Annotated in this window: 159 protein-coding genes and 1 pseudogene; 22 read left to right on the top strand and 138 right to left on the bottom strand. The window is 53.7% G+C overall.

The features are described 5' to 3' along the window. Together ACLD72_RS23670 and ACLD72_RS23665 are read right to left on the bottom strand one after the other, a co-directional pair. Positions 1–265: transposase (locus tag ACLD72_RS23670; protein WP_458476179.1), on the bottom strand; the 265-nt coding region annotated here is incomplete at its 3' end. A 607-nt stretch (positions 266–872) separates the two neighbouring features. Then, positions 873–1,499: an FMN-dependent NADH-azoreductase gene (locus ACLD72_RS23665; protein ID WP_251587934.1), complete on the bottom strand. Its 627-nt coding sequence runs from the start codon at positions 1,497–1,499 to the stop codon at positions 873–875. Positions 1,500–1,782: 283 nt separating this feature from the next. On the opposite strand from ACLD72_RS23665, the gene ACLD72_RS23660 reads away from it, so the two are divergent. From ACLD72_RS23660 to ACLD72_RS23645, 4 genes are all read left to right on the top strand, one after another. Continuing rightward, positions 1,783–2,736, top strand: a complete 954-nt coding sequence (locus ACLD72_RS23660) for a multicopper oxidase domain-containing protein (RefSeq protein WP_411003822.1) — start codon at positions 1,783–1,785, stop codon at positions 2,734–2,736. Between the two features lie 7 nt (positions 2,737–2,743). Further along, positions 2,744–3,337 (top strand): DUF2249 domain-containing protein, encoded by a 594-nt coding sequence (locus tag ACLD72_RS23655; protein ID WP_411003804.1) that lies wholly within the window; start codon positions 2,744–2,746, stop codon positions 3,335–3,337. A gap of 386 nt (positions 3,338–3,723) precedes the next feature. After that, a complete protein-coding gene (locus ACLD72_RS23650) occupies positions 3,724–4,593 on the top strand; it encodes a hypothetical protein (protein ID WP_458476178.1) in 870 nt (289 codons plus the stop codon). 53 nt (positions 4,594–4,646) lie between these two features. Continuing rightward, positions 4,647–4,946 carry a metal-sulfur cluster assembly factor gene (locus ACLD72_RS23645; RefSeq protein WP_411003806.1) on the top strand — a complete coding sequence of 100 codons (300 nt, stop codon included), beginning with the start codon at positions 4,647–4,649 and terminating at the stop codon, positions 4,944–4,946. A 15-nt stretch (positions 4,947–4,961) separates the two neighbouring features. Here ACLD72_RS23645 and ACLD72_RS23640 read toward each other — a convergent pair whose 3' ends face one another. The 5 genes from ACLD72_RS23640 to hrpB form a co-directional block, all read right to left on the bottom strand. Continuing rightward, positions 4,962–5,612: a response regulator gene (locus ACLD72_RS23640; RefSeq protein ID WP_411003807.1), complete on the bottom strand. Its 651-nt coding sequence runs from the start codon at positions 5,610–5,612 to the stop codon at positions 4,962–4,964. Then, entirely contained in the window at positions 5,584–6,447 is an 864-nt protein-coding gene (locus ACLD72_RS23635) for a sensor histidine kinase (protein ID WP_411003808.1), read from the bottom strand. The genes ACLD72_RS23640 and ACLD72_RS23635 overlap by 29 nt, the downstream gene beginning before the upstream one ends. Before the next feature lie 163 nt (positions 6,448–6,610). Next, positions 6,611–8,095 carry an N-acetylglucosamine-specific PTS transporter subunit IIBC gene (gene nagE / locus ACLD72_RS23630; protein ID WP_411003809.1) on the bottom strand — a complete coding sequence of 495 codons (1,485 nt, stop codon included), beginning with the start codon at positions 8,093–8,095 and terminating at the stop codon, positions 6,611–6,613. Between the two features lie 28 nt (positions 8,096–8,123). Further along, complete coding sequence (locus ACLD72_RS23625) at positions 8,124–8,297, bottom strand: hypothetical protein (RefSeq protein ID WP_411003810.1); 174 nt, start codon at positions 8,295–8,297, stop codon at positions 8,124–8,126. Between the two features lie 126 nt (positions 8,298–8,423). Continuing rightward, the gene (hrpB, locus tag ACLD72_RS23620; RefSeq protein WP_411003811.1) at positions 8,424–11,117 is read right to left on the bottom strand and encodes an ATP-dependent helicase HrpB; all 2,694 of its coding nucleotides are present in this window, start codon (positions 11,115–11,117) and stop codon (positions 8,424–8,426) included. A 122-nt stretch (positions 11,118–11,239) separates the two neighbouring features. On the opposite strand from hrpB, the gene ACLD72_RS23615 reads away from it, so the two are divergent. From ACLD72_RS23615 to gluQRS, 3 genes are all read left to right on the top strand, one after another. Next, complete coding sequence (locus tag ACLD72_RS23615; RefSeq protein ID WP_411003812.1) at positions 11,240–11,974, top strand: hemolysin family protein; 735 nt, start codon at positions 11,240–11,242, stop codon at positions 11,972–11,974. A gap of 66 nt (positions 11,975–12,040) precedes the next feature. After that, positions 12,041–12,580: a transporter associated domain-containing protein gene (locus ACLD72_RS23610; RefSeq protein ID WP_411003813.1), complete on the top strand. Its 540-nt coding sequence runs from the start codon at positions 12,041–12,043 to the stop codon at positions 12,578–12,580. 124 nt (positions 12,581–12,704) lie between these two features. Then, positions 12,705–13,664: a tRNA glutamyl-Q(34) synthetase GluQRS gene (gene gluQRS / locus ACLD72_RS23605; protein ID WP_458476177.1), complete on the top strand. Its 960-nt coding sequence runs from the start codon at positions 12,705–12,707 to the stop codon at positions 13,662–13,664. Positions 13,665–13,736: 72 nt separating this feature from the next. Here the strand turns inward: gluQRS and ACLD72_RS23600 are convergent, their stop codons facing one another. The 6 genes from ACLD72_RS23600 to ACLD72_RS23575 form a co-directional block, all read right to left on the bottom strand. Beyond that, positions 13,737–14,102 (bottom strand): DUF1992 domain-containing protein, encoded by a 366-nt coding sequence (locus ACLD72_RS23600; protein ID WP_411003815.1) that lies wholly within the window; start codon positions 14,100–14,102, stop codon positions 13,737–13,739. 83 nt (positions 14,103–14,185) lie between these two features. Continuing rightward, the gene (locus ACLD72_RS23595) at positions 14,186–14,995 is read right to left on the bottom strand and encodes an SDR family oxidoreductase (RefSeq protein WP_411003816.1); all 810 of its coding nucleotides are present in this window, start codon (positions 14,993–14,995) and stop codon (positions 14,186–14,188) included. A 106-nt stretch (positions 14,996–15,101) separates the two neighbouring features. Next, positions 15,102–15,737, bottom strand: coding sequence for an ABC-2 transporter permease (locus ACLD72_RS23590; RefSeq protein ID WP_411003817.1), 636 nt, complete (start codon positions 15,735–15,737; stop codon positions 15,102–15,104). Next, the gene (locus ACLD72_RS23585; RefSeq protein ID WP_411003818.1) at positions 15,730–16,596 is read right to left on the bottom strand and encodes an ABC transporter ATP-binding protein; all 867 of its coding nucleotides are present in this window, start codon (positions 16,594–16,596) and stop codon (positions 15,730–15,732) included. Before ACLD72_RS23585 ends, ACLD72_RS23590 begins: the two co-directional genes overlap by 8 nt. Continuing rightward, positions 16,593–16,979: a GntR family transcriptional regulator gene (locus ACLD72_RS23580; RefSeq protein WP_251587973.1), complete on the bottom strand. Its 387-nt coding sequence runs from the start codon at positions 16,977–16,979 to the stop codon at positions 16,593–16,595. The genes ACLD72_RS23585 and ACLD72_RS23580 overlap by 4 nt, the downstream gene beginning before the upstream one ends. Before the next feature lie 168 nt (positions 16,980–17,147). Continuing rightward, positions 17,148–17,987 carry a hypothetical protein gene (locus tag ACLD72_RS23575; protein ID WP_411003819.1) on the bottom strand — a complete coding sequence of 280 codons (840 nt, stop codon included), beginning with the start codon at positions 17,985–17,987 and terminating at the stop codon, positions 17,148–17,150. 327 nt (positions 17,988–18,314) lie between these two features. Here ACLD72_RS23575 and ACLD72_RS23570 point away from each other — a divergent pair, with 327 nt between their 5' ends. Next, positions 18,315–18,554, top strand: coding sequence for a hypothetical protein (locus ACLD72_RS23570; protein WP_128633269.1), 240 nt, complete (start codon positions 18,315–18,317; stop codon positions 18,552–18,554). Positions 18,555–18,625: 71 nt separating this feature from the next. Here the strand turns inward: ACLD72_RS23570 and ACLD72_RS23565 are convergent, their stop codons facing one another. Further along, positions 18,626–19,852, bottom strand: coding sequence for an MFS transporter (locus ACLD72_RS23565; protein ID WP_411003820.1), 1,227 nt, complete (start codon positions 19,850–19,852; stop codon positions 18,626–18,628). A gap of 251 nt (positions 19,853–20,103) precedes the next feature. Between ACLD72_RS23565 and ACLD72_RS23560 the strand changes: the two genes are divergently transcribed. Continuing rightward, on the top strand, positions 20,104–20,889 hold the full coding sequence (locus tag ACLD72_RS23560; RefSeq protein ID WP_411003821.1) for an alpha/beta hydrolase: 786 nt from the start codon (positions 20,104–20,106) through the stop codon (positions 20,887–20,889). Between the two features lie 146 nt (positions 20,890–21,035). On the opposite strand, the pseudogene ACLD72_RS23555 reads toward ACLD72_RS23560, so the two are convergent. Beyond that, positions 21,036–21,235, bottom strand: a pseudogene (locus tag ACLD72_RS23555) (IS4 family transposase); the annotation flags it as partial. Between the two features lie 287 nt (positions 21,236–21,522). Here ACLD72_RS23555 and ACLD72_RS23550 point away from each other — a divergent pair. Further along, a complete protein-coding gene (locus ACLD72_RS23550; protein WP_458476176.1) occupies positions 21,523–22,425 on the top strand; it encodes a transposase in 903 nt (300 codons plus the stop codon). A gap of 328 nt (positions 22,426–22,753) precedes the next feature. Here the strand turns inward: ACLD72_RS23550 and ACLD72_RS23545 are convergent, their stop codons facing one another. The 4 genes from ACLD72_RS23545 to ACLD72_RS23530 form a co-directional block, all read right to left on the bottom strand. Continuing rightward, entirely contained in the window at positions 22,754–22,987 is a 234-nt protein-coding gene (locus tag ACLD72_RS23545) for a hypothetical protein (RefSeq protein WP_411001637.1), read from the bottom strand. Positions 22,988–23,172: 185 nt separating this feature from the next. Beyond that, complete coding sequence (gene rsgA, locus ACLD72_RS23540; protein ID WP_411001638.1) at positions 23,173–24,258, bottom strand: ribosome small subunit-dependent GTPase A; 1,086 nt, start codon at positions 24,256–24,258, stop codon at positions 23,173–23,175. A gap of 461 nt (positions 24,259–24,719) precedes the next feature. Beyond that, positions 24,720–25,394, bottom strand: a complete 675-nt coding sequence (locus tag ACLD72_RS23535) for an HAD family hydrolase (protein WP_411001639.1) — start codon at positions 25,392–25,394, stop codon at positions 24,720–24,722. 98 nt (positions 25,395–25,492) lie between these two features. After that, positions 25,493–25,963 (bottom strand): DUF3939 domain-containing protein, encoded by a 471-nt coding sequence (locus tag ACLD72_RS23530; RefSeq protein ID WP_411001640.1) that lies wholly within the window; start codon positions 25,961–25,963, stop codon positions 25,493–25,495. A 237-nt stretch (positions 25,964–26,200) separates the two neighbouring features. Between ACLD72_RS23530 and ACLD72_RS23525 the strand changes: the two genes are divergently transcribed. After that, entirely contained in the window at positions 26,201–27,193 is a 993-nt protein-coding gene (locus ACLD72_RS23525) for a YpdA family putative bacillithiol disulfide reductase (RefSeq protein WP_411001641.1), read from the top strand. Between the two features lie 60 nt (positions 27,194–27,253). Beyond that, entirely contained in the window at positions 27,254–27,706 is a 453-nt protein-coding gene (locus ACLD72_RS23520; RefSeq protein WP_251587997.1) for a DUF441 domain-containing protein, read from the top strand. A 102-nt stretch (positions 27,707–27,808) separates the two neighbouring features. On the opposite strand, the gene ACLD72_RS23515 is transcribed toward ACLD72_RS23520, so the two are convergent. After that, on the bottom strand, positions 27,809–29,575 hold the full coding sequence (locus ACLD72_RS23515; RefSeq protein WP_411001642.1) for an ABC transporter ATP-binding protein: 1,767 nt from the start codon (positions 29,573–29,575) through the stop codon (positions 27,809–27,811). 196 nt (positions 29,576–29,771) lie between these two features. Between ACLD72_RS23515 and ACLD72_RS23510 the strand changes: the two genes are divergently transcribed. After that, entirely contained in the window at positions 29,772–30,275 is a 504-nt protein-coding gene (locus ACLD72_RS23510; RefSeq protein WP_411001643.1) for an ADP-heptose synthase, read from the top strand. 85 nt (positions 30,276–30,360) lie between these two features. Here the strand turns inward: ACLD72_RS23510 and ACLD72_RS23505 are convergent, their stop codons facing one another. Next, positions 30,361–30,663 carry a HesB/YadR/YfhF family protein gene (locus ACLD72_RS23505; RefSeq protein WP_124332770.1) on the bottom strand — a complete coding sequence of 101 codons (303 nt, stop codon included), beginning with the start codon at positions 30,661–30,663 and terminating at the stop codon, positions 30,361–30,363. A gap of 475 nt (positions 30,664–31,138) precedes the next feature. Between ACLD72_RS23505 and ACLD72_RS23500 the strand changes: the two genes are divergently transcribed. Next, positions 31,139–32,896: an ABC transporter ATP-binding protein gene (locus tag ACLD72_RS23500; RefSeq protein WP_411001644.1), complete on the top strand. Its 1,758-nt coding sequence runs from the start codon at positions 31,139–31,141 to the stop codon at positions 32,894–32,896. A gap of 3 nt (positions 32,897–32,899) precedes the next feature. Beyond that, entirely contained in the window at positions 32,900–34,972 is a 2,073-nt protein-coding gene (locus ACLD72_RS23495) for an ABC transporter ATP-binding protein (protein ID WP_411001645.1), read from the top strand. A gap of 100 nt (positions 34,973–35,072) precedes the next feature. Here ACLD72_RS23495 and ACLD72_RS23490 read toward each other — a convergent pair whose 3' ends face one another. Continuing rightward, positions 35,073–35,954, bottom strand: coding sequence for a protease complex subunit PrcB family protein (locus ACLD72_RS23490; RefSeq protein WP_411001646.1), 882 nt, complete (start codon positions 35,952–35,954; stop codon positions 35,073–35,075). A gap of 929 nt (positions 35,955–36,883) precedes the next feature. Beyond that, positions 36,884–38,023 (bottom strand): CobW family GTP-binding protein, encoded by a 1,140-nt coding sequence (locus ACLD72_RS23485; protein ID WP_411001647.1) that lies wholly within the window; start codon positions 38,021–38,023, stop codon positions 36,884–36,886. A gap of 189 nt (positions 38,024–38,212) precedes the next feature. Between ACLD72_RS23485 and ACLD72_RS23480 the strand changes: the two genes are divergently transcribed. Beyond that, a complete protein-coding gene (locus tag ACLD72_RS23480; RefSeq protein ID WP_411001742.1) occupies positions 38,213–38,725 on the top strand; it encodes a molybdenum cofactor biosynthesis protein B in 513 nt (170 codons plus the stop codon). A 68-nt stretch (positions 38,726–38,793) separates the two neighbouring features. Here ACLD72_RS23480 and ACLD72_RS23475 read toward each other — a convergent pair whose 3' ends face one another. The 5 genes from ACLD72_RS23475 to ACLD72_RS23455 all read right to left on the bottom strand — a co-directional run bounded on the left by ACLD72_RS23475 (position 38,794) and on the right by ACLD72_RS23455 (position 45,760). After that, the gene (locus tag ACLD72_RS23475) at positions 38,794–39,339 is read right to left on the bottom strand and encodes a hypothetical protein (RefSeq protein ID WP_411001648.1); all 546 of its coding nucleotides are present in this window, start codon (positions 39,337–39,339) and stop codon (positions 38,794–38,796) included. 93 nt (positions 39,340–39,432) lie between these two features. Further along, positions 39,433–40,431: an acrylyl-CoA reductase family protein gene (locus tag ACLD72_RS23470; RefSeq protein ID WP_411001649.1), complete on the bottom strand. Its 999-nt coding sequence runs from the start codon at positions 40,429–40,431 to the stop codon at positions 39,433–39,435. Positions 40,432–40,455: 24 nt separating this feature from the next. Further along, a complete protein-coding gene (locus ACLD72_RS23465) occupies positions 40,456–42,762 on the bottom strand; it encodes a thiamine pyrophosphate-dependent enzyme (protein ID WP_411001650.1) in 2,307 nt (768 codons plus the stop codon). A gap of 25 nt (positions 42,763–42,787) precedes the next feature. After that, positions 42,788–43,795 (bottom strand): 2-oxoacid:acceptor oxidoreductase family protein, encoded by a 1,008-nt coding sequence (locus ACLD72_RS23460; RefSeq protein WP_411001651.1) that lies wholly within the window; start codon positions 43,793–43,795, stop codon positions 42,788–42,790. A gap of 462 nt (positions 43,796–44,257) precedes the next feature. Then, positions 44,258–45,760 (bottom strand): DHA2 family efflux MFS transporter permease subunit, encoded by a 1,503-nt coding sequence (locus tag ACLD72_RS23455; protein ID WP_411001652.1) that lies wholly within the window; start codon positions 45,758–45,760, stop codon positions 44,258–44,260. A gap of 191 nt (positions 45,761–45,951) precedes the next feature. On the opposite strand from ACLD72_RS23455, the gene ACLD72_RS23450 reads away from it, so the two are divergent. Then, complete coding sequence (locus tag ACLD72_RS23450; protein ID WP_411001653.1) at positions 45,952–46,593, top strand: TetR/AcrR family transcriptional regulator; 642 nt, start codon at positions 45,952–45,954, stop codon at positions 46,591–46,593. 101 nt (positions 46,594–46,694) lie between these two features. On the opposite strand, the gene ACLD72_RS23445 is transcribed toward ACLD72_RS23450, so the two are convergent. The 11 genes from ACLD72_RS23445 to ACLD72_RS23395 form a co-directional block, all read right to left on the bottom strand. Next, positions 46,695–48,149: a nicotinate phosphoribosyltransferase gene (locus tag ACLD72_RS23445; RefSeq protein ID WP_411001654.1), complete on the bottom strand. Its 1,455-nt coding sequence runs from the start codon at positions 48,147–48,149 to the stop codon at positions 46,695–46,697. Positions 48,150–48,155: 6 nt separating this feature from the next. Beyond that, positions 48,156–48,704: a cysteine hydrolase family protein gene (locus ACLD72_RS23440; RefSeq protein WP_411001655.1), complete on the bottom strand. Its 549-nt coding sequence runs from the start codon at positions 48,702–48,704 to the stop codon at positions 48,156–48,158. 65 nt (positions 48,705–48,769) lie between these two features. Next, on the bottom strand, positions 48,770–49,549 hold the full coding sequence (locus ACLD72_RS23435; RefSeq protein WP_411001656.1) for an NUDIX domain-containing protein: 780 nt from the start codon (positions 49,547–49,549) through the stop codon (positions 48,770–48,772). 17 nt (positions 49,550–49,566) lie between these two features. Next, positions 49,567–49,959 (bottom strand): PaaI family thioesterase, encoded by a 393-nt coding sequence (locus ACLD72_RS23430; RefSeq protein WP_251588041.1) that lies wholly within the window; start codon positions 49,957–49,959, stop codon positions 49,567–49,569. Positions 49,960–50,080: 121 nt separating this feature from the next. Next, positions 50,081–50,539, bottom strand: a complete 459-nt coding sequence (locus tag ACLD72_RS23425) for a RicAFT regulatory complex protein RicA family protein (RefSeq protein ID WP_458476180.1) — start codon at positions 50,537–50,539, stop codon at positions 50,081–50,083. 14 nt (positions 50,540–50,553) lie between these two features. Next, positions 50,554–52,104: a tRNA (N6-isopentenyl adenosine(37)-C2)-methylthiotransferase MiaB gene (gene miaB, locus ACLD72_RS23420; RefSeq protein WP_411001658.1), complete on the bottom strand. Its 1,551-nt coding sequence runs from the start codon at positions 52,102–52,104 to the stop codon at positions 50,554–50,556. Positions 52,105–52,295: 191 nt separating this feature from the next. Then, positions 52,296–53,153, bottom strand: a complete 858-nt coding sequence (locus ACLD72_RS23415; protein ID WP_411001659.1) for a MurR/RpiR family transcriptional regulator — start codon at positions 53,151–53,153, stop codon at positions 52,296–52,298. Between the two features lie 133 nt (positions 53,154–53,286). Further along, complete coding sequence (locus ACLD72_RS23410; RefSeq protein WP_411001660.1) at positions 53,287–53,991, bottom strand: hypothetical protein; 705 nt, start codon at positions 53,989–53,991, stop codon at positions 53,287–53,289. Between the two features lie 255 nt (positions 53,992–54,246). After that, on the bottom strand, positions 54,247–56,391 hold the full coding sequence (locus ACLD72_RS23405) for a hydantoinase/oxoprolinase family protein (protein ID WP_411001661.1): 2,145 nt from the start codon (positions 56,389–56,391) through the stop codon (positions 54,247–54,249). Positions 56,392–56,436: 45 nt separating this feature from the next. Beyond that, a complete protein-coding gene (locus ACLD72_RS23400) occupies positions 56,437–57,732 on the bottom strand; it encodes a citrate transporter (protein WP_411001662.1) in 1,296 nt (431 codons plus the stop codon). A 329-nt stretch (positions 57,733–58,061) separates the two neighbouring features. Beyond that, a complete protein-coding gene (locus ACLD72_RS23395; protein ID WP_411001663.1) occupies positions 58,062–59,411 on the bottom strand; it encodes an FAD-dependent oxidoreductase in 1,350 nt (449 codons plus the stop codon). A gap of 223 nt (positions 59,412–59,634) precedes the next feature. On the opposite strand from ACLD72_RS23395, the gene ACLD72_RS23390 reads away from it, so the two are divergent. Both ACLD72_RS23390 and ACLD72_RS23385 read left to right on the top strand, forming a co-directional pair. After that, positions 59,635–60,057, top strand: coding sequence for a nitronate monooxygenase (locus tag ACLD72_RS23390; RefSeq protein WP_458476175.1), 423 nt, complete (start codon positions 59,635–59,637; stop codon positions 60,055–60,057). After that, positions 60,054–60,992 (top strand): ROK family protein, encoded by a 939-nt coding sequence (locus tag ACLD72_RS23385; RefSeq protein ID WP_411001665.1) that lies wholly within the window; start codon positions 60,054–60,056, stop codon positions 60,990–60,992. The genes ACLD72_RS23390 and ACLD72_RS23385 overlap by 4 nt, the downstream gene beginning before the upstream one ends. Positions 60,993–61,076: 84 nt before the next feature. Here the strand turns inward: ACLD72_RS23385 and ACLD72_RS23380 are convergent, their stop codons facing one another. After that, entirely contained in the window at positions 61,077–61,283 is a 207-nt protein-coding gene (locus ACLD72_RS23380) for a DUF1657 domain-containing protein (RefSeq protein WP_128633246.1), read from the bottom strand. 186 nt (positions 61,284–61,469) lie between these two features. Here ACLD72_RS23380 and ACLD72_RS23375 point away from each other — a divergent pair, with 186 nt between their 5' ends. Genes ACLD72_RS23375 through spoVAD form a run of 3 tightly spaced genes read left to right on the top strand, consistent with a single transcriptional unit; the run spans position 61,470 to position 63,853 of the window. Beyond that, on the top strand, positions 61,470–62,330 hold the full coding sequence (locus ACLD72_RS23375) for a DUF421 domain-containing protein (RefSeq protein WP_411001666.1): 861 nt from the start codon (positions 61,470–61,472) through the stop codon (positions 62,328–62,330). A 19-nt stretch (positions 62,331–62,349) separates the two neighbouring features. Further along, positions 62,350–62,838, top strand: coding sequence for a stage V sporulation protein AC (spoVAC, locus tag ACLD72_RS23370; protein ID WP_411001667.1), 489 nt, complete (start codon positions 62,350–62,352; stop codon positions 62,836–62,838). Position 62,839: 1 nt separating this feature from the next. Then, positions 62,840–63,853 (top strand): stage V sporulation protein AD, encoded by a 1,014-nt coding sequence (gene spoVAD, locus ACLD72_RS23365; RefSeq protein ID WP_411001668.1) that lies wholly within the window; start codon positions 62,840–62,842, stop codon positions 63,851–63,853. 105 nt (positions 63,854–63,958) lie between these two features. On the opposite strand, the gene pduL is transcribed toward spoVAD, so the two are convergent. The 98 genes from pduL to ACLD72_RS22875 form a co-directional block, all read right to left on the bottom strand. Then, positions 63,959–64,531 carry a phosphate propanoyltransferase gene (gene pduL / locus ACLD72_RS23360; protein WP_411001669.1) on the bottom strand — a complete coding sequence of 191 codons (573 nt, stop codon included), beginning with the start codon at positions 64,529–64,531 and terminating at the stop codon, positions 63,959–63,961. A gap of 120 nt (positions 64,532–64,651) precedes the next feature. Beyond that, on the bottom strand, positions 64,652–65,518 hold the full coding sequence (locus ACLD72_RS23355; protein ID WP_411001670.1) for a 2-oxoacid:ferredoxin oxidoreductase subunit beta: 867 nt from the start codon (positions 65,516–65,518) through the stop codon (positions 64,652–64,654). Continuing rightward, a complete protein-coding gene (locus ACLD72_RS23350; RefSeq protein WP_411001671.1) occupies positions 65,505–67,280 on the bottom strand; it encodes a 2-oxoacid:acceptor oxidoreductase subunit alpha in 1,776 nt (591 codons plus the stop codon). The genes ACLD72_RS23355 and ACLD72_RS23350 overlap by 14 nt, the downstream gene beginning before the upstream one ends. A gap of 218 nt (positions 67,281–67,498) precedes the next feature. Further along, a complete protein-coding gene (locus tag ACLD72_RS23345) occupies positions 67,499–68,461 on the bottom strand; it encodes a dipeptidase (protein WP_411001672.1) in 963 nt (320 codons plus the stop codon). A gap of 90 nt (positions 68,462–68,551) precedes the next feature. Further along, entirely contained in the window at positions 68,552–68,812 is a 261-nt protein-coding gene (locus ACLD72_RS23340; protein WP_006286829.1) for a stage V sporulation protein S, read from the bottom strand. 120 nt (positions 68,813–68,932) lie between these two features. Continuing rightward, entirely contained in the window at positions 68,933–69,727 is a 795-nt protein-coding gene (locus tag ACLD72_RS23335; protein WP_411001743.1) for a TIGR00282 family metallophosphoesterase, read from the bottom strand. A 95-nt stretch (positions 69,728–69,822) separates the two neighbouring features. Then, on the bottom strand, positions 69,823–71,364 hold the full coding sequence (gene rny / locus ACLD72_RS23330; protein ID WP_411001673.1) for a ribonuclease Y: 1,542 nt from the start codon (positions 71,362–71,364) through the stop codon (positions 69,823–69,825). A 318-nt stretch (positions 71,365–71,682) separates the two neighbouring features. Then, positions 71,683–72,537, bottom strand: coding sequence for a regulatory protein RecX (locus ACLD72_RS23325; protein ID WP_411001674.1), 855 nt, complete (start codon positions 72,535–72,537; stop codon positions 71,683–71,685). Positions 72,538–73,099: 562 nt separating this feature from the next. Next, positions 73,100–74,161, bottom strand: coding sequence for a recombinase RecA (recA, locus tag ACLD72_RS23320; protein ID WP_411001675.1), 1,062 nt, complete (start codon positions 74,159–74,161; stop codon positions 73,100–73,102). 1,169 nt (positions 74,162–75,330) lie between these two features. Then, complete coding sequence (locus ACLD72_RS23315; RefSeq protein WP_411001676.1) at positions 75,331–76,584, bottom strand: competence/damage-inducible protein A; 1,254 nt, start codon at positions 76,582–76,584, stop codon at positions 75,331–75,333. A gap of 100 nt (positions 76,585–76,684) precedes the next feature. After that, positions 76,685–77,272 (bottom strand): CDP-diacylglycerol--glycerol-3-phosphate 3-phosphatidyltransferase, encoded by a 588-nt coding sequence (gene pgsA, locus ACLD72_RS23310; protein WP_411001677.1) that lies wholly within the window; start codon positions 77,270–77,272, stop codon positions 76,685–76,687. Then, positions 77,269–78,597: a 30S ribosomal protein S12 methylthiotransferase RimO gene (gene rimO / locus ACLD72_RS23305; protein WP_411001678.1), complete on the bottom strand. Its 1,329-nt coding sequence runs from the start codon at positions 78,595–78,597 to the stop codon at positions 77,269–77,271. Before rimO ends, pgsA begins: the two co-directional genes overlap by 4 nt. A gap of 152 nt (positions 78,598–78,749) precedes the next feature. After that, positions 78,750–79,241, bottom strand: coding sequence for a YajQ family cyclic di-GMP-binding protein (locus tag ACLD72_RS23300; protein WP_411001679.1), 492 nt, complete (start codon positions 79,239–79,241; stop codon positions 78,750–78,752). Between the two features lie 210 nt (positions 79,242–79,451). Beyond that, a complete protein-coding gene (locus tag ACLD72_RS23295; RefSeq protein WP_411001680.1) occupies positions 79,452–80,531 on the bottom strand; it encodes a RodZ domain-containing protein in 1,080 nt (359 codons plus the stop codon). 39 nt (positions 80,532–80,570) lie between these two features. Continuing rightward, the gene (locus tag ACLD72_RS23290; protein ID WP_251588116.1) at positions 80,571–81,338 is read right to left on the bottom strand and encodes a DUF3388 domain-containing protein; all 768 of its coding nucleotides are present in this window, start codon (positions 81,336–81,338) and stop codon (positions 80,571–80,573) included. Between the two features lie 204 nt (positions 81,339–81,542). Next, positions 81,543–81,797: a DUF3243 domain-containing protein gene (locus tag ACLD72_RS23285; RefSeq protein WP_036622376.1), complete on the bottom strand. Its 255-nt coding sequence runs from the start codon at positions 81,795–81,797 to the stop codon at positions 81,543–81,545. 120 nt (positions 81,798–81,917) lie between these two features. Further along, positions 81,918–82,685 (bottom strand): elongation factor P 5-aminopentanone reductase, encoded by a 768-nt coding sequence (ymfI, locus tag ACLD72_RS23280; RefSeq protein ID WP_411001681.1) that lies wholly within the window; start codon positions 82,683–82,685, stop codon positions 81,918–81,920. A 1-nt stretch (position 82,686) separates the two neighbouring features. Then, a complete protein-coding gene (gene yfmH / locus ACLD72_RS23275; protein WP_411001682.1) occupies positions 82,687–83,967 on the bottom strand; it encodes an EF-P 5-aminopentanol modification-associated protein YfmH in 1,281 nt (426 codons plus the stop codon). A 4-nt stretch (positions 83,968–83,971) separates the two neighbouring features. Continuing rightward, positions 83,972–85,252, bottom strand: a complete 1,281-nt coding sequence (yfmF, locus tag ACLD72_RS23270; protein WP_411001744.1) for an EF-P 5-aminopentanol modification-associated protein YfmF — start codon at positions 85,250–85,252, stop codon at positions 83,972–83,974. Between the two features lie 124 nt (positions 85,253–85,376). Further along, positions 85,377–86,237 carry a spore cortex-lytic enzyme gene (gene sleB, locus ACLD72_RS23265; RefSeq protein WP_411001683.1) on the bottom strand — a complete coding sequence of 287 codons (861 nt, stop codon included), beginning with the start codon at positions 86,235–86,237 and terminating at the stop codon, positions 85,377–85,379. Positions 86,238–86,386: 149 nt separating this feature from the next. Beyond that, on the bottom strand, positions 86,387–89,101 hold the full coding sequence (locus tag ACLD72_RS23260) for a DNA translocase FtsK (protein ID WP_411001684.1): 2,715 nt from the start codon (positions 89,099–89,101) through the stop codon (positions 86,387–86,389). A gap of 81 nt (positions 89,102–89,182) precedes the next feature. Continuing rightward, a complete protein-coding gene (locus tag ACLD72_RS23255) occupies positions 89,183–89,407 on the bottom strand; it encodes a YlzJ-like family protein (protein ID WP_411001685.1) in 225 nt (74 codons plus the stop codon). Beyond that, entirely contained in the window at positions 89,404–90,174 is a 771-nt protein-coding gene (locus tag ACLD72_RS23250) for a ClpP family protease (RefSeq protein ID WP_411001745.1), read from the bottom strand. The genes ACLD72_RS23255 and ACLD72_RS23250 overlap by 4 nt, the downstream gene beginning before the upstream one ends. A 149-nt stretch (positions 90,175–90,323) precedes the next feature. Beyond that, positions 90,324–92,003: a ribonuclease J gene (locus ACLD72_RS23245; protein ID WP_411001686.1), complete on the bottom strand. Its 1,680-nt coding sequence runs from the start codon at positions 92,001–92,003 to the stop codon at positions 90,324–90,326. Between the two features lie 313 nt (positions 92,004–92,316). After that, the gene (gene dapA / locus ACLD72_RS23240) at positions 92,317–93,183 is read right to left on the bottom strand and encodes a 4-hydroxy-tetrahydrodipicolinate synthase (protein ID WP_411001687.1); all 867 of its coding nucleotides are present in this window, start codon (positions 93,181–93,183) and stop codon (positions 92,317–92,319) included. 32 nt (positions 93,184–93,215) lie between these two features. Further along, on the bottom strand, positions 93,216–94,433 hold the full coding sequence (gene dapG / locus ACLD72_RS23235; RefSeq protein ID WP_411001688.1) for an aspartate kinase: 1,218 nt from the start codon (positions 94,431–94,433) through the stop codon (positions 93,216–93,218). Positions 94,434–94,677: 244 nt separating this feature from the next. Next, on the bottom strand, positions 94,678–95,271 hold the full coding sequence (locus ACLD72_RS23230; RefSeq protein WP_411001689.1) for a dipicolinate synthase subunit B: 594 nt from the start codon (positions 95,269–95,271) through the stop codon (positions 94,678–94,680). Next, complete coding sequence (dpsA, locus tag ACLD72_RS23225; protein ID WP_411001690.1) at positions 95,268–96,167, bottom strand: dipicolinate synthase subunit DpsA; 900 nt, start codon at positions 96,165–96,167, stop codon at positions 95,268–95,270. The genes ACLD72_RS23230 and dpsA overlap by 4 nt, the downstream gene beginning before the upstream one ends. A gap of 154 nt (positions 96,168–96,321) precedes the next feature. Beyond that, positions 96,322–96,582: a hypothetical protein gene (locus ACLD72_RS23220; RefSeq protein WP_458476174.1), complete on the bottom strand. Its 261-nt coding sequence runs from the start codon at positions 96,580–96,582 to the stop codon at positions 96,322–96,324. Between the two features lie 302 nt (positions 96,583–96,884). Then, positions 96,885–97,340, bottom strand: coding sequence for a dUTP diphosphatase (gene dut / locus ACLD72_RS23215; RefSeq protein WP_411001691.1), 456 nt, complete (start codon positions 97,338–97,340; stop codon positions 96,885–96,887). Beyond that, entirely contained in the window at positions 97,324–98,577 is a 1,254-nt protein-coding gene (locus tag ACLD72_RS23210) for a M16 family metallopeptidase (RefSeq protein ID WP_411001692.1), read from the bottom strand. Before ACLD72_RS23210 ends, dut begins: the two co-directional genes overlap by 17 nt. A gap of 62 nt (positions 98,578–98,639) precedes the next feature. Then, complete coding sequence (locus ACLD72_RS23205; RefSeq protein WP_411001693.1) at positions 98,640–99,665, bottom strand: polysaccharide deacetylase family protein; 1,026 nt, start codon at positions 99,663–99,665, stop codon at positions 98,640–98,642. A 169-nt stretch (positions 99,666–99,834) separates the two neighbouring features. Next, on the bottom strand, positions 99,835–101,940 hold the full coding sequence (pnp, locus tag ACLD72_RS23200; protein WP_251588172.1) for a polyribonucleotide nucleotidyltransferase: 2,106 nt from the start codon (positions 101,938–101,940) through the stop codon (positions 99,835–99,837). Positions 101,941–102,179: 239 nt separating this feature from the next. After that, complete coding sequence (rpsO, locus tag ACLD72_RS23195) at positions 102,180–102,449, bottom strand: 30S ribosomal protein S15 (protein WP_006211281.1); 270 nt, start codon at positions 102,447–102,449, stop codon at positions 102,180–102,182. Between the two features lie 165 nt (positions 102,450–102,614). Next, the gene (locus tag ACLD72_RS23190; protein ID WP_411001694.1) at positions 102,615–103,565 is read right to left on the bottom strand and encodes a bifunctional riboflavin kinase/FAD synthetase; all 951 of its coding nucleotides are present in this window, start codon (positions 103,563–103,565) and stop codon (positions 102,615–102,617) included. Positions 103,566–103,615: 50 nt separating this feature from the next. Then, positions 103,616–104,533: a tRNA pseudouridine(55) synthase TruB gene (gene truB / locus ACLD72_RS23185; protein WP_411001695.1), complete on the bottom strand. Its 918-nt coding sequence runs from the start codon at positions 104,531–104,533 to the stop codon at positions 103,616–103,618. Further along, positions 104,530–105,507 carry a DHH family phosphoesterase gene (locus tag ACLD72_RS23180; protein WP_411001696.1) on the bottom strand — a complete coding sequence of 326 codons (978 nt, stop codon included), beginning with the start codon at positions 105,505–105,507 and terminating at the stop codon, positions 104,530–104,532. The genes truB and ACLD72_RS23180 overlap by 4 nt, the downstream gene beginning before the upstream one ends. A 242-nt stretch (positions 105,508–105,749) precedes the next feature. Further along, entirely contained in the window at positions 105,750–106,103 is a 354-nt protein-coding gene (rbfA, locus tag ACLD72_RS23175) for a 30S ribosome-binding factor RbfA (protein ID WP_411001697.1), read from the bottom strand. Between the two features lie 13 nt (positions 106,104–106,116). Further along, positions 106,117–108,750, bottom strand: coding sequence for a translation initiation factor IF-2 (gene infB / locus ACLD72_RS23170; protein WP_411001698.1), 2,634 nt, complete (start codon positions 108,748–108,750; stop codon positions 106,117–106,119). Then, a complete protein-coding gene (locus ACLD72_RS23165; RefSeq protein WP_411001699.1) occupies positions 108,743–109,066 on the bottom strand; it encodes a L7Ae/L30e/S12e/Gadd45 family ribosomal protein in 324 nt (107 codons plus the stop codon). Before ACLD72_RS23165 ends, infB begins: the two co-directional genes overlap by 8 nt. Then, complete coding sequence (gene rnpM, locus ACLD72_RS23160) at positions 109,059–109,373, bottom strand: RNase P modulator RnpM (RefSeq protein ID WP_251588195.1); 315 nt, start codon at positions 109,371–109,373, stop codon at positions 109,059–109,061. The genes ACLD72_RS23165 and rnpM overlap by 8 nt, the downstream gene beginning before the upstream one ends. A 17-nt stretch (positions 109,374–109,390) precedes the next feature. Next, positions 109,391–110,488, bottom strand: a complete 1,098-nt coding sequence (gene nusA, locus ACLD72_RS23155; protein ID WP_411001700.1) for a transcription termination factor NusA — start codon at positions 110,486–110,488, stop codon at positions 109,391–109,393. A gap of 62 nt (positions 110,489–110,550) precedes the next feature. Further along, complete coding sequence (gene rimP, locus ACLD72_RS23150; protein WP_411001701.1) at positions 110,551–111,012, bottom strand: ribosome maturation factor RimP; 462 nt, start codon at positions 111,010–111,012, stop codon at positions 110,551–110,553. A gap of 466 nt (positions 111,013–111,478) precedes the next feature. Continuing rightward, complete coding sequence (locus tag ACLD72_RS23145; RefSeq protein WP_411001702.1) at positions 111,479–115,795, bottom strand: PolC-type DNA polymerase III; 4,317 nt, start codon at positions 115,793–115,795, stop codon at positions 111,479–111,481. A gap of 143 nt (positions 115,796–115,938) precedes the next feature. Further along, positions 115,939–117,390 carry a proline--tRNA ligase gene (gene proS, locus ACLD72_RS23140; protein WP_411001703.1) on the bottom strand — a complete coding sequence of 484 codons (1,452 nt, stop codon included), beginning with the start codon at positions 117,388–117,390 and terminating at the stop codon, positions 115,939–115,941. Between the two features lie 74 nt (positions 117,391–117,464). Next, positions 117,465–118,739 (bottom strand): RIP metalloprotease RseP, encoded by a 1,275-nt coding sequence (rseP, locus tag ACLD72_RS23135; protein WP_411001704.1) that lies wholly within the window; start codon positions 118,737–118,739, stop codon positions 117,465–117,467. A 150-nt stretch (positions 118,740–118,889) separates the two neighbouring features. Continuing rightward, positions 118,890–120,029: a 1-deoxy-D-xylulose-5-phosphate reductoisomerase gene (locus tag ACLD72_RS23130; protein WP_411001705.1), complete on the bottom strand. Its 1,140-nt coding sequence runs from the start codon at positions 120,027–120,029 to the stop codon at positions 118,890–118,892. A gap of 488 nt (positions 120,030–120,517) precedes the next feature. After that, positions 120,518–121,315 (bottom strand): phosphatidate cytidylyltransferase, encoded by a 798-nt coding sequence (locus ACLD72_RS23125; protein ID WP_411001706.1) that lies wholly within the window; start codon positions 121,313–121,315, stop codon positions 120,518–120,520. A gap of 19 nt (positions 121,316–121,334) precedes the next feature. Then, positions 121,335–122,102 carry an isoprenyl transferase gene (locus tag ACLD72_RS23120; RefSeq protein WP_251588215.1) on the bottom strand — a complete coding sequence of 256 codons (768 nt, stop codon included), beginning with the start codon at positions 122,100–122,102 and terminating at the stop codon, positions 121,335–121,337. A gap of 70 nt (positions 122,103–122,172) precedes the next feature. After that, entirely contained in the window at positions 122,173–122,727 is a 555-nt protein-coding gene (gene frr / locus ACLD72_RS23115; protein WP_251588216.1) for a ribosome recycling factor, read from the bottom strand. After that, positions 122,727–123,455 carry a UMP kinase gene (gene pyrH / locus ACLD72_RS23110; RefSeq protein WP_411001707.1) on the bottom strand — a complete coding sequence of 243 codons (729 nt, stop codon included), beginning with the start codon at positions 123,453–123,455 and terminating at the stop codon, positions 122,727–122,729. Before pyrH ends, frr begins: the two co-directional genes overlap by 1 nt. Positions 123,456–123,585: 130 nt before the next feature. Further along, on the bottom strand, positions 123,586–124,236 hold the full coding sequence (gene tsf / locus ACLD72_RS23105) for a translation elongation factor Ts (RefSeq protein ID WP_251588221.1): 651 nt from the start codon (positions 124,234–124,236) through the stop codon (positions 123,586–123,588). A 141-nt stretch (positions 124,237–124,377) separates the two neighbouring features. Then, positions 124,378–125,076 (bottom strand): 30S ribosomal protein S2, encoded by a 699-nt coding sequence (gene rpsB, locus ACLD72_RS23100; protein ID WP_411001708.1) that lies wholly within the window; start codon positions 125,074–125,076, stop codon positions 124,378–124,380. Between the two features lie 424 nt (positions 125,077–125,500). Then, positions 125,501–126,103: a hypothetical protein gene (locus ACLD72_RS23095; RefSeq protein WP_411001709.1), complete on the bottom strand. Its 603-nt coding sequence runs from the start codon at positions 126,101–126,103 to the stop codon at positions 125,501–125,503. After that, on the bottom strand, positions 126,100–126,735 hold the full coding sequence (locus ACLD72_RS23090; RefSeq protein ID WP_411001710.1) for a hypothetical protein: 636 nt from the start codon (positions 126,733–126,735) through the stop codon (positions 126,100–126,102). The genes ACLD72_RS23095 and ACLD72_RS23090 overlap by 4 nt, the downstream gene beginning before the upstream one ends. A gap of 91 nt (positions 126,736–126,826) precedes the next feature. Beyond that, the gene (locus ACLD72_RS23085) at positions 126,827–127,156 is read right to left on the bottom strand and encodes a hypothetical protein (protein WP_411001711.1); all 330 of its coding nucleotides are present in this window, start codon (positions 127,154–127,156) and stop codon (positions 126,827–126,829) included. 70 nt (positions 127,157–127,226) lie between these two features. Beyond that, the gene (locus tag ACLD72_RS23080) at positions 127,227–128,636 is read right to left on the bottom strand and encodes a DUF342 domain-containing protein (RefSeq protein ID WP_397334048.1); all 1,410 of its coding nucleotides are present in this window, start codon (positions 128,634–128,636) and stop codon (positions 127,227–127,229) included. 47 nt (positions 128,637–128,683) lie between these two features. Then, positions 128,684–129,472 (bottom strand): FliA/WhiG family RNA polymerase sigma factor, encoded by a 789-nt coding sequence (locus ACLD72_RS23075; protein ID WP_411001712.1) that lies wholly within the window; start codon positions 129,470–129,472, stop codon positions 128,684–128,686. A 15-nt stretch (positions 129,473–129,487) separates the two neighbouring features. Then, positions 129,488–129,910, bottom strand: a complete 423-nt coding sequence (locus ACLD72_RS23070) for a hypothetical protein (protein ID WP_411001713.1) — start codon at positions 129,908–129,910, stop codon at positions 129,488–129,490. A 2-nt stretch (positions 129,911–129,912) separates the two neighbouring features. Further along, positions 129,913–130,410 carry a chemotaxis protein CheD gene (locus ACLD72_RS23065; protein ID WP_411001714.1) on the bottom strand — a complete coding sequence of 166 codons (498 nt, stop codon included), beginning with the start codon at positions 130,408–130,410 and terminating at the stop codon, positions 129,913–129,915. Then, entirely contained in the window at positions 130,403–131,029 is a 627-nt protein-coding gene (locus ACLD72_RS23060) for a chemotaxis protein CheC (RefSeq protein WP_251588236.1), read from the bottom strand. Before ACLD72_RS23060 ends, ACLD72_RS23065 begins: the two co-directional genes overlap by 8 nt. Before the next feature lie 4 nt (positions 131,030–131,033). Then, positions 131,034–131,495: a chemotaxis protein CheW gene (locus ACLD72_RS23055; protein WP_128633185.1), complete on the bottom strand. Its 462-nt coding sequence runs from the start codon at positions 131,493–131,495 to the stop codon at positions 131,034–131,036. A gap of 29 nt (positions 131,496–131,524) precedes the next feature. Next, complete coding sequence (locus ACLD72_RS23050) at positions 131,525–133,609, bottom strand: chemotaxis protein CheW (protein WP_411001715.1); 2,085 nt, start codon at positions 133,607–133,609, stop codon at positions 131,525–131,527. Between the two features lie 29 nt (positions 133,610–133,638). Further along, complete coding sequence (locus tag ACLD72_RS23045; RefSeq protein ID WP_411001716.1) at positions 133,639–135,120, bottom strand: protein-glutamate methylesterase/protein-glutamine glutaminase; 1,482 nt, start codon at positions 135,118–135,120, stop codon at positions 133,639–133,641. A gap of 25 nt (positions 135,121–135,145) precedes the next feature. After that, complete coding sequence (locus tag ACLD72_RS23040; RefSeq protein WP_411001717.1) at positions 135,146–136,033, bottom strand: MinD/ParA family protein; 888 nt, start codon at positions 136,031–136,033, stop codon at positions 135,146–135,148. Continuing rightward, positions 136,030–137,442, bottom strand: coding sequence for a flagellar biosynthesis protein FlhF (flhF, locus tag ACLD72_RS23035; RefSeq protein WP_411001718.1), 1,413 nt, complete (start codon positions 137,440–137,442; stop codon positions 136,030–136,032). The genes ACLD72_RS23040 and flhF overlap by 4 nt, the downstream gene beginning before the upstream one ends. After that, complete coding sequence (gene flhA / locus ACLD72_RS23030; protein WP_411001719.1) at positions 137,439–139,475, bottom strand: flagellar biosynthesis protein FlhA; 2,037 nt, start codon at positions 139,473–139,475, stop codon at positions 137,439–137,441. The genes flhF and flhA overlap by 4 nt, the downstream gene beginning before the upstream one ends. 23 nt (positions 139,476–139,498) lie before the next feature. Next, positions 139,499–140,587 (bottom strand): flagellar biosynthesis protein FlhB, encoded by a 1,089-nt coding sequence (gene flhB, locus ACLD72_RS23025; RefSeq protein ID WP_411001720.1) that lies wholly within the window; start codon positions 140,585–140,587, stop codon positions 139,499–139,501. Positions 140,588–140,602: 15 nt separating this feature from the next. Next, positions 140,603–141,391 carry a flagellar biosynthetic protein FliR gene (gene fliR, locus ACLD72_RS23020; RefSeq protein WP_411001721.1) on the bottom strand — a complete coding sequence of 263 codons (789 nt, stop codon included), beginning with the start codon at positions 141,389–141,391 and terminating at the stop codon, positions 140,603–140,605. A gap of 12 nt (positions 141,392–141,403) precedes the next feature. After that, a complete protein-coding gene (fliQ, locus tag ACLD72_RS23015; protein ID WP_251588246.1) occupies positions 141,404–141,673 on the bottom strand; it encodes a flagellar biosynthesis protein FliQ in 270 nt (89 codons plus the stop codon). A 96-nt stretch (positions 141,674–141,769) separates the two neighbouring features. Beyond that, positions 141,770–142,531, bottom strand: a complete 762-nt coding sequence (fliP, locus tag ACLD72_RS23010) for a flagellar type III secretion system pore protein FliP (RefSeq protein ID WP_411001722.1) — start codon at positions 142,529–142,531, stop codon at positions 141,770–141,772. Continuing rightward, on the bottom strand, positions 142,528–143,064 hold the full coding sequence (locus ACLD72_RS23005; protein ID WP_411001723.1) for a flagellar biosynthetic protein FliO: 537 nt from the start codon (positions 143,062–143,064) through the stop codon (positions 142,528–142,530). The genes fliP and ACLD72_RS23005 overlap by 4 nt, the downstream gene beginning before the upstream one ends. Before the next feature lie 9 nt (positions 143,065–143,073). Further along, entirely contained in the window at positions 143,074–143,439 is a 366-nt protein-coding gene (locus ACLD72_RS23000; RefSeq protein ID WP_251588254.1) for a response regulator, read from the bottom strand. 27 nt (positions 143,440–143,466) lie between these two features. Further along, positions 143,467–144,699: a flagellar motor switch phosphatase FliY gene (gene fliY, locus ACLD72_RS22995; RefSeq protein ID WP_411001724.1), complete on the bottom strand. Its 1,233-nt coding sequence runs from the start codon at positions 144,697–144,699 to the stop codon at positions 143,467–143,469. Further along, the gene (fliM, locus tag ACLD72_RS22990) at positions 144,689–145,687 is read right to left on the bottom strand and encodes a flagellar motor switch protein FliM (protein ID WP_128633172.1); all 999 of its coding nucleotides are present in this window, start codon (positions 145,685–145,687) and stop codon (positions 144,689–144,691) included. Before fliM ends, fliY begins: the two co-directional genes overlap by 11 nt. A 42-nt stretch (positions 145,688–145,729) precedes the next feature. Then, the gene (locus ACLD72_RS22985) at positions 145,730–146,203 is read right to left on the bottom strand and encodes a flagellar basal body-associated FliL family protein (protein WP_411001725.1); all 474 of its coding nucleotides are present in this window, start codon (positions 146,201–146,203) and stop codon (positions 145,730–145,732) included. Beyond that, on the bottom strand, positions 146,200–146,424 hold the full coding sequence (locus ACLD72_RS22980; RefSeq protein WP_036622262.1) for a flagellar FlbD family protein: 225 nt from the start codon (positions 146,422–146,424) through the stop codon (positions 146,200–146,202). The genes ACLD72_RS22985 and ACLD72_RS22980 overlap by 4 nt, the downstream gene beginning before the upstream one ends. A 77-nt stretch (positions 146,425–146,501) precedes the next feature. Continuing rightward, a complete protein-coding gene (gene flgG, locus ACLD72_RS22975) occupies positions 146,502–147,323 on the bottom strand; it encodes a flagellar basal body rod protein FlgG (protein ID WP_411001726.1) in 822 nt (273 codons plus the stop codon). Positions 147,324–147,409: 86 nt separating this feature from the next. Beyond that, positions 147,410–147,793, bottom strand: coding sequence for a TIGR02530 family flagellar biosynthesis protein (locus tag ACLD72_RS22970; RefSeq protein ID WP_411001727.1), 384 nt, complete (start codon positions 147,791–147,793; stop codon positions 147,410–147,412). After that, positions 147,790–148,311 (bottom strand): flagellar hook capping FlgD N-terminal domain-containing protein, encoded by a 522-nt coding sequence (locus tag ACLD72_RS22965; protein WP_411001728.1) that lies wholly within the window; start codon positions 148,309–148,311, stop codon positions 147,790–147,792. Before ACLD72_RS22965 ends, ACLD72_RS22970 begins: the two co-directional genes overlap by 4 nt. A gap of 18 nt (positions 148,312–148,329) precedes the next feature. Beyond that, a complete protein-coding gene (locus ACLD72_RS22960) occupies positions 148,330–149,754 on the bottom strand; it encodes a flagellar hook-length control protein FliK (RefSeq protein WP_411001729.1) in 1,425 nt (474 codons plus the stop codon). A gap of 44 nt (positions 149,755–149,798) precedes the next feature. Then, positions 149,799–150,740, bottom strand: a complete 942-nt coding sequence (locus ACLD72_RS22955; protein ID WP_411001730.1) for a MotE family protein — start codon at positions 150,738–150,740, stop codon at positions 149,799–149,801. 46 nt (positions 150,741–150,786) lie between these two features. Beyond that, on the bottom strand, positions 150,787–151,230 hold the full coding sequence (gene fliJ / locus ACLD72_RS22950; RefSeq protein ID WP_251588267.1) for a flagellar export protein FliJ: 444 nt from the start codon (positions 151,228–151,230) through the stop codon (positions 150,787–150,789). 10 nt (positions 151,231–151,240) lie between these two features. Continuing rightward, positions 151,241–152,557, bottom strand: a complete 1,317-nt coding sequence (gene fliI / locus ACLD72_RS22945) for a flagellar protein export ATPase FliI (protein WP_251588269.1) — start codon at positions 152,555–152,557, stop codon at positions 151,241–151,243. Continuing rightward, a complete protein-coding gene (locus ACLD72_RS22940) occupies positions 152,541–153,398 on the bottom strand; it encodes a FliH/SctL family protein (protein WP_411001731.1) in 858 nt (285 codons plus the stop codon). The genes fliI and ACLD72_RS22940 overlap by 17 nt, the downstream gene beginning before the upstream one ends. Further along, a complete protein-coding gene (fliG, locus tag ACLD72_RS22935) occupies positions 153,391–154,407 on the bottom strand; it encodes a flagellar motor switch protein FliG (protein WP_128633161.1) in 1,017 nt (338 codons plus the stop codon). Before fliG ends, ACLD72_RS22940 begins: the two co-directional genes overlap by 8 nt. Positions 154,408–154,418: 11 nt before the next feature. Beyond that, positions 154,419–156,008: a flagellar basal-body MS-ring/collar protein FliF gene (fliF, locus tag ACLD72_RS22930; protein ID WP_411001732.1), complete on the bottom strand. Its 1,590-nt coding sequence runs from the start codon at positions 156,006–156,008 to the stop codon at positions 154,419–154,421. Between the two features lie 31 nt (positions 156,009–156,039). Continuing rightward, complete coding sequence (gene fliE, locus ACLD72_RS22925; RefSeq protein WP_411001733.1) at positions 156,040–156,348, bottom strand: flagellar hook-basal body complex protein FliE; 309 nt, start codon at positions 156,346–156,348, stop codon at positions 156,040–156,042. Between the two features lie 43 nt (positions 156,349–156,391). Beyond that, the gene (gene flgC, locus ACLD72_RS22920) at positions 156,392–156,841 is read right to left on the bottom strand and encodes a flagellar basal body rod protein FlgC (RefSeq protein WP_411001734.1); all 450 of its coding nucleotides are present in this window, start codon (positions 156,839–156,841) and stop codon (positions 156,392–156,394) included. A 5-nt stretch (positions 156,842–156,846) separates the two neighbouring features. Further along, positions 156,847–157,254 (bottom strand): flagellar basal body rod protein FlgB, encoded by a 408-nt coding sequence (gene flgB, locus ACLD72_RS22915; RefSeq protein ID WP_411001735.1) that lies wholly within the window; start codon positions 157,252–157,254, stop codon positions 156,847–156,849. Between the two features lie 432 nt (positions 157,255–157,686). Then, positions 157,687–159,090, bottom strand: coding sequence for an ATP-dependent protease ATPase subunit HslU (gene hslU / locus ACLD72_RS22910; protein WP_411001736.1), 1,404 nt, complete (start codon positions 159,088–159,090; stop codon positions 157,687–157,689). 40 nt (positions 159,091–159,130) lie between these two features. Continuing rightward, positions 159,131–159,673: an ATP-dependent protease subunit HslV gene (hslV, locus tag ACLD72_RS22905; RefSeq protein ID WP_411001737.1), complete on the bottom strand. Its 543-nt coding sequence runs from the start codon at positions 159,671–159,673 to the stop codon at positions 159,131–159,133. A gap of 526 nt (positions 159,674–160,199) precedes the next feature. After that, entirely contained in the window at positions 160,200–161,519 is a 1,320-nt protein-coding gene (trmFO, locus tag ACLD72_RS22900) for an FADH(2)-oxidizing methylenetetrahydrofolate--tRNA-(uracil(54)-C(5))-methyltransferase TrmFO (protein WP_411001738.1), read from the bottom strand. A 99-nt stretch (positions 161,520–161,618) separates the two neighbouring features. Beyond that, positions 161,619–163,721, bottom strand: a complete 2,103-nt coding sequence (gene topA / locus ACLD72_RS22895; RefSeq protein ID WP_251588291.1) for a type I DNA topoisomerase — start codon at positions 163,719–163,721, stop codon at positions 161,619–161,621. 77 nt (positions 163,722–163,798) lie between these two features. Beyond that, positions 163,799–164,884 carry a DNA-processing protein DprA gene (gene dprA, locus ACLD72_RS22890; protein ID WP_411001739.1) on the bottom strand — a complete coding sequence of 362 codons (1,086 nt, stop codon included), beginning with the start codon at positions 164,882–164,884 and terminating at the stop codon, positions 163,799–163,801. A 110-nt stretch (positions 164,885–164,994) separates the two neighbouring features. Further along, positions 164,995–165,924, bottom strand: coding sequence for a succinate--CoA ligase subunit alpha (sucD, locus tag ACLD72_RS22885; RefSeq protein WP_411001740.1), 930 nt, complete (start codon positions 165,922–165,924; stop codon positions 164,995–164,997). A gap of 33 nt (positions 165,925–165,957) precedes the next feature. Then, positions 165,958–167,118: an ADP-forming succinate--CoA ligase subunit beta gene (gene sucC, locus ACLD72_RS22880; RefSeq protein ID WP_411001741.1), complete on the bottom strand. Its 1,161-nt coding sequence runs from the start codon at positions 167,116–167,118 to the stop codon at positions 165,958–165,960. A gap of 1,388 nt (positions 167,119–168,506) precedes the next feature. After that, on the bottom strand, positions 168,507–169,431 hold a 925-nt coding region (locus ACLD72_RS22875), incomplete at its 5' end, for a transposase (protein WP_458476173.1).

Raw genomic sequence — 169,431 nt, 5'->3', positions numbered from 1 at the left:
AATCCAGGGCCTCGAACCACTTGAGCAGGGGCAAATGCGTTCCTTCAAAAATCGTACCGACCAAAGCCGACGTTTGATGTTTGCACTTTCCGCACTCGAACAAGGGGATATGCCGGGAAGTCAGACGACTGCACCGGGTGTGAGCGCAGCGCGGGCAGACAAAGCCGTTCGGCCACTTCATCGCGATCAGCGCCTCCATGCAGGCCTGCTCGCTGTTATAACGGCTGGTGAATGGTTGAAGTTCCGTTTCCACATTAACTTCCATGTTCGCTCGCCCCCGAATCAAGAATTCACGCACATATGTTCGTTTTATTTTATTATACCGAACATATATTCCCTTATCAAGCTGAAAATCTTACCTGAACCGCCTCATTTTTTCTCATCTCTTTTTCTTCTCTCTTTTTTGTAACCCGTGTTCTAGCTCCCCCCTGCTCCCTGCTCACTGAACGAAAGGGATAATCGTGCAAAGGCAAGCAGCAGGCAAGGACACCGAGACACCAAGACACGAACCTGACACGAACCCTTTAGATGGCCCCCTCACCTGGCGTCGATTTGTGACACTGCTTGAAACGGCTACGGTGCGAAAGGTAGATGCGCTGACCTCGGCGGATCGTGGCGCCCTCCTCATCGTTGACGCTTCCATACTTCCATGTTTGAGCGGATCGCAGCAAAGCGGTCAAGTTGCTTGCCCGGTTTAGAGATCCCTCTGGTTCAGTGTCAACTCCGGCAGTGGATTGCTGCTTTACCCAGCTACATCAAGGCTTGTCTGCCGATTTTTTGCTGCGAAAGTTGAGTTCTTAAAACAAAAAAAGCCGCCCCACAGATCATAGACCCGTGTAAGCGGCTTTTTAAAATTTGTATTTTTTTAAAAATTAGAACTTGGCGGCAAGATCGGCCGCGCGTTTTACGCCGTCCTGAATGATTGCTTCGGCACGGTCTTGGAATTGGTTGTGGCCTTCCACCACGACGACTTCCGGGTTGTTGATGCCCCAGAAAGCCAGCGTATTTTTCACGTAATTCAACGACATTTCAAGGCCTGCCATCGGACCTTCCGAATAAACGCCGCCGCGGGCTTGGAGCAATGCAATTTTCTTGTCGCCTACGAGGCCGACAGGTCCTTGTTCGGTATATTTGAACGTTTTGCCGGCTTGGTTCAGATAGAACAAGTAAGTCAGCAGTTGGGCCGGAATTGTGAAGTTCCAGAGCGGGAAAGCGAAGACGACTTTGTCTGCGCCCAAAAATTGATCGAGATAAGTGTTGGCCAGGTCGGCCGCTCTTTGCTCATCCTGCGTCGCCTCGATGCCTTTGCTCACCTTGAACAGCCCGTTCAGCATGTCCAAATCATAGTAAGGAAGATCGGCGTCAAACAGGTTGAGTTCGGTAACCGCATCTTCCGGATGCGTTTCCTTGTACGTTTTCAAAAAGCTTTCATACAGCTTAACTGTAGCGGATTGTTCCGCCGGACGGTTATTTGCTTTGACAAATAAAACTTTGGACATCAGTTTTCCCTCCACTATTTTTGTTTATCACTTACTATTTAATAGCTACTTAATATTAAGTCGTAACTATTGCTTATAATAACTGCTAACTAAAACTTTGTCAACAAATGCAATGCAATCACATCGCCAAATATAAAGTGATTTATATCACAATCCGTCTTTGCCGAAGATCGTACGCTTGGGTTAGCGGATCCCGTACTATCTTGATGAGGAGTGGCCGCATGGAAAGGTGACCGACATGAACATACCCAAATGGTACTTTTTGATCCCCTCCTGCCTTATTATGGCCCTGACTGCCTGGTATACCTTCCCCGCGGAACAGCCCCGCGGCTCGGAAGCCGTATCGGCGCAGGAAACAAAGCTCAGCCAGCCTCCCGTGAAACCGGTGATCCAGCGGGAAGGCCGGACCGTTCGCATCGAAATGACCGCCCAGGTGACGGATGTGGAAATTTCCAAGGGTGTGGTTTACAACGCCTGGACGTTTAACGGGACGGTACCCGGCCCCGTGCTGCGCGTTAAGGAAGGCGATACGCTTGAATTCACGCTAAAAAATATGGACCCGAACATGCCGCACTCGATGGATTTTCATGCCGTGCATGCTGCGCCCAGTCAAAAGTTTGTCGACGTCATGCCCAATGAGCAAGGCACCTTTACCTACCCGGCGAACACCCCCGGCGTCTTCATGTACCATTGCGGCAGCAGCCCGCTTTTGCTGCATGTCGCCAATGGTATGTACGGAATGATCATCGTAGAGCCGAAGGCTGGGTATCCGAGCGACCCGGACATCGACCGGGAGTATACGATTGTGCAGAGCGAATGGTACAAGCAAAACGACTTGGATGCCATTCGGGACGGAGACGCCGAGTATGTCGTGTTTAACGGCGACGATTACTCCCTCAAGGAACACCCGCTGCTCGCCAAAGTCGGAGACAAGGTGCGCCTGTACGTCAGCAATGCGGGTCCGAATCACGTCTCCTCTTTCCACGTCGTGGGAACGACGCTGGACCGGGTTTACCTTGACGGCAACCCGCAAAACATATTGTACGGGCTGCAGTCGGTCCTGCTTCCGGCCAGCGGAGGAGCCGTCGTTGAATTCACCGTCACCGAAGAGGGGGATTATTCGATTTTGACTCATCAATTGAACGATGCCGCCAAAGGCGCGGTTGCCGTTCTCCGCATCACTAGGGACGGTCTGGATAACGGAGAGCCGGCGATGCAAACGATAAAAAAGAGGTGAAAGCGCCATGAACCGAAATGAAGCCAAAGTGGTGGAACTGGATGTCCGCCCGTACTTGCGAAAAAAAACCGAGCCGTTCCAGATTATTATGGATACCGTGAAAACGCTGGGGAATAACGATATATTCGTGCTGCACGCCACCTTCAAACCGACGCCGCTGCTCGGACTCCTAAAAATGAAAGGACTTGTCGGCAAAACCGTGGAGCAGGGACCGGAACATTGGGTCACCACTTTCGTACACAAGTCAAACAAATCCTGGCTGGACGAATCCGTTCCCGTTCTCGAAGAGCAGAACTCGAACGAATGTGGGGGTGAGTCTTCCGGTTCGTTAGCCGCCGGGAAGACGGCACGAGCCGAAGAACCGCCAGCCGCCGGGCAAACGCCGAAAACGATTGAACTGGACAATCGCGGCCTCGAGCCGCCGCAGCCGATGGTCAGAACGCTGGCCGCGCTCGGGCGCTGCAGTTCCGGGGACGAGGTGCACATCCATAATGACCGGGTACCGGTGTTTCTGATCGAGGAACTGAACGGTATGGGCTGCTCCTATACCATCGAGGAACAACCGGACGGCTCGGCCAAAGTGAAAATCCGCAAACCTTAAAGGAGGTGAGCTGCAATGCCGGCCATGTCCCGCACGCCCTTTCTGTTCATCGTAACGGGGATCTTCGGCTTCGTCCTGTTCCACGCCACTTCGCTTATGTCTTTGTCCGGCTGGCTGGGCGAAGGCATCCGCAGCCCGGCCGGCTGGTTTCAAGTACACCTGTTCGTGCTGGGCTGGGCGACGATGCTGGCGATGGGTGCCGTTTACCAATTGATCCATGTCATATTGCAATCCGATCTGTACAGCGAACGGCTCGGATACTTCCATTACTGTACTTTTACCGTAGGTCTGTTCGGCCTGTTGTTCGGTTTTATCCAAGGCAACATCTACTGGATTGCGGGTTCGCCACGTTGGCTTTTACGGGAATTGTATTGTTCGTTTGGAATATGGCGGCTACGCTATTCCGTGCGGGAAAGTGGGACCCGATTACGATCAGCACAGGCTGTGCGGTCTTTTATTTGCTGCTTACGGGTTTATCGGGGATGGCGATGGGACTTAACTTTGCCACCGGCCTTTGGAACGAACTGCATGCCCGGTTGTTCGGCGCCCACATCTGGCTGGGCACGCTGGGGTGGTTTGGACTGCTGATTACCGGTTTCAGCTACAAGCTGTTGCCGATGTTTTATTTGGCCCATGATTATCCGGTCAAGCTGCAGAAGATCGTGCTGAGCTTGTGGAACGCCGGCGTGCTCGTCGGCGCCAGCTCCTTCCTATTCGGCTCCGGCATGGGGCTAAAAATGGCGGCCCTGCTCCTCATTGCCCTGGCCGTCGTCGTGTATAATGCCCATGTGCTGCAAATCCGCCGAAAACGGCATAAACGCAGCCCGGGCCCCGGCATCGAATGGTCCGTTTTGGGCAATCAGATTTTTGCCGCGTTTGCGGTCGCGTTTGTGCTGAGGGCGTTGTGGTCGCCCGAGCATTTGCTCGATAACCGCACCGTGCTCACGGCCGGCTGGGTTTACCTGAGCGGCTGGGTTTCGTTTACGGTGTTATGTTATGTTTCCAAAATCGTTCCTTTCCTGTGGTGGACGTATAAATACGGCAAACAGGCAGGCAAACCGGGAACACCGGTGTTGGCCGACCTGTTGAACGAACAGCAGGTGAATTTAAGTTTAACCGCTATTTTATGCGCGAGCTTATCCGTCCTGGCCGGCTTGGCCCTGAATTCACCCGTCGTTATGGCGATCGGGGGCGGCGCCTATTCGCTTCTCTCCATCGCCTATATTGCGCTGATCGCCATGGTGTTCGCCCGTTAATTCCATTTTTGCCGAAATGATAACCATTTTTTCAAATTGAGGAGGACGCTGTCATGAACAGAGTTGAACAAATCCGCGAGTCGCTACGGGAAGTGTACGATCCTGAACTGGGGGTTAATATCGTCGATCTGGGTCTTGTTTACGACATTCAGGCTGACGATGAAAGGGTATATATCCAAATGACGCTGACAACACCGGGGTGCCCGATGCACGACACGATCGTCGGCGGTGTCCTTTGGGTCCTGAGAGAGCAGTTAGGCGTCGATTCGCCGCAAGTGGATCTCGTCTGGGAGCCGAGATGGTCGCCTGAACAGATGTCGGAAGCGGCCAAAGAACAACTCGGATACTTTTGAGCGGGGAGGGGGGAATCATTTTTCCCCGGCATCGATCCAGCCTTGCTCCATAGCGTATCTTGTTAACTGAACTCGGTTTTCCAAATGCAACTTATGCAAAATATTTTTCAGATGATTTTTCACCGTCTGATCGGAAATGTGCAAAACCGCAGCAATTTCCCGATTGGTCATACCTTTGGCGACCCAATCGAGAATCTCGCGCTCCCGAGCGGTGAGCGGGGGTTCTCCGGCCGCATTTTTTTTCGCGAGCGGAAACTCCTGCAAAATACGGAGCGCCAGTTCTCTGGAAAGCGGGGCTTCGTCGCTGGCGATCGCCCGTAAATATTCCAGCCAGGTCCCGGGCTCCAAATTTTTGAGCAAATAGCCCTGCGCCCCCTGCTTAAGCGCCTCAAACAGATGCGCGGCATCATCGGAAACGGTAATCAGGACGATCTTGACATACGGGTAGCGAAGCTTGATTTCCCGCGTCGTTTCGAGCCCGTCCTTGCCGGGCATGTGAATATCCATCAGGATCAGGTCTGGCATCCACAGCTCGGTCAATTCAATCGCCTGATCCCCGTTTTCGGCATAGCCGATCACTTCAAACCCGTCATCCTCCGCCAAAATTTCGCCGATCGCCTCCCGCGCATGCGGATGATCATCGACGACCAATACGCGTACCTTCATTCGAACCATCTCCTCCCGCTATTTCTACCGTCGTTTTGCCCGGCCGGGACGTCACCTGCAGCGTCCATCCCATGGCTTCCGCCCGTTCACGGATAATTTGCAGGCCGTACCTTCCTTTGACTTGCAGTTTATCCGCTTGAAAACCGGTTCCTTCATCGGTAACGGACACCCGAAACCGCTGGGCATCCCCCGTCCCGGTCACGCAAACTTCCTGAACCCCTCCATGTTTGCCCGCATTGACAATCGCCTCCCGGATGCATGCAAGCAGCTCCATCCGCGTTTTGGGCGACCACATTTCTTCATTTAACTGCCAATCCAGACGCAACGCCAGCTTCCGCTCCTCCGCCATCTGCCGGATCAGCCCCGGAAAATCGGCGATCCCGTTTGCGGGCAGCCGGGAATCCGGAGGGACGCGCAAATCGGAAATCGCCTCCCTCACATAGCGGTTCACCTCGTGGATCGTCTTGCGCAGCTCATGCCAATCATAAGCCTGTCCGGCCTCCGCCTGCTGCCGCTCGGCCCGGTCGACCTTCACCGACAACAGGAACAAAGACTGGGCAATTCCGTCGTGCAGCTCCCGGGCCAACTGTTCCCGCTGCTCCAGGCGCGCTTTGAGCGCCCGCTCCCGCTGCAGTTCCTCCTGCATCTGTTCCAGGTAAGAGAACCAACGGTGCAATAGCGGCACGCAGACCCCAAACAAGATGAACGGCGTAAGAATATTCCCCAGCTCCATAGAAAGATAAGGCATCAAAAATTGATGGCGCACATATTCCCATAAACCGACGACAAGTGTCGGAACGATCAGAATCATCCATTTCGTGATTTTATATGACATACAGGGCCTCCGCGATCGATCTCTTTCTCCACCGAATATACTTTACCTGCCGTTTGCTGGCAAGCTTTGGCGAAAAATTGAATCCAAACGGGCGGCCGATCCGTACAAATAAGCAGCAGGGCGGACTCTCACCTCCGCCCTGCTGCTTGAAACGTGCATTACCCTACAGCATTTTCTTGATCTCGTCCTTGATCGCTTCGGATTGCGGCCCGAATACGACCTGGACCGCGCCTTTGCCGAGTCTCATGACCCCCGATGCCCCAAGCTGTTTCAATCCGGCATCGTTGACTCTTTTTTCGTCCTTGACGACGAGGCGAAGGCGGGTAATGCACGCATCCACGGACTCGATATTGTCCGGCCCGCCGATTTGCGTGAGTATTTTTGCGGCTCTGCTGTCCGTTCCCGCCGGGGTTTTACCGGCGTTATCCGGGCTTCCTCCTTCTCCCGTTTCCATTTCGAATTCGTTAGGATCATCTGAACGTCCGGGAGTTTTAAGGTTGAACACTTGAATGATCACGCGGAACAGCAGATAGTAAACTACGAAGAAGACAAGCCCTATCGGAATCAGCAACAGTGGTTTTGTAGAGAGTCCATAATTGATCGCATAGTCGATAAAACCCGCTGAGAATCCGAAACCAAGTTTCATACCAAGCGCATAAGTTACAAATGCTGAGATACCGGACAAGACGACATGGACACCATAAAGTACAGGCGCAACGAACATAAAAGAGAACTCTAATGGTTCAGTAATACCCGTCAAGAAAGAGGAAAGAGCAGCACCCAAAAAGATAGACGCAACCATTTTACGTTTTTCTGGTTTAGCTGTGTGAATAATAGCAAATGCTGCTGCTGGAAGACCGAACATCATAACCGGGAAGAAACCTGTCATAAACATACCTGCTGATTTGTCGCCAGCGAAGAAGCGATGCAAGTCGCCATGAATGACATTGCCTGCAGCGTTGGTAAAATCACCGATTTGGAACCATACAATGGTGTTGATAATATGATGCAGTCCAAACGGTACGAGGAGACGGTTAGCAATAATATGAATGGCGGACCCCTTTCCGCCGAGACTCGTAACCCAGTTTCCAAATGTATCCAGAACACTTTGAACCGGACCCCAAATCAAAGCACAAATTAAACCAACGAAAATCATAGCAAAAGCTGTAGCCATAGGTACGAAACGTTTGCCACCGAAGAAGCCAAGCCAATCTGGAAGCTTGATTTTATGGTATTTATTATACAGGTATGCTGAAATGCAACCTACGAAGATACCGCCGAGAACACCCATGTCCAATTTAGTATCTGCTCCTGCTTGCATCAAGCCAGGGAATATTCCTGGTACAATGGCGAGCAACTTAAGTAAGATTAATTGCCCAATGACCGCTGACAAAGCGGCTACGGCGTCTCCAGCTAATCCAATTGCAACCCCGACTGCGAAAATCAGCGGGAGGTTATCAAATATTGTACCACCGCCCGCATTCAAAAACGGGGCAATATAAGTATTAAAAAAACCCCCTACATTCTCCCCAAAATGAAATTCTTTGATGTAGTCAATGTTGCCGAAGCGATTCAGGATTGATGCTGCTGGTAATGTTGCTACCGGAAGCATCAACGACTTCCCGATTTTCTGAAGAAAAGCTAGCATTGAACAATCATCCTTTCACTTTATAAAATTATGTTTTTAAAACCGCCTTTAAAATGGCGCTGCCGCCTGCCTGAACAGGTCCGGTGTACGTTTCCAAGCTGCTGGCCGCTTCGCCGGCGTTTGTTGCTATGATGGGTGAAATAAAAAAAGCCAAGAAAAGAAGCCTATCAAGATAGGAGTAGGACTTCTTCCCTTGACTCATGCCCATTGCTGTCCAACGGTAACACGTCATTTAGGATCGGTTTGCGGTTATGTGCATATCTTAATCCATAATCTGGAACTCGTCAATAGAAAAATGAAAGCGTTTCACAACATGTGAGCTTTGGGCTTATCGGTGGCCATCGGGCCGAACCTTGCGTGTCGGGGTAGCCTGCAGGGGATCATCGGGCCAATAGTGTTTGGGATACCGGCCTTTCAAATCTTTTTTGACCTCAAAGTAAGTGGTCTCCCAAAAACTGCGGAGGTCGGAAGTGATTTGCACCGGTCTGCCCGCCGGGGACAACAGATGCAAAGTCAGCGGGACCCGTCCGTATCCGAGGCGCGGCGTCTCCATGAAGCCAAACACCTCCTGCAAGCGGACCGCGGCATAAGGCGCCTGCGGGTTTTCGTAATGAATCTGGATTTTCGAACCGCTGGGTACCGGTAAATGCGTAGGGGCTTCGGCGTTTAATTCCTGGCGCTGTTCCCAAGTGAGCCGGTTTTCCAGGATGCTGTACAGTGAGATAGCCTGCAAATCCGCGCGTTTGCGAACGCCGGACAAATAAGGAGCAAGCCAGTCCTCCGCCGTAGCGGCCAGCGTGTCATCCGATACGTCCGGCCAACGGTCGTCTATGTGGTGCAAAAAAGCAAGCCTTACCTGCAGTTTCCGCGCTTTGTCGTTCCAGGGCAGAATGTTTACGCCCTTGTCCGCCACTGCCGTGAGCAGCGCCCCGGCCAACTGCTCGGGGTTTGGCTCGGGATCGGGCCGTTCCGCGAGTACGATCGCTCCGAACTTTTGACGGATTCTAGCGCGGACCGTACCGGAAGCATCATCCCAGCTTGCGGTTCGCTCTTCTAAAATCTCTTCCCGGTAGTATTGGCGCAGATCCTCCTCCTCCAAGGGGGCGGCCAACAGAATCCGTCCTTCCGCTCCTTCGTCGTCCACATCGGCTATGGCCAGAAAAGCCGCCACCCCAAGGGACTCTTTTACCGGCAACACGGCCCCGCGCCCGCTGCGCAGCAAATACCGCCCGTCCGGGCGGCGTATGGCGATGCGGTCCGGATAAGCGAAGGAGACCAGCAGGCCGCAATACCGGTCCGGCTGCTGTAGGCCAAGCTCGGCGCGAGGTTGGGCCGGAGGCGCTTGAGCAGACGGAGCTTGGGCAGGCAGAGCTTGGGCAGGCAGAGCTTGGGGCGGCAGCGGCCCGGGAGCCGGCGTCTGGGCGGCCGGCGGCGCGGCCAAGCCTTCAGCGGCAGCGCCGTTGGCAGGCTGATCCAGCTCCAGCAGCCGCGCCTCCCATTGGCGGCCGAGCTGCAGGATGCGCTGCAGGGCGGCCGGGTCCGCCGCCTCCTGCGCCGAACTGGCGCCGCGCGCGCCCTTGGCCGCGTCCAGCACCAGCGCGAGCCGGCGGCGCAGGTCGCCGTCCCGGCCGGCCGCGCCTTTCAGCAGGTCGCGCTCTTCAAGCAGCGCGGCCAAGGAGCAGGCCGGCTCGGCCAGGCCAAGCTCGCGCGCCCGCAGCAGCATATGCGCCAGCCGCGGGTGCAGCCCAAGCGCGGCCATTTGCCGGCCGTGCCCGGTGATGCGGCCGGCGGCATCCAGCGCTCCGAGCTGCTGCAGGAGCAAGCCGGCGCTGGCGTAAGGCGCGGCCGGCGGCGCGTCAAGCCAGGCCAGCTCGTCCGGCGAGCCGGCGCCCCACGCCGCCAGCTCCAGCGCGAGCGGCGCCAGATCCGCCTCGAGGATCTCCGGCGGCGTGCGCGTTGGCAGCGCGCGGTCTTCCGCCTCGCTCCAGAGGCGGTAGCATACGCCGGGCGCGGTTCGCCCGGCGCGGCCCCGCCGCTGATCGGCGGAGTCGCGGGCGGCCCGGACCGTCACCAGGCGGTTCATCCCGGTCCGCGGGGAGAACAAGCTGGTGCGCCGAAGGCCGCTGTCGATGACAACCGTCACGCCGTCCACGGTTAAGCTCGACTCGGCGATCGACGTGGCCAGCACCACCTTGCGCTGGCCCGCCGGCGCCGGCTCGATCGCCCGCCGCTGCGCCTCCTGCGGCAGCGCCCCGTAGAGCGGTGTGAGCAGCACGCCCGCAGGCAGCGGCGATCCCGCAAGCAGCGATTCGACGCGGCGGATCTCCCGGGCGCCGGGCAAAAACACGAGCAAGCTGCCGTCATGCGCCGCCAACGCGCGGCGTACCGCCCGCTCCACCACGGATTCAAGCTGCTCTTTCGCTGCCGGCGCCAGCGACAGGTAAACCGTCTCCACCGGATACATGCGGCCGCGGCTTTGAACAACCGGCGCATTCCCCAACAGCCGGGCGACCGGTTCCGCATCCAGCGTCGCCGACATGATCAACAGCCGCAAATCGTCACGCAGCAGCTCGCGGCTCTGCAGCGCCAGCGCCAGCCCCAAATCGGCGTGCAGACTCCGCTCATGAAATTCGTCAAAAATGATAAGCCCCGTCCCCAGCAGCGCCGGATCCTGCTGCAGCAGCCGGGTCAATATTCCCTCCGTCACAACGGTAATCCGCGTTTTGGGCGACACGCGGCTCTCCCCGCGCATCCGGTAACCCACCGTTTCACCGGCCCGTTCGCTGAGCTGCGCGGCCATATACACGGCGGCGGAACGGGCCGCGAGACGGCGCGGTTCCAGCAAAATGATGTTTTGGCCTTCCATCCACGGCTCGCTTAACAAAGCCAGCGGCGCGCGCGTCGTTTTCCCCGCCCCGGGTTCGGCCAGCAGGACGGCGGCGCCTGCGGTGCGCAGGCTGTCTTTTAACGCGGGAATTGCTTCATCTATAGGCATCGGTTTAGGTTCAGGCAGCTTCTTCATCGTTCTCTCCTCAAGTCACTATTCGTATCGATTTTACCACATTCCCCTTAGCTGTGATCAAAACCGCCTTTTTTGAACAACCTTAATAGAGCAACATCTTTCCAAAGGAGTTTTCGAAAAAGATGAGTGTGTACGGAACCGATCTGATCAAACTTGCTGTTATCTTTGCACTAATTGCGTTCACCGCTTTGTTCGTGGTTGCCGAATATTCGCTGCGCGCGCTTCGCCCCGGACGGGTGGATACGCTGCTGCGGCAAGGCCGTAAAAACGCCGACGCATTAAAAAAACTGGCCGTTCGCTCAGATCAGGCACTGTCGTCCTGCCAGCTCGCCATCACGGCGATCTCCTTAACGCTCGGCTGGCTGGGACAGCCCGCCGTTCGCCAGCTGCTGCGGCCGCTGTTTTTATATATCGGCTTGTCCGAACCGGTGGAATCGTTTTTTTCCTTTTTGATCGCTTTTATTTTCATCACGTATTTGCATGTTGTGCTTGGCGGTCTGGTGCCGCAGGTGCTTGCCGCCCAGAGAGGGGAATTGTTCGCCCTGGCCGCATCCCGGCCGCTTCTCTGGTTCACTACGTTGCTGCATCCTTTTATTTGGCTGCTTAACCGTTCTTCCCGCTGGATCGTTTCCTTGCTTGGCCTTAAACCGCCCGCGGAATGGAACGAAGCGCACAGCATGGAAGAACTGCGGGCCCTGCTCAGCCAAAGCCTGGAAAGCGGACAAATCAACACAAGCGAATATAGTTTCTTGAGCCGGATAATTGCGTTCAACGATAAGCTCGCCAAGGACATCATGGTGCCGCGGACCGACATGGTTTGCCTGCACGCAGGCAGATCGCTAGAAGAAAACCTGTAGATCATTAAGGAAGAGCAGTATACCCGCTACCCCGTGGTCCGGGAAAACAAGGACGACATTATCGGAATGATTAACACCAAGACACTGTTTTTGTCCGATGACGAAACGTTTCGGGTGTCGCTGGATTCACTTGTTCGGCCCGTGATGACAGTTTCGGAAAATATTCCGCTATCAAAGCTGCTGAAAAAAATGCAGAAGGAACGCTCCCACATCGCAATTTTGATCGACGAGTATGGCGGTACGTCCGGGATGGTGACGATCGAGGACATTTTGGAGGAAATCGTCGGCGACATCCGCGACGAATTCGATGCCGAGGAGGAGCAGGAAATTACCGAAGTTGCGGCGAATCATCTCATTGTGGACGGCAAAGTTTCCGTCTCGCTGATTAACGACCTGCTGTTGACCGATCTGGAGGAAGAGGAAGCCGATACGATCGGCGGATGGGTTTATGGGCAAAACATAGATATCGAGGAAGGCACGCAGCTCACGCACGGCGATTTCTGTTTTACGGTGCTGGAGCGGGAAGAAAGCCGGATACGGAAAATTGAAATCGAAAAAATCGGTATCCCCGAGCTTCCGGAAGAAGCTCCCCAGGAACGATTATGAGTGAAGACCGAACTGTTGCAACAAATGTTTCTAATCATGAAACAATTCTAAGGGTTGCCACAAGCACTATTTGGTCCAAAAACGTTGATTCATCATGCACCACATCATAAGGGAAGTGATCACCATGAGACGCGGACGGTTTGCGCCGACGCCTTCCGGCGATATGCATCTGGGCAACGCCAAAATCGCGCTTTTATCCTGGCTCCAGATGCGAGCGGCGGGCGGCGCTTTTGTGCTGCGGATCGAAGATATCGACATCCAACGCTCAAAACCGGAAATCACTGAGCGGATTATCGCCGATCTCCGCTGGCTTGGCCTCGATTGGGACGAGGGGCCCGGTGAGGACGGACCGTGCGGACCGTATTGGCAAAGCCGCAGGATCGCGATGTACGAGGAAGCTTTGGCCAAGCTGGAACAAGACGGCCGCCTGTACCCGTGTTATTGCAGCCGCGCGGAGCTGCTGGCCGTGGCCGGAGCGCCGCACGGGTTAAGCTCGGAAGGCGCGCCGTACCCCGGGATGTGCCGCCATTTAACCGCGGCGGAACGCCGGATTAAGGCGATGGCGAAATCGCCATCGCTTCGTTTCGCCCTGGGCGGCGAAAGCGCCGCCTTCGTGGACGGCATCGCCGGGCCGCAGCCGTTCCCGCCGGGCAGCGGCGGCGACTTCGTGGTGCGGCGGGCGGACGGGCTGTTCTCGTACCAGCTCGCCGTCACCGTCGACGATGCCCTGATGGGCATCACCGACGTGCTGCGCGGCGACGACTTGCTGGACTCCACGCCCCGCCAGCTCCACTTGTACGCCGCGCTCGGATGGTCGCCGCCCGCATTTGCCCACGCCCCGCTCATCCTCGGCGAGGACGGGCGGCGGCTGGCCAAGCGGCACGGCGACCTCGGCATCGGCGCGCTGCGCCAGGCGGGTACGCGGCCGGAGACCGTTATCGGCTGGCTGGCGTTCGTCAGCGGCCTGACCGATCGGCCGGAACCGGCCGCCGCGAGCGAGTTGATCCGCGAGTTCCGGCTGGACAACATCGCCCGCGAGCCGTTTATTCTAACGGAAGCGATGGTGCGCCAGCTGCTGCCGTAACCCCTGCCTTGAAGCAAAGCAGGACCGGCGGCACACCCGGCCTGGGGGTCCTGCCTTCAGCCGAGGAGTAGCCTACTCCAGCTGCTGGCGGATCGCGTCTTCATACTGGCGGAACGCCGGACTATGAGTCAGCCCCCGCTGTTCCGCCAGCATGTTTAACCGCAGCTGCTGCTCAGACAGCTTCTTTTTCAGTTCCCGCTTCTCCTCCTCGTCCTGACAGGCCGCGATCAGGTCGGCCAACCGCAAACATTCGCCGTGCAAATTCAATTCCTCCGGAACGCAACCGGCGTTTTTCAACAATTTGTACGCCATTCGCAGATCTTCCGGAACGGATGATAAATCATCAATTTGGAGCGGCCGCCCATTTCCGGGCAAATCATCGAATTCCCCACGCTTCATCGCTTCGGTTATTTTTTGCTCAGCGAGCCAAGACAGCATTTCATCTCCTCCTTCACGCCTAATGGCTTCTGTCACTCTATCGCCGCAAAGTTCCGCAATACCCAAATAGTTTCCTGTACTTGCTACAGCAGCGATTCCGCGCCGTCGATGACGATTTGGGCGCCGGTGATGTGAATCGCTTCGTCGGAGGCCAAAAAAGCGACCAGGTCGGCGACGTTTTCCGGCTGCCCCGGCCCGTTTGATAACGGCTGTGAGCCTTCCGGATATTTGACCGGGATGACAATCTCCTGCAGGTCCTTGCTTTTTTTCGTGGAAGCGTCGATATTTGTGGCGATCGCTCCCGGACAAATCGCGTTCACGCGGATTTTGAACTTGGCAAGCTCCAAGGCGAGCATTTTGGCAAAAGCGACCTGCCCGGCCTTGGTGGTGCTGTACGCCGACATCCCAAAGCCGGAGAAGGTATAGTTGCCGTTAATGGAACTGGTGATAATAATGCTTCCGCCGCCGCGCTGCTTCAAATACGGGACCGCGTTTTTTACCGTCAAAAACGTGCCGTTCAAGTTGACGCTAATCGTCTTTTCCCATTCTTCAAAGCTAAAATCCTCCACCGGGGCCAGTCTCCCGTTGATGCCGGCGTTTGCGAAGACGATATCGATCCCCCCCATATGCTCGGCCGCCTCACGGACCGCCTTCTCCATCCTCACCGGATCGGCGACGTCCACATCGAAGGCCCGGGCCTCCCCGGCATAGAGGCCGTTGATTTCCTGTTCCGCCTGCTGTGTCCGTTCATCCAGCAGATCGAACAGCGCTACCTTCGCACCTTCGGTAGCCAGCTTGACAGCCGCCGCTTTGCCGATCCCGGAACCGGCTCCGGTTACGATCGCCGTTTTTCCTTCAAAACGCCCGCGCTGGGTTGCTTGATGTCCTGTCATTATCTTACTCACACTCCTGTTTGTTAGAGGTAGTTCAAAAAGTCATTTTTCTGCCTCTTTCCAGATTGCCCATCTAGGGGTGTGATTTAGTCACGATGATTTCTTTTTACAGGTCCCGTTTTGCGAAAATCAGGCATGATATCTTGAAGGAAACGAACACGGCAAGTACCGCCAAGCAGATGCCCATCAAGCCGGAAGCATATGGGTGCTCCCCGAACCGGGCGATCAGCGCCATAGCACGCTCGCTTCCCAACACGCTGTATACGGCGAAGCTGCCTCCAAAAAAGAAGAGCATCATGGCGATATTCAAAAATTGAGCCCCTTTCGGACCAAGCCAAAAATAAAGTGGAATATAAACGGACATGACCAAAATCTGGACCGAAAACACGCCGAGCATATATGCGGGCTCCCAGTTAACGGGAACTCCCTGCAGCACCGCCGCTCCTTTATCCAGCAAAACGCTCAAGAGGAACGCCGCCAGCATAAAAAAGAACGCGGAGGCATATTTGGACAAAACGAGCAGACTGCGGCGCACCGGCAAGTTGACGAGAAACTGCTGGACCGGCAACTGCATGTCGGCGCTAAGCGTCAAAATCAGCACCATCCCCGGCAGCATCCCGTACAAAAACGAGTTGTTCGATTGAATGAATCCGGAGAACACGATGGCATAAACCGCCAACACTCCGGCATAACGTTTCATCAGCAACAGATCCTTGTGCAGCAGCCGAACGATGTTAGACATTTACTTTTCCACCCTTCACCGTAAAATAAATGATCTCTTCCAGTGTCGGCCGATCATACAGCACTTCGCCGCCAAACAGCTCGCGGGCTTGCTCACGGTCCGGCGCCAAGCCTTCGAAGCCAACTCCCGTCTCCCGCACGCCGATCAAAGCTTGGCGCACATCGGCATCCAGCAAGTCGCAGCCGCCTTTGACAAGCACATACCGATCGAGCACGTCATCCTTTGTGTCGGAAAATACCAGGCTCCCGCGATTCAAAAAGGTCACGTAGTCCGCCACCCGGTCGAGATCGGTCGTTAAATGCGTAGAGAACAAAACCGTGTTCTCCCCGCCCATGATATACTCCGCAAGAAGGTCCAGCAGCTCGCGCCGGAAAACGGGGTCAAGCCCCGCCGTCGGCTCATCCATAATGAGCAGGGACGGATGATGCGACAAAGCGAGCGCGATTGCGTATTTCATTTTCATCCCTTTGGAGCAATCCTTGATCTTCTTCCGTTTGGGCAGTTCGAACCGCTCCATATACTGGTCGAATACCGCCTCGTCCCAGCCGGGATAAAACGGGGCAACGATCCGCTTCATTTGCTCCATCGTCAAATAATCATAAAAGATGTTTTCGTCCGAAATATAACCGATATGCTTCTTATACCCGGCATGTTCCGAACCCGCCGTTTCTCCGAGCACCGAAATTTCGCCCCGCTCCGGCAGCACCATGCCCATAATCGCTTTAATCACCGTGCTTTTTCCGGCTCCGTTGGGACCGATCAGCCCGGTAATGTATCCCTTCGGCACCCCAAAGCTCACGTCCGTTAACGCAAAACTTCCGTACCGTTTCGATAATCCTTTAACTTGAATCCCGTTCATTTCTTTGGTCCTCCTTCACTGTCCAAAAGCTTGATCCATTCGATCAATTCCTCCATGCCCACCGGAATGCTGCGGCATTCCTCCAAGACCTCCCGCAGCTTGGCCTCAAGCGCTCTCAGCCGCTGTTCACGGATAAATTCCTGATTGCCGCCGGAAACAAAGGAACCTTTCCCCACCATGGAATCGATGAGCCCCTCCTGCTCCAGCTCGTTATAAGCCCTTTTCGTCGTAATGACGCTGATCTGCAAATCTTTGGCCAACTGGCGAATGGACGGCAGCGCCGTACCTGGGGGAAGCTTCCCCTGCAGGATGCTTTCCCGGATTTGCCGGACGATTTGCAAGTATATCGGCTCGCCCGAGGAGTGGGATAGCAAAATATCCATCGTTCATCTTTCCTTTGTTGTATACTTTGTAAACAATGTATATATACACTATATACACTTAGTTATAAAAAATCAACCCCGCCCGTTTCAAAACAACAAAAAGAGGCCATCCGGGATTTCCCGTTTGACCTCATCTGATCAAGCCGCCTTGCCAAGACGGTCCGATATTTACAGCATTTGCATTCGCGATTCCGCCAGGGACTGCACACGGGTCTCCGCACGGGCTTCCGGCGGCTGACGAAACCACATATGCAGCATGTCCTGAAATTGACTGCGCGGGGTCGGCGTGGCGATCAGCCAGTCTTCTTCAGGTTTGGTGCTGAAGCGGATCAGCCAGTTGATATGATCATTGTTCAGAAAATGCACCGTTTGCAGGTCCCAGCTGCCCCCTGATTTAACGTAAAAACGCAGTTCTCCCTGCGCCGCGGGAGCTTTCAGGCAGCGGGCCAGCGCAATGCTCCCTTCTTCGTCATTCGTCAGCGCGGTAAGTGTTCTGGTCAGCTTCTCCAGGTCCAGCTTCTCCATTTGGCTGATGATCTCTCCAAACCGGCTTCTGGACATCATTAACGCGGGGAGCTCAACATGCGGCGTGTGCGAATTCCATTTCATCTTCAATGTCAGGTCCTCGCACCACTGTTGCATGCCGCCGGAGCTTTCCAACAGCAAACGCGGCGATTCCTCGTGAAGCCGCTCCACCTTAACCATTTGTTTTCCGGCCATATATAAATATTGTTCATACGCCTTCGTCCCGGCCCGAAAATTTAGCCAGCAGCCTTTACCCGCCAGGAATGCAGCAGTCAGACAGGTCGATACGTGCAGGGGCAAGCTTGGCAAATTTTCGCTAAGCGGCGTAGAGTTGTCGTTTTTGCGCAGCCCTCTATGCAAATATTTAAAAAAAGGATGGTCCGCTTCAAACAAATCTCCTGGTCCTAAAGTCTTCGTCAAGTGAAACCAGGAGTATGCATCCAGCTTCACCGTGCCTTTCCGCACGGCACTTGAGACCAACATCTGTCCACCTCCTCATTAGGATCAAAGCTTCATTTTCGTTCCTTTGGTGTAATCATAACACTAATTATTTTTGCAGTGCTCGGAAATTTTTCCCATTCTATTACAATATACCCATAAAAATAGGGCATGAAGCATATTTTTTAGGAGATATGAAACTTTTTTAATTCTGAAAGCGTATTTAAGATAGACGCAAAAAAGAGAGACTTCCGTCCCTCTCCAGTGATTTTTGTCATCAAACATTAATCGAATTATAATGTTTTCTTAATGTTTTTTTAAGTTTCTTACTTTAATATTGTACTATGAAACCACTGTATTGAGGTGATTACGATGAGAATTCTCATTAACTTCCAAAACAATCTCGTTCCCGTTTACTTTAACGTTGACAGCAAGCAGCCTGTACAGCGTACATTAAAACTGCTGACCAGCGCGCTCGAGTACAAATTTTATAACGGCAAACAGGCCTTGAAAAAATGCTTGAGCTCATTGATCAGCATCGAAATCGAAGGTTCCGAAGCGATCCTTCACAGCAAAAGCGAATTCGATACGCTTGCGCTTTCTCTCTATTAATCTAGCAGAAACATCTCAAAAAGAGGCTCCTCCTCATTAGCTCATTCGCTAACGGGAGGAGCCTCTTTCTCTTAACCGGATCTGCCTGCGGCCGAACCGGGGCTTTTGTCGGCATGTCTGCTGTGGAGCAGCGGCTTTAGGAGCAGCGTCACTGCGGTTATCGCCAACAGCGCGCCGTTCATCACAAAGACGAGCGGAATGGAAATCCAGCCGCCAAGGGCGCCCCCTGCGATCGGCCCGACCATATTGCCAAGCTGGCTAGCCGATTGGTTCAGGCTGAAGGCCCGGCCCCGGAACTCCGGCTTCGTCACCTCAACGATCAGTGCGTTCAAAGCCGGGAACACGGCGGCAAAAAACAGGCCGTACACGAAACGAAGCGCCCCGAAGCCAACCTGATTGTGGAAAAGAACCTGCAGAATATTGCCCAGACCACCGCCAATCAGGCCGATCATCAATGTACTCTTGTAGCCGATGCGCCCGCCGATTTTGCCCCAAATCGGCGCTGCGATCACGGTCGCGATGCCCACCGCCGAGAAAATAATGCCCGAACTGAAGGAGGCGTCGGACGCCGAGGCGCCAAGATCGAGCACATAAAGCGAAAGCAGCGGCTCCAGCACCATGACTGAAGCCGTGACGAGCATCACGACGAGCAGATGGCCCATAAACGGACGGTTCGCCGAAGCTTCCTTTAAGTCGTCTAGCACATGGGAGCGTTCGCGGTTGCGGTCGAAGTTCTCTTCCTTAACAAAAATCAAAGCAATCAATGCGGAGAATAGTACCACCGCTCCCGCAACCAGAAAGCATTCGCGGTAACCGATAAACCTGCTGAGTGATCCTCCGACGAGCGGTCCGATAATGCCCCCCGCCGCCCCCGCCGTTGACATGATTCCCAGCGAGTAGCCCACCTGCTTCTCCGGCGTATTCGTCGCCACCAGAGCGATCGCCGACGGCACATAACCGGCTAATAGCCCGGATAAAATACGCACCGCAATGAGCTGGTACGGATCCTGAACCAATGAGTTAAGTATATATACGGCGCACAAGGAAAATCCCGAGCGCAGCAGCATCGGCTTACGTCCGTATTTGTCCGACAGCGATCCCCAGTAAGGGGATATCAAAGCTCCAGCCAAAAACGTAATGCCGAACGCAAAGCCCGACCAAAGGGTCAAATTCGTCGTCACTCCGAGATCATGCGCGATAAACAAAGACATGAACGGAATGACCATGGAATAAGCGGTGCTGCAAAAAAACACCCCGATCCACAGCACGTACAGATTTCTTTTCCAGGGGAATTTCATCTTCCCACCCCCAGCGTTGTCATCTTGATACCCTGGAATTAACCCGTCCTTCATATTGTAGCACGATTTAAACCAGAAATTTTGAAAGATAGAGAAATTATCCCGGACGGGCGTTATAATTGGACTAAAGCCATAAAAGGCAGACGAGGGTTGGCCTTTTTGTGGTTTCATTCCAATCGTGCTTTCGGGAAAACGCTTACGCAAGGCGGTACGGCGTTTTTCTGAATGGCATAAGCAAAGGAGCATGTAAAATGGCACTGTTTCAATGCCGCTTTTTTTCCGGAGTGTTAGGGCTCAGCACGTCGATGACCGTGATTTTGCCGGAGCCCGCTGAGTCGCAAATCGGAATGTCCGCCAAAGGAGTTGCCGGGCCTTATCCGACCCTCTACCTGCTGCACGGTATGTCCGATGACGACTCCATCTGGCTGCGCCGGACGTCGATCGAACGTTATGTATCGGGCATGGGGCTCGCCGTCGTCATGCCCCAGGTCGATTTGAGCTTCTACACCGATATGGCCGAAGGCAACCGGTACTGGACGTTCGTCAGCGAGGAGCTACCGCGGCTCTGCCGTTCGTTCTTCCCGCTGTCCGGACGCCGGGAAGACACATTTGTCGCCGGCCTGTCAATGGGCGGATATGGAGCTTTTAAGCTGGCCTTGCGAAAACCCGAGATGTTTGCCGCGGCAGCCAGCTTATCCGGGGCTTTGGACATCAATGCAAGATTCCGCTTGAACGACGCGAACTTCCCGCTGCTGCGCCGCATCTTTGGGGATGCCGGTCCGCAAAACAGCGAAAACGACCTGCTGGCGCTGCTCGAGCAGACCGGCAAAGACGGTAAGCCGGTGCCTCGGCTGTACCAGTGCTGCGGAACGGAAGATTTTCTGTACGCGGATAACCGGACTTTCCGCGAAGCCTGCGTCCGGCTGGAGATCCCGTTGACCTATGAGGAAGGCCCCGGCGAACATGAGTGGGGCTACTGGGACGCCAAGATCCAAGACGTGCTGAAATGGCTGCCGCTGCAAGCCAAAACGGAGTAAGAAGTTACAAACTCACCTTTATGCAGCAAAAAATCGGCAGACAAGCCTCGATTTAGCTGGGTAAAGCAGCAATCCATTGCCGGAGTTGACGTTGAATCAGAGGCGGACAGTGTCTTCCCGGCTTTTTGGGCTGCTTCGTTAATCAAGAGCATAGGAGATCCCTTGTAAAACGTGCCGGTGGCATGATCTCTAAACGGGCAAACAACTCGACCGCTTTGCTGCGATTCCGCTCAAACATGGAAGCATGGAAGCGTCAACGATGAAGAGAGCGTCACGATTCGCCGAGGTCAGCGCATCTACCTTTTGCACCGTAGCCGCCCTCGAGCAGTGTCACAAATCGACGCCAGGTGCGGGGGCTGTCTAAGAGTTCGTGTCTTGCTGTCTTGGTTTTGGTGCCTTGGTGCCTTGGTGCCTTGGTGCCTTGGTGTCCCTGCCTGCTGCTTGCCTTTGCACGATTATCCCTTTCGTTCAGAGAGCAGGGGGGTGGGGCTAGGCAAGGGTTCCCAAAAAAGAGAGAAGGAAAAAACAAGGCGGTTCAGGTGAGATTTTCAGCTTGTTAAGGGAACGTATGTTTGGTATAATAAAGTAAACGGAACGCACGTTCGTAAATTCTTGATTCGGGGGCGAGCGAATATGGAGGTCAATGCGGGAACGGAACTTCAATCATTCAGCAACCGTTATAACAGCGAGCAGGCCTGCATGGAGGCGCTAATCTCGATGAAGTGGCCGAACGGCTTTGTCTGCCCGCGCTGCGCTCACACCCGGTGCAGCCATCTGACCTCCAGGCATATCCCCTTGTTCGAGTGCGGAAAGTGCAAGCATCAAACGTCGGCTTTGGTCGGTACGATTTTTGAACGAACGCATTTGCCCCTGCTCAAGTGGTTCGAGGCCCTGGATTTATTCCTGCTTGAGGGCGGCATCTCGAAGATGCGACTGAGCCAGGTGACCCGGGTCACCTACAAAACCGCCTGGTTGATGCTGCACAAAATACGCCATGCCGTCGGGGAATTAGATGCCCGGGAGCTGCTCTGCGGAGACGTGAAGGTGAACAGCGATCTGTATGGGTGTAATCCGTCCCGGTGTCAGTTTTCACATCCGTATGCCTCGGCGGTCATAGCGGGATGCACGGTCAAGGAATCGGGCGAGCCGGAGCAGGTCAAAATCCGCCTGGTGCCGCATAAAAGAGGAGACGGACAAAGGGCAAACCGTCACGAACTCGCCGCGTTCATCAACGGGCATGTAGATGTCCGTACATCGTCTGTACAGTCGTTCCCTCTAGCCTTTCGTCTGTATGCGCCTTTGCGGAAAGTGGTGAGAGAGGCGTGGGAATCGCTGAAGAGTACATATATAGCCTTGGGACTGAAGCATCTGCAGGCATATCTTAACGAGTACACCGGACGCCGCCAGCTGCACCTGCCCGGAGCGAAAGAAACGATGCGGCAGAAGTTGCTGCAGATGTGTGTGGCGATTCCGACGATCCCTTACCGCCGGCTGATCGCGCGCCAACCGAACCAGCCCCTTGCGGCTGCGGCCTGATCGAGATGCTAGAACGGTGGGGGGAGTTTGATGTGAATCATTTGCTTGATGGGGATCAACTTGATGGGTGTGAATTAGCATGAACAGTGCGGGCATTGCTGCAGAGGGAAGGGTTCAGGCTACAGCAAAATTACGGTCATTTCGTTTCCCTCGCGTCTTGTCCTTGATCTCCTGCCTTGATCTCTTTGTCTTAATCTCTTGTCCGGTCTGTTTCACCTCCCCTAAACCTGATTCCTTCTCCTAGGCCCGGCTAAATTATCTCGAACCGATCTGCTTCTCCACCAAATATTTTCTTCTCCCGAGCTCGTCTGTTTCTCTGCTACCCTGATCAAACGGGATAATCGTTCAAAGCGTCCGGACAGTGAGTGTTGATCTGCCGCCCACCCCAAAAAAAGAATACTTTAATTCGTTTGGCAGCATCTTCACAGATCAGATCCAGCAGTTGTTCGTTTTTTGCGGGAAGATGGAGGCTCGATGGGATCAACTGCAAAAGTGCATCCAATTTTCCGCCAATCACCATTTTAGAGCGATTGAAATGCACTTTTGCAGTTAAGCTGCCCACTTCGGGGAATTTCGACGAAATTCGCCTGCACTTTCGGCTTTTGCATTTCGTGGCATTTCCCGTCTTCCTTATATCGCAATGTGGCGGGAGTGGCATTCAGTTCCTTCAACGCAAAGGTTTCTTAGCATGTTCAAGTTCCCGAATTGCGGCCTTGAAAACAGTCACGCCCATAAGTCAGGTCCCGACTACTCCCATTCCTGCGCAAACCGCCGGCGCTGCTCTCCCTTGCCGCGGGGAGCGCCGCCTTTACCGGTCCCGGCTTTGGCGGCGCGCTGCCGGCTTTGCTCCTTGGCCGCCTGAAACTTAAGCTCCCGCTGCGTTTTCAGGTAATTGTCCAGCCGTTTGCGTTCGAGCTGCCCGCTGCGCAGCGCTTCCCGGACCGCGCATCCGGCCTCCTTCTGATGCCGGCAATCGCTGAAGCGGCACGCCTTGACCAATTCCTCAATGTCGCTGAACGCTTCCGACCAGCCGCCGTCATCGTCCCACAGCTGCAACTCACGCATCCCCGGCGTATCGATCATGACCGCGCCCTGGGGCAGCACGAACAGCTCCCGGTGCGTCGTCGTATGCCGGCCGCGGCTGTCATCCTCGCGAATATCCTGGGTCCGCTGCATCTCCTCCCCGGCCATCCAGTTGAGAATGGTCGATTTCCCGGCGCCGGACGAGCCAGTCAAGGCGACCGTCACACCCGGTTTCAGCAGCGCATCCACCTGCTCGCGTCCCTGGTTTTCCATGGCGCTGACAACGATAATTGGCACCCCGGGCGCGATCGCTTCCGTTTCGCTGACGTAGCGCTCCGGATCAGGGCATAAATCCGCTTTGCTCAGGACGATCACCGGAGACGCCCCGCTGTTCCAGGCCATAATCAAGTAGCGCTCCAAGCGCCGCAGATTGAAATCCAGATTCAGTGCGGCGACCACAAACAATAGATCGACATTGGACGCGACGATTTGCTCGCTAGGCACCGAACCGGCGGCGCGCCGGGAGATCCGGCTGGTCCGTGGAAGCAGGCCGTGTATCACCGCATCCTGGCTGTCATCCGCCAGAAAACGGAGCGCCACAAAGTCGCCTACCGCCGGAAATTCACTGCGCTCGCCAAGCTCATACTGCAGGCGCCCGGACATTTCCGCCCAGCCTTCGCCCCGCTCCGTAGCCACACGGTATTTGCGTCCGTGGTCGGCCACGACCCTGCCTGCCCAGACCTGCTCAAGGCCCAGCTGGCTTAAAGCGGTTTCCCGCTTTTGATTCCATCCTAAGTTGATCAAATTCAAATGGGTATTCCTCCTAATTGGTTTTTTCGGTTTGATTTTTTACGGTCTCTTGGCGGACCAGCATCAAGCTAAAACAGCGCAAAAAGACGCGAGGCTTATCGCCCCGCGCCTGCTTTGGAAACTGCAGGAAAGCCGCCCCCAATTCCGCGCATATACGCTCATGCAATCGGAATTAGGGCACTGTTCCCTGCGAAGTTACTCCCGGCCGCCCAGTGAAATTTGCTGGCGACCGCAGCAAAAAGCCACGGGACGACAATACGGTCCCGCGGCTGGGTAATCTTTGCACCTTATAGCTACCTCTCGTACATTAACAAAAGGCTAGCGCAAATGCTGTTCCGCCAAGAAGGCCGTACTTACGTCAAAAGTTTCATGAACATAAAGCGTAGACACATGGACTTTTTTCATAATTACCAGCCTCCTTCAAGATTTTGTATTCATCATATTGGATCGCGCAGGCTTTGTCAATCCAGTAGAGGGAGAATTTCATCCAACCCATGAACGGAACGCCAAGGTTCCCCGCCGGCCAACTCCTCGTCCCAGGCATGTTTGCGCTGCAGCCAAATCCCGCGAATCCCGACCTGCGCCGCTCCCCAAATATCGTTGCGAGGATGGTCACCGACGATCACCGCCTTTTCCGGGGGAACGCCAAGCCGCTCCAAAGCCAGCCGGTAAATTTGCGAATCCGGCTTGCGGATATCCACGTCCCCGGATACGACGATCGTGTCAAAATACGACCGCAAGTGGAGCAAATCGATTTTTCCGTGCTGCAAATGGCTGACGCCGTTGGTGATGATGCCTAAACTCAGGCCCCGCGAACGGCAGGCTTCCAATGTCTCCACCGCGTGATCCATCGCCTTGGCGTGAGTCATATAATGACGGTCATAATAAGCCTTAAGCTCTTCCAGGTCGGGCCGCTTTTTCCACGGCAAATGTTCGATCATCTCCCGGAAGAAGCCCTCCTTCGGCCGGTATCCATCGGCATCCCTTTCAATCATATACTCGATCAGCTTATTTCGTTCCTCTTCCAAAGCAGGCAACAGGCATTCCCGCGCCAACTGTTCCGCAAACCGGCGAAACGTATGGTCCCGATCCATCAGCGTATTATCCAAGTCAAACAACACTGCTTCTAGCTGCAATTCAAGTTCCCTCTCTCCCAACATATTCTCTCTCTATTGTAAAACAGGCTGTCAAATGAAAAGAGCGCAAGGCCCTGATCGGGCCCTGCGCTCCAGGCTCACATGATGCGTCTGGGACGATGGGTAAGCAGCATTTCCTGCTCCGTAACATACAGCGGAAACGGCGGCATTTCCTTAAGGTAATGCTCCCGCATTAACAGCCGGTAATCCACTTGGAACTCGCGGGACTGTTCCAATACCGGAAGTTTCCCCTGCTCATCCATGTAATTGTCCACCGCAGGCTGAACCATGTCCAAGTAATAGGGAATCAGGCGGTCGGTTTCATCAAAAATCTCATAGGTTTCCCTGGACAGAAAAAATCGTTGATTCGTAATACCGCCCAAATAACGCGACAATCGCTTCAATTCCAGACTTCCGTCAGGCATTAGCAGCGATAACCGGTTTACACCTTCGGGCATGTCGGCCTCAAAACGCAATACGGCCTGCCTCACCTCATCAAGCGAAACCGAAACGGTATCCGGGGCTCCGACACGAGTTGGCTTTTGTTTTCTTTTGAACCACGACAGCATGTACGGCACCTCCCTAAATCTTTCAAATTTATGGCAAGCGCTTACAATATTAGTTTACTCCAAATTTTGTGTTTTGAGACAGCCGCGCTTCAATTGTCACCCAATGGACACAACATGGCTTGATTTCACCAAAAAACCGCGAATGTCTGGCTATTCATTGGTATTTGCTGTAGGATGGTATTGTTTTGAAAATTCTTTTTTGAAAACCAAAGAAACCAACAAACATAGGAGGAACCCATGCAGGATGTCATCATCATCGGAGCGGGGCCATGCGGACTGTCGGCAGCGATCGAATGCCAGCGGCGCGGACTGCATGTGCTTGTTCTCGAAAAACACTGCTTAGTCCATTCCATCTACTCTTACCCAACCCATATGCAATTTTTCAGTACGGCCGAGCTGCTGGAAATCGGGGATGTGCCGTTTGCTTCCCCCAATGACAAACCTTTCCGCCATGAAGCGCTGGCATATTACAGAAAAGTGAGCGACTTCTACAATGTTCCGGTATCGGCCTATGAGGAAGCCACGGCAGTACAGCGGCAGCCGGACGGCACGTTTATCGTGCGCTCCGTCAAGCGCGGCGGAGAACACGCGGAGTACGCGGCACGGAATGTGATCATTTCGACGGGGTATTTCGATCACCCCAATATTTTGGGCATTCCGGGAGAAAATACCGATAAAGTGTCCCACTATTTCCAGGAGGCCCATCCGTATACCGGGACGAAAGTGACGATTATCGGCGGCAGCAACTCAGCCGTGGACGCGGCGCTGGAGCTCGTTCGCGTGAACGCCGAGGTCACCGTCGTCTATCGGGGAGACGATCTGTCCGGCAATATTAAGCCATGGGTGCGCCCAATCTTCGAGAGCCTGGTAAACAAGGGCAAGGTTGACCTGCGGCTAAACTCCCGGGTGATTGAAATCCATCCGGATCACGTTGTCGTCGAAGCGAACGATAGCGGCGAAAAAACGGCGCTGCCCAACGATTTCGTGCTGGCGTTGACCGGATTCCGTCCAGACCGCAAGCTGCTGTTTGGTGCCGGGGTAGAAATGGCCGGCGATATGGAGAAGCCGGTGTTTGATCCGGAAACGATGGAGTCGAACGTGCCGGGGTTGTACGTCGCGGGGGTCATCGCCTCCGGACGCAACGCCAACGAGGTGTTTATCGAAACCGGACGCGGCCACGGCAAGCTGATCGCGGAGCATATTTTAGCCACCCGTTCCGCTGAAAAGTAACGCGCCAAAAAGGCGCAAGGCCAAGCTCGGATTTGTCCATATAAGGAGGTGCGAAGCACCATGAATCAAATCGATCTGACTGCGCTGCTGCTTTTGTTTCTGGCCGCGCTGGGGATCTTCAGCAGCAATATGCCGATTACGGTGGCGATGATCGTCCTCCTGCTGCTGCGCGTGCTGCATTTGAACAGCACGTTCCCCTGGCTGGACAAATACGGGCTGACGATCGGCATTATTATTTTAACCATTGGGGTCATGAGCCCTGTCGCCAGCGGGAAAATCTCGATTCAGACGCTGTGGGGATCTTTTCTCAACTGGAAATCGTTGCTCGCCATCGGCGTCGGTATGCTTGTCGCCTGGCTTGGCGGCCGCGGAGCGGCGCTCATGGGCAGTCAGCCGACCGTCGTCGCGGGGCTGCTCATCGGCACGGTGCTCGGCGTTGCGTTTTTCCGCGGCGTCCCTGTCGGCCCGCTGATCGCCGCCGGGATTTTGTCGCTGGTGATCGGGAAGCTGTAACGAAAACCCGCACAATACAAAAGAGGTTGTTCCCGGAACGCTGTGAACCGGAACAACCTCTTTTTATTGGGAGCTAACCGCCGACGGTCAAGGCAGAGCCAGTCATGATCCAACCTCCACCGGGTTTAAATTCTGGATATTGTACAACTGCGCGTACACACCGTCCGGTTTGGCCATCAGCTCATCGTGCGTGCCGCGTTCGGCGATTTCGCCGTCCTTCATGACGATGATTTGGTCGGCATGGGTGATCGTGGACAGGCGGTGCGCGACGATCAGCGTCGTGCGGCTGTGCGCAAGCTGCAGCAGCGACTGTTGGATCAGGTGCTCTGACTCCAGATCGAGCGCGGACGTCGCCTCGTCGAGGATGAGGATCGGCGGGTCCTTCAAGAACACGCGGGCGATGGCGATCCGCTGCTTCTGGCCGCCGGACAGCTTCACGCCGCGCTCCCCGACCTCGGTGTCGTAGCCGCTTGACAGCTGCATGATAAAATCATGCGCATTGGCCGCTTTCGCCGCAGCGATTACCGCCTCCTCATCAGCGTCCGGGCGGCCGAACAGGATGTTGTCGCGCACGCTGCCGCTAAACAGGAAATTGTCCTGCAGCACCATCCCGATCCCGCGGCGCAAGCTTTCCATCGTCCACTGCCGGACATCCCGTCCCCCGACGATCACCTCCCCTTTCTGAATATCGTAGAAACGGGGAATCAAACCTACCAGCGACGATTTCCCGCCGCCGCTCATGCCGACGAACGCCACCGTTTGCCCGGGCGCCGCGGCAAACGAAATATCCTTCAGCACCCACTGCCCCTGCTCCTGGTACCTAAACCAAACGTTTTGGAACGCCAAGCCGTGGCTGCCCCGGGGCAGCGCCGCCGCGTCCGGCTCATCGGTCATGTCGTAAGGCTCCTCCAGCAGCTCTAGCACCCGTTCCCACGAGGCGGAGGCCTGCGTCAGCGTCGTCGACGAATTGATCAGCCGCTTCAGCGGGGCATACAAACGGTCCAGATAGCCGAAAAAGGCCACAAACGTGCCCAGCGTCAAATGCCCCTGAATCACCTGATAACCGCCGTATCCGATCACAAGCAGCGGCGCGATGTCGGTCATCGTGTTGATGATGGCGAACGTCCAAGCGTTCCAACGGCTGTGGGCCATCGCTTTTTGCAAATACTTGCCGTTGATCCCTTCGAACTTCTTGCGGTCGTGCCGCTCCAGCGCAAAGCTGCGGATGACCGAGATTCCCTGAATGCGCTCATGCAAATAAGCCTGAATACCCGCCAGAGCCGCGGACCGGTCTTTGGTCAGCTTTTTCAGCCGCTTGTACAGCACCTTGACCGCGATGGCGTACAGCGGAAAAATCGCGATCGACACCAGCGCCAGCAGCGGGTTCAAATAAAACATAAATCCCAACACGAACACGAGCGTAAACGTGTCCAGCCAGACATTCATCATCCCGACTTCAACGATGTTTTTCGTCTGCTCCGCGTCGTTGATGAAGCGGGAAATGATTTCCCCCACCTTCGTGTTCTGATAATACCGCAGCGACAGCCTTTGCAGATGCCCGTACAGCCGGTTCCGCAGATCAAACAAAATCCGCGCCGTAATAAACTGGGCAAAATACTGCCGTGCATATTCCACCGGTCCGCGAACGATGACAAACAAAAACAACGTGATTCCGAGCACGATCATCAACTGCGACAGCTTTTGCCCGGCCGCCATGCTCCCGTTCAGTAAAATATCGTCCACCACGTACTTTTGCACGAGCGGAAGCAGCGACGGAATGCCGAACTTCAGTATGCCGATGAACAAAGTCAAGATAATCCATTTCGTATAAGGCCGGACAAACGTAAAATAGGCTTTCCAATATTTCAACTGAGCGCACATCCCTCTCTTGGTAAAAAATATCATTTTTTCGCAATGGCAACATATCCCGGTTTTGGGGATATACGCCGATTTTCGCAAGGCAAAGCTGAATTTATAAACCGGTTGTGGTATACTCCATTATAATTGATAACTCACTATGAAAATAACGCAGCAACGAGGCACAGGCCGGTTTAGGAGGATGACCATGTCACGCCGATTTGTCATTGAAGCCGTGATGGTGGCGATTTATGGAGAATTGCTGGTGCCCCAGGTACCTGTTGAATATATTGTACCCTACACCACCGTCATGGAGCTCTATGAATTTCAGAATAGCCCGGAACCGTTAATGAACGATCCGGCCGACGATTTTCACGTCAAACAAAAAATAGGCGAGCTGATCACTTATTTGGAGGAGCCGCTGAACCGCAAGAAGCTTGAACGCGCATTAAACGTACCCTGGTCCAAAAGCCCGTCCATTTTGTTCGGCGATAAAATATCCTGGACCGTCGTCAATGCGGTCGACAATGAACAATACGGCGAATTTCTCGACCCGATCGAAACGGAAATCGTGCTCACCGCCCACCGGGAGAACGTCCCGATTTTAACTGATCAATTGGAGCTGATCCGGCGGATCATCGAAGCGGAAATGCCGGTCCAAGTGTTTGATATCGGCGATTTTGAATTTGCTATGGAAGACAGCATTATTTAATTGGGGAAACGGCAGAAAAGGCCCGTAAAGAACGGGCCCTGTTTCGTTATGGCATGCGGCTGCTTGCGCTGCCGGCGATAGGCGGTCAGTTTGGGAGTGCCGCCTCGTATTTATATTCAATGTCGCCAAGCCCCTCGTCATACGTCACATTCAAATGATAGCCGTCCAAATACCACTTATCCTGGTCCTCCATGTAGAACGTGATGCCCTCCACCTCCGAAGTCAAGGCCGGCGATACCGGACGATCGACTCCGATGCCAAGCGAGAACCCCGGATACAGTTTCCCCCCCGAGCTGTAGCGGGCGAAAAAGCGCACGGCTTGCCCGTTTTTCAGGTCCAACTCCCGCTTAAACCATTCGGCCGCTTCTTGTGTAACGTGGATCATCAGATTCTCCCCTCTCCTTTTTCTTTTATTGTAGACCAAACCGGGCCGATTGCCAAACCCTTGTTCGGATCGAAAAAATAAAGTTTGACTTCTTCTTGAATCCGGTGATACAATCGGGAACATACAAGACCGCATTTTCAAGTAATTACCAAATAGAAGAAAGGGTGAGCACGGTGATCAAGTTTAAAGATTTCGACGTACGTCCGCATATGCCCGCATATGTTTATGGACCATTCACAACCGAATACCGGAGCAGCCCTAACTCGTTTGGACCCAACTAAACGCTGACCGCCCCTCCATTTATCATAGGGAAGGATTCGGCGCAGGAATAATCTGCGGGGCTGCTTCTGATCTAGAGCGGCGTACGCGGCATATGTTAAGGTTTTTGAAGGCATATCGTTTACGGACGATATGCCTTTTTTGCGGTTTTTTTAAGCCACAGAACAACCTGGTATGGAAAAAAGGAGGAAATCGCAACATGTTTTCGGTTCTGAAAAATTTGGGCTGGTTTTTTAAGCGTGAAAAGAGGCGCTACATCATCGGCCTGTTCCTGCTCATCCTGGCGGGGATCGTTGAACTCGCCCCGCCGCGGCTGCTTGGCAGCGCCATCGACGAAATCGTAGGCGGCACCGTAACTTGGGGCTCGCTTACGAAATATATTCTGCTCATCATCGGCTTTTTACTGTTCATTTATTGGATCACCTACATATGGATGCATTCGCTGTTCGGCGGATCGAACCTGGTGGAGCGGCTGCTGCGCTCGCGTTTTATGAGCCATCTGCTGCGGATGACGCCGCCGTTTTTCGAGCGCAGCCGCACCGGCGATCTAATGGCCAGGGCTACGAATGACTTGCGCTCGGTCGCCCAAACCGCCGGCTTCGGGATGTTGACGCTCACCGACTCGACGGCGTATCTGGCGGTCATTTTTGTCGCCATGGGCACGTTGATCAGTTGGAAGCTGACGCTTGCGGCCATCATCCCCCTCCCCTTTATCGCCCTGGCGATGAAGATTTACGGGAAAATCATCCATGAGCGCTACACGCTGGCGCAGGATGCGTTCGGAGACATGAACGACCAGGTGCTGGAATCGGTCGCCGGCATCCGTGTTATTCGCGCCTATGTACAGGAACGGAATGATGAACAGCGTTTTGCCGACATTACCAATGACGTTTACCAGAAAAACCTCGCGGTCGCCAAAGTAGACGCCTACTTTGAACCGACCATCCGGCTCTGCGTTGGTCTCAGCTACGCAATCGGGCTGACGTACGGCATTTATCTCGTTTTTCATAATGAATTAACCCTGGGCGATCTCGTGTCCTTCAACATGTACCTGGGGATGATGATCTGGCCGATGTTTGCGATCGGCGAGCTGATCAACATTATGCAGCGCGGCGGCGCTTCGCTCGACCGCGTCAACGAAACGCTGAACGTCAAGCCGGACGTTGAAGACGTGCCGAATCCGGTGCAGGTGGAAACGCCGGAAACGCTCGAATTCAAAGACGTTACGTTCCGTTATCCGACATCGACCGTGAATAATCTGGAACATGTCAACCTCAAGATTCAGCGCGGAGAGACGCTCGGAATCGTCGGCCGGACCGGCAGCGGCAAGTCGACGCTGCTCAAGCAGTTGCTGCACGAATATCCGCTTGGCAGCGGCGAACTATCCGTCTCCGGCGTGCCGATCCAGGACATCGCGGTGAAACAGCTGCACGGGTGGGTCGGGTATGTGCCGCAGGAGCAAATCCTGTTCTCCAAAACGGTCCGCGAGAACATTCAGTTCGGCTGCAAAGACGCGCCGGATGAAGTCATTATGGAAGCGATCCGCACCGCCGCCTTCGACCAAGACCTCGGGACGTTGTCCGACGGGCTGGACACCCTGGTCGGCGAGAGAGGCGTGGCCCTTTCCGGCGGTCAAAAGCAGCGCGTGTCGCTGGCCCGGGCGTTTATCGCCGATCCGGACATCCTGATTCTCGACGACGCGCTGTCGGCCGTCGATGCGCGGACCGAAGCCCGGATCATCGAAAATATCCGCAGCCGCCGGGCTGGCAAAACGACGCTGATCTCCACGCATCGGCTGTCCGCCGTAGAGCATGCCGACTGGATCGTCGTGCTGGAGAAAGGCCGCATCATTGAAGAAGGTACCCACGAAGCGCTGCTGGCGCACGGCGGCTGGTACCGCGAACAATACGAACGCCAGCAGGTGGAATCGAACCTGACTGACGGGGAGGTGTCCTAAGTTATGCACACCCATACGGGGAAATCGTTATTAAAATACGCCTTAACGGCCAAAAATACATTTATTCTCGCGCTCGTCATGTTGGCGATCGGTGTCGCTGCCGAACTCGCCGGCCCGTTTATCGCCCGCGCGATGATCGACGATCATATGCTGGCGATCGAACAGCCGTTTTATGAAACGGCAGACCAAGACGAGAATACCGTTGTCTATGACGGCCGGTACTTCAAGCGGGGCGACCGCTTTGCGGAAGGCGAAACCAAAGGCCAGGAAGTACGCGTGCTGCAGGTCGGAACCAGCTTCCTGTTCATCGGTGAGCCGGTTGCAGACGTCTCCGGCGACCGCAGCTTCCAAGACGGCGTCCTGACCATCACACGGAAGGACGGCACCGTCAGCGAATATCCGGCACAAAAACTCAGCGCCTCCGGGCTGTTCGCTTTTTACAAACCCGAGGTTCCCGGCATTATTTCGCTGATTATATGGTACTTCGCTTTTCTGGCCGTCTCCATCGTGATGGAATTCGGCAAAACGTACTGGTTGCAATCGTCCGCTAATAAGGTCATCCGCAAGCTACGTATGGACGTTTACGCCCACATCCAGCGGCTGCCGGTGTATTTCTTCGACAATCTGCCGGCGGGGAAAGTCGTATCCCGGGTGACGAACGACACGGAAGCGGTCAAGGATCTGTTTATCGCGGTGCTGGCGAACTTTTTTTCCGGGATTATCAATATGCTGGGCGTCTATGTGGCGTTGTTTATTCTCGACGTGCGGCTCGGCCTGATCTGTTTGTTCATCGTGCCGGTCATTTACCTGTGGGTGGTGCTGTACCGGAAATTCGCGACCAAATACAACACGATCATCCGCTCGCGGCTTAGCGAGATCAACGCGATCATCAACGAGTCGATTCAGGGCATGTCGATCATCCGCATTTTCCGCCGCGAGGCGAAAACGAAGGAAGAGTTCGAAAATCTGAACGACGATTATATGAAATATCAGAATAAAATGCTGAACTTGAACGCTTTTACGTCGCATAACCTGGTGAACGTAATCCGCAACCTGGCTTTTGCTGCGGTGCTTTGGTATTTCGGTTCGGCGCAGCTTGGCGGGGACAGCGTCATTTCGCTGGGTGTGTTGTACGCCTTCGTTGACGTGCTGGGGCGTTTGTTCCAGCCGATCACCGGGATGGTCAACCAACTGGCCGCGCTCGACACCTCGATGGTGTCCGCCGGGCGGGTGTTTGCCTTGATGGACGAACCGGGCGAAGACGTCACGGACGGCTCGATGCCGCGTTACAAAGGCAACGTGGAGTTCAAGGACGTATCGTTTGCTTATAAGAAGGATTACGTGCTGAAAAATATTTCGTTCGAAGCAAAGCAAGGCCAAACGGTGGCGTTGGTCGGGCATACCGGGTCCGGCAAAAGCTCGATCATCAACCTGCTGTTCCGGTTTTACGATCCGCAAAAGGGCACGATCACCATCGACGGCCAGCCGGTGACGGATCTGCCCAAGCAGTGGATCCGCCAGCATATGGGCATCGTGCTGCAGGACCCTTACCTGTTCACCGGGACGATCCTCTCCAACGTCACTTTGGGCGACAAGCGGATCTCCCGGGAAGCGGCGGAGCAGGCCTTGCGCGACGTCGGCGCGGCGCGGATTCTCGCGCATCTGCCCAAAGGGCTGGACGAACCGGTCGTGGAAAAAGGCAGCACTCTTTCCGCCGGCGAACGGCAGCTGATCTCGTTTGCGCGGGCGCTTGCCTTCGATCCGGCCATCCTGATTCTCGATGAGGCGACCGCCAACATCGATACGGAAACTGAAGCGCTGATCCAAAACGCGCTGGAGGTATTGAAGCGGGGCCGGACAACTTTCATCATCGCGCACCGCTTGTCCACGATCCGCAGCGCCGACCAGATCCTCGTGCTGCATCGCGGCGAAATCGTGGAGCGCGGCGCGCATGAGGAACTGCTCGCCTTGGGCGGGCGGTACTATCAAATGTACCGCTTGCAGCACGGAGGCGCGGAAGCGCCTGCCACGCCAGCGGCAGGCCAGCCCTCCACGCCAGTTACTAATCCGAGCTGACCGCCGGCGGTGACAAAAAACCTTCAGAACCGCTTATTAGGCGGTTCTGAAGGTTTTTTTAAGATTAAAGAATCTATAAATTTTCACATATGCGTTTTGGTTAAGACAGTTTCTTAACCTCCACCGTGTATTGGCTGGAGATGTACGTCTCTGCCTTCGTATCGGAAATGACCTGAATATAATTCATACCCGGTTCGGGGGACAGCAGTTCGTAATAGACGGTGGCCTTGTCCCCGGAGAACTCCACTTTAGCTACACGGATGCCGTATCCCGGGTTCGGCTGCTCGGCGCGGGTGAGCACCACCTTGTTGATTTGGTCGTTTACTTTTTCAACTTGAAAGCTAACGTTATCCTGCATACCCTGTTCGGCTTCCTTGTATTTGTCGATGTATTCGGCCGCATTATACACCAGCCGGGCAGCTTCGATGCGGGTTATGGTGTCCTTCGGATGGAACTTGCCCTGCTCGTCCAGGCTGGCGATCTTCAATAGAAGCAACTGCTGGATGTGGCCCGAATACTCCACGGTAATCTGATCGGCATCGGCGATTTCGATGAACATTTTGACCATTGGATAGTCGCCGGTCGTATTGATGGCCTGCACCAAAATATCGGCAAAGGCTTCCCGCGTCAGCTCGGCGTTGGGGTCAAAGTCTTTGGGCAGCTTGATACCGTTGTCAGCAGCGGCCCGCAGCGCGGAGGAATACCATTCGTCCTTGGCAGGAACCTGCGATTTGGCGGCGTCCTTCACTTTAAGACCAAGCCCGTTGACGATCATCGTCACCGCCTGTGCTCCAGTCAGCTTACCCATGGGAACAAACTTGTCCTTCGAGATTCCTTGGATGATTCCTTTTTGCTGCAGTGATTCAGTAATACCGGCATCGTCTCCCTGCACATCGCTAAAAGCGGAAACGGAAGTCGCCATAAGCAGCGAACCGGCCAGCAGCAAAGCGGCTGTAAATTTCAATTTTGGCGTTTTTTTCATGTCTCATCACCTCTGTCCCCCTAGACGGGAGTCCTGCCCAAAAGGTTGCAGTAATTTCCGTTTCACTGATTGAAGTGTGCTCGTTTTCGATCGGCAGCATGCAGCAAGCGCTAAACAGTAGACAGTAGACGGTGCGGCTTAACAGCAATTTGACTAATCCATTCGTTTGGAGTTACGGCCCTGCGTCCTGGATCTCCAGTCTTTTTCTAACGGTTGTACTTGAGCTTATTTCATCGAAAAGACGGGGATGCAATTTCTTAACGGTTGTGGTTGATCTTATTCAGGTGAATAAGACTCAAATCCTCAAAATTACGGCAAAATAAGCTCTGTCGCAACCGTTAAATTTAATTTCACCTATATTTTATCGAAATAACGGCGCTCACAACCGTTAGAATGATAGCCTTGCATGAAGGCGCACATCTTCATCCTAACCCGTTCAGCATTCCCAGCACAATCGAACTTGGACCAGGGCCTCAGGGGAGCGAGACGCCGCTAAACAACTTAAGCCGAGTTGCATGGGAAACTCCGGCGAAAAAATAAGTACAAAAAATGTCGTTATTCCAACGAATCCGTTCATTTGAGAGAAATAGAGGATTTTTAGACCGCTATTTTCCTCCGTCACAAGAAAATGTCCACACTCTGGGCCATTCTTATGAAAATAAGTACATAAAATGCCGCTAATGGGGATGAACATGCCAGGCTTTGGATAATAAGCACATAAAATGCCGCTATTTTTACGCCGACGGTTAGTCGTTCAATTTAGCTGGCTGATACGCGCTGAGTTTTAGGTTGAGCCCATTTTCCCCTCTATTTTCGCAGCTCCCAGCGCTTAGTGTTGCGCCGCATGTCGGCGGTGGCTGGTCGACTGGTCCATCCGTCCCGGCGCTACAAGAATTCTAAGTCTATGCGTGCCGATTCTCAGCCCGCATCTATACATGCTTGCGTTCAAGTTCGTGTAAGCGCTGGGCAATGAGAGCCCGGTCGAAATGCTCGCCGATGAACACAGCCACATCCGGCACCTCGCCTTGCGGTGTAATTTTCAAGTAATCCGCTTCCCGGTAGGCGTATTGGAACAGAAAGCGGCTGGCCGTGTCAGTAAAGGTCAAAACTCCTTTGCCCCGGTACACTTCGCGCGGCAGCTCAGCAATAAACCGTTCGAATTCCTCGCTGTCCACCGGACCGTCAAAATAGTGGGTATACACGGTAACATGCTCATGCGAAGCATGGGGGTGTTCGTGTGCATGTCCGTGCGTGTGCTCATGTTGATGCTCGTGTTCGTGTCTGTGTCCGTACATATGTTCATGTTGATGCTCGCGTTGATGTTCGTCCATAGATTGTCCATGTTCATGCGCATGTTCATGCTCGTGCTCGTGCCCGTTCTCATGCGCTTTGCCACCTGCTTGATGATGGGCTTGGCTCTCCTCATGCTTAAACCGCGGTTCGTGCAGCTCGGGATCGGGCCGGTGCCCGCTTAACAAGCCAGGGATATCGACCTCGCAATTTACGGCCGGTACGATTTGCGCATACGGGTTTAACTTGTGCAGTAAATCGGTCATTTCCCGCTGCCGCTCCCCGCCGATCATATCGATCTTGTTCAGGATAAGGACGGACCCGCAGCGGATTTGCTCCAGCATCAAGCGGTAGGTTTTCCCTTTTTGCGAATCGTGCAGTTCGGCCAAATGCGCTGCATCCACTACGGTGATCATCGGCTTGATCTCCAGCTTCAAATACAGCGACACCTCAGTGACCGCATCGAATATTTCCAGCGGATTTCCCGCTCCGGTCGCCTCGATAACGACCAGATCCGGCTTTTCCGCCGAGATCAACTCGGCCATCTGCACGCTTAAATCCCCGCGGATCGTACAGCAAATGCAGCCTCCCAGCATTTCCGCCATCGGCACTTCGCCCGGGACGAGCAGACCGTCCAGGTTGACGTCCCCGATTTCGTTCATGATGACGGCCGGCCGTAAGCCCTTATCCTGCCAAAACTTAAGTAACCGCTGCAACAGCGTCGTTTTTCCGCTCCCCAAAAATCCGGACAATATATAAACTGGCGTAATTTTTTCCATGACTTCCCCTCTTCTCTTTCCGGGCTAACCTCCGTGCTAAGGCTGGCCAGTCCCGATCCAACAGTATCGAAGCGAGTTTACACCAATCGGCAGGGACATGCAACCCTATTTCATGCCAAGATGTTTTGCCCGAGAAGTGATAAAATGATATTAGTTCTATCTCACACCGAAAGGAATCGATATATAAAGATGAGATCTGTAGATGAACACCGCAGTGAAGCCCCGGATCAGGTATCTTGCCTGGTGGTCACGGTATCGGACACGCGAACGGAAGAAACGGACAGCAGCGGCCGGCTGATCAAAGAGCTGCTTCAGCAGAACGGTTACCGGGTTGCCAGGTACGTCATCGTCAAAGACGATTACGACGGGATTCGCCAGCTGCTGCGCGAAGCGGCCTCCGACCGCAGCATCGAAGCGGTGCTGCTCACCGGCGGCACCGGCATCGCGCCCCGGGACACAACGTATGAGGCGGTCCGCAGCTTGCTCAATAAGGAAATGCCCGGATTCGGCGAAATTTTCCGCTACCTCAGCTTTACCGAGGATATCGGAGCCGCCGCGATTCTTAGCCGGGCAATTGCCGGCACAATCAGCAACAAAGCCGTGTTTTCCATGCCCGGGTCGCAAGGGGCCGTCAAACTCGCCATGGAGCGGATCATCATCCCCGAACTGCGCCACGTAATGCGAGAAATTTACAAAAAGTAAGCTCCAAGCAAATAACCAACCTCTTACCGGGCGCGGCCCTGAAAAAAGAGGTTGGTTATCGCTTCATGTTATTGGGCGGCACGGTCCTGCATCCGCATCAAAAGACGGTCAAATATCGTTTTCATTTGCTCACTATATTGACTGTTTTTTTGTGCCGTGGAGGCGTACACCAACGCGGCGTTGTCCCGCGTACGTATGACAGAAGCCTGGCTGGCAGCAGCCGCCGCATGAAGCCCCTTCTGTCCATCGCCGGAGCCGTAAATTTCCGTCATTTCGCGAATCCGGTCCTGTTCACTGGGGAAGACATGGACGATGATGAAATGCCGCGCGTCTCCGTTAACGAAATAACTGTAACTGATATTCCCGTCAAGCCCTTCGGCATACGTTTCATGCGTCAGGCGAATCCCCCGCTCGGCGCATTCCGCCTTTAACGAACGCAGCAAGGAGGTGTTGAGCGTCGTTCCGCTCGTCAACTGCCTTTGGTTGCCCTTCCGGTAGCTGTTCAGGTTGTATTTTTCCATTTCCTGCTTCGCCACTTTTTGCATCCCATTGCCGCAGCCCGTGGACAAGGATACCGCCAATACCAAACCAAGACCGAGTTTACACCAATTCATGTCAATTACCCCACCTTTGCACAAAGCTTTCGCTTGCCGCTCCGATGGGGTTAGGGTGTCTCATATCCGCCCAGTTTATACCATCCTCTGGGTCTATTCTTTAAAAACGATCACCTGCCGGCCAACGGCCTGGCCGGAAAGGATCGTCTCCAACGTTTGCGGAAGCTGCTCGGGGGAATATACGTTAATCCCTTCGTTCAGCGCGCGCTCCGGCTTCCATTCCCCGGCCAGGCGCTGCCATAACTGAAGGCGCAGCGGCGTCGGGCAAGAGACGGAATCGATGCCAAGCAGATTCACGCCCCGTAAAATAAACGGATAAACGGTGGTTTCCACGTTTCCGCCCGCAGTCAGTCCGGACAAGGCGACGGAGCCGCCGTATTTGACCGCTTTAAGCAAATCGGCTGTCATCGGTCCGCCCACCGGGTCGACGATAGCAGCCCAACGTTCCTTGCCTAACGCTCCTTTGGCCCCGGACGATGCCTCTTCCCGCGAGATCACATCGGACGCGCCAAACGAAAGAAGTTTATCCCGCACACCGGTTTTGCCGGTGACGGCCACGACTTCAAACCCCAGCTTGGCGAGGATGGCTACGGCCATGCTGCCAACGCCGCCGGTCGCCCCTGCGACAAGCACGGGGCCGTCCTCCCGCGTCAGCCCGTTATCGAGCAGGCGCTGTACGGACAATGCCGCCGTAAAGCCGGCGGTGCCGATTGCCATCGCCTCCTGGGCCGTCAGCCCCTGCGGCAGCGGCACGAGCCAGTCCCCGGGTACCCGGGCGACTTCGGCAAAGCCGCCTTCGTGCGTTACGCCCAGCCCGTAGCCGGTGCATAGCACCATATCCCCGGGCCGAAACCGCGCATCGCGCGATTCGGCGACTTCCCCGGCCAAATCGATCCCGGGGATAAATGGATATTCCCTCACGATTTTGCCGTCCGGAATGCTCGCCAGACCGTCTTTATAGTTGACGCCCGAATAATGGACGTTAATCGTGACCTCGGCATCGGGCAGATCGGACAGGCCGATCGTCTCAAGCCCGGCGCGAAATCCTTGCTCATCCTGATGCACGCGGAAGGCGCGAAATTGTTGTTCCATTCTATTCACTCCTTTCAGTCAAAATCAAAGATAAGGATGCTCATGCTTGGCCAGCAGCATCTGCCAGCGGCGTTCGACCTCACGTTCAAAGTCAGCCAGCGCTTCGGCATTTTCCGGCTTCGTTAAATGGCGGGTTTTACCCATCGTTTTCAGCCAGTCCGTCAACGGCACGCGTTTTTCCTTCTCTTCCGGGTTGTACGTAATCGTCGTTTGTCCATGCTCGACTTCGTACAGCGGGAAAAAGCAGGAGTTCACCGCCGCATCGACGATATTTGTGCCCTGGTCGTCGGGGCTGATCCAGTTGAGCGGACAGGCTATCAATATTTTACCATAAACGAGCCCTTCATTTTGCGCATACCACTGCGCTTTGGCCGCCTTTTTCACCAAATCCTGCGGATAAGCCTCGCTGCCCGTAAAGACGTAAGGGATGTTGGTCGCCGCCATAATTTGCGCCGTGTCTTTATGCTGGAACGCCTTCCCTTTTTGCACCTTGCCGATGTTGGACGTAGAAGTCCGGTGGCCCAGCGGTGTCGAATAGGACAGTTGCGCCCCGGTGTTCATGTATCCTTCGTTATCGTACTCGATGATAATCATTTTATGATTGCGCAGCGCGGCCCCGATCGCCGGTCCCATGCCGATGTCCATCCCGCCGTCGCCAGTGACCATTACGAACGTAAAGTCGTCCTTCAGCCCAAGATCGTCCAGCTCGCCCCGGCGTTTTCTTTCCCAAAACATCTCGACGACTCCGGACAAGGTAGCCGCCCCGTTCTGGAACAGGTTGTGAATATAAGTGGCCTTATGGGAGGAATACGGGTACCCGGTCGTGACGACCATCGCGCAGCCCGTATGGAACAACGCTACGATGTCGCCTTCGATCCCTTTAAAAAACAGCTCCAGACCGGAGAAAATCCCGCAGCCCGGACAAGCTCCGTGCCCTGGCGCGATCCGCTTCGGCTTCTTCGTAAGCGAACGCAGCGGCGGAATCCGCACGCCCAGTTTGCCGGTTTCTTCGTTCCGGGTAACGGTAATCAGGCCGGTCTTCAAATCTTCGAATTTGAGCGGATTCAGCACCCGCTTCGGCGCTTTGTCCGGATCGCCCGGCGTATGACCGTAATAATCGAACGGAACCTCGACGTGGTTCTTCTCCATGGCATCGATCGCAAGCTGGAACAAGTGGTGGCCATCTTCGGCGTAAAATTCTTTGCCCCCGAGGCCATAGATCCGGCTGATGACCTGCGTCGTATGGTTGCCATGCGTAAACAGCGCGGCTTTGATTTCGTTGACCATGTTTCCGCCGTGCGCCCCGTACGAATCGCCGCGGTCGCCGACGGTGATCGCCTTGACGTTTTTCAGCGCTTCGGCGATTTGCTTCTGCGGGAATGGGCGGATCATATTCGGCGCGATCGAACCCGCTTTGATACCTTGGCGGCGCAGGTCGTCAACCACATCCTTGATGATTTCGGACGCCGAGTTCATCAGGAAGACAGCGACCTCCGCATCCTCCATCCGGTACAGATCAAGCATCTTGTATTCCCGGCCGGTCAACGCCTCGTATTCGCCGGCAATGCGCTCAAAAACGCGTTCCGCATTGTACATAGCCACGGACTGCTGATAGCAGTTGTTGATATAATCAGGCTCATTCATATACGGGCCGACCGTGATCGGATTGTTGCGGTCAAGCGTGTGGGCAAACCCGGCCGGCGGACGTTCCCCGATGAATTTCAGCACGTCTTCCTGTTTCGCGAAGGTATGCACCCGGCGTTTTTGATGCGATGTAAAATAGCCGTCCGAAGCGATGAGTACCGGCAATCTAACTTCCGGATCCTCGGCCAGCTTGAGCGCCATGATGTTCATGTCATAAACGGCCTGCGGATCGCGGCACATCAGAATCGGCCAGCCGGTGTTCAGCGCGAAGTACAGGTCCGAGTGGTCGCCGTGGATGTCCAGCGGCCCGGAAATCGCCCGGCAAACCAGGTTCATGACCATCGGAAACCGCGTTCCCGACTGCACCGGCATTTGCTCCAGCATATACAAATAGCCTTGCGCACTGGTCGCGTTAAATACCCGCCCGCCGGCGGTGGAAGCGCCGTAGCAAATCCCGGCGGAGCTGTGCTCGCCGTCCGAAGGAATAAGCTTGATGTCATGTTGGCCGTTCGCTTTCATCAAATCGAGAAACTGCGCGACCTCCGTGGATGGAGAAATCGGAAAATACCCCATGATATGATAATTGATCTGGCTCGCGGCATACGCGGCCATTTCGTTGCCCGACTCATACACAACGCGCTGTTCGACCGTGCCGCCGCGGCGTTCTTGTTCAATGTCGATCGCCATTTGTCTATACCACCTTTCCCCTTAATTAATGAACCGCCAAATCAAACAGATGCGGAACCCGGTGCTCCTCCGCGTATCCGTCTTCTTCCCGCTCCCCGGATAAAGCGTCCGTCGGGCAGGCATGCACGCATTTCAAACATCCTTTACAGTACTGGTAATCGATGCCTTTCAAAAACATCTGCGGCCGCCCTTTCTTATCCGGCTGTTCTTCCCATACAAAGCAATTGTCCGGACAAACGTTGTCGCAAGCCGCGCAGTTGATGCACGTTTCCTCTTTAAAATGCGGCATCATCCCGGAACGGGAGATGCTGAGATCTTTCAAAAAGCTGTTGCCCGGATTGACGACAATACCGCCGATCGGCTGGGTTTCATACCCGAGCATCGGCGTATCGGCACGTACGAAAGCGGGCATGCTGATGCCTTCCGGCAGCGCAAACGTTTCAAAAACAACTTCATTATACCCGCGGTCAAACGTCGCCAAAGCGGGCGCCACCGTCTGCGGATATTTCTTCTCCAACGATTTGCGGATAACGTCTTTCATCGTTTCCGAATCGAGGAACGGGCATAACCGGAACAAAGCTCCGAGCATCGCCATATTGACCCGGTTCTTCTCCTCAAGCGCGATTCCGGTCGCATCGATGACGGCGATCGTCCCGCCGACGAGCTTCATCTTCTCTTTGAGCTCTTGCGGAGTTTTACGCGAATTGACAAGCACGGTGCTGTCCTCGTAAATTCCGCTGATGACGTTCACCGTTTTGGATAACGCCTCCTGAAAAATGCCGACGATATGCGGCCGTTCCACCGGCGACGTATCGCGGATCGGCGTATTCAGGTCGCAAAAACGGATATGCGCCTTTACCGGGGAGCCTTTTTTCTCCGAGCCGTAAGACGAAAAGCTGACTCCGTTGAAGCCAGCTCCTTCCACCCCGGCTTCCGCCAGCATTTTGCCGGCCAGGTTGGCTCCCAAGCCTCCAATGGATTCCAAACGAATTTCAAAAAAACCAAGCTCATTTACTTTCGGTAACTGTACCACGCGTTTGGCCCCCTCCTTCTCGCATATGCGAGTTTATTAACGGCGTAAAACAAACCATCGATGAATGACAAAACAGCATGACTTTGTTAATTTTTAAAATATCACAGAAGACGTGTGACTTATGTAACAAATGTCATAAATACATTCTTGATTCGCGCCGCCAAATAAAGAAAAAGCGAGAGCGCCCCGGTCCGGCCGAAGTGCTCTCGCTTCATTTTATATCCAGTTTTTTTGGTTCAACCTAATCATCAGTGCTTGACAGTCAAGCCGACAACAGACCGTGGCCTGAAGCGAGACTCGTGATCCAGGGGCTTTGCACGATTATCCCGTTTGATCGGGTGACTTGGCTTCCTGAACCAGAGGGATAATCGTGCAAAGTGATTTGGAGAGACAACACCCCCCTATCATCTTTTATTTTGTCAAGCACTGATTTTGGTCTTGAGCCGTTTTTTTACATCCTTTTTAATGACCAATAATTGCCCCGGGGTCCGCTTGCGCCCTTTCCCCGGCCTGTCCTTCGGCAGGTTCGGCCTGCTTTTTCGGTTTGGACAACATCAGGGAAAGCACAAAACCGGCGGCAGCCAGACACGAAGCCACAAAATAAGTATCGCCGAACCCGGCCGCTGCGGCCTGCAGCGAATGGCTTCCTCCCTTCACCGCCGCCTCCGCCAGATGGCTGTTGATCCGCGAGGTTAAGTACCCCGTTAACCCGGCGACCGCAAAGGAGACAATCACCTGCTGCGCGGCGGTCATCAGCGGCGTTACCCGGGCGACCAGATGGCGCGGCGCGGAGTTCAGGATATGGGTGTTCAGCGGCATCATCGTGAGCCCCATGCCGCTGCCGAGCAGCCCGAGCGGGAGCAGTACCATGGCGAGGCTGGTGTCCGCCGTGATCCGCGACAGCAGGAACAAGGCGGTGGATACGATGCCAAGGCCAATAAATGCGAGCGGGCGGGCGCCAACCCGGTCAAACAGCCGTCCGCTGATCGGCATGAAGAGGGCCGAGGCCAACGCTTGGGGAAGCAGGTATATCCCGGTTTCGAACGCGCTGTAGCCTCTGACCTGCTGCAGGTATAGCGGCGTTAAAATCATCGAGCCGAACAAGGCAGCCTGGGCAATCCAGACCAGCACGATCCCTCGCGTAAAATGGGAGGAGCGGAACACGCGCAGCTCCAGTAATGGCTGCTTATGTCTGATTTCAACGAGGATGAAAAGAAGCAATGCTATAGCACCAACGCTGAGCCCCGTAATCGTAGCTGCAGAAGTCCAGCCGTCCCCGCCTTCACCTACCCCGAAGGTCAGCATCGCAAAAGCGACAGGGGCCAAAATCATCCCCAACATATCCAACCGCGGTGCTTCCCGCCGTTCGGATTTCGGCAAAAAGCGCAAGCCGATCAACAAGCCGATGATGCCGATCGGCAAATTGATCAGAAAAATCCAGTGCCAGCTTAAATTTTCAACCATCCAGCCGGACAAAACCGGACCCAGGGCCGGCGCCAACAACATCGGCACGCCAAGTGCGCCCATCACCGCCCCGCGCTTCTCCGGAGGGGCAAGCTTGAACACCATCGCAAAGCCGATCGGCGAGACCATCCCGCCTCCCAAGCCTTGAATGACGCGGAACATGATTAACTGGGTCGGCGTCTGCGCCCAAGCACATAAAACCGAACCAAAGGTAAACAAGGCGATTGTAATCAGGAAGATCCGCTTCTCGCCAAATTTATCGGTCATCCAGCCGGCCAACGGGATCACGGCGGATAACGCCAGTGTATAACCGGTGATCGTCCACTGCACTGTCTTTAAATCCGTGGCAAAATAATCCACCAGTCTGGGAACGGCGACATTGACCACCGTACTATCCAATATGACCATAATCATGCCGACAATAACGGCTAACATCGGTGCAATGATGGAGCGGATGGAAAACTCTTGGGCGTTTGCCGGGTTTTCCGCAGTATTCGGCATACTCTCACTCAACTTTCTCTTCTATGAATTAAACACCGTTTTAAACGTTGTTTAATTCAATATTTAATATCCCTCCCCCGGTTTTGTCAAGCGAACAGATTTAAATTTAAACTAGGATTCGCGGATTTAATCCTGCTTTGACATTTGGTATACTTAGGCTGTGATGATTTATGCTATAAAGGAGCGGAATTATGGGCTACTGTGCCGATCATGGGCTAACCACCAAAAAAAATATTTTAAACGCAACGCTGGAGCTCATTAAAACGGAAGGTGCCGATCAAGTCACGCTGCGCAAAATCACCGCGGCCGCCAATGTCAACCTGGCGCTGGTCAACTATTATTTTGGTTCAAAGGACAAGTTGATTAACGAGGCCCTGAAAATGCTGCTCACCTCGTTTCAAGACAAGTTTGCCGTGCTTGATGATACCACCCTGGATCCCAAAGACAGATTGAAAGCATTTATGCTGCAGTATGTCGACTATATTTTGCAATATCCCGGGCTGCTGCAAGAGGTTCTCGGCAAAGGAAACATTACTTTTGAATCCAGTCAAGAGTTCAGCAGTTTCTTAAAGACGGCCGGATTCAGCAAAATCAGATATACGTTGGGGGAAATTACCGGGGAGACGAATCCGGAGATTCTCGATAGCATGATCCTGCAAATCACCGCCGCCGTGTTGTTTCCGCTCATCATGATGCAGCATATCAAGGATATCGCCGGCGATCCCGACCGCAATGCGGTCGAGCGGCAGGTTGATATACTTTTCAAGCATTATTTTGCCAGATATTGCGCAGAGGGCGTGTCGAATCAAGACCGTGAGAACGCCGATTTATAGCGGTTTTTGCGCTTTCCCGAGAAATAATTTCCCGCATGTTCAAGCAAAAAAAGATTGCTTTGCCGGCAAACCGCCGCAAGCAATCTTTTTTCTCTTAACCTCTACTCTTCGTGATGCCCCAAATAATCCTCAATCATTTTCTGTTTCAATTCCCAGGCTTCCTGACTTAAGCTAATGCGGTAGATTTCCGGGTTCAGCTTGCGCAAATACTCCGGCCAAAACAGGCTTAGCTGTGCTTGATGATATGCCCGGATCTCGTCCAGCGTCGGCAGCTCGTAAACCTGCTCGCCTTCCTCGAAAATCGGCTGAAGCATCGAAGTGGCTTCGTAGTTTTTCACCGATTTCTTGATATACGGATGCACAGGGTCGAACAGCCTCAAATTACCGCCGTTTCGAGCCTGCTGCTCGTGCGGAAAACAAACGTAATCGGCCATCGCCTTGCCGCTTTCTTTGCTGACGATGCGCAGCACATCTTTTTTGCCGGGGGTGGTCACTTTTTCCGGATTGCCGGAAATTTTGATCGTCGGCTCCATCCGGCTGCCGGTTTCCCGCTCCACCAGCTTGTACACCCCGCCAAGGGCCGGTTGGTCCGCCGCGGTAATCAGCTGCGTACCGACGCCCCAAATATCGATTTTCGCCCCTTGGGCTTTCAGGTTAAAGATCGTATTTTCGTCCAGATCGTTGGAAGCCACGATTTTTACGTAAGGCAAGCCGGCTTCGTCGAGCATTTTGCGCGCCTGGATCGATAAATACGCCAAATCGCCGCTGTCCAGCCGGATGCTGCTCAGCCGTTTCCCCTGCGCCTCGAGCTTTTTGGCGGTTTGGATGGCATGCGGAACCCCGCTTTTTAACGTATCGAACGTATCGACCAGCAGCGACACCTGATCGGGCAGCGCTTTGGCGTACCGTTCAAACGCCTCCTGCTCGGAATCGAAAATTTGCACCCATGAATGCGCGTGCGTTCCTTTGGTCGGAATGCCGAAAATTTCCCCGGCCAGCAAATTCGAGGTAGCGTCGAAGCCGGAAATATAAGCGGCCCTTGCGCCCCAAATCGCGGCATCCGCTTCCTGCGCCCGGCGGGTCCCGAACTCCAGCAGCACGTCATTTTCCGCCACCCGCTTTACCCGCGAAGCTTTCGTGGCGATCAGCGTCTGAAAGTTCATAAAGTTAAGCATCGCCGTTTCCACGAGCTGCGTTTCCATAATCGTTCCTTCCACGCGGATCAAAGGTTCGTTCGGAAAGCAAAGCGCGCCCTCCTTCATCGACAGCAGTGTACCGTGAAATTGGAAATTGCGCAGCAGCTCCAGAAATTCCGGCTTATAGTTTTCCTCCTGCTTGGCCAAATAGTTCAGGTCCTGCTCGGTGAAACGCAGATTGCGTATATACTCCACGATCCGTTCAAGGCCCGCAAACACTGCGTACCCGTTGCCGAAAGGCAGCTTGCGGAAATAGGCTTCGAACACCGTCTTTCTTTGATGTGTTCCGTTCACCCAATGGGCGTAAATCATGTTGATCTGGTATTTATCGGTATGCAGCGCTAACCCTGTGGTTGGCATCTCCTCTCATCCTCTCTGGCTGTTGATCACATTAGCTCCCAAACTGCTGCGGAAGTGGCCAAGCGCCCAGGCATGGCCCTCCGGATTAAAGCTCGCTACCGCATCTTCATATACGGTAATGTCAAATCCTTTATTATAAGCGTCCACCGCTGTGTGCAGCACGCAGATATCGGTGCAAACCCCGATCAAGTGAACTTCCCGAATGCCGCGTTCCCGCAGCTTCAGCTCCAGATCGGTCCCGCAAAAAGCGCTATAACGCGTTTTGTCCATCCAATAGATCCGCTCCGCATTCCCCTCATACACTTCCGCCAATTTGCCGTACAGCTGGCGTCCCGCCGTACCGCGGAGATTATGGGGCGGGAACAGCTTTGTTTCCGGATGCCACGGGTCCCCTTGTTCATGCAGGTCAACGGCCATCACAACAAAATCCCCCCTGCCCGCAAACTCCTCCGTAAGCCGGCAAACCGCCGGCTCGATCGCCACCGCCGAGTCTCCGACCGGCAGACTCCCATCCACAAAATCGTTGGTATAATCGATCACGATCAAAGCTTGCATCGTCGCTGCCCCTCTCCTATTTCATTTCGCACGGGTTATAAGATTTATGTAGATTGAAGCTTGGGTTACGTGTAAATCGACAACTGCGGCGTATAATCGGTAAACCGGTACAATTGCGCCGGCCGCTGCGAGTACTGGTTGGACAACATCGGCTTGCCGCTTTCATCGCGCACTTCCTCCAGAATCCCCTGCCGGCTGCGCGTCGAAGTGATTTTACGGATGAAATTCAGCTCGGCAAAATCCGGAACGACCGTTTGAATGACTTGATACAATTCGCCCAGTGTAAAATGGGGCGGGAGAAACTGTTTGGCGATCGTCGTCTGCAGCATTTGCTGCTGGATTCTTTTGTAGGCGTCCTGCAAAATTTCGCGGTGGTCAAACGCCAGCTGCAGTTCCTCCAGCGCTTCGCGTACGGTGAACAGACCTACCTCCTGGGCATCGTCGGCGGATTGGCGTTTTTCCAAAACCCACTCCTCCACCAGCGCAAAAAAAGCGTGGGAGATGATCCAGCCCCGCGGATCTCGTCCCGGCGTGCTGTATTCGCCCAAATACTCCAAATGCGACCCGTCGACCCCGGTCTCTTCCTTCAGCTCTCTTCGCGCCGTTTCATACAAGGATTCGTCCTCCTGCGAAAAGCCCCCGGGCAGCGCCCAGGCTCCGGCAAAAGGCCAACTGCGGCGCTTGATCAGCATCACTTTCAGATCGAAACGGGGCAGCGATTTCGTTGACGCTTTTCGTTCCTGCCTCGTCAGCGTAAACATCACGATATCGGCGGGAATGCCGTCCGGTGTGCGATATTTCTTAACCTCATTAATTGGTTTTTTCTGCTCTTCATTTTGATTCATTCCGTATCACCATCCCCTTATTTGGGCAGCCGGAACGTCGCTGTCGAAATGCAGCCAAGCGTTCCTGCTCCATCCCGGACCTCGGAACGGAGCGTCATGGTCCGATGGGTCTCATGCAGCGGAAACGCCGAAACAACAAGCTCGCCGATCCGCATCGGGCTGAGGAAGTTGACGTTCAAATGCGTCGTGACTCCCATACGTCCTTTGATAGTGGCTGCCAACATGCCCATCGCCTGGTCCATCATCGAAGATAACACGCCCCCGTGCACAATCCCCATCGCATTCAAATGCGAGGTTCCCGCCGTTAAGCCCAGCTCCACGCGGCTGGCGTCCGCCGAAATAAGCCGCAGCCCCAATAGCCCCCAGAACGACTGCTCATCCAGATGCATAACTTCCTCATTCCAACTCATGGATTTCCTACCACACTCTCTATATATAATATTCCGAAGATGCTTTTGTTCAATCAGGCCAAACGCACTTTCTATTCAAAAAAGTGCGGAGGAACATGCCTCCGCACCGACATTACTCAGCCTATTCCCCGTATCCCGAAGCCGCGGCAGGTTCACTGCCCGACTCTACGTTTACCTTGCCCGCTACCGTATCGCGGATGACCGAAACAACCAACTGAAGCAGGTAGTTTATATCGCTTTGGCTTTGCTGAAACTCTGTCACCAGCGGAATATCGTCGAGTTCGTCCTGAAGCGCCGCGATTTCTTGTTCGATCTTCTCTACCATCGCCTTGTTTTGGAACGTCTCGAAAGCAACGATTTCTTTTTGCTTTTTCTTGATCGCGCTGATCAGCGTCTGCACCCGCTCGTGCTCTCGAATGAGCTTTTCGGCCTTTTTGAACTGCTCTACCTCCTCGCTCGTTCCGATCAACTCGGCCAGTTCTTTCGCTTTGCCCATAATGTCCCCGCGGATCACCAGATCCCGGGAATCGAACTTGGGAATTCCGCAATCGGTTTGATCTTTATGCTGTTCCACCGTCATTACCTCCCTAGCGTTCACGCCAATTTTGCGGTTTGCTTCACGATATTGCCCTTGATATACCAGGTCATCGGATCGGTAATCTCCACCTGAACAAACGTTCCGATCAATTCGGCTCCGCCCTCGAAATGGACGAGCTTGTTGCTGCGGGTGCGGCCGGACAGCACGTTCGCATTGTTTTTGCTTTCGCCTTCGACCAGCACCTCGACGATTTGGCCGCGGAGCTCCTCATTGCTGTTTCGGCTATATTCGTTGACCGTATCGTTCAAGCGCGCCAGACGGGCTTTTTTCTCCTCCAAAGGCACGTTGTCCTCCATTACGGCGGCCGGCGTGCCTTCCCGTGGGGAATATACGAAAGTATAAGCGGAATCGTAACCGACCTCGCGGACGAGTGACAATGTTTCCTCGAATTGCTCTTCGGTTTCGCCAGGGAAGCCCACGATAATGTCCGTCGTCAATACCACGTTTGGAATTTTCGCCTTGATCTTCCGCACCAGTTCCAGGTAATGCTCGCGGGAATATTTGCGGCTCATCTTCTTCAGCACTTCGCTGCTGCCCGACTGCACCGGCAAATGGATATGCTCCACCAGGCTTCCGCCTTTCGCCAGCACGTCGATCAGCGCGTCGTCAAAATCGCGCGGATGCGAGGTCGTAAAGCGGACGCGCGGAATATCGATTTGACGGATATCGTCCATCAGATTGGCGAACGTATAGTTGATGTCCGTAAAATCCTTGCCGTACGCGTTTACGTTCTGACCAAGCAGCGTCACCTCTTTGTAGCCTTGTCGCGCCAGTTCCCGCACTTCCGCGATTACGTCCTCCGGACGGCGGCTGCGTTCCTTGCCGCGCGTAAACGGCACGATGCAATAGGTGCAGAACTTGTCGCACCCGTACATGATGTTGACCCATGCCCGCATGCCTTCGCGTTTCTTCGGCAGGTTTTCGATGATGTCGCCTTCCTTGGACCATACCTCGACAACCATCTCCTTGCTGAACAAGGCCTCCTGGATCAGGTGCGGCAAACGATGGATGTTGTGCGTCCCGAAGATCAAATCCACGAACCCATGTTTCTGGAGGATGCGCTTTACGACGCCTTCCTCCTGCGACATGCAGCCGCAAACGCCCAGCAGCAGTTCCGGCTTCTCCGTCTTCATCCCTTTCAGATGCCCGAGCTCGCCGAACACTTTATCCTCGGCGTTCTCGCGAATCGCGCACGTATTAAGCAAAATGATATCCGCTACCTTGCGGTCTTCGGTCGAACGGTACCCCATTTGCTCCAACAGCCCTTTGATCGTTTCGGTATCATGCTCGTTCATCTGGCAGCCGAACGTATAAACGATATAATGCTTACCGTTCCCGATACCCTTCAGTTCTTCGGGAACCGCGTTTTCGTAGAGGACCTGCACGTCCTCTTTCCCGCGCTGCTTCTCCATGCGGTGATTCGGTTCGGACAAAATTTGAATGTCCCGGCCGCGGATGCGGATCTTCTTTCCCCGCTCATCCTCCGAAATGACCCGGGCGTCCGAGAAGTCAAAATATTTGGCGTAGTCCTTGGTTTCCTTAGCCATGCTGCCCGCTCACTCCTTTACCAATCTATCTTCGTACCTTATGGGCGAAAATCAATGATCCTTAAAAAGGCATTACACTAAATTATAACATGGTCCAGCCGCGATATCCAGAAAAACGGGAATCCATCTATGCCAAAAAAGCGGCTTGCCGTAGCGGCAGGTCGCTCCTTCGCTTTTCCTCTTAAATTCGCTCAATAATACTCCGTTACCGAAAGACGGCTGGAGATGATGCCTTCGCTGTCGAGTTTCTTCTTAAGGTAAGATTTGTCCGAAGAGATGAGCAGGCTCATGACGGCATCCACCACGAACAGAAAAGTGATGTGATTCGACATCATCGCACTGTTGTTTACCGACATTTTATCGGGCACGATAATATTCATATCCGCCGCTTCGGTGATCGGAGACGAGTCATAGCAGGTGATCGCAACCGTTTTGGCCTGATTCATCTGCGCCGTAGATACCGCATCGATAATTTCCGGCGTCGCCCCGGAACGAGTAAACGCGATAACAATGTCCTCCGGCGTGGACTGGGACGCCGCGATCTTCATCGCGCGGCTGTCGCTGCTGGCCTCCGCGCTGATCCCGATCAGCGATAGGCGGTTCTTCAAGGCCATGGCCGAGAGGAAGGAATCAAAGATGCCAAAAATATGAATGCGTCTGGCCTGTTTCAGCATTTCCACCACATCGAGCAGCGTCTCCTCCGATACCATCGCGGACGTGTTGATCACAAGTTCGTTGTAATCGAGAGCCAACCCGTCAATGGGCGTGATTTCGCGGCGTTCTTTTTTTCGCGTCTGCATTTCCCGGTAAAAAGTATCCTGGGCGATGGCGATCTTGAAATCGTTAAAGCCTTTGAAGCCGATTTTCTTGCAAAAACGATTGATGCTTGTCTCCGATACTCCGATCTCATTAGCCAGCGCCGTAATCGTATGTTGGGTAATAAATTCGGAATGATGGATCACAAATTGAGCGATCTGGTTTTCACCGTAAGTAAACTTTTGCTTTAGCGAAATGATTTTTGCAATCACCGCGGGTACTTGCGAAGCCATGACATGTCCTCCTGCATTTGCGCAAAACCGGTTCTCTGAAAGTGCGAGTTCAAAAAAGTCGGCGCTTCGTCATGGAAAGACGACTTTTTGAACAACCTCTGAAAACGGTCTTGCGCAGTAAACGATTTACTTATTATAGCATATGGAGTCCATTCTCGCCTAAAATCGCTTTCCACTTTTTCACATTTCCCGCAAACTGCTCCATTTGTATTTCGCCCGTTTGCACCAAGTAAATATGATCCAGCAGGCTTGGCAAATAAGGCAGCCCAAGCAGCTCTTTACAAAAAGCATGTGCCGCAATCTCGCTTGTCTGCAGAATCGTGGCTTTTCTGCGGAAAGGGCCGATTCTCAGGGATTCCACCGGATCCAATAGCTCATTCGTAAACCGGCCGCTGCGGTATTCCAGCAAATGATAGTACTCATGCGCCAAATGGATATCCGCGATCCGCTCGAAGGTAACCGGGCCAAGCACGCCGCCCGCCTCGGCGGCGGCCTGCAGCTGGCGCAAGGATTCCCGGTATACCGTGATCTGCGGCACCTTTCCGCTCCAGTCCAACTGAGCCCGCAGTGCGACCTTGAACGCGCCAGTTCCTGCGGACTCCGCCAGCTTGAATTGAACGCCCGCTTGCTCCAGGAGGACCCGGATATCCTGCCCCCGCAGCCGCTCAGCCGCTTCTCGTCCCGCAGCCAGGGAACGGGAAAGATAGTACCCGTATTTGCGGGGTTCGATTTTATGAAAAACCGGGTCCCTTTCCAGCTCGGCCAAAGCTAGCACCTCATCATCAAGATCCAAGCCGCGGAGATCGAAGATCCGCTCTTTTACCCGAACGCTGGTCATGAGAATCAACCTCCTTCCGCTTTCAAAAACTTACTGTGCGAGTTCAAAAAGTCAGCTTTTCAGGACCGAGAAGGTTGGATAAAGCTAGGGCCTGAGGAGCGGAGCGTACGTTTTGGGTACGTGAGCACCTGAAATGTTTCCGTAGGAAACATGCTTCGGAAGCATCTGCTTTGGCCCGGCTGAATTCAAGATTCGACGTCGAGTCCGCTTCAGTGAACCACTTCGTCATGGAAAGACGACTTTTTGAACAACCTCTTACTGATACGCGATCGCGAGCCAAACTTCCTCCTCGCCCAGCATTTCCGTCTCCATATCCATGATGGACAACAACTGCTCCTTAGTCTGCATCCCGGTCAGATCGAGCATCTTCTCCCGGAAAAACAGGAACACCTTCGGGACCGTCGCATTGGCATCGGAATAAATCGTATGCTCATCCAGGAAAGCTACGAACGCATCGTGCCGCTGCTTTTTGGCAAACCGGCCGTAATGGACACCGGCCTGCTTAAACCGGACCACACCCTCCCTATCAACTACGCTGACGGAGGTGCGTTTCTTTTTCAAGAGGCCGAAAAACGATTTGCGGATTTCTTCGCTGGCAAACAAATGCCAACGCCCCGTTTGGGCGGCCAGGACCATCGAATCGGCCGGCACGTCCACGGAACTTGCGGCGATGGTCCGCATTTCTTCTTCCGTCAAAGCGGCCTGTCCCAAATCCTTGGACCGAAGCTCCGTCGAGCCGGTGGCGATCGCGCGCAAAATATTTTTCTGGTTGTCGATCTCAATCGTGATTTCCACGGTTTCCTCGCTCGCCCCGGACTGGACGATTTTATCCATAATATCGCTGCGGATTCGTTTAATATCCGCCTCGGTCGGGTTGATGACCGTGCGTTCGATCTGCTCCTTGACCATGGCCAGGGCTACCCCGATCGTCGAGATATAGGGCGCATTCTTGGCAATCTGCCATTTCATCCCTTCCTTCTCGGCCATGGCCGGGATCAGCACGGCCCCGCTGCCGCCCCCGCCGACCAGAGTGACGAAGGAGCGGTCCAACACGTAATCGGCGATCATTTCATTGACCGTCTTCATGGTTTTCTCGATGGCGATATCCATCACCTGACGGGCGGCAGCCTCTCCGGAAATGCCGAGATGCGCGCCCAGGGCGTCCCACGCCAATCGGGCGCTCTCCTTCCCGGCATAGGCATAATCCCCTTCCGGCACGTAGCCGAGCAGGTTCGCCGCGCCCGCCAAAGTAAGCGAAAACTCCTCGCCGAGGCCGCCTTGAACGATGGCGTATTCCGGAGCGTCCCCTTCGCGCGGACTAATGAACAGCACCCGTGCATCCTTCAACTGCGCCGGATCGGCGAAGCATTCATAAGCCTTCCCGGCGATATGGGCGCTCCGCGGACCGACGTCCGTGATCTTGCCCCCGGCCACCCGGATCATACTGCCGCCGGCGATCCCCAAGGTCCGGACATCCAAGGATTGCAGGTAAGTGCGGTGCCCGCCGACCTGCGCATTCTGGATCATGACCTTGCCATTCTTGATAACCGAGATATCCACGCTCGTACCGCCCACTTCGAAGAAGATGCCGTCGGAAATTTTCTCGTACATCAACGCCCCCGCTACGCCGGCGGCCAGTCCGGACAGCATCGTCAAAATCGGGCGCTTCCGCACCTCGTCGATGCTCATGACCCCGCCGTCGCAGCGCATGATCATCAATTGCGAGGCGATGTTCGCGTTCTTGACCGATTTCTCGGTCATATTGGCCGTCTCCATCATCTTCGGAATGAGGCTGGCGTTGATGACCGCGGTTCTCGTCCGCGTCCGCAGGCCGTACAGCTGCGAGATTTCGTGTCCACCGGTCGCAAACACGCCCCGTTGTCCGGCCGCCGCCACGACGCGCAGCTCACCCGCCGGATCGTCCACGCTGTACGCCTCCGAAGCGACGATGACTTCCGCCCCTTGGCCAAGCAGTTCCTGCAGCCCTTGCTCCACGGCCTCGTCCTTTAGATTTTTGGAGTCCAGGTACGTGTGGTACGTTTGCAGATTTTTGCCGGGCGCGAGCTCGATCTGGCCCGGATTGGATTCGCTGCGCGCGCTCAACCCATCCATGCCCGCCCCCATGCCGAGGATGCCGACTCTCGCGACATCCCCTTCCAGCAGGGCATTGGTCGCCTGCGTCGTTCCGTGGGCGATAAAAGCGACATCCTCCGGCGCGATGCCCTTGCTTTGCAAAATCGTCTGCAAAATTTGCACAATGCCTTTGGCCACGCCGTCTTCATCATGATGGGTGGTCGGAATTTTCATCTTCTCAATAATTTCGAACGTTTCGTTATCCAATACAACCGCGTCCGTAAACGTGCCGCCGACATCAATGCCGACCCTTACTTTTCTACCCATTTCATAGCTCCCTCCTATCTCTCTAAAACCATTCCCGCCTACGGCTTAAAAGACGACAAGCGCCCCCCATATCATGGAGATCAGCACAGCCGTTACCATCCAGGGCAGGGTTCGTTTTAAAATGTCGTTGATGTCGCTCTTCGTGAAATCGGCTACCCAAACGTTATGCGAGTTGGTCGGGTCGGAGACGGCCTGCACATTGCTGACCACCCGCAACGCCAACATGGCCGCGATCGGAGTCATGCCCGCCCCGACGAACAGCGCGGCGATTCCGCTTCCCAATCCCCACACGTTCAGCGGACCGCGATAAATCGCCAGCGGCGACAAAATGGTGAAGAAAAGAATGTACATCAACGGGCTGTTCGGCAGCACCGATTCGATCAACGGCGAAATAATCGCCGTCACCTGCGGCGCCATGACGGCGTTGACCAGCATGCCGATCCCGATCATCAATCCCAAAGCCCCGGCCACATCCTGAATTCCCTCAACCAGAGAGCTGGAGAGCACATGGACTGGACGCTTCGGCCAGGACAACAGCAGCGTGGCGACCGCACCGATAATGACGGCAGGTACGATATCCATCTTGAAAGCGAAAACCATAATGACAGGGACCAGCGGGCTGATCAGGGCAATCGCCGGCACTTTGCGTCCGTCCGCAGACGGCGAGTTTGCCGGCATCGCCCATGCTTTGCGCCCGCGCCCCTCGCGGCGAGCGTAAAATACGATCATAATCATACTGATAATGATCAACGGCAAGGCGGCGATTAACGTGTAATCGGCTACGGTGGAAACCGGCAGCCCCATCACATCCACGTAAACCGCCCAGTTTGAAACGTTGAACAGCACCCCGACGCCGACGGAAGACAGCAAAACAACGGAGGCCAGGAACTGGCTGATGCCGGCGGTCAGCATGATCGGAATAATGATCGTCCCAACGAGGATAACCATCCCGAGACCGCTTGCCGCGGAAAAGATCACCGAAGCCGTAACAAAGAACAGCAACGCGATCAGCACCGGCTTGTCGCCCGCCAACTCGGCGGCCTTGCGGATTATCGCCTTGGTAACGCCTACTTTATTGAGAATCTGGCCGAACCAGGCGCCGAAGATCAGGCCTGCGATCGCCGTAGACAGCCGCATGGAACCCTGGGCAAGAATCGTCCCGCCGATCGTGGCTGTCTCGGGATTCCCCGAGGCCCAGGGGACGCCCGCAATCAGCGCGAACAGAATTGCCATGCTCGGCAGCGCCAGAATGGTCGGCAGCTTCCGCGTCATCATCAGCGCCGCAAACAACAGAAATACGAGTAATATGCCAATAGCCTGTACCCACATCATTGAACTCATGGTTTAAGTCTCCTTTACATTCAAATAAAAACCAACAGGTAGCAGAACAATCGATTTTCGGTTCAAGTGCGTGTTCAAAAAGTCGGCTTTTCAGCACCGAAGCTTATGCTTACGATGTGCGTTTTTTCAAAACGCTTTAGGTCGGATGAAGCTAGGGACGAAAGGAGCGGAGCGTACGTTTTGGGTACGTGAGCACCGGAAATGTCTCCGTAGGAAACATGCTTCGGAAGCATATGCCCCACCCGGCTGAATTCAAGCTTCGACGTCGAGACCACTCCTGATATGCTTCGTGATCAAAATACGACTTTTTAAACAACCTCTTCACCTCATTAAACCTCCAGGTAGGCTCCCTGCTCCTTCAGCACGGTCTGCACCTTGGCAACGTCCACCTGACTTACATCGAGGTTCCGCAATGCGGCCTGCGCGGCGGCAACCCCGCCCGCATGCCCAATGGCACCGGTCGTCGGCGTCGTTCTGACGGCGGCTTGCGCTTCAAAGGTGGCGGACAGACAGCGGCCGATGACGATGACATTTTTCAGCGTCGGCGTAATGAGGCACCGGTACGGAATGCTGTACATGCCTCCCCATTCCAGTTTTTCGTGCTTCGTGCCTTCGCCGTCCGGGTTATGAATATCGATCGGATAACCCGAATGGGCGACCGTATCCTCAAATTTGGTCTGGGACAGGATATCGGCCGCTGTCAGCGTGTACAGGCCGATGATTTGCCGGGAACCGCGAACCCCAATAGACGGACCGGTCGATTCCACGGTAGCGTTTTCAAAACCGGGAATGTATTTTTTCACGAAGCGCTCCAGCTCCCTGCACTGCTTCCGTCCCTCCGTCTCGGCCCGGCTGAGGCTCCAGGCATTCGTCCCGTCATGGCCGAGAACCCGCGTCGTATTCAAGATCACCTCGCCGGGCGTGTTCGTTTCGAAGAAGAGGACATCCTCGCGCGGTATGGAGATCTCGCCTCGCTCCTTCGCCTCCCGGAACAGGCTGACGAAGCCGGCGGTCGACAATCTCGGCGCCTTCTCAATGATCGAGGTATCGCCGTTATACAGCGGAAAATCCTCCGGATGAGCGTGGATATAAGCCTTTACCTTCGCGATATTGACGTTGATCATCTTCATTTTCAAAGTCATCGGCTGCATGGCCCCGTCGCTTTCGCGCCCTTTGGTGAACGCCGCTCCCGCCCGGACGGAAAGGTCCCCATCCCCGGTCGCATCGATAAAGACTTTGGCCGACAGTCCGCTTAATCCGGATTTGTTGCATACGGTTATCCCGGTGATCCGCTGATCCTCCGTTTGCACCTCCGCCAGCATCGTATGGTACAGAATTTCCCCTCCGTTTTCCAAAACCATGGATTCCAGCTCGACCTTCATCGCCTCGGCATCGAACGGAGTTACCGAATACGTAAATCCGACCGTGTCAAAAATATGACCCGGCGACTTGCCGATTCTCTTCAATCTTTCGATCAGTTCGTCCGTCAAGCCTTGAATAGCCTGCTTCTCCCCGGCATGAAAGGTCATCATCGGACCTACGCCATTGGCGGTCAAGGTACCGCCCAAGTAGCCTTGCGACTCCACGATCAGTGTCTTTGCCCCCGACTTGGCCGCCGCTACCGCGGCCATTGTGCCGGAAATGCCGCCGCCCATCACTATGACGTCAAACGACTTCATCTGTACAACTCCTCCTTGTTTGTGGTTGGCTGTTTCACGAGTACTAAAGTACCAGAACTAAATCAATTTGTAAATGATTATGTTTATTTTTTTCTATATTTCCGTTAATTCCGAAAATTATTTTCTTTACATGTAGGTTATATGTTTTTTATACTGAGTAATAGACCTATGTATACGCTTTATTTTGGGGAATCCATCCAAACAAAGGAGTCAGGGAATGATTATGGAGAAACTACTGAAGCAGTTAAAAGGACGGCTGATCGTATCCTGTCAGGCTTTTCCTGGGGAGGCGCTATACGGAAGCCATATCATGACGGCTATGGCGAAAGCGGCAAAAGACGGAGGAGCGGCGGCGATCCGGGCCAATTCGCCGCAGGACGTGGCGGCGATTAAGGAGGGTGGCTACACTCCCTATAGCCCGCAGGTCGAAGCGCCGGACTTCCGGCTGTTGGCGGAGCTGGCGGCGGCCGTACGGGTTCCGGTCGTCGCCGAAGGCCGGATTCGCACCACAGAGCAAGCCGCCGAAGCCTTGCGTACGGGAGCTTTCGCCGTCGTGGTCGATACGGCGATTACCCGGCCGCACTCAGTGACGGAACAATCCGTCCGCGCCATCCTGGGTGCCGGGCCAACCGGTGTCGGCCGATGAGCGGATCGCGCAGCGCCATCGGCATCGATATCGGCGGCACCGGTATCAAATCGGCGCTGATCGGCGCAGGCGGCGCTGTCCGGCACTTCCGTACCGTGCCGACGGAAGCATCGCGGGGCAGAGACGCCCTCCTGACCAAGCTGTTCGGCGTAATCGGCGAGCATCGACGGACAGCCGAACAGGAAGGCCTGCAGTTGCTGGGCGTCGGCGTAGGGACAGCCGGAACGGTCGATACTTCCGGCACGATCGCTTATGCAACGGAGCATCTGCCCGGTTGGACGGGAACCCCGCTGCGCGTGCTGCTTGAACGTGAGTCCGGGCTTCCGGCCACTGTGATGAACGACGTCCATGCCATCGCGCTGGGAGAGCAATGGAAAGGCGCAGCGCAAGGCATTTCCAGCTTGATTTGCATAGCCCTCGGTACGGGAATAGGGGGATGCATCGTCAGGGACGGCACAATCTTTTGGGGAGACGACGGCTACGCCGGCGGCTTCGGCCATCATATCGTCGCGATGGGTGGCCTCCCCTGCAGCTGCGGCAATCGTGGCTGCTGGGAAACCTACGCTTCCGTGACCGGGCTGAAAACCCTGATGCGTGAGCAAGGATGCCCGGATCCATGGGTTCAGGACCCGAGACAGCTGTTCGCGGAAGCCCGCGGCGGGAACGCGCTGGCGCTGCGCCTTGTCGGCCTTTACGCGGAACGGATCGCGGTCGGTCTTGCCAATCTGGCGCATACGCTCAACTCCCACCGGTTTCTCCTCGCCGGAGCGATCATGGGCCAAGGCGATTTCCTGCTGGAGAGGATCCGCGTGCATCTTCGCCGGATCATGAACCCCGTTTATTGGGGCGACGGAGTTCTTCTTCATGCCGCCGCGCTTGGCGATCACGCCGGCGTGATCGGTGCGGCATCCGCCGTTCCGGGAATAAAGAGTTAATCGTTGGATATATCGCTATGATGGCCCGTTCCTAAGAACGGGCCATCATTTGTTCATCGTTTTTGCCCGGCCTATGCCGGCGGATCAGAACCCTTTATATTGAGGCTCTTCGCTTTCCAGCTGCGTTACGCGGCTTTCCACTTGAGTCACGATTTGCTGCGTTTGTTTAGCGGCATCCGTGAACAGGTTTTTGGCTTGTTGGTTTTGCGTGTTCAGCGCAAATTGCTCAAGGTTGGCCTGAGCGCTTTTCAAAGAAGCCAGCGTCGTTTTGACTTGTGCTGCCACCGTCATGTTTTTTCACCACCTTTTGAATTACAAAATCATTGAGACACAGCATAATTTTGCCTGCTAAATGAATCTTCATGCGGTATTTATTTTTCCATATTTTGTATTTAGTAAAAGTGGTTGGGCTCGCGCATAATGGGGTTAGTTCAACCCGATTTTTGTCAAAAGCGTTAAGCTGAAAGGAGTATCCGCATGCCGGTATGGCTGGAAGTCATAGTTAGAACACTGGTGGCTGTCGTCGTTTTATATTTGCTTACTCGGTTGCTTGGGAAAAGGCAGGTATCCCAACTTTCCTTTTTCGAATATATCACCGGAATCACCATCGGCAGCATTACGGCCTACATCTCCCTCGATATCGGGACCAACTGGTATTTGGGGATCATTGCCGTCGCCGTCTGGTTTCTCGTGTCCCTTGGCATCGAATTTCTGCAGATCAAGAGCAAAAAGGCCAGGGATTTGATCGACAGCAAGGGGACCGTTTTGATCAAAGACGGCAAGGTGATGGAGGATAATTTGAAAAAAGAAAGGCTCACCAACGAGGAATTGATCGCCCAACTGCGTAAAAAGAACATTTTCAAAGTTGCGGAGGTCGAATTCGCGGTCATTGAGCCCGACGGGGAAATCAACGCCTTGCCTAAAAAGGAATACCTGCCGCTGACCCCATCCGATCTGGGCATCAAAGTTTCTCCCGAACCCGAACCGCAAACGGTCATCATCGACGGAAAAATTATGGATGAGCCGCTGGCCACGATCGGGCTGAACCGGCATTGGCTGAACACCGAACTGGAAAAGCTCGGCGTGTCGCTCGACAATGTCAATTTGGGGCAAGTCGATGCCTACGGTCAATTTTACGCCGATTTGTACGACGATCAGATTAAGGTTCCGCAGCCGCAGGAAAAGGCGGTATTGCTGGCGGAACTGAAAAAATGCGAAGCCGATCTGGAGATGTTTGCCCTTTCATCCGAGGAGGACGAAGCCAAAAAACTGTACGGCGACTGCTCGAACCGCCTGCAAAAGGTCATCGAAGGCGTCAAGCCGCTCTTATCATCGTAAACGAAGGAGGTATGGGAACATGGCCAAGAAACAAAACAAAAAGCTGACGCCGACGCAGCAGCAATACCAACGGCTGGCCAATTCGCATGAACCGAAGCGCCCGGTGGCCCTCAACTGCGTGCGGGCGTTTCTGGTCGGCGGGCTGATCTGCCTGCTTGGCGAATGCATCCGCCAGGCTTTCATTCATTTTGCCGGAATGAGCGAAAAAGAAGCGGCGAGCCCCATGGTGGCCGTTCTCGTCATTTTGTCCGTCCTGCTGACAAGCCTTGGCGTCTACGACAAGATCGCCCAGTGGGCGGGAGCCGGGTCGGCCGTGCCCGTGACCGGGTTTGCTAACTCAATGGCTTCCTGCGCTATTGAACACCGCGCCGAAGGATTGGTGCTTGGCGTCGGCGCCGGGATGTTCCAGTTGGCCGGTTCGGTCGTTGTGTTCGGTACGGTAGCGGCGTTTGTTATCGGGATCTTATACGCCATCTTCGTTCCGGGCTACGCCGGAGGAGGTCATTGACATGCTGAAGGGACATCAAAGCTGGGTTTTTGAGAACAAACCAAAAATCATCAGCACCGCCACCGTCGTCGGCCCGTTCGAAGGCCAAGGACCGCTTGCCGAGGACTTCGACATCATCCACGGCGACTTGTATTTGGGACAGGACAGCTGGGAAAAAGCCGAAAAAACGCTGATGGAGGAGTCGGCCAAGCTGGCGATCGAAAATGCCGGCTTAACGAAAGAGCAGATTTCATTCCATTTTGGCGGCGATTTGATGAACCAGATCATCAGCACCAGCTTTGCCGCCCGCACGTTAAGCATCCCTTATGTCGGGATGTTTGGGGCATGCTCCACCTCGATGGAAAGCCTGGCGCTCGCTTCCTTTGTCGTGAACGCGGGGGGCGCCAAATACGCGCTGGCCGGCACATGCAGCCATAACGCCAGCGTTGAGAAGCAATTCCGTTATCCGACGGAGTACGGCTCGCAAAAGCCGCCGACGGCGCAATTTACCGTCACCGGGTCCGGTTCGGCCGTGCTATCGCTGGAGGGGACAGGACCGTCGGTGACGGCGGCCACCATCGGCAAAGTGATCGACATGGGCATTACCGATCCGTTAAATATGGGGGCGGCGATGGCGCCAGCGGCCGTTGATACGATTCAAGCGCATCTGCGGGATTTGGAGATCACCCCCTCCTACTACGACCTCATTGTCACGGGCGACCTGTCCAAGGTCGGTTATGCGATCGCCAACGATCTGTTTAACCGCCATAACGTGCCCATTCAGGACACTACGTATAAAGACTGCGGGATGATGATTTACGATTACGAAAAGCAGCAGGTGCAAGCGGGGGCCAGCGGATGCGCGTGCTCGGCCGTCGTGACCTACGGGCACTTGCTGAACAAGGTGAAACGCGGAGAACTAAGCCGGATTCTCGTCGTCGCCACCGGCGCGCTGCTCTCTCCGCTCTCCTACCAGCAGGGGGAAAGCATCCCCTGCATCGCTCACGCCGTAGCGATCGAACGTGCTGAAGGCTAAATCTATGGAAAAACGTCAAGGGCTTGCTCCCGGCACATCTTCTGCCGGGAGCAAGCCCTTCCCTATTGGTTTGACTATGATCTTATCATAAGTATCGCAATGCGATCAGTCGATAATCTCCGCCGTATCTCCCGTTTTGGCGCCGGACGCATTCGCTTCATCGGTATCGATGTGCATGTCGAGCGCAAAGTTGTCCGAAACGCGGGCGATCACATTTTCCAACACCAAACCGCGCTCCCCGCCCAAACGGACTTTCAGCAGCTGTTTATCTTTAATGCCCCATTTCTCCGCATCCGAGGTATGGAAGTGAATATGGCGAGCGGCTACAATGACACCCTTGTCCAATTCGATTTCCCCGGCCGGCCCTTTAACTTTGATGCCGGGCGTGCCTTCGATGTTGCCCGATTCGCGAACCGGAGCTTTCACGCCGATCGCGAAGGAATCCGTACGGGAAATTTCCAGTTGGGATGCCGGACGAGCAGGTCCCAAAATCCGGACTTTGTCGAATTGCCCTTTCGGCCCGATCACGGCCACCTGTTCATTAGCGGCAAATTGTCCCGGTTGGGATAACGGTTTGAATTCAGTCAATTGATAACCTTGGCCAAACAGAATTTCGATGTGCTCCTGGGTTAAGTGGATATGACGTGCAGATACGCCGACAGATACTGCTTTACTCATTTTTGCAAACACTCCTCGTATATTCTCTATGTCGATGACGATTCACATCGTTACCCATTATACACCTATTGCGTACAAAAAGGAAAAGACGTCCAGCAAAAAAGGACGCCCTTCGCAATATTATCTAAATTCTGCTACAAGATTGTCAAACTCTGATTCCGATAAAGCAAGCTGTTGATGAGCAAGCGGCTCTTGTTTGAAACCGTGAACCAGATTTTCGTAGCTCTTCTTCTCTTTGTTCTGATAAATCAGGCCGGTAATCATGCTGCCCGTTTCCATCAGCTTCGCCATCGCCATCGCCCGGTTCGCCGGATCGTAATCCGGAATCGTATCGAGGTTGATGATGTTTTCCTTAAACCAGTCATACGTGTTCACCTTATTAAAGGTGACACATGGGCTGAACACGTTGATCAGCGAAAAGCCTTCATGCTGGATGCCCTGCTCGATCAGTGACGTCAGTTGCTTCAAATCGCTGGAGAAGGACTGAGCGACAAACGTCGCGCCCGACGCCAGAGCGATTTCCAGCGGAGACAAGGTCGATTCCACCGAGCCTTCGGGCGTGCTCTTGGTCTTGAAACCTTCGCCGCTGCGCGGAGAGGTTTGCCCTTTCGTCAACCCGTAAATCTGGTTATCCATAACGACATACGTGATGTTGATGTTGCGGCGGATCGCATGCACCGTGTGTCCCATCCCGATGGCGAAGCCGTCGCCGTCGCCGCCGGAAGCGATCACGGTGAGGTCGCGGTTGGCCAATTTGACGCCCTGCGCAATCGGAAGAGCGCGGCCATGAATCCCGTGCAGGCCGTATGCGTTGATATAACCGGAGATCCGTCCGGAGCAGCCAATCCCGGATATGACGGCCAGGTTCTCGGGCTCCAGGCCTACATTCGCTGCGGCGCGCTGGATCGCGGCTTGAATGGAGAAATCCCCGCATCCCGGACACCAGTTTGGTTTAATATTGTTGCGGAATTCCTTAAAGGTTGCCATTTTTCACCAACTCCTCCTGCGCTTTGTTTCCGGCCGCCTTCTTGCATTCTTCGTAAACATCCGAAGGAAGAAACGGATTTCCGTCATATTTCAGCACATTCGCGATTTTGCCGTGATGGCCGGCATGCAGTTTGATCAGATTGGCCAGCTGCCCTGTTGCATTGTTTTCCAAAACGACGACTTTTTTCGCTGTGGCTACTTGCGGCAGCACCAGCTCCGTCGGGAAAGGATGCATCAGGCGAACCGTCATGTGATTCGTTTTGATGCCGTCAGCTTCAAGCTGTTTACGCGCCTGTTCGATCGTACCGCCGGTCGAACCCATGCCGACGATAAGAAGATCCGGTTCGGCGTGCGGGGCCTCTAGGTGAATCGGGTCGTTCACTTCGAGCTTCGCCAGCTTGCGCAGACGCTTCTCCATCATCTTTTTCCGGTTGACCGTACTTTCCGACGGACGTCCCGCCTCGTCGTGCTCCACTCCGGTCACATGGTGGATGCCGTTTTTCTCGCCGGGCAGAACCCGCGGCGAAATGCCGTTTTCGGTGAAGGCGTACCGGTTAAACATGCTCGAGTCTTCGCGGTCCGGAATATCCTTGACGAGATAGCCGCGGTCGATCGTAACTTTTTCGAAATCCAGCATTTCGCAAGACTGTTTGCCGAGCGACAGCTGCAGGTCCGTGGCCAAGATGACCGGAACTTGATATTTGTCGGCCAGGTTAAAGGCCTGAACGGTATCGTAGAAGCACTCCTCAATGGAGCTTGGCGCAAGCACGATTTTGGGAATCTCGCCGTGCGTGCCGTAAATCAGCGCGTTGATATCGCTTTGCTCCTGCTTCGTCGGCAGGCCCGTACTTGGACCGCCGCGCTGTGTATCGACGATGACGACCGGCGTTTCCGTCATGCCGGCGAGACCGATCGCTTCCATCATGAGAGACAAGCCCGGTCCGGCCGAAGCCGTCATCGTACGAACGCCACCATAGCTGGCGCCGATCGCCATCGTAATGGCCGCAATTTCGTCTTCCGTTTGAATGACGGTTCCGCCGAATTTCGGCAATTTCTTGATTAAATATTCCATGATTTCGGAAGCAGGCGTAATCGGGTACGCGCTCATGATCCGGCATCCTGCGGCTACGGCGCCAAGGCCGATCGCATCGTTGCCGATCATGAACAGCTTCTGCTTGCCGTCGGCCGGCTCCAGCTTAAACTCCTCCAAAGGACCGCCGGCCAGCTCCAAACAATAGTCCGCGCCCCGCTTGACCGCTTCGATATTTTTTTCGACAATAGCCGGACCTTTGCGCCCGAACTCTTCCTCCACGGCTTTATTGAACACCTCAAGCGGAAGTCCGAGCAGCGCCCAGGATGCGCCGGAGGCCACCATGTTTTTCATCAGCGAAGTTCCGAGTTCTTCGGCAATGCTCGAAATCGGAACCGGAAACAATCTGGCATTCACGCCTTCGGGAACGGTAGGATTAAATTTGGCATCGGCTACGATAACCCCGCCGCTGCGCAGTTCTTTGGCATTCAGATCGATACTTTCCTGGTCAAAAGCGACTAAGATGTCCAAGTCGTCGGAAATCGCACGAATCGGCTTGGTACTGATCCGGATTTTGTTGTTTGTATGTCCGCCTTTGATACGGGATGAAAAGTGCCGGTACCCATACAAGTAATAACCCAGCCGGTTTAAGGCCGTCGAAAAAATCCGGTCCGTACTTTCAACCCCTTCGCCTTGCTGTCCACCGATCTTCCAAGACAATTGACTAATCAAGATCGCCCACCCCTTTAATCGTATCGCAATGCAAACTAAGATTATAAATAATACCCCTAGAATGTAGACGTGCGAGAACTCACTTTCAGCCTCGCATTTTGTGAACATTCTGTTTCAGAGTCATGTCAATTTTATGTCTCGGGCGGACAAAAAGCAAGCGTTTTCTCACGATTTTCGTATAGTAGTTTTCGATCAATTCGTTCTCGTAATTGGATAGATTAAAGCGCTTTCTTGTTATGAGGCAGCCAGGCCCGCAGGAACGCGGCCGCATGGCCGTACAACCATCCACGGACAAGCTCCTCCGGATAATATTTCAACAAAGTTTCCTGCCATTTGGCGTAATGTCCCGCATGCCACAAATCGCTCAAATGCGATTCGATGCCGTCGAAGTCGGAGCCGAACATGATTGTCTTCGCTCCCCCAAGCGAGCAAATCCGGTCCAGATGCGGCAAAATGTCCCGGCTCGAAACGTTCCGCCCCTCTTTGACGAACCAGGGAACAAAAGTGATTCCGATCCGTCCGCCGAGCCGAACGATCTCCTTGATCTGGTCGTCGCGCAAATTCCGGGCATGTCCGCAGACGCTATAAGCATTTGAATGCGAAGCGATAAAAGGTTTTCCCGCCCGATCGGCCAGCTCCGCCAGCTCCCAAAACCCTTTGACCGATAAATGCGATACGTCGAGGATGATTCCAAGCTCCTGACAGGCCTTGACCAATTCCAGCCCTTGCGGCGTAAATCCATACCCTCTTGGCTCCATAATGCCGTCGGCCGCCCAATTGGCATGATTCCACGTAATGCCGAGAAAACGAACCCCCCGCTCGTAGCATATGCGCAAATAATGCAGGTTGCCTTCCAGTCCGTCGGCTCCTTCCAGCGACAGCAGGCCGCCGGGTCCCCCCTTCCGCTCCAGCTCCTCAAGGTCTTCCACCGTACGGATCTCGGCCACGCTGAGGCTTTTTACTTTTTGCCGAAACAAGTCAAGCTGTCCCAGAATATACTCCATTTTCGGAGTTCCCAGACGTTCGGAAAGAAAAATCGCAAAGCACTGCAGGGCTACCCCCCCGGCTTTCATGCGCTGCAAATTGACATCCAGCCGTTCATCGCTGGCAAAATCAAGCGCCGGGTCAAGCAACATTTTGCTTAAAGCATCGCAATGAAAATCAATTACAGGATACTTCAAAATGGCCCCTCCTATTCGGTTTGAAAATAACAAAAAAACCTGTCTACGTCGGGTTACGTCGTAAACAGGCATCATGCCGGAAATAACATATTATCTGGGTTCTACGATAAGTTTAATGGCGGTACGGTCCTCACCATCGATAACGATGTCGGTAAATGCCGGAATACAAATGAGGTCTACCCCGCTTGGCGCGACAAATCCCCGGGCGATCGCTACAGCTTTAATGGCTTGGTTAAGTGCACCAGCCCCAATGGCTTGAAGTTCAGCAGCGCCGCGTTCTCTAAGAACTCCAGCTAACGCCCCGGCAACGGAGTTGGGGTTGGATTTTGCTGAAACTTTTAATACTTCCATGGTCAAAGTACCTCCCTGGGAATAATCGGTTGAATCCACTACTTAGAAGATATTCGTGAGAGCTCAAATAATTCCTTCTTTTTCCCTTGTTGTACTTTGGGAGGCCTTGGTTCGCCAGCTTCAGTCCATACGCCACTCGTCTTCAAGCAGACGGATTTTTTCAATTTTGCGCGCCCGGCCGGTCGCTTCATCCAGTTCCACGAACACGGCATGAAAATGCCATTTGCCTTCGCATACTTGAAACCGGACCGGCAGTTGGGTCGTGAATTTGCGCAGCACAGCAGTCCGCTCCATCCCGAGAATCCCTTCCCGGGAGCCGACCATACCGGCGTCTGTCAAATAAGCGGTGCCTTGCGGCAAAATCGTGTCGTCATTGCTTTGCACATGCGTGTGCGTGCCGACCACCAAAGAAGCGCGGCCGTCCAAATACCAGCCCATGGCGATTTTTTCCGAGGTGGCTTCGGCGTGGAAATCGACCAGAATGCATTTGTGTTTCTTGTACAGCTGGCCGATGATTTCGTCCGCCTTGCGGAACGGATCGTCCAGCGGCGGCAAAAACGTGCGGCCCATCAGGTTTACGACCGCCAGCTCCTTGCCGCCCCCCTTGACGACCATCGAACCCCGGCCCGGCGTGCCCGGGGGATAGTTGGCCGGACGAACCATCCTCGGTTCATCATCTAGAAAATCGAAAATCTCTTTATTGTCCCACGTATGGTTGCCCATCGTTAATCCGTGAATGCCCTGCTCAAAAAATTCCTTGGCGATGTTGGCGTTAATCCCCCGCCCGGCCGCCGCGTTTTCGCCGTTGGCGATGATGATGTGCGGATTGTACTTCGACTTCAGATGAGGCAGCGTGGCCTTTAACGCTTTACGCCCCGTGTTCCCTACGATGTCTCCGATAAACAGAACTTTAATGATGCTCCCTCCTCAAACATGACTGCCGCAACGTAAGCAGCTCCGTCAATCAATGAAAAAGCGGCCCCCCAGGGGGCCACTTTTCAGCATATCCTTTACTTGGCGTATTCAACCGCCCGCGTTTCACGGATGACGGTAACTTTGATATGACCCGGATAATCCAGTTCACTTTCAATCTTCTTGGTAATGTCTCTCGCCAAGCGGAATGCTTCCGCATCGTCGATTTTATCCGGCTGCACCATCACGCGCACTTCGCGGCCCGCCTGAATGGCAAACGATTTCTCGACGCCTTCGAACGACTCGGAAATTTCTTCGAGCTTCTCCAGACGGCGAATATACGTTTCCAGCGTCTCGCGCCGCGCCCCCGGTCTTGCCGCCGACAATGCGTCCGCAGCGCCAACCAGCATGGCGATGACGGAAGTCGCTTCACAATCGCCGTGGTGAGAGGCAATACTGTTGATGACCACCGGATGTTCCTTGTATTTCTTAGCCAGTTCCACGCCGATTTCGACATGAGATCCTTCCACTTCATGATCAAGCGCTTTACCTATATCATGCAACAAGCCTGCACGTTTGGCCAGTGCGATATCTTCGCCGAGTTCTCCGGCCATCAATCCGGCCAGGTACGCAACCTCCATCGAATGCTTCAGCACGTTTTGACCGTAGCTTGTCCGGAACTTGAGACGTCCCAGAATTTTGATCAAGTCGGGATGGAGAGCATGCACGCCCACCTCGAAGGTAGCCTGTTCGCCATATTCGCGAATGCGTTCGTCCACTTCCCGGCGCGATTTCTCGACCATCTCTTCGATGCGCGCCGGATGAATACGTCCGTCCGCCACCAGTTTCTCCAGCGCGGTGCGGGCAATTTCGCGGCGGATCGGGTCAAATCCCGACAGAATAACCGCTTCCGGCGTATCATCGATAATGAGATCAATGCCCGTTAACGTTTCGAGCGCACGAATATTACGGCCTTCGCGCCCGATAATCCGTCCCTTCATCTCTTCGTTCGGCAGGGTTACGACGGACACCGTCGTTTCCGCCACATGGTCGGCAGCGCAGCGTTGAATGGCCAGCGTAATGATTTCGCGGGATTTCTTGTCCGCTTCCTCTTTCGCCTGCTGTTCGATGTCTTTGATCATCTGCGCCGTTTCATGGCGGACTTCCTGCTCAACGTTGTTCAAAATAATCGTGCGGGCATCTTCCATCGTCAAATTGGAGATGCGTTCCAATTCTTGAACCTGATTTTTGTAAATCAGCTCGATTTGCTGCTGCGTTTCTTCGATCCGTTTCTCCTTGCTGACCACTTGCTCTTCTTTACGTTCAAGTGATTCTAATTTTTTATCCAGCGACTCTTCTTTTTGCAACAATCGTCTTTCTTGTCGTTGAATTTCATTCCGACGTTCACGAATGTCTTTATCAGCTTCGGTTCTTAGCTTATGGACTTCATCTTTTGCTTCCAGAACCGTTTCCTTTTTCAGTGCCTCTGCTTCCTTCCTTGCGTTTTCCAAGATTTGGCTTGCAGCGTGTTCCGCACTGGAAATTTTAGCTTCTGCAAGAGATTTGCGAATAAAATATCCGATCACGAACCCAAAGAATAAAGCGGCTGCAACGAGAACGATCCAGATTACAGGATTCATCTGTTCACCTCCCCGTTGTTTCCTCCAAGGCATTCCTTGGGATGTTTGCAGTTGTTAGTTACTTTTCACATTCATCATTCGTACTAAGAATACATGACACGCCCATTCAGTTCAGCTGTTCATGCTTATGCATGATGGTTCCGCGGTAAATACGGAAGTATTGGCCTCATGATTGGAGAACAGAATCACATTCGGAGTCCATAATTTTGGAAGGTAAAAGAGGACTTCAGCGATATGGATTCATGTTCATTTTATTATTTGATGAAAGAAATTGTCAAGCAAATGACAACAGTTCCCTCTCGTTCCGGCCTCGGCCCGCTATTCTTCGTACCACTCGTCTTCAGCGTTCATCCCGTCTTGGCGGCTGAGTTCCTGCAGCACTTTTGCAACGATTTTTCCGGAAAAACCTCTGCGCTGTAAAAAAGCTCCCGTCTTGCGCTTTTTATCTAACGGTTCGCCCGAAGTGCCGCGCCATTTCTTGGCCCCCAGCAGCAGGGCGCTGGCGAATTCGTCGTCTTCGCTTACTTCGCCCAACGCCTCGTCGATCAGAGGCTTGGAGACCCCTTTCTGGCGCAGTTCGTGACGCACCCATAATTTCCCCTTCCCCCGGAGTTTCACCCGCTGAGAAGCCCATTCCTGCGCATATGCGGCGTCATTGAGGTAACCCTCGGTGTGCAGCCGCTGGATAACATCGTTTACCGTTTCTTCTCCCCACCCTTTTTCCTTTAAACGCATGGAGATTTCGTACGCGGTCCGCGGCTTCCGGCTCAAATACGCCAGAGCGTCGGCGTAGCCCCGCTGCCGCTCATCCGCCGAAACGATCTCCTCCAGCTCCGCTTTGGTAAAGACCGCCCCCTTGATCATCCGGTATTTGATCATGACATCCTCATGAACCTCAAACGCGTACGTTCCGAAAACAATCCGGTACCGATGTTTCGGCCGCTTCAGCATCTGCACCGAAGTAATGGCCAGCTCCCCATCTTCCGGAAAAGCGGATAACCCGGATTTCTCCGCTTCGCCGGAATCCTCCTCTTGGCTGGATTTCTCCACTTGGTGGGATTTCTCCCGCTCAGGCGTCCGCATTCTTTCCTCCCAGACCGCCTCATCGGATATGTCTACGATATCGTGTTTGCCGCTTTGATTTTTTCCGCGGCTTTTCCCCCACTGATTCAAACTGCGTCCCTCCTGTGTCACACCCGGCCATCGGTACCAAGTGTAGTATCAGTTTTTCCTGTATAACATAATGTCACTTTTAACTAGCAATCTGGTTGTCCCGCAATAGCAAAACCAAGCTTTCCAAGAAACTCTAGCGAAAAACTTAAGGGCAAAAAATGGCGTTATTCCAGCAATATGCATCCATTTGAGAAGAATAAAGGTAATTTATGTCGCTATTTCCTCGAATCACAAGAAATGCCAGGTTCTGGGCCATTTACAGGAAAATAAGGACAAAAAATGCCGCTAATGAGGATGAACATGCCTGACTCCGGATCATAAGCACATAAAGTACCGCTATTTTGAAAGCCGGCGGTTCATCGTTCCTGTAACCCCTCTTTCAAGCGCCGTTTGCGGTTTTGAGCCAAAATATTTCCTCTTCTGAATAAAACGCCGCAAAAGTTCAGGATGGCGGCCTTTATTTTAGCTCTATCCTACCGCTAATTGGCCGACCGCCCTAAACTGCAAAAGCGCCCTGCCCCGGTTAATTACCGCGGGGTCAGGGCGCTTCATGGCTGCTGCCTTATTCATCTCCGAAAAGCGCTTGCTCCTCTTGGAGTTCCATTTCCTGTTCGCTTGGTGATGCAGGAGCGACTGAAGTGGTCAAATTGCTCGATTCCCGGATTTTTAGTTCAATCGTATTGGAGATTTCCGGATGCTCTTTCAAGAATTGCTTTGCGTTCTCCCGGCCCTGACCGAGGCGTTCGCCGGCGAACGAATACCAGGCGCCGCTCTTATCCACGATATCCAACTCCACGCCGATGTCGATGATGCTGCCCTCTTTGGAAATACCTTCACCGTACATAATGTCGATTTCGGCTTGTTTGAACGGTGGAGCGACTTTATTCTTCACGACCTTAATCCGTGTCCGGTTCCCGACCATGTCGTTGCCCATCTTGATCGTTTCCACGCGGCGAACGTCCAGACGGACCGTCGAATAGAATTTCAAAGCCCGTCCACCCGGCGTTGTCTCCGGATTCCCGAACATCACACCGACTTTTTCACGAAGTTGGTTAATGAAGATCGCGATCGTTTTCGATTTGCTGATCGCTCCCGACAGCTTCCGCAGCGCCTGCGACATCAGGCGGGCTTGCAAACCGACGTGGGAATCCCCCATCTCGCCTTCGATTTCCGCCTTAGGCACAAGCGCGGCTACAGAGTCGATGACGATGATGTCAACCGCGCCGCTACGCACGAGCGCTTCGGCGATTTCCAGCGCTTGTTCGCCCGTATCCGGCTGGGACAAAAGCAACTCGTCGATGTTTACGCCGAGCTTGCCCGCATAGGATGGGTCCAGCGCATGCTCCGCGTCGATAAATGCGGCTTGTCCGCCGATTTTCTGAACTTCCGCAATCGCGTGCAGCGCTACCGTCGTCTTACCCGAAGACTCCGGTCCGTAAACCTCAATAATACGGCCGCGAGGCAATCCCCCGGTACCCAAAGCGATATCCAAAGCGATCGATCCGCTCGGGACGATCTCCACTTGCATATGCGTCGATTCGCCCAGCTTCATGATCGAACCTTTACCGAATTGTTTTTCTATTTGCCGAAGCGCCATTTCCAGCGCAGCTTTACGATCTGACAATCAGCTCACATCCTTAAATGAGATAATAACACGATACTTCCAACGTCTTTAATTGTACCTTGTTTTGGAATGTTTGCCAAGCACTTTTTCGAACATATATTCGCTATTTTTCAACCTATCCAAACCGGGGGCTCATCCCTCCCAAACCCTCCCTTACCGTAAGGGAGGGCCCCAAGGGCCTGCTGCCCTTTGGATTCCCGCAAATTGAACTAACGTGGGAGAGACTGAGGCGCTCCCTTGACGCTCTCCCTGCGGGATTCGCTTACTTCGTGCTTGGAACGCTTTTCTCCCCTTCGTGGTACGTCTTACTTAGGGTATTCCTGGGCTACCTGGAAACACGCTGCAGGCACTGCTGCTTTCGTATGCACCCGGGTAACTATGGGGAAAACAGCCGCTTATCGCCCTTCGGGCACGCTCTGCTTTTGGCGCTCCTGCGAGGGTGGGCTGCTTCGTAGGCTGTTTATTCTGCAATGTTCCGTGCTGGACCCGCTCTCCCTGCGGGATTCGCTTTACTTCGGTGCAGGGCTTTAGCTTGTTTATACCTAACTTAGTGCTGCTTTAGTGACTTTTCTGCTTGCTGTCGCTCTCCCTGCGGGATTCGCTCTACTTCGGTGCAAGGCTTTAGCTTGTTTATACCTAACTTGGTGCTGCTTTGGTGACTTTTCTGCTTGCTGCCGCTCTCCCTGCGGGATTCGCTTTACTTTGGTGCAGGGCTTTAGCTAGTCAACTGATTAGATACAACAAGGCATCGATCCATCGTTCGCCAAAATGCACAAATTCACTCCTCCTCCCAAACAAATTTCCAAACAAAAAAAGAACCGCAGCACAACTGTTCGTTTGCTACGGTTCTTCCGTGTCTTGATTATATGCCAAGCGGCCGAAAAGTGCAAGAAGCATGCTCAGTAGACAGTGGCGACGCACGCCATACGGCAGTGCTCCTACAATCCGGTCGTCCCTTCACCTCTCATTGGAAAAAATCCAACAGATTGTCGGAATTCACTCGCCATTTTGAGCACTCATTGGAAAAAATCCAATAGATCTCGCTCAAATCGCCCGTTTGCGCCTTACCGAACCCAATCTATTGGAAATATCCAATCACACCGCCGTATTTGCCAATAAATTTCCAATTCTATTGGATAATTCCAATCAGAACATTACAAGCACTAAGCTTACGGCTCCATCAGTGCTCTCCACAACCGATATAAGATCGTTTTGGCCGAGCGCATGCGGACGGCTTCGCGGTTGCCTTTGAGGTTCAGCTCGTATACGGCCGTATCCCCGCCGCGGCGGGAGATCGCGATATAGACGAGCCCGGCGGGCTTGCGCTCGGAAGCGCCGGGGCCGGCGACGCCGGTAATCGACAAGCCGAAGTCGGTATCAGCGGTCAGCCGCACCTGCTCGGCCAACACCTGCGCCGTTTCTGCGCTGACGGCGCCGGGGGCGTCAGCCCCTTCGAGCAGTTCATGCGGAACGTGCAGCAGCTTCTCCTTCATCGCGTTGGAATAGCAGACGATTCCGCCCATAAACACGGCCGAGCTGCCCGGAATCGCGGTGATCATTTCCATCAGCAGCCCGCCGGTGCAGCTCTCGGCCGCGCTGAGCGTCAATCCGCGCTGAGCCATCAGCTCCAAAATTTTCTGCTCAATCGGCACATCGACGTTCGCGTACAGATGCTCCGGCAAGCGGGAAGTGATTTCCCGCTCCATGGCATCCAGCTTCGCCATCGCTTCACGTTCGCTTAAAGCCTTGGTGGAAACGCGGATCGTGACCTCACCTTCCTTGGCGTAAGGGGCCACGGTCGGGTCCGACTGCTCCTTGATCAAATCGAGCAGCTTCGTCTCCAGCGCCGATTCGCCGATCCCGGCAAATTTGAGCATTTTCGAATAGATCGGCATTTCCTCGGACAACGCATGCTTTAAGATCCACGGCTTCGCCTGGCGCTCGAACATCGGCTTCATTTCCTTCGGCGGGCCGGGCAAAACAATATAAAATTTGCCGGCAGCTTCAATCGCATCCCCAACCGCCAGCCCGGTTTCGTTAGGAAGCGGCGTCCCGCCGTCGATCGCCAGCGCCTGACGGCGGTTGTTTTCCGTCATCGGCACGCCTCTGTCCTTGAAAAAGCGGTCGATATTCGCCATCGCTTCCGGATCGATATGCAGCGACCGGCCAAGTACTTCGGCCAGCGCCTCTTTGGTCAAATCGTCCTGCGTTGGCCCAAGCCCCCCGGTAAAAATCAGCAAATCGGCACGGGCGGCCGCCGTCTCCACCGCTTGGGCAAACCGCTTCCGATTATCGCCGACCACCGTTTGAAAATAAACGTCAATCCCCAGCGCGGCCAGCTCCTGGGATAGATATTGCGCATTGGTGTTTACGATTTGCCCGAGCAGCAGCTCTGTCCCCACTGCGATAATTTCTGCTTTCATTTGCTTTCACGTCTCCTTCCGGCAATCCAAAACAAGCCTCTGCCTGAGCATTAAATACTTCGCTTCAAAACATCGCACCCAAAGCATCGCACTCAAGGCACTACATTTTCGAAAAAGAAAGCACATTTTTATTTTTGACGAAATAGTCGATGCCGGAATAAATCGTAATGATCGCCGCCAGCCAGATCGCGATGTCGTCAAACGGGATGTTCAGCCAGGCAAACGGGAAATTGTTCAGCAGCAGCGCGGTAATCGCGATGATCTGCGTGATCGTTTTCGCTTTGCCCCACTTGCTGGCCGCGATTACGGAGCCTTCAAGCAGCGCGACCTCCCGCAGGCCGGTTACCGCAAATTCGCGTGCAATGATGATGACGGCGATCCAGGCGTTGCATAATCCAAGTGACACAAGCCCGATCAGCACGGTACCCACCAGCAGTTTGTCGGCAAGCGGGTCGAGCAGTTTGCCCAGATTCGTCACCAGATTGTATTTCCGGGCGATGTATCCGTCGATTCCGTCCGTGCTGGCGGCGACGATGAACAGCACCGCGGCGATCAATTGATGGACCGGCAGCGTGTATGCGCCCACTACGAGCTCATAGGACAACCAGCCCGCATCCAGCAGCAAAAAAAGCAGCATCACCGGAATCATAAAAATACGTGTCAGTGTAATGCGGTTGGGCAAATTCACAGGATAGCCTCCCCGGTTAAATCATATTCAAAAGCATGCGTAATCCGCACTTTAGCGATATCGCCGATATTCGTGGAGCAGTTCGTCACGAATACTTCCCCGTCGATTTCCGGGGCATCAAATTGCGAACGCCCCACATAAACGTCGCTCCTCCCATCGTAGCGTTCCACAAGCACATCCAGCACCTTGCCGATGTATTTGCCGCTGTTTTCGTTCGCTACGGTGCGCTGGATTTCCATCAGCGTGTTGGCCCGCCATTCCTTGACGTCCTCAGCGATCTGATCCGGCAGCCGCGAAGCCGGCGTATCCTCCTCCTGCGAGTATGTAAACACGCCAAGCCGGTCGAACTTAATCTCCCGGACGAAATCGCATAACCGCTCGAAGTCTTCCTCGGTTTCGCCCGGGAATCCCACGATCAGCGACGTGCGCAAAGAAACGTCCGGGATACGGGAGCGGATTTTGGCGACCAGCTCGCGGATATCCCGGTTGCGTCCGGGGCGCCGCATTCTTTTCAGGATCGCGTCCTCGCTGTGCTGGAGCGGCATATCCACGTATTTGCAAATTTTCGGATTGGACGCGATCATGTCGATCAATTCATCCGTAAAAAAGCCCGGATACGCGTAATGCAGCCGAACCCACTCCACGCCTTCCACCCGGCTGACACGATCGAGCAGCTCCGGCAGTTTGTAAGTTCCGTACAAATCGGTGCCGTAATTGGTGGAATCCTGGGCGATCAAACTGAATTCCTTGACCCCTTGCGCGGCCAAGCCCTTCACTTCCTCCACGATCGATTCGATGGAACGGCTGCGGAATTTGCCCCGCATCAGCGGGATGCTGCAGAAGGTGCAGTTGTTGTCGCAGCCCTCGGCGATTTTCACATACGACGTATAACCGGCTGTGGTCAGCTTCCGCGGCAGCGCTTGCTCGTAGTTGAACACCGGATTGCCGACATACACCGGTTTCTTCCCCTTCACCGCCTCATCGACGATCTGCGTGATGTTATGAAAATCGCCCGTTCCGACGATTCCGTCGATCTCCGGCATCTCCTCCATAAGCGTCTGCTTATACCGCTGCGTCAGGCATCCCGACACGATCAGCGCCTTTAATCTTCCGCTTTCCTTAAGCTCGGCCAGCTCCAGAATCGTATTTACCGACTCTGCTTTGGCGGCATCGATAAATCCACACGTATTGACGATGATAACCGTGGCATCTTCGCGGTCGTCCACCAAGGAATAGCCACGCCGGTCGATCAGCCCCGACATGATTTCGGAGTCGACCAAGTTTTTTTCGCAGCCAAGCGTAACGATTTTCACCTTTTCAGTCATAACGATTTCCCCCATCAGTTTCAAGCCGTGATTAAACCATGTTCATGGATAAAACAACCTCTACAAGTATAATATTCGGAAAAGGCGGCTGTCAAAAATATGAAAAGGGTCTCAAGCAGGCGCGGGAGGCGTTGCAGGAGACCGTTCCGAAGTCATTTAAAGTTCGTAAACTGCAAATCGAGCGACAAATCTGCTTTTCGCAGCAGCTGCATGATTTGCTGCAAATCATCCTTGCTTTTTCCGGTGACGCGGATTTGATCACCCTGGATTTGGCTTTTGACCTTCAGCTTGGAGTCGCGGATCAACACGTTGATTTTCTTCGCGTTCTCCTGATCGATGCCTTGCTTCAAGCTGATGCGCTGCCGCACCGTGCCCATCGAAGCCGGTTCCACTTTACCGTAATCCAGGTTTTTGATCGGCAGTCCGCGCTTGATCATTTTGGATTGCAGGATATCGATCACGGCACCAAGCTTGTATTCATCGTCCGCCACGATTACCAGCACGTCCTTTTCCAGCTTAAGTTCGCTTTTGCTTCCTTTAAAATCAAAGCGGCTGGCGATCTCCCGTTCCGTCTGATCGATCGCATTGTTTAATTCCTGCATGTCCATTTTCGAGACGATATCAAATGAACTTTCCGAAGCCATACTTCACATTCCTTTCTGGTTCCCAATCTTTTCTTCTATTCATCATTATATGTAAAAGTTTTCCCGAAGTCGAGCCAACCCGCCATTTCCAAGCTGTTTCTAAGCTATGTCCAAACCATTGCCGCCGGGCAAAATATGCAAAAAGACGCGATTCAAACCTTGCCAGGTCCAAATCCCGTCTTTTGTAAGCCCAAGCGATAGAGCCGCTCCCTACTGCCCGCTTGTTGCGTTTCCGGTTTCCGCATTGTTCCCGGATACGTTGCCGCCTAGCCCGGTGTCGCCTGTCGAAGCACCATCCGTACCCGTACCGTCATCCAGGCTGAGGAAGATTTTGGAAGTTGTTTTGCCGTCATCCACCGTTTGCCCGGCCACCGTAATAACCGTCTTGTTGGAAGCGCCCGATACAATATACAAGCCCTCCGGCACGATATCATACTCCAGTACATCGCCATCGGACGTTTTGCCAAAGTAAAGCTTATCGCCGTTTCTGCTGCCTTTGCGAACCTCGACCCAGCTTTCGCCGGAGGCTGTAATCACGACCTGCACCGGCTGACCGCCGGCATTTTGCACCTTGAACTTCGTGGCACTGCCCTCTTTGCCGTCGGGAACGACTGCGATGTCTTGCGGAGCGTTTGTTCCGCCGGTGTTGTCGGTACCCGTTCCAGCGTTAGTGCCCGTTTCCGTGCCGGTATTGGTTCCTGTTCCGGTATTGGTCCCTGTCCCGGCATTCCCCGTATTGCCGCCGCCGTTCACGGCATTGCCCGTACCGGGTTGATTGTTTCCGGTGCCGGTTTGTCCGTCCTTGCTTCCATTACCGGATCCGTTTTGCGCCCCGCCCCCTTGTTGCGTGGCCGGCGTTACCGGCGTCGGGTCCGGCTTCTCTCCGGCCGACTGATTCGTATTCCCCCAAACCGTAAAATACAAGTAAATGACGATCAGGATCAGCACGGCAAAAGACCACATCAACGTGGTGGAGAGCCACTTCGAGTTGCGCTCGGCATGCTGGCGGCTGCGGCGCTTCTGAATCACGGGTTCCATCGTCTGCTCCGGCGCTTCATCCGGTACATTCTGCCGATGCTCGGCAAGCAGTTCATCCGCATCCACGCCGACCGTTTCGGCATACGTCTTGATAAAAGCCCTAACATAGAAACTTCCTGGAAGCACTTTATAATCCCCCGACTCGATGGCTTCCAGATATCGTTTGCGAATTTTCGTCATTTCCTGGATGTCATCCAATGACAAGCCTTTGGCAAGGCGGGCTTCCTTTAACTTCTGACCCAATTCCGACATGACCATCACCTCCTGTTTTTATGGGTTATGCTTATCGAATTACACATCGTCCGTGTAAATCGTCGTAAACGTATCATAAACGATTTGCTCCTCCGGATTGTTACGCAATTCGATAATAATATCAAAATTGTCATAACTGTATTCGGATTCTTTGACGAAAACATCCGGATGCTCGATCACCTTCGTGGAAGGCATGGACATCAGTTCCTGGAGCAATTGATGATGTTTCTCGTTCGAGCGCAGCGTACTAATAATGCCGTCGATGATAAACACATTGTGCGGATTCATTTCATCCTCCGACAGTTGGCTCCGCACCGTTTGGCGCAGCAGCGTGGAGGACACAAATGTCCACCGCTTCATCGAGCATACGCTGCCGGCGATAATCGATTCCGTCTTGCCGACGCGCGGCATGCCCCGAAGTCCGATCACCTGATGGCCTTCCCGCTTGAAAATTTCGCCGAGAAAATCCACCAGAATCCCGAGTTCGTCGCGCGTAAAGCGAAATGTCTTCTTATCGTCGGAATCGCGGTCGATGTATCTTCCATGCCTTACGGCCAGCAGATCGACAAGCCGCGGACAACGCAGCGCCGTAACGGTGATGCTGTCCACCTTGCCGAGCATTTTGCTGACCTGGTCGATTTTTCCGTCGTCATCGCTTTCCAGCAGCAATCCCCTGGTTTTGCCTTCAACGCCGTTGATCGTCAAAATGTTGATTTCCAGCATCCCCAGCATCGAGGCGATATCGCCCAAAAGTCCTGGGCGGTTTTTATGTATTTTGTACTCCAAATACCATTGTTTTTGTTCCATCTGAAGACACCTTCTCTATCCTACTCACCCATTTTCGACAAAATCAACCTTTAATCCTTCTTACGGCTTCAAAAAGTTTAGTACCCTTTCCTTAGCCCGAAATAATCATATGTGTTTTATGATATATAAAATGAAAATGAAAGGCAAGCCGCTGGTGGAAAATGGCTGAAAAGCTCCCATAACGCGGGAGCTTTTCAGCAAAAACTATGAGTTTTTCTTCGCCAGCTTTACCATCAGGCGAGCGATCGTTTTACGCTCGTCTTCGCTGCCTACTTCCCAGATTTCTTTGAGTACCCGGTTGGAATCGTTCTGCGGATCGACCTTATCTTCGAGAAATCCGCCGATTTCATAAGCCAGGTTAGTGATCGCTTCTTCGCTGAACCCCGCTTTTTCCGCATGCTCCACACGGTCGCCCAAAAATTTCTTCCATGTATCAAAATTTTTGAGTACTGTTGACATCCTTAAATCCTCCTTCGCTTGGCGATTTAAAATCAACAGTCGTAATATGTGAAGTTTACGCGGGTTTTATGCGCTCATGGCCGGCAAGACAAAAGCCTCGCGGGACCTGACCGGAAATATTCAGGTAATCCAGCCCCCGTTGGGGCTGATGATTTGACCGGTGATGTAGCCTGATTCCGGCAGGGCGAGAAAATAAATGAGCGAAGAAATTTCCTGCGGAGAGGCGAGCCGCCCCGCAGGAATTTCTTCCTCCAATTGCTTCAGTTCCCCTTCGTCAAAACGTTCCATCATATCGGTCCGGACGGCTCCCGGGGCCACCGCGTTTACCGTTACTCCGGAAGGAGCAAGCTCCTTGGCCAGCGCCTTCGTAAAAGCGTTGACTCCGCCTTTGGCAGCGGAATAAACCGTTTCGCAGGAACCCCCGGAAATACCCCATACGGAGGATACGTTGATAATCCGCCCGAAACGCTGCTGGATCATATACGGCATAAACAGCTGGCTGCACAAAAAGACGCTTTTCAAATTGACGTCCATGACATCATCCCATTCCGCTTCGGTTACGTCCGAAAGCAAACCGTAATGGGATATCCCCGCATTGTTCACAAGAATATCCGGATGAAGCCCGTAATGATCCAGCCGTTCCTTCATGCGCAAAATCTGCTCTTTGCTGCGCAGATCCGCAGCCACCGTATAAGCTTTGCCGCCAACCTCCAGGCATCGGCGGGCAACCTCGTTGGCCGCTTCAAGCGAGTTCATATAGTGAATAACCACGTTCATGCCCACCGCCGCAAACCGCAGCGCCGTATCCGCGCCGATCCCCCGGCTTGCCCCGGTAATGAGGACGGTCATGTCCGCGATGTTTTTTCCAATCCCATGCTCTTCGTTCATGTTACGGGCTCACCACGACCGACACGGCCATCTGCTCCCAGTTCAAGTGCTCGCGCAGCCGGGTGTTCACTTCGTCCAGCGTCAGCGATTCGTACATCGGCAGCACCGCAAACAGGTCGCTGCCCCGGAACCGGTAGCGCGTAAACTCGTGGGCGATATTTTCCGGAGAGTTAAGCATACGCAGGTAGCCGCCGATTTTTTTCTTCCGCGCCCGTTCAAAATCTTCCTCGCGGAAACCCGAAGCCAGCATGCTTTTCGCTTCCTCCTGGATCACCGCCAGCATGCGGTCCGGATCGCGCGTATCCCCGCCGATCGCCGAAAACGCGTAATTCGGGTTGCTGTTGTACTCATGCCCGAAACTGTCGGAAATCAAATCCATGTCGTACAGCTTCTGATACAACTTTGTGCTGGGCCCGAGCAGCAGATCGAGCGCCAGCTTTGTCGTCAAGTCCCGGCGCAGCAGCGCTTCACCGGTCAAGCCAAGCTCCATCTCCTTGAATCCGAACAGGCATTTCGGCTGCGATACCGCCAGCCGCGATTCCCGGCGCTTCTCGTGAACCTCGCGGGGCTCGGGGTCAAACAGCCGGTCGATCGAGCCCTGCTTGTCGTACTGCTTCTTCGCCTGATTGCTGCGAACAAGCGTAAACACCTCTTCCGCATCCACGCCGCCCACGACGAACAGCAGCATATTGCTGGGGTGGTAAAACGCGTTGTAGCATGTGTACAGCGTCTCCTTCGTAATCGTGCCGATCGATTCGACCGTACCGGCGATGTCGATATGAACGGGGTGAACTTTGTACAGCGCTTCAATCAAGCCGAAATAAACCCGCCAATCCGGATTGTCGCGATACATGCCGATTTCCTGGCCGATGATGCCTTTTTCTTTCTCGACGTTCTGGTCGGTGAAATACGGATGCTGCACGAAATTGATCAATGTCTCGAGATTAAGCGCAATGTTTTCGGTCGCCGAGAACAGGTACACGGTCTGATCAAAGCTGGTAAAAGCGTTGGCCGATGCCCCATGGGAAGCAAATGTGGCGAAGATGTCGCCCTCCGGCTCCTCGAACATTTTATGCTCCAAAAAATGGGCGATTCCGTCCGGTACGGCAATATCCTCCTGCCCCTCGACCCGGAAATGGTTGTCGATCGAGCCGTATTTCGTAGCAAACGTGGCATACGTCTTTTGAAAACCCGGTTTCGGCAGGACATATACTTGAAGCCCGTTATCCATCGTTTCGCGGTATAACGTTTCCTGCAAAGCATCGTAGCGAAGCGTTTCCAAGCGGCTAAACCTCCTTTTTACCTGTCAAAAAGTAAATCGTATCGAGTTGCACCGTCTCCGCCGCCTGCACGACGTCCCCAGGGGTTACCCGCTCCACTTGGCTGAGCAACTCCGTGGCCGGACGGTCCTTGCCGGACAGCACCCGGTTGAAATCGTAGGCGATCATTTCAAAGGCCGAGTCCTGCATCTCCAGCAGGCTGTTGCGGATCATCGCTTGGGTCTGCGACATCTCCAGCTCGCTGATGTCCCCCGACCGCAAGCTGGCCAACTGAGCCTGGATAATCTCCAGCGCCTTGTCGTAATTTTCGATCTCAATCCCCGATTGAATCGCCACGATCCCCTTATGGCCATCGAACCGGGAAGCGGCGTAATAAGCCAGGCTGGCTTTTTCCCGCACATTCATGAATAGCTTGGAATGCGGATAGCTGCCCAAAATGCCGTTGTACACCAAAGCGGCCGCATAGCGGTCGTCCCCGTAAGTAATCGGCGTGCGCAAGCCTAGATTCAGTTTGCCCTGGTTGACGTCAAGCGCCTCTTTGACGGTGCGGACCTCCGCGGTCTTCATTTCGACCTGCACCGGCTTGTATTCCGTGGCAGCCGTCCGGTTTAAGGTGAACTGCTTAGCGACCAGTTCCTCGACTTCGGCAAGCGATGTATCGCCCACCACATACAGGTCCAGATTCGCCTGCTGCAGCCAGCTTTGATAAGCGGCGAACAGCGACTGTGGGGTGATGCCGTCCAGATCGCTGCGTTCCCCCAGCGGGTGCAGCCGGTACGGATCGTCCTTAAACATCTCCTCCATACAGCGCTCGGCCGCATAACGGATTTTATCGTTGATGATCCCCTCCAGCTTTTTGCGTACGGATTCGCGTTCCGAAGCCACATAAGACGAACGGAAGGCCCCGTGCTCCGTGGCCGGTTTCGTGACGACTTCGCCGAGAAAAGCGAACGTTTGACCAAGCAGCGAATCACCGCTTTGTACAAAGGAATCGTTGATCGTATCCATCCGGAACTGGACAATCTGGTAATTGCCCCGTTTATAGACGTCAAAACCGAAGCCGGCGCCGTACAGATGCTCCAGCTGTTCCCGGAACAACGTCGTTTCGGGATAAGACGCGGTGCCCCGCCGCAGAACAAAAGGGGTCAGCGCCGTTGCCGTGACCGTTTGCTCATTCAGCGGCAAACCCGCGTAAAGAGAAACGGCAAACGTTTTGAATCGGGTTGTAGGCAGCACGTGAATCCGGATTTGACCCACACCGCCGCGCTCAAATACCGTTTTGTTCAAAACCAAAACTCCTTTGCGAGTAGACTTTTTGAATAACGCGTTCATTTCCTGCGTTCCATTCTATACCAATCCAAAGGAAAGAAGCAACCTGACGCCTGCGGCTGCTCCTTCACTTCTAAGATATTTACATGCAAAAGATATGTTCCCCGATCGTCTTCACCTGCGGGCGGGACCAAATCCATTTGGAGGTTGCCGTTTTCGGGTTGAAATAATAAATGCAACCGCCGGTCGGATCCCAGCCGTTTAACGCTTGCTGCACGGCTTTGCGGGCCGTCTCGTTCGGCTCCAGCCAGATTTGCCCATCGGCCACGGCGGTAAAAGCGCCCGGCTGAAAAATGACGCCGGAAACGGTGTTCGGGAAGCTCGGCGATTTGACCCGGTTCAAAATGACTGCGGCAACAGCCACTTGCCCTTCGAACGGTTCGCCCCGAGACTCGCCGTAAACGGCGTTAGCCATAATGCGCAGATCGTTCTCGCTCAGTCCCATGCCATTCGAAGGGGCCAGATTCCCCGACTCGGTCTTCGCGGTTTCGGTATTTTGCTTATTTCCGGCATTTCCGGTATTTTGCTTATTTCCGGTATTCGTCTGCTGATTTCCCTGGCCCGCGTTGGCGTTTTCCATGCCCGGCTTCCAAGCTTTAGTGGCATTATATAGCTTAAGCTTGGTTTTGGGTCCGGCCAAACCGTCCGCCTTCATCCCGAACTCCGATTGGAACCATTTCAGCGCATCGCGGGTTGTAGGACCGAAATAGCTGTCCAGTTTTCCGTGGTAAAAACCGAGAAAAGCAAGCCGGCCCTGCAATTCGTATACATCTTTGCCGAAAGCTCCGTAATCGATGACCTGTTCGCTGAATACAGCTTTGGCTTTATCCGGAGCCTCCTTCTGTTCGACGTCAAGCGAATGCCAAAGCACGTTTGCACCGTAACCGATTCCGAACAAAAGCAGCACTAAACCGGCGGCAAACCATATCTTAGTTTTATTCATACGTTTAGCTCTACCTTTCTTTATTGGATTAACAAGGATGGGTAACTTTAGTATGACAAGCAAGCTCCCTTCCTATGCACCCCAAAGTTTCAAGGCATTGCTCCCCGGGTATAGCGAAAAAAAGGGAAGAACATCCCTGACCGCGAAGGTCATGAAGACATTCTTCCCATTTTGTATTGCTCTATGGACATGAGCACCTCACGTGGCTTGCTTCCCTCGTACGGACCGACGATCCCGCGGGCCTCCATGGAATCGATCAACCGTGCCGCACGGGTATATCCGACGCGCATGCGGCGCTGCAGCAGCGATACCGAGGCCTGCTTCGCCTCAAGCACGATCTGCACGGCTTGATCATAAAGCTCATCCAATTCTTCCTCCGGTTCCTTGACTTCATCATCCACTTCCGGAACAAGGCTCTCGTCATATTCCGCCTGCCCCTGGGCCCGAGCGTAATTCACGATCGTTTCCACTTCCTGATCGCTCATAAACGCCCCCTGCACCCGGGTCGGCTTCGAGGCCCCCATCGGCATATAAAGCATGTCCCCGCGGCCGAGCAGCTTCTCCGCGCCGGCCATGTCGAGAATCGTCCGCGAGTCGACCTGGGACGAAACGCCAAAGGCGATGCGCGATGGAATGTTCGCTTTGATCACCCCGGTGATGACGTCGACCGACGGCCGCTGCGTGGCGATAATCAGATGGATGCCGGCGGCCCGGGCCATTTGCGCAAGGCGGGCAATCGCGTCCTCGACATCGTTGGCGGCAACCATCATAAGGTCGGCAAGTTCGTCCACGATGACGACGATATACGGGAGGATCGCCTCCGGGTTATCCTTCATCATCTGGTTATAGCCTTCCACATTGCGAGCCCCCGATTTGGAGAACAGCTCGTACCGTTTCTCCATTTCGACGACGATTTTTTTCAGCGCCAGCGAGGCTCTTCGCGGATCGGTCACAACGGGCGTGAGCAGATGCGGAATCCCGTTGTATACGTTCAGTTCGACCATTTTCGGGTCGACCATCATAAACTTGACTTCATCCGGTTTCGCTTTGAACAAAATGCTGGTAATGATACCGTTGATGCAAACGGATTTCCCCGAACCCGTCGCCCCCGCCACGAGCAGATGGGGCATCTTCGCCAGGTTGCCGACGATCGTCTGCCCGGAAATGTCGCGGCCGAAAGCGATCGACAGCTTGGATTCGGCTTCCATAAACGTCGGCGTCTCCATCACTTCGCGCATCGTCACAAGCGAAACCTCGTTGTTCGGCACCTCGATGCCGATCGCGGATTTGCCCGGGATCGGCGCCTCCATGCGGATGTCTTTGGCGGCCAAAGCCAAAGCGATATCATCCGTCAGATTGACGATCCGGCTGACTTTGACCCCGATGTCCGGCTGAATTTCGTAACGGGTCACTGCCGGACCGCGAACGACTTCAAGCACCCTTGCTCTTACGCCAAAGCTCTCCAGCGTGGCCTCCAGCTTCCGGGCCGTCTGCATATAATCAGCCTGATCGCCGGATTTGCCGGCCCCCGCAGGCTTGGCGAGCAGCCGGAATGGCGGAAGCTTGTACGGCTTTGGAGCCGGTTTCGGCGGGGCCGCCGGAACTTCAGCCGCCGCTTCGGAGCCGCTACCCAGGTCTCCCGCCGCAGCGCCGTCGCCGCTTTCCCCGTCTGGCGATTCGCTGCCTGCCGGCATGTCCGGTTCTCCGTCCGCCGCGCCCTGCGGGTCATCCGCAAACCCTGATTCGCCCTGCTCCCCGTAGCCGGCGTTCGTCTCATCCTGGGCCGTGTATAATGGATCCATAGCCTCGTCCTCATCCTCCCGATCGCCCAGCCCTTCCCGCTGGATATGATCGAAGAAATCGCGGATGATTGGTCCGGTGTCCGCCGCGGCCTCGCCGCGGCCGTCCGGGCCGTCCCCTGGGCCGCCGTTTGCTCCACGTCCGGTGTAATCCAGTTCGTTCCAGTTAATCCCCGCTACCGGGGATTCGCTGTAACCGTCCGCTTCCTCGTCCGGGCCCAATTGTTCCGGCGCCTCTGCAGCCGGCTCGGCGGAGCGTTCCTTAAACCCCAGCAGTTGAAAGAACACCGGCTTTTTTCGCGGCTTTGCTGCGGGCTCGGGCAATTCCTCCTCCGCCTCGCCGTCATCATACGCCGCGTCATATTCCGTAACGGCAGGAGCTTTCGGCTCGGCCCTTTTCCCTTTGCCGCGCACCGGCACCGGGCGGAGCAGCCGCATTTTTCTGCCGAAGCTGTCGCCGAGCCCGCCCATTTTCGAGCGGAGCAGGCGAAACAGGTCGACGTACGACAGCCCTGTTACCAGCATGAAGCTGATCGCCAGCAACACGATCACAATCAGCTTCGCCCCGGCCATGCCGAACAAAGAGTATAGCAGGACGAATTCCAGTCCGCCGATATAACCGCCGCTGATGTCCATGCCAAGGAGACTGAAGCCCGCTTCGCCCGAGGCCGGTTGAAACAGCGCTCCCTGCAAATCGCGGTGAATTTGTCCCAAAATATTCCCCGCGGATAAAGAGACCGCCGGAACTAGCTTGTGTTGCATCGCCGAAATCGTGCTCATCAGCGAAAAGGCCAGCACCGCGATCAGCAACCCGCTTTTCCGCGCATTCCAGCGGGACGGCCATTTCCGGTTGATCATTACGGCCAGCCCGATGTAGATGCCGATCAAAGGAATCACAAAATAAAACTTGCCAAGGATCAGCGCGGCCATTTTCGATAATGTTCTTCCCACCGCGGCTTCCCCGGACAAGGCAATAATCGATAGAGTGATCAGGATGATTCCGTAGATTTCATATTTGAGCATGCTGCCGAAGGCAGCCTTCTTTTTCTTCCGTTTGCGTGCCAAACGAAAACACCCCCTAGATGAATATTATACCATATTCACTAAAGGGTGACCTAGCTTTACGACCTGCAACTTTTGCAATGGTTATTTCAGCAGTGCGGGATAAAAGGTGATTTGCTTGCCCGGAGCGAAATCCGGATTTAAGTAATCTTCCAGGTTGCAGCGGATCAGCCTCACGATCGTAGCCCGGTTTCCCGGCTCAAGCCGGACTTGCATCAGCACGCCGCCCAGCTCGATCTCGCCATACGTATCCTCTTGCTCTTCATGTTCCCAGTAGACCCCATCGGGCAATATGGTGTAATGGGTCATTGCGTGATTCCTCCCGCCGTTTTCTCGTTGCGGCGCGTTTCGATCAGCGAATTCAGCTTGCTTAACCCTTCGCCGATCCCGCCGATTGCGTCGATGAGGCCGTATTTCACCGCATCGGTGCCGCCTACCGCCGTGCCGATGTCGCGGTTGAGCTCCCCGGTTTTAAACATCAGCTCTTTAAACTGCTCCTCCGGAATGCGCGAGTGCGCGGTGACAAACCGCACCACTCGTTCCTGCATTTTTTCGATATATTCGAAGGTTTGCGGGACGCCGATGACAAGGCCGGTCATCCGGATCGGGTGAATCGTCATCGTAGCGCTTTCGGCGATCAACGAGTAGTCGGAAGCCACGGCGATCGGGACGCCGATGCTGTGCCCTCCCCCGATGACTACGGTAACGGTCGGCTTCGACAACGAGGCGATCATCTCGGCGATCGCCAGACCCGCCTCCACGTCGCCGCCCACCGTATTTAAAATTATGAGCAGACCTTCGATCCGCGGATTTTGTTCGGCGGCTACCAGCTGCGGAATCAAGTGTTCGTATTTTGTCGTTTTATTTTGCGGCGGCAGCACCAGATGGCCTTCGATTTGCCCGATGATCGTCAGGCAAAACACATTCGATTCGCCCGGAGTAGGCACGGCCGTTTGTCCCAATTGTTGAATAACGTCGGGCACGGTGGGTTCTTTTTTTTCGGAATCTGGTTGTTGGTTTGGAGGCAATTCCGCGTTTTCGCGGAGATTGGGCGTTTTGCTGGAATCCTTGTTCATCACTTTCGCCTTCCTTTCGGTTATGAGCATACAACTAGTATGCCGACAACCTTGACCGGTCTATGCAAAAACAAAAAAGCCCCTTCTCCCGACAGAAACCGTCCAATTATTGCCGGCGGGAAAAGAGGCGACTGTGTGCAATTCGTTTTTTATACTTCCATAATTATCGGCAGGATCATCGGTCTGCGGCGCGTTTGCTCATACAGGAACCGGCCGAGTGCGTCTTTGACGTTCGTTTTGAGCGACGCCCACTCGTTTACGTTTTCGTTCATCAATTTCTCCAATGTGCTGGAGACGATGCGGTTCGCTTCATCCAGCAAACCTTCCGACTCGCGGACATACACGAACCCCCGGGAAATGATATCCGGACCGGAGACGATCGTTCCGTCCTGCTTGCTCAGCGTGACGACAACAACCAGGATCCCGTCTTGAGACAGCAGCTTGCGGTCACGCAATACGATGTTGCCAACGTCGCCGACACCGAGGCCGTCAATCAGCACGTTGCCTGCCGGCACTTTGCCGGCTTTGCGGGCAACGCCGTTCTGAATCTCGATCGTCTCTCCGATATCGACCAGGAAAATATTGTCGGGTTCCACGCCCACCGATTCGCCAAGGAGCGCATGCTTGCGCAACATCCGGTATTCGCCGTGAATCGGAATGAAATATTTTGGCCGCATCAGGTTCAGCATCAGCTTCAGCTCTTCCTGACTGCCGTGCCCGGACACATGAACACCCGAATTGGAGCCGCTGTAAATCACTTCCGCACCGAGGCGGAACAGCTCGTCGATCGTCCGTCCCACATATTTCTCGTTGCCCGGAACCGGCGTTGCCGCGATAATAACCGTGTCACCCGGCAAAATATCGACCTTGCGGTGCGTCGAACGGGCCATCCGCGTCAGCGCCGACATCGGTTCGCCCTGGCTGCCGGTGCATAAAATGACCACACGGTCCGCAGCCATCTTGTTGACTTCTTCCGGCTCGATCAAAATACCGTCCGGCACGTTCAGATAACCTAATTCATCGGCAATCGTCACCACGTTCACCATGCTGCGGCCGATAATCGTAAGCTTGCGTCCGGTCTCGTAAGCCGCATCGATCACTTGCTGAATCCGGTGCACATTCGATGCAAACGTGGCTACCACGACGCGCTGCTGCGCTTTATGGAAAATATCGCTAAGCACGAGTCCTACATTTCTTTCCGATGGCGTAAAGCCGGGTTTTTCCGCGTTGGTGCTGTCGGATAAAAGAGCCAATACGCCTTTTTTACCGATTTCGCCCATCCGATGCAAATCCGCATATTGATCATTGACTGGGGTATGATCAAATTTGAAGTCTCCGGTATGAACGACATTTCCTTCCGGCGTTTCAATGCACACGCCCACCGAATCCGGAATACTGTGATTCGTTCTGAAGAACGTCGCTTTCAGCGTCGATCCCAGCTCGATTTCCGAATCGGCGTTGATCAGCACCCGTTTCGTTTCGCCGAGCAAGCCCGCTTCCTTCAGCTTGTTCTCCACAAGTCCGAGCGTCAATTTTGTCCCGTAAACCGGAACGTTCAAGTTCTTAAGCACATAAGGCAATCCGCCGATGTGATCCTCATGGCCGTGCGTAAGCAGGATACCTCTTACCTTGTCACGGTTCTCCGTCAAGTAAGTGATATCGGGAATGACGATGTCGATGCCGAGCATATCCTCTTCCGGAAACTTGAGCCCGGAATCGATGACAACGATGTCATTGGCGTATTGAACGACATACATGTTTTTTCCGATTTCTGCGACGCCGCCCAATGCAAAGATCGTCAATTTTTCATTATTCATTTTTTTAGACAAGTGAATCTAACCCTCCTATAAGTTTGGACGTCGTATTTTTCATATGGAAATGGCTCCGGTCACTGCAGATCAACACATTTTTCGCAGGAATAAGCGACCGCCTCGCGGACGGTCCAGCCGTTTCTCAATATTGCTAATTTTTAAAAAAATCACCGCACCCAGTCACTTGAGATCATTATACATGATTAAATTGGCAAAAAACAAGTCAGGTGTTTTACGTGCTTTTAACGTTACCTTGCACCACAGCAAAAAAACCGATGCCTCATAACGAGACATCGGTTTTTGGAAATCGAGCGCATATTTGGCTGTAAGCTTACTTCAACAGCTCGCGGATCCGGGCCGCTTCCTCCACATTTGGCGGAACGAGCGGAAGCCGCACCGATCCGACCCGGCAGCCGATTTCGTTCAGCGCATACTTCACCGCAACCGGATTCGGGCATTCGAACAAGCCTTTAAACAGCGGCAGCAACTGGCGATGAATTTTTCCGGCTTCGCCGGCCTGACCGCTTAGGAACAAATCGATCATTTCCTTCATCGTACTGCCGGCCAGATGGCTGGCAACGCTAACCACTCCGTAGGCGCCCACGGCCATAGCCGGAAGCGCTGCCGCGTCTTCTCCCGAGTATACGCGAAATCCGTCCGGAGCACCGCTCACAATGCCGGCCACCTGGTCCAGGGAGGCGCATTCCTTGGTCGCCACGACATTTGGAATTTGCGCTAGCCTGAGCGTCGTTTCCACGCTGATGCTGACGATGGTCCGGGACGGTACATTGTATAGCATGACCGGCAGGGAGGTCGAGGTCGCGATCGCTTCAAAATGGCGGTAAAGCCCTTCCTGGTTCGGTTTATTATAGTAGGGAGCGACCAGCAAAACACCGTCCGCGCCGCACCGCTCGGCTTCCTGTGTCAAATGGATGGAATGAGCCGTGTCGTTGCTGCCCGTACCGGCGATGATTTTACAGCGGCCTGCGGCATGCTTCACCGCAAAATCGAACAATTTCCGCTTTTCTTCATCGCTTATAGTAGGGGATTCCCCCGTCGTTCCGCAAACGACCAAGGCATCGGATTTCTGCTCCTCAATCAAATAATCGATTAAGCGAGCGGTTCCATCCAAATCGATATTCCCTTTTTCATCAAAAGGCGTTACCATGGCTGTAATCAATCTTCCAAACTCTGCCACGTTTTATCCTCCTCCCATTTTCCGCGTCCTATTTACCTGCCAAGTTCAAATTTGTCGTGCAAAGCGCGGAGCGCTTGAACCATATCATCCTTATGGACCAGAACCCAGATCGTTGTATTCGAGTCCGCGGACTGCAGAATTTGAATATTTTGTTCCGTCAAAGCCTCGACGATTTTCGCCATAATCCCTGGAACCCCGTTGATGCCCCCGCCGATGACCGATACTTTGGCGCAGCCGGATAAAATTTGCGGCGATAATTCCAAGGAGTTTAGAACCGCTTCGGCTTTCAGCGCATCTTTGTCGAATACCGTATAAACAACGCCCGTCGGGGTCACATTAATAAAATCAACGCTGATCGCGTTTCCCGCCATCGCTTTAAAGACTTGAAGCTGAAGGTTGTCGCCTTTGCCGGCCGCTTCGACGCGAATCTGCGTCACGTTCGCCACATAAGCAATCCCAGTCACGTAGCGATCCACGATGCCCAGCTGAACGTCTTTAAAGCCTTCAGGGTTGGCCACCAGCGTCCCTTCTCCTTCCGAGAAGGTGGAGCGTACGCGCACCGGTATTCCCGATTGCATCGCGATTTCCACCGCCCGGGGATGAATCACCTTGGCCCCTTGATGGGCCATGTTGCAAATTTCCGCATAACTGACATATTCCAAAGGTCTCGCATCCTCTACGATTCTGGGATCGGCGGTTAAAATTCCGTTCACGTCGGTATAAATGTCCACCACTTCGGCATGCAGGGCCGCACCCAGCGCCGTTGCCGAAGTATCGCTGCCGCCGCGTCCCAATGTAGTGAAATCACCCGTTTGATTTTGGCCCTGAAAACCGGTGACGATGACGACATGATCCTGTTCGAGTTCTTCAAGCACCCTCGTCGGCACGATTTCCAGGATTCTGGCATTTCCAAAGTGGCTGTCCGTCCGAAATCCGGCTTGAGCGCCGGTTAACACAGTCGAAGAAACACCGTGTTCCGCGAGCAGGCTGGACAGCTTCGCCGCAGAAATAATTTCGCCGCATGCCATCAATAAATCCTGCTCGCGCGGCGGCAAAAGGCCGCCACCTTCGGCCACCAGTTCCAACAAAGTATCCGTGGCGTACGGATCGCCCTTCCGGCCCATGGCCGAAACCACCACGACGAGCCGGAAACCATTTTCCAGTTCCCGGCGAATGTGTGAGACGACATGATCTCTCGCTTCCGCAGTCGATAGAGATGTGCCGCCAAATTTTTGCACCAAAATGCGCATGGGTATTCCTCCAGTTAAGTAAGTGCGGAGTGTAGCTTAACTCCAAAGCAGGAAGCTAAACCTTCACCAAGTCCTCTCCGCGAATTGCAAAGCGTTCCATGACGCGCCTTGAGCAAATGATCCAAAACGATTTCCGACAGCCTCGGGCGTTCCGTTTCCTCTTGCTCATCCAGCAAGTCTCCCATTCTCTTGAATCGAACGATTATATTCTTAATTTCAAGTATGTTGCCACCCGCAGGCAGGCTCATCCATGAAAACGCTCGATAATCAGCGGCTGCAGCTGCTTGCCTTCCAGCGCCGCATAACAGGTTTCCGGGACCAGATCCATCTTGGCCACCAGTGAATTCGGCTTCCCTGCCGGATTGTCCTGGCCGAACGGAACGAAGTATACGTTTTTGGCCACGATCAGCTTGGCGATATTCGCCAGATTGAAGCCTAAACCGTCATTGGTCGACACGGCAATCACGAGCGGGCGCCCGTTCCGCAGTTGGGCTTTGGCGGCCATCAGCACCGGACTGTCCGTGACGGCATTCGCCAGCTTGCTTGTCGTCGTGCCCGTGCAAGGAGCGATGACAAGCACGTCGAGCAATTTGCTGGGGCCCAGCGGCTCCGCTTCGACAATTGAAGAAATAATATCATTCCCGGTTATATCTTTCAACTGTTTTCGCCAATCATCCGATTTGCCGAAACGGGTATCCGTCGTCAACACCGAATGGGAAATGATCGGGACGACCTTCGCTCCTCCATCGACAAAACGCCCAATCTGAGGCATCACCTCAGCGAACGTACAATGTGAGCCCGTAATGGCGTATCCTACCGTTTTATCCTGCCAATTCACTCTTCATCCCCCCGTAGTTGAAACTCCTCCAAAATCGACTGACAGATTGTATTGGCCATGATGATACCAGCCGTTTTGGGAGCGACCATACCGGGGAGACTGGGGGCAAGGATCGCCTTGATGCCGCGCTTCTCGGCAAAACGGAAATCCGTCCCGCCGGGTGCGGACGCAAGGTCGATAATAACCGCCCTGCGCGGCAATTTCGAGATGATTTGCGCTGTGACTATCATAGTCGGTATCGTATTAAAAATCAAGTCAACATCGCCGACATTGGCGGCCAAATCCCTTGTTGCAAAAGGCTTCCAGCCCATTTGCACCGCCCTTGCCATATCGTCTTCCCGACGTACTCCCACCTTCACGGTCGCTCCCAAACCCTGCAGCGTTTTCGCCATCGTAAATCCCGTACGGCCCATCCCGAGCACGATGCAGGTCGATCCGTGAATCGTGATGTCCGTATTCTGGATCGCCACCATCAGGGCCCCTTCCGCCGTCGGTATCGAGTTGTAGATCGCTACGTCGTCGCGCTCCAGCACTTCAATGATCCTAAGCCCGACTTTGTCTCCCAGTTGCTTCAAATAACTTTTGGCGATTCCCGTATATACCAAAGTATCTTTCCGCACAGCTTCAAACGCTTCCGGTCTGATGACAAGCTGTTCCGCAGAGAACGGCGCCGGTACGACACCATGATCATCGCAACCGATTACCGGAAGGATGATGACATCAGCGCTGGCCAGCAAGCCTGGGGTTAGCGCTTCTATTGAGACTCCTGGAAACGGCGTATCCAACCGGTCGAAGCCGACGATGCGCACCGTGGCATCCAGCTCCAAACATTTGTTGATGACCTCCACCTGGCGGGCGTCTCCACCGAGGAATACAATCGTGATTCCGGTTAGCATACTTAGATGGCACTCCTTCCAAGCAACACAGTATATACCATCTTATGCGGCCGCCTAAAAAGTGGTGAAAAGAGACGAAACGTCATCTTTGAAGGATGGAAAAGACCACCTGAAGGGAAATAATTCCCCCTACCAAGCAGGAAAGACCACCCGATCAGATGTCGGGTGGTCTTTGATTCCAGCGAAAATGATAAGGGAAAAAAACGTCGTTATTCCGGCGATGTCCGTCCATTTGAGAGAAATAGGGGAAATTCATGGCGCTATTTTCCCCCGTTGCAAGGAAATGCCCGTATTCTGGACCGTTCGTAGGTAAATAAAGACGAAATATTCCACTATTGGGGATAAACATGCTAAGCTCTGGATAATAAGAGCATAAAGCTCCGCTATTTTGCAGGCTGAAAGTTTCTTGTTCCAAAAGCCCGTTGTCAAGCACCGATTTCTAACCACGAAACTATTCTAATGGTTGCCACGGCCGCTATTTGTTCCAAAAACGCTGATTTCAAATTCTAACGGTTGCCATGGCGCTTATTCACTTAAACCCAGCCCATTTTGCTTAGATTAAGGTAAATAACGGCGCTCACAACCGTTAGAATTTAGAAAAGGTCTTTATTCTTAAAATAACAGCTACTACAACCGTTAGATTCCCGGCGTGCGATTGTACCGGGTCGAAAACCCAAGCTTTTACAGGAAATCTCAAAAGTATCCGGGCTTTGCCGTTTATTTCGTGCCGGTATGGCCAAAACCGCCGGCTCCGCGCTCGGTTTCGGATAGCTCGTCCACTTTGGTTAAGGCTACTTCCGGCACAGTTTGAAAAACCATTTGCGCGATGCGTTCATTGCGTTTAATCGCAAACGGCTCCTGGCCAAGGTTGATGAGCAGCACCTTGATCTCGCCGCGATAATCGGCATCGATCGTGCCCGGCGTGTTGAGACAGGTGATGCCATGCTTCAAAGCCAGGCCGCTGCGCGGGCGGATCTGCGCCTCCAGACCGCCGGGCATCGCAATCGCGATCCCGGTCGGGACGAGCGCTCTCGCTCCGGGCTGCAAGACCAGATCCTCCGTAACCGCGGCGTAAAGATCAAAGCCGGAGGCCAGCTCCGACATTTTGCGCGGCAGCTCAATATCTTCATTTCCAGCAAAACGTTTGATTTGTACTTCAAATGACAAGTTCATCTCTCCTTAATCCCATAATGGCCCGATCGGACCCGCCAACCATCGCCAAGGCGAACGGCTTGCTGAACATGCGCCCCAGCACGTCGTTCACATCGTCCATCGTCACCGCCTCAATCCGGGCGATCATTTCATCCAGCGTATAATGCCGTCCGAGCATCAGTTCGTTTTTCCCCAACCGGTTCATGCGGCTGCCCGTGCTTTCCAGACTTAAAATCAAGCTGCCCTTCAGCTGCTCCTTGCCTTTGCTGAGTTCGCTTTCGCTAATCCCGTTTACGGACACATCGTGCAAAAGCTCCTTCGTCAGCTCCAGGACCTCTTTCGTTTGCCGCGGTGCCGTACCGGCATATACCGTAAACAACCCGCTATCGGCATGTGAGCTGTGGTAGGAGTAGACGGAATAGGCCAATCCGCGTTTTTCGCGGATCTCCTGAAACAGCCGCGAGCTCATACCGCCGCCAAGCGCATTGTTCAGCAAGGTCATGGCATACTGCTTCTCATCACCGATCGGCAACCCCGGGAAGGACAAACAGATATGATTTTGTTCCGTTTTTTTACGGTGAAATTTAAGGCCGCCGAGAAAATCCGGCGCGGCCAGCGAAAACTGATCCCCACGAACCGCGAAATCGCCGAAATATTTTTCCAGCAGCTCAATCACCTGATCGTCGATATTTCCGGCAACGCTGATCACCGTATTTTCCACCGTATAATGCCCGCGCATATACGCGCGCAAGTGGTCGGATTCCATGGCCCGAAGCTGTTCCTCCGTCCCTAAAATCGGCAGGGCCAGCGGATGGTCCCCATAAGCGGCCTGCGACACCAGATCGTGCACCATGTCATCCGGGGTATCCTCATACATGGAGATTTCCTCAACGATGACATTTTTCTCTTTCCGCAGCTCCTCGGGGTCAAACAGTGACCGGAAAAACATATCCGACAGAACATCCACCGCGATCGGCAAGTGCTCGTCGAGCACCTTCGCATAATAACACGTGTATTCTTTGGACGTAAACGCGTTGACATTGCCTCCGATCGCGTCGAATTGCTCGGCGATATCCTTGGCGCTGAAGCGCTCCGTCCCCTTAAACAGCATATGTTCGATAAAATGCGAAATCCCGCCGACTTCGGGTTGTTCATTGCGCGAGCCTGTCTTGACCCAAATGCCAAACGAGACCGAGCGGCAGGTCGGAATCTGTTCCATAACCACCCGAAGGCCGTTTTTTAATTGCGTTTTCTTCACGAAAGGCCCTCCTAAAATTTCAATAAACGCAGTTCCTATCCTACCAAAAAAAGGCGTTCCGCTCAACTCTCCGGTACTTCGACCCGATCAGGCGACAGCGTCTGCTCCACCGTGCCGAGAACGAGCCCTTTGCTGCGGATAACCCGGATCACATCCTTCAGCGCGTCCCGGGTTGGCGCAGTCGGATGCATCAGGATCAATGAGCCCGGGCCTACATGGTTTGCGATCTTGTTTACAATGCTTGAAGCCGGAGGTTTTCTCCAATCCACCGTATCCACCGTCCAAAGCACCGTTTTGAGTCCCTGCTCCGCAGCGAACTTGACGGTTTGACTGTTATAATCCCCCGAAGGCGGGGCGAACCAGCGGTTGTCCACGCCCAGCTTCTCCTTCAGCAAACCCTTCGTTTTGGAGATTTCCAAACGGGCCCGGGACGCCTCCAGCTGGCTCATGTTCGGATGGGAATAAGCGTGATTTTCCAACAGATGCCCCCGTTTTTGAATTTCCGCGGCGATCTCCGTATTTTTCTTGAGCCAGCTTCCGTCCAGAAAAAAAGTCGCTTTCACCTTCGCTTCGTCAAGCGTGTCCAGCATCGGGAGGAGGTACTCTTCTCCCCAGGCCACATTGATCATCAGCGCCGCCATCGGTTTGTTCGGATTTCCCCGATAAATGGGCTGCGCTCCCAAATCATCAAGGCTCACCTGCGGCTTAATTTCCCGGTATATGTATTCGATCTCCGCTCCGGCCGGCAGCAGCTTCGCCTTCTGATAAGTTCGCTCGATGTCCACTTCCCGGCCGTTATACCCCGGAATCGCCTTCCAAATGCGATCGACGGTGGCATTAACCGGCTCGATCCGCCGTTTGGCGGCTTCTTCGCGTATTTTAAGCAGCAGATCGTCTTGTTTATTCCCGTCCTTATTCCCGTCTTGACCCAACTCATTGCTTTCATAAAAATCGCTAATCAAACGGAAGGCAAAACTTCCGTTTTGTCCACCGCTCTGCTCCACAAATGACCGCACTCCCGCCCATTGCCCGAGAATCATCACAAATGCGATGCAGGCCGCAATGATCACAAACTTGTTCCGCCCCATGCCAGGTTCATCCCTTCAACCGGTTTTTGTCCCCATCATATGTAGACAAGTCCCGATTTATGCACCTTTAACCCGGCCCCTTGGTTCATGCGCATTAAAAAAGAGCCAGAATTGATTCATTCTGTCTCTTTTCCCGCACATTTTAAGTTCTTATGCAGCCGTTCATCCTTTATGAAGGAGCTTTTTCCGTTTGGGCAGTCAAAACCGCTTTGCGGGAAAGATTGATCCGTCCTTGGCTGTCGATTTCCGTCACCTTGACGGTTACCGTATCGCCGATGGCGACGACATCCTCCACTTTGCCTACGCGTTCCGTCGAAAGCTGGGAGATGTGCACCAGCCCGTCCTTGCCCGGCAAAATTTCCACAAAAGCGCCGAATTTTTCAATCCGTTTTACGGTGCCGACATAAATTTCGCCGACGACGACTTCCTTCACGATCCCTTCGATGATCGAGCGCGCTTTGTTGTTCATCTCTTCGTTGGCCGAAGCGATAAAGACGCGGCCATCCTGCTCGATATCGATTTTCACGCCGGTCTCCTCGATGATCTTGTTGATAATTTTGCCGCCGGCCCCGATAACGTCGCGGATTTTGTCCGGATTGATGTTCATGATCAGGATCTTAGGCGCATAAGGAGACAAGTGCTCCTTCGGTTTTTGGATGCGCTCCATCATCTTCCCCAAAATGAACATCCGGCCTTCCTTCGCCTGCTTCAATGCGTCCGTCAAAATCTGCCGGTCAATGCCGTCGATCTTGATGTCCATTTGAATGGCAGTCACGCCTTCCGCGGTTCCGGCCACTTTAAAGTCCATATCTCCGAGATGGTCCTCCATCCCTTGGATGTCTGTCAAAATGGACACATGCTCTCCGTCTTTGATCAGCCCCATCGCTACCCCGGCTACCGGAGCTTTGATCGGCACGCCCGCATCCATCATCGCCAGGGTGCTGGCGCAAATGCTGGCTTGCGATGTCGAACCGTTCGATTCCAATACTTCCGAAACAAGACGGATCGTGTAAGGGAATTCCGATTCCGGCGGAATCACTTTCGAAAGCGCCCGTTCGCCAAGTGCGCCGTGACCGATTTCGCGGCGGCCTGGTGCGCGCAGCGGACGCGCTTCGCCTACGCTGAACGGAGGGAAGTTGTAATGATGCATAAACCGTTTCGACTCTTCCAGGTCGATGCCGTCGAGAATTTGCACATCGCCCAGCGCGCCAAGCGTACAAACGCTTAGAGCTTGCGTTTGGCCACGCGTAAACAGACCGGAGCCGTGCGTACGCGGCAACAGGTTGATATCGCATTCGATTGGACGGATTTCGTTCAGCTTGCGGCCATCCGGACGAACTTTTTCATGTGTGATCAAGCGGCGGACTTCTTCTTTAACGATGTCGTGCAGCACTTCCTTGACGTCGGCAAGCAGTTCCGGAGACTCTATGTATTTCTCTTCGAAATAGGCCACCGTCTCCTCATTGATAGCGTCAATTGCATCCTGCCGCGCATGCTTCTCGGCGATCTTCACCGCTTCCACGAGACGATCCTTGGCAAAGGCGCGCACTTCTTGATTTACGTTTTCTTCGACCGCGTGCAGCTTCACCTGCATCTTCTCTTTGCCGGCAACTTGGACAAGCTCTTCGATCACGGCAACGATTTTTTTGATCTCCTCATGGCCGAACATGATGGCTTCCAGCATGATCTCTTCCGGCACTTCGTTCGCTTCCGCCTCAACCATCATAATCGCGTCTTTCGTCCCTGCCACCACGACGTAAATATCGCTGGCTTCCTGCTGGGATATATTCGGGTTAAGCACGAATTCGCCGTTTACCCGTCCTACCGCCACACCGCCGATCGGTCCGTTAAACGGAACATCCGAAATGCTCAGCGCGGCCGACGTTCCGATCATCGCGGCGATTTCAGGCTCGCAGTCCTGATCCACGCTCATGACCAGATTGACGATTTGCACATCATTGCGGAACCCTTCCGGGAACAGCGGACGAATCGGACGGTCCGTCAAACGGCTGGCCAAAATGGCCTTTTCGCTGGGACGGCCCTCGCGTTTAATGAAGCCGCCGGGAATTTTACCGACCGCATACAGCTTTTCTTCATAATTGACCGTCAGTGGAAAAAAGTCCAGGTCCTTTGGTTCCGAAGAGGCCGTTACCGTGCAAAGCACAGCCGTATCCCCATAACGCACCATAACCGCTGCGTTCGCTTGCTTGGCCAATCGGCCCGTTTCAAGGATAAGAGGTCTTCCCCCCAGATCCATTTTCACATGATTCTCCATGTAATCCCTCCTTATCACAATAAAAGTTCGGTACAAAGTTCATTATTTCCTGCTTTAGCTTAAATCATAAGAAGCGATGAACTTGTCCCTTCACAACAAAAGCTCCTGACGGAGCTTTTCGTTAACGCTATTCATAACCGCCCGAAATACCCGTTCATTTGGAAAAAGCAACCCGGCGGCTCATCGTTCGCTTGAAAGCGTCCGACGGCAACCAGGCTGCTTTTCGTAAAGATGTGAAATTAACGACGCAATCCGAGTTTTTCGATCAATGCGGAGTAACGCTTCACGTCTTTGTTCTTCAAGTAAGCCAGAAGCTTACGGCGTTGGCCGACCATTTTCAACAGACCGCGACGGGAATGATGGTCTTTCTTGTGCGTGCGCAAGTGATCCGTCAAGTTCGTTATGTTCTCCGTAAGGATAGCAATTTGCACCTCTGGGGATCCGGTATCGGACTCATGAGTTTTGTGCTCGTCGATCAATTGTTGCTTACGTTCTTGAGTCAATGCCATCCTGTTCACCTCCTTTTTCTCAATCGCCGTTAGCCTCGTCGCCGGCGGTGAAACCGAACAACCAAGCCAAGGTTATAGTTGCGGCCCGGAAAGAAAACCCATGGGCGTAACAACGTAAATCAGTATACCATACAACCCGGATAAAAGTAAATGCCGCTGGCCTGTTTACGCTTTTTCCGCCTTCAGCAAGCTTTTGGCGGTTTCGGCATCTCTGGTAATTTGCGCGATCAGTTCATCAATCGAGGCGAATTTGCGTTCCTCGCGCAGGAAATGAACCAGTTCGACGGACAAGCTCTCATCATAGATTTCTCCGGAAAAGTCAAACAAATGAACCTCGAACCAAGAGACGATCGTATCGTTGTGGAAGGTCGGCTTGACCCCCACGTTCATCACGCCTTCGTAGGAGCGGCCGCCGTGATGCGCCCGCACGGCATAAACGCCGCTGGATGGAATCACGTAATGCTCGGCAAGCTTCAGGTTGGCTGTGGGAAAACCAAGTTGCCTGCCCCGCTTCTCGCCATGCATGACGGTGCCCGTCAGCGAATAGCTTCGCCCGAGCCAGCGGTTGGCCAGCCGGATGTCTCCTTCCTGAAGCGCTTTGCGGATGCCCGAGCTGCTCACCTTCTCGCCGTCGATCAGGAACGGCGGAACCGTGCTCACATCCAGGGCGTTTTCGCTAAGCTCGCGCAGCATGCCAGCCTGCCCTTCTCCCCGGTAGCCGTACCGGAAGTCAAACCCGACGACAGCGGTCTGCACCTTAAGGGGCACCAGAATACCGGTGACGAAATTTTGCGGGCTCACCCGCGAGAACGCCTCATTAAACTCCACGATATATACATAATCCACGCCCATACTGCGGAGGAGACGTTTCTTCTCCTGCGGCGGGGTCAAATATCCGTCGTAATCGCCTTTTTTCATGACTTCCTTCGGGTGAGGGTGAAAAGTCATGACGGATGCGGGCAGACCAAGCTCGTCCGCCAGCTTGACGGCCGTCTCGATCACGCTGGCGTGCCCCAAATGGAGACCGTCAAACTGGCCGATGGCGAGTACCTGCGGCCTTGCACCCGTTGCAATAAATTGTTCGGTTAAAGGGTATGATAAGCTTATCGTTTCCATCAAAAGTCTCACCTGCAATTCCCTCGGATTAGCATAATCGTTCATATATTTCAATCGGGAAGGAACACCTTTACCGCTTTGACGGCAAGCGTTTCTTCATCCGTCTTGAAAATCCCTAAAAACCGCTGCTGCGGATCGTAAAGCCGGATCAGCTCCCCCCGGTTTGCCTGGGGATTCACCGCAGCGGCGGGCAAGCGCTGGCCTTGCAGGGCCGCCTTTACTTTGTCCTCGGCGAGCGTATGAGCCGGCAGATGCCGGACTCCCTGGTCAACCGGCAGCAAATAGGAAGCCAGATCCCCTTGCGCAGCATGCCGGGCGATTTCTTCCAGCGTTAAACAGCTCTGCTCCGTAATCCCGGCCGACATCGTCCGCTTAAGCTGCGCCATCGCCGCCGGCACGCCAAGCGCCCGGCCGATATCGACGCAAAGCGTGCGGATGTAAGTTCCTTTGGAGCAAAGCGCCCGGAACTTGATGGCCGGATGCGGCCCCTCCGGATGGAAGGAAAGCAGCTCAAGCTCGTATATCGTCACTTCGCGGGCTTTGCGTTCTACCGTCTTCCCTTCTCGCGCCAACTCATAAAGCCGCTTTCCGTCGTGCTTGAGGGCGGAATACATCGGCGGAACCTGGGAAATCGTGCCGACGAATCGCTGCAGCTCCTGCCTTACGGCCTCCTCTGTCACCGATACTTGATCAAGCTGCTCCACCACCGTACCCGACATGTCTTCGGTGTCCGTAGCCACCCCCAGAATCAGGGTCGCCTCATACTCCTTGGGCAGTTCTTGCAAATATTCGACCATCCGGGTGGCCCGTCCCAAGCAGAGCGGAAGCACTCCGGTGACGGCGGGGTCCAACGTGCCCGTATGGCCGATCCGCTTCATTTTGAGGATGCCGCGGCATTTGGCCACAACGTCGTGCGAGGTAAAACCGGCGGGTTTTAGAACCGGCAGGATGCCTTCATACGCGGTCATAACTGCAGCCTCACCTGCTCCACCACGCGCGGCACGATCGTGTCCAGCGTTCCTTCGACGCGCGCTCCCGCGGCCCGGACGTGCCCGCCCCCGCCAAAGCTTTGCGCCACCTTGGCCACATCCACTTTCCCTGCGGAACGCATGCTCACTTTTACGGCTTGCTCATCGATCACCTTAAACAGAAGACCGACCTCCACCCCTTGAATATTGCGGGGATAGTTGACGATGCCTTCCATGTCCTCATGAACCGCACCGGCGAAGTTCAAGTCCTCGTCCGTCACGACCACCCAGCTGATTTTGCCATCTTTGGTAAGCTGAAGCCCGTTTAAGGCTCTCGTCAGCAAGCGCAGCTGCGGCAGGGTCATTTGCTCCAGCAGCAGTTCGGACAAGCCCGGTCCGTCAACGCCGTACTCCAGAAGCTTTGAAGCCGTCGCCATCACTTTGGGAGACGTGTTCGAATAGCGGAACCCGCCCGTATCGGTCAGCAGTCCGGTGTAGAGCGTCGTAGCGATCGTTTCGTTCAACTCCAGGCCTATAAATTGGATAAGATCGAATAAAATCTCCGCCGTGGCTGCGGCGTGAGGGACGATCAAATTAATATCGCCATATCCGTCATTGGTCGGATGGTGATCGATGTTCAGCAGCTTGGCGCCTTCCGCAAACAGCTCCTTGGTTGTTCCGACCCGTTTAAAATCAGCGCAATCGACGCAGATCACGTAGTCGAATTTCCGGTCCAGTGGCTCTGCCGACAGATCGCGAATCCGTTCCGCCTGCTGCAAATAAGCCATCCGCTTAGGGATCGGCCCTTCGTTGGCCATTACGTATTTTTTACCCAGACATGACAGAAGCCAGCCCACCGCGAGGGTGGAACTGACTGCGTCTCCGTCCGGCTGAACATGCGCCACCACGAGAAAATCATCATGCTCCGTCAGAAAAGCCTGGGTCTGACGCAGCTCCCGTTCATAGGTCTGCATTGCCGGTCTCCTTTTTAAGGTTGTTCAAAAAGTCAGCTTTTGATCACGAAGCAATTCATGAAGTGGATTCGGCATCGAATCTTGAATTCAGCTGGGGCCAAGCATATGCTTTCGAAGCATGTTTCCTCCGGAAACATTTCAGGTGCTCACGTACCCAAGACGTACGCTCCGCTCCTGACGTCCCGAGCTTCATCCAACCTTCTCGGTGCTGAAAACCTGACTTTTTGAACTTTTACCTAGAATCATTTGTCGTGCTCGTGCGTAATTTCGCCCAGAAGCTGTTCAATCCGGCTGCCATAAGCAATCGATTCATCGATTTTAAAGATCAGCTCCGGCGTATGCCGCAACCGGATCCGCTTGCCGAGCTCGGTGCGCAAAAATCCGTTGGCCTTCTCCAACCCTTTCAGCGATTCGCTTTTCTTCTCATCATCCCCGAAAACGCTCAAGTAGATTTTGGCCTGCGACAAATCGCTTGTCACATCTACCCCGGTCACGGTAACAAAACCGATGCGCGGATCTTTCAGTTCCTTCTGGATAAGCACGCTAAGTTCTTTTTTAATCTGTTCGCCTACGCGGCCGGTTCGATTTTTGGCCATTTATGACACCACCTTACTTCCGTTCAACGGTTTCCATGATGAAGGCTTCAATCACGTCGCCTTCTTTAAGATCGTTGTAGTTATCAAGGGTAATCCCGCATTCGTACCCTTGTGCAACCTCTTTGGCATCATCCTTGAATCGCTTCAAAGAATCGATTTTGCCTTCGTAGATTACGATGCCGTCGCGGATCAGACGCATTTCCGCCGAACGGGTAATTTTGCCGGAAGTGACCATACAGCCCGCGATCGTTCCGACTTTGCTGATCTTAAACGTATTGCGGACTTCGGCATGCCCGATGACGGCCTCTTTGTATTCCGGATCCAGCATCCCCTTCATCGCCTGCTCGATCTCCTCGATCGCGTTGTAAATGACGCGGTGCAAGCGAATATCCACCTTCTCCTGCTCGGCCGTCGCTTTCGTCTGGTTGTCCGGACGGACGTTAAAGCCGATGATGATCGCATTGGAAGCCGCGGCCAAAATAACGTCGGACTCGGTTATTGCCCCAGCGCCGCTGTGGATGATCTTCACGCGCACGCCTTCAATGTCGATTTTCTCGAGCGCGCCCTTCAGCGCCTCCACCGAACCTTGAACGTCCGCTTTGATGATCACGTTCAGCTCTTTGATTTCGCCCTCTTTAATGTGGCGGAACAAATCGTCGAGCGTCACGCGCGTATTTGCGCCCAGATCGGACTGCCGCTGCGTGATTGCACGTTTGTCGGCGATAGATCGGGCTTTGCGCTCGTCCTCAAACACCATAAGCGGATCGCCCGCCTGTGGCACTTCCGTAAGACCGGTAATTTCCACCGGCGTAGAAGGCCCCGCTTCCTTGAGACGGCGTCCCCGGTCGTTCACCATCGCGCGGACGCGACCGAAGCAGTTGCCGGCCACAAAGGCGTCGCCGACTTTCAGCGTTCCGTGCTGTATCAGCACGCGGGCCACCGGTCCGCGGTTTCTGTCCAGCTCGGCTTCAATAACCGCACCGCGGGCGCGTTTGTCCGGGTTGGCTTTGTACTCGTTGACTTCCGCTACGAGCAGGATCATTTCGAGCAGGTCTTCCAGTCCCATCTTTTGCTTGGCTGACACATTGACGAAAATCGTGTCGCCGCCCCATTCTTCCGGCACAAGTTCATATTCTGTCAATTCCTGCTTGACTTTATCCGGGTTGGCATCCGGTTTGTCGATTTTATTGACTGCCACAATGATCGGCAGACCCGCCGCTTTAGCGTGGTTGATCGCTTCGACCGTTTGCGGCATCACGCCGTCGTCAGCCGCAACGACGATGATCGTAATGTCGGTCAGCTGCGCTCCGCGCGCCCGCATCGCCGTAAACGCTTCGTGGCCCGGCGTGTCGAGGAAAGTGATCTTCTTCCCGTTGATCTCGACCTGATAAGCGCCGATATGCTGGGTAATGCCGCCGGCCTCGCCGCCGGTCACGTTCGTCGAACGGATGGCGTCAAGCAGCGTCGTTTTCCCGTGATCGACGTGACCCATAATCGTCACGACCGGTGGACGTTCCTTCAAATCCGCCGCGTCGTCAACCTCTTCGATCGTTTCGAAACGGTCTTCCTCGACCGGAATTTTCACTTCAACCTCAACGCCGAAATCGCCAGCCAGCAGCAAGATCGTATCGATGTCAAGCTCCTGGTTGATCGCGGCCATGACGCCGAGCAGCATCAGCTTTTTGATCACCTCGGAAGCATCTTTATGCAGCAGCTTCGCGGTTTCGCCAACGGTCATCGTGCCGCGGACAATGATTTTCTTCGGCGTGTTGTCGATTTTTTCGCGCGGCGGCTGTTGATGTCCGCCACGGCCCCCCCGGCCGCCTTTGCCGCCGCGGTTGTTGTTTCTAAAGTTGCCACTACGGTTGTCGTCAAAACCTTTTTGGTTTTTGCCGCCATGATTGCCTTTTCTGCCTTGACCTTGACCTTGACCTTGGCCTTGGCCTTTGCCTCCGCCATTGTTATTATTGTTGCCAGCCGAAGCAAAATTGCGGTTTGGCGCTTGCCCACGCGGGTTGGCTCCGCCGTTTCCTTGTCCGCCTCCTTGGCGGTTGCCCCCACCGTCACGGCGCTGCGAATCGCCGCCGCTTTGGCCTTGCCCCCGATTTCCTTGAGGATTGCGGCCTCCGGCATTGCCCGCGTTTTGCGCAGATGCGCGCGGACCTTGCTGATGTCCTCCGTTTGGACGTTGGTTTCTTTCCTGTACAGCGGTAGTTCCGCTTTTTGCATTTTGGTTGTGGTTTGGTTTATTATTCATGCTTACCTGCTTTTCATGTTGATTTTTATTTTTGGCTTGACCGCCGGGGTTCCCGTGAACCTTCGCCTCCCGGCCTTGTTCTCCGCGATTTCCCGTCCCTTCCGGGGCCGGATTTTTCGCAGCCTGGCTTCCTCCTGCGGAAGCCGGTGCCGGCGATTTGGACGGGGATTCGGCGCGGCCCGAATTTTCCCGCTTGGCAGCGGCGTTCGTCTTAATATCCTTGAAAAATTGCTCCACGCGCGTTACGGCATCATTCTCCATCACGCTCATATGGTTATTCACCGGGATATTAAGTCGCTTAAGAATCGTAATGATTTCTTTGCTGCTCATGTTGAGCGATTTTGCATATTCATATACCCTGAGCTTATCTTGTTTTTCTTGTTTACTCAATATACTCCACCTCCGACGTTTTCGCGATCGCTTTACGAACCATATCGGCAAATCCCTGATCGGTAAGGGCCAGAACCACACGTTCCGGCTTTCCTACACTCGATCCGAGCATATCCCTGTCAAACCCGACCAGCAAAGGAACTTTGTACGTACCGCATTTGTCGCGATACTTCTTTTGCGTATTGGCCGACGCATCGCCGGCTACGATCACCAATTTGGCTTCCGCAGAGCGGATCGCCTTCAGTACGACTTCATCTCCCGTCACCAGCTTGCCCGCCCGCATGGCAAGCCCGAGCCCGGACAACGCCTTATTCATCGTCATCCTCTTCGCGGCCTTGGCCAGCGAGAAACTCCTCTTCCACCGCCAAAAAATCACGGGCCAGCTGCTCATAAACCTCCGGACCGACCGGCGCTTTCAGCGCGCGGTCGAGCGCTTTGGTTTTATGGGCAAGCTTGAAACAAGCTTCCTTTCCGCACAAGTATGCGCCGCGCCCTGATTTTTTGCCGGTCAAGTCGATCGACACTTCGCCTTCCGGCGAACGGACGATGCGGATCAGCGATTTCTTGGGCATCATTTGCTGGCAGGCTACGCATTTGCGCAGCGGTACCTTTCTCTGTTTCATCCTTCAACCGCCCCCGATCAATCTACGGAGATGGAATCCTGAGGCATTTCATCCTGATCGGTTCTTTCTCTTCCGAATTCCTCTTCCGCTTGGGTTTCGCTCTTAATATCGATTTTCCAACCGGTTAATTTGGCCGCCAGACGAGCGTTTTGGCCTTTGATGCCGATCGCCAGCGAAAGCTGGTAGTCCGGCACGATGACGCGCGCCATCTTCTCGGCCTCAAACACCTGGACCTCCAGCACTTTGGACGGGCTGAGCGCATTCGCCACATATTCCTCGATATTTTCCGAATAACGGACGATATCGATCTTCTCGCCGCGCAGCTCGTTTACGATCGTTTGCACCCGGGTGCCTTTTGGTCCTACACAGGAGCCGACCGGATCGACCTCGCTGTTGCGGGAATATACCGCGATTTTGGAACGGAATCCCGCTTCGCGCGCTACGGAACGGATTTCCACGACGCCGTCGAAAATTTCCGGCACCTCCAGCTCAAACAAGCGTTTCAGAAGGCCCGGATGTGTGCGGGACAACAAAATTTGCGGCCCCTTCGTTGTATTTTCCACCTTCGTAATGTATGCCTTGATGCGATCCCCGTGCTTGAACTTCTCGTTCGGCATCAGCTCGTTTAAGGGCAGATGCGCTTCGATCTTGCCGAGGTCGACATAAATGTTGCGCAGATCCTGGCGCTGCACGATGCCGGTGACGATATCCTCTTCCTTCTCGACAAAAGCGTTATAAATAAGTCCGCGCTCGGCTTCGCGAATCCTCTGGGTCACGACCTGCTTGGCGGTTTGCGCCGCAATGCGGCCGAAATCGCGAGGCGTAACTTCAATCTCGGTAATATCGTCAAGATGATAGTTCGCATTGATCTCGCGAGCGGCCGCAAGCGAAATTTCCGTGCGCGGATCAAGCACTTCTTCCACGACGAGTTTGCGGGCGTATACTTTAATCGCGCCAGTATGGCGGTTCATATCCACGCGAACGTTCTGCGCCGTATTGAAGTTCCGCTTGTAGCTGGAGATGAGCGCGGCTTCAATCGCTTCGAACAAAATATCTTTGCTGATTCCTTTTTCCCTTTCCAATTCATTCAAGGCTTCGATAAAATCCATACTCATTTGCCTCGAGTTCCCCCTTTCATAGTTCCCAGCATGTCACGCTTAACCAAATGTCTGCTCTTCTAGAAAATGATTGCCAACCTTGCGCTAGCTACTTTGCTGTATGGAATCGTGTGACTCTTCTTTCCGACTTCAACGACCAATTCGTCGTTCGCGAAGGAAAGAAGCCGGCCTTCAAACTCCTTCAGGCCGCCTACCGGTTCATATGTAGTAACAAAAACGTCTTTGCCGACGGCTCCCGCTACGTCCTCGGCTTTTTTAAGCGGACGTTCCGCCCCCGGCGAGGACACTTCCAGAAAATAAGCCGATGGAATCGGATCGTTCTCATCAAGCTTCTCGCTAAGGTATTCGCTGATCCGGCCGCAGTCATCGATGTCGATGCCGCCGTCTTTGTCGACGAATACGCGCAGGAACCAGTTGCTTCCTTCCTTGACGTACTCCACGTCAACCAATTCAAAGCCGTGTTCCTCCAGATAAGGCGTGACCATTTGCTCTACGGTCGCTTTGATCTTCGGTGTGCTCAAGCGTACATTCCCTCCATCACGTTCATTCCTGTATACCAAAGAGTAAAGAGTGGGTTTCCCCACTCTTTAAACAACGGTTCTATCTTCATGATTGCCAAAAAAATTATAACATAGTCCGCCAACAGTGACAAGTAAAACACCTTTACTACTAGAGGTAGTTCAAAAAGTCAGCTTTTGAAGATTTAAGAATGAATAGTCGCCCGAGCGTCTCTTCCTTAAATCGCAAGAAAAACTTCATCTTAGGGCGGTCTGTCTTCTTTGATTATTCATCGATAGAGTTTTTCTTATCACGAAGCAATTCATGAAGTGGATTCGACATCGAATCTTGAATTCAGCCGGGCCTTCCGTTGCTCACGTACCCAAAACGTACGCTCCGCTCCTGACGTCCCTAGCTTTATCCAACCTTCTCGGTGCTGAAAACCTGGTTTTTTGAACTTATATTTAAAACTTATTTTAAAACTCATACTTAAAATAGCGACAACTGGTTGCTTTCGGGGAGTCCGCGGAAGCAGCCCATGGTGCTGAGCAGCTCGACGATCGTTTTGCTCGCCTTCGACTTCTGCTGGAAGTCCTCGATCGACAGAAATTCGCCCTGTTCTTTGGCTGCCGCGATATTTTTGGCGGCGTTCTCCCCGATGCCGGCAAGCGCCGAAAACGGCGGAATCAGCGAATCGCCATCCACAGTGAACTTCGTCGCGTCGGAGCGGTACAAATCGATCGGTTTGAAATGGAAGCCGCGCGCGGTCATCTCCAGCGCCATTTCCAGAATCGAGAGCATCGCTTTCTCTTTGGGCAGCGCCTGGAAGCCCTTTTGCTCGATCTCCTCGATTTTGCGGTAGATCGCCTCGTATCCCTGACAGCAGAGCTCAATGTCGAAATCCTCGCCGCGCACCGAAAAATAAGTCGCATAAAATTCGATCGGATGATAGAGCTTGAAATAAGCGGTGCGTACCGCGGAAATGACGTATGCGGCGGCGTGGGCTTTCGGGAACATGTACTGGATCTTCAGGCAGGAATCGATGTACCACTGCGGTACTTTGCATTTCTTCATCTCTTCGATCCACTCCGGCGTCAGCCCTTTCCCTTTCCGCACGCTTTCCGTGATTTTGAAGGCAAGACCGGCGTCCATGCCCGCTTTGTAAATCAAAAACAGCATGATGTCATCGCGGCAACCGATCACCGTTTTGATGTTGCAGGTCCCGTTTTTGATCAAATCCTGCGCATTGCCGAGCCAAACACCCGTACCGTGCGACAACCCGGAAATTTGCAGCAGGTCGGCAAACGACGACGGCTGCGATTCCACCAGCATCTGCCGGACAAACTTCGTCCCCATTTCCGGAATGCCGTACGTAGCGACCGGCGTGCGGATCTGTTCCGGCGTCACCCCAAGCGAATCCGTCGAGTTGAAGATGCTCATCACCTTCGGATCGTTCATCGGGATCGTCGTCGGATCGATGCCCGTGAGATCCTGGAGCATCCGCATCATCGTCGGATCATCGTGTCCGAGAATATCGAGCTTGAGCAGGTTCGCGTCAAAAGCGTGATAATCGAAGTGCGTCGTTTTCCATTCCGCCTCGGTGTCGTCGGCCGGATACTGCACCGGAGTGATATCCTCCACCTCGATATAGTCCGGTACGACCACGATCCCGCCGGGATGCTGGCCCGTGCTGCGCTTAACGCCGGTACATCCCGCCGCGAGGCGGTTGAGCTCGGCCCCGCGCCAATGCTTGTGATGCTCTTCCTCGTATTTTTTGGTGAAGCCGTACGCCGTTTTCTCCGCTACAGTTCCGATCGTGCCGGCGCGGAACACGTTTTTCTCGCCGAACAGCACTTTCGTGTAGTTATGGGCATGCGGCTGATATTCCCCGGAAAAGTTAAGGTCGATATCGGGAACTTTGTCGCCCTTGAACCCGAGGAACGTTTCAAACGGGATGTCGTGGCCTTCGCCCTTCAGCGCCTGCCCGCAATTCGGACATGTCTTGTCCGGAAGGTCAAAACCGCTCGGCACACTGCCGTCCAGGAACCATTCGCTGTGCTTGCAGTCCGGGTTTTGGCATATATAATGCGCCGGCAGCGGGTTGACCTCGGAGATCCCGAGGAACATGGCGACGACCGACGAGCCGACGGACCCCCGGGAACCAACCAGATACCCGTCCTGGTTTGATTTTTTGACCAAACGTTCGGAGATCAGATAGTTCGCCGAGAACCCGTATTTGATGATCGGCTCTAGCTCTTTCTCCAGCCGCTTGACAACGACGTCCGGCAGTTCCTCGCCGTAAATCTTTTTGGCCGTGTCATAGCAGGTCTGGCGGATTTCCTCTTCCGCGCCTTCAATGATCGGCGTAAACAGTTTATCCGGGAACAGCTCGTATTCTTCAAATTCGTCAGCCAGCTTGGAAGTGTTGGCAACGACCACCTCGTAGGCCTTTTCCTGGCCAAGAAAAGCGAACTCCTCCAGCATTTCCTCCGTCGTCCGAAAATGCGCATCCGGCTTGCGTATATCTTTCAGCGGGCTAAACCCGGTAATACCGTGAATCGTGATGTCGCGGAAAAGCTTGTCCTTCGGATCGAGATAGTGCACATTGCCGGTAGCGACCACCGGCTTACCCTGCTTCATCCCGATGTCCACGATTTTGCGGATCGCCGTCTCCAGTTCGGTCACGCTGCCGACCAATCCTTTATCCACCAGATGCATATACATCGTTAGCGGCTGGATCTCGAGCAAATCGTAAAACTCGGCCACAGCTTCCGCTTCCTCCACCGATTTGTTGAGCACCGTCTCGAAAAATTCGCCTTTTTCGCAGCCGGACATGATCAGCAGCCCTTCGCGCATTTCCACCAGCTTTGATTTCGGAATGCAGGCAACCCGTTTGAAATACTCGGTGTGCGATTTGGACACGAGCTTAAACAGGTTTTTCTTGCCTGTAGCGTTGAGCGCGTAGATACCGCAATGAAACGGGCGCGTATTCGAAAGATCTTTGCCGACCTTATCGTTCAGCCGGTCCAGCGTTGTATACCCTTCGATCTTGATCGCATCTTCGAGCAGGCCGTTCAAAATTTCCCCGAGCGCCAGCGTATCGTCGATCGCCCGGTGATGATTTTCCAACGACACCTTGTATTTGGCGGCGAGCGTGTTCAAGCGGTGATTTTTAAGAGTCGGAAACAGCATGCGGGCCAGTTCCAACGTGTCGAGCACCGGGTTGTTCATCTGCGGCAGGCCCAGTTCTTTCAGCTTCGCATTGACGAAATCGACGTCAAACCGGGCGTTATGGGCCACCAGTACCGCGTCACCGGCAAACTCTATGAACCGCCGCAAGACGGGCTCCACATCCGGGGCGTCCCGAACCATATCGTCGTTGATGTTGGTGAGCTGCTGGATGTTGTACGGAATCCGTTCATGCGGGTTCACAAAGGTGGCGTACCGGTCGATTTCTTTGCCTTCCTGCATTTTGACGGCCGCAATTTCAATGATTTTGTTTTGGGTCACTGAAAGACCGGTGGTCTCGATGTCGAATACGATATATGTAGCGTTCTTCAAATCATCTCCCCGCGGATTCAGCACCACGGCGACATCATCATTCACCACATTGGCTTCGACGCCGTAAATCATTTTAATGCCGTTCTTTTTCGCCGCTTTCGCCGCGTCCGGATAACATTGCACCCCGCCGTGATCGGTGACGGCGATCGCTTTATGCCCCCATTTGGCGGCCATCTTTACGTAATCGCCGATTGGGGTGACGGCATCCATAGTGCTCATCGTCGTATGCAAATGGAATTCGACCCGCTTCTCCGGGGCGTTGTCCTTGCGTCCCGAAGGCCCCGTGATTTCCATCAGGTCTGAAGGAATCATCACCAGCTCGGGAATCTGCATAAAGCGGTCGAACTCCACTTTGCCGCGGGCTTTCACCCACTTGCCATTGGCCAGTTGACCCATCACCTTCAAATCTTCCTTGTTTTTTGCAAACAGTTTCATCGCCAGTGAATCGGTAAAATCCGTTAAATTGAACGTAAACAGCGTATTTCCGTTACGAAGTTCCTTGCGGTCCAGCCCGAAAATCGTCCCCTGAATCGTGATTTTCTTCTCTTCGTCCTGGATGTCCTGAAGCGGCACCGGCTGCTCCTTAATGTCGTATCCGATTTGCAGTTTGACGACTTCACCATCCACTTCTTCCGGCGGCGCTTCCACCGTCATACTTTCCATCATTTTCTGGATGACCTCGCGCTCTTCCTCCACGATCCGCTGTTGGAATTCCTCGAACGCTTCAGCGTTATTTTCGCCGGTTTGCAGCTTTACCCGCAGCTGCAGAGCAAAATAAGTTTCGTAAAACGTCACGATCGCGCGGTCGATATTTTTCTTGCGGGCCAGCTCCAGTGCGGTAGCATCGCCCAACGTCACGGTGACGAGATCGCTTTCCACCTCAAACCCGGCGCGCATCATCCATCCGTTGACGGATGGAACCTGGCGCTGCACCCACTCCAGGAACAACTTCCAGTACTCGCCTACAATTTCTTTGGAAGATACGTCCCCGCCGTATCTGAATTCAAAGGAAATTTGCGCGATGTGCTCCATTTTTTCCTTGATGCGAAGGCAAAAAGTGCGGTAGGCTTGAGTCGGCACCAACGTATCCTTCATTATCGTGATTTTCCATTCCTTATTGCTGCGGCTAACCTCAACCCGCTCGATATGGCCGTCGAGAAAATAGGGATCGATTAACGAGGCGGGAAGCTCCGCCTGCTTCATCAACAGCTCAAGCCGGTTTCTCTTTCCCTCAGTCTCCGTCATGTCTTCCTCCCCCATTTTAGTGCTGAGTGCAAAAAAACTCCCGGCGGGAAACCGGCAGGCAATGAACCTGCCCGACGCTTCACTGCCGAGAGCCCTCTGTTGGCTGCGAAAGTTTGCCCGCGCCCGAGGCATCGTTTCAAATTTTAATAGGCTCTGGCAAATACGACGGTATGCTTGGCTTGTTCCCCGCAAACAAGACAAGTGTGCTTCGTCTCTTTTGGTGCAAACGGAATGTTACGGCTGGTCGCGCCGGTTTCCTCTTTCACCTGGCGTTCACAAGCCTCCGAGCCGCACCAGCCGGCCAGTGTAAAGCCGCGTTTTTCTTCAATGCTTGCCTTCATTTCATCCAGTGTTTCCACGGAATAGAAATGCTCTTCGCGGTGGCTTAAGGCACGTTGGTACATTTCCTGATGCACCTGATCGAGCATCACCCGGACTTCTTCGACCAGATTGTCCTGCTGAACCACCTTTTTCTCGCCGCTGATTCGGGAGACAAGGACGCACACGCCGTTCTCCATATCCCGCGGTCCGATCTCCAGGCGTACCGGCACACCGCGCATTTCGTATTCGTTGAACTTCCAGCCCGGACGAAGATCGGAACGGTCGTCGATACCGACACGAATCCCGGCCTGCTTCAACCCGGCGAACAATTCGTCGGCTCTTCCCACCACCGCATCCCACGTTTTCGGCGGGCCGATCGGAATGATCATGACCTGCTTCGGCGCAATCTTCGGTGGCAGAACGAGGCCACGGTCATCGCCGTGAGCCATAATGAGCGAGCCGATCAGCCGCGTGCTTACTCCCCATGAGGTCGTATGCACATATTCCCGAACGTTTTCACGATTCAAATATTGAATATTAAAGGCCGATGCAAAGTTGGTTCCCAAATAATGGGAGGTTCCGGCTTGTACAGCGCGGCCGTCCTTCATCATCGCTTCGATGGAATACGTGTCCACCGCGCCGGCGAATTTCTCGGACGGCGTTTTTTGTCCGACAATGACAGGAATCGCCAAGTAGTTCTCGACAAAATCGCGGTAAATCTCCAGCATGCGCATCGTTTCTTCCCGCGCTTCCTGTTCGTTTTCATGGGCGGTATGGCCTTCCTGCCAAAGGAATTCGCTGGTGCGCAAGAACGGCAGCGTCCGTTTCTCCCAACGGACCACGTTGGCCCACTGGTTGATCAGCACCGGCAAATCGCGGTAGGATTGAATCCACTTCTCATACATGTGCCCGATCATCGTTTCCGAAGTCGGACGAATAGCGAGCCGCTCCTCCAATTTCTCGCCGGCGGCTTCGGTTACCCAAGGCAGCTCGGGGTTAAAGCCTTCGACATGCTCTTTCTCCTTCTGGAAGAAGCTCTCCGGAATGAACAGCGGAAAGTAAGCGTTGCGATGTCCCGTTTCCTTAAAACGGCGATCCAGTTCCTCCTGAATGTGCTCCCAAATTTCGTAACCGTCCGGTTTAAAAACGATACAGCCGCGCACCGGCGAGTAATCCATTAAATCCGCTTTTTTAATGACGTCGATATACCATCTGGAGAAATCTTCTCCCTGCGGGGTAATCTCCGTAACGAATTGCTTCTCCTCTTTTGCCATAAGAACCCTTGTCCTCCCGTTAAAAAACAACAATTTTTATTTCACCGCGTGATTCGCACGGTTCGGGCAACCGGTCAGCCGTGGAACAAACGCAATATATCATTATAGGTGACCGCGATCATCAGCAGGAACAGCATCGCAAAGCCGATAAAATGCACCATGCCTTCGCGGTTCGGATCGATCGGTTTGCCGCGCAATGCCTCGACTCCAAGGAACACGAGGCGGCTGCCATCCAACGCCGGAATCGGCAGCAGATTGAATATGCCAAGGTAAAGGCTCAGGATGGCCGCCCAATACGTAAGCTGGGCTAACCCTTGTTTGGCGATTTGCCCCGTCATTTCAAACGTGCGCACCGGCCCGCCCAGATCGTCCATGGAAAACTTGTTGATCAACTGCTTAAAGCCGAGAAAAATCCCCTCGGTCGTGGACACCATTTTCTGTCCGGCCACCTGGAACGTCTCGCCGAAGGAAGCGCTGCGGGTCGGGAAAACCGTCACGATCGTGCTGCCCACTTTTCCGTCTTCATTTTCGGCCCCGCTTGGTGTAATCGTAAAGCTCAGCGTTTCTTCGCCGCGTTTGACCGTCCATTCCATCGGTTTATTTTTGGAAGCTTGAATATTCTCGATCATTTTGTTCGCATCGGTGCCGACCGGTTGGCCGTTGATGGTCTCGATAATATCTCCAGGCTGAAGCCCAACTTCCGCCGCCGGCATCCCTTTCACAACTTCGCCAATTTGCAGATGGCTTGGCGATTCCAGCGGAATCCCCGCCATTTGCGTATGCAAAACAAACAAGACAAAGGCCAAAATAAAGTTCATAAAAGGCCCGGCGAAAATCGACAATGCCCGCTGCCCCACGGTCTTGCTGCCATACTGCCGATCCCTTGGTGCGATTTGCGTTTCTTTGCCTTTGGCAACCAGCATCGCCTGCGGATGAACGCGGTAAGACATCACCTCTCCATCCACATCCAGGCGAACCGCAAGATCGTCCTGCAAATCAGCGTGCTGCACCTCGCCGCGGATGACATTTTTGCGGCTGTCCAACCGGTCCAAATAAATCTTGCGAACGGTATCGCCATCCAGGCGCAGCGCGACGGTTTGTCCTTCGGCAATCTGGATCAGTTCGGGTTCCTCTCCCGCCATGCGGGCGTACCCGCCGAAAGGAAGCAGGCGCAAAGTAAACTGCGTCTCATCTCTTTTAAAGGAAAGCAGCTTCGGCCCGAATCCGATCGCGAATTCCCGCACCAGAATACCGGCGCGTTTCGCGAAGAAATAGTGCCCCCATTCGTGCACCGTGACGATGATGAAGAACATGAGCACCGTCAAAAATATGATTTTAAGCAATTCCAAGCGTAAGCATCCTCCTTTTGGCCACGGATCGTCCTAGGGCGTCTTCTTAGATTAACATTATTCTCCGATCAGGCACAAGAGAATACCGCCGCCGGACTTTTCCGGTGCAAATGAGGAATTTTATAGAGGTTCCGGCCAAGCAGGCGGGCTCTATAAAGATTCGGCCATGTTCCGGGCCCAGCGGTCGGCGGAGCGAATCTCTTCCAGATCCGGCTCCTCCTGAACGTCATGTTTGGACAACACCGTTTCAATAATCGTCTCAATCTGCAGAAACGAAATGTTTCCGCTCAGAAATCGGGCGACGGCCACTTCATTGGCAGCATTGTAAACACAAGTAGCTGTACCACCTATTTTACCACACTCGAAGGCCAGTCTTAAACAAGGGAACCGGGTATAGTCCATCTCCCGGAAATGCAGCTTGCCCACTTCCGCCAGGGACAGCCTTTTCGCTTCGGACTTCCAGCGGCCCGGATAGGAAAGCGCGTATTGGATCGGGACTCGCATATCCGGCGTGCCTAGTTGGGCGATCACGCTGCCGTCACGATATTCAACGAAGGAGTGGATAATGCTCTCCGGATGTAAGAGCACCCCGATCTGTTCGTAAGGAAGGCCAAACAGCCAATGCGCTTCGATGACCTCCAGTCCTTTGTTGACCATCGTGGCCGAATCGATCGTAACCTTGGCGCCCATGGACCAATTGGGGTGCTTCAGCGCATCCTTAACCGTGACGTTTTGCAGCTGATCGCGGGTTAAATCGCGGAACGATCCGCCGGAAGCCGTCAACGTAATTTGCTGCACCTCTTCGATTCGCTCTCCGTTCAGGCACTGAAAAATAGCGGAATGTTCGCTGTCTACCGGCAGCAGAGCGACGTCCTTGCGCTTAGCCGCTTCGGTGACTAGATGTCCCGCCGTTACCAGCGTTTCCTTGTTCGCCAACGCAATATGCTTTCCAGCCTCAATCGCGGCGATCGTTGCCGGCAGTCCGGCGCTGCCTACGATGGCGGTAACCACCGTCTCGGCTTCCGTCCCCGCGGCCACCTCGATCAGTCCCTGCTCCCCGTAATAAAGCTCCACGCCTTCCGGAAGCTGGGGACGCACCCGCTCGGCCAGCTCCTTCGTGGCCACCGAAGCTTTTTTCGGGCGGAACCGGTTTACCTGTTCGGCAAACAGCTCGATATTGCCCCCGGCCGCAAGCCCTTCGATTTCAAATTGCTCAGGATGCTGCCGAACGACATCCAGCGTTTGGGTACCGATCGATCCCGTCGATCCGATCAACGCTATTTTTTTCATATCGCACCTCTAAAAAATGGAGTAGAACTACCTCATTTCAATCAAAGTTTAAAAACCGAGCTTTCAGCACCGAAGCATATGCTTCCGATGTGCGTTTTTTCAAAACGCTTTAGGTCGGACGAAGCTAGGGACTGAGTAGCTCGGCATCGTCCCCATAAAATAGAGGAACTTTAGGGTCTTATTTTCCGAATTTGAGCCTATTCATCACCATAAGGGAACTTTTGGGTCTTATTTTTGATGAACAGGTCGAAAATGCTGCCTTTCGCCACTAGATCGTGAAAATACCGCCATAAAATTCCCCTATTTCACGCAACATGGGGGACATCGGCTGAAATAGCGCCCTTTTTTTCCTTTATGTTGTCACCCGGGATTTTCAATAGACTATTTTGCCGTTTTCTCAATTCTTCACTTGCCATCATACTGACGTTATTTCTCAGAATCGTCTACTCGTTCTTGCCTCGTGATCAAAGCTCGGTTTTTAAACTACCTTACGGGAGGAGAATAAGGATGTGTATGAATGGGAACACCACAATCCAACTGTCGCAACGGTCCAAAATCCCGCCATGGCCGGGCAGCAGCTTTCCCGTATCCTTAATCCCGTACGCACGTTTGTAGGCCGATTGGATCAAATCGCCGAATTGACCGACGACAGCGGCGGATATCCCTACCACCGCGGCTCGTCCGAAGCTTAACAAGCCGCCGGAAGCCATGGCAAAAATCACCGCTACGACCACCGCAAGCAAAACACCGCCAAGCGCCCCCTCGACCGTCTTGTTCGGGCTGATGGCGGGCCACAGCTTGCTCTTTCCAAACCGGCGGCCGGTGAAATAAGCTCCGGCGTCGCTGCTCCAGATCGAAGCCAGCAGCAGCAAGGTCCAAAACAGCCCGTGGCCGTCCGGCGTGCTGCGTGTCTCAGCGATCGAAGAAAACCCGATTCCAATGTAAACGACGCCCAGAAACAGCAGCGCGGCTTGACCGATCGGAACCCCGTTTTTGGAAATCACCGTCACCGCCAAAAACAGCAGCATAAGCAGCCAGAGGATCGCCAAGGTCGGAAGCGGCATGGGGATTTGCAAGAGAGTCCAAGGAAAACCCAGATACAAAACGCCCAAATATCCCAAAACGGCGGTTCCGCCAAACGGCGGCAGCCCGGTCATGCGGACGAATTCGTAGTAGCCGACCAGAGCCATTATTAAGATGAGTACATGATAGGTTAGTCCGCCCAGCCAGCACATGCCCAGAAAAAAGCCGCCGGCAACGATTCCTGTAATCAACCGCTGTCTCAAGAGTTCACACCTTCCATCGCTAGCTTAATCCACCGTAACGCCGCGTTCGCCGCTGATATTCGGCCACCGCCTCGATCAAATGCTCCTGCTGGAATTCCGGCCAATAAATATCCGTAAACCATAGCTCACTATATGCCGTTTGCCAAAGCATGAAATTGCTGAGCCGCAGTTCTCCGCCGGTCCGGATGAGCAAATCCGGGTCCGGCAGCCCGGCCGAAAGCAAATGTTCTTCAAGCGAATCGGGGGTAATATCTTCTATAGGCAGTTCCCCGCTTTGCACCTTCCTGGCAACGGCCTTGACGCTCTCGGCCATCTCGCGGCGGCTGCCGTAATTCAGGGCAAAATTCAAAATGAGTCCGGTATTGTGTTTCGTACGCTCAGTCGCTTCTTCCATGGCGGCTAATGTATGGGGAGGCAACATGTCCGTATAGCCCATCATTCGCACCTGGACATTTTTTTCAATCAGCTCGCCAAGCTCAATCGCCAAAAATTCCTGCGGAAGCGACATCAGAAAATCGACTTCATCCTTCGGCCGTTTCCAATTTTCCGTCGAGAAAGCATACAGCGTTAAAACGGAAATGCCAAGTTCGTCAGCCGCAATCGTCGCTCGCTTGACGGCTTTCATACCTGTACGATGTCCGACGATTCGCGGCAGACCAAGCCTGCGCGCCCAACGTCCGTTGCCGTCCATAATGATGGCCACATGCTTTGGAATGTTGTCAGGAGATAAAACAGCAGGTGCTGGACGTTGCTTTTTTTTCCACCAGGGTTGAAATAACTTGATCATTCCTTTTCCTCCAGCCGATGATGAAAAAGAGACAAACCCCACCGTAAAAGGAGGGGCCGCTTATCGTCTCTTAAACTTCCATAATCTCTTTCTCTTTCGCAGCAAGAACCTTATCTACTTCCGCGATGTATTTGTCCGTCGTTTTCTGAATATCCTCTTGATGCCGGCGCGACTCGTCTTCCGATATGTCCGTTTTCTCCAGCTTCTTGATCTCGTCGTTGGCATCGCGGCGAATGTTACGGATGGCGACTTTCGCCTCTTCTCCATGCTTCTTCGTCATCTTCACGAGTTCAACGCGGCGTTCCTCCGTTAACGGCGGAATCGTTAACCGGATGGACGATCCGTCATTCGCCGGGGTCAACCCGAGATCGGACTTCTGGATCGCACGTTCGATATCGGACAGCGACGATTTGTCCCAAGGCTGAATCAATAGCGTCCGGGAATCCGGCGTATTGATGTTGGCCAACTGATTGACCGGAGTCGGCGCTCCGTAATACTCCACTTGAATGCGATCCAAAAGCGATGGGGCCGCTCTTCCCGCACGCAGCGTAGCAAGATCTCTTTTCAGCGCCTGAATTGCTTTGTCCATACGTTCTTCGGCATGCTTTTTAACCGACTGAGGCACTACTCAACACTCCCTTTAACGATCGTCCCGATTTTTTCACCGAGCACGACGCGCTTAATGTTTCCTTGTTCCGTAATAGCAAACACGATCAGCGGAATGTCATTATCCATACACAGCGATGAAGCCGTGGAGTCCATAACACCTAGGTTTTTATTCAGCACATCCAAATAAGTGAGCGATTCGTACTTCACCGCATTTGGATCGACAAACGGATCGGCGGAATAAACGCCGTCCACTTTATTTTTCGCCATAAGGATAACTTCGGCTTCGATTTCGGCGGCGCGCAGCGCAGCGGTCGTGTCCGTGGAGAAAAACGGATTGCCCGTGCCGGCCGCAAAGATGACGACCCGGCCTTTCTCCAAATGACGGATAGCGCGGCGCCGGATATAAGGTTCGGCGATTTGCTGCATCGCGATGGACGTTTGCACCCGGGTCGGAACCCCGATCTGCTCCAGCGCGTCCTGCAGGGCCAGGGAGTTCATCACGGTCGCGAGCATGCCCATGTAATCGGCCGTAGCCCGGTCAATGCCCTTGGCGCTTCCGGCAATCCCGCGCCAAATATTGCCCCCGCCGCAAACGATCGCTACCTGAACGCCCAGTTCCACCACTTCCCTGACCTGTTCGGCGATGGATGTAATGGTGTCCGCGTCGATACCGTACCCGTTTTGACCGGCAAGCGACTCTCCACTGACCTTTAAGACAACACGTTTAAACACTGGCTGTTCCAAATGTATACCTCCACATCGAACTCATTCGCGACAAACAGTAAAGAAAAACGTCTATTCACGGACTGTGATCTTAAAAAAGAAGGAACACGGCGTGTTCCAACTTTCCTTGCGTTTATGTTTGGCCTTTAGATTATTTATTTACTTGGGACATTACTTCTTCTACGAAGTTATCCACTTTCTTCTCCATACCTTCGCCAAGCTCATAACGAACGAAGCGGCGGACGGAAATGTTTTCGCCGATCGTGCTGATTTTTTCGCTAACCAGTTGGGAGATCGTTTTGTCCGGGTCTTTAACAAAAGCTTGCTCCAGCAAACAGAACTCTTCGAAATATTTGCCGATGCGGCCTTCCACCATTTTTTCCACGATTTTTTCCGGTTTGCCTTCGTTAAGGGCTTGTGCCTTTAAAATTTCCTTTTCCTTTTCGATTTCTTCCTGCGGCACTTCTTCGCGGCGAACGTAACGCGGGCTCATCGCAGCGATATGCATGGCGATATCACGGGCGAAATCTTTAAATTGATCCGTCTTGGCAACGAAGTCGGTTTCGCAGTTGATTTCCACCAGAACCCCGATCCGTCCGCCGGCGTGTATGTAAGACTCAACCACGCCTTCCGTAGCGATGCGGCCAGCTTTATTGGCGGCAGCGGCAAGACCTTTTTCACGAAGCAATTCAATCGCTTTCGTCAGATCACCGCCGGCTTCTTCCAGCGCTTTTTTACAATCGAGCATCCCTGCGCCCGTTTTTTCACGTAGTTCTTTAACCGTTTTAGCGTCAACAGCCATTGTTTAATTCCCTCCGTTATTGTTATAAAAATCAAAAGCCGATTTTTAAACTTCCTCTTTAAAAAAAGGGTAGTGAGAGGTTTGACACCTACCAACCACCCTTTTCATTTAGTTTATCGTATGTTGTGAGCAACCAGCCGCTTACGCCGTTGTTTGCTCGCCTTGGTTAGCTTCGATCACGGCATCCGCCATTTTGCTGGTCAACAGTTTAACCGCGCGGATCGCGTCGTCGTTGCCCGGAATGACGTAGTCGATTTCGTCCGGATCGCAGTTCGTATCAACGATACCTACGATCGGGATGCCAAGTTTGCGGGCTTCCGCTACCGCAATGCGCTCTTTGCGAGGGTCGATGACGAACAAAGCGCTTGGCAGACCTTTCATGTTCTTGATCCCGCCGAGGAATTTCTCCAGACGATCTTTCTCCTTGCGAAGAATGATAACTTCTTTCTTCGGCAATACGGTGAACGTGCCGTCTTCCTCCCAAGTTTCCAATTGTTTCAAACGGTCGATCCGTTTTTGAATCGTTTGGAAGTTGGTCAACGTACCGCCCAGCCAACGTTGGTTAATGTAGAATTGGCCAGCGCGTTCCGCTTCTTCTTTCACGGAATCTTGAGCTTGTTTTTTCGTGCCTACGAACAGAATGGTTCCGTTCTCTTCGGCAATGCTTTTCACGAAATTGTAAGCTTCTTCGACTTTCTTGACCGTTTTTTGCAGGTCAATAATGTAAATGCCATTTCTTTCGGTGAAGATATAACGATCCATTTTCGGGTTCCAGCGACGAGTCTGGTGACCGAAGTGAACGCCTGCTTCAAGCAGTTGTTTCATGGAGATTACTGCCATCTTCACGCACCTCCTAAGTTTGGTTTTTTTGATGCTTCCTCCGCAGGTTTCATTTCCCGACAAGACTCCCTTGCTTAAAGAGGTAGTTCAAAAAGTCCGCTTTTGATCACGAAGCAGGTCAAGAAGCGGATTCGACGTCGAATCTTGAATTCAGCCGGGCCTTCCGGTGCTCACGTACCCAAAACGTACGCTCCGCTCCTCATTCCCTAGCTTCATCCAACCTTCTCGGTGCTGAAAACCAACCTTTTTGAACATTTTATTAAGAGAGCACCCATGTCGAAATCAACCTGCGTGCGTTATAACACCGTCATTTAATATACCATATGTGGAAATCGGATGCAACCGAAGTTTCCCGTATTTTCGCCCTTCGGAAACGAAGCACGCGAAAAGGCGCCTTGCGGCGCCTTTTTCGAATTAGCCCGGTTTATTTCCCCGAAGCCTTTGGCGAAATTTTAGCAATAATCGAGTCGTAATCTTCACTTTCGCTAAAGGTATAGGTTCCGGTACGAATTTTGTTGTTGATTTTTTTCGCTTTGGCCGCCTTCAAAAAAGCTTCCTTGTCCGTAATCACGCCGGCCTTATATAAGCCTTCCGCCACGCCGGCAAGCGTGCTGCCGTATGCGATTTTGTATTCGACGGAAACGGCGGGTTTTGCCGGCTTTGCGGGCGTTTGCGGCTTCTCCGCTTCCGCGCTTGCCGCCGGCTTGTTTTCTGCCGGGCTTGGCTTGGCCGGTACGGCCGGAGCTTTCGGAGCATCGGGAGCCTTGGTTGACGCCGGAACTTCCGGCTCCGCTCCTTCTCCCCCATCCTCCTGGCTGTTGCCGGCTTTCTCCTGCCACTGTTCTTCGGTCAGCAGCTCTTCATCCGCAGCGACGACTTTCAGGCCTAGTTGTTCGGCGGCTTGCTTCACCTGCTCGGCCGTATAAAGCTTGCCGCCACCTTGCCCAAAAATCATCAACTGCAAGAGGAGCGCTCCGGCAATCAGTCCGCAGCCAAGCCCCAGCATAAAATGACGGTTTTTGATCATCGGGACTCCTCCTTCTTGGCCAGCTGCAGGATTAGCTGCACCTCGCCCCGCTGAAGTCCCGTCGATTTCGCGATCATATCGATCGATTTTCCTTTTTCATATAAATCAAACAGTTCCGGATACCGGCTGCGCACATGATCGGTGTTATCTTCCGTTTCGGGCACCTCGGGCACCGGTTCGGCGATGGGTTCGACAGCCAAAAGTGCGGCCAAGTCGGACGCTTGTCCGGAAACGGCTGCATTTGCTGGACCCAGGCTTGCTTCCGCCGCGGCCGCAGCCGGGACGGAAGCGGGAGCAGCGTTCTCCAACGCGGAAGCCGCCAAGCTTTCCAAGCGCGATTCGCTCTGCCGGGCCAAAAACTCCACGTCGCTAAGCCGTTTGCGCAGCTCGGCGATCTGCTCCTGCTGGGCCAGTTGTTTGGAGGCAAACTCCTGCTTCATCTGGGACACCAAATCGATAAGCTCCTGATTTTCTCTTTCGATTTCCGACATGTATTGTTCCAGCGTGGCTTCCATCTCTTTCGCCGCATCGTTCTTCGGGCTCGAGGCTTGGCGTCCCGGCAAAAGCAGGGCGTAAACAAGCGCCGCCGCCCCCAGAAGTACAACATAGAACCAGGGGTCTCCAAATGACAATGTAATCCTCACCTTTTTTGCTGTTGAATTGAAGTGCCAAACTTAAGGTCCGCTTGCATCCTCCCCTGATCCATGAGGTGAAATCCCCGATTTACAGAGAGAAATCGATGTGCCGCCCTTTGTATGGATGCTCGGCCAATTGTTCCGGCTTCGGCTCCTGCTCGTCCGGTTTGCCGCCGGACCCGCGTTCCGGTTCCTGTTCCTCACTGAAGGAACCATTTCCTTCCCGCCTTACGTTCTTATTACGGTTGCTCTCATCCACCCCAGCACTCCGCTGGCGCTCTGCTTCGCCGGTTTTAACGGCTTGCATCGAAAGCAGACTTTGATCGAGAAGAGGGCGATGCTGCTGATCATGCTGAACGCGCCCCGCTTCGCTGGTACGCGGGACCGCGATTTGCAATTCCACGGGTTTCATATTCATGGGATCACCTCATCCGAAATGAAGTAAAAAACTTCGATAAGATCCAGGTAGTCCTCCTCAAGAGCCGTTTCTAGATGTAAGCCGACATGGAAATATCCCCTTCGCTGTAGTAAAAAGACATGCGCGAAATAGGCTCTTTGATATATTTCGTATAACGGCCAATCACGATTTTGGAACCGCCGTAAATCATTTTTAATACGTCAACACGGGCCTTGCCGGTATCCTCCAACGCTTTTTCGATCGCCAGCATGCGTTCTTTCATTAGATCCAATTCCTGCATATTCGATTTTCTCGTCAAATTCAGCTTGGAACGCATCGCCACCTTATCCGGCGTCAGTTTGCCCAGCGATGCGAGCTGATCCAAAAGTGTCAGCGCTTTCTCGGATTTGTCAAGATTCGCCAGTTGCTCCTTAACCTGCTGGCGCAATTCCTGAAGCTCGTTGCGCAATTCCGGCAACGCGCCCACCTCGATCGAGGTTGTCGTCGACATCGGGTTGCCGATGATCCGGGCAATCACTTTTTCCCCGGCCTGAATGCTGCCGCCGACGATAAGCCCTTTTGCCCCGCTGCACAAGACGTCGCGCCCGGCGCGGATATTGGAGTGCATAATGCTCTGGGATACGCTGACATCCTCACCTGCCTGGACGTTCCCGTCCTGAATAAACGAGCTTTTCACGTTTTGGCCGGCTTTGACCAAGCCTTTGTTATAACCGATGATCCCGCCGCTGATTTCGATAGATCCGTCAGCATACAGCTCCGCCCCTTCAACCCCGCCAACAACGCGAATGTCCCCGGCCGCACTGATCCTAAAACCGGTCAGTACATTACCGCGGACAACGACTGTTCCTACGAAATCGATATTGCCGATGCTGTAATCGACGTCCCCATTGATCTCATATACCGGGAAGACGTTCAACTTCCCCTTCTCGGTGAGCGTCACCAAACCGTCAATCGCCGCATACAGAGCGGTCTGCTCCGGGTTCAGCACAACGTTCTTCCCGACTTTAAAGCGGGCGGCTTTCCCCTCTTTGCAGGGAATCGTTTCCCCGGTCACGGCCGTTCCCGGGCGTCCGGGCACAGGAGGGACAAGTTCGGCGATAATTTGGCCTTTACGGATATTGTTCAGTCTCGTAATATCCTTCAAGTCCACTTTGCCGTCTTCGGTTTCCGCCGGTTGATGGCGATTGTCGTCATCGAGGGAAATCGCGTAGCGGATTGAACCGTCTTTCCCATGCACCGGCTCCTGTCCAATGGCTATCGGCGTTCTACTGAAGAAGTACTCCTGCGGATTGGACGCAAAACGTCCGACAATGTCTTCCTGAATCCCGAATTTCAGTCCTTCGCTATGTAGTAATTGACGCAGCGCGTCCTCCGTACAGGAAAATTCGTCTTCCTTCTTTAAAAACTGCAGGTAGGCTACCGTCTTGTCATCATTTAACGTGACACTTAAGATCTGCCTTAAATCGTCCATAAGCTCCAAGAAGCCGTTCCTCCTCTCTTCCGTTTCGCTCGTTCATGATTTACCCGTCAGTCTTCGCACATCAGCAAATCCCGCTGTTTCTCCAGACTGCCGCGTAGCCGTAAAATCGCTTTAGAGTGAAGCTGGGAAATGCGCGACGGCGAAAGCGACATCACTTCCGCGATTTCGCTTAATGATAAATCTTCATAATAGAGCAGGGAGACGACCGTTCTTTCCTTTTCGGTCAATTTTTCGATTCCTTTTGCCAATGAATCCCTTAAATAAAACTCCCTAACTTTATAATCCGGGTTTTTTGCTTTTTCGTCAACGAGTAATGTGAGACGAGTTTCCGATTCTTCTTCGCGAATCGGGTCCTCGAGGGAACAAAGCGTCATCACGGCGACTTCTTGGAGCATGCTCTGAAACTCTTTCTCGCTGATGTTCATGTAGGCGCTCATCTCCGCGTCCGTCACGGAGCGGAGATATTGCTGCTCCAAATGCTGATAGCCCTCTTCGATTTTTTTGGCTTTCTCTCTCACGGAACGGGGAACCCAATCCCCCTGCCGGAGGCCGTCCAGAATCGCTCCTCGTACCCGCCAGGATGCATAGGTTTCGAATTGAAGACCACGTTTGTAGTCGAATTTTTCGACCGCATCGATCAGCCCCATCACCCCGTTGCTGGCTAAATCATCTTTGGAAACGTTCTTGGGAAGGCCAACGGCGAGACGTCCCGAAACGTAGTCGACAATATGCAGATACTTTTCGATAAGCTGTTTCTTGGCCTCCAAATCGCCGTGCTCTTTCCATCTTTCCCAAACCTCGGCATAATTCAGAGTGGATGTCTTCCGCTCGTTCAATTGCCTTCACCCTCCTTATTTTTCTGTCAGGTGACGAACGACCTTAGCCAGCTCTTCAGGATCTTTGTCGTCAGGTGTTTTTGCGAGTTTCGGTGGATTCAGCGGCGTAAAATCCGTGACTTCGCCTGGCGAATCTGAGGACGGCTTCAGCAGTTCATTTAGCTGCTCGCTTTCGTCCGGTGTCGTCAGGTCGAGATTGCCCCCTTTACCCTCCTCCGAAAGCATAGCCTCCTGCGGCTCGGCCGTTTCGTTTTCCGGAATTTCCTTCAGAAACCCGAACATCCAGCTGGCCGCAAAGGCAAGTCCAAACCAGACGGCAAAGGCGATGAGTCCCCGAATAAAGCTGGTCATAAACAAATTGTTCCCCGCCGATACCGCAAATGTAATTAGAAAACCGATAAAGCCCAACAACCAGTAATATCGCGTTTTTCCAGCCATGGCTACAATTCCTTTATCCCCATTTGTACACTTCGCACATAAAGAATCCCCGTTTCATTGTCCAGCTCGATGGTCCGGCCGTAATTTCCTCCGGTATCTTCCGCCAACAAGGGAATTTTCAATTCCTTCAGCTTCATTTTGCAAGATTCCGCGTTTCTCGGACCGATTCGCATCGAATCTCCGCTCCCCCCAAATGAAAACATCTGCGATCCGCCGGCCATTTTGGCCACCAGCCGGGATGGAGAAGCCCCGAGATCCATTAGTTTCTGGTACAGTGCCGGAATGGCCGTATCCGCATATTTTGCGATGTTCAAGGATCCTTCCCGCGCGATCTCCGAAGAGGGCAGCATGACATGCGCCAAACCGGCCACTTTCAATTGCGGATCATATAGCGTAAGCCCAACGCAGGAGCCTAGCCCAGTCGTACGAATCAATCCCTGCTGTGTTATGACGTTCAACTCGGCCATGCCCACTTTTACAACGCGCTGTTCATCAATCATGCTGGGCCGGTACTCCCAACGCAGTGAAAATTTTGGCGAATGACTCCGGGTCGGGAATCAGGAAAAACTGTCCCTCTACCTCATGATGTCCCTCGATAAACGTAGTATCGATCAGCAGGGCGGAGTCTCCCATTTCACCAAATTGCAGGAGTCCGTAACTCAGGATCGCTCCCGCCATATCCAGCGCCAGCGCAGGTACCGTAGGCGCCATCGACAGCGACGTAAAATCGGCCAGCGAGGACAAATAGGAGCCCGCCAAAATGTTGCCGATTTCCGAAAGCGCGGACCATTCCATTTCCGAAAAGCTCTCCTCGCTTTCCACGTCAATCCCCGCAAGGCGATGCAGCAACTTTTTGGCCGCTTCCGGGCTTAAAATGAAAAACAGATTTCCCGGAGCCTCGCCCTCCACGCGGAAAAACACCGCAAGCACGATATTTTCGGCGCCGCCGACGCGTTCGGCAACCGCTTCGAAAGGCAGCATCTGCACCTTCGGCACCGCCATATCGATCGGCTTGTCCAGCAGCTTCGACAGCGCGGTCGCCGCGTTGCCCGCCCCGATGTTGCCGACTTCTTTTAAAATGTCAAGCTTCAAATCCTCAAAGTCTTTAAAGAGCTCCACGGTCTTAATCCTCTAAACTTTCCAGCTGGATGATTTCTTTCCGGCTAAGCACTTCGGAAAGGTTTAGCATCACGAGCAAACGCTCCTCGGATATTTTGGCCACTCCGTCCAGGTATTTGGCTTTGACTCCGCCAACGACATCCGGCGGCGAATCGATCAAATCGGAATCCAAATCGACAACATCGTTGGCGGAATCGACGATAAAGCCGACCTCCAACTCATTCGCCGCAACGATAATGATCCGGGTCTGATCGGTATACTCCGTTTCCGGCAGACCGAAACGGCCGCGAAGATCGATGACGGGGATGACAACACCTCGCAGGTTAATAACCCCTTTAACGAAGGAAAACGTCTTAGGCACACGTGTGATCGGCATCATCCGCTCGATCGTTTGCACTTTATCCACTTCGATGCCATATTCCTCATGACCCAACTTAAAAACGATGACTTTTAATTCCTGTCCCATGTGGAAATCCCTCCTTATTGATTCGAACCTTATTTAATGAATGCGTTTGGATCAATGATTAACGCCACTTGCCCGTCTCCCAAAATGGTGGCCCCGGCCACGCCCTGGATCGAAGGGAGATATTTGCCCAGGTTTTTGATGACGATTTCGCTTTGTCCGATAAAATCCTCTACCGCAAACGCGGCCAACCGGTCGCCTTTGCGGATGACCACAATCTCCGTCTCTTCCTCTTCACTTTCCGAAAAGCCGGGAATGTCAAACAATTGGGCGAGTGACATCAGCGGAATATGCGTGTCCCGATATGGAATCATCGTGTAGCCGTGCACCTCGCGAACCTGCTCCCGCTTGATCAGTCCGGTTTCGACGATGGAGGAGAGCGGAATCGCGTATTTCTCCGCCCCGACTTTGATCAGCATCGCGGATATGATCGACAAGGTTAGCGGCATCTGAACCGAAAATTTGGTTCCGGCGCCAAGTTTGGATTGTACCGAAACGACCCCGCTGAGCGATTCGATTTTAGATCTGACGACATCGAGGCCGACGCCGCGTCCGGAAATGTCGGAAATCACTTCCGCCGTGCTGAAGCCCGGAGCGAACAACAGCATGTACACCTGTTCATCGGTCATGGAGGCCGCTTCGCTCTCCTTGACGACCCCGTTCTTGAGCGCTTTTTTCAGCACCTTGTCGCGGTCGATGCCGTGTCCGTCATCTTCGATTTCGATAAACACGTGGTTGCCGCTGTGGAAAGCGCGCAGGTTGACCGTTCCCATCTCCGGTTTGCCGGCAGCCACCCGTTCGGCCACCGACTCGACCCCGTGGTCGACGGCGTTCCGCAGCAGATGGACGAGCGGATCGCCGATTTCATCAATCACGGTCCGGTCAAGCTCTGTTTCGGCCCCCACGATGACGAGATCGATTTTTTTGTCGAGCGATTTGGCCAGGTCGCGGACCATCCGCGGAAACCGGTTAAATACGGTATCGATCGGCACCATCCGCAGCTTCAGCACGATATTTTGCAAATCGCTGCCGACCCGGCTCATATGCTCCACCGTTTCCGTCAAATCGCCGCGTTTTACTTCATTCGCCAACTGTTCCAGACGGGAGCGGTCGATCAGCAGCTCGCTGAGCAGGTTCATGAGCACGTCCAAACGGTCGATATCAACGCGGATCGTCCGCGACGGAGCCGGAGTGCCGCCGCCGGCGCGAGCTCCGCTTTTATGTTCCCCTTGCTGCGCCGGAGTTTTGGCTGCAGGCGCGGGATTGGCTGCTTTTGTCTCCGGAGCCGGTGCCGGCGCGGCCGCTGCGGCTGCCGCCGTTTCCTTGGTGCCGGCCGCAAGCTGGGCGAGCGTCTCATGATCCAATGCCGCAACCTGAGCCGAACCGATCTCCGAGAGATTCAAAATCATGCTTTCAATTTCAGCAGCCTCTTTCTGCGTTATGTAATAAAGCGAGAAACTGCGGTCAAACTTCTCTTGTTCAATATCCTGAACCGAAGGGTACGCCTTCACGATTTCCCCGAAGCGTTCCAGCAGGTCGAACACCATATAAGCTCGTGCCGCCTTCAACTGGCTGTCCTCGTGAATCGCGACCTCGACATAAAGCACCCGATGCCCCTCGGCGATCGATTGCTCCAGGACGGAATATTGATATTGGTCTAATTGGACCGCACCGGCTCCCGATGCTCCTTGAGCTTCCGCCGCCGGTTTGCCGTCCGCGCCGCCGCCCTGTCCAAAATCGCCGCGTACGATCGACTGCAGATCGGCCACGATCGAAGTGACATCGGCTTTCCCTTCTCCCCCTTGGGTGATGTCCTCAACCATCGACTGCAAAGCATCGAGGCCGCGGAACAGCGTATCGAAAATGAATTCCTGCATCTTCAGCTTCTCGTTGCGAACCAAATCGAGCACGTTTTCCATTTGGTGAGTGAGGGATGACAGATCCTCGAACCCCATCGTTGCCGCCATCCCTTTTAAGGTATGCGCTGACCGGAAAATGACCTGGACGATGCTGATATCGTCCGGGGTGCTTTCCAACTCAAGCATCTTTTCGTTCAGTGATTGCAAATGATCGTTCGACTCATCGATAAACATGGATAAATATTGATTCATGTCCATGGTGAGGCACCTCCTCCAAGAGATTCCGTTTATTTCACAACTTGTACAAGCTTAGGGCCGATTTCATGCAGCGGCAAAATATGGCTGACGCATTTCAGTTCGATTGCCGAGCGCGGCATGCCGAACACAACGCAGGTCTCTTCGCTCTCGGCAATGGTGGAGGTCACGCCGGCGTCATACAGCCGCTTCATGACTTTCGCCCCGTCGCTGCCCATCCCCGTCAGGAGCACGATATGCCGCTTTAGCGATTCCAGCGGGAGCAGCGATTTATACAAGACGTCCACCGACGGCCTGTGTCCGTTGCAGGGCTCTTCCTGCGACAGATGCAATCTGTAGCCTTCCGCCGGACCAGGCACCACGTTTAAATGGAAACCTCCCGGAGCAATATAGGCCGTACCTCTGAGCAGCTCCATTCCTTCTTCCGCTTCGACCACCTTCAGCTCGCTCAAACTGTTCAGCCGTTGGGCCAGCGATTTGGTAAAATTCGGCGGCATATGCTGCACGATGACAATCGGAGCCGGAAAATCCGCCGGGATTTTCTCCAGCACGGCCTTCAGCGCTTTGGGGCCGCCCGTCGACGTGCCGATCGCGACCAAATCGGTAAAGCTCTGTGGGGCGGCGCTGCGCGGGCGGGACCGTGCGGCTGCGCCGCCGGCCGCTTCCCGGGCCGCGGCGGCCTCCGCCTGAGCCGGCTCCAGCGGCGGCTTCGGGGCGGCCGTAGGCGCGCCCTGCCGCGCGGTGGCCGCGCGCGCTGCCGGCCGCGTTGCCGCTGCAGGCGGAGCCAGCGGCTCCCGGCGCGGCGGCTCGCCCGCAGGGCGCATGCTGGCCGGCGCCTTCGGCGGGCGCCGGTCCGCTTCGCCCCGGCCGGCAGCCGGCGCGGCCGGGGGCGGCGCCGCGGCCTGCCCAGGCTGCGGCCGGGGCAGGCGTGCGACTTCACCGCCGCTGCCCACAGCCCCGGGCGGAGACGCGGCGCCGCCAGCCGCAGGAGACGCTGGCCGCGGCGGCTTCTTCCGGCCCGGCGCAGCCGCCTTGCCGCCCGCACCCGCGCTGCCGTCCGCCGGCGGCGCCATTGCGGAGCGCAGTGCCGCCTCGCGGGCCGCCTTCCGCTCCGCAGCCAGCATCGCGCCCCGCATCTGCTCCCGCAGCTCGCGACCGACCTGAGCGATGTCATGCGAACTGGTAGAGGCCGACGGCTTGCGGATGAAGTCGAAAGCCCCAAGCTCCAGCGCCATGATGGTCTCCCGCATGCCCTGCTCATTGATTCCCGACAGCATGATGACCGGGAGCGGATGCTCCTTCATAATGACTTTTAGCGCGTCCAGCCCGTTCATCTCCGGCATCTCGACATCCATCGTTACGAGGTCGGGCTTCAGCCCCGCGATTTGCTCGATCGCTTCCCGGCCGTTTTTCGCCGTAGCCTCCACTTTGAAATCCGGATCCTGCTCAATGAGGTCGGTCACGATTTTTCGCATAAACGCCGAATCGTCTACCACCAATACTCGATAAGGCATTGATTGTTCCACCCCTGTTCCAGAATCATTTTGCTAGCTTCAACCACTTCTGCATGAATCCCTTGATTCCTGACGTAGTATCCCTTGGCTTGATCTGTGGAACATTCATATAAGCGACAGCCAAACGCTCGATATCGCGCGCCGCCGCCGAGCCGGGAAAGGCGATGGTAAAAGGCACCTGTTTCTTAACCGCCTGCACGACGCGCGCATCATCGCTCAAATAACCAAGAGTAGGGATGTCCATCCCCAAAAAACGGTGAGCCACCAGTGATATTTTATCGGCAACCTGACGGGCCTCCCGTTCGCCGGTAACCCGATTGATCACCAACCGGAACGGCACTTGCTCGTCCAAACCGTGTACGACTTTGATCAATGCGTACGCATCCGTGATCGACGTCGGTTCAGGCGTGGTCACCACCAGGCATTCGTCGGCGGCGGTGATAAATTTCAACGTTTCTTTGGACAATCCCGCACCGGTATCAAAAATGATATAGTCCATCTCCTCCGAGACGGATTCGATTTGCGAGGTGAAATAGTTCAAATCCGCCTCGGATAACGCAAACAGATCCGCCAAACCGGATCCGCCGGCAATAAACGGTAATGAATGAGTTCCCAGTTCAATAATTTCCGAGATGTTTTTTTCGCCTTTTAGCAGATGGTACAAGCTGTACCTCGGTCTCACGCCCATCAACACGTCGATATTGGCCATGCCGATATCGGCGTCAAACAGCAGCACTTTGCGTCCAAACGACTTTAGGGCCAAGGCAAAATTGAGCGTAAAATTCGATTTGCCGACCCCGCCTTTGCCGCTGCTGACGGTGATGATCCGGGCTGAACCTTTTCTGGGGACCGATTCAGCAGAATCATCCCGCGACGAAACCAGTTGTCTGAGTGACTGGGCCTGATCATTCATAACTTTCGTTCCCCCAGAAGGATGTCGACCAGCAGCTCCCGATCCGCTTGCAGCAGATCATCCGGAACGTTCTGGCCGTTTGTAATATAAGAAACCTTTAGTGGATAATCATTCAGCAAATTATAAATCGGCCCAACGCTTTCCGTTTCGTCCAGCTTGGTGAAAATCACTTTATCCAGGCCGTATTTGCTGAAATGCTCGGTTATTTTTTTCATGTCCTGCGTTTTGGACGTCAAGCTGAGTACCAGATACATTTCGCTGACATCCGAAGGCGCAAGCAAACTGTGCAGCTCCGCCACAAAAATTTCGTTCAAATAGTTCCGCCCGGCCGTATCCATCAAAATCAAATCGCAATCCTCAAGCCGCTGCATCGCCCGCTGCACGTCTCCCGGCGATTGTACGACTTCAAGCGGTACGTTTAAGATCGTGGCGTAAGTGCGAAGCTGCTCAACCGCCGATATCCGATACGTATCCGCCGTGATGAAACCGACCTTTTTGCGGGCCCGGAAAATCTGATCGGCCGCCAGCTTGGCGATCGTCGTTGTTTTGCCGACACCCGTCGGACCCGCAATATAAACGATGCGCGTCCCCTCTTCAATCCCTGAGCCGATCCGGTCCCCCAAAAAGGCGCCGGCCTTGCTGCGGAACTGGGCGGCAAGCTGTTCATCGCTGAGCGATTTTTCGGATCCTACCCACTCCTGATACACTTCCTCGATCCAGGAATCGCAAAGATCGGCCGACACCTCCTGGCCAAACAGCTGATTCTGAATCGATTGCAAGGCCTGCGGCAGCTCGCGGCCGCCTTCTTGGTTTTTGGCGAGCTGGCTTAGCCACATCTTCATCTGCCGGATGTCTTCAAGCAGACGTTCTTCCCTGGAATCTGCAGCCGAAGCGGCAGTCGTGCTTGAGTGCTCCATAGCCGGACTTAGCGGTGCAGGCTCTCTGCGGTAATTCGGCTTGTCCAAAACAGGCGCGGCATCGACGGCAGGCGCCGGAAGGGAAAATGGCGCCCGCTCAGGGGCCAAAGGAAGCGCGTTCCCGCCGGCCGGCGGTTCCTCCCGCTCTTGGAGCGCGATGGCCGCGAGCGCCGCGTTTGCCGCGGTTGACGAAGACGGGCTCGCTGCCGCCGCTCCGAGCTGCGAAGTTTTACGATACGCCTCGGGGACGGCCCGCCTTGCTACCGGAGCAGGCGCCTGCGGGGTTGGCCTAGCCGCTCCGGTCTTGGGGGAAGAAGCTTCATTTCCCTCCGTCGCGGCGATGACCTCGATCTTCTTCTTTCCGAATAATCCGAAGATGCCGCCGACCTTCATCTCTTTGGTGCTCAAAATGACGGCATCCACCCCGAGTTCACTTCTGATCTTCAGCATCGCGTCAGGCATCTCGTCGACGATATAGCGCTTCACTCTCATAAATTCACCACCCCGACACTTTGGATTTCAACATTAGGTTCAAGCTCGCTGTAGGACAATACCGGGATATCTTGCATGCTGCGCTCAATGATTTGCCGTAAATACATCCGAATGGTCGGGGAGGTCAACAAGATCGGCTGCTGTCCCATCTGCACAAGCCGGTTGATCTGTTCCGTAAGCTTCTGGAACACGGTTTGCGTCGATTGGGGATCCATCGTCAAGTAGCTGCCCTGTTCCGTTTGCTGGACGCTTTCCGCGATTTTTTTCTCCAGCGACGGCCCTACCGTAATGACCCGCATCGTTTCGCCCGGCCGGGTGAACTGCTGCGTAATCTGACGCGACAGCGCCTGTCTGACATATTCGGTCAACACATCGGGATCCTTGGTGTAAGAGCCGTAATCCGCCAGCGTCTCGAAAATCGTGACCATGTCGCGAATAGAAATTTTTTCGCGGAGCAGCTTGGCCAGCACTTTCTGCACATCCCCGATCGATAGGATCGAAGGGATCAATTCGTCGACAAGAACCGCGTAATGTTCCTTGAGGTTGTCGACCAATGCCTTCGTTTCCTGCCGTCCGAGCAGTTCGTGCGCATGCTGTTTAATCAGCTCCGTCAAATGCGTGGCTACGACGGAAGGTGGATCTACGACCGTGTACCCGGACAATTCAGCCCGGTCTTTGGCCGTTTCATCGATCCAAAGGGCCGGAAGACCAAAGGCAGGCTCCCGGGTCTCAATACCTGTAATCGATTCGTCATCCATCCCGGGACTCATTGCCAAATAGTGATTAAGTAATAATTCACCGCCGCCTACGACATTTCCTTTTATTTTTATGACATATTCGTTAGGTTTTAGTTGAATATTGTCGCGAATGCGAATGACCGGAACGACAAGTCCCATTTCAAGCGCGCACTGGCGCCGGATCATGATGATCCGGTCCAGCAAATCCCCGCCTTGACTCGTATCGGCCAAGGGTATAAGCCCGTAACCAAATTCGAATTCGATCGGATCGACCTGCAGCAGGTTGATGACGCTCTCGGGGCTGCGAACTTCCTCGATTTGCTGTTCTTCCTCCTGCTGCTCCTGCTCGATTTGCCTGCGGTTCATATTTTTTTGCATCCGCATGGCCGCAAAAATCATCAACCCCGAAAATGGGAGCGTAGTCCAAATGCCAATCGGCGTAAACAGACCAAGCATAGCGATCGTCCCCGCAACGATATAAAGCAGCTTCGGGTAATTGAATAACTGCCCGGTAATATCTTCGGCCAGATTGCCTTCGGAAGAAGCCCGGGTCACGATCAGACCAGCCGCGGTGGAAATCAGCAGCGCCGGAATCTGGCTGACCAGGCCGTCCCCGATCGTCAGTATGGAATAAGTCGATAGCGCTTCTCCAAACGGCATGCCATGGATCGACATCCCGATGATAAAACCGCCGATCAAGTTGATCAGGAGGATGACGATGCTGGCGATCGCGTCGCCTTTCACGAATTTGCTCGCCCCGTCCATCGCGCCGTAGAAGTCGGCTTCCCGTTCAATTTTGGAGCGCCGCTCTCTCGCTTGCTGCTCATTGATCAGCCCGGCGTTCAAATCGGCGTCGATGCTCATCTGTTTCCCCGGCATCGCATCCAAGGTGAAGCGGGCCGCAACTTCAGCCACGCGCTCCGAGCCTTTGGTAATGACGATAAACTGCACAACCACCAGAATCAGGAAGACGACAAAACCGACCACGGGTTGTCCCTGCGATATCCATGAGCCAAACGTGGCGACAACGTCGCCGGCTTTGGCCTGTCCCAGAATCAGCTTGGTGGTAGAAATGTTCAGTGCCAGCCGGAATAACGTCGTAATCAGCAGCATTGCCGGGAAGATGGAAAACTGCAATGCTTCTTTCGTGTTCATCGCGACCAGCAAAATGATTAAAGCTAAGGAGATATTTACGATCAGAAGAATATCCAGCAGCAACGTCGGGATCGGGACGATCATGAGCAGAACGATGCCGATAATGCCAACAAGAATGAATAAATCTCTATACTTTTTCACGGGGGGTTCCCTCCGTCCCTTCCTTATTTCACTTTGCCTTTTATTCTATAAACATAGGCCAGTACCTCAGCGACGGCCTGAAACAGATCGGCGGGAATCGTATCGCCGATTTCCGTTCTTTGAAACAGCGCCCGTGCGAGGGGCTTGTTTTCCATTGTGATGACGCCGTGCTCCTTAGCGATCTCTTTAATCCGCAAGGCCACGTAATCCTGGCCTTTGGCGATGACCTGGGGAGCATCCATTTTCGAGTTGTCGTATTTTAAGGCTACGGCGAAGTGCGTCGGGTTCGTAATAATGACGTCGGCTTTCGGCACTTCCTGCATCATCCGCTGCAGCGCCATCCGCCGCTGCCGCTCGCGGATTTTTCCTTTGATCAGCGGATCGCCTTCCTGATTTTTGTACTCGTCCTTGATGTCCTGCTTGGACATTTTCAGACTTTTTTCGTGCTCGTATTTCTGGTACATGTAATCGAGCACCGCAAGTACAAGCAGGGCGGCGGCAATCTTGATTCCAAGGTTCGTCGTCATCTCGGCGGCAAAATGAAAGATTCCCTCTGCCGGAAGATGCACCAAGGCGGAGATGCTGCCCCTAAAGCCCCAAATCGTCGAATATACGATATATCCGATCACCGCAAGTTTAAATAACGTTTTAATAAATTGAAAAAGCGAGCGCATCGAAAAAATTTGTTTGAAGCCTTTGATGGGGTCGAGCTTGCTGAGCTTCATCTTCAGCGGCTCTCCCGTCATCATAAAACCGACTTCCGCCAAGTTGGTGGCGACCGCGACGACCATAATGACGAGCAATATCGGAGCAAGCAGCAGCAAGATCTGTATCGCATAATCGCCAAGCATGGTCATGACGTTCTCTTTCGTCACCTCGGTTGTGAGCCGATTATAGAACACGTCCACAAACAGTCCGACCAGCCGTTCCTTGATAAATCCGCCAAAAAAGAGTAGACATAAAAATCCCGATAATAGGACGAGCGCTCCCGACAGGTCCTGGCTTTTGGCCACTTGACCTTTTTTACGGGCATCTTGCCGCTTCTTGGGCGTGGCTTTTTCCGTCTTCTCGCCGGCGAAAAGCTGCAAGTCAAGCGAATAGCGATACGCCACCTTCAATCCCCCATCCTACGTCGGTCTTTGCCCGATCGTGCTGAGCAGGTCATGCAGCGCATCAAACAGCACCTCGAACAAAGCTTGGAAAGCATAAATGAAGCTAGGTACAAGCAACAGCATCACGAGCAGCCCAACGATAATCTTCACAGGAATCCCGACGGCAAAAATGTTGAATTGCGGAGCCGTACGGGCCAATAAGCCGAGGGCTACGTCGGTGATAAATATGGCGACGACTAACGGGGCTGACATCTGGAACGCCAGCAGAAGCGCTTGTCCGAATGTCTGAGCCAAAAATTCCGTCAAATTTCCGTTGTAGATCCGCTGAAACACATCGTTGGATAACGGAACCCAGCCATAGCTGCGAATGATCGCATCCAGCAAGTAGTGATGCCCGTTCATGCTGAGGAACACCAGGGTTGCTATCACGTACTTGAGGTTCCCCAATACCGGTGCCGTCGCCCCCGTCATCGGGTCAAGCACGTTGGCGATGCCGAAGCCGACTTGCAGATCAATAAAGGATCCGGCCATTTGAATGACGGAAAAAATCAGAAACGCGACATACCCCATCAATAGTCCCACCAGCACCTCGCGAAGGATATAGAGCACGTATCCCAGATCGCCTGGGACGGCTTGATCCGGACCGATAATGAATAAAACCAGAAATGCGAGAATGCCCGCTAATCCAACTTTGAACGATGTCGGTACCGCTCGCGATGAAAATACCGGCGAAACTACAAAAAAAGCTGTCATTCGACAAAAAATAAGCAAGAAGACAGAAAATCCATGCAATAAAGTATCCATAATCTCTGCGGCCTAACCGATATAACTAGATAGATTGTTTAAGATCCCATAGGCAAAGTCGACCAGCGTCGTTAAAATCCAGGGGCCAAACAATAATAGTCCAACCAAAACGGCGACGATTTTCGGAACAAAGGCCAGCGTCTGTTCCTGAATTTGCGTCGTAGCCTGAAAGATACTGACCAAAAGACCTACGGCCAGCCCTAATATCAGCATCGGCGCGCTAACTTTCAAAACGGTGTAAACGGCTTGTCCGGCCAAACCGATGATAAATTCCGAACTCATAAACCGTCTTCCTCTCCTATAAATAAGTCGAATCAAGTTCAAAAAGTCAGGTTTTCAGCACCGAGAAGGATCAAAAGATGACTTTTTGAACTACCTCTAGGGGTTGAAACTCATCAGCAGCGACTTGACGACTAAGTACCACCCATCCACAAGCACAAAGAGCAATATCTTAAACGGCAGCGAAATCATGGAAGGCGGCAGCATCATCATCCCCATCGCCATCAACACGCTGGAAACGACAATATCGATGATAAGAAAAGGGATAAAAATCATAAAGCCCATTTGGAAAGCCGTTTTGAGTTCACTGATGGCGAACGCCGGAACCATGACCGAAAGCGGGATGTCCTCATAGCTTTTCGGTTTTTCCATTTTTGTGTATCCCATAAACAGCTGAAGGTCTTTGGTGCGGGTATGGGTATACATAAACTTTTTCATCGGCACAGCCGCTTTTTCCAGCGCCTCCGATTGGGTAATCTCGCCTTTGATATAAGGCTGCAGCGCTACCTCATTAACCGTTGAGAGCGTCGGGCTCATCACAAACAATGTCAGGAACAACGCAAGCCCGATCAGCACCTGGTTGGGAGGCATCGTCTGCGTCCCCAGGGAACTGCGGACAAAGCCTAGCACAACGACGATTCGCGTAAAACTCGTCATCAGCACCAGAATGGCTGGCGCAAGACTGAGCACGGTAATGAGCAGAATAATGGACAACGAACTGGTGCCCGTTTCTCCTCCCGTGCCACCGATCTGAATGCCGATGTTCGGAATCGGATCCACCGGTTCTGCGGAAGCCACGGAGACGGCAAGCACGCTACACAAAGCCAGCAGCAAGCTGACGAGTATGACTTTTTTCTTCATGAATCCCTCGACCGATCTGTAGATTGTTCTTCCGGATCCTGCAACAATTCCTCCATTTGCCGTTTCCGGTTTGGCATTTTCCGCAACTGTGATTGGAACACCTCGTGAAAAGCCGTACCTTCCAGTTCCTCTTCCTGAGGCGGTTCCTTTTTGAAGCGGGAGATTACGCCGGACAGAATGGAAGAAAATCCGGCAAACTCCGTCTCTTCCTCCGCCAAGGCCTGCCGCAGCGCCTCTACTTCAGCCGGGTCGGAGAACTTATCGACCAGGGATATGTCCTCTCCCACTCCGACGACGTAAATGGAGCCTCCGATTTCAATCACCTGCAGCGATTTGTTTGGTCCCAGACCCATGGCTCCCAAAGTGCGGATCGACCGGCTCTGGGACATGATGCGATTTCTTTTGCCGATAAAACGGAGCAAAACAACGATTAAAACAAGGATGAGGCCAAGGACAACGATGACCGTTATCAGGTTCCCCCATAGATTGACATCCCCAGCACCGAACTGGGGAGCCGGCTGATTCGGATTCATCTTATAGGCCTACAGTCCCAGCGTTTTGTTGATCGCTTCGATAACCCGGTCGGATTGGAACGGCTTCACGATGAAGTCCTTGGCGCCGGCCTGAATCGCATCGATAACCATCGCTTGTTGTCCCATGGCGGAGCACATAATCACTTTGGCGTTGGGGTCCAGGTTCTTAATTTCCTTCAGCGCGGCGATACCGTCCATTTCCGGCATCGTAATATCCATCGTGATCAGGTCGGGATGCAGCTCCTTGTACTTTTCGATCGCTTGCGCGCCATCTTGCGCTTCCCCAACTACCTCAAAGCCATTTTTCGTCAGGATGTCGCGGATCATCATTCTCATAAATGCTGCATCGTCTACGATTAGAATTCGGTTTGCCATTGATTTAAAATCCTCCCTAAACTTCTACTATTGTAATTTTTGGATGCGGTCCCACTGGCTGACGATATCCGTTACACGAACACCAAAATTCTCATCGATAACGACGACTTCGCCTTTGGCGATCAATTTGTTGTTCACCAGAATATCAACGGGCTCGCCGGCAAGCTTGTCCAGTTCGATGATGGAGCCTTGCGATAATTCCAGGATATCCCTAATCTGCTTTTGGGTCCTTCCTAATTCTACGGTGACTTTAAGGGGAATGTCCATCAGTAAGTTTAAATTATTTTCATCAACTTGCCCGAAGGATGGAGTTCCCAAGTTCGCAAACTGTACGGGCTGTACATTCACATTCCGTCCCGGAACGCCGCCGTAATGATGCGGCTCGCTGTAAGGTTGGCCTTGCGGCGGATAAGGATGCGCACCTGGCTGCCCGTACGCGGCCGGCTGTTGATATGGATCCGACTGATGCATCGGCGGCGCTTGATACGTTTGCTGAGGCGCTGCCGCAGGCTCATGATAAGCCGGAGCTGCTTTCGGAGCTGGAGCTGCCGCCGCGGCGCTTTCTGTGGACGCCGAATCCGTTGTCGAACCGCTGATCAGGCTGTTCACCATCTCCTTGGCGAATTTCACGGTCAACAGCTGCATGATCGTGGAATCAATCAAATCGCCAATCGTCAGTCTGAACGATATTTTAATCAGCGGATCGGCAGGCGGCAGGCTTCCCACCCCATGCCCGTCGGTCATGTTCAAAATATCGATTCCCGGCGGCGAGATGTTGACAAACCGGTTGAATATGGTCGACATCGATGTCGCGGAAGAACCCATCATCTGGTTCATGGCTTCCTGTACGGCGCTGATATGAATTTCATTCAATTCCTCTTCGGCCGGATTTCCTTCTCCTCCAAGCATCAGATCGGCGATGACCTGAGCGTCTCTCGTCTTGATGACCAGAGAGTTCATTCCTTCAAACCCGTCAACGTATTCAACGTGAACCGCAACATGCGGCTTCGGAAACTCGGCTTCGAATTGGGCCCGCGTAATGACGGAAACTTTCGGCGTCGTAATGTCCACCTTTTTATTGAGTAGCGTCGAGAGCGCGGTGGCCGCACTGCCGAACGTAATGTTGCCGATTTCGCCAAGCGCGTCCTGCTCGAGCGGGGTCAATACGTCGTCCACAGTAGGTTCGGACGCCGTTTCCTGGTTGGCCTGTTTGAGCAGGGCGTCGATCTCCTCTTGGGACAAATAATCTTTACTCGTCAAGTTCCTCAACTCCTTCGCTGACAATATCGTTAATTTGCACCGCAACTCGGTCTTTGATGGTTCCCGGGCTGCCGATATACTTCAATCTGTCTCCGATCCGGATCTGCAATCCTTCCTGGACCGGTTTGTTTAAGGAAATCACATCGCCGGCCGATAAGCCCAAAAATTCGCGAACGGTGATTTGCGATTCCCCCAGTTCCGCTACAATCGGCAGCATCGCCTTATTGACCCGGTGGCGGAGCGCATCGACCTCTTCAGGAACACGCGACTTTTTCTGGGAGACGAACCAATGGTGAACCGAAAGCTTCGGCATGATCGGTTCAATCACCACATGCGGGATACAAAGGTTGATCATCCCGGAGGTGTCTCCGATTTTGGTACTCAGCGAAATGAGCGCAATCGTTTCGTTAGGCGAAACGATTTGCATGAACTGCGGGTTCGTTTCCAGCCCTTCCATCCGCGGATTGATATCCACCACGGTTTTCCAGGCTTCCTGCAAGCTTTCAAAGGCCCGGCTGAAAATCCGCTCCATGATGATCGTTTCGATCTCGGTCAGGGAGCTGATTTTTGAAGGCGCGGTCCCGATCCCCCCAAGGAGTCTGTCCAGCATGGCAAAAGCAACGTTGGGGTGGACCTCAAGCACCATTCTTCCTTCCAGCGGCTCCGCTTCGAAAATGTTCAGAATCGTCATTTTCGGAATAGACCGAATAAACTCGTCATAAGGAAGCTGTTCTACCTGAACCACATTGATTTGCACGAAGGTACGCAGCTGCGCCGAAAAGTAGGTGGTGAGATAACGGGCAAAATTCTCGTGAATCCGCGTTAAGCTGCGAATATGGTCTTTGGAAAATCTCACTGCTCTTTTAAAGTCATATGAGCGGATTTTCTTCTGCGTTTCTTCCTTTTTCAGTTCTTCGGCATCCATTTCACCGGATGACAGTGCAGCGAGCAACGCATCGATCTCGTTCTGCGATAATACATCTACCAAACATCTCACCCCCTTAGAAGAATCAGTTTCGTTCGGGTATGTCTAGATCGCCTGCATAATGAAATTGGTAATATCGATTTGAATCAATTTTCCTTCCGGCAGCGATTTATTGATCAGGTTCAGCAGTTTGGAGCTCAAATTGTCTTTGCCCTGCGCCCCTGTCAGATCCTCTGGCTTGGTATCCGCAAGCGTTTTGATGATAACCGGCTTGATTTTGTAATCCTTGATCTTGTCGAATGCTTGCTTGGATGTTTCACTGTCCAACTGGAAGGCGAAATTCATGACGACGACGTAGTTTGGATCGGATAAATTCGTCTTGACGTCATCGATCGTCGAAGTGACTTTTACAATTTCATCGGCCGACATCATCTGGGGTTCAGCCACTGTTTCGACACTTGCCTTCGCTGGGTTGCCTGAATCCGATTTGTCCATTAAGCTTTTCAGATAGCCGGCGGCAACCACAATCAACGTAATCGCAAGCAAAATCGTAATTAGCCAAGGCAACATTTTTTTCATGACCATTCCTCCGTTTGTTGCACTTTAATAGTCGCTGCGTGGATGCCGATATCCCGGTAATACTCCTCGATCTTTGCGATCACATCGGCCGCCTTCTCCAGCACGATAATCCGCTTGCCCGTTACGAGCGTGACATATGTATCCGGCGTTTCTTCGACGGTCTCGATCATGATGGCGTTTAGCCACATCTGCGAACCGTTCAGGCGTGTTACTGAAATCATGGTACCCCTCCTACACGGTAACGGGAAAGTTAGGGATGCGGGGGAGGCGGTAGCTTACGCTCCCCCGCTAATGTTTACTAACGTTTCAGGTTAACGACTTCCTGCAGCACTTCGTCAGAAGTCGTGATGATGCGCGAATTCGCTTGGAAACCGCGCTGTGCGACGATCATTTCCGTAAATTCACCGGTGAGATCCACGTTGGACATTTCCAATTGTCCCGGGATTAATTTTCCGGTGCCTGCCTCGGCGTTATTCGGGTTCGTGTACTCAAGCTCCCCGTCTTCAATCGCATTGGTGGTCACCGCGTAAAGATTTCCGCCGATTTTCTCCAGGCCTTCCGGGTTCGGCACTTTCGTAAGACCGATTGGCCCTGCAGTACCAACAGTCCCATCGGCCAGCTTAGTCTGGATCGTACCATCTGCGGAAATGGAAAACGCCGTGACGTCATCCCCAATAGGCTCAAGCACCTCTCCACCGCTATCACAAACCAGCAAACCATCGGAAGTGACTATTTGGCCCAGCGCGTCAACATGGAAATCCCCCGCCCGGGTCAGGTAAGGAACCTCTTGAGCATCCGACAGCTTAACCAGGAAAAAGCCGTCCCCGTCGATCCGCAGATCGAGCGGGTTGTTCGTCGTCATCGCGCTGCCCCCGGTATGCAATGTATCGATGGAGCCGATCTGCACGCCCAGTCCAATCTGCTTCGCATTGATCCCCCCCGCGGCACCTTCCTCCGGTGTGGTTACTCCGGATATCGTCTGGCTCATGATATCTTTGAACATAACGCGCCCGGCTTTGAATCCTACAGTGTTTACGTTAGCGATATTGTTGCCGATAACGTCCAGCTTGGTTTGAAACCCGCGCATCCCGGATACGCCTGAATACATTGATCTTAACATCGATTTTCATCCTCCCGGCAAATAGTTTGGTAGTAGCCGCTTCAGTCGATCCGCGGCTGTTGGCTTTCCGTATCCGGTCCAGCCAATCAAGAAATAATAACGGCGCTATCGATCTGCGTAAAAACGTTGTCCTTCATGCTGTTGCCGTCCATGGCCGTCACAACCGTACGATTGCTGATGTTTACAATCAGCGCCATATCCTTCATTAAGATCAGCGAATCTTTAGCCCCTTTTGCGGCCGCGCTGTCAATCGCCGATTTAATTTGATGAAGCTGCTCCGGTCTAATCTCGATTCCCCGCTGCTCCAAACGCTTTACGGCGTGGTTGCTGAAATGAATCAGCTGGTCCGCAAGCATATCCTTGAAGGGCGATTCTCCCGGAACGTTCGTTTGCGGGCCTTTCCCTGATGATAAAGAGCTTGGCGGAATTCTTCCCGGATATAGATGCCCGATTTTTACCGGATCACTCATGACTCATCAGTTCCTTGATCAGGTTCATTTGGCTCATCCGGGGTATCCGGCTCTGCAGCAGGATTTCCAACCTGCTGTACATCGGAGATTTTGATTTCCTTGTCCCCGACTTTCACATAATGAACTCCGTCCCGAACGATGATGGAGTCGACTATCCCGCTATCGGTCTCGACAATAACTTCACCTTTTCCCGTTTTTACATCATAATTTCCGGTTTTCGTCTCTACGACCCAGGTGACTTCCTTACCGATCAAGCCGGACTCATTCCCTAAAGATTCTTGCATGGCGGCGAGTTGGTCCGAAATGTTTACAAGCTGCTCCAACGAAGTGAACTGCGCCGTTTGTGCGACAAATTGGGCGTTGTCCATTGGTGATAACGGATCCTGGTATTGCAGCTGAGTGATCATTAATTTCAGAAAATCGTCCTTGCCTAGCTCATTGCTCTTTGTGCTGGACTTTTTCGTATTCGTTTGCGAATAACCCGGCCACGAAATATTGCCCGTATATGCATCAGCCACGGAACTGCCTCCTTTCTACTATGCTCTTGCGCTAAAGGAGCTGCCAAAACCTTGTTCCTTCTCCCGCACCTCGGCAATCCACTCGTTCCACTCCTCATTTAAATCACGGGTTGCCAAAACATCTTCCTCGACCAGCGTACGGCGTCTTTCGCTTTGCTGCTGTTGTCCTGCTCCGCCGCCGGATTGCTGCCCGTTATGGTACATATGCGAAGACAACGCGGTATTTTGCGTCACTTCCAGCTTGTTCACCTGCAGCCCCTGAGATTGCAGCGCCGAACGAAGCTGTGACATTTGCTGTTCCAGCGATTCTTTGGCAAATACGTGCTCGGTCATAAACTGCGCCGTTAGTTGGCCGCCTTGCATCGTAATCTTCACATCAACCTGGCCTAAATGTTCAGGGTAGAGCGAAATTCTAGCTTCGGACACGCCTTGCAGCTTAACGATTTCCAGCTTGTTTACCAGAAAACCGCTCATCTCTTTAGCGAAATTCTCCACAGGTACCGGGCGTGGCGTATGCTTTACGGAAGCAACGCCGGCATCCCGAAACGCAAGCTGTCCCGCTGTAATGATATTGCCCGCTTGAAGCGGACTATCCACATCCGCATGATCCGCAGGTTCGGCCTCAACAGCGCTGAGCTCGTCCGCGGCACTAGCGGCAACGGAAAATTGCGATTTCACGGACTCTGTTTTAGGCTGATTCACCACAACGGTCTGCGGATTTTCGCCTTTCAGGGAGTCCCCATTTCCGTTTTGCCCCATATTCCCTTGGCTGTTCGTTTCCGCAGGTTTGTTCCCCGAAACCAAGTTATGCACACTTGGAAGCTCGGCAGCTTTGCCACTGGTTTGTGCCTGTTCGGAGGATTCCGGAATACTGTCCAGCACGTTTTGCAGCGAATCCAGCAATGCTTGAGTTTGGGAAGGGGAAACCGCGTTCGTCGCCCCCGAAATCGACTGCGCATCAGGTTGGGCGGTCAGCAGTTGAGCCAGTGCATCCTGCACGGCAAAGCGTACCGTTTCCGGATGCTGTGCCAAGGCCAGAATTTCAGCGGCGCCATCCGCTCCGGTTTCATCCGCCTGTGGCACGATCAAGCTCTGGAAGTTCTGCAGCCAGCCCTGGAGCGCCTCAAGCAGCGACGGGTTATCCTGAAGCGCATCGTCCAGCTTCGGAAGCTGCCTCAGCAATCCTTCGATCATCGACAGAAGGCTATCATTCACATTTTCTTCTTGAGTGCTTCCATCGCTCTGCATACCTGCCAAAGCGAGCATTTGGACATTGGCTTGCCCTGTTCCCAGGCCCGCATTTCCCAGCAGCATCGAAACCAGCTTTTGATCAAACGATTGCCCGTTTCCTTGGCCGGTTGCCGCGCTGACACCATTTCCGCCAACTGTGTAAACCAACACATTAGCCGCGGTTCCCGAATTTATCGATACCGATTGACCCATTTCTTTTTCACCTCCTTTCATGAACGGTTGCCCGCCGTTTAATCTCATTTGGCTAGCAGCTGATTCAAAATTTTGACCGAGGTTTTTTCGTCGGTTTTCGTCATGTTTTCCAAAATTTTCGAGCGGGTGTTATCATCGATGGCCTTCAAAATTTTCAAGCCTTTGTCCGGACTGACTTTGTAAGTTTGCAAAATCAACTGGGAAGCGGCGTCGGCCGACATGGAAGCAAACGTCTGGCTAAGCTGGGCATCGTCCAATCCTTTGGCCGAACCCGCCGCCGCGGCTTCCGAGGCAGCATCCTTCTTAAGCCGTGACTGCAGCGCGGCGATCGCCAAATCATCCGATGACTTCACATCCTTGAGCTTGATCGAAATATCCGCCGCTTTTTGCGGATCCATTTTTTCCAGAATCGCCACTTTGCTTTCATTGCTCATCGCGTTAAGCATTTGCAGCATTTCGTCCGTCGTTAAATTGCCGAAAATGGCTGCCGCTTTACTGGGGCTCATTTCCGCATACAGCTGAGCCAGCTTTTTTACTTCCTTTTGATAAGCTTCGGCTTCGGCAGCCTGTTGTTCCTCGGCCGATTGCTGCTTCGCCGCGGCTAGTTCTTGCTCAAGCTGCTTCGCCTTGTCCTGCTGCTCCGCAGCTTGCTGATTCGCCGCCTGCAGCTCCGTTTGCTGACGGGCAACCTGTTCCTTCAATTCCTTAACCGTAGCGTCCGTGCTTTCTTGCTGCTTCTTCACATCCGTTGCCGCAGTTGCCTTTTCTCCATCGGTCAGTTCGGGATCGGGCACGAAGTTGCTAATAAACGGCACTTTGTTCCCGATATCCAGCAGCGTATTCCGAAAGTTCGTGTTAAACAGATATAGCAGCACCGCAAAAAGAACAACCGTAAACAGGATCGGCGTCATGAAAAACAGAAAACGCGAGAATCCGCCGCCCGATTCTTCCAGCTCTTCCTCCAGCTTCAGCTCCGTCTTAGCCATTTGCTTTCCTCCTTCGAAAAACCCATAATTATCGCCCGCACAAAATTTAACGGGCTTTCATGGCAAACCGGACGGTGGCCATCTCATCCAGCTCGTTTTGTTCCCGAAGAAGCATTTCGTGCTGAAATTTTTCTTTCGCTTTTTCTTTGGCTTTCATCCAAACTTTTTCGTCCAGCAATTTCCCGTTTAAAATCGCCTTCTTGTGCTCCACGTTCAATTCGGCGCGTTTGACATCCCCCAGTTTACGGGTGATGGACTGCTCGATATATTCCATATACCGTTGAAGTTCCTGGAGCTTCTGCATCGAAGCGCTATTTTCCATTTCACATTGAATGGCCGAAGCGGTTCTGGCCTGTTCCTCGAACAACTGCTCCAAGGAACGCTGTTCCGACTGCAGCTCCCCGACGGCGGCGGACAACATCCATTCAGCTTGCGTCTTCTCGTTTGATTTCAAATCCAAAACTTTCTGATAGACGTAACGGAATTTCATCCTTTAAGGGTCATCTCCTTGCAAATTCGGAAATTAAGCGTTCTTGCGCTTCGGCGAGCGTTACCTTTTCGTTCACTTTCTGTTTCGAAAAAGCCCAAATGCTCTGTAGGTATTCCATCGCTTCGTCGATGTCGGCATTGGACCCCCGCTGGTAAGCGCCGATGTTGATCAAATCCTCGGAATCTTTGTACACCGCCAGCAGCCTTTTGTAATTTTCGGCCGCCTCGTTTTGCTCCTCCGGCACGATGTCTTTCATAACCCGGCTGATGCTCGCCAAAATGTCGATGGCCGGGAAATGTCCTTTGTTCGCTATGCCCCGGTTCAGCACGATATGTCCGTCCAAAATCCCCCTCACCGCGTCGGCGATCGGCTCATTCATATCGTCGCCGTCAACCAGCACGGTATAAAAAGCGGTAATCGATCCGGTCGGCCCGGTCCCCGCCCTTTCCATCAGCTTGGGCAGCGCGGCGAATACCGAAGGCGTATACCCTCTCATCGCCGGCGGCTCGCCAATGGCAAGTCCCACTTCGCGCAGCGCCATCGCATAACGCGTCACCGAATCCATCATCAGCATGACGTTCAGGCCTCGATCGCGAAAATATTCAGCAATCGTCGTAGCGATGAGCGCTCCTTTCATCCGGATCAAAGCAGGCTGGTCCGAAGTGGCCACGATAACAACGGATCGCTCCAGGCCTTCAGGCCCAAGGTCCCGTTCAATGAAGTCCAGCACCTCGCGGCCGCGTTCCCCTACCAAAGCGATCACATTGACGTCCGCCGCCGTATTCCGGGCAATCATTCCCATCAAGGTACTTTTACCTACCCCGGAACCAGCGAAAATACCTACCCGCTGTCCTTTGCCGATCGTCAGCAATCCGTCGAGCGCCCGGACCCCGATACTGATCGGTTCGGCTACGCGTGGGCGATTGAGCGGGTTCATCGGCTTGTTAAAGGTCGAGTAGTGGCCCATCCGCGAAGGCAAAAGCGAACCGTCGAGCGGTTGGCCCAAACCGTCCAGCACTTTGCCCAAAAGCTCGGATCCCACCTGCACAGTGAGCGGCTTTCCGGTTCCGACCACATCGCATCCGGGACCGATGGACTGGAGTTCACCCAGCGGCATCAGCAGCACTTTGTTGTCCCGAAACCCGACAACTTCGGCCTGCAGCGGTTGTGACGCTTTAGTCGGATAGATATAGCACACGTCGCCGATGCTGGCATCAGGTCCTTCGGATTCGACCATAAGGCCTATGACTTGAGTGACCTTGCCGTTGATCCGGACCGGATCAAGCTGCCTGAGATGGTCGATATAACGTTCAGCGTTCACGCTCATCGTTTGTCTGCCCCCGCTCTTCCGCCTGCATCGCGATGCGCACCAGCTCTTTTTTGATTTCGGTCAATTGCGTATCGATGCGGGCATCCACGCTGCCGAATGCGGAACGAATCACACAGCCCCGGTCTTTTACGGTCGGATCCGGCAAAATTTGCAGCTCCGCTTGCGAATCGATCGCCAGGCTGAGTTCCTCTCTGGCCGCCTGCACGAAAGCAAAGTGAACGGGTGAAACGCATAACGTAAGAATGCCTTGCTCCCGTTTGCGCGCCAAGCTTTTCTTGATCAGCTCCAGCGTAAAATCCGGATCGACGCTCAGCTGCTTATCGATAACTTTCTCGGCGATCGCGCTGCTAAGCTCCACAAGAAACGGTTCAGCCTCCTGAATGATCCGTTCTTTCTCTACGTAAGCCTGCTGCAGTACGGCTCCCGCTTCCTGCATCATTTCGTCAATTTTGGCCTTCAAAGCCAGCTCCGCTTGAACTTTGCCTTCCTCAAACCCTTGGCTGAAGCCTTCCGATTTGACTGCTTCTATTAAATGCTCATCCTGCTCACGGCGCTCCTGCCACCAAGTTTCGATTTGCTCCCGGGCTTCGGCAAGCAGTTGCTCGGCTTGTTCCGACGCTTCCCTTACCTGACGTTCAGCAAACTCCTTGGCATCGTCAAGCATTTGCTTGCGGATTTGTTCCGCGGCGATATCTTCCGGCGATGGAACATCTTCCTCTACGGCAGGGGTCTCCACTTTATCATGCTGATCCAAGGGAGTCTCGAACGATTTCGCCAAATTGAGCTGTTTCAGAACTTCCACCGGAACGTACTGCGACACCTTAATCAAATTAGACAATGATGTCATCTCCTCCGCCACGGGCGATGATGATCTCACCAGCTTCTTCCAATCTGCGGATCGTAGCTACGATGCGGGTCTGTGCTTCTTCGACATCACGCAGCCGCACAGGTCCCATGTATTCCATTTCTTCCTTGAACGTCTCGGACATCCGCTTCGACATATTGCGGAAAACGGCTTCCCGGACTTCTTCGCTGGCCACTTTGAGGGCAAGCTGCAGATCCGCGTTTTCGATGTCGCGAATAATCCGTTGGATCGAGCGGTTGTCGATGTTGACGATATCTTCGAAAACAAACATCCGCTTTTTGATCTCTTCGGCCAGCTCCGGATCTTGAATTTCCAACGAATCGAGAATCGTTCTTTCCGTGCCCCGGTCGACCCCGTTCAAAATTTGCACGATCGACTCGATGCCGCCCGCGCTGGTGTAGTCCTGAGTTACGGTAGCGGACAGCTTTTGTTCCAGGACACGTTCAACCTGAGAAATCACTTCCGGAGACGTGCTGTCCATCACGGCGATTCTTCTGGCAACCTCCGCCTGCTTCTCCTGCGGCAAAGAGGAGAGAATAGCCGCCGCCTGCTCAAATTGCAGATAGGACAAAACAAGGGCAATCGTCTGAGCATTCTCGTTCTGAATAAAGTTTAAAATTTGGTTCGGGTCCGCCTTGCGGGCAAAGTCGAAAGGTCTCACCTGCAAGGTCGCCGTCAACCGATTGATGATGTCCAGCGCCTTGGACTGCCCCAGCGCCTTCTCCAAAATCTCCTTGGCGTAATTGATGCCGCCCTGCGTAATATACTCCTGGGCCAGACAAATCTGGTGGAACTCGGCCATGATCATCTCTTTTTCCACGCTGTCCACTTTGCGGACGTTGGCGATTTCAAGCGTCAATTGCTCGATTTCCTCATCGCGCAGATGTTTAAAAATTTCCGCCGATACCTCAGGTCCAAGCGTGATCAACAATATGGCCGCTTTCTGTCTCCCGGTTAACACCGTGCTCGTTGTTTTTGACAATGCGTTCACCTCTAATCGTCAGCTAGCCATGTGCGAAGCAAGTTAACGAATTCCTCCGGCTTCTTCTTGGCCAGCGTCTCCAGTTGTTTGCGCACTTGGTTCTCATTCGTGACCGAATCCAAATTAATGGACGGGAATTCCGGAGTGAGAGGCATCGAAATTTCTTCTTCCTCTTCTGCCAGTTGTTGCTTGCGGCGACGGCGGAACAAGACGAATCCAATGCCTGCCAGTGCCAACAGAGCCGCCGCGCCAACTCCCCATACTACCGGGCTTGAGAGGCTCAGACCCGTATTCGGCTCAACGTTGCTAAGAAATGGTTGCGAAACAACTGAAACTTTTCGCTGTAGTTCAGCGTCTGTATATGTAGTACCGGAATCGGCAAGATATGAACCCACGATGTTGCTCAAAATATTTTCGATGGCCAAGCGGGTCGTATCGTCCAATGCTTGCTGTCCGTTGGGTGGTTCAACGGCAACGTTGATGGTTAAATCCTTAATGACGTAAGGGCTGGCAACAATATCCTTCGTAATCCGATTGACTTCGTAATTGATCGTCGAGGACGATTCCTCCGAAGAAGAGCCGCCGCTGGACTGGGCCGAAGGGTAATTTACGACATCCTGCTGGCCGGTTCCCGGGACTCCGCTATCAGGACTTGCCGTGCCCGTGTAGCTCTTTTGCACCTTTTGCGCGCTGATTTCGATCCCTTTCATATTTTCGGTATCGACCGGCGTCACCAGATTGTCTTTTTGCGTCACTTGGTCAAAATTAAGTTTGGATGCGACCAGCACCTCAATTTTGTCCGGTCCCGTCAGTCTGGAAAGGAACTGTTTCACACTCTGGCGAACATCGCTCTCAAATTTTTTCTGCAAGGCCATGTTCTCCTGAACCGCCGCCGACAGCGTGCCGCTTGTCCCGCCTTGTCCGCTGGGCAATAGTACGGTATCATCGCTGGATGACATGGAGATGTTTTCAACCGGCAAATTCGGTACCGATGTCTTGACTAGATTAAAGTATCCGTCGATAGCCTCCTGGTTTGCACGATATCCCGGATTGAAGGTGAGGACGACGGAAGCCGTCGCTTTTTCCTGCTCGTCCGGACTGGCAAACACGTTTTCTGCCGGAAGATTGATCAATACCTTGGCGTCCTTGACACCCTGCATCTGTTTCAGCAGTTGTTCAACTTCGCCGTTCAAAGCGTTTTTGTACTTAACGTTGAACTCATTATCCGTCATGCCGATCAGTGAAGAGCTTTCGTTAAAAGATTCCAGTCCGATAGAGCCGCTTTTGACGATCCCTTGGGACCCAACGTCCACTTTTACGCGGGACGCGTTTTTGCTTGGAACCGAAATCGCCGTTCCGTCCGGACTCAGCTTGTAAGGGATGCCCCCGGATTCCAAATAATTGATAATCCCGGCAGCATCGGTCGAATCCAGGTCCGTAAAAGCTACTTCATACTCCGTTTTGGAGAATTGGATCGTCATCAGGATCACGGCGAGCAATACGAATGCGATTGTAGCGAGCAATAATGTTTTCTGTTTTTTGCTGAATTGGTTCCAGTACCCGGTTAATCGGTCACGGTACTGAGCGATTCTCTCATTCACAATGTCACCTCATCCGAAGCATCTAAAATCGTTAAATTTGCGTACGCATGATTTCTTGGTAAGCTTCTATCACTTTATTGCGTACTTGCGTCGTCAACTGCAAACTTAACAAAGCTTGCTCTGAGGCGATCATCATCTGGTCGGCGCTTGCATTTCCGAGCATAAATTGATCATTTACTTTCTGGGCGTTCACTTCCTGCGCGGCCACTCCGTCCAACGCATCGCTCAAATAAGAACTGAAGTTCCTAATCGATTCGGCGGGAGTAGGCGTCTGCGGTTTGTTTGGCAGCTGCGGCCCCACCAGCGGTTTGATGGCGTCAAAGCTCATTCTCTCAATCAAAGGTCAACACTCCTAACTGCTTGATGTCTAGCTTGCTTTATTACTATTTGCCTATTTGCAGCGCTTTGGTGATCATCGCTTTGCTGGCGTTCAGCACCGTTACGTTAGCTTCATAGGACCGGGTAGCCGAAATCATGTCCACCATTTCTTTCAAAATGTCCACGTTCGGCATGTATACATACCCTTCGCTATTCGCGTCGGGATGCGTCGGATTGTACACCGGTTTAAAAGGAGCGGAGTCTTCTTGAATCTTCGTAATTTTGACCCCTTGGCCGTTAAATCCGCCCTCAAGAGCGGAGCTCAGCGCACTGCCAAAGTCCGCTTCCTTAGGAGCCATGACGACGGTTTTTCTGCGATAAGGAACCGCTTGGCCGTTTTCGATTCTCGCTCTCGTCGTCTCGGCGTTGGCGATGTTTGAGGAAATGACGTCCATACGGAGACGCTGCGCAGTTAGTGCGGAAGAACTAATGCTGAAACTGTTGCTGATTGTCACTTTGTTTATCTCCCTTCTACAGCCGTGCGTTTCATTTTGACCATGTAATTAAGCTGTTCGATGTAAGAATTGTACCGAAGTTGGTTTTCGGCAAGTTGGGTCATCTCGCTGTCGATGTCCACGTTGTTTTGGTTGTTGTTCATGATCGTGCTCTCATCCGTCAGGACTTTCGGCTCCGGAATACCCGTCGGCGGCCCTATTTCGAAATGTCTGGAATCAGTTCTTTTGCCCTGCAAGGCAGGCATGCCGCCATTCAGTTCGCCCTGCAGCAAGCTTTCAAAAGAAACGCTTGAACGCTTATAATAGGGGGTGTCCTCATTGGCGATATTATTGGAAATAACCCCTTGCCGAAGATTGGCGGCCTCTAATGCAGACTCTAGTCTGTTAAATCCCAACCCATTCAACAATTGCACCTTATTTCCCCCCTTTAAGTCTCATATGAGCAGTTAATCATCATAATTCAACAAACAGATCATAAATCCTCTTTTTTTCGACATATTTTTGCTATTTTTTGTCTTTCTTGCTGTCTTTCTTATGTCCTAGTTAGTGAAAAATTTTCATGATGTCATATATCCTAAGTTTCATGGAGATTCGACATTATTACAATAAGAAAAAAGCCCTATCTTTGGGACGTAATTAGTTACTTTTTTCATTATTTGAAGTTATTTCTATAAAACAGCCAGCATTCGACAATTTTCAATCAAACTAAAATTTATCAACTTTGTCGGAATAACAAAAAGACCACGCCTATTTTCATAGGTTGGTGGTCTTTCTTGAAGAATTTGTGAAAAAAGTGTCAGGTCCTGGGTAAAAAAGCCGAGAACATCAAAATAACGTCGAAAAACTCACAAAATGAACTGGCTCAAATCACGATCCTGGGCAATTTCTCCTAATTTTTCCCTTACGTATTCCGGAGTGATCACCATTTTTTCCAACGTCAGTTCCGGTGCTTCAAAGGACAAATCCTCCAGCAACTTTTCCAGAATGGTATGCAGTCTTCTTGCCCCGATGTTTTCGGTGTTGGCATTTACGGCGGCGGCGATTCTGGCGATTTCCCGAATGGCTTCGTCGGAAAATTCAATCTCCAGATTCTCCGTGCGCAGCAGTTCAATGTACTGTTTGGTAAGAGCGTTTTGCGGCTCCGTCAAAATCGAAACAAAATCGTCCAGCGACAAGCTGCTGAGTTCCACGCGAATCGGGAAACGCCCCTGCAATTCGGGAATCAAATCCGACGGTTTGGCGATATGGAACGCTCCGGCGGCGATAAACAAAATATAATCGGTTTTGATCGGACCGTATTTCGTCATTATCGTCGAACCTTCGACGATCGGCAAAATATCGCGCTGCACGCCTTCGCGGGAAACATCCGGTCCGGATCCTTGCCCCCGGCTGGCTACTTTATCGATTTCGTCGATAAAAATAATCCCGCTCTGCTCCGCTCTCGTGATCGCCTCTTGGATAAGATCATCATGGTCGATCAGCTTGGCGGCTTCTTCTTGCGTCAGCACTTTGCGCGCTTCTTTCACGGTCAATTTTCTTTTTTTGGTGCGCTTGGGCAAAAGGTTCCCGAACATTTCCTGCATGTTGATCCCGAGCTGGTCATTGCCTTGTCCGGCAAACATGTCCATCATCGTAGGCGCATTGTCCTCCACTTCGACCTCGACGATATCGTCTTCGAGCTGGCCGGCAAGCAGCTTGAAGCGGACTTGGCGGCGGCGCTCGACGAGGCTGCCGTCCTCCTCGGTTTGCTCTTGGGCCGGGACACTGCCCTGGTTTCCGCCTCCGAACAGCATTTCGAATGGATTACGCCCGCTTTTGGCCTTGTTTTCGGAAGGAACCAGAATGTGGACGAGCCGCTCATTAGCAAGCTCCTCCGCCTTGTCTTTGACCTTTTCGGTACGCTCCAGCTTTACGGTGCGGATGGCCGTTTCAATCAGATCCCGGACCATCGATTCAACATCCCGGCCGACGTAACCGACCTCGGTAAATTTGGTAGCCTCCACTTTCACAAACGGCGCTCCCACCAGTTTGGCGAGACGGCGGGCGATTTCCGTTTTGCCGACCCCTGTCGGACCGATCATCAGCATGTTCTTCGGCACGATTTCATCCTGCACCTCTTCGTGGAGCAGGCTTCGCCGGTAGCGGTTCCGCAAGGCTACAGCCACGGATTTTTTCGCTTGTTTCTGGCCCACGATGTATTTATCCAGCTCTGCGACGATTTGTCTTGGCGTTAAATTTTTCTCGCTCACGATACGTCCCTCCTGAGAAAATAATGTGGCCTAGGCCGCTTTAAAGCTCTTCCACGATAATGTTGCTGTTCGTATACACGCAAATTTCCGAGGCGATCTGCAAGGACTCCCGGACGATGTCTTTGGCTTCCATTCCACCGGCATGCCGTTTGAGCGCCCGGGCCGCCGAAAGCGCAAAGTTGCCGCCCGAGCCGATGGCCAGCACGTCATCATCCGGCTCGATGATTTCTCCGCCGCCGGAAATGAGCAGCATCCCCGAATGGTCCATCACGATCATCAGTGCCTCCAGCTTGCGCAGCACCCGATCCTGACGCCAATCTTTGGCGAGCTCGACGGCAGCCCGTTGCAAATTGCCATGGTGTTCTTCCAGCTTGCCTTCAAATTTCTCAAACAGCGTAATCGCATCGGCTACCGAACCCGCAAACCCGGCGAGCACCTGCCCCCGGTATAAACGGCGGACTTTTTTAGCGGTCTGCTTCATCACAACGTTTTCGCCAAAAGTGACCTGGCCGTCGCCCGCAATCGCCCCCTTGCCGTTATAACGAACGGCGCAGATCGTTGTAGCGTGAAAAGTCGGAATCATTTGTATCGCCTTCCTTTCTTTTTATCATCTCAACCCTCCCAAACCCTCCCTTACCGTAAGGGAGGGCTCCAAGGGCCCGCTGCCCTTTGGATACCCGCAAAGGGGACTAACGTGGGAGGTACTGTGGCGCTCCTTAGCGCTCTCCCTTCGGGATTCGCTTGAACTTCGTGCTGGGAACGCTTTTCTCCCCTTCGGGGTACGTCTTACTTTGGGTGTTCCTGGGTTACCTGCTTTGAACTAACGTGGGAGGCACTGTGGCGCTCCTTAGCGCTCTCCGTGCGGGATTCGCTTGACTTTGTGTTTGGAACGCTTTTCTCCCCTTCGGGGTACGTCTTACTTAGGGCGCTCCCGGGTTACCTGATTTGGAACTAACGTAGGAGTTACTGAGGCGCTCCCTAGCGCTCTCCCTTCGGGAATCGCTTGACTACGAGCTGGCAACAGACGTTTTTTTTAACGCTAGTTCTATGTTATGACTTAATGAGCTTGCTGGATTCCCTTTTGTACATAGAGTGCAAAAAAACGGTGGTTAGCCCAACCGTTCTTCTGTCATAAAGGTTCTCAAGCTTTGCAGCGCACGCTGGGCGAGCGCTTCGTTTTTCTCGGCTTTTTTGCGGTAGCGGGTGTCCAGCTTCGGGAACAGGCCGAAATTGGCATTCATCGGCTGGAAGTGTTCGAAGTCCGCGGTTGTAATGTACCGCGCCATGCTGCCGAGGGTGGTGTCCGCGGGGAGGACGATGCCTTCGGCGCCGGAAGCGGCGCGGGCGGCGTTGATGCCGGCGATCAGACCGGAGGCGGCGGACTCAACGTAACCCTCGACGCCGGTCATCTGGCCGGCGAAAAAGAGCGTTGGGCGCGCCTTCAGCTGATACGTCGGGTCAAGCAGCTTCGGCGAATTGATGAATGTGTTGCGGTGCATGACGCCGTAGCGGACGAATTCGGCGTTTTCCAGGCCCGGGATCATCGAGAAGACGCGTTTTTGCTCGCCCCATTTCAAATGGGTCTGGAAACCCACCAGGTTGTACAGCGTCCCCGCGGCGTTATCCTGGCGAAGCTGTACAACAGCGTGAGGGAGCGTGCCGGTATGCGGGTTAACGAGGCCTACGGGCTTCATCGGCCCGAATAACGCGGTCTGCTTGCCGCGCTGCATCATGACTTCAATCGGCATGCAGCCTTCGAAATACACTTCTTTTTCGAATTCCTTGAGCTGGGCCACTTCGGCGGAAATCAGCGCTTCATAGAATGCATCAAATTCCTCCTCTGTCATCGGGCAGTTGAGATAAGCGGCTTCGCCTTTATCGTAGCGGGAGGCGAGATACACTTTGCTCATATCGATCGAGTCCTTCTCCACGATCGGGGCGGCGGCGTCATAAAAATAAAAGTAATCCTCGCCGGTCAGCCGCTTGATTTGCTCCGAAAGCGCGGGAGACGTGAGCGGGCCGGTCGCGATCACGACGACGCCTTCCTGCGGGATCTCCTGGATCTCCTCGTTCACCACTTCGATCAGCGGATGCTCGCGCAGCGTACGCGTAATTTCTCCGGAGAAGCCATCGCGGTCCACCGCCAACGCTCCGCCCGCCGGGACCGCATTGCGGTCGGCGGCGCCAAGCACAAGCGAATTCAGCATCCGCATCTCTTCCTTCAGCACGCCGACGGCGTTGGTTAGGCCATTGGCCCGCAGCGAATTGCTGCAGACGAGCTCAGCAAATTTATCCGTGTGGTGAGCCGGGGTTTTTACGACCGGACGCATTTCGTAAAGCACGACGGGGACGCCGCGGCTCGCGATTTGCCAAGCCGCTTCGCTGCCCGCCAGCCCCGCGCCGATAACCGTTACTTTATTGTTATTCATAAGAGTTAAATCCCCCCAAGTCTCCTGCTGAGTATCTTAGATGATTTCCCGCTTCAAATATTGATTCGTACGATATTGGTTCAAGCGGGAGGCCGTGGTTTAATCATCGGCTCCGTCGTCGTTTTCCTCGATGGCCTCCACGTAGTCGCAGGAAGTGCATTGCAGCTTTCCACCCTGCTTGTTCCGCTTCTCTACGAGCAGCGAACCGCATTTCGGGCAAGGCTTCGGCGACGGCTTATCCCAGGATACGAAATCGCATTCCGGATAACGATCGCAGCCGTAAAAAATCCGCCCCTTCTTGCTGCGCCGCTCCACCACATGGCCTTCCTTGCATTTCGGGCAAGTTACGCCGATATCCTTGACGATCGGCTTCGTGTTCCGGCAATCCGGGAACCCCGAACAGGCCAGGAACTTGCCGAACCGTCCCAGCTTATACACCATCGGTTTGCCGCATTTCTCGCAAATTTCGTCGGAAACCTCGTCTTCGATCTCGATTTCCTTCATCTCTTCCTCGGCCACGCTCAGCCGCTTCTCGAACGATTCGTAGAATTCGCTAAGCACCCGGACCCAATCCTCGGCGCCATCTTCCACATGGTCAAGATCTTCCTCCATATGGGCCGTAAACTCCACATCGAGAATTTCCGGGAAAAATTGCTCCATTTGCTCGATGACCAGCTCGCCCAACTCGGTAGGCACAAACTTCTTCTCCTCAATGGCGACGTATCCGCGTTTTTGGATCGTCTCCAGGGTCGGCGCATAGGTACTTGGGCGTCCGATGCCCAGTTCTTCCAACGTTTTGACGAGGCGGGCCTCCGTATACCGTGGCGGTGGCTGGGTGAAGTGCTGCTTTGGCTCGATCTCTTCCGTGATCAGCTTATCCCCTTGCGCCAGCGGCGGCAAAAACTTGTCATCGTCGTTGGCGCTGCCGTCGTCGTTGCCTTCCACATACAGCTTCATAAATCCCGGAAAGCGGATTTTCGACCCGACGGCTCGGAACGTTGCTTCGCCTGCAGCGATATCGACGGACAACGTATCCAGCACGGCCGAGGACATCTGGCTGGCCATAAAGCGGTCCCAAATCAGCTTATACAGCCGATACTGGTCTCGGCTGGTGAATTCCTTGACCGATTCTGGATCGCGCATCGCCGACGTCGGGCGGATCGCTTCGTGGGCATCCTGAGCGCCGGCCGCTTTCTTCGAGTACTGGCGCGGCGATTCGGGAGCGTAGTCTTCGCCGTACTTGCCCAGGATATATTCCTTCGCTTCCTCCTGCGCCGACGCGGCAATCCGGGTCGAGTCGGTACGCATGTAGGTAATCAAGCCGACGGTGCCTTCCTTCCCAAGGTCAACGCCTTCATACAGCTGCTGGGCGACCGACATCGTTTTGGCGGCGCGGAAATTCAGCTTGCGGGCCGCTTCCTGCTGCAGGGAGCTGGTCGTAAACGGAGCGGCCGGATGGCGCAGACGTTCCTTCTCCTTGACCTCGGCAACACTGAATTTGGCTTTGTCGATCGATTGTAAAATCTCCTTAACCTGCTGCTCGCTCTTTAGCTCAAGCTTCTCACCCCGGAATTGATGAAACTTCGCTTCGAACGAGGATTCTCCGGTTTTTAGCCTCGCCGTAATACTCCAGTATTCCTCGGGTACAAACGCGGAGATTTCGTTTTCCCGGTCCAAAATGATCTTGACGGCAACCGATTGAACGCGGCCGGCCGACAAGCCTTTTTTGACCTTTTTCCACAGCAGCGGGCTGATCTTGTAACCGACGAGCCGGTCCAAAATGCGTCTGGCCTGCTGCGCGTTCACCAAATCCATATTGATCTTGCGCGGGCTTTTAAACGCATCCTTCACCGCCTGCTTCGTAATCTCATTAAATACGACGCGGCACGTTTCCTTTTCATCCACGTCCAGGACATGGGCCAAATGCCAGGCTATCGCTTCTCCTTCGCGATCGGGGTCGGCTGCCAGATAGATTTTTTTGACCTTTTTACTGGCATCCTTCAATTCTTTTAACACGGAACCCTTCCCACGGATCGTAATATACTTCGGACTGAAGTCGTTCTCAACTTCAACCCCAATTTGGCTTTTGGGTAAATCGCGAACATGGCCCATTGAGGCTTTCACGATGTATTTGCTGCCTAGGTATTTGCCAATCGTTTTCGCCTTGGCAGGCGATTCCACGATGACGAGTGAATCCGCCACAGGTTCGTCCTCCTCTCAAACATACAAACTTCCATCTGATATAGTCATATATTCAGCCACTCTCGGTTAGGAATGGACTATATTAGTTGATACACGGAGCCAGGGAGCTGGACCACCGTTTTTTTCATGATTAAAGATAACAGAACTGAATGTAAAAGTCCAAAATCCCATTCCGTTTTTACAAGCAATTCGTCAAAACTGACGATTCCCTGCTCCAACATATGGTATATGCGCCGCTCCTCATCTGTCAACTTGTTTGCGTTTTCCCCAGTTTGGACAGGCATTTCGGGCGCAGAAAAGATGGGACCATATTCCTCCCAAATATCTTGGGCGCAGGTTACGATTTTCGCTCCCTGCTTCAGCAGCGCCAGCGTACCGCGACTTTTGGGCGAGGTGATCGGGCCGGGCACGGCAAACACATCCCGGTTCGCATCCAGCGCCCAATCCGCCGTGATGAGCGAACCACTGCGGGCGTCCGCCTCCACGACCACCGTACCGCGGCTGACCCCGGCGATGATCCGGTTGCGCTGCGGAAACATGCCGGGATGGCCCGGCGTGCCGATCGGGTATTCGGAGACGATCAGCCCCTGCTCCGCAATGCTGCGGTACAGGGAGGCGTTTTCCGGCGGATAGGCGACATCGATGGCCGTTCCCAGCACGGCGATTGTCGAGCCGCCCGCCCGGAGCGCGGCCTCATGGCTGATCCCGTCAATCCCGCGGGCCAAACCGCTGACGACCGTAATGCCGTGGCTGCACAGCTCCTCCGCCAGCTGCACGGCAATCTTGCGCCCATAGGCCGTAGGCAGACGCGTTCCTACGACGGCTACCGACAGGGTGGAGAGCAGCCGGGGCTCGCCCAGCGTATACAGCACCCAAGGCGGGCGGGCGATTTCTTCCATTAATACAGGATACTCCGCATCAAAACGGGTGATCGCTCGAACTTTTTTACGCCTTATCAGCTCCAGCCGAGATTCGATCCAGCCCAAGGTGAAAAGCTTGGACATTTGCAAGGCCAGCTCGGAATCGAGCCCCCGCTCCATCCAATCCGCGGAGCTAAAGTCCGGCGCCCCCTCCCAACCGGGCCGGGACAGGATGCCTTGAATCCTCTTCCAGCCAAGTCCGGGGCTTTCGTGCAGCCCCACCAAAATCCATTTTTTCTCCATGTCCATTCCTCCATTCAGATGTATGCCAGGACAACAAAAAAAGCAACCTTCCCGCCGCAATGGGCCAATAGAAGGTTGCTTACCTTTTCCTTAATTATACCAAATAAAAATCAATGTGTCGTGCAGGCTTCGAGCAAACCGCGTTCTTCAAGCACACTGACGAGCGTGGCACCCATTTCCGAAGGGGTAGGGGCCACTTTGATGCCACAAGCCTCAAGCTTGGCTATTTTTTCCTTCGCCGTGCCTTTCCCGCCGGAAATGATCGCGCCGGCATGGCCCATCCGTTTCCCCGGAGGCGCCGTAACGCCGCCGATGAAACCGACGACAGGTTTCGTCATATTTTCCTTAATCCATTCGGCCGCTTCCTCTTCCGCCGTGCCGCCGATTTCCCCAATCATGATGACGGCATGCGTGCTCTCGTCTTCATTAAACCGGCGCAAAATGTCGATAAACTCCGATCCCTTGACCGGGTCGCCGCCGATGCCGACGGCCGAGGATTGCCCGATACCGCGGGTTGTAAGCTGATGCACGGCTTCGTACGTCAGCGTGCCGCTCCGCGATACGACGCCGACATGGCCCGGAAGATGAATGTATCCCGGCATAATGCCGATTTTACATTCCCCCGGGGTGATTACGCCAGGGCAGTTTGGACCGATCAGCACGGTGTTTTTTCCTTCCATATAACGTTTGACTTTAACCATATCGAGCACCGGAATCCCTTCCGTAATGCAAATGACGAGCTCCATTTCCGCCTCTACGGCTTCAAGGATGGAATCGGCCGCGGCAGCCGGCGGCACGTAAATAACGCTGGCCGTCGCGCCGGTAGCGGCTTTCGCTTCTTTCACCGTGTTAAAAACGGGCAGGCTGACCGTGCTCCCGTTTTCCAGCGCGATATCGACCTGGCTCCCCCCCTTGCCGGGCGAAGTCCCCCCCACCATTTGGGTGCCGTAATCCAGGGCGCCTTTGGCGTGAAACAGGGCGGTTTTGCCTGTAATCCCCTGGGTGATGACTTTTGTATTTTTATCGACCAAAATACTCATATTTCGAGCCTCCCCTTCATGGATAGGTAAAACTTAGGATACGAGCGAAACGATCTTTTGCGCGCCGTCGGCCATGGAGTCCGCGGATACGATCGCCAGCCCCGATTCGGCCAATATCCGCTTCCCGAGCTCGACATTCGTCCCTTCCAGGCGCACGACGAGCGGACGGTCCAGACTGACCTGTTTCGCCGCTTCCACGATGCCGGAAGCAATGACGTCGCATTTCATGATGCCGCCGAAAATATTGACGAAAATGCCCTTCACTTTGGCGTCGGACAAAATGATTTTGAACGCCTCCGTGACTTTCTCGGCCGTTGCGCCGCCCCCTACATCCAGGAAGTTGGCAGGGTCGCCGCCATAATATTTAATGATGTCCATCGTCGCCATCGCCAGGCCGGCCCCGTTAACCATGCAGCCGATGTTCCCATCGAGGGCGATGTAACTAAGATCGAATTTCGAGGCTTCGATTTCCTTTTCGTTTTCTTCTTCCAAATCGCGCAGCTCCAAAATGTCCTTGTGACGGAACAAAGCATTCGAATCGAAATTCAGCTTGGCGTCGAGCGCCAGCACATTGCCGTCTCCAGTCACGACCAGCGGGTTGATTTCCGCGATGGAGCAATCTTTGTCGATAAACGCATTGTACAAAGCCAGCATAAACTGCGCGGCTTTCCCGACGAGCTCGTTTGGAATGTTGATTGCAAAAGCCAACCGGCGCGCCTGGAACGGCGTAAGCCCTACCGCCGGATCGATCACTTCTCTGAAAATTTTCTCCGGCGTCGCTGCGGCCACTTCCTCAATTTCAGTGCCGCCTTCCTCGGAAGCCATCATCGTCACACGTCCGGTTCCCCGGTCCACGACGACGCCGACATAATATTCCTTCTTGATGTCGCAGCCCTGCTCGATCAGCAGGCGCTTAACCTCCTTGCCTTCCGGCCCCGTCTGATGCGTGACCAGCACTTTGCCGAGAAGCTCCTGTGCATAGCTTTTGACTTCGTCCAAATTTTTCGCAACTTTGACGCCGCCGGCTTTTCCCCGGCCCCCGGCGTGGATTTGCGCCTTGACGACGACAACAGGCGTACCCAGCGCTTCCGCCGCTTTCACGGCTTCGTCGGCCGTAAATGCCACCCGTCCTTCAGGAACGGCAACGCCGTACTGCTTCAGGACTTCTTTTCCTTGATATTCATGGATATTCATGCGTAAAAATCCTCCTATCAACAGGCGGTATTAGAGGTTAAAAAGCAAGCCCTCATCATGGAAACAACAGCTGAAACCCAGATTATTGTACCACTTTTTTAAAACGCTTTCCTTAAAAAGTTCATCATTTATACACAACTTTTTTATATCGTTTTCATCTCAAGTTGAGATGAATCATCACTAGACTCATTTCATCATTTTTAAGCGTGTATCCGCTGAAAAAAAGCTGGTTTTTGTCGGAACACACATCTCGCATTGAGATGAATTTCGACTTTTCCCGCAGCAATCCGCACGTTTGCCTCTATTGTTTCAATGTGAGAAATGTGTTTGCAAACCAGAAATAGCCGGCATCTGCGGCCGAATTTAGGTCTATATTCCTATGCTTATCATTAGTCGAAGGGACGTCAGAAGCTACTCTAAAAAAAAACACCCCCGTTCTATGCCACCCCGCTATAGGGCCGTCCCACTCAAGACCGTTCTGCGAAAAGCAAAAGTGCAGGCGATTTTTGTCGAACCCCCTCGAAAAGGGCAGTTCAACTGCAAAAGTGCAGTTCATTTCCGGTCATAAGCTACTTTTTATCCGATAGGCCCAAATGAGATGCACTATTGCACTTGATCCCATTCCAGCTACCTCGAAGGCGTCCTGATCCGCGTCTGAAAATTATAACATATAGAAAAGCGTCTATCGATGTACATTCAAAGAAGACAGAGAGCATTTAGCGGAAGTTTTCCCCGCGATTATAGAATTGTTCAGCTCCGCTGAAAACTTATAAACACAACATTCGCAGAGCAAAAATCAGCTTGAGTCCTTGAACTGAAGGTTCTCAAGAATTAAGATAGGCGGCTGGCAAAATAGAAAAACACCGCTCCGCTTGGCGAAGCAGGAGTGACGAGCTTCTACGATCAGACAGAAGAGGTGTCTTTCATTGTTATAGACCATCAACCCGACCTAAATCAACTGCCAAGGGCGTTGAAAGCTTGAGGATAGGGAAGACCGGTGGGTTGGGCGGCAGTTCAACACTCACTGTCCGGACGCTTTGCACGATTATCCCGTTTGATCAGGGTAGCGGAGAAATAGACAAGCTTGGGAGAAGAAAATATTTGGTGGAGAAGCAGGTAGGTTCGAGATAATTTAGACGGGCTTAGGAGAAGGAATCAGGTTTAGGGGAGGTGAAACAGACCGGACAAGAGATCAAGACAGGAGACCAAGGACAAGACGCGAGGGAAACGAAAAGACCATGATTTTGCTGTAGCCTGAACCCTTCCGTTTGCAGCAACGCGCACACCGTTCATGCTAGCTCGCACCAATCAAGTTGATCCGCATTAAGCTAACCCTTACCCATTAAGTTGATCTTCGTCAAACTCCCCCCGCCGTTCCAGCGTGTCGATCAGGCCGCAGCCGCAAGGGGCTGATTCGGTTGGCGCGCGATCAGCTGGCGGTAAGGGATCGCCGGAATCGCTACACATATGCGCAGCAACTTCTGCCGCATCGTTTCTTTCGCTCCGGGCAGGTGCAGCCGGCGGCGTCCGGTATACTCGTTGAGGTACGCCTGCAGATGCTTCAGTCCCAAGGCTATATATGTACTCTTCAACGATTCCCACGCTTCTCTCACCACTTTCCGCAAGGGCGCATACAGCCGATAGGCTAGAGGGAACGACTGCACCGCCGATGTACGGACATCCACATGCCCGTTGATGAGCGCAGCGAGTTCGAGACGGTTTGCTCTTTGTCCGTCTCCTCGCTTATGCGGCACCAGGCGGATTTTGACCTGCTTCGGCTCGCCCGACTCTGTCACTGTGCATCCCGCTACGACCGCCGAGGCATATGGATGGGAAAACTGACACCGGGACGGATCGCGCCCGTACAGATCGCTGTTCACCTTCACGTCTCCGCTTCTCAGCAACTTCTGGGTATCGAACTCCCCGACGGCATGGCGTATTTTGTGCAGCATCAACCAGGCGGTTTTGTAGGTGACCCGGATCACTTGGCTCAGCCGCATCGCCGAGATGCCGTCCTCAAGCAGGAACAAATCCAGGACCTTAAACCACTTGAGCAGGGGCAAATGTGTTCCTTCAAAAATCGTGCCGACCAAAGCCGACGTTTGATGTTTGCACTTTCCGCACTCGAACAAGGGGATATGCCGGGAAGTCAAACGACTGCACCGGGTGTGAGCGCAGCGCGGGCAGACGAAGCCGTTCGGCCACTTCATCGCGATTACCGCCTCCATGCAGACCTGCTCGCTGTTATAACGGCTGCTGAATGATTGAAGTTCCGTTCCCGCATTGACCTCCATGTTCGCTCGCCCCCGAATC

This window comes from Paenibacillus lacisediminis, assembly GCF_046567315.2.
This window is presented reverse-complemented; position numbering and strand designations above follow the sequence as displayed.

Coding starts and splice junctions, on each gene's coding strand:
- rny (WP_411001673.1), bottom strand. CDS start 71,364: ATGAATCCTGTAATCTGGATCGTTCTCGTTGCAGCCGCTTTATTCTTT.
- hslV (WP_411001737.1), bottom strand. CDS start 159,673: ATGATTCCGACTTTTCACGCTACAACGATCTGCGCCGTTCGTTATAAC.
- hrpB (WP_411003811.1), bottom strand. CDS start 11,117: ATGAAGAAGCTGCCTGAACCTAAACCGATGCCTATAGATGAAGCAATT.
- rpsB (WP_411001708.1), bottom strand. CDS start 125,076: ATGGCAGTAATCTCCATGAAACAACTGCTTGAAGCAGGCGTTCACTTC.
- ACLD72_RS23300 (WP_411001679.1), bottom strand. CDS start 79,241: ATGGCTTCGGAAAGTTCATTTGATATCGTCTCGAAAATGGACATGCAG.
- ACLD72_RS23435 (WP_411001656.1), bottom strand. CDS start 49,549: ATGAATCAAAATGAAGAGCAGAAAAAACCAATTAATGAGGTTAAGAAA.
- ACLD72_RS23665 (WP_251587934.1), bottom strand. CDS start 1,499: ATGTCCAAAGTTTTATTTGTCAAAGCAAATAACCGTCCGGCGGAACAA.
- ACLD72_RS23550 (WP_458476176.1), top strand. CDS start 21,523: ATGGAGGTCAATGCGGGAACGGAACTTCAATCATTCAGCAACCGTTAT.
- fliJ (WP_251588267.1), bottom strand. CDS start 151,230: ATGAAATTCCGTTACGTCTATCAGAAAGTTTTGGATTTGAAATCAAAC.
- miaB (WP_411001658.1), bottom strand. CDS start 52,104: ATGGCTAAGGAAACCAAGGACTACGCCAAATATTTTGACTTCTCGGAC.
- ACLD72_RS23645 (WP_411003806.1), top strand. CDS start 4,647: ATGAACAGAGTTGAACAAATCCGCGAGTCGCTACGGGAAGTGTACGAT.
- ACLD72_RS22980 (WP_036622262.1), bottom strand. CDS start 146,424: ATGATTTCAGTAACACGCCTGAACGGTTCGCAGATGTGGCTAAACGCC.
- ACLD72_RS23005 (WP_411001723.1), bottom strand. CDS start 143,064: ATGAATCCGAATCAGCCGGCTCCCCAGTTCGGTGCTGGGGATGTCAAT.
- ACLD72_RS23355 (WP_411001670.1), bottom strand. CDS start 65,518: ATGGCAACCTTTAAGGAATTCCGCAACAATATTAAACCAAACTGGTGT.
- rimO (WP_411001678.1), bottom strand. CDS start 78,597: ATGACTGAAAAGGTGAAAATCGTTACGCTTGGCTGCGAAAAAAACTTG.
- ACLD72_RS23190 (WP_411001694.1), bottom strand. CDS start 103,565: ATGGAAACGATAAGCTTATCATACCCTTTAACCGAACAATTTATTGCA.
- ACLD72_RS23385 (WP_411001665.1), top strand. CDS start 60,054: ATGAGCGGATCGCGCAGCGCCATCGGCATCGATATCGGCGGCACCGGT.
- ACLD72_RS23565 (WP_411003820.1), bottom strand. CDS start 19,852: ATGAAATTCCCCTGGAAAAGAAATCTGTACGTGCTGTGGATCGGGGTG.
- ACLD72_RS23655 (WP_411003804.1), top strand. CDS start 2,744: ATGAACCGAAATGAAGCCAAAGTGGTGGAACTGGATGTCCGCCCGTAC.
- ACLD72_RS23485 (WP_411001647.1), bottom strand. CDS start 38,023: ATGGAAAAAATTACGCCAGTTTATATATTGTCCGGATTTTTGGGGAGC.
- fliQ (WP_251588246.1), bottom strand. CDS start 141,673: ATGAGTTCGGAATTTATCATCGGTTTGGCCGGACAAGCCGTTTACACC.
- ACLD72_RS23530 (WP_411001640.1), bottom strand. CDS start 25,963: ATGCTGTCGTGGTTCAAAAGAAAACAAAAGCCAACTCGTGTCGGAGCC.
- ACLD72_RS23065 (WP_411001714.1), bottom strand. CDS start 130,410: ATGATTGATGAACAGCGCGTTGTAAAAGTGGGCATGGCCGAGTTGAAC.
- ACLD72_RS23650 (WP_458476178.1), top strand. CDS start 3,724: ATGGCGGCTACGCTATTCCGTGCGGGAAAGTGGGACCCGATTACGATC.
- ACLD72_RS23585 (WP_411003818.1), bottom strand. CDS start 16,596: ATGAACGGGATTCAAGTTAAAGGATTATCGAAACGGTACGGAAGTTTT.
- ACLD72_RS23640 (WP_411003807.1), bottom strand. CDS start 5,612: ATGAAGGTACGCGTATTGGTCGTCGATGATCATCCGCATGCGCGGGAG.
- ACLD72_RS23470 (WP_411001649.1), bottom strand. CDS start 40,431: ATGGAACAACAATTTCGCGCCTTCCGCGTGCATCAGGATGAGCAAGGA.
- dprA (WP_411001739.1), bottom strand. CDS start 164,884: ATGGAGAAAAAATGGATTTTGGTGGGGCTGCACGAAAGCCCCGGACTT.
- ACLD72_RS23070 (WP_411001713.1), bottom strand. CDS start 129,910: ATGGCTGGAAAAACGCGATATTACTGGTTGTTGGGCTTTATCGGTTTT.
- ACLD72_RS23595 (WP_411003816.1), bottom strand. CDS start 14,995: ATGACAGGACATCAAGCAACCCAGCGCGGGCGTTTTGAAGGAAAAACG.
- ACLD72_RS23570 (WP_128633269.1), top strand. CDS start 18,315: ATGAGAATTCTCATTAACTTCCAAAACAATCTCGTTCCCGTTTACTTT.
- ACLD72_RS23000 (WP_251588254.1), bottom strand. CDS start 143,439: ATGGCAAACCGAATTCTAATCGTAGACGATGCAGCATTTATGAGAATG.
- ymfI (WP_411001681.1), bottom strand. CDS start 82,685: ATGAACGAAGAGCATGGGATTGGAAAAAACATCGCGGACATGACCGTC.
- ACLD72_RS23430 (WP_251588041.1), bottom strand. CDS start 49,959: ATGAGTTGGAATGAGGAAGTTATGCATCTGGATGAGCAGTCGTTCTGG.
- ACLD72_RS23635 (WP_411003808.1), bottom strand. CDS start 6,447: ATGTCATATAAAATCACGAAATGGATGATTCTGATCGTTCCGACACTT.
- rnpM (WP_251588195.1), bottom strand. CDS start 109,373: ATGAAACAGAGAAAGGTACCGCTGCGCAAATGCGTAGCCTGCCAGCAA.
- ACLD72_RS23445 (WP_411001654.1), bottom strand. CDS start 48,149: ATGCCAACCACAGGGTTAGCGCTGCATACCGATAAATACCAGATCAAC.
- ACLD72_RS23560 (WP_411003821.1), top strand. CDS start 20,104: ATGGCACTGTTTCAATGCCGCTTTTTTTCCGGAGTGTTAGGGCTCAGC.
- ACLD72_RS23405 (WP_411001661.1), bottom strand. CDS start 56,391: ATGGGTAGAAAAGTAAGGGTCGGCATTGATGTCGGCGGCACGTTTACG.
- ACLD72_RS23475 (WP_411001648.1), bottom strand. CDS start 39,339: ATGAATTGGTGTAAACTCGGTCTTGGTTTGGTATTGGCGGTATCCTTG.
- spoVAC (WP_411001667.1), top strand. CDS start 62,350: ATGGCCAAGAAACAAAACAAAAAGCTGACGCCGACGCAGCAGCAATAC.
- ACLD72_RS22960 (WP_411001729.1), bottom strand. CDS start 149,754: ATGGGTCAATCGGTATCGATAAATTCGGGAACCGCGGCTAATGTGTTG.
- ACLD72_RS23625 (WP_411003810.1), bottom strand. CDS start 8,297: ATGAGTCAAGGGAAGAAGTCCTACTCCTATCTTGATAGGCTTCTTTTC.
- dut (WP_411001691.1), bottom strand. CDS start 97,340: ATGAACTTGTCATTTGAAGTACAAATCAAACGTTTTGCTGGAAATGAA.
- tsf (WP_251588221.1), bottom strand. CDS start 124,236: ATGGCTGTTGACGCTAAAACGGTTAAAGAACTACGTGAAAAAACGGGC.
- ACLD72_RS23340 (WP_006286829.1), bottom strand. CDS start 68,812: ATGGAAGTATTAAAAGTTTCAGCAAAATCCAACCCCAACTCCGTTGCC.
- dapG (WP_411001688.1), bottom strand. CDS start 94,433: ATGCGCATTTTGGTGCAAAAATTTGGCGGCACATCTCTATCGACTGCG.
- flgG (WP_411001726.1), bottom strand. CDS start 147,323: ATGTTAAGATCAATGTATTCAGGCGTATCCGGGATGCGCGGGTTTCAA.
- ACLD72_RS23180 (WP_411001696.1), bottom strand. CDS start 105,507: ATGCAGACCTATGAACGGGAGCTGCGTCAGACCCAGGCTTTTCTGACG.
- nusA (WP_411001700.1), bottom strand. CDS start 110,488: ATGAGTATGGATTTTATCGAAGCCTTGAATGAATTGGAAAGGGAAAAA.
- fliI (WP_251588269.1), bottom strand. CDS start 152,557: ATGAGCGTGAACGCTGAACGTTATATCGACCATCTCAGGCAGCTTGAT.
- ACLD72_RS23095 (WP_411001709.1), bottom strand. CDS start 126,103: ATGATCAAAAACCGTCATTTTATGCTGGGGCTTGGCTGCGGACTGATT.
- ACLD72_RS23660 (WP_411003822.1), top strand. CDS start 1,783: ATGGCCCTGACTGCCTGGTATACCTTCCCCGCGGAACAGCCCCGCGGC.
- ACLD72_RS23395 (WP_411001663.1), bottom strand. CDS start 59,411: ATGAAGTCGTTTGACGTCATAGTGATGGGCGGCGGCATTTCCGGCACA.
- ACLD72_RS23465 (WP_411001650.1), bottom strand. CDS start 42,762: ATGGCGATCGACATTGAACAAGAACGCCGCGGCGGCACGGTCGAACAG.
- truB (WP_411001695.1), bottom strand. CDS start 104,533: ATGACCGCGTATGAAGGCATCCTGCCGGTTCTAAAACCCGCCGGTTTT.
- pnp (WP_251588172.1), bottom strand. CDS start 101,940: ATGGAGAATCATGTGAAAATGGATCTGGGGGGAAGACCTCTTATCCTT.
- ACLD72_RS23440 (WP_411001655.1), bottom strand. CDS start 48,704: ATGCAAGCTTTGATCGTGATCGATTATACCAACGATTTTGTGGATGGG.
- fliP (WP_411001722.1), bottom strand. CDS start 142,531: ATGAAGAAAAAAGTCATACTCGTCAGCTTGCTGCTGGCTTTGTGTAGC.
- fliR (WP_411001721.1), bottom strand. CDS start 141,391: ATGGATACTTTATTGCATGGATTTTCTGTCTTCTTGCTTATTTTTTGT.
- ACLD72_RS23450 (WP_411001653.1), top strand. CDS start 45,952: ATGGGCTACTGTGCCGATCATGGGCTAACCACCAAAAAAAATATTTTA.
- ACLD72_RS23490 (WP_411001646.1), bottom strand. CDS start 35,954: ATGAAAAAAACGCCAAAATTGAAATTTACAGCCGCTTTGCTGCTGGCC.
- ACLD72_RS22970 (WP_411001727.1), bottom strand. CDS start 147,793: ATGAGTGATCCGGTAAAAATCGGGCATCTATATCCGGGAAGAATTCCG.
- pduL (WP_411001669.1), bottom strand. CDS start 64,531: ATGAGTAAAGCAGTATCTGTCGGCGTATCTGCACGTCATATCCACTTA.
- sucC (WP_411001741.1), bottom strand. CDS start 167,118: ATGAATATCCATGAATATCAAGGAAAAGAAGTCCTGAAGCAGTACGGC.
- ACLD72_RS23380 (WP_128633246.1), bottom strand. CDS start 61,283: ATGACGGTGGCAGCACAAGTCAAAACGACGCTGGCTTCTTTGAAAAGC.
- ACLD72_RS23285 (WP_036622376.1), bottom strand. CDS start 81,797: ATGTCAACAGTACTCAAAAATTTTGATACATGGAAGAAATTTTTGGGC.
- rpsO (WP_006211281.1), bottom strand. CDS start 102,449: ATGGCATTGACTCAAGAACGTAAGCAACAATTGATCGACGAGCACAAA.
- ACLD72_RS23520 (WP_251587997.1), top strand. CDS start 27,254: ATGAATCAAATCGATCTGACTGCGCTGCTGCTTTTGTTTCTGGCCGCG.
- ACLD72_RS23415 (WP_411001659.1), bottom strand. CDS start 53,153: ATGGCTTCGCAAGTACCCGCGGTGATTGCAAAAATCATTTCGCTAAAG.
- ACLD72_RS23290 (WP_251588116.1), bottom strand. CDS start 81,338: ATGGAACAAAAACAATGGTATTTGGAGTACAAAATACATAAAAACCGC.
- ACLD72_RS23525 (WP_411001641.1), top strand. CDS start 26,201: ATGCAGGATGTCATCATCATCGGAGCGGGGCCATGCGGACTGTCGGCA.
- ACLD72_RS23580 (WP_251587973.1), bottom strand. CDS start 16,979: ATGGATATTTTGCTATCCCACTCCTCGGGCGAGCCGATATACTTGCAA.
- dpsA (WP_411001690.1), bottom strand. CDS start 96,167: ATGCTAACCGGAATCACGATTGTATTCCTCGGTGGAGACGCCCGCCAG.
- ACLD72_RS23040 (WP_411001717.1), bottom strand. CDS start 136,033: ATGAATGATCAGGCCCAGTCACTCAGACAACTGGTTTCGTCGCGGGAT.
- ACLD72_RS23615 (WP_411003812.1), top strand. CDS start 11,240: ATGAGTGTGTACGGAACCGATCTGATCAAACTTGCTGTTATCTTTGCA.
- ACLD72_RS23425 (WP_458476180.1), bottom strand. CDS start 50,539: ATGACGGTGGAACAGCATAAAGATCAAACCGATTGCGGAATTCCCAAG.
- trmFO (WP_411001738.1), bottom strand. CDS start 161,519: ATGAATAACAATAAAGTAACGGTTATCGGCGCGGGGCTGGCGGGCAGC.
- ACLD72_RS23375 (WP_411001666.1), top strand. CDS start 61,470: ATGCCGGTATGGCTGGAAGTCATAGTTAGAACACTGGTGGCTGTCGTC.
- ACLD72_RS23130 (WP_411001705.1), bottom strand. CDS start 120,029: ATGAAAAAAATAGCGTTGATCGGATCGACGGGATCGATCGGTACCCAA.
- ACLD72_RS23205 (WP_411001693.1), bottom strand. CDS start 99,665: ATGGGGCGGAACAAGTTTGTGATCATTGCGGCCTGCATCGCATTTGTG.
- ACLD72_RS23120 (WP_251588215.1), bottom strand. CDS start 122,102: ATGATCAAGTTATTTCAACCCTGGTGGAAAAAAAAGCAACGTCCAGCA.
- ACLD72_RS23400 (WP_411001662.1), bottom strand. CDS start 57,732: ATGAGTTCAATGATGTGGGTACAGGCTATTGGCATATTACTCGTATTT.
- spoVAD (WP_411001668.1), top strand. CDS start 62,840: ATGCTGAAGGGACATCAAAGCTGGGTTTTTGAGAACAAACCAAAAATC.
- ACLD72_RS22985 (WP_411001725.1), bottom strand. CDS start 146,203: ATGAAAAAAATGTTGCCTTGGCTAATTACGATTTTGCTTGCGATTACG.
- ACLD72_RS23410 (WP_411001660.1), bottom strand. CDS start 53,991: ATGACCAGCGTTCGGGTAAAAGAGCGGATCTTCGATCTCCGCGGCTTG.
- ACLD72_RS23165 (WP_411001699.1), bottom strand. CDS start 109,066: ATGAATAAGGCGTTGTCCGGGCTCGGGCTTGCCATGCGGGCGGGCAAG.
- ACLD72_RS22955 (WP_411001730.1), bottom strand. CDS start 150,740: ATGGCTAAGACGGAGCTGAAGCTGGAGGAAGAGCTGGAAGAATCGGGC.
- rbfA (WP_411001697.1), bottom strand. CDS start 106,103: ATGGCCAAAAATCGAACCGGCCGCGTAGGCGAACAGATTAAAAAAGAA.
- ACLD72_RS23610 (WP_411003813.1), top strand. CDS start 12,041: ATGATTAACACCAAGACACTGTTTTTGTCCGATGACGAAACGTTTCGG.
- ACLD72_RS23045 (WP_411001716.1), bottom strand. CDS start 135,120: ATGCCTTATCGAGTATTGGTGGTAGACGATTCGGCGTTTATGCGAAAA.
- ACLD72_RS23600 (WP_411003815.1), bottom strand. CDS start 14,102: ATGCTGTCTTGGCTCGCTGAGCAAAAAATAACCGAAGCGATGAAGCGT.
- ACLD72_RS23255 (WP_411001685.1), bottom strand. CDS start 89,407: ATGACCCATTACACCATATTGCCCGATGGGGTCTACTGGGAACATGAA.
- ACLD72_RS23480 (WP_411001742.1), top strand. CDS start 38,213: ATGAGATCTGTAGATGAACACCGCAGTGAAGCCCCGGATCAGGTATCT.
- proS (WP_411001703.1), bottom strand. CDS start 117,390: ATGGCAAAAGAGGAGAAGCAATTCGTTACGGAGATTACCCCGCAGGGA.
- ACLD72_RS23455 (WP_411001652.1), bottom strand. CDS start 45,760: ATGCCGAATACTGCGGAAAACCCGGCAAACGCCCAAGAGTTTTCCATC.
- nagE (WP_411003809.1), bottom strand. CDS start 8,095: ATGCTAGCTTTTCTTCAGAAAATCGGGAAGTCGTTGATGCTTCCGGTA.
- gluQRS (WP_458476177.1), top strand. CDS start 12,705: ATGAGACGCGGACGGTTTGCGCCGACGCCTTCCGGCGATATGCATCTG.
- ACLD72_RS23050 (WP_411001715.1), bottom strand. CDS start 133,609: ATGGACATGAATCAATATTTATCCATGTTTATCGATGAGTCGAACGAT.
- sleB (WP_411001683.1), bottom strand. CDS start 86,237: ATGAATAAAACTAAGATATGGTTTGCCGCCGGTTTAGTGCTGCTTTTG.
- ACLD72_RS23055 (WP_128633185.1), bottom strand. CDS start 131,495: ATGGGACAGGAATTAAAAGTCATCGTTTTTAAGTTGGGTCATGAGGAA.
- flhF (WP_411001718.1), bottom strand. CDS start 137,442: ATGAGAGTGAAGCGCTATATCGTCGACGAGATGCCTGACGCGATGCTG.
- ACLD72_RS23495 (WP_411001645.1), top strand. CDS start 32,900: ATGCACACCCATACGGGGAAATCGTTATTAAAATACGCCTTAACGGCC.
- ACLD72_RS23295 (WP_411001680.1), bottom strand. CDS start 80,531: ATGTCGGAATTGGGTCAGAAGTTAAAGGAAGCCCGCCTTGCCAAAGGC.
- ACLD72_RS23315 (WP_411001676.1), bottom strand. CDS start 76,584: ATGAAAGCAGAAATTATCGCAGTGGGGACAGAGCTGCTGCTCGGGCAA.
- ACLD72_RS23575 (WP_411003819.1), bottom strand. CDS start 17,987: ATGTTGGTCTCAAGTGCCGTGCGGAAAGGCACGGTGAAGCTGGATGCA.
- ACLD72_RS23500 (WP_411001644.1), top strand. CDS start 31,139: ATGTTTTCGGTTCTGAAAAATTTGGGCTGGTTTTTTAAGCGTGAAAAG.
- ACLD72_RS23145 (WP_411001702.1), bottom strand. CDS start 115,795: ATGACGGAGACTGAGGGAAAGAGAAACCGGCTTGAGCTGTTGATGAAG.
- ACLD72_RS23590 (WP_411003817.1), bottom strand. CDS start 15,737: ATGTCTAACATCGTTCGGCTGCTGCACAAGGATCTGTTGCTGATGAAA.
- ACLD72_RS23510 (WP_411001643.1), top strand. CDS start 29,772: ATGTCACGCCGATTTGTCATTGAAGCCGTGATGGTGGCGATTTATGGA.
- ACLD72_RS23085 (WP_411001711.1), bottom strand. CDS start 127,156: ATGAATATGAAACCCGTGGAATTGCAAATCGCGGTCCCGCGTACCAGC.
- ACLD72_RS23250 (WP_411001745.1), bottom strand. CDS start 90,174: ATGAACAAGGATTCCAGCAAAACGCCCAATCTCCGCGAAAACGCGGAA.
- ACLD72_RS23390 (WP_458476175.1), top strand. CDS start 59,635: ATGGAGAAACTACTGAAGCAGTTAAAAGGACGGCTGATCGTATCCTGT.
- sucD (WP_411001740.1), bottom strand. CDS start 165,924: ATGAGTATTTTGGTCGATAAAAATACAAAAGTCATCACCCAGGGGATT.